Genomic DNA, 230,686 nt, shown 5'->3' on the forward strand with positions numbered 1-230,686 from the left:
AAAAGAAATGCTTGCCACCGAGGACAGCAATCTCTTTTCATCGATTTATGAAAAATTTCAACGTTACCTACTAAATGGCGGCGTTATTGACCCCCACTTACATGATTAGCCTTTTCGTCTTCAGCGCTTGGGCTGTTGTGCCAGCCATTTGGCAACGGCCCAGCGATGCGTGGGGCGCTTGAGTTCCGCCAGCGCCAGATCGATGGGCATCAGCATCAACGTATTGAACGTTTCCAAGGGATCTTGGACAAATGCCAGCTCATCACAGGCAAAAAAGGTTGCCGGATGATAATACGCAGTTTGCCGATGGTGGGAATAAAAATATTCCGACGACTTGCCCAGTTCTTTAGTCACGTGAACCGTTGCACCAAATTCCTCAAGCAACTCGCGCGCCAAAGTTGCTTCAGGCGTTTCGCCTTTTTCAACCCCGCCACCCGGTAAAAACAACGCATGGTTCGGGGCTTGTAAAATCAGCAGTCGTGCACCGCTATGGTCCGGAATCACGCCATACGCGCCAATTCGGGTGTGATAATCTAACTTAGGATCTTTTCGACCAAACACTGGATCAATCATATGGCATCCCTCCGCTCTTGATCACATTATACCCTAATCAATTTCTAACCTCTACACAAGGAGTCCTTTCGATGACTGTTCAGGAAACATTATTTGTTTTTTCAATCCCTATCGTGCTGGGTATCATTTTCGCCATCAGCTTTACGGTTGAGCCGCGCCGCCTGATTAATGGCTGGTTGTTCAATTTATTTGCGGTTGCCTTTTTATTCGCACTCGCATTAGCCATTTTAGGGTCAAGTAATCTACTGCTGATTGCTGTCACAGGAACTCTGTTTGTCATCACCGTGTTGATCGTTATTCTCATATTCACCTTACACTTGTTCTGGCTGTTGTGGAACGCCATCTTGGTTTGGCGGCGTGAAGGCCATTCATTGAGCAACATGCTGACGCTTTACATCGCCATTGGATTACTTTTGCTGGAAATCGCCGCCTCATTCGGACGCCGTTTTATTCCGGAGCCAATCTACATCACTTTAGCTGTTTTCTTCAGCTTCGGCGGTCTGTATGTCTTATTGACACTTTATAACTTCCTGACAGTACTAGTCTTATACAATCTCCGTCCCCAGCCGCACAACCGCACATTTCTCATTGTGTTGGGCGCTGGCCTGCTGCATGGTGACCAGGTTTCGCCATTGCTCGCCAGCCGCATCGACACAGCCATCAAGTTTTATCATAAGCAGATTAAAAAAGGCCGCCCGGCGCCGCGGATTATTTTTTCCGGCGGCAAGGGTGGCGATGAGACAATCTCCGAAGCACTGGCCATGCAGCGCTATGCTTTGGGAAAAGGCATCCCTGAAAAGGATACCTTGTTAGAAGACAAGTCAACGACGACGCTGGAAAACATGACTTTTTCCAAGCGTTTGATTACGCAGGAAATCGGGGAAGCACCGTATAAGGCTAGCTTCTTTACCAACAATTACCACCTTTTCCGCGCCGGTATTTACGCGCGCATGGCGGGCATTGATGCCAATGGTGTTGGCGGTAACACCTCCTTTTACTTTCTGCCTAATGCGGTTATCCGCGAATATCTCGCCTTGGTTGTGCTGTACAAACGGCGGCATGCCGTTGCGTTTGGCATTATTGTGTTCATGGCCCTTGCTCAGCTACTGAGGGCATGGTAACCACTGCGAGCCATTCACGTGCAGAAAGGCGGGTCATTTCGATATACTGAACTTGACCGTAACATGTTTCAAACCATAGGAGTGTGAGCGATGTTAAAAGAATTCCAGAAATTCATCATGCGCGGTAACGTCTTGGATCTTGCTGTCGGGGTTATCATCGGGAGTGCTTTTACCGGCTTAGTCAAGTCCTTAACAAAGAATCTGATCAACCCGATTCTGTCCATGTTTGCCGGCAAAACCGATTTGAGCGGTTTGTCCTTCACGCTGTTAGGTGCCAAGTTTACATACGGCAATTTTCTGAACGATGTGATCAACTTTTTGATCATTGCGTTTGTCGTCTTCTTAATCGTGCGCAGCGTCAATCGCTTTCTCCCGGCCAAGCCGGTAAAACCCGCCGGCCCCACACAAACAGAATTGCTTGAAGAAATTCGCGATCTCTTGAAGGACCAGGATGCTAAGGCTAAAAATTAACGGTTGATCATATGAACATCCGTTAGCGGAACAAAAACCGGATCAGGTGAGTTGCAAAGCTCACTTGATCCGGTTTTTTGGTCTTCGCTATTATTCTGCAAAGAGTGTCTCAATTGAGTCGCCGCCAAACGTACTTTAACCATTTGCTGAGCAGCGCTCCGATCCAAATCACCGGGGCAGTCAAAACAAGAAATAACTGAAAAGTAAATCTAACGATGACTGCGCCGACACGATCCATACCGCCGCTTTCTAGTATTGATGCCATGACAGGCGTGGTACTGTAAATGAAATTCTGATAGACATTCATATCCTTTTTCATTTCTGCGACGTAATCTTTGGTGGAACGGCCAGTCGCCGCTAATCGTTGCACATTACGTTCGATTTTATCGAGAAAATTCGGTGCCGCGCCTAACCAGCTTACTAATAAATAAACGTCGCCGAGTGTCAATCCGAAGTTAAGTCCATTCTTCTTTTTCAAATGGAAAAACAGGGTTAATAAGGCATATGCCGCAAATAATCTGATTCTTTTTTGCATGGGCAACAATCCTATCTCTGACGCCAAGGTTGCTTTCAGCCAAACAGGTCCACATTTGTGCTATTAGCATGCGCCGAAAAATATCATCATGCAGCTCATTCCAAGTGGATCGCTAAAACACCATGTTTGGCTTCCTGCTGTTTCGAATAAATCCGGTAAGTATCACTAACCATCTTAGCCACCGAATCAGTTGGGGCGCTGCCTACGACGATTCCTTGATAATGATCGTATAACTGCGCGAAACTGGCGAATTTCTCAAGTTTAGCAACCCGTTTGCTCATTTTCTGCTGTGTGGTCAGATCTTCAAATACAATTGGGTCGCCCACCCGCACTTGTTGGCGCTTTTGGTCATTTAATCTGATTTCAATGGTTTTGCTGCCTTCTCGTACCAGCTCAAATTGATCGTGCATGAGCCCCATTTTCATATCCCCAGTGCTCCTTCATTTTAAAAAATGGTCGCACGCCATTACGCGTACGCCCACCTTTTGAATTCAGACAATAGTGTTCACTTAACGGCTTACAATTAATACTGCCGCTTCCCACCTTGATAAACCTGCTTATCTTTTTGCTGAAACGCCTTCACATCAGCCATTGGATCGTTTTCCAAGACCAAAAAGTCTGCAAATTTTCCCTTTTCAAGGGTACCATATTGGTCGTCAACGCCCATCAACTTGGTGCCATTAACCGACGTCGAAAAGGCTTCAAACGGTGTCATCCCTTGCTCAACCATCAATTGCAGTTCAACCGGCGCCATAGTGAAGTCATTGAATGGCGTGCCGGCATCGGTGCCTAATGTCAACGGTACCCCACGATGAAAGGCATGCATGATGTTCTTGTACAGGTCATCTAACGCATCCGCAGCTTTTTTGACTTCCCAGTCCGGAATCTTACCCTTGGCAAATGTTGGAATTGCCCAGTCGGCCACGAGCGTTGGGGTTAAGTATGTGCCTTGCTTCAACATGAGATCGATTTCTTCATCATTTACATAAAAACCATGTTCGACTGAATCAACCCCCGCCTGAATGGCATTCATAATGCCGGGATTGCCTTCAGCATGCGCCGCAACAATCTGACCTTTATGATGCGCCTCTTCAACCGCAACATGCATTTCTGCCACACTCAGCTGCGGATCATCCATAAAGTCGTTAGGGGTCATAACCCCACCGGTTGCAATCACCTTAATGGCCTTAGCACCTTTTTTCAATGCGGTACGAACGGCTTTGCGCATCTCATCCGGTGAATCAACAACATAGGCAGCATTAGGCATATCCCCATGACCACCTGTCATTGAAAAGAATTTACCGGATGGCATGATTTGCGGCACCTGTTTTAGTTGACCCTGGTCTTTCAATGCCTTTAGCGCAATGTCGATGTCAAAGCTGCTGCCGCATTCACGGACGTAAGTAACACCGGATTTCAATAGCTGATGCAAATGGTCAACCGCGCCAACTGTTGAAGCAACGACACCACGACTGGTGCCGCCATCGCCGGTTAAAGGATCCATCGTGATATGTGTATGGACATTGGTTAATCCGGGCGTCACGTATTGACCACCAAGATCCACCGTTTTGTTTGCCGAAGGAGCCTGTCCACTCCCTACTTCAGCAACTTTACCAGTGTCATCAACCGTGAACCAGGCATCTTTAAGAATTTTTTCTGAAGTGCCAGTAAATAAAGAACAATTTGTAAAAGTTGTTGCCATCATAAAACCTCCATTCGTTAATTCTGATTGTCCAGCGTATCTGGACTATTGTGCCTTTGGCTGTGCATATGTCCGTAAAAGTTGAATTAAGTAAGCCACACCTTGTTGATAATCATGTAACCGAATATTCTCGTTAGGCGCATGTGGTCCCGATCCGGCGTAATTCACACCGATTAAAATAACCGGTAAATGCAGCGCATCAACAAAGAACTTAGCCGGACCACCTCCAGGCATCATCGGGACGAAGCGGACTTTGCCAGCACCGTAGACCTGCTCGGCAACACTTTTTGCCAGCTGCAAATGCGGATCATTGAGATCGGAGTGGAACGCATCTTCACCAAGGTTATAGTGCAAACGCACATCGGAAAAACCATTTTTATCCAACTGAGCCTGAATGAGCTGGGCAATCTTCTTGGGATCCTGCCCTGGCAATAACCGACAATCAAGCTTGGCCTTGGCTTCCTTCGGGATAATGGTTTTAACCCCTTCACCTTCATAGCCGGCGGAAAGGCCATTAATCGTGATGGTTGGCGCCGTGACAATAGCACGCTTGGGATCATCACTTGTAAACGGGCGTTTGAGGCCATATGTTTTTTTAATCTTGTCACCATCAAAATCCATATCGGCGATCGCTTTCTCTGACGCTTCATCCAACGGCTCGATGCCGTCATAAAAGCCGTCGACGAGGACGCGGTGCTGATCATCTGTTAACGATGACAAGGCACGAACCAAGCGCCAAGCTGCGTTATCAATATAGGCAGCTAGTGAAGAATGAATGTCGGCATCAGCCGTTTTGACGTGGAGATCAAATGAAACAATCCCTTTTAGGCCCGCAATAATCTGAAAATGATCAGCTTCATTCTTGCCGCCGGTTTCCCAGATGCACGCATCCGCTGTCAACCGGTCGCGATGAGCCTTGACATAATCCCCAACGTGCGGGCTGCCGACTTCTTCGCCACCTTCGATGAAGAACTTAATATTTACCGGAAATCCACCATGATCTTTCATCCAGCGTAGCGCCGTGAGCCGATACATCAACTCGCCTTTATCATCAGCCACGCCACGAGCAATGAGCTTGCCGTCCACGACAGTCGGTTCAAACGGCTCGGTCCGCCATTCTGCCAATGGTTCCGGCGGCTGAACGTCGTAGTGATTGTAAAACAGGACGGTTTGATCGGAGTTTCCTTTAAGTTCGGCAAAGACGACTGGATTACCACCTTGGTCAGTCCACTCCTCAACCGTGTCGGCATTTAAATCCTTAAATGCCTGCTTCACCCAATCGACTGTTTTGCGGATGCCTTTGTTTTGGGCTGAAATCGTTGGAATTCGTAAATAGTCCTCCAACGATGGCAAATAAGATAACGCAAATTCTTCGATCGATTTTTGTTCGTTCATCAAGCCGCCTCCTTATGATGTTATTAATTTTCAATATAGTTCTCATTCATAAAGACGTCAACATCGTTTTATAATTTTAATCACATTTAAAAAGTCTGGATATTGGCAAACAAGGCAACACGTCAGCATTTTAATTTATATAAAAATGAGAGTTGCACACAATCAGTTATTGACACCAGCACAATTAAGGTTAAAGTATTCCCCATATTATAATCTTTTTATAATCTATTACTTGAATGGAGAATGCTTATGAATTTCTTAATTGCGTTTACGGTTGTCATGGTCTTTATGACTGTTGGCGAGTGGGTTGCCGCCGCCACTAGAGCCTTCATTCCTTCCGTCTTCATCACTGCGGTTCTGTTCGTCATCGGTTTTTGGACCGTTTTACCTAAAAATGTTGTGGCAACGGCTTCTTTTGGCTCGGGATTCATCACCATCTGCATCGCACTCTTGTTGGTTCATCTCGGAACACTGATGAATCTGCGCGAGCTGCTTGCCCAGTGGAAGGCCGTTTGTATTGCGTTGCTCGGTGTTTGCGGAACCTTATTGTTGACCTTAACACTAGGAACGCTCATTTTTGACTGGAAAACCGTTGTCGCTGCGGTACCACCGTTAACCGGCGGACTCGTTTCTGCCTTACTCATGTCCAGTGGGTTGAAGGCTCAAGGTTTAACAACGTTGGTCGCTTTACCAGTTGCGATGTTCGTCATCCATTCAGTCGTTGGCTATCCCCTAACCTCCGTACTGTTGAAGCAGGAAAGTCACCGACTCCTTAAGCAATTCCGCGCTAACGGTAGCAAGCTCGATCCATCCATTCCCAAAATGCGTCGCGGCGCTGAAGAAAAGGGGGATAACCGCCCTAAGATGATGAAACTACCTACCCCCTATCAAACCAGTGCGTTTATCATGGCGCGAGTTGCGATCGTCGGCGTGTTGGCCATGGGTTTCGGCACCTTAACTCACAATGTCATTAATTCAAATGTCGTATGTCTGATTTTCGGTGTCATTGCCCACCAAATCGGCTTTTTGGAAGATAACGCGTTGAATAAAGCCGGCGTCTTTAACTGGCTGATGTATGGCCTACTTGCTTATGTCTTCGGCCAACTCAGCGCAACCACCCCCGCTGTTCTGGCCAGCATTGTGCTGCAAATCGCAGTGCTCATTGTCTTAGGCGTTCTAGGCATGTTCTTAGCATCCCGAGTATTGGCTAAGCCATTCGGTATGTCGTGGCAGATGGCCTTTTCATGCTCGTTGACGGCGCTGTTCGGGTTTCCTGCCGATTATATCTTGACTTCCGAAGTGGCCAGCGCGGTTGCCACTACTGAAGATGAGGAAGAATACTTAACACAACAAATGATGCCAAAGATGTTAGTTGGCGGATTCGCCACGGTCTCGGTCGCATCCGTCATTATCGCGACGATCTTCCTAAAGCTGCTTTAACGCCGTCACTTTGATGATTGTTGACACATATATAAACGACGACTTTAGTTGAAGATAGCAAAAGTGGCCGACACAACCAAAATGCAAGGTTATGCCGACCACTTTTAAAATACTTATTTTACTGAATATTCCGCTTGTCGAAAGGGAAGCCTCAACAAGCATCAAATCTTTTAAATTATTTCGTAAACCGATTCTCAAACAACGGTGTAACGGAACGGTTCTCCTGAATCCGCATGATGGCACGACCCATCAATGGGCCAACCGAAACAACGTCGAGTTTGTCCATGTGCTTGTCAGCTGGCAAATTGATTGAGTCAGTGACAACGACCTTTTCAATGGCCGAGTGGGTCAAGCGTTCAACCGCCGGGCCAGAGAAAATGGCGTGGGTTGCGGCAACCAGCACTTCAGTTGCGCCGGCATCTTTTAAGGCTTGAGCCGCCAGCGTGATGGTGCCGGCAGTGTCGATCATGTCGTCGATGATGATACATTGCTTGCCGGTCACATTACCAACAATGTTCATGACTTCAGCAACATTTGGCCGCGGACGCCGCTTGTCGATAATGGCAATTGGTGCTTTAAGAAATTCCGCTAACTTACGGGCGCGGGTAACACCGCCATGATCGGGCGAAACCACAACCGTATCGGCACCGTCATAATGATTACGCAAGAAGTAGTCAGCCAACAAAGGCGCGCCCACAAGGTGATCCACCGGAATATCGAAGAAGCCTTGAATTTGAGCAGCGTGCAAGTCAAGTGCCAGCACACGGGTCGCACCCGCGCGTTCAAGCATGTTGGCTACCAGTTTCGCCGTAATCGGTTCGCGTGAACGCGCTTTGCGATCCTGCCGCGCATAACCGTAGTAAGGCATTACAACATTGATGGTGTGGGCAGATGCCCGCCGCAACGCATCAATCATAATCAGCAATTCCATCAAGTTGTCATTCACTGGGCTGGATGTCGACTGGATCAGATAAACATCATCCCCACGAATACTTTCTTCGATGTTGATCTGAATCTCACCATCGCTAAAACGTTTCACTGAGGACTTCCCCAGCTTGACACCAACCTCAGCAGCAATTTTTTCTGCTAACGGCTTGTTCGAATTCAAGGCAAAAATCTTTAATCTCGGGTCACCGTATTGCTCAGACATAAGTCCCTCCACGAAATATTATAGGCTGCGAAAAATTGTTCCACAAAAAGCTTAGCGGATTGACGGAAAAAAGCAAGCACATGAGACGAATTATAACCTAATTCCAATCTGGATCGTTCGCGACCGGCAACCGTTTCCAGTAATCCTCTTTGGTTGTTTGCCGGGCACGAGCGATAGCCATTGCGTGAAACGGTACGTCTTTGGTAATGGTGGATCCGGCCGCGATAAAGCTGTGGTCTGCCACTTCAACCGGCGCAACGATATTCGAATTGGAGCCGATAAATGCATGATCGCCGATGGTACTTTCCCACTTTTTGACCCCGTCATAGTTGACGAATACCACGCCGCACCCTACGTTAATGTCAGTACCGAGTGTTGCGTTGCCGACATATGTGAGATGGCCAACCTTAGTGCGTGCACCGATTTTGGCCTTCTTAATTTCCACAAAGTTGCCCAAATGGACATATTCGCCAATGTCAGCATCCGGCCGCAAATGCGAGTTCGGACCGATGTCGCTGTGGGCATGCATGATGGCGTGTTCGATCGTTGAACTCGTGACCGTTACATCATTTTCCAGAGTGGCATCGACGAGTTCGGAATGCGTGCCAATGTGGCAATCTTCGCCGATCACGGTCTTACCTTTCAAATAAACGCCCGGTTCGATCACGGTGTCGGCGCCAATTTGAACATCTGAATCAATGTAGGTGGTTGCCGGATCGATTAAGGTAACGCCGTTGCGCATATGCTGTTCGTTGATCCGTTGTTGCATGATCCGAGTCGCCTTGGCCAGCGCGACCCGATCATTGACGCCTAGCGATTCGGTATAATCCGGCATTTGATATGCGGCTACCTTTTCACCGGCTTCACGCAAAATACCGAGAACATCCGGCAAATAATATTCGCCTTGCGCATTGTTGTTCTTAACCGAATGCAGTGCCTTAAACAGCGACTGATTATCGAAAACGTAAACACCTGTGTTGATTTCAGAAATGAGTGCCTCTTCTGGGGTGGCATCTTTTTGCTCGACGTTCTTGATGACATTGCCATCAGCGTCGCGAATAATCCGGCCATATCCAGTCGGGTCAGGTGCATTGGCCGTCAAAATAGTGGCTTTTGCGCCCTTGGCTTCATGATAGGCAAACAAGTCATTTAACGTTTTCGCGGTAAACAGTGGCGTGTCACCGCTGATGATCAACGTGGCACCGTCTTTTTGGCCTAATAACGGCTCAGCCTGCAAAACCGCATGACCGGTGCCAAGTTGCTCTTCTTGTAAAACAAATTTAGTCCGGTCCCCAAGCGTTTTCTCAACTGCTTCGGCACCGTGCCCCACGATCGTCACAATGGCGTCCGGATGAATCGCTTCAACCTGACTCACCACATGCTCAACCATGCTCTTACCACAAACCGGCTGTAAAACTTTATAATACTTCGACTTCATCCGCGTCCCCTTACCGGCCGCAAGAATGATGGTGAATTTCTTTGACATGCTAAAGCTCCATTCCTAATTGTCTTATTTCATAATAGACCAGCGCGAATGCGGTGACAACATGTAGAGCGCGAGCAGGAGCGCTTAGAAATCGGAGCATAAGTGGCCTCAAGCCTAAATGGCTGGTCTTTGGCCATTTAGGCTTGAGGTCCTTATGTGGAGATTTCTGCGACTGTGAGCGCGTTTTTGTATCGGAAAACTCAGGCCCGGGCTTAGGCCATCGCGCCCAAGGCCCTTATACGCAGACTTCTGCGCCGGTGAGCGCGTTTGAGAAAGCCGCAGAGAACCCAATAGCCTCTAACATACTACGTCAAGCTTAAGCTATTGCGACTAAGACCCTTATGTGCAAGCTCCCTAGTCCAGTAAACACTTTTTGAGACCAACCCCCATCCACACTCTCAAAGCCCAAACAAAAACAGACCCGCCTCACGACGAATCTGCCTACAAAACTACCCTTACTGCTCATTCTCAGCCGCATGTTGCTTAACATCATTCGGCACTTTCAACGTACTAATCTGAGTCGTATCCGCCCACGCATCATAGAAGAACCGATAATGCCGCGTGACCGTTTCCCAGATGAAGTTGAGAACAACCAAAATTGAGATAATGCCAAAAAATCCCAACGCGGCGAGATTAATTTCAGTCTGATGACCTAAAGCAAAATACTCAATCAAAAAATTGCTAGCGCCAATCAGGCTTGAATAAGCTAAGCCATATAACAAAGCTTCTCGCAACAGCAGCCGCCAAAAGCCAACCGGCCGGCCATCAGTACGAACGATTTTAATCCGAACCAGCCCCTTGCCTAAAGTCTGCCCGTCATTAAAAGCAGGCCAGATAACGAAAACAAAGAGCAATGGCAAAACCACTTCACTCAAGAAATCCGGTAACTGTGCTAACCCTAGCAAATGGAACAGGAACCTGATCATCAAGCCGACAATCGTACTTAATATTATAAAGTCAATGAAAAAAGCAACCAGGCGGCGCATCAACGTCACTCGAACGCCACGCGCCTGACTTTTGGCATCCATCGTATCCCGAGATGGCAACGCCCGCATGAAAATCGGGGCCAAAACGCCGCCAATCAAGCCGCCGGTGGTGTTAAGAATCAAATCGTCCACATCAAACAGTCGATACGGCCGCACATAGATGCCATACAGCCCTGACAACTGAGTCAGTTCAAAGAAAAGACTCAAGCCAAAACTCATCATGATGATCTGCGGTACAGTGCGCTTGAAATAATAGCGCAGATAAAAGCCGAACGGGATCGTCAAGACAACGTTAAAGAATGGCTGGATAAACGCGGATTGTTTCAACGCCGCTAACCACGTGTGCGGGTTGGTCGGGGAAAAGACCGTCGTGTGAATAAAGTAGCGCAAAGCCATGAACGGGGTCAGATTATATTTTGGCCCGGTAAACTGCGCCACCGCCTCGCGTGATGGAAGTGGTAAGATAATCAAAAAATAAGCCGATAATAGGTAAAATATGAACGAATAGATCACAATCGCGCGCCACCAGCTAAACGCACCGTAGCGCCGATAAACAATCACCAGAAACGGTAGCGCAAGCACCAATGCTAAAAACGGAAACGTGATCAGTGCCGTTTTAACCGGCCCGAGGTAAGCACTCATTGATGGCTCACCTCAAGTAGCTGCTGATTCTGACTAAGAAAGTTTCCGGCAGTGGCATGGAGGGTGTTCGCCTTGGTGTCGACCTTATCAACCCGAATCAGTGAAGTATATTCATTGACCATCCGATCGCCATCAAACTTGCCTTCCGCAAAGACGGTGATGCCAACCATTTCGGCGTTGAATTCGTCAATCAACGCCTTCATGCCATTGACCGTGCCGCCGCCTTTCATGAAGTCGTCGACAATCAGTACCCGCGAATTTGCCGGAAGACTACGCTTACTTAGCTCCATTTTCTCGATCCGCGCTGATGATCCGGAGACATAGTTGACGGAGACTGTCGAGCCCTCAGTAATCTTGGAATCGCGCCGCACGATGACGAACGGCACATTCAGATACTGGCTGACACTTTGGGCAATGGGAATACCCTTGGTTGCGACGGTCATCACCGCATCAACCTTGGCATCGCGATATTGGGTGGCAATCAACCGGCCAATTTGCCGTAACACACTTGGCGTTCCAAGCAAATCCGAAAGATAAACATACCCGCCTGGCAACAAGCGATCGGTTTCCGACAGCCGCTTAGCCATGGCGGAAATAAAGTTTTCGGCCTCATCTTCACCCATGATCGGGATGTACCGCACACCGCCTGCCGCTCCCGGAACCGTTTCAAGAATCCCGGTTTGCCGTTGCGCGAAGGTCCTTCTTACAATTGCCAGATCTTCACTAATCGAGGATTTGGCACTTTCATACCGCTTAGAAAAAAAAGTCAACGGTATCAGCGTATGCGGCCGTTCTAACAAGTACCTCGTCATATCAATCAAGCGATCACTGCGTCTTACTTTCATTAATCCCGCTCCTAACTCCGAATATTTAGCTCTATGTTAACATTACGTGATAATCTTACCCAGTATAAATGCTTTTACCGAAAATTTCGACCCTTTGACTCGATTTTCTCACCGAACGTTCGCATTTGTTCATTTTGATCCCTGCCGCCTCGCGAGTCGTATCAGTGGCCTCCCACCCATTTCTATATTAGAATGGTTACAAAGAAGGGTAGGGAAAAGTATGAATGCTTTTGAATTACACCACATGACTTTCGCGCCGACAAAAACGGCTATCCTGAATGATATCAATTTAGACATTCCTTGGGGGATTGATCTTACCATTGCCGGGCACTCCGGGTCGGGTAAAAGTACCTTGCTGCGCTTGCTTGCCACGTTACTGACGCCGACAAGCGGCACGATTTTGTATAATGACAAGCCTCAGTCTGATTACGATCCGATTCTGTATCGACGGGAGGTATCTTATTGCGCCCAGCAACCTGCCTTGTTTGGCGCCACCGTCGCCGATGATCTGCGTTTTCCATTCGCAATTCGCAACACTGAAATGCCGCGTGAACAAGCTGAAGCCGCACTGGAAAGCGTCGACCTGGCGAAGAGCATGCTTGACGCACCGACACAAAATCTGTCCGGCGGTGAGCGCCAACGGGTTGCTTTATTGCGTCATTTGTTCTTTCCGCCTAAAGTCCTGCTGCTGGATGAGGTCACGACTGGACTGGACCCGGACACCAAAGCCGTGATTCACGACCTGCTGGACCGCCAAAATAAAAAAGGAATCACCCTCGTCAGCGTGACCCATGACGAAGGCGAACTGCACATGGCAAAGAACCTCATGACACTGGTAGATGGCCAATTTGAGGAGGTGCCAACCGCATGAATAGTCAGTTAATTGTATCACCCTTAGCGCTTTTGTTGGCGTTAATCTTAGTGGTCATTGCGTTAACGATCAACTTAAAAGAAGAGTTGGGGATGACCAAAGACTTAATCGTTGGTGTCGTGCGTGCCGTCATCCAGCTAACCGTTGTCGGTTTTGTCTTGACCTATATCATTAAAGTCAACGCAGTTTGGTTAACGCTAGCTATGGTGGCCATCATTATTTTCAACGCGGCGTGGAACGCCAAAAAGCGGGCTGGCACCATCCCCGATGCCTTTGTCACCAGCTTGCTCGCCGTCACCACAGCAACCGGACTCACGCTGATCATGCTAGTTTCTGTCCGCGCCATTCGCTTCATTCCCGCACAGATTGTCCCGATCAGCGGCATGATTGCCAGTAACGTCATGGTGGCGACAGGTTTGGCATACCGCAGTCTGAACACCGAATTTACGGATCTGCGGCCGCAAGTTCTTGAACGCCTCGCTTTGGGCGCCACCCTCAAACAGGCCAGTCAAAAACTCATCGTCAACGCGATCAAAACCGGCATGGCGCCAACCATCGACTCGGCGAAAACAGTCGGACTCGTCAGCTTACCCGGCATGATGTCCGGTCTGATCTTTGCCGGCATTGATCCAACAAAAGCCATCATGTACCAGATCATGGTCACCTTCATGTTACTGGGAGCCACAAGCCTGGGCAGTTTCATTGCCGTTTATCGCAGTTATTCGCGCTTTTATAATGAGCAAAAGCAGTTACGGTAATCATCAGCTAGTTCGCATCAAGAAAGCGTAAAAAAACAACTCGTGCCATAATTCATGGCCGCAATGTAAAGACGAAGCCGCTACCCAAAAAATCGGGAGTGGCTTCGTCTTTGATTTTCGAATAACTAATTCGCTAAGAATGTTAAGATCGTAGTGCCAAAGCGGAGCAATCGGAGGCGGGGGCGGGCTCAGTGGTGAGATTGTACTAGCCGGGCGATCTTCCCGGCGTAGTACAAGGCCGAGCTTTGAAACCGCGGTTTTTGCGGGTTCAAAGTCGTGCCCACCACTCTAGCTTCGCGGTCGCCAGCCCCCGTCCCCGCCGGAGATTGCGGAGTTTGGCACGGCACAGAACTCATTGCCTCGGCTTTCCTAATTTTGGCCAAAATTTGGGGGACCGAGAACAGTGTGATTGAATTACGGCTCGGCACCTTTTTCACTCACGAAGTACTACAACATTCAGTAAGGATTTTCCATCTTGTTATCCGGTAAGTACGGGCCATATTCGACTTGAATGGTCGTGTGCGCGATGTCAAAGCTCTCCCGCAGTGACAGACTCAAGGCGTCTAGAAAGGCGTCGTTGCCTTCCGGTGTCGTCCGAACCACATGGACCGTCAGCGCCACATCAGTTGTGCTAAGTGCCCAGATGTGCAGATCGTGGCACGAAGCAACGGTCGGATACGCATTGACCAAGGTTTTGACGGCAATCGGGTCGATTTCCTTGGGAACGGCTGCCATGGCTAGGTTGACCGCATCCCGCAGTAGGTTCCACGTGCCAACCAAGACCACAATGGCGACCACAATCGACATGACCGGATCAAGCCATTCCCAGCCTGTCAGCATGATCAAGCCCCCGGCTAACACAACGCCCAGCGAAACGCCGGCATCGGCTGCCATATGCATGAACGCGCCGCGAATATTCAGATCGTGCTGCGAACCACTGTGGAAAAGGACTGCCGTCGCGCCGTTGACCAAAATCCCGACACCGGCAACCAGCATCATCCAGCCGCCTTCGACCGGTGCATTTTGCGACAGCCGGGTAATCGCTTCGACAATGATCGCGCCCATTGCTACTAGCAAAAAGGCGGCATTTGCCAAAGCGGCCAGAATCGATGAACTTTTGTAACCGTATGTACGCTGAACCGTCGGATGGCGATTGGACAGCCACTCGGCAAACCACGCCAGCCCTAAGCCTAAAACATCGCTCATATTGTGAATCGCATCGGCAACCAACGCAACCGAACCGATCCCGATCCCAAAAGCAATCTCCGCAATAATGTAAACCAGATTAAGCAAAATACCCCAAAAGAACGCCTTGTTTGGCTGAACCTGTTCCATATCGTCAATGCCTCATTTCTTACCCCATCATGGTTTAGTGATCCCTAAAAATCAACCCCTAAGCCCACGACCATTTGCCGGCAGACAAAATGGCCGCAACAAATAAACCTCGCGGCAGAAGCCTTTCATGCTGTTGTAAACGCGCATCGCCCGCGAATGTTTCTGGCAAAGGCCAAACACGGTCGGGCCGCTGCCGGACATCTGGGCAATCTCGGCACCATACTTCTCTAACCGATGTTTAAGCGCCGTCATCTCGGGATACCGACTGGCCGTAATCTTCTCCAGAGTATTCCCCATACCGCTGATCATTTGATTAAAATCGTGATTTTGAATCCCGGCGACGACACGCTGGGTATCCGGATGTTCAAGCCCGGCTTGATAGTCAATCGCATTGAGGATGGTTGGCGTTGACACTGATACGCGCGGCTTAGCTAACACCACCCAAAAGTTGGGCAAACTTCCCAACGGCGTCACGACATCCCCACGTCCCGTAACCAGCGACGTCTCCGAATAAACACAGTACGGGACATCGCTATCGACACTCAACCCGATACGCGCCAATTGCGAACGACTATAGCCTAACTCCCAAAGTGAATTCAGGCCGCGCAACACAGCAGCGGCATCACTTGATCCACCGCCCAGTCCAGCCGCAACCGGAATATGTTTTTCGATATGAATCCGCGCACCTTGGCGGATGTTGGCATGACGTTGTAACGCCAGTGCCGCTTTATAAGCCAGATTGCGCGGATCCTCCGGTAAAAAGCCGCTGTCCGTGGAAACCTTGATCGTGCGGCTCGGTTGAATCGTCACATAATCAGCCAAGTCGACTGATGTCATCACCATCTGCCACTCATGTTCGCCGTCAGCATGGCGATACAAGGCATCCAAACTGAGATTAATCTTGGCGGGTGCTTTTTCGATTAGTTCCATGCTAACCACCAGTCTTTGGCGATGCATACCTTTATAGCTACCAAAGTCTAGCTACAAGCGCCGTTGCATGCATCTACCGTATAGTTATTTTTAGTATACTGTTTTGCGTTGTGATTTTCATTGCCGGATTTTAAAAACGGCGTTAGAAGTTAACAGCAAGCAAAAAGCCCTGATGCAACATGCACCAAGGCCTCCTGAAATAAACGATTTAATCGTCGGTTACTATCTGAAATTATGACGCTTTCTCTTCGCCTTCGAAGGTGATCTTGATTGACTTGGTCAAAAGATCTGCGTAACTGTAAGAGACACGCTCGAACGCATTCTCACTTTGGTCAAGATCGACCACAAAAATAGCCGGATAGGTTTCCTTCAAGGTCCCCCGCCGCCGCGTCACTTTCTTGCGTCCAGCTTGTGCAACGACCGTTAAGTTCTCACCGATTTTCCCATCGAGCTTCCGTTTGATGCTTGCTAGTGTGATTGGCATGCACTTCACCTCTTAAGTAACATTCTATCACGAAAGCAAGAAATTTGCAATTATACCACGCACTCTTATTAATCGCAAGCAATAATAGAAGCGTAACAAATGCGTCGCGTCAGGCGTCAGCGCGCACGCCGAGCCCTTCTCCTCGCAACGCCGTATCCAGCCGGGCAAAGTCGGCAATTGCCAACTGCTCCGCCCGCGTTTCCGGCGCAATGTTTGCAGCTGCCAGTGCTTTGCGAATCGCTGGCCTGTTTTCCTTGCCAAATAATGCAACAAGGTTGTTCCAAAGCGTTTTCCGTCGGGATGCAAAGGCGCCGCGTACCAAGCGATCGAAACTGTCTGGGTTTGTGACGTCTGCTAATGGCTCGGATCGTTGGGTTAACGTCACAATCGCCGAATCGACATTAGGGGCCGGGACAAAGGCATGGCGGCTGACTGTGAAAGCTGTCGTTACATCTGCCACCAACTGCACCGCAATGCTCAAGCTGCCGTAATCTTTTGACCCCGGGGCCGCACTCAGCCGCGCTGCTACTTCTTTTTGCATCATCACAGTCATGCTGTGCAGCGGCAACCGTGCCCGCAACAGGTGCAACAAAATCGGCGTCGTGATGTAGTACGGTAAATTAGCAACCACCTTCAGCGTATGCTTCCCGTCAAAATGCTCAGCCACCAGCGCGCTTAAATCGGTTTTCAAAACATCTTCATTCACCACTGCGGTATTAGGATAATCGGCCAGCGTTTCGGCCAAAATCGGCAGCAGGCGCTCGTCAATTTCCAACGCCACCACCTGATGGGCGCTTTCGGCAAGAAACTGGGTCAAGGCACCAATGCCTGGTCCGATTTCAATCACATCATCCTGTGACGACAAATCGGCAGCTGCGACAATTTTTTGCAAAATCTGCGGATCGGTCAGAAAGTTCTGGCCTAAGCCTTTGCGCATGCGAAACCCGTGGCGCTTTAAAATGGCATTGGTCACTGCCGGCTGTGCGACTTTTTCACGCATGGTCATCTTGGCCTCCATTCACCTGATCCAGTGCCGCAAAAAAGGCAGCCCGACTGATGCGGAACTCAGTCAAGCGGCGTAATAGCTGTTTGCCATTTGTGTAGCCGATGTGCAACAACTCGCCCAGCTGCTCGCGACGGTGCCGCGATCCATCGCCGCCGATCAAATGCGCAGCTAACAGGTCCTGCTGGCTGATGATTTGTGGCGCATCCGGCACTTCGGTAAATAAATGCTGAAGCGCTGCCCGCAATGCTGCCGGGGTCGCATGTTCGATACCCAGCGACCCTTTATGTGCCGGGACGCCTTCTGCCCGCGGCAAAAAAGCGTGAGTCACGCCAGGAACGGCTCGCGAAATTGTTTTGCGGATCTTCTCACCGGGGAAATCCGGATCGGTAAGGACAATCACCCCGCGTTTGGCCTGAGCCTGGCGAATGCGCGCCAAAGTGGCGTCATCAATCGCACTGCCGCGAGTTTCAATGGTATCAATATCGCCAAAAGTTTCTTTTAATCTTTTCGTATCATCGCGGCCTTCTACGACCACAATTTGTTTAATGGTTGTCATGCGTCTTCCTTTAATCTGAAAATTCGGTGGGCATTGTCCCAAGTCTGTTGGGCAATCACGTCTGGGGTGGTGTCGCGTAATTTTGCCAAAGCTTCAACCACATACCGCGTGTAGCCCGGTTGATTCTGCCGGCCGCGGTACGGTGTCGGCGTCAAGTATGGCGCATCGGTTTCTACCAATAAGCGGTCACTGGGAATTATTTTGGCACTGGCATGCTCTTCCGGCGCATTTTTGAAGCTGACAATGCCGGAATAAGAGATGTACAGGCCCAAATCCAAAAAGTGTCGCGCCCATTCGGCATCACCGGTGAAACTATGCATGATCGCACCAAATTGCTCGACATGCGCTGCTTTTAAAATATCGTAAGTATCTTCAAACGCATCACGACTATGAATCGACACCGGCATGTGCAGGGAATGAGCCAATTCTAACTGACGGCGAAACACGCGGCGTTGGATCTCGCGCGGGGAGGTGTCCCAGTGATAATCCAGTCCGATCTCTCCTAACGCCACCACTTTGGGATCCGCCAACTGCTTTAACAGCAGCGCTTCTTTTGCTGCATCGTAATTCTGACTCGACTCGGGATGCCAGCCGACAATGGCGTATAAGTTGGGATACTCATGGGCTAACTTCAAAGCGCCAGCATTCAACGCCGTGTCGGAGCCAACAATCGCCATTTTTTTCACGCCTAGCTGCCGCGCTGCCTCAATGTAATCGGCTTCCTTGCCGCGATAAGGGGTGTCATTTAAGTGGGTATGCGAATCGAAAATATTCATGCAATCACTGCTTTCTTTCTGCTTCTGCCATTAATGGCGGCAACAAACGGATCACCTGACTCGGCTTCTTAGCGGCAAACAAGTGTTGTAACTGCGCCACTGGTGACTGGGTCAACGCGCGGATCAACTGGGCGATTCGCATTGGCTGCTCCTTAGCGACGGGATTCATCAACATAAACGCCCACTCAACCGGCAGTATGCGGCTAACGTCTGCCAGATCCTTAAACGCAATGGGAATTTCAAAGTGAACCACGACCAATCGCCCTTGCTGCACTAAATCGCCTTCCAGATGCGGAATCGCAATGTTTGGCAGCCGATCGGCAATCTGATTCAGCTGCATACCGGATGGAAACGTCTGCTCCCGGGCGATCAGCGCCGCTTTGCCTGCTGGCAGCATCACCTTTTGGGCCACGAGCTCGTGACTGATGACATTAAAAAAGTCCTCTTGCGTCGGCGTGTTCAAAAAGTATACCAACGGGGTTGTGCTAAATTCAGCCAAGCTTTTCACCTATCTTTTCATAAACTCGATATGGTTAGAGTATAGCACGCTACTTGCTGTTCCTCATGATCGGCTCCACTTTTGGTTAAAGCTTCTATTATTCACCCATTTTCTTGGAGTTTCATGAAAATCCTCGGCGAAAAATGTCTATTGTTGTCATTTTGTTCTATACTGATTTTGTACTGAACATTTAAGGATTACCTAGGAGGTATTTTTACATGTCTGTTAAACTTACTGCTGGTCAGTTAGCACATTTGAAGCAATTGTCCAATGATGACAATGTGATCTCAGCATTAGCCATCGACCAACGCGGTTCCCTGAAGAAGATGCTTGCAGCCGCTGCCAACAAGCCGGCTGATGAAACCACCATCGTTGATTTCAAAAAGGCTGTTTCTGAAGAATTAACCAAATACGCCAGTGCCATTCTGCTTGATCCAGAATATGGCTTACCGGCTGCCAAGGTGCGCGATCCTAAGTCCGGTCTATTACTTTCTTATGAAAAGACCGGCTACGATGCCACCGAACCTGGCCGCTTCCCTGATTTGATCGACAACCAGAGTGCCTTGCGCATCAAGAATGAAGGCGGCGACGCGGTTAAGTTCTTGCTGTACATTGATCCGGATGAACCAGACTCAATCAACGATCGCAAGTACGCCTTTGTTGAACGTGTCGGTGCCGAAGCTAAGGCCAACGACCTGCCGTTGTTCCTTGAATTGGTTTCTTACGATGGTAAGACCAACGAAACCGGCACCGCTGCATGGGCCAAGGCTAAGCCAGAAAAGGTTATCAAGATCACCAAGGAATTCAGCAAGCCACAATACAATGTTTCCGTTTTGAAGCTTGAAGTTCCGGTTGACCAGAAGTTTGTTGAAGGCTATACCGACGAAGGTGTGACCCCGGTTTACAGCAAAGAAGAAGCTGCTAAGTACTACAAGGCACAATCCGATGCAACGGATCTGCCATTCATCTTCTTGTCTGCTGGTGTTTCCAACGAATTGTTCCTTGAAGAACTCAAATTCGCCAAGGAAGCAGGTTCAACCTTTAATGGTGTCCTTTGCGGCCGGGCAACCTGGAAGCCAGGCGTTAAGCCATTTGCTGCTGAAGGCGAAGCTGCCGGCAAGAAGTGGCTGGAAACCGATGGCAAAGCTAACATCGATCGTTTGAACAAGGTTTTGGCTGAAACCGCCACTCCTTGGACGGACAAGGTTGAAGGTTAGTTCTGATAAATAAGTAAGCAAGAAGGCTGGCCGCATTGAGGTCAGCCTTTTTCATTGCAAAAGAACGATCACATTTACGAAAATTTTCACTAACCATTGCAGCCCACTGATACAGTGGTAGACTAATCATGAATGCGGTTTCTTATACTAGGAGGTAGTATGGTTTGATCACAATTGAAAATAATCAATTCAAAGCGGGCATTGCCGAGCGCGGTGCCGAGTTGCAGTCATTAGTCAACAAAAGTGACAATTACGAGTACATCTGGAATGGTGATAAAACATTTTGGAATCGTCATGCGCCAATTCTTTTCCCTGCGATTGGTAAATCGAATGAGGATCAGTATCGCTTAGGGGCAAAAACATTCCCGATGAGCCAACATGGCTTTGCCCGAGATTACGATTTTGACGTCAGCGATAAAAGTGATTCAGCAGTGACCTTTACGCAACATCAAAGCGCCGAGACGTTGAAAAAGTTCCCGTTTAAATATACGTTAGCCGTCACCTACATGTTGACCAAAGACGGGCTCAGTATTCATTACACCGTGACCAATGACGACAAGGATTCAATGCCGTTTGCACTAGGCTTCCATCCGGCGTTCAATGTGGCGTTAAAGGCTGATGGCAGCTTTGATGATTATGATCTTACGGTTGAACCGCTGAATAGTCCCTTGCAGCGGTTTGGTATCGGGCCGGTGCCATTTCGTAATGGCGACGTTGAGGACATCCCCGGCGCAGAAGGCAATAAACTGCCATTGACGCACGAGTTGCTAGATGGCGGCTTGGTCATCCTCGCCAACAGCGAAATCATGAAAGCGACCCTATCATCTCCGCACCATGATCACAGCGTCACGCTCGATATCAATGACTTCCCTTACCTCACCATCTGGAGTCCTGAACATAAAAAGGCACCATTCATTGCCGTTGAGCCATTTGACGGCCTGCCTGACCAAGCCGGCGAACCCTCCGACTGGTACACCAAGCTTGGCAACACCACCTTGTCAGCAGGCGCCAATAAGCAATTGGCGTTGAAGATCGCTTTAAAGTAAACATCTGTTTTTAGCGTTCGAGTTATCATGCTTGTTGAATGATTTTGATTCACTGAGCTCCAACCGATACGCCAGCTTTAGGCTATTAGTTCCATGTCGCGCCAAACTCCGCAATCTCCGGCCAGAGGGTGCTGGAACGTGGTGGGCACGACTTTAAGCCTCAGCAAAACCGGCTGAGTCTTAAAGCTCGGCCTTGTACTACGCCGGGAAGATCGCCCGGCTAGTACAATCTCACCACTGAGCCCCCTCTGGCCTACGATTGCTCCGCTTTGGCACTTATATCTTAAAATTTCTGACGAATTGCCCATGAAGAGACAGAGGGCGAACGAAATTCTGATAACGGAATTTTGTTCGCCCTTTTCTTATGGATGTGGATCACGACTGAACTTCTTACAAGCCTTCACACTTTCCGCTATTTCCACCCGGCTGTCGAAATTTAACCAAATGCACCAGAACATCAGCACAGTTGCGGTAAAATAAAAGCATATTGGCGAAAGGGATGATTCCAGATGCACATTGCACTTATCGACGATCAAGCAGCGACCCGCGAAGCAACCGTTAAAATGATCCAACAGTTGGCTCAGCCGTCGCAGCCGTTGCAGGTGGCAGCTTATGCAAGTGCGGAACAGTTCCTTTTCGCCGAACAGACGCCGGATCTTCTTTTGCTGGACATCAAGCTCGGCTCGGGGATGGACGGCATGTCGCTTGCCAAAAAAATCCGCCAACACGATCCTGACACCGCCATCGCTTTTGTCAGTAACTACGACGAATTCGTTTTTGACGGCTATGATGTCAACGCCATCGACTACATCATCAAACCGCTCACCAAAGAGAAGCTGCAGCATCTGATTGATAAAACTGCAGCCCGCACACAGCCTAAGTTGTTGCCGCTGCAAACACCCAACGGCCTCACCCGTGTGCCGCTTTACGACATTAGCGCCATCGAAGTGACCGATCATCGGCTGCAAGTCCATACTCAGAAAACAACGTACACCGTGAGCGGCCAATTGAAAGACTTGTTGCCGCGCTTAGATGACAACTTCATTCAAATCTACCGGTCCATCGTCATCAACCTCAACTTTTTATCTCAGCTCGATCACCACACCGTTGTAATGGCGGACGGGACGACTTATCCCGTTTCCCGACAACAGGCGCCGGTGGTTAAGCAAGCCTTTTTCAAACATTTTCGGGGGCTGACAGATGACAGTGAATGATTGGATCGGCCTCGGCGCGTTTCTGTTGCTGACAGTGGGCTGTTGCTGGCAGTTATGGTGGATCTTTCGCCGCCAGCAAAATTGGCCCGTCCGCTGGTTGAATCTCGCCATCGTCGCGGTTGCACTTGGCAGCTGGTGGCTTTGGCCGCAGCCGATCGTGCGTGTTTTACTTTTTGTCGGCACGGTTCTGGCAGGCAGCTTGGAATTTGTCTTGATTCGCCAGTTTCTCAGCGATCAGGACGCGGTGTTTGCGCGCAGTCTGGATAAAATGATGGCCCAGTACTCGCAGGAAGTGCAGGAGCTGTACGCGAACATGCGCGGCTGGCGACACGATTATCATGACCACCTGCAGGCTTTAAAAGCTTACCTAGACAACCAAGACACGACCGGCGCGCGCCAATATTTGGATGAACTGGAAGATAAACTGGACGCCGTTGATCCGCTCGTCCACTCCGGCAATGCCATGCTCGACGCCATCGTTAACGCGAAACTCACATTAGCAGAACGCCTGCAGATTCCGGTTAACGAAAAAGTGATCGTGGGGAACACGCCGCTTATCAAAGATGTGGACTTGGTGGTCATTTTAGGCAACTTGCTGGATAATGCCATTGAAGCCATCACTGAACAACCAGCTGATGAAAAGCGCCAGCTGCGCCTTTATATCGGCATTGTGAAACAACAGTTTTACATCTCCGTCACCAATACCCGTCCGGCTGACCAGGTGATTGACTATCAGTACGCCTCCACCAAAAGCGATAAACGCGGCCTCGGGATTCGGCGGGTGAATAAGCTCGTCGCCAAGTACGACGGGATGATCAACCGCCAATATGAGGATGAGGTATTCGTCACTGAAATTGCGATTCCCATTCACGCAGTCAAACCGACCACTCACGCATAATTTGCGTCAGCGCGTCGGTTTTTTGGTAGGTTAAGATCAACGAGGTGAGTGGGATGAAAAAATATAGCTTATGGAACAACCTGCGCTGGTACATCAAGTATCTGCGTAAAGACAAGCCTTCCTTAGCCTGGACAGCAAGCGGTCTGGCCATTGATAAGGCTGCGGCCGCTTTGCTGGGCGTTTTTACGCCGGCGCTGTTGGTCGGAGCAATTACCGGGCACGCTACGTTAGACCAATTTGCTTGGCTGGCAACATTAACCGGATTGGGGCTCGCTCTGACCAGTGAAATCGAGTACCTGTTGCTGACCCATGACAGCGTCTCAAGTTCCGTATTGCGCGGTGTTATCGAAATGGATTTTCATCAAAAGCAATGGGATCTTGACTACGACCAGATCAGCAGCGGCAAACTCCAAGGGCTAGCCCACACCGCATTCGAAAAAGGGCTGAGCAACACATATGCCGGCGCCGAAGCTATCTATCTGTATGGCCGTGGAACACTAGTAGACCTCACAACGCTGATCGTGTTCCTAGCGACGTTGTCATTTGCCGTTCCGTGGGTCTTTGCACTGGTCCTGGTCAGTGCCGCCATCAGTTATGCCGGCATGAGTTGGTACCGCCACTGGTATCAACAAAACAATGTCAAGTGGAACAAGCTAGGACGCCAGCAAGATTACATTACGCGCAACGCCTACGCTTTGGAAAATGGCAAAGATATTCGCATGTTCGGCATGGCGAACTGGTACCATCACCACCTTGACCGCTTGATTCAGTTGCAAGATGCCTGGCAGCGCCGTAACTCGCTACGCCGGTTTCTGGGAGAACAAATCGGTCAACTTGCCGGCTTGTTACGTGACGCCATTGTCTACGGCACCTTGATTGTGGCAATCATGCGCGGCAGTCTTTCCATCGCCCAGTTCACTTTAATGTTTGGGATGACCAATAGTTTCATCACCTTATTGGATCAACTTTTAGACGACTTCGGCAAGTTGCAAAATGCCAGTCTCGACTTGCAGGAACTCCGTGATTTTATGAAACTGCAACCGCAAACGCCAACCCGCACGCTCACGGAGGCAGAGCAGAAGCAGTTAGCAAAACGTCCTGTCACCATCACCTTTTCACATGTGACTTATCAATATCCGGGAGCCAAAAGCGCCAGTCTTAAAGACGTCAGCTTCACACTGCAGGCCGGAAAGAAATTGGCGATCGTCGGTATTAACGGTGCCGGTAAATCAACGCTTGCCCGCCTCATGATGGGCCTATTGCATCCTACCAGTGGCACCATCACCATCAACGGGCTAAATGCCAATCTTTTACCACTAGCAGAACGTTTTGCTTTATTTGCCCCTGTCTTTCAGGAAACCATTATCCTGGCCCAGAGTTTAGCCAACAATGTTGCCATGACCGAGCATCCCGATTTGAACCGGGTCACAACTGCATTAACCGAGGCTGGCTTGGGAGCCTTCGTCAAAACGTTGCCGCAAACAACTGCCACGCCGATGACCCGTTACACCAGAGATGACGGGGTTGAATTATCCGGCGGCCAGGCGCAGAAGCTCATGCTGGCAAGGGCACTGTATAAAGATGCGCCCGTCCTGATTTTGGACGAACCAACTGCCGCACTGGATGCGATTGCCGAAAATGAGATTTACCAAGACTATGCGCAACTAGCGGCCGGTAAAACTTCTCTGTTCATCTCCCATCGATTAGCATCAACCCGCTTTTGTGACAGCATCCTGTTTATGGATCATGGCCAGGTACTCGAATCTGGGACTCATGAGCAGCTCATGGCAAAGGGCGGCCGTTATGCCCAAATGTACCAAATCCAAAGTAAGTACTATCAACCGGACGCAAAGGAGGTCGCAGTCAATGACAACTTCTAAAGATTCAGAAAAAACCATGCCAAAACAAACTGTTCATCGGGCCTTGCGGGTGGTGCGTGTGATTCAAAGTCTCGACCCGCTTGCGATCCCGGTCGAATTTCTCCGCGCATTGACAACTGTCGGCATCCCCTACCTAAACATCGCTTTCCTTGGCTTGGTGCTTAATCAATTACAGCAACGCGCAACGTTCCGGCGGATGGTGCTTCTTGTCGGCCTATTCCTAGCCATTCGCTACCTGCTTCAATTATCGAGTCAATGGTTTGCTAAATTAGCCGAAGATCATGAAAGCGGCGTAAACAGGCGGCTCACCCGCGTAACAACCGAGAAGTTGTTGACGGTGAGTTATACCACCCTTCAGGATCCAGATATGCGTAAACAGTATGCCGGCGCTCAAGCCGGGCAAACTTTTAATGGCGGTATGACTTCACTCATGACAAATGGCATGCAAGATTTCTTTTCGCTAATCATTGCGATTGGCTTCGGTGTTGCTACTTTGATCAGTCTGGCACGGGCAACTAACCATGTAACAACCTGGCTGAACGACTTTCGCTATCCACTATTGATTTTGGCGCTACTCATCTTCCCGATTGTCGTTGGCAGCTGGAGTATTCACCACAGTAATCAGATTCAACAAGAACTGATCAGAAAAATCATCCCAAGCAATCGCCGATTTACGTACTTTTACCACTTCACGGAAAATATGGATAATCATGAAGTTATTCGCCTTTATCAAGCAAGCCACTTAGTCATGAACAATGAACGCAATGACAACAACGAATTCTTTGGCCAACTTAGCCACGGTTATTGGCAAATGGCCAAGTTCGGTCACTGGCCTAACCTAGCCATTGCGTTATCGGTCATCGGTTTGTATATCCTGGTTGGCGCCAAAGCGTTAATGGGTATCATCGCTATTGGCAGCATCATGATCGCCGTCGGATATTTTCAGCAACTGATGACGGCTGCCTATCAATTTCTACAGCAAGTCGGCATGTACATCAACATGGTCGATTACCTGCAATTCTACGCTGATTTTCTTGCTTTACCGGATCACGATAAATCCGGCACACTTCCGGTTGAAAAACGCAATGACAACGAATTTGCCATTCAGTTTCACGATGTCAGTTTCAAGTATCCCGGCAGCGACCAGTGGGCCTTGCGTCACGTCAGCCTAACGCTGAACATCGGTGAACGGCTCGCATTGGTCGGCCGCAACGGCAGCGGCAAGACGACGTTAATCAAACTGCTCGTGCGCCTGTTTAAACCCACCGAAGGCACCATCACGTTAAACGACATTGACATCCAGAAATACGACGAAGACGAATACCGCAGTCTGTTAGGTGTCGTTTTTCAGGACTTCCGCCTTTTTGCTTACAGCATTGCGGAAAATGTGGCCGCCACGACTGATCCAGATCGGGCGCGCGTTTGGGAAGCCTTGAAGGTTGCGGATGTCGCCGATCGCGTCAAGCGGATGCCGAAAACGATCGACACGCCGATCACCACAGCCTTAAGCGATGATGGTGTGACCGTTTCCGGCGGCGAAGCGCAGAAAATCGCCATCGCCCGCGCTTGGTACAAAGATGCGCCGATCATGATTCTGGATGAGCCCACGGCAGCGCTCGATCCGATTTCCGAGTATGAAATCTATCAGCGTTTTGACGAACTTATCGAAGGCAAAACAGCCATTTATGTCTCACACCGGATGAGCTCCACCCGCTTTTCACAACGCATCGTCGTCCTTGATCATGGTCAAATCGTCCAAGATGGTACCCACACCAGCCTCATGGCGCATCCAGGTATTTACCGGGAACTATTCAACGCCCAGGCACAGTATTACACGGAAGACCGCATCAAAGCGGCTCGGAAAAAGGTCGCGGCTACCACGACGGCAGTGGCGGATTAGCAATGCATTCAAAAAGGACACCGACAAAGATTTGCCGCGTGTCCTTTTTGAATTATCTAGTTTAACCAACCAAGCTGCCGTTTTGTAGATTCTCGGAAACTTCAAGTAAGGTAATCTTCTTACCATCCAAGCTTTCGGCTGATAGCAACATACCCTCCGAAATCTCGCCCTTCATTTTCCGCGGCTTGAGGTTCACGACCGCCATGACTTTCTTGCCCTTCAATTTCTCGTAATCAGGGTAGAATTCACGAATGCCTGACAGGATCTGGCGTGTCCCTTTATCGCCGGCATCGAGGGTGAACTTCAGCAACTTGTCCGCACCCTTGACCGGTTCAACATCGAGGATTTCTGCAACTCGGATTTCACTCTTATCGAATTGTTTGAACTCGATTTCCGACTTGCGGGTCTTGTCATCGACTGCTGCTTTGGCCGTGCCTGGGGTCATCTGGCTCTTGATATAGGCAACTTCTTCTTCAGCATCCAGCCGTGGGAAGATCGGTGTACCTTGTTCAACCACTTTGGCGCCAGCAGGCAGTGCACCCCACTTGACGATTTTATGATCATCGTTTTCGTGGTCTAAGCCCAATTGGCCAAAAATCTGCAGTGGCGCATGGGTCATGACCGGCTGAATCAATAAGGCAATCAACCGCAAACTTTCGGCCAGATGTGCCATGACGGAATCAAGTTGATCCTTTTTAGCCGGATCCTTGGCCAACTTCCACGGTTCGGTTTCATCGATGTACTTGTTGGCGCGGGAAACGATCTTCCAGACCTGATCCAACGCATCCGAGAAGCGCAATTCGTCCATCAGCTTGTGATACTCGGTCAAAGCCGCTTCGGCCACATCGCCAAGCTCTTTGTCGAATGGCGTCACATCCGGCTTGAAGGCTGGCAAAATACCGTCTTCATATTTATTGATCATCGCAATGGTGCGATTCAACAAGTTGCCGAGGTCATTGGCCAGATCATAGTTGATGCGATCAATGAAGTCTTCCGGCGTGAACAGGCCATCATTGCCAAACGGAATCGCCCGCATCAGGTAATACCGCAAAGCATCCAGACCGTACCGTTCCACGATCATATCCGGATAAACGGCATTGCCTTTTGACTTGCTCATTTTCCCGTCGCGCATGACTAGCCAGCCATGTGCATAAATTTTCTTCGGCAATGGCAGACCCAAGGCCATCAAAATAATCGGCCAGTAAATGATGTGAAAGCGAACGATTTCCTTACCAATCAGCTGCACATTAGCCGGCCAATACTTGTCAAACAAGGCGTGGTCGTTGCTACCGTAGCCAAGTGCCGTGATATAGTTCAGCAAGGCATCGACCCAAACGTAAACCACATGCTTAGGGTCAGACGGAATCTGAACGCCCCAGTTGAAGCTCGTACGGCTCATCGCCAGATCTTCAAGCCCCGGTTTAATGAAGTTGTTGATCATTTCCGTTTTACGCGAAGCCGGTTGCACAAAATCAGGATGCTCGTCATAATACTTCAACAGGCGATCCGTGTACTTACTCATTTTAAAGAAGTAACTCGGCTCATGAACCAGCTGAACCTCATGCCCGGATGGCGCCTTTCCGCCGACAACGTTGCCATCTTTGTCGCGATAAACCTCTGACAACTGTGATTCAGTGAAATATTCCTCGTCTTCAACCGAATACCAGCCCGTATATTCGCCAAGGTAAACGTCACCCTGCTTAATAAGCCGTTCAACAATGGTTTGAACCGCTTCAACGTGGGCTTTATCCGTTGTCCGAATAAATTTGTCGTTGGTGATCTCAAGGGTCTTCCACAACTGTTTGATTTGTGCCGCCATGCCATCAACATAAGCTTGCGGTGTCACACCCAGTTTATCGGCTTTTTGCTCAATCTTGAGGCCATGCTCATCCGTCCCGGTGAGGAAGAAAACATCATAACCCATCAATCGCTTATAACGCGCCAAAACGTCCGCCGCAATCGTGGTATACGCATTGCCGATATGTAGTTTGCCAGATGGATAATAAATCGGTGTCGTCACATAAAAAGTTGGTTTGCTTGCCATGCAAGGTGCCTCCCGTACTTTAATTCAGAATGAGTCCAGTATAACAGAGTATGAGCAGACTTGCTCAAAAATGGCGAATAAGTGGCTGCCTCACAACCACCATCAATCATTCGCCGCCAGCCAATGATCCAGCACATCAATAAACTCATCGTGTTGATCCAGCAGCGCCAAATGCCGACTGTTCGCAAACAAATGCCATTTTGCCCCCGGAATATGATCCACCACCGTTTTTGCAATCAACGGTGTGCACAGATCATCCGTACCGCTGGTGACTAAGACCGGAACATGAATTTTATGAAGCTGATCAGTGACATCAAAATCGCTAATCGTCCCGTTTTCGGTAAACTCATTCGGCCCTTCCGCAATCAGACTGGCCCGCTTGCCGTTGGTTGGGCGCCGCAGCGGCTCAGGGGAGTTCTCGTCAGGGTCATCCCAGCAATACTTCTCCATGTACCGGTCATTGGCGGCCAGATACTTGACGTTTTTAAAATCCCCGGTCCGTTCAGCTTCGGCAATTGCTTCCTGGTCTTCATAACTCAGATACTTGATCAGGCGATGCTGCTCCTGCACCCACAGCTTAATCGAAGCCGGTGACCCATCAATCATGACACTCTTAATGCCTTGCGGGTCAAAGCTCGTCAGATAATACATCTCCAACATGCCGCCCCATGACTGCCCCAGCATATGAATCTCGTCCAAATGCAAAAATTTGCGCAGCGCGATGAGTTCTTCAGCCCATGTCTCTTTGACGTAAACGGCCGGATCCTCTGGTAGCGATGACTTACCGCAACCGACTTGATCATACATAATCAGTTGTCTTCCGGTCGCAGCGTAATCGTCCATGAGTTCAAAATAATTATGCGAAGAACCGGGCCCGCCATGAATTAACAACAACGGCGCCTTATCCGCGCTGGGTTCACCCACAATTCGATAATACGTTTTGTACTCATGAAACGGCATGTAGCCTTCTATAATCTTCATAGCAATCCGCCTTTCGAAGCAATTAAGCGCCAGATTCAGTGATTAAAAATTGCTGAACCATTTTGGTGAAAACAATGTGTTTACCGTGATTGTACTACACCAGTACCAGACTGTCAGACCGAATTCGGCGCGGCAACACAAATTCTAAAACAAATCCAATTGTCGTGGCGCCAATCCGGGAAAATCCAATCCCAGCATGTCAATGAATGCCTGCGTATTTGCGGCGGCGTCATGTCCGCCATTATTGTTGAAAATAACGGTGACGTTTTTACTTTTGAGATGGTGCACAATGGTGGCAAACTGTTGCAATTCTGCTTGGCTATAGCGATAATTCGTCCGTTCTGTGGTTTTGGCACCGCTCTGACCCCATGCCTGATTACGGCCATGCAGGCGCAGAATCGTTAAGTCGGGATTCGTGGCAATTGGCACCAGCGGCACCGAACCGCCGACCGTCTGAGCTTCATCCACCACGACATGGATGTCGCCTGCCGCCTGCAATAACCCAATTGTGGCATCACGATAGGCCGGCAGATACCAACTGGCATGACGAAATTCTACCGCAACCGGCAGATCAGGCAGCCACTGATTGAGATTTTGCAGATACCGGACATTCTCCGCCGTTACGCCAAAATAAGGTGGGAACTGGCACAACACCGCCTGCAGCTGATGCGCTGCAACTAGGGGCGCCACCATATCATTAAACCGCGAAAATTCCGCAACCAGATCCTGTGTGGCTTCGTGCTTGGTCATGAGCTTACTGGCCTTCACAATAAATTGAAAGCTCGCTGGCACCTGCGCCTGCCACCGCCGAATCTGCTCCACTGTTTTCAACCCATAGAAAGTCGTATCCAACTCAATCACCGGAAAATATTGGGCATAGTCCGCGAAAGTACTGCGCTTACCATTTGCTGCAATGCTAGGATGATCGGCCACACTGGTTAAGCCGACGTTAATCATGGCGCTCACCGTCCGTAATCTGAAATTTCTGTAGCACATCGCCGGTAAAATACGACGCGTAATCGTGCTTTTCGCCATTTAAAGCGTATCGCAACAGCGGCTGCAGATCCGGTACCAATCCCGGATTATCCGCCAGCAACCACTCCTTGGAAAAGGTCGCCAGAATCCCTTCACGAGTCGCTTGCGGCATCTGAAGCCGGTCAGGCGTTTTCCCGAGAAAGGCATAGAGCTCACCGCGAAGTTCGCCATCGACATGCCAAAAAACGCGCCCCACACTGCGCAATTCGTTCGCCGGGATAATGATGTGACTTTCTTCCTGCAATTCACGTGCAGCGCAGACAGCCGGCGTCTCGTCAGGCAAAAACTTACCACCCAGCGTATTCCACATGCCGCGATAAGGCGGATTCGTACGGTTAATCAACAGCCAGCCAGTGGGCGTCTCAACCGTCACCAATGTATATTTCTTGACCATGTGCATCCCCTTTTCAAAAATGATCTGCTTAAGGCAGTTGAAGCAAAAAGGCGCCGAAACGGCGTCTTTTTACAGACTTCGGTATTGCTACCGAAATGAGTTATTTCATTTTTTCGAGTGTGTCCTTGATGATGCCTGCCGAATGGACATACTTAGCCCGTTCGTCATCGGTCAATTTCAATTCCGGTGTGTTGACAACGCCGAGCTTACCAATCGTTGCCGGATAGCCGATCGCAATGCCGAATTCAGGATCGTAATTGGCGCATGGGAAAATCCGCTTGGCATCGCTGATGATCGCCTGGGTCATTTCAGTCGCGATCGTTGCAATGCCATAACTGGTGTAGTGCTTCGCATTGTAAATCTTCCAACCGCCAGCCCGCGCTGCATCAGCCAGCTGATCGTAATCCACTTTGGCGTACTCTGCGATCGGTTCATTATTGACCCGAACCGTTGACCATGCCGTGAACTGAGATTCACCGTGTTCGCCCATGTTATAGCCGCGAACATCCGCAACATTCACATGCAGCGTCTCGGCAACCGCGCGCCGCATCCGATAAGTATCCAACGATGTGCCGGTGCCGATAATCTGGGACTTCGGCAAATCAAGCAAGTACTGCCAGTAGCTAGTCACCGCATCGCAGGGATTCGTAATATCCAGCAAGACGCCATGGAAGCCAGACGCCTTCAGCTTCGGTGCGACATCATCCAACGCCGCCTTGGAAGTTTTAGTCTCGCCGATCCGGTCGCCATTTGAAATCGCGCCGATATTGCCGACTGCCGAAATCACCACATCAGCGTCTTTCAACGCATCGTAATCATTGACCACAATGTCGGTATACGTCGGCAACCCGCCTAACGCATCCTTCAAGTCGTAACTTTCGCCTTCAGCCAATTCGGCTTTCTGGTCAATTAACACCAGTTTATCTGCAACACCTTTGCTGACCAAATTGAATGCCGTCGTCACACCGACATGGCCAATACCAATGATACCAATCGTTCTTGCCATATTAAAAAATCTCCTTTCATCATAACGCGTTCGCCAGCCCAGAAACCTGCGTGTAAGGACCTCGGTCGCAATGGCCTAAGACCGGGCCATCACGCCCGAGGCCACTTACACTCCGGTTTCTAACCGGGCTGGCTCACGCTCACTCACTCTTTTGGACCACGTAATAGATGTCGCTCAACACGCTGGTCCGGAATTGCCCACAACAATAACATTAACAAGTCCAGTATGATCGTTAATGGCGGCCAAAGCAAAGCCAAAATCATCGCGATAAATGCCATGATAATCGATCCGACCGCTTTCCAGTCATGCTGATGGCCGTATAGCTTCACCAACGCCGAGGTCGGGCCGTTGACATGTCGCAGGGTGACGACCAAAAGAAGGTAACTGACATTCGACATGAGCACAACAAAACCATAAATCAGCTCCGGTCCGAATGCGTTCACATGCCCTTCACCGACCCAGCTAGTTGCAAACGGGAACATCGAAATGGCCAGCATGAAAAATGAATTCGCCCACATCACGCGCCAGTCAATCCGATTGACCAACTGGAACAAATGATGGTGATTGTTCCAATAAACGATCAACGTCAGAAATGAAACTAAATAAATTCCAAACCTGCCTCGTAACGCCCAAAGCGACGCCAGTGAGCCACTGTGAGGTGGATTTAATTCCAACACCAAGATCGTTAAAATAATCGCGATGACCGCATCGGTAAATGCCTCCAAGCGTCCTTTACTCACCGTCAAATCCCCTTTTCGTCATGATTGTTCGTGACTAGACGTGCAACTTGGCAAAAACGTCAACGGCATCCCCCAAGACCATCTGCGCCCCTTCCGGCAAAGCAATCCGTTCACGGTTCACGGCCACAATCGTTGCATCCGGTTGTGCATAGCCAATTAACCCGGCAAATGGATAGACAACAAAGCTTGTCCCCACGACAATTAGCAAGTCGGCCTGCGCAATGGCATTAATCGCCGCACTTACCGTATCCGGATTAATCGGTTCACCGTATAAGACAATGTCCGGCCGTAAAATACCGCCGTCTGCTTCATGTACGTCACTTTTCAAATACGTTTGATAGTCAAATTGTTTGCGACAGATTTGACAATAAATCCGATAAAGATTGCCATGAAATTCCACCACATGTTTGGCGCCGGCTTTACGATCAAGTCCGTCAACATTTTGCGTGACGATCGTACCTTTTTGATTGGTAATCGCCGCCATTTTTTCATGAATGACATTCGGCTTGGCATCGGGATAATACATGTTCTCGACGACAAATTTATGAAAGTCCTCGTGATGGGCCTGCAGATTATCAATCGATAACGCATACTCTGGGTCAACCTTGTCGGCATATAAGCCACCTTTTGATCGATAATCCGGAATTCCCGAAGCTGTCGAAACGCCTGCGCCGGTCATAAACGTGACCCTTTTTGCTTGATCAATCGCGGTTTGCAAATCAAACATCGTTTCCATCTCCTAACACGCTGAACAGCGCAACATTCTTAACGAAAAATTCACCTCACACCAGGCAAAACGTTTAGCTTGCCCGCCAGTCACCAATTAGTGAAACTGTCACTATCGCGCTGGCTGATTTGGAACAAGTTCGTCACCCTAGGCGTAAAAGGTGTAATATTATTTATAAGAAACATTGTAGAAAGGGGTCTTAATACCATGAAGTCCTTTCGGTGGTCGCACTTTTTTAGTTATTTGTTTATGATCCTAGTCCTCATTTTCTTCCTTTTCGTCTTCTACCAGGTTGTGATGCTTGGTATTCAGTCCGTGACTAACGGCTTCTTCATTAATTTTGGCCGGCATTAACGGATGGTAAAATCGAGACCATACTTCGTCAGAACGCTGTCTAGCGGCTGTTGATACAGCTGTTGGAAAGCTTCTGGCGTTGTTTCTTTTTCAGGCAGTGGCAGCACAAACGCATTTTGGTCATCGCTGCGCCCCATTGCGACATAGGCAGGTTGTTTCGTGTCCCGATCGCGGTAGCTGCTGTGTTTGATGAGGTAAACCTGATCGAGTGTGAGCCGCAGTTGTCGCTTCGACAAAACCGGCGACACCGTGGCAAATTCATGGTCATTGGTCGGCTGGTAGCCTAACTTCTCAATTTGGGCATCGAAACGCTCAAACAGATGCACAATCGCCCGGCGCAAGCCAAATGGTGAAGCAAGTTTCTGTTCGTCTAGTAAGCTGAATAGTTCTTGGGCATACGGCAACGCTTGTGGATACGCGCTTGCCAGCTCATCGGGTAGCTGCCCGTCCAAAAAGCCTAAAAGATCCAGCAACGACAGAATACGGTAAATCACCAGCTGATCATCAGCTTCGGCTGGCACATTCTGCTTGAAGCCTGCCAACACCTGCGCAACCACCTTGTCTGTCAGCAAGCCATGTTCCCGCTGCCAAGCAACCACCAGCATATGCACTGCAGCGTTATACAAGGCTGTACTGGTGGCATAAAGCTGGTCATCCACTTGCGGATCACCGCTCAATAAATGAAATTGCAACTGAGGATACCCTTTCATCTGAAACAATAAGTGAAGGAGTTCGTGACTTAACGTGTACGCCACATTCGTTGTATCGGTCACAACCACCTCTAGCGTACCATCTTTTTTCAGGCGCTGATGGCTTTGATCATGGGTCAGCACGCCGCTTGCTTCACCGTTAATCGCTACTTCCAGCGGGTGATCGTAGTGACTTTTAACTTCATCAAGTAATGCCTGGACATCTTTTTGCATGTTTATTCAAAGCTCCTTGTTATGGCTCAATTCGATCTGCTTGATCTGCTTGTGGCAATAAAAATATTTTTAATCCGAAATTGGCTTTCGTAATTTCAATCTACTATCATAAAGGTAGCGATAAAAGGGAGGAAATTCAAATGAAACTATCCGTTCCGCTTGTCAATGGGATGCTGGCTGATCGTTATGGCAAGTATGCCACTGGCGCCGATGTCAAAGATGGCTATCCGATCACGAGTTTTCCATTTACCATTGAAGATGCTCCGGAAGGCACTGTCAGTTTCGCACTTTGGCTCCTCGACTATGACGCGGTTCCGGTCGGCGGACTGCCATGGATTCACTGGAATGCGGCAAACATTCCTGCCAATGTCACGTCGATCCCAGTTGGCGCGAGTCACAGCGATCAGATTCCAATGGTTGAAGGCAAAAATGCATCCGCAGGGCACTTGGTTGGTAACACTGATCCATTTACCCAGCAGGGCTATGTAGGGCCACAGCCGCCAGACAAGAATCATGATTATACGTTGATGATTTTTGCTTTAGACACCAAGTTACCACTGCAACCCGGCTTCTGGTTGAATGAAGCCCGCCATGCGATGAAAGGTCATGTTTTGGCCAAAGCCGAAATTGATTTGCCATCGCGGGTTTAAGCGACTGCCTGTGGCAACCGTGCTCAGATGCTAAGACACCATTCACAAATACAATATAAAAACAGGCATACTTTCTGCACTGCAAATCGAGTGCAGAAAGTATGCCCGTTTTTTCACCAAGGATAATTAGTTACGGTGTTTAAGATTATAGTGCCAATGCGGAGCAATCGTAGGCCAGATGAGCCTCAGTGGTGACATTGTTGTTGGTGGGGCGCCTTTTGCCCCGCCTACAACAAGGCCGAGCTTAGAGACTCTGCCGCTTTTGCAGAGGCTCTAAGTCGTGCCCACCACGTTCCAGGCTCAGATGGCCGGAGATTGCGGAGTTTGGCACGACATGGAACTTATAGCCTAAGCTTCCTTTGTCCTCTTTTATTTCACCCACCGTCACCAGTATTCATCCACAACGCACCGGCGCCGACTGCAGCCAGCACACCGATGCCGATGATGCCGACTAACGCAAATTTGAAAATGGCAAAGCCGCCGAGTGCAAAGAGTGCCAAGCTGATAAATGGATGGCGCAAAATCGCACCTAACAGTTTAATTACTAAGAACAAGATAATGATCACCGCGACAATGGCACCAATTGTGATGGCGCCTGTCAACGTGTGACTGCTTTGGCCAGTTTGATCACTGACCAAGATATTAGGCAACATGAGGCCACCTCGTTTCTAACTTACCAAGTTGCGGTTATTAAAACTGACTCCGAATCCACTGGGCAATACCGTTAAAGAAACTAACGATGCCATCCCAGATTTTCTGCAGGAAATTCCGGTTTTCTTCAGTGTTTAGGCTTTTATTGAGCTTATCAAACAGCCCTTTTGCCGAATTTTGAATTGAATTGGCTAATTTGCTTGCCTGTGCCTTGAAATCGGTATTCTTTAAGGAACCGGCTTTTTGCACATTCACCAGCAAGTTAATAATCAATTGACGTTGGTTATTGTTGATGATGGTCGTTAAATTATTCTGCTTAAGCTGGCTGTCCACAATATTGCCGATTTGGTTCTGGGACAAAGTTTGCTGGCCATTGTTACTTTGGGTCGCCATTTCCTGCTTGGCACCGGCAACGGCATTATTGAGCTGCTTGTCCGAATAGCCGTCTTTGTCTTTGTTGGCTTGGGTAATCGAACTAAGCGTGTTAACTTCCTGCTGGGCAGCGTTGATTTGCTGATTGTTGAGGTTGTCACCGTTTTGGGCAAACGCTGCGTAGACCCCGGCTAACGCACCGGAACCGTCGATTTTGACGGCACTGGTGATGTACAAATTGGCGTTGCTGACGCCCGCCGTTAACGCGGCATTGCGATATTGATCAGCCGTAATGGTCGTAATGTTATTCGTACCGTTATACGGCACAATGGTGACATTAATCCCGCCATTATTGGTTTTCTGCACCAATGCACTGGACCAGACACCAGAGTTCTCGGTGAACGAGCTACCCGAAGGATTGAGATATTTCACTAAGGTTGCGCCATTGACCGTCAGTTGACTGGCGTTGGAAACACCCGCGGCATTTTGCAGCGTGCTGAGCGTGCCGCTTTTTTGATCGCCCGTCAACGAGGCGCCAAGCGTGGCAACCGGTTGCGACCAGGTATCCGCCCGCACCACGCGTGGCGCTGTTGTTAATAATGCCAGACCGGCTGCAGCCAACCCCAGCCATTTGATCAATTTTTTCATAGCTCAAAACCATCCTTTAGATTGGTACTTTCATTATCGCTGTTTGGACGCATTCCGTCAGCAAATCAGCATGCTTTTTAAGCAATGATTAACTAATGCTCCCGCTGCGCCACGGCCCGGCTGTTGAGGTGATCATAAAGCGCGCCTTCACGTAAGCCAAACTGGGAAAAGGTCAGCCGATCGGAATCAAGATACCGGATCATGGAAATCACCGGCACCAAGCCGCCCACAATAATGTCCGCCCGATACTTCGCTAATCCGGGAATGGCTTCCCGGGTCGCCAGATCAGAACTCAGAATCTCTTTAAAAATATTGTTCGCTTGCTGGGTTGGCATCCGATAACCATGAATCGCTTCGAAATCCGCAAGTTTTTCTTTGCGGCGCTCGATTTTGGCTAATGTCCGGTTACTCCCACCCAGCGCCACAATTGGCAGATTCTGGGCTCGCCGCAGCCACCAAACGCTATTGAAAGTTTGGTGAATGAACGTACTCAAGGAAAAATACTCCGCTGCCGAAATAACATCCGGGCTCAAAAAGCGTTCGGACAAATTGACCGACCCGAATGGAATCGATACCAGATGCTGAAGCTTACGATTCTGCACCAAAACCAGTTCAGTCGATGCGCCGCCAGTATCCATGATTAAGGCGTTTTGAATCGGCAGCGTATTGACCACCCCTAAAAAGTCATACTCGGCTTCACGCGTGCCGGGAATCACGCTAATCGTCAAGCCGGCCTCGTTTTTGACCCGCTTAAGAAAGGCCTTTTGGTTCTTGGCTTGGCGAACCGCTGCCGTGGCAACGGCTTTTAAGGAAATATCTTCATACTTATCCAGTTCGGCTTTGAACCCTTGTAATGCCTTCAATGTTCGGTCCATGGCTGCCGGCTGAAGGGTTCGCGACGTCCCCATATCTTCAGACAAGCGCACCATTTCCTTGAGTCGCTTGACCGGCTTCACGACTTCCTGATCAATCGACCAGATCGTCATGCGGGCAGAGTTACTACCAAGGTCAATTACTGCGAAGTGATGCGTCATGCATCATCATCCTCCTTTGGTGCCGTCATGGGAATAAACGCGTGCGTCGCGTGCAAATCTTCAGGTGCCTGATCGATTTCTTCACGGCGCAACGCTTCACCCATGGCGACTGCGTGTTTAATGAAATAAGCCTGTGCATTAAGCTTGGTCACGCCGCGCAATTGCACGCGGGTCCAAGTGCTATCCGGCTGGAGAACGCGGGTTTTAACATTATCGTCCCACATAATCCCGAAGATCTTGATGATGCGCTCGCGAATATCGTCTTGTAGAATCGGGAAAAGCAGCTCCACACGTCGACTTAAATTGCGATTCATCAAATCAGCTGAAGAAAGATAGACGTTTTCCTGACCATCCGCGTAAAAGTAATAAATTCGGCTGTGTTCCAGCAACTGACCGACAATCGAATGAACGGTGATGTTATCCGAAACGCCGGGAATCCCGACTTTCAAGTTGCAAATGCCGCGAACCAGCAGATGGATTTCGACCCCGGCATGCGAGGCTTCATAAAGCTTCTCGATCATGGCAGTGTCGGACAGCGAATTCATCTTCATCTGGATCAAGGCTTTACGACCGGCTTTAGCAGCAGCGATTTCCTCGTCAATTCGATCCATCAGATAGTCGCGAATGCCAAGTGGTGCGATGACCAGCTTGTGGAAATACGGTGGTTCCGAAAAGCCGGACAGCATGTTGAAAATATTCGATGCATCTTCACCGATTTCGTTGTTGCAGGTGAACAATCCCATATCGGTGTAAAGTCGGGCGGTGACGTCGTTGTAATTCCCGGTCGCCATGTGCATGTAACGTTTGATGCCTTCTTCTTCACGCCGAACAACAAGCGCCAACTTACAATGGGTTTTGAGGCCAACCAAGCCATAAATGACGTGGCAGCCGGCATGCTCAAGTTCTTGCGCCCAATGCACGTTGTTTTCTTCGTCGAATCGAGCTTTCAATTCGACTAAGACAGTGACCTGCTTACCATTTTCAGCAGCCTGCTTCAGGTAACGGATAATCGGCGATTTGCTCGACACGCGATACAGGGTCATTTTCACCGCTAAGACTTGCGGATCCTGGGCAGCTTCACGGATAAAATCAATGACTGGCTGGAAGCTGTCATAAGGATGCTGCATGAACACATCGCGTTCCTTGATGACGTCAAAGATCGATTCGCGCTCAAACGCCGGATCCATATAAGGCGTGAATGGTTTAAACAAAAGCTCTTTATGGCCGTGAACCTGCTTCACAAGCTTGCTGAGAAAATTCAGATCGATCGGCCCATGAATTTCGTAAATGTCTTCGTCTTTGACATTCATCGCCTTGGTCAGCCGCTTCCGCAGGTGTTTGCCCATGCCTGCCTCAATTTCCAGGCGCATCACCTTGCCGCGCTGACGCTTTTTAAGTTGTGACTGAATCTCTTTCATCAAGTCGGAAGCATCTTCTTCAGCCACGTCCATATCCATATCGCGGGTCACGCGGAATGTCGCCGTTTCCTTGATATCGGCGCCGACGAACAACTCACCGACGAACATCCGGATGACTTCTTCAAGTAAAATAAACACGTTGTCACCGCCGGGCAGCCGCAAAACGCGCGGGAACACATCCGGCACCTGAACCATGGCAAATGAACGCGACTTATCATCTTCGCTATCTTCTGGCCGAACCAGCCGAATCGCCAAATTCAGGCTGTTGTTACCCAGGAATGGGAACGGCCGAGTCGGATCGACTCCCATCGGCGTCAGAACCGGATAAAGTTCATAATGAAAATAGTCTGACACAAAATCTCGCTGCTTCTGGTTCAAATCGCTAGGATGAAGTAACTGAATATCGACCGCCGCCAATTTTGGCGTCAAAGACCGCACCAGCGTGTTGTATTGCTTTTCAACCATCGCATGCGCCGTCTTGGAAATCGCATCGAGTTGTTCCTGCGGCTTCATGCCGGCTGCATCCGGTTTGTCATAATTGACCGTCACCATTTTCTTTAATGAAGCAACCCGAATGTTGAAGAACTCGTCCAGATTACTTTGGGTGATGCCCAGAAAACGGACGCGTTCCAACAATGGATTATTTTTATCTCGCGCTTCTTCTAACACCCGATCATTAAACGCAAGCCAACTTAGCTCGCGGTTATTAAAATAGCGTGGTTTGGAAAAATCAAGCTTCTTCATAGTGTGTTTCGTCCTTTCAACTCAAGCCCTACTCCGAAAACTTCCGAGAAAAATTTGCCTTTTCGTGCCAACGTCCAGCGTTCCAGCTCAATGTCATCATTTACTTTAGCCGACAACAAGACTTTGTTTGGCTTCACTGAGACGCGCAGTTGTTGAATTTTCTGCTGGCGGGAGGCATCGAGGCTGTCGGCCACGCGCAAAATGGCGGATAGCTTGGCGACAACTAAGCGGTTTTCGGTTGACATCATCGGAAAATTCTTCAAGTCTGACTGTGGCGTCACCGAGCTGTGGAAGCGGGTAATCGTTGCGACCATCGTCACTTCTAACTCGTTTAAACCCATAATTTCTGAAGCCATAATAATGTAATTCGAGTGGGCATAATGTTTGTGGGTTTCAATGTAGCTGCCAATATCGCTGACAGTCGCCGCCACTTCCAGCAACAGGCGTTCACGTTTGCCCATCCCATGCAGTTTCTTGAGCCGATCAAAAAGTTGCAAAGCAAACGTGCGCGTTGCCTCCATGTGTTTGTCGTCGACCTGATAACGTTTGGCTAAATTATTAGCGCTGATGACAATTTCTTCATCAGGATCGAAGCCGAGTTTTTTAAAACCGCCAGCGTGCGCCGCGTGGACTTCGAGGCCATCAATCGCTTTGAGATCCGAAATCCAGATTGATTGGCTATTCAGTGTTTCGATCAGACGATATACAAGCAAAACCGTTGGCAACACCAGCGATGTTTGACTTGAGGTCAGATCATAAGTATCGGCAAGGTACTGGTCGGACGCTTTCGTCACTTCATCGTAAAGCATGTCAAAGCCCGGCCGATCGGTTTCGACCTGCCGTTTGCCTTCCGGGATCAGATTTTGAAAAATCGACAAACTGCTGCCCATCAAAATCATGTTGGTATACTCAACCCCTTGCGGCAGCAAGCGCATGAAGTCCAGTAAGCGGCTGTCGATATAATCACGCATCACTTCGACATAATTCGTCACCGAGCGTTGAAGATCGCTCATAATCTCATACACCCGCAACGGCCCTAGAGACAAGTTACGGGAAAAGCCAAACGTCCCCTGGCAAAAGGTCGTCAGCTCCACCGAGCCGGAACTGATATCAATCAACACCGTTCCTTTTTGGGTGATCGAGGCAAACTGTGGAAATTTAACCATAATGGCCTGCGTACGGAAAAAGGCCTCTTCCGACAATGAAGTTGTCCGGATCAGCCAACCGGTGCGGGTATAAAGTTGGTCCCGAACAAACTCGGCATTGTCCGCCTCAGCCCAGCTAGTACTGGCGTAAACGTTAACCGTCGTCACGCCATAGTCCTTAAAAATCTGATTAATGGCATCAAACGCCTGCACAATGGTATCAACGGTTTCAGGGAGGATTTCGTGTTCGGCATAAAAATCATCCCCGATGGCAACTGGATATTTACCGCGTTCAATTGTTTTAAGTGTCCTTAAATTCGTGATGCTAAAAACGATGGATTGTGCACCGATCATCGCGAATCCCTGTATATTATTTGCCATGTCCGTTCCGTCCATTCTTTTTAAATTCACCAAAACCGAACCGTTCATCCTAATGCCATCATAGCACGGCATATTTTGGTTGCATGAGTTTTTAGCCAAGCCTTATTTATCTGCTTAGCCACTCCAATTCAAGTTTACCAAATATTTAGCCGATACTTCGCCGAATTTGGCGTAGATTCACAACTTCTTCCAATTATTTCGCTACCATATGGAGGCTAGGCCAATGTGACCCAGTATGACCACGGTTTATATAAAAATATGCGATTGTCGCCATCTTTTTGCGCAATCGCCAATATTTTTGTGATAATCTTAGACCATCATGAAACGACGCTGAAGGAAGTCTCACTTTTGACGCTGATCAACCTTCGTCACTCTGGAAAAAGCGATATCAGCTGTACTTTTTCCTTATAAAAAGAGACTGACTGCATCGTCTACATTTAACTTTACATAAAGGGAGTCTCTCATGAAGAATCACCTTGATGACATCACCAAACTTATGGCGCTTGGACCTACCGCTGATAGTTATGCCGTTCAACGTCGCCAAACTGCTCATCGCATTGCCATTGCCGACGCATGGCAAGTTAAAGCCGGTGAAAATATTCTGGAAATCGGTTGCGGCCAAGGCGACTTGAGTGCGGTTTTGGCTGATCGCGTCGGTCCCAGCGGCCACGTTACCGGTATCGATATTGCCTCGCGCGATTATGGGGCACCATTGACATTGGGACAGGCTTGGGATCACTTGTTGAACGGCCCGCTCGCCAGTCGGTTAACAGTGCATTTCAATACGAATCTCACCAACGGCCTCGGCACGTTAGCGGATCAGCATTTTGATCGAATCGTTATGGCCCACAGTCTTTGGTACTTTGAGTCGGCCAATGCTTTGGCGTTGCTCCTAAATAATGTGCGCACAATTGGTGATTTTGTGGATGTTGCCGAATGGTCGCTTCAGCCCACGGCGCTTAATCAAATCGGTCACTTGCAGGCGGCAATGGTTCAAGGACTGCTTTATGCGATTGCTCCCAGTGATGTCGCCAATATCCGCACGTTGATTACACCGGATACCTTGACTCAAATAGCTCATGACCACACGTGGACCTACACTCCCGGGCAACTCATCGAGAATCCGGATTTGGATGACGCCCGCTGGGAAATTGCGACCACCAGTGCCTTGTTGACAGAGCTGAAGTTAAGCACCAATTTGCGCGATCGCGTGAAGCCGCAACTGGAAGCGATGCACCACAACGGGACCGCTACCCTGCCAACTTTTACCGGCCGCATCACATTTTAATTGCCAAGAAAGTCGATGATGAACGATGATCGAATTTAAACCGGCAACTACCGCGGACTTGCCAAAAATAGTCGCGATTTACAACGAAACCATTCCGACGCATCGCGCAACCGCGGATTTACAACCGCAAACCGTGGCGCAAAAGTCGGCGTGGTTCGCCGCGCACAATACCCATTTTCCGGCGTGGGTGATCCAAAACCACCACGAGACAGTCGGCTGGCTGACGCTCTCGGCTTACAGCGACCGCGCGGCGTATGACCAGACGGCTGAAATCAGCTTGTACCTTGATCAAGCCGCCCGCGGCCATCACGTCGGCACCGCCGCACTGACTTTCGTTGATCACGAAGCCCCTGCCCACGGCCTGACCACCGTTATTGCCCGCATCTTCGGCCACAACCAAGCAAGCCGCCACTTATTTCAAAAATTTGGCTACGAACTCTGGGGTCACTTACCGGCAATCGCAACCTTGCCAGAAGGCCACGCGGATCTAGAGGTTTATGGTAAGCATTTTGGGATATAGGCCCGTAAATAGAAACAGACAAATGAGTTTCAGCCGCAGTATTTGCGAAACTCATTTGTCTGTTTTTTTGTAGCCTTGAATAACGGCAACTCACTCTTGCTCACCAGCAAGGGTGTCTTCCTGTTGCCTAATACGCCGCATGGTGCGGACGTAAGAGCTGACCAGCACTAACACGCTGCCGAACCATGCCAAGGGATTGGCGGCGGACGCGCCGGCAAAACCGAATGGGACGACCAGGAAAATTGCCGCAAATGCCCGCATGCCGAGTTCAAAGAATCCGGCAACAGTCGGTACCAGTGTCTGGCCTAATCCTTGCAGCAAATTGCGAATCGTGAACAGAATCGCCAACAACCAATACATGCTGGCATTGTAATGGAAATACGTTTGGGCCAAAGCAGTGACCGCTGGCTGATTCGGGCCAAGGAACAAGTTGACGAGCGGCTTACTGAATAAAATAATCAAGGCACCTAGACCCAGTGATAAACCGACGTTGACAATAAGCGTTTGGTAAACGCCGCGGCGGATGCGGCCATAGGCTTTTGCACCCAGGTTCTGGGCTGCAAACGTGGCCATGGCCACTCCGAAAGAAGCGGAAGGCAACGTTGCCAGCTGGTCAATCCGTCCAGCCGCCGTGTACGCTGCGACCGCGTTGGTGCCAAGTGTGTTGAGCATGACCTGTAAGAACACCGCCCCGATAGCAATGATGGACATTTGAAAGCCCATCGGCAGGCCCACTTTTAGATGGCGTAAAATATCCTGCCAATCGATTCGCAAGTCCCGGCGCCGGATCACCAATAGCGGAATTCGCATGCGGATATATACCCAGCACAGCAATGCCGCGATCACTTGCGCACTGACAGTTGCGTAACCGGCACCGGCAACCCCGGAATGAAAACCAAGGATGAACCAGAAGTCCAACGCAATATTGATGATGGTCGCGATAATCAGGAAGATCAGCGGTGTGCGCGAATCACCTAATGCCCGTAACATATTGCTCAGCAAATTAAACACCATTGACGCAATGATGCCAAAGTAAATGACCCGTACGAAGGCAATCGAATCGTCCATGATGTCCGGCGGCGTCTGCATCACCGCAAGTAACGGCCGGGTCATAGTGACCGCGCCGACCGTCAGAATCAGGGAAATGCCAAGCGCAATCCAGACACTCGTCCCAAAACTCCGGCGCACCCGCCGATAATCGTGAGCACCATAAGCTTGCGCCGTTAAGATCGACAATCCTGCCGTTGTGCCTTGGGCAAAGCCGATAATTAAAAAAACAATACTAGATGTTGCACCGACAGCTGCCAAAGCATCTTTGCCAATCGTCCGGCCAACAATCAGCGCATCCATAAAACTGTAAAGTTGTTGAAAAAGATTCCCGATTAACAGTGGGATCGTAAACAACACGATGAGTTTTAATGGTTTGCCAATTGTTAAATTGCGCATAGGTTATCCTCCAAAATTTGTAATGTTTGTCTGACTGCGGGTGGGGGAAGGCAAAGCTTCTTTCTTACTCCCATAACGCGCTCACCGGCGCAGAAGCCTGCACATAAGGACCTCGAGCCTAAATGGCCAAAGACCAGCCATTTAGGCTCGAGGCCACTTATGCTCCGGCTTCTAACCGCGCCGGTTCGCGCTTAACAATTTCACCACCATAGCACAAAAAACCAGGCAGCTGAATAACTGTCTGGTAAATGAAACATATTTGCAATCAAACGTCGGCGCCACCGCCACCGGAGCTGCCGCCGCCCCAGCTTGAGCCACCGCCGGATCCGCCGCCAAAGCCACCACCGAAACCGCCTCCGCCGCCTCTTCGGCCTGCGGAGAGCAAGGCGTCAATGATCAGCCATAGCCAGAAACCGCTGTCGCCATCGCGGCGGCGACCTCCGCGGCCACCACCGCCACGGCCGCCGAAGATGACTGCAACAACGACAACCGCCAGGAAAATTAAAATGATTTTCCCTAATAAACTGCCGCCTTGACTGTGGCCTGTGCTGCGATACTGATTCATGGTTTCATCAGGCACCGTGTTCTGGTCTTTAGGAAACTTGTATTTCTTATCAATCACGGTCGCAACGGCATTAAACACCTTACGCAACGCTCGGTTTAAATCCGCCTTGTTGTGTGACTTAATCGATTTCAGATTGCTGTCTAGAATCTGTCCGGCCAAGGCATCCGGCAAATCGCCTTCAAGGCCATAGCCCACTTCGATCCGCAGATTTTGTTTGCCATTATTGTCGGCATACAGAATCAGGACACCATTATCGGTACCCTTTTTACCAATGCCCCACTTTTGGAATAAATCAGGAGCGTAGTCTGACAACGGATCGCCGTGCGTGGACTTCAAGGCTGCGACCGCAATTTGCGGCTGCTGCTTGGTTCCTTGATAGTAGCGATTCTTTTGGTCGACTAATTGCTTGGTATTATTGTCAAGGTATTGATCCTGATCCAGGTAGTAATGGTCAGTCGGTCGTGCCGGCAGATCCTCGGCCGCTGCCACCGGATGGGCTGCACCGGCAAACAGCAGCAAGCCCGTCAGCGCGGCGAATAACCACGCTAAATGCCTGCGCATGGCGCCACCTACTTCCCGGAACTGGAGCTATTACTTGAAAAATCAACGCTTGGTACCGTCTGGGCTGACGGGGTGGCTTTGAAGGTATCCTTCTTGCCTAAGCCCATCATGCTGGCAAAAATGTTCTTCGGGAACGTCACAACACTTTGATTGTAATCACGTACTTGGTCAATATAGCGTTTGCGTTCAACCGAAATCCGATTTTCACTGCCTTCAAGTTGCGTCATCAACGTGTTTACCTGATTACTGCTTTGCAAACTCGGATAGTTTTCCTTGATGACGTTAATCAAGGTACCCACGCTCTTATTCAACTGATCGTCGGCCTTGGCCTTGCCAGTCGTTGTGTTCGCGTTCGCATAGGACTTGCGGGCTTCGGCAATCTCACCAAAAACCTTTTGTTCCTGACCCATCTGGCCTTTAACGGCATTGACCAGGTTAGGCACCAAATCGGCACGCCGCTGCATGACGTTTTCAACTTGGCTCCATTGCGCTTCAACTGCCTGATTCTGCTTCGCTAATGAGTTATACGTGCCAATGCCAAAGATCAGGCAAATGGCCACAATCACGCCAAGCACGATACTTGTCACTGCAACTGGACTTAGTCGTTTCGTTTTCATCATTCAATTCTCCTCTGGGACGTACCTCGGCAGCAAAAAATCGTTGCTAGGCCAATTCGCGTCCGTAATCAAGTTTTCACTTCCTTTTTATTTTACCATGCCGGTACGAATCGACATCCGGCTAAAGACGGATCTGGTTATTTAAAGTAGTTGAAACCGATGGCATCGCGAACTTCCTGCAGCGTTTGATTGGCGACCACATTGGCCTTGGCTGAGCCCTGTTTGAGCATTTCCGCAACCGCACCCATATCTTCCGCATAATGGGCCCGCCGCGTACGAATCGGTTCAAGCACGGCTTCCATGACATCAATCAGGTACCGCTTGATTTTGACATCCCCTAAGCCGCCATGCTGATACTGCTCCTTCAGCTTAGCCACCTGTGCTTTATCCGGGTCAAAAATATCCAGATAAGTAAACACGACATTGCCTTCAACCTTACCCGGATCTTCCACATGAATGTGGTTGGGGTCGGTATACATCGACATAATCTTTTTCTTAACGGTATCGACATCATCCGCCAAATAAATACCATTATTGAGGCTCTTACTCATTTTTGCGTTACCGTCAATGCCGGGAAGGCGCCCTAAACCTTTTGGCGGAAAATAGCCTTCTGGTTCGACTAACACCTCTTTGTGATAAGTACGGTTAAACGTACGCACAATTTCGCGGGTCTGTTCCAGCATCGGTTCCTGGTCATCCCCGACCGGAACGGTTGTCGCCTTAAACGCCGTTATGTCGGCTGCCTGACTGACCGGATAAATGAAAAAGCCGGCCGGAACACTATCACCGAATGCCTTTTGTTTAATTTCTACCTTCACGGTCGGATTGCGTTCCAAACGATTGACGGTCACCAAGTCGAGATAGTAAGCGGTCAACTCAAACAGTGCCGGAATCTGGCTCTGGACCAAGATTGTTGTTTTTTCTGGATCAATCCCGACAGCCAGATAATCCAACGCGACTTCCAGCAGCGAATGCCGGATTTTCTCCGGATCATTCGCGTTGTCGGTCAATGCCTGTGTATCCGCAATCATCACAAAAGTCTCGTAATCGCCTGAATTCTGCAATTCAACCCGATTCTTTAATGAGCCAATATAATGACCAATATGCAACCGTCCTGTTGGCCGATCACCGGTTAAAATTACTTTTTTTGCCATGTCAGCTACCTCCTTCAATTAAAAAAGACGCCCTATGTTATTGCAACATAGGACGCCTGCGCGCGGTACCACCTAATTTGTCCGAATTTCGAACCACTCTTGGCTTAAGGCGCACCCACCGAACATAACCCAAACGACCCAACTTCACCTATCCCGGTCACCGGCTTCACAGCACCACCGACTCTCTTGAGACCGCTTGGATAGACTACTCATCACTTGGGTGAATATGAGTTTAGGTTAGCCAACTATAAATACAATGTCAATAGTAAGCGCGTGAACTGGTGCCATGCAACTCAACTAACTTAAAATAAATACTGCAAATCACTCTGTGCACTCGGATACGCATAGATCTGATTAAGCTCAGCCGGCTTTTTACCTGCATCAATGGCTGCGGCGAAAGTATTGATCAGGTCTTCTGCCAAGCTGGCCAGTACGACCGCACCGGCGAGTTTGCCGGTTGTTTTGTCGACAATCGTCCACACCTGCGCGTCCGGATCTTGCAGACGGTGATAGGTGTACCATTGGGTGGTATCGTTATGAATCACCTGATACCGATCAGGCGCAGCTTCTGCGTCTTCGAGGGCCACGCCGACTTTGGCAAGCTCGGTCGGTCCAAAGACAATCGTTGGAATCGCCGGATAATGAATCGGCTCCTGATCGCCCAGAATCTGGCTGGCCACATAGCGTCCTTCAAATCCGGCAACTGGTGTCAGTTTCGGTTGCGGCTTCAAATTCACATCGCCGAGCGCATAGATATTTGGAACAACCGTGCGCAAATGATCATCCACCGGAATCCCGCGGGTGTCCGCCTTAATCCCAGCATTAGCAAGACCGAGGTCAGCAACGTTGGCAATGCGCCCCATGGCCGTAATCGCCATATCGACATTCATGTCAAAATCATCCGCATGCAGATGCGTCATCGTGCCGAGCGGACTGATTTTCGTAAGTTCAACATTAGGGTGAAAATGAATGCCGGACTTGATCAACAACTGCTTCAATGCTTCGGTGGCAACTTTGGGGAAGGCTCGCAACAAGCGATCGGAGTGCCCGATAATATGCACTTCCGCACCGCCAGCGGCCGCAATATTGGCAAGCTCGACGCTGACATAGCCGGCACCGATAAACGCGATGCTGGTCGGCAGCTCATCTAAATCCAGAAAATCGCGACTCGTTTTCAACAAATTGGCGCCGGGAATATCCGGAAAGCGCGGCGTGTGGCCAGTCGCGATGACAATATGTTCACCTGTGACATTTTGCGAACCGACTTTAACGGCGTGTTCACCGAGCAACTGTGCCCGGCCATATAATGTTTTAATGCCGGTGCGGGTTAAGCCGTTCAAAGTCCCAGCCGGAATGCCACTCGTATAACCACGCTTAAACGCCATCAAGGACGGCCAATCGATTTTAGCCGTTCCGCTAATCCCAAAACCGTTCATCCGCAAGGCGGCATTTTTCACTTCAACACCGCGATACAGCATCTTTTTCGGATCACAGCCGTAGTTGGGACAGGTGCCGCCCCACAGATCGCCTTCAATGACCAATACCTTCTGTTGCGCCGCGAGACCATAAGCAGCAGCTAAGCCACCGGGGCCGCCACCGATCACAATCGTGTCATAATCATATGCCATCACGATCACTCCGTTTCTGTATTTTGATCAACAAATGCACTTGCCAGATAAGCAACCACACTATGAGTATTGACCACAAACGTGCCATGGTCACTATTCACCTGCAACGTTTCATGTGCGTCTAACAGCGGCAATGCTTCCGCCAGCGTCAGGTTACCGCCCACTGCATGCCGCGCTGACTCGGCGACCGCAAACGGCGCCAGCTGACTCAAGGTCACCTGCAACCCTTGATTGGCCTGTGCGCCCTTGAAAAGATCGGCAACAAAATCATTCGCCGGCTGAGTCGCAATCGCTTCCGGCGTATCGACCTGCAAAAGCTTCCCGCTGTGCATCACGCCGATCCGGTCACCTAACTTCATTGCCTCCGCCATGTCATGCGTGACAAAAATCACGGTCGTCTTCATAGCGCGATGCAGCTGCAACAACATATCCTGCAATTGGGTCCGCGAAATCGGATCAAGGGCGGAAAATGGCTCGTCCATTAACACAACTTTAGGCCGTGATGCCAGTGCGCGTAAAATGCCGATCCGCTGCTGCTGGCCGCCTGAAAGTTCACTAGGCATGCGATCACGGTATTCGGCCGGCGGTAAATCAACCATCGTCAACAGCTCATCGGTTGCCTTGCGAATCTTTTGGCGCGACCAGCCTTTCATTTCCGGAATGACGGCAATATTTTGCGCAACGGTCATGGTCGGAAACAACGCAATTTGTTGCAACACGTAGCCTAGATTCCACCGCAAATCGCGAACCGGATAATCCGTGAGCGGTTTGCCGGCAAATTTAATGGTGCCGCTTGTTGGCTCAACCAGGCGATTAATCATTTTCAGCGTGGTCGTTTTGCCGCTGCCGGAGGTCCCGACCAAGACAAACAATTCACCTTGCTCCACATTCAGGCTTAAGTCATCAACCACTGGCTTGCCATCGTAGGCTTTGGTCACGTTTTCCAAGCTAATCAGTGCCATCAGCGCGCCTCCTTTAGCAGGCCATGCCGGACAAGGTAACGATGCGCCACTGTTGCGGCTTTTTCGCGGCGGACACTGACCGCATAGTTCATATCCTGCATCTGCTTTTCGGTGATGTGGTTCGCCAGCTTATTTAACGCCGTGACCAACTGCGGATGGCGCTTGGCAAAACTGTTGCGCATGAGTGGCGCGCCGCGATAAATCGGGAACAAGCCTTTGTCATCCTTCAAAGCGACAAGGTGATACTGCCGCAGTTGCGCGTCTGTCGTATAGCCGTCAGTCAGGTTAATCTGTCCCCGATCCAATGCCTGATATCGCAGCGACGGATCCATTGAGTCGACCTTGAACTGGAGGCCATATTTCTGCTTAATGCCTTTATACCCATCCTGGCGATCAATGAATTCCAAGTCGAAGCCAGCGCGAATCGACGGGGCAATTTTGGCCAAATCACTAATTGTCTTCAACTGGTAGCGCTTGGCGAAACTGGCTTTGACAACCAGCGCGTAAGTATTGTTGTACGCCATGGGTTTCAGATAACGCAGTCCTTGCTTCGCCAGTAGTTGCTGGGCCAGCGGATAGTTGTTTTTGCCTGCCGCCACTTGTTTCTGTTGGGCGGCAGTCGGCTTCGTCAAGCTTTCCAGCACGGTTCCGGAAAACTCAGGGTATATGTTGATCTTATCGGTTTGCAGCGCATTGTACAAGAAGCTCGTCTGGCCAAAATTCGGTTTCAGCGTCACCTTCACATCAGGGTCGGCTTTTTGGATTAATTCCTTATACATGCTAATTAAAATGTCCGGCTCACTGCCTAATTTGCCGGCAATCGTGATGGTTTCTTTAGGTGCCGTCGCCCAGTTGTAAACCTGGGTGCCAGCAAAGCCCAGTAATGCAATACCAACCACGCTGACACTCAGCTTCCAATTGACTTTTTGCAGTAAATTCAGTAGCCACGAAAAGACAATCGCCAACAACGCCGCCGCCAGCGCACCCATCAAGGTCAATGAAGCATCGTTGCGATCAATGCCCAGCAGGATAAACGTCCCCAGTCCGCCGGCGCCAATCAACGCTGCCAAAGTGGCGGTCCCGATAATCAAAACCATCGCGGTGCGCACACCGGATAAAATGACCGGCAACGCAATCGGCAATTCGACTTTGAACAATTTGCGCAGTCGGCTCATGCCAAATGCATCGGCGGCTTCTTCATACGACGGATCGATATCCTGCAGTCCGATATAAGTATTTTGAAAAATTGGCAGCAGTGCGTAAACGACCAACGCAATGATCGCCGGCACCGTGCCGATACCGACGAATGGAATCAACAACCCTAACAAGGCTAATGAAGGAATTGTTTGCAAAACGCCGGTTACCTGAAGTAAAACTGCCGCTACTTTGGGATGCGTCTGTACCCAAACAGCGAGCGGAATGGCAATGATGACTGCCAAAACAAGCGCAATCAGCGATATTTCAATATGTTGTCCTAAGGCATTGAGCAATTCAACGTGGCGCTCGGAAACCGTCCGCCATAAATCAGCCATGTCAAACCTCCATTTACTTTAATTATTCATAAGTGTACCACCTTGATTTCCGATGCAACAACAAGTGTTATGTCGCATTACTTTACTTTTCAGGCCGCTGGGCTTAAGATTGTTGACACTATTTTAAACACGAGAGGAGCGCCGCTATTATGGAGAATGCAACCAAAGCAGAAGAACAAGCACGCGTCACGGCGGTTATCGAGAAGCTGAAGGCAAGGTTAGCGGCTATTCATGAGCAAATCGAAGCGGCGCACCGCGAAACCAGCCGCATTGAACGGGCTTACGGTGAAAACACGAAAGTCAACGTCACCGAAGTCGATGACCAAATGGAAACCAACGCCGCTGTTCAGCAGCAAAAAGTCATGGTCGCGCGGGCCGTTGAAAACGAAACGATCCTCAAACACGAAGGTGATCGCCTGACACTACTGGCGGACAATCCTTATTTTGGCCGTATTGACATCGATGAAGATGGTGAGCCAGATACCCTTTATATCGGGACGGCGACGTTCATTGATGAAAATGGCGATTTTCTGGTGTATGACTGGCGCGCGCCGATTAGTTCCATCTACTACAATGGCACGCTGGGTGACGTCACCTATGAAACGCCGGCCGGAGAACAACACGCGGTTTTGAAAAATAAGCGCCAATTCCAAATTGAACACGGCCATATCAAAACCATGTTTGATACCAACGAAACCGTTGGCGATGAAATTCTGCAGTCCGTGCTTGGTGATCAGTCCGACGAATACATGAAAAACATCGTCGCGACGATTCAGCGGGAACAAAATGACATTATCCGTGACACTTCCAGTGATTTGCTCGTGGTGCAAGGGGTCGCCGGTTCCGGTAAAACCAGCGCCGTGCTCCAGCGTGTTGCCTACCTGCTGTATCACAGCCGCAGCGATTTGGATGCCGATCAGATGGTACTCTTTTCACCCAACCGCCTTTTTGCCAATTACATTTCCCAAGTGTTGCCAAGTCTTGGTGAAAAGAACATGCGTCAGGCCACGTTGTTTGAATTCTTGGCCAACCGCTTTACCGGCCTGCACGTGGAAACCCTGTTCGAACGGTATGAACACGACGCGGCAGGTTTGCCACAAGCTGCCGAGACCATTCGCCGGTTCAAAGAAGCCCCGAGTTACTTGGAAGCCATTTATGACTTTGCCAAAAATCCGGATCGTACGCCGCATTTCATTGATGTTGAATTTAACGGTGAAACCTTCTTTTCCGCTCCTAATATTGCCAAGATTTACCAGTCGCAGCCGGCGTTGATGCAGCCAGTTGACAAGTTTACAGCCACTAAAAACGCCTTGATCAAACGCTTGAATGCCCGCATTCATATGGAGGCCAAGCAAGACTGGGCGCAGTTGCAGGTTTCGGATTTATCGCAAAGTGAATTGGAAACCTTAACCGCCGATCATGAATTTGCGACCGGTGAAGACGAGCAGCAATTCGTGTCGGAAGCCATTGTCTCCAAGGCTTTTGCCCCGATTTACGACGCGCTTTACAATGATCACTTCTATGATGTGTTCCAGGATTACCAACACTTCATGGCCCAGGTCGATGCGCCAGTCAGCGAACCGGTTTGGCAGACCATGATCACCGCCTTTTCCGATGGGATTGAATCGCATCACTTGCGTCTTGAGGATGCCGCGCCACTGCTATATCTGCGCGATCTGAGTACGGGCAGCGGGCAAAACAGCCTGATTCAGTACGTCTTTGTCGATGAAATGCAGGATTTCAGTATGGCGCAATTGCTGTACCTGAAGCACGCGTTCCCTAAAGCAAAGTTGACGTTGCTCGGGGATGCCAAGCAGGACGTCTTTACCAGCAACTATCAGCCTAGTGACTTCATTCATGAAATCAAAGATGTTTTTGCTGGCTATAAGATTCGGCTCATTACGTTAAACAAGAGCTATCGTTCGACACAGCCGATTACGAATTTTGCCAAAGCCTTGTTGCCTGAACACGACCATATCCAAGCCTTCAATCGCGCTGGTGACAAGCCGGAAGTTCTAACGGTTCCGCGCGCGGATGCGACCGCGGCCTTGTCCAAGTTGGTCACGCGGCTGTTGACGGCTGATGGCACAGTGGCGATTTTAACTAAAGACGCCCAGACTGCGGATCAGCTTTACGCGACGCTCAAGCTCGACACCCCGGTCACGTTATTGTCCGCGAACGATCACAGTCTCAAAAGCGGTTGTGTCATTCTGCCGGTATACTTGGCCAAGGGGCTTGAATTCGATGCGGTCGTCGGTTGGGATGTCTCCGCGTCAACCTACCAAAATGAAGCTGATCGCGATATTCTCTATACCCTGTGCTCCCGTGCGTTGCACCATTTGAATCTGGTCGCGCTGGACGCGCCTAGCCCATTGATCACGGCATTGCCGACTGATCTCTATCGACACGCTGGCGATGCTTCGGAGGCAAGGGTTTAGTTGTTTCGACTTCACTGAGTTCCATGCCGTGCCAAACTCCGCAATCTCCGGCGGGGTCTGGGCTGGAACGTGGTGGGCACGACTTAGAGCCTCTGCAAAACCGGCAGAGTCTCTAAGCTCGGCCTTGTACTACGCCGGGAAGATCGCCCGGCTAGTACAATCTCACCACTGAGCCCGCCCCCGCCTCCGATTGCTCCGCTTTGGCACTAATATTTTGTTCCATCAATTCTGTAATATACTCACAAAAATCGGCACTAACGATGACTGATCCTGATCGTTAGTGCCGATTTGATTTTGCAGCTAGTATTATGCTAGCTTATTAATAGAAATTTTTAATCAACTTTCTAAATAAAAGTCCCGGAGGCAACGTCTTGTTCAATCTGCTTCGAACCTTCATGGCGGTTTATGAAACCCGCAGCTTTTCATTGGCCGCCGAGCAACTGTTCTCCAGCCAACCGACTGTTTCGCATCATATTCACCAGTTGGAACATGAGCTGAATGTTTCTCTTTTTGAGCGGAACAAACGCAGTGCCACCATTCCGACAGCGGCAGCCGATATTCTCTATGAATTTAGCAGCAACTTGCTCGCTGACTGGGATAAAGCCAAGCAAGCGATGCAAAACACAGCGACAACCGCTTCAGTCGAACTGAATATCGGCATTTCGCAAAGTGTTGCCGTTGTTTTGTTCCCTAGTTTGGCACGCGGATTGAAAACAGCCTTCCCTTTTCTGGAATTCAATGTTGCCGTTTTGAATTCGCTCCAAGTGGTGAAGCAGATGGAGGCGCGGCGGCTTGATCTGGGATTCATCGAGCAACCGTTGACGCTAAAAGGTGCGGTCAGAACCACGCTTTGTGCGGATCAATTGGTGGTGGCAGGCTGGCCTACCGGTACTTGGCTCACGCGCGAGGAAGGCTCCGGCATGCGCTATTACACAACTGCCTATCTACAAGAAGCCGGCATCACACCCGATCATCTCATGACCGTTAACAACAACAGCATGCTCCGAGCGCTGGTGCAAAACAAGGTCGGCCAGGCGTTGCTGTCGGATCGGATCGTCCCCCAAGAAGTGCCGCAGCAAACCATCGGCGCAAAATTTCGCCGGCATTTTTACCTGTTGCAAAATCCCGATGTTCACTGGCCGCACAAGCAAGCCATGCTGGACACGATCCAGCATTTAGCCAACAAGGTTGACTAAATCACCACCATCGCCATCAGCTAATTAATCAGTCGTATCCCGCGGCGCTTGCTGAGTCTGCCAGGCGGCGCGAATATTTAAGTGCAAAAAGCGCAGGTAATGACCCGTGACGAATACCAGCATCAACGTTGCAACTAGCCATTCGCTCCACTGCACCACGCTTAACAGGTTATGGGCAACACCGGTTTTTGCGAAAATGCCGATGAAACGCGTTAACGCCGTGGCGGAAATGACTAGCGGAAACGTAAACGCGGCAAAGCTTGGGTAAAACGACAACCGCGTGTACTGGCGAATGCTGAACAGCGTGCCAAAATATAAGCTCTGAGCAAAGATCAACATGCCAAGTGCAAACCAGAAATTAGGCTGATTGAAGCTGGCGAGATAACCGGTCAAGCACAGCGAGGCCGGTGCCGCCATAATGGTTAACAGTGGCTGGGTAGCCTCTGGTAATGGTACCACCCGCACGCGATGCACGACTACAGGAAACAACGCGGCATACAGGACAAATGCGATCCAGAAAAGCGGTTGCCCCAAAGCAGGCACAAATTGGGCACTGGTCACCGGAATAACGCCTAATCCGACAAACGTGACGAACCAACTCGGGTAAATCATGTGCCAGGCTTTTTGCTGCGTGAGCAAGTGCCGAGACAGGAAGAATGCCATCAGACCGAAGTGAATGAGCACCGCCATCACCCACACAACAGTCGCCACTTGGATAGGCATCCCCCAAGCGGTGAAGTAGGTGCACAAAATCATGAGCGTCATCGAAAATGTCGGCGACACCGAGGCGATGATCGGATCCTGTAAACTTTTGGCAGCATGAAGCGGGGTCAGGCAAAGCTTCAGTAAAATCACCGCAAACAGCAAAAGCGCCACAATCCCGGTGACATCCCCCGCCAATTGCCATCCGGCTAATTTATATAAGTTCCCTAACGATGCCAGGCCCAGCGTCAAGCCAGCCATTGGTAACGGTACTTTTTTCAAAAATGTTGTCATGTCAGCCTCCTTCGCATGCCATTGAGTCTAACAAGAATGACTGGTGGTAGCTAAATGAATCTATTGCATCGTTAATATTCAGAAACTGAATAAGACTGAAAAACGTTGACAGTCAGCCGCAAAGCCGACCGTCAACGTTTTTCAGTCCGCACACGATTTAAACTAACAGGATCGTGGCATTGTTAAGCATGTGTAAGCCAATCGAATAGCGCATGTCGCGGGTTCGCAGATAGGTCCAGGCCAAGACACCACCAAGCGCTGCGTAAATGAAGAGGTTGTAGTCAATCCGTGACCCGACAACGTGGGCAAAGCCGAACGCAAAGGCACTGACTAAAATGCTGACCCACTGCCACTTGCGCTGTCGTAATGAGCCAAAACTGTTCATCAATAAGCCGCGAAAAAGGTACTCTTCAACAATCGGACCTCCGACCACGGCCAGTAATTTAATGCCCCAAGGATAAGTTTTCACCAGATGAAGCAAATTGCTCTGATTCGCTGCTTGCGGGGTATGTAACAAATGCATCAGTAGCGAATTCGTTAGTTGAATGACGAAGAGCAAGCCGATTCCCTGCCAAATGACAGCAGCCGGATGCTTCACTGTCAAGGGACCTTGCTGCCGATACCACCGGCGATAGACCAGCATTAACAGCCCGATCAATACCCCAAACGAAATGACAAACGCGCCAATCGCGCCATAAGCACCCCAAGCCGCTTCCCCGCGAACCAGTGCCAACTCAGCAAACGAGTATAAGATAAACCCAATGCCGACGCCTAATACCTGTAAAAAAGAATGGAATATTTTCAAAGTTAACGTCCTTTCAAGGGAGAGTCGTTACTGTTTCATCATACCAATAATTTCTTGAGCACCAAAATCTTGGGCTTTCGTTGGTCACGCAGATCGTTATAAGGTTTGCTCGCGTTCCAACCTTTTAAATGCAGAAAAAAAGCCCAACAGATCAACTGACCTGTCAGGCAACGTCATTTGCAGCCGTCTATCGGGCTTGAACCGACGACCTCATCCTTACCATGGATGCGCTCTACCGACTGAGCTAAGACGGCAAATGTTTCGGTTGTTTAAAAACAACTGCCTAATTAATGTACACTAAATCTCCTGCACTCGCAAGCCTTTTTTGGAAAAAGTCGTCAGGATTGTCGACTAAGAATGGGCTGATTTCGAAAAAATCATCAACAAGCTTGCAAACGATTCCTTGCCGATTTCATCCTCGTAAATTATCCGAGTGCCGCCTGCTTACTAGTAATGATCGCGACAGGAAATAATTGTCATCGTGTTTGCCTCAATTTCGTAAATTAAGCGGTGTTCTTGCGTGATTCGGCGCGACCACATACCAGACAAGCCGTGTTTCAATGGTTCTGGTTTACCCAGGCTATCAAACGGTGTCCGGTCGATCGATGTGATGAGCCGATTAATTTTTCTGAGCGTGGCTTTATCAGCTTGCTCAAACCAACTGATATAGTCGTGCTAGGCATCGTCAGTCCAGCGCTTAATCATCCCCGCCACCGACATCCTTTAAATCGTGTTGCCGGGTTTTACCAGCGGCAATTTGGGCTTGACCACGGCGGATCTTGGCCATGAGTTCAGGATTCGACAAAATCCTCATCGTTTCTTGCATGGCATCAAAATCACGTTTATTCATCAAGACGGCAGTATCAGCCTCATTATCACGGCTAGTAATCAAGAGTGGCGTGGAGGTGTCATTGACTGCTTGAAGGTAGTGCTTGAGATTGCGGCGGAAAACTGAGTAGGAAACAGCGTCCATGAGATCAGCCTCTTTCTGGAATTCATTGCGTCAGAACTTGCTGAATTAATTGTGCAATTAAATGTGCATGTAAAGCAAGATTTGGTGAATGGTCGAACTCCCTAAATGAACTCGTTGAGCGTCGCAATGGGCACAGACACATCTCAATCCCCCCGACACAATCGCCTCAAACCGTAATCACGCGGTCGAGTTGATCTTTAATTTCACGACGCAGATTATGGGTCACCATAATTAATGTGGTTTTCGGCAGTGATACCAGCAGCTTTTCAATGGAGAGCCCAGCTTTCGCGTCCAGTGCCGCGGTGCCTTCATCGCTGATGATGAGCCGGCTTTGTCTGATCAGACCCCTCGCCAAGGCAATGCGCTGTTTCTGCCCACCTGACAAATCACCACCATTGTGTTTCAACACCGTATCTAGCCCTTGCGTTTGGTGCTTCATAAATTCAGTCAATTGCGCTCCTTTGATGGCCTGTTGTAACACATCGTCATCCACTTGCCGCCCAAGCGTTAAATTAAATCGCAGCGTGTCGTTAAAAATGTAAGGGGCCTGTTCGATGTAAGTAATCTGATCCCGTAAAGAACGCGGATCAAGCTGCCGGTAATCGTGCCCATCCCAGGTGATCTCACCGCGATAATCGGCCAACACATCGCTAATAAGTCGCAACAACGTGGTTTTCCCCCGCCCAGATGGCCCGACAAGCGCCACCTTTTGATTGGCCTGCAACGTCAGGTTCAGATCATTGATGACCGGCTCGTTTTTATGCGGGTATGTAAAGGTCACATTTTGCAGCTTGATAGCTTCGGTCAGCGGTGTCACAGGCGTTTTCGCCTCTTGTGGAGCCGGCGCTGACTTGGCAAACTTATCGAAAATCGGGGCAACCGACTTGACGGTGGTCAGGGCAAAGCTCATCAACGTCAAGCCGCTAAACGTTGTCCCTGCAACAGAATGTATCGTCACCACCGCGCCAACCGGAATGATGTGATTGTAAGCAAGTAACCCGGCCTGAATCAGTAAGAATAGCTGGCTCCCCAAGTTAACCAAATTGATCAGAAACTGAGTGGCCATATTAAACTGAATGTAGCCGACCTGCGCATGGCCAGCGTCATCCGAAGCCTGCTGCACCCGCTCCACCATGACGTGACGCCGATTGGCCATGAAGAGCGTATTAAAACCTTCAAGGATGTCGGTCAATCGATTGGTTAACTTCTCGTTTTCCTGACTCCATGTTGCCGCGGCGGCGCTTAGCTTTTTGCGATAAATCATCGGTACCGTGATTAAGAGCACGGCGCAAACCAATGTCGTGATAAACAGCGAAGCATGATACGTTAACAAAACGAAAATACTGAGAACCACCTGCCAACTGGCCTGAATGAGATATGCGACATTGCGTAGCCCCTGCGTGTTAATGGTGTTGACATCATTGGTCATCCACGAAGTATAAACCGCATCTGACCGGGAATGGTACTGTTCAAACGGCATCGTCGCAATGCTCTTGGTGATCTGCGTGCGAATGTCATTGTTCAACCGGCGTTGAAGCGAGATCTGATAAATGTTGACCAACGTCTGCACGACCAATTGCAAAATTGTCGCTACGACCATCACGATTGCCGCAGTCACGAACGCATTGACCTTAAATTGCGTCAATGCCGTAATCATGTTCCCGGTAAAAACCGATACCGCCGTCATCGCAGCAATCATGACGCCATACATTAAGATAAATAAACCAAACCGCCATTTTAGTCGGAAAAGATACTGTCGAAAAGTCACTGAAAATGCCTCTTTTCATAAGGAACACGATCCGTCTATGCCGGAAATGCAAACTGACACGCCGAGCAATGCCACAATCAACGCATTGGAATATTAGAATAAGCAAATAATAGCATCGAATTCTCATAATAACAATCGTTGCTCATTATTTCCGTGTGCTATTGTGTTTTTGCGCATTTGCCTGACGTTGGGCGTTAGAACGATGGACCAATTTTAAAAGGTGTTGAGTTTTTAGGTGAATATCATGCTGCATCTGTTGTAGATTTGACGTGGACATAAACATTTCTTCGTATATTTTGGGTCGGCTCAACTATGCGCCGCGGTTCAGTTTGTGTTTGTTTTGATACTAAAGGATCCCAATGTATGAGGATTTTAGCGCATATTCAACTTTAACGTTTTAGTTTATATGTAGAAATCCTACCTTGACCTATACCTGCATGAGGTACATAATGCCATTATTGTCGGTTAGCAACGATCGTTATAAGGTATAAAGGCACTTTTGTCAGTCACTAGCAATCTATTAGGTAGTCCCATCACGGTTCTAAGTTTAAGTCTCCCCCCTTACATATAATGAGCCCCATCTTATAAGCCTAATCGTTGCAATTACCACGAAAACTGTGCCTTTTATTGTGACATTCAGATGCTGTTACCAAAGGAGGAATATCTGTTGATAAAATATCGAGTCACTGGCTTTATCATTTTAGTGATGACCATCCTTTTTCTTGGATTGGATCTACTTAATAGCAGCAATAAGCTACTTGCTCTGTTATCTGCCCTTTTTTCCCTGCTAACCGCTGTTTGGTTCATCTATTACAACAAGAAAGTCAGAAAGTTCAATAATAACTAGGTGTATTGCCAGTCTTCCTCGTAAAAAGACCGTTCAATATTCGTTCGGAACGTTGAGTCTTTTGGCTGAAATGGGAAAGAAATAAGAACTAAAAAGCAAAGATGTTCCTCCGAATATGATTTTTCATTATATTTGGGGGGATTTTTATATGCTGTGGTCAGGAAGTAGGTCTTCTTAGTCCTCTGCCACGTTTTATTTCTTGCCAACCTATTGGTTACTTGTTCACACTACATCCCTTTGCTCATCGCTCGCCGCCCAACTCGGCCTTAAATTCCGTCAAAAAGTCTTCCATAACCTGCTGCCGATGTTCAGCAAGTTGCTTGGCTGCTGGGGTATTCAGCTGATCCTTCAGCTTCAACAATTTCTCATAGAAATGATTAATGATGGTGCTTTCCTTCGTGCGATAATTGCTTGGCGTTAAGGCAGTTCGCGGTGCCAGTTCCGGATCATACATGCGACCACCATGTGTGCCACCGTACATAAAGGCGCGACCGATGCCGATTGCCCCAATAGCGTCCAATCGGTCTGCGTCCTGCACCAGCTGACCTTCCAGGGACAAAGGCTGGCGCTTCCCTAAATTGGCTTTAAAGGACATGTGGTCAATAATTGCGATAATTGCTTGAATCTGTTCGTCCGTCAAACCGGCTGCTGCCATCGCATGACGCGCAGCCGACCTCGCTGCGGCGACATCGTTAACCAGTTTGTCGTCATAAGTGTCATGCATCGTGGCTGCCGCGACAACGACGGCCGAGTCAACGCTTGGAGTTTCGGCGGCTAACCGCTTTGCCATCGCGATCACCCGCTCAATATGGTCGAATCCGTGACCGCTATGATCCTGTGTGGAAACGGAGCGCGCATAGGCTGTCAACGCCTGCCAATCAATCATGTAACGTACCTTCCAATCTTTCAAATGTGATTACCTGAACTAATTAACCGATAAGCTACCCTATTTGTTGCATGGCTTAACCTCGAGAGTTCATACTTAAAGTATAAAGAGGTTATGTAAAAGGGGGAACTTTAAAATGAAAAAGCATTGTTTGTCGGCGAGTCAATCGGTTAACCAATTCCATCGACTTTTCTCACCAGTGTCATCTTCGGACATCCCATTGAATCAGCAAAATCTGCTATTCTGGATGGCCACGGAGCTGACACCAAAAACGCCGACGAGTCTTGCCAAGGAGATGCATGTCACCAAAGCTGCCATCACCAAAGCCAGCGGGCCGTTGCTTGACCGCGGGTTGCTTGACAAGCAGCCTGACCCGGACGACTACCGCAGCTTCAAACTCGTCCTCAGCGAAGCGGGACAAGACGCCGTCGAGGATCTGGGGCCTGAATATATGGGGAACCTTGAGCGCCTGTACAACGAATTGGGTGAAAAGAAATACCTCAAGCTCATTAAACTGCTCAGCCAGGCCACCGGTGTCGCAGTCGAAGAATAAGCCAATCGGTCATGTTCGGCAATCCGCCTTACGCAGTGCTTGCGTGAGGCCTTTTTCGTATTTTCTCAACTGCGTTACAATAAACCCATAGTGACATATCACTCAACATTAAACAGTTTACTAATTCCGGCAAAGGAGTTCGATTCGATGGCAATTCCAGATCATATCAGTGTTCGCGGTGCCTATGTCAATAATTTGAAACACCTTAACGTGGATATCCCCTTAAACAAACTCGTGGCGATTACCGGTCGTTCAGGCTCCGGTAAAAGTTCGCTGGCGATGGGCGTTTTGTACGCGGAAGGCATGCGGCGGTATATGAGCGCTTTGTCGACTTATACGCGCCGGCGGTTAGGGCAGACAAGTCCAGCGGCGGCTGATTCGGTCAAGCATATTCCCAGTGCGATCGCCCTCAGACAGCGGCCGGTTGTGCCTGGCATTCGCTCAACCGTTGGCACCGCCACGGAAGCCTTAAATGTGATCCGCCTGATGTTTTCGCGTCTCGGCTCACCGGTTTGTCCAAATGGTCACCGCGTTCCGCCGACACTTGATATTGCCAAGGCCATGGATCTGCCAAATGATGGCGAAAGCGGGATGGGCATGATCACCTGCCCAACTTGCGGGGTTCACTTTATGGCGTTCGCGGCAGAAGATTTTGCCTTTAACTCTACTGGCGCATGCCCAACCTGTGGCGGTACGGGTCAAGCGCGGACGCTGGCGGCCAATCGCCTCATCCCCGACCAAACGCTAACCATTCGCCAAGGCGCCGTTGCCTCATGGCGGCTTCCTGGACGTAACTTCATGCCATACGTCGCCCAGGCAATCGGCATTGACATCGATACCCCCTTCCAGGATCTGCCCAAAGACCAACAAGAACAGGTTTGGCATGGTCAACGGAAAAAATACGCCATCAACATCCCCAGCAAAACAGGCAGAGTTTTCCACATGGACCATGCACAATACGAAAATGCCTTCAATGCGGTTGAAGATTCTTTAGCCACCACCAAGAATGAACGTGCGATTCAGCGCCTGAATCGGTTCTATGAATTCGGCGTTTGCCCGACCTGTCATGGCAGCCGGTTCGCGCCGAAACTGTTGTCACAACTTTTGGTTGATCAAAATATCGCGCAAGTCAGCGACATGACCCTGACGCAGCTTTCCGCGTTTATCCCGAAAATCTACCAATGGCTGCCGCAAAATATGCAGGCGTTGGCGCACGACATCATTAAAGAATTGACGCAACTGCTCAAACCGATCATGGATCTAGGCCTGAGCTACCTGACGTTAAGCCGGGCCGCCGCATCACTGTCCACCGGTGAATTACAACGGATCCAGCTCAGTCGAACACTACGCACCGAAACAACCGGCGTCCTGTACGTCCTCGACGAGCCTTCTATCGGGTTGCATGCCGCCAATGTTGCCGGTTTATTGGAAGTGATGCACGGCTTGGTTGATCAAGGCAACTCACTGGTGGTCGTGGATCACAACACGGCGATCATCAACGCCGCCGATCAAATCGTCGAAATCGGCCCGGGTGCCGGCGTTGACGGGGGTCGCATTCTCGATCAGGGGGATCCCGCCACCGTTAGTCGCAATCCGCATTCGTTAATTGCCCCATTTTTAACCGGCAAAACCCAACTCATCGTCCGCCCGCAAGCTGGTGCCGAAGCAGTTGCCAAGGCCAAGCAATTGCAGCTGACCGTCACCGATCGCTTCAACCTGCACAACTTGCATGTCGGCTTCCCGATTAACTGCTTCTCCGTTGTATCTGGCTTCTCCGGCGCTGGCAAGTCGACACTCATTTTCGACGCGTTAGTCCCGGCATTGTCAGCAACGAAAGATCAGCCGAGCCCGACTTTTGTCCGCGATCTCAAAAGCGGCGGCATTCGGCATGTGGTCGCCATTGACGCGACGCCGGTTGGCAAAAATGTGCGTTCAACTGTTGCCACTTATACTGACATTCTCGATCACCTGCGCCATCTGTTCGCCGCTTTGCCAGACGCCAAAGCCAAGCATTATACCAGCAGTCACTTCTCCTATAACGTCAAGGCGGGTGCCTGCCCCACTTGTGGCGGTACCGGTGTGATCAATCTGGACATTCAGTATTTGCCGGATATGCAGCAAACCTGCCCTACCTGCCATGGTCGTCGCTATAATCCCGAAGTGTTGAAAATCAAATGGCACGACCGCAGCATTGCCGACCTGCTAGATCTCGACGTCGATACCGCACTCAAGGTGTTCAAGGACGAACCGGCAATCGCCCATACCTTGCAGACACTCCACGACATGGGACTGGGCTATCTGCATTTAGGCGAAAGCACACCAACGCTATCCGGTGGCGAGGCCCAACGACTCAAGCTGGTCGCACACATGGGTCGTTCCCAAAAAGACACGCTATTCGTCTTCGATGAACCTTCTGTTGGGTTGCATCCCCTTGATGTTCAAACGTTGGTGGCAGTTTTCCAGCGCCTTTTAAAAACCGGCGCAACTGTCATTGCCATTGAACACGACCTAGATGTTATTGCCAACGCCGATTACGTTTTGGACTTAGGACCAAAAGGCGGGGCTGAAGGCGGCCAGGTCATGGCAGCCGGCACGCCACAAGCCATCGCCAGCCAAGGCCACGGTGAAACCGCCAAATACTTAGCGGCACATCTGGCGGCTTTTCAGGTTAAATGAGAACAAACAAAATCGGCTCCAGAGATCATCTCTAGAGCCGATTTTTTATATCCAGCGCAACCTGCTCGCGCCTTATGCGTTCAAAATATCATCAATTTGTTGAACCTCTTCAGCCGTGAATGTCAGATGTTCTGTCGCCTTGAGGTTATCCTCGAGATGCTCAACTGAGGTCGTGCCGATAATCACGCTGGTAACGACTGGATCACGTAAAAGCCATGCCAACGCCATCTGGGACAATGTCTGGCCACGTCCTTGGGCAATCTCGTTCAGATCGTTGAGCTTTTTAACCACAGCATCCTTGCCTTTCGCAAAAGTGCCTTTGTTGGTGCGATGGATCTGGAAGCTATCCGGAATGCCGTTCAGATACCGATCAGACAATAATCCTTCTGATAATGGACCATACGCAATCAACCCGGCGCCATTCGCCTTCAAAGCATCCGTCAGGCCGGAAGTTTCTGCCTCGCGATTGAACATGTTGTAACTGAACTGGTTCAAGACAAACGGGGTATGCAGGTCTTTAAACATCGCAATGGCCTCTTTGGTCTGCTCCGTATCATAATTGGAAATGCCGATATACAAAGCCTTGCCATCCCGCACGGTTTGATCAAGCGCATTGACGGTCTCTTCCAACGCCACCGTGTCATCGAAACGATGTGCATAATAAATGTCGACATAATCCAGACGCAACCGTTTGAGGGAGTCATTCAGTCCTTGAATGACGGCTTTACGTGAAGTGCCAATGCCATATGGGCCTGGGTGGATTTCATAGCCGACCTTCGTGCTAATCACCAGTTCATCACGATAATCCTTCAAATCAGTTGCCAGAATCTGTCCCAACAGCGTTTCGCTCGAACCGTATCCCGGATCAACATCGCCGTTACCATAATGATTGGCAACATCAAAATGAAAAACACCATGATCAAACGCATCCAGAATCACCGAACGCCGTGAATCAAACGGATCCAGATTGCCATAATGCTGCCACAATCCCAAAGAAATTGCCGGCAACATCAGCCCTGTCTTGCCGGCATGACGAACCGGCATCTTCGCATAACGATCTGTTGCTGCATGATACATGAACAAATCCCCCGCTTTCCTAGTTGTCAGTGAGCGTGAGCCAGCCCGGTTAGAAACCGGAGTGTAAGTGGCCTTGGGCGTGATGGTCGGGCTTTGACCATTGCGACCAAGGTCCTTACACGCAGGTTTCTGGGCTGGCGAACGCGTTATAGTGAGCGTGAGCCGACTTCTGCGCCGGCGAACGCGTTAATGGCAGACAGTTACAAAATAAAAACGTTACAACATTTACCATCTCTATGGTGGCAAACGTTCAACAAACAAGCAACTGGAAACCCTGTTTTCTCCATAAAAATTTATTTTTCAAAAAATTCCGTTAAAAAATGTGCCACGCCGTCATCGACATTGGTATCGGTCACATACCGAGCAACGCGCTTGACTTCAGGCACGGCATTGCCCATCGCCACACTAACGCCAGCGGCCTGCAACATTCCTAAATCATTAAGGCCGTCGCCAAAAGCAATCGTGTGGTCCGGCCCAATGCCGGTCTTTTCCTGTAATTCGCGCACAGCATTGGCTTTATCGACATGCTTGGGAATTAATTCCAAGTTAGTATGCTCAGAAGCCGAGACATGCAAAACATCACGCGCCTCCAAGGCCGTTTTTCCGGCAACCAAAGCTTTCGTATCATTGGGTCCAAAAATAATGCCGTTCGTAATCACTGCGGCGTGGGTCAATAGTTCCCTTATCGATGGCACGCCGACCACCTTAATTTCAACCGATTTAGGTGCAAACTTGCGGGCGGCTGCTTCAATGGCGGGTGGCAGTGTTCCGGTGAAATAAACGGTATCATCACTAAAGTATAAAGCGTTCAGATTCAGATCGGCACTGACTTCTTCAACTGCCGTCAATGCTTCTTCACCAAGTGTGTGATGCACCCGTTCACCGGAAAAGTCATACACGGCGCCATTAGAAGCGATAATGCTGGCGTCGGGCTGAAACTGTTTGGCAACCACTTCTGCCAGCGCATGCATGCGCCCAGTCGCAACATAAAAAGCTGCGCCGGCTGCCACCGCATTTTCCAATGCCTGAGCTGTGTTTACTGTGACATCATGATGATTGGCCGTTAACGTCCCGTCAATATCACTTACGATTAAGTATTTGGCCATGGATATTCCCTTTCTTTTGAGTGAGCTTGAACCAGCCCGATTAGGAGTCGTCAAACGCGTTATAACGAGCAAAACACTATATGAAATCGGCCATAGAAACATCACAAGTTTCTATGACCGATTCTCTTTAACACTCATCTATACAATCATTTCAAATACGTTTCCGATAACCGCTTAAACCAAACGCTTATCGCAATCGTTGCTTAAAGTCCCTGCGGCAGCTTATCAATCTGCGCAGCATACCATTCTTGCCATGGTGTTTCCGGAGCGCCTTGTGCATTGTACTTAACCTTAACCTGCTTCAGAAGATCCAGCAGATTACCTGACCGATGCGTCAACAAGCCGCTCGTCAATTCCTCCCGCGTTAAAGTACGGTTGTCGAGGAGATAATGGTTAATATCGGCCAAATCACCTTGCTTATCAAGCTGGGAGAAAACGTCTAACCCCGCTCCAAAGAACCGGTTAAGGTAAAATTTTGCAAAAGTTTCCAGTGCGGTCTGTTGTGCCGCTTCATTCAATTGATCGATCGTTGTGTTGCTAGCTGCCATGACTAATTTCGTCCTTTCTATTTTATTCCATTATAACCACTTTTAGGCAGTTTTTGAAAAGCCCTCTACCGGCAACGTCGCCGTTTTCAAAAAATAAAGAAATATTTTTAGGATTTTGAAACTTTCCGCCTCTAGTACCTTGATATTGGAGAACGAATGTTATAATATGCCACTTATGTTGGGAATTTTTGAAAGGCTGGAGGCATTATGGAAAAAGAAAAATTACATCTCGGGGACGCTGTGGTTTGTCAGGTTAAGGAAGACATGGAAGCGCCTTTTACCGGGAAAATCGAAAAAGTTTACGAAAACTCTGCATTGCTCACCATTACTGACTATGCAGAGCAAGACCGACAGAATGCTTCAGAGCTGAATTTTAAAATTGTAACAAATTTCCACGCCATGACTAAAAACCTTGGCGGCGGCACTGTCTTGGCATTCCCACCAGAATCAGCCGAGGATCAGAAAAAATAATCATCCGATAACGATCAGCCAAGCATGACTTACTAACGCTGTGGCCATGCCGGTTGTTATTGTTTACTTAGTCGCATCCCAATAGAACAAACTACCCCCGGCAGCCCGCAAACTAGGCTAGCCGGGGTTTTTAATAGCTAAAACTTAACTTAGGTGTTTAAACGACTTGTAGCTATCTTGACTGCCGAGGCATTTTCGTTGTCAAGATGGCGAATTTGGGTACAATAAGTGGCGCGGTTCACACATTATCATTAAAAGGCGGCAATCCATATGCAAACCAAAGATCAACCCATCCACGAAAGTCTATTAATCGGCACGTTGCTTACCGGCGCTGCCGGCAGCTTTGATGCGTTTACCTATTTGCTGCATGGCGAAGTTTTTGCTGGCTTGCAAACCGGGAATGTCATCCTATTAGGCGTGCATCTTAGTCAGGCGCAATGGTATACGGCCATTCGTTATATCGTACCGATTCTGGCCTTCATGTTCGGCACGATGGCGGCACGGGCCATTCAACTGCAAGCCGATAAACGTCAGCATCCCTTGAGCGAACAACGCTGGATCATTCGTTACGAAATCGGATTAATTTTGCTCGTCAGTCTGCTGGGTCGCTGGCTACCTGACTTAGTCGCCAGCGCCATGGTCTCGCTCATTGCTGCCGCCCAACTTCAGGAGTTCCGCCGGTTACGCGGGGGCCCGTTTACTTCATTAATGATGACCGGCAATCTCCGGACAGCTGCCCAGAATCTCTATGATGGCTTCATTCGCGGCCAGCAAAAAAGCCGCGAATCCGCAGCTGTGATCGGTACCATTATCCTGAGTTTTGCGGCTGGCGCTGGTATCACCAGCATCCTCACCCACTATATCGGCACCTATGCTTTGGCCGGCGCGGCGCTGTGCCTAATCGCCATTGACGGCATTTTCTGGCAAGACCAGATTAAACTGCATTAAGCGCTGGCTTCCCCAGCCACTTTCTGCCCCTGATGCAGGAAGCCTAAGTCATTAAAATCCGTGACCCGAAAACGCTCGTTAGTCCAGGACAATTTGGTAACACTGGCATTGTCGAGCATTTCCCGTCCATCAATGTTGTAGTGGATGTAATTCAACCACATCAACGCAGCGGTTCCGTGGGTCACCACCAAAACGCGCTGCCAATCTTTTGTCTCGGCTTCCACGGCAATTGCGCGCAAAGTCCGATTGAGCCGTTCCTGAACCATGCGATTCGTCTCGGCAGTATTCGGATGTTGATCCATATTAGCCGCAAACGCCGCATCAGCCGTTTGCGCCAAGGTAATTTCGCGATTGGCCAAGGCTTTGTGAAAATTGGCAACACCCATGGTCGCTAACGAAAAATCATTCGCCAGCTGCCCTTCAAACTTGCCATAATTTTCTTCACGTAAGCCCATCAGCGTTGTGACCGGCAACGGTTCATCTAGCCCGCTTAAAATAAAATGCGCCGTGTCGATTGCGCGGGTCAAATCACTCGCAAATGCTGCATTAAATCGAATGCCTGCTGTCTTAAACCCTAATCCCAATGCTTTGGCATCCGCAATGCCTTTGGCGGTTAAGGCAGAATCAGCCATTCCCTGAACCCGTTTTTGAACATTAAATTCGGTTTGCCCGTGACGGACAAGATAAAGCGTTGTCATGATAATAATCCCCTAATTTCTGTGAGCGTGAGCCGGCGCGTTCAGGAGCCGGAGTATAAGTGGCCTTGGGCGTGATGGTTGGTTTTTGGCCATTGCGACCAAGGTCCTTATACGCAGGCTCCTGCGCCAGCGAACGCGTTATTTTCATCGTTGACTTGTCCCTAAGCCAGTTTCAGGTAATCTGCTAAATAATCCGCAACGCCATCGTGTTCGTTATCACTTGGCGTATGCGCGTCGGCTGCTGCAAGAATGGCCGGACGCGCATTTTTCATAGCCACCCCATGACCGGCAAATTGCAGCATGTCCAAATCATTCATATCGTCGCCAAACGCAATAATATGCGACTGATCAATGCCGTAACATCCCGCCACATAAGCCAATGCCCGGGATTTACTCGTATTGCGGCTAGTGACTTCCAGCGCCGTGTACTCCCCGCTCCAGGCGCCCCAGGTCTTGGCCGCCAGATGCGGATACAACGCCGCAACCTGCGCGGCAACCGGCTTGAAGATCTTGGCTTCCATAAACATGGTGACCGAAATCGGCGCCTGCCGCAACCCCTGCTCATCCAACAACGCATCAGGATGCAGGCGATCCGGTAAAAACGGGATGTTGGCGTATGGCCGATCCGCCACCAACAAGCGCTTGCCTTCTGCCACCATGACCTTGAACGCAAACTCTTGCTTCAACTGGCGCAAGGACAAGGCAACCGGAATCGGAATCGTGACTTCCTTTTCATACTGCCAGTGGCGGTGCGGCATGTGAATCAAGGCACCGTTGAAATTAATCATCGGCCCTTGCAGTTTCAAAGCATCATAAAATTGTTCGGAAATCGCATCCGGGCGGCCGGTAGCAATAACCACCAAATGGCCTGCTGCCTGCGCCGCCTGCAAAACAGCGATCGTGCCAGCGCTCAACTGACCATCAGCGTTCAAGGTCGTACCATCCAGATCCAGTGCGATAAGATAACGATTCATGCAGCAGCCTCTTTTCAATCATTTTTCGAAAGCGATCAAGGATAGCCATCTGCAACCCGTTCCCCTACAATAGGTAGTTAGAAAGCGAGGACAAGATGGCTGAATCAATTGTACTTTATACAGACGGCGGCAACCGCAACACCGGCAATCACGCTGGCGGCTCAGTCCGTCCCACCGATAAAAGCGCGTGGGCGGCGTTACTGATCTATGGGGAGCACGAGAAAATGCTCTCTGAAGGCGATTACGGCCGAACCAATAATTATATGGAAATTATGGCGGTGATTCAAGGATTAAAAGCGATCAAGCGCACGGACATTCCAGTCGACGTTTACTCCGATTCCGCATACGTGATCAACACCATGCAACAGCGCTGGTGGGTCAAGTGGCAGCAAAATGGCTGGCGCAACCACGGCAAGCCGGTTAAAAACGCCGAGCTATGGCAGGCACTGTTGCATCAAGTTAACCGCTTTGATCACGTGACGTTTCATAAAGTGAAGGGCCACGCCACCAATCATAACAACAATCGCGTTGATGAGGCATTGAACCAAACCATGGATCGGCTCGATGATCGCTCCTGATCATTTTACCCTTGATGGCCTAAAAAAGCTTCTCCATAGGTCTCCGCCAAGAACCCGTTAATCACCTGCTGCATTTTTTGGACAGAAGGTGATTTTTTAATGGTCGGATTAATCACCAAACATAACGTCCGGGAAAATGGTTCAGAAAACGGGTAAACATTAACATCACCCACCAGCTTCTGCAAGGCCAGTTTGGGTAAAATGCCAAGCCCCAGGCCCGACTCAACCATCGATAAAATGCTTTGATCGTCAATTGAGTAATTAATGGTATTCGTTGACACATGATAACGGTCCAGTGCGCGCTTGGTGTCGCGGTCATAGTCGATTTGTTGAAGAATGAAGTTCCGCTTTTCGACATCCGCCTGCGTCACCGTTTTACCATTCTTGGGCTTGAAACTTTTCGGCGTGATACAGTAAATCGGATCCTTCAACAACGGCTCCACGACCACTCCCGGGCCAACCGGCAGTGATGAAAACCCCAGATCAGCCGTTCCCAATCGCACGGCATCCACAATTCGATTGAAGGTGCCTTGAACCACGCTGATTTCAATGTGCGGATACCGCTTCTTAAACCGTTGAATAATCGTGGGCAGCCAGTTCGTGGATACCGACGAAAACGCGCCGATACGAATACGCCCGGTATTGACGCCATTGATGTTATCGGCCACTTGTGACAGCTGTTCTTCAAGATTTTGAATACTCTGAATAATCGGCAACACCTGCGCACCGTCTTCGGTCAAGGTCACGCCGGTGCGATTGCGAATCAGCAGCGGAAAGCCCAACTCACTTTCAAGTTGGCTGATGCTGTGGCTGACCGCACTCGGTGTGACATTCAATTCCGCCGCCGCTTGTGCCAGTGTGCCGCGTTCGACGACTTTGCTAAAAACCTCATACGAAAAATTACCCATGATATTTTTTCTTCCCTTTCACCGCGAAGCTGAAGTGACAGCGCTTGTCACTTCGGCAAGACAAATCCCGTCACATCAATCGCCAAGCGTGTTCGTTCTTTTTAACATGAACAATATTCAACTTAACCTGAAATAGTTGAGCTTTACTCAATCATACGAGCCGTTTTACACTAGTGTCAATAAGAAAGCGTTGATCGGATTTTTGAACCAGCGCGACGAAGGTATCGCGCCGCTTCTTGCATCGATACCAAAGGGGGATTTTCATCATGAAATTCGCAAAACGTACACAAAAAACCGGTAAATCAGGCTTAGAGGATCTGTTCGCGGCTTCCGGCCCGAATGTGATTTCCTTTGCCGGCGGTTATCCGGATCGCAGCCTGTTCCCGACTCAGCAGCTCAACCGCGCTTTTAAGCACAGTTTTACCAGCGGCGATACCGAATTGTTGCAATACGCCAGCACGCAAGGTTACCTGCCATTACGGGAAAAGATTGCGGCGCGGCTGCGAGCCACCGGTATGCCGACCCGTGCTGCCGATATCATGATGACGCAAGGTGCCCAGCAAGGCATCGATCTGGTCGCGCGGTTAATGCTTGATCCTGGCGACGGTCTGGTGGTTGAAGCCCCAACCTACTTAGGCGCCTTGGCTGCGTTTAATGCTTATCAGCCAACTTACTACGAAGTGCCGATGCAGGACGACGGCATTGACATCAATGCTCTGCAACGAGTTTTGATGAGCCGCTCCGTCAAGTTCATCTACACGGTACCGGATTTTCAAAATCCAACTGGCATCGTAATGTCGCTTGCCAAGCGGAAGGCCATGATTCGCCTTGCCAATCAATACGATGTGATGATCCTCGAAGACAATCCTTACCGTGATCTTCGCTATGATGGCAAGCCACTGCCAACCATCAAATCCATGGATACAGAAGGCCGGGTCATCTATCTCGGCAGCTTCAGCAAGATCCTCTCACCTAGTTTGCGAATGGGCTGGTTAGTTGCTGCACCGGAGCTTTTGAAAGAGCTGATCGCATTAAAAGGCGGCAGCGACCTAGAATCCAGCAACTTAACGATGCACGGGATCAACGACTACATGGAAGAAAACGATCTGGACGCGCACATCAAGCAGATTCAGGATCGTTACCGTGAGAAGAAAGACGCGATGGTTGACGCCATGACCCGCTACATGCCGGCTGAAGCCCATTTCAATAATCCTGATGGCGGCTTCTTCCTATGGCTCACCATGCCCGCCGGTTTTGACATGGGTGCCTTCATGAAGCAGCATCTATTGCCGGAAAACAACATCTCCTATGTGCCATCGGCCAATCTATATGCGACCTCCGCGCAAGTCAACGGCGCCCGGCTCAACTTCACCGGCCCGACCTTGGATCAAATTGACACCGGTATCAAGGCATTAGGCGATGCTTTGAAAATGGCATTGCACCAACCTACTCTGGTTGCCGAACAGGCTTAGTCACCTGACGAATCGTGTTGCTTAGGCGGTAAACTTTACAAAATGACAAAGTAACCATCACATTTTCGTCATACTTTGCCAGTAGTATTGGCACCATAGAAATGAGCCACCCACTCATTCCTAAACCCCAACCTAATTTTCATTTTTCTCCTCCAAAGAAAAAGATGATTGGCCCCCATCCGATCATCACCCCAAAAAAGGCTCGCTGCGTTTGGCAGCGAGCCTTTTGTTGTGGACCTATAACTTTTCGAAACTAATCAACGTGATACTTAAACTAACCGGTCAACGCCAAAGCTTGATGGATCGTCTTTCTTGTCATCCTGCTTTTCATCGGTCTCAGCTGGCTTTTCAGTCTTGTCTTCGTCGGTTGACTTGACGTCTTTTTTAGCGTCCTTCTTGTCGTCGTCCGTTTCTTCAGGCTTCTTAGGTGCAGCCTGTTCACGGATTTTGGCTTCGATTTCCTTAGAAATTTCCGGATGTTCATCAAGATAATGGGAGGCGTTCACGAGCCCTTGGCCCAAACGCTCTTTGCCATAGTTGTACCAGGATCCTGATTTCGTAATGACGTCAAATTTACTGTCTTTTTCCGTCACTAAGTTGATCATGTCGGTGTTGTGCTCAATCCCATGACCAAATGACATCGTTGTTTCAACCGTCTTAAATGGTGGCGCCACCTTGTTCTTGGTAACCTTCAGCTTGCTGGCAAAACCGATCACATCTTTGCCATCCTTGACTTGCTGGCCTTTTTTAACCTCAATACGAACCGAGGCATAGAACTTCAAAGCGCGTCCGCCCGGCGTAACTTCCGGATTGCCAAACATCACGCCGACTTTTTCCCGCAACTGATTGATAAAGATCACCAATGTATTGGTATTGTTGATCGATCCAGCCATTTTACGCAGCGCTTGCGACATTAACCGCGCTTGTAAGCCGACATGACTGTCACCAATGGCGCCTTCGATTTCAGCCTTGGGAACCAAAGCGGCAACGGAGTCAATCACGACAATATCCACGGCGGCAGATTCGATCAGCATTTCGGCAATTTCCAATCCCTGTTCGCCCGAGTTTGGCTGGGATAACAGAAGATCATCAATGTTGACCCCAAGTTCAGCCGCATATTTTGGATCCATCGCGTTTTCGGCATCAATATAAGCTGCCTTGCCGCCGGACTTTTGCAACTCTGCGATCGTCTGTAACGCAATTGTGGTTTTCCCGGTACTTTCAGGACCATAGATTTCCACAATCCGGCCGCGTGGCAACCCGCCGACACCAAGCGCCAAGTCCAGTGAAAGAATGCCGGTCGAAACAACATCAACCTTCAGTTCCGGCCGATCACCCATCTTCATCACGGCGCCTTCACCAAACGCCTTCTTGATTTTCTGCAGCGCCTTTTCTAATTCGGTTTCGCGATCTGTGGTATCAGATTTTGTATTCGCATTCTTTGTGGTCGTTTTCTTCGCCATATTTGTCTCCTTAATTACGCGCACACAGCGCTTAAAATACACTAGTTACATTATCGAACATGCGTTTGTTTTTTGCAAGCTTTTCATTCAACAAAACGGATTTTTCTGCGTGCCAAATTGGTTTCCCTTCTATTTTACCTGAAGCATCCGGGCGATTGGGAAAAATCTGCTGTTATTGATGGGTTGAAACGTGTTTGCTGGGGCAGGAGTCTGCGTGTAAGGACCTCTAAACACAAGTTCTCTGCTGCGTCTCTGAAACGCGCTCGCAGGCCCAGAAACCTACGCATAAGGACCTCGAACCTAAATGGCCAAAGCCCAGCCATTTAGGTTCGGGGCCACTTATGCTCCGGTTTCTAACCGGGCCTGCTCACGCTCTGTTGAAACGCGTTCGCTGGGCCAGAAACCTGCGTGTAAGGACCTCGGGCGCAATGGCCAAAGCCCGGCCATCACGCCCGAGGCCGCTTACACTCCGGTTTCTAAGCGGCCCAGCTCACGCTCTGCTGAAAACATGCTATGATGGTTCGGTCAGTGATGGCAATCATACACACAAGGTGGAGAAAACAATGATGTTCATGGGTTCCATTGTCAACGGCTTAACCATTATCGGTGGCGGTCTACTCGGGCTGGTTTTGCACAATATTAGCGACAACGCCAAGGATACGATTACCAAAAGTCTGGGACTTGGCACGTTTGCGCTAGGCATTCAGATGGCGTTGCAGACCAAGAGCTTCATTGTCATCATCATTAGCCTGTGTCTTGGCGGTCTGCTGGGTGAATGGCTGCATATTGAAGACGGCATGAATCATCTTGGCCTCAAGCTGCAGGAGCGCTTTGCAAAAGGCAACAGCCACTTTGCAGAAGGTTTCGTCACGGCTACTTTAATTGCCGTCATTGGTGCCATGAGCATTCTGGGCGCGATTCAAGCCGGCGTTTCCGGTGATAACGCCACACTTTACACAAAAGCGGTCATGGATGGATTCATGGCCATCATGATGACCGCTTCACTTGGCGTCGGTGTTATGTTTTCCGCCATTCCGGTTGTCCTGTATCAAGGTACCATCACGTTGTTAGCCAGTTTTTTAGTCCAATTCATCCCCAAAACCTTACTGGCGACGTCCTTGCGCGAAATCGGCGCGATCGGCGGTTTGATGATTCTAGGTATCGGCTTGAACCTCATGGACATCACCAAGATTCGGATCTCCAATCTCTTGCCAGGGTTGCTCGTTCTCCTGGCAATTCTGACTGGTCAGTACTTTTTATAAATTAGGTATCTAAAAAGCAGGCCGCCTTGACCTGCTTTTTAATAGTCCGTTACCTATTACTTTTTTGCGGCTCCGATCAGAAATTAGGAATCAATCCTTGCCGGCCGCTTTGAAAACGCCGATAAACCACCTTACAATGCCAGTCACGGATTTTGGCTAAAACACGTGAGTTCGCATCGTGATACCAATAGCGCAGATCGTCTTTAATGTAGAGACGATTCAGCCATGCATGATCATGCCGCAAAAACGTGAAGCTCTCAAGTAAATCCTGCTCACGCCAAACATCCGGCAGCAGAAATTGGCTCCGCGTAAAGCGTTTTAACTGTCGTCCTGAATAATAAACCCGTTCAATCCGGCCGATGAAAAACGCGGTATGCCCTTTACCGACGTATGGCGCCATTGGTGCGACAATCAGTCCACCGCGCAGACGCTCAAACCAGTCAGTTTGCGGACTTACCTTAATTGCATGCGTAACATCTTTGGGTAACCGGAAGTCCAAAACCAACCCATCCGGACGGCGGACCCGTACAACGATATGTTGCTTCTTCATGTTACCACCCCACTTACCTTGGCCCCTAAAGGCGACTTGTCCTGCTGGAAAAAGTTTAACACGAAATGTTCGGATTTGCATAAATAACGTTTGTTCCGTTAATTAACTTGTTGCCGAACTAACCAGCCCGTCAACGCAAGGGGCAAATTCAAATGCGAACACAATCACCACAAAGATATAATAGAATATTGCATTTGCCTTCACATTTCATTCACACACTGTCGGTAGTATAAGAAACATAGAAATGAGCCACCCACTCATTCCTACAAACCCCAACCCAACTTTTTCATTTTTACTCCTCCAAAGTAGAAATCGTCGATCGTCCCCCAAACGATCAGACACCCCCAGCAGACCGCCCACCCAGCGGTCTGCTTTTTTTGTGTGAGCGTGAGCCAGCCCGGTTAGAAACCGGAGCATAAGTGGCCTCGAGCCTGAATGGCTGGGCTTTGGCCATTCAGGCTCGAGGTCCTTATGTGCAGGTTTCTGGGCTGGCGAACGCGTTATAGAAAACGAAAGCCCGCCCCTCACATTTGCCTCAGATAGAACATCCTCCAACGCAAAAAAGTCTCCCGCAACATCGGGAGACTTCTCCACCAACAAACACCCTACCGCTTAAACAACGCATACAAAGCATCCGGCGTCCGCGCCGCCTGAAACGCCTTGACAAAGTCCTCATGCGTCAGCAACTTCGCCGTATTCGACAAATACTTCAAATGACTACCGCTATCATGCTCCGGAATCAAAAACGAAATCACGGCTGTCACCGGTTTACCATCAAAAGTCTTCCAATCAACCGGCTGTGCCAAATGCAACACCAGCATTGCCGACTGCTTAATCGTGGCATCCTGTGCATGCGGAATGGCGATGCCTTTTTCCATCCCAGTCGAACCTTCCTCTTCCCGCGCAACATACTTTTTGAAAATGGCATCGGCATCCGTAGCAAGGCCATTCTTAACCGCCATGTCCGCCAAATAGTGTAAAACATCGTCACGCGTTTTCGCAGGTACGTCAACTTCGATATTTTCCTTACTCAAAATGTCACTCGGGTCAAAAGTCTGGTCAGCCTGATCATCGACCGGTGCCGGCTGGTTGCGTGCCGGGTCAACCTTCACCGGTGCCGCTGTCGCATCATCTGCAGTGCCTTCTGCTGCTAAAGCCGCTTCAACAACACCGGTTTTCACGCCGCGTTTTCTAGCAGAGCGCCCGGCAATCATGGCCAAAAGAACACCTGATGCAGCGGCGCCAACCAGAATCCATGCGACCCAGAGAAACGGTTTGTTCACCAGTGGCAAAACGATGAACCCGCCATGGGGTGCCGGCACTTGAATGCGTGACATGTACGTCAACACTGCCGCAATCGCTGAGCCGACCATAAAGGCAGGAATGTTCATCAGTGGATTTTTGGCTGCGAACGGAATCGCGCCTTCGGTAATATGCGTCGACCCTAGCAAAGCATTGACGTAACCGGCACTGCGCTCGTCTCGATTATAGGCTTTAGGATTCAACAAAACCGAAATCGTGGTTGCCAGCGGCGGCGCGATGCAGGCGGCTGACACACCGGCCATGAAAAAGTAATTACCTTGTGCGAGTAATGCAGTACCTGTCAGATACGCAGCTTTGTTAATCGGACCGCCAAAGTCGGCAGCACACATGACACCGACCACGACGCCTAAAATAATCGGGCTGGAACTTTCAAGTCCTTTTAACCACGCCATCAAGCCGAGATTCATCGCCTTCATGGGCGTGTTGATCAGATACATAATCGAACCGGCGATGAAGACCCCTAATACCGGATAAAGGAAAATCGCTTTTAAGCCACGAAATTCCTTGTCAGGCATAAAGGCAAACACTTTTTGTAACATTAGAATAACCAGTCCGGCCATGTAGCCACCGACAATTGCGCCTAGGAATCCTGACCCGTTGCCGCCGTTGTAGGCGATCATCCCGACTGCCATGCCCACAATTAAGCCGGATCGCTTCGCCACGGCTTCACCGATGTATGCCGCTAAGACCGGCACCATCAAACCCATCGCTGCACTGCCGACCGCATTGAGCATGGCCGCGAATTGGTTGTATTCGGCATTCTTCGGGTCAGCCGAGTAAATCCCCCAGAAAAATGAAACAGCGATCAACACCCCGCCGGCAACCACCAGCGGCAGCATATGCGAAACCCCGTTCATTAAGCTGGTATAAATCTTATTGCCAATGCCGGCAGTGCTGGTTTCAACGTTTTCATTGGTGCCAGCCTTGGCTGTCCCACCTTTTGGCATGTAAACCGGCGTGCTGTCGCTCAAAGCTTCCTTGATGAGTTTGTCCGGCTCGCGAATACCGGCTGCTACCGGAACATTCACCAACGGCTTGCCGGCAAAGCGATCGGCATCCACATCAATGTCCGAAGCGATGACCACCCCTTTGGCTCCGGAGATTTCATCCTGGGTCAACGGATCGTCCACACCGGTCTGCCCATGTGTTTCCACCTTGATCGTTAAGCCCATCTTTTTGGCGGCCTGTTCCAACGCTTCTTGCGCCATATAAGTATGCGCGATGCCGGTCGCACAGCCGGTTGCCGCAATCAAATCATATTTTGCCATTATCTAACCCTGCTATATAAAACGTGGAAGAATGTCTCTTTGACACCAATAAAGGTTTTATATATTTCCTTTCTTGATTGACATCCTACATTTCATTTAGTCCCGTCAACAACGGTATTCCCACTCTGAAATAATTCATCATGACATTGACCGCCTCCTGAACTTTAAGAGTATAGCCTACCCCGTAACCTTCGATTTCGCATAAGCAATTAGATTCTCAACCGCATTTTCGTCTCGTCGCAACCTGACGCCACACTGGTAACAATGATAATCATCATGACCCGTCCGATGTTTCAAGTTGCCGCTTAGCGTGACCCGTTCATCAGCCGTTTTCACATAACCACAGCGGGAACAGCGTTGAGTACTAGGGTAAAAACGATCCGCCAGCACCAACGTATTTCCATACCAGCCAGCCTTGTACTGCATGATCACCTTGAACTTACCAAACAATGATCGATGCAGGTTCTTGGCGAGACGTTTATTCATGCGCATATGGTGATTATCCAGATCCTCAATCCCAATTAGGTCATAATCAGTGATAAGCTTCGTCGTAAACTTTTGCAGTAAATCCGTTTGAATCCGTTCAACTCGTTGGTATTGACGCTTCAACTTGGTTCTCGTTGTGCGATAAGCCTTGGAGTTAAAATGCTTGGGACTTACTTTCCGTTTGCGGGCTAATTGGCGCTGATAATGAGCAATGCGGGCATAAAGCACTGGCAAACGATCAGGCAAGGTGGGTTGGGTGGCATAGCCATTCGACGTTTGATAGTCAAACTTGCCGATGTTGGCGTCAACCCCAGTAGCCGTTAGAACCGGCCGCTTTTCAACGGAAGTCTGAATCTCAATTGAAAAGGAGGCATAGTAGCCATCGGCATCTTGAACGACGCCAACTTGTTTCAGTTCTCCTTGCCAGCGGGGTTGTTCGGCTAGTTTGATGTCATACCAAGCACCAGCACCATGAGGTTTATCTAAACGTAACTTGCCAGTCACAAGTTGCGCCCGATCCGTCTTAAAAGTTTTGCGGGATCGTTTCTTAGATTTCCAGTTGGGCTTATCATGATCTGGCATCTTCGGATTGAAGTAGTTTTTCCACGCTTTGCTTAAATCATTTACCGTGAGCTGCAAAACTCGGGCTGATTGTTCGTACTGCCAGTCGGTTTTGTTCCAAACCAGCTCGTCCCGTACTTTGCGTTCATTAGGCCGTAACGTTTTATCCGCCATCACCAAAGATGCGTCGTACATGGCATTCCAAGTTTCAAGAGCTTGATTCCAGCAAAACCGGCGATAGTTAAACAACCGCTCCAGTTCACACTGCATGGTTGCGTTGGGATAGAGTTTAATCTTATGCGTTTTAATCAAAAGTTGTCACCTCCTCTCAATTAGCTGGTTAAACGCCACTTGAGAGGAAGCTCAGAGTAAGCGTTCAAACTAATGCTAGCTAGCGGAACTTCGGTAAGAACCATCATACATTACCGATTCAGGCTCTTGTCAATACATTTCGCAGATTAGCTTGGGTTTGAACACATGGACAGCTTCCACTTAATTATTCTGTCCATGTTGTACCGCTTTAATCCATATTGTTCGTCATATTTGAGTGTTGTTAACATCCTCCAGTTGCTTGATCTCAATTTGCGTCAGTAATTCATCTGTCTGGGTAAAATCCGTAATCCACGCGCGCCGGGCCGTGTCGCTGCCAGCCGCAATCGCTAATTTCAAAGTAGCGGCCAAATCCTGCTTTTGATACAACCCGGCTAAAAAGGTGCCGAGCATGGTGTCACCAGCGCCTGCCGTGTTGAGCACGTCAATTTTAGGCGCATTACCGACCAGCGTAACTTCATGATTCATGAACAAAGCTCCCTCAGCGCCCAGTGAAACCAGAATATTCTGCGCTCCGGCATCCAGTGCCCGATGCCCCAAAGCTACCATGGTTGACAGATCAGCCGCGCCGGATTGATCAAACCAACTCATCAATTCCGCATCATTTGGCTTCACTAACAGTGGCCGATACGCCAAAGCTTTGACGGCTTCAGGATAAGCACTATCGATGATCAACTGAAAACCTCGCTTCTGACTCAAGGCACCCAGCTTCAGCAAAAAACTTGGCTCAATGCCCCGCGCAAAACTACCCGAAACGCAAAGCCAATCTTCGGCACCCAGCGTAGTCAGTTGTTGATATAATTGTTTTAATGTTGCCGAGCTAATTTCTGGACCGGGATTAACCAGCTTGTATTCCGTATTGTCACTCACGACCCGCGTAAACACATTAATCCGGGTAAACCCGGCATCTCTATAAAAATGATTGCGAATGCCCTGCTGCGTCAAAAAGTCGGCAATATAATCCAACGTAAAGCCGCCGCCCACGCCAAGCGCGACATTATCCACACCGCGCCGCTTCAAGATACAGCTGACATTGACGCCTTTCCCATTCGCCTGAATATCATAGCTATCTGTCCGATTCACCGTATTGGGAGCCATTGTCTGGGTTTTAATAAAAAGATCAATGGCCGGATTTAACGTCAGGGTATAAATCAAAATTAACCGCTCCTTCATGTCATTCGTTTTTGCTTATCTCTATGTTAACCGCTTTCATTTGAAAAGAGTTTTCTGCTTTCAGCGATTTTGTCACCTGATCGAAAATGTTTTTCAGGAGGTTGTTTATGGCTACACTCAGTCCAACAGAAGCGTATCTTTGGGATTACATCGAAAACCACCAGCAGACAGTCGTCAACGCCTCGATCACACAGTTAAGCGCCGCAGCCAATGTGTCGCCTGCCACCATTGTCAGAACGATGAAGAAAAAAGGCTTCAACGGCTATACCGAATTTCGGCATGACTTGTTGAAACGCATTGGGGATGCTGAACCTTTTGGGATTCTTGATCAAGTGGATGACCAGATTAAAAAAGTGATCATGCAAAATCAAATCGAAGTTCACAACACCCTCGACAATTTAAAAGTTTCCGTCATTGAAGATTCCGTGCAATTGCTCGCCAAAGCCGAGATCGTCCTGGTACTCGCCCGCGGCTTGTCAGAATCGATCGCTTCTGAGATCACGCTAAAACTTCAGCTGCTTGGCAAGTATGCCGAATTTTTCAGTGATCCCAACATTATTCAAACCATTGCCGGACAGATCAGTCCAAAAGCAGTCGCCCTCACGATTACCTTGAACGGTGAAACGCCTGAACTCGTCGCCGCCGCCAAAACGCTGGCAGCACGCGACATCCCGCAAATCATTTTGACGACCAACGCCGAAGCGCCCATTGTCCAATACGCTGATGAATTATTTGTGGGCTATAAATCAAAGGCCGCCTATTTTGACAAATATGAAGTGGCTTCGCGTTTGCCATTGCAAGTGATGAGTCGGATTTTACTGGATAGTTATGTGGTGCGGAAGCGGAAGCAGGCGCGTTGATCACGTTCTGTCGTTTTTAAAGACTGAACATTCAACATACTAAAAATTCAGTCGAGCTACTTTTTATACCAGACATGCAGCTATTTTTAAATAACATAAGTTTGTTAATCAACAAGTCTCAACCAATTGCAAAAATTGTCTTGTTCAATTGGTAATATATGCTATGCTAGTTGCTAAATCAGGTTGTAACGCGAAAATGTGTCAGACCTAATACCATTCAGGAGAGAAAAGTTGGACTCGAAAGTACATTACAAACGCTACAAAAGCGGTAAGTTCTGGATAACCGCACTGATCTCAGTCTCGTTTGGCATCATCGGCAGCTTAGCCGTTCCACAGCTTTGCGAAGCCGTTCCCGTTTACGCAACTTCAATAACAGATGTTTCAATTAAGGTTGGACCTAATGAGTTTTCCCAGTATTTTAAACTCAGCGGTTCAGCCTCTTTTTATCCCAAAGATTCAAAGACGCAAGTACAACTCACGCCTAATTTGCCCGATCGCACCGGGAGCGTTGCCTTAAACACCAAGATTGATATGAGCCAAAGCTTCACACTCAAGGGCCGGTTGTATCTGGGTGATGACCCGGACGGTGCTGATGGGGTTGCTTTTGGATTCGCCGATACGAAACCCGGTGTCCTTGGTGATGCCGGAAATGCTTTTGGCTTAGGTGGGCTAAAAAACGCTTTTGGGGTTAAATTCGATGTGTATTATAACGGCGTTCGGACAGAGGGAGCTTTGCCAGATGTTTATCGCGCCAACCAAATGAACGTTATCTACACGGACGACGCAAAGGGTAACATAGTAGCTGGCGTTGACGGTGGCGAAGGCGTGAGTCACGCCAAAATTCAGGGTGCAAACGGCCAATACTCCGAGTTGATCGTCAATTACGATGGTGACAACCGGATCATGACCGTCACTGGAAGCGGTGCGACGATTAAATTCAATGCAGCACCCTATATCAAAAACGATCAACTGTCGATGTTCATCTCCGGATCAACTGGCGGCAAAATGAATCAACATGTGTTCGACTTTGAATCGTTTAGCTTTACCCCGGGATTAGACACGGTGAAAGAAAACTTAAAAAACAATCTGCCCCCCACGATCACCGCACCTAAAAACGCTATTAATCAAGATCCCACATTGACGAATGCGCAACGCCAGCAATTGTGCGATGCGATTGATCAGGCGCTTCAGAACGGAAAATCCGCGATTGACCAGGCGACTAAAACCGGTGATGCCATTGCGGCTTTCGATACGGCAAAGGCCAAAATTGACGACATTCACAAATCCGGTCCGCCACTGGCCGATCAAAAGGCGACACAAAAGCAGGCGTTAAAAGCCAAACGCGATCAGATTGCCGATGTAAGTTATAAAGATTATGCGTTAACGATGGCTGAAACGAAGCAACAAACGCTCGCTGCTGATCAGGCCTTGGCAGATGCAACGGCGGCGGTTGATGCGGCCAGTGATGCAAACGGCATTAGTCAGGCTGCCGAAAACGGCTTGAAAAAGATTGCTGCGGCCTATCAACCAGGCGTGCCTTTAGCTGACCAAAAAGCCGCCCAAAAGAACGCACTCGCCAATGCAGCAACCAGTGCTAAGCAAACCATTCAAAAAGACCCGACTTTGACAACTGCACAGAGGAAAAAGCAATTCGGCCTCGTTGACAATGCCGTGACAGATGGGGAAACCGCCATTGATGCAGCCAATACTGCTGATAAAATCAACAAGGCTCTTGCAGCTGGTAAAATCAGCGTCAATCAAGTGCATCAATCCGGCGTACCCTTAGCTGACCAAAAAGCCGCAAAGAAGCAAGCATTGAAAACCAAGCGCGACGAAATTGCCGACACTAGCACCAAAGATCTGACACTAACAATGCAAGAAACGAACGATCAAATTGCCCAAGCCGACAAGGCACTATCAGCGGCTAATGCAGCCATTGATGCAGCAGCCGAGGCAGGCGTCGTCAATCAAGCGGCAACAGACGGGCTACAAAAGATTACCGACGCTTATCAACCGGGAGCTTCTTTAGCTGACCAAAAAGCGACACAGAAAAAAGCGTTGAAAGCCGAACGCGACCGAATTGCGGACGTGAGTTATAAGGATTATTCGCTCACGCTTGCCGAAACGAAGCAACAAACCAGCGTTGCCGATCAGGCGCTAGCCGATGCCAGTGCGGCCGTTGATGCAGCAGCAAGCGCAGATGCGATCAACAAAGCGACCGCAAGTGGTTTGAAGCAAATCGCCGCTGCCTATCAACCGGGGGTTCCCTTAGCTGACCAAAAAGCTGCAAAAAAACAAGCCTTGGCAAATACGGCTGACAAAGCTAAGCAATTCATTCAAAGTGATCGAACTTTGACAACTGCTGAAAAGAAGACCCAACTTGCTAGCGTTGATACAGTGTTAAAAGATGGCGAAGCTGCCATTGATGCAGCCATTACTGCTGATAAAATCAACAAAGCCGAAGCAACTAGTGCGTCTGCCATTTTAAATGTTCATCAACGCGGAACCGACCTCGCCGATCAAAAAACTGCTCAGAAACAGGCATTGAAAACCGAGCGCGATAAGATTGCGGACATCAGCTTTAAAGACTTGACGTTAACGATGGCCGAAACCACTCGCCAAACGGATACGGCCGATCAGGCATTAGCAGCTGCCGAAACGGCCATTGATGCTGCCAATGATGCGGATGGCATCGTGCAAGCAGCCGATGATGGCATACAAAAAATCACGGCCGCCTACCAACCCGGCATCCCGTTAGCTGATCAAAGAGCCGCACAGAAAAAATGCTGGCAACCGAAGCCGCCAACGCTAAGCAAACGATTCAAGCCGATCCGACTTTGACAACCGCAGAAAAGCAAACGCAACTTGCGAGCGTTGATACCGCTTTGACAGATGGCGAAGCGAGCATTGACGCTGTTGGCAATGCCGACAAGATCAACAAAGCTGCGGCAGCCGCCAAAGACAAGATCAACAAGATCCCGCAATCCGGGGTCGCCGTTGCCGATCAAAAAGCAGCGCAGAAAAAGGCGTTGCAAGCCAAGCACGATAAAATCACTGATGTCATTAATCAGGATCTGACACTGACAAGTGAGGCCCAGAAGCACCAGATTAGCCAAGCTGATAAGGCTTTTTCTGATGCCACGGCGGCTATCGATACGGCTGCCGATGCAGATACCATTAACCAAGCCGCCGAAGATGGTTTAAAAGCAATTGCTGCGACTTATCACCCGGGAACGCCATTAGCTGACCAAAAAGTTGCGCAGAAACAAGCACTTAAAGCTGAACGCGATCGGATCGCCGAGGTCAGCAACAAAGACCTCGCGTTAACCATGACCGAAACAAATCACCAAATCAGTATCGCCGATCAAGCATTGACCGATGCCAGTGCAATCGTTGATGCCGCGGCGAGTGCGGACGCAATCAACCAAGCAACCGCAGACGGCCTCAAAAAAATTGCCGCCGCATATCAACCCGGCGTTCCGTTAACCGACCAAAAAGCCGCGCAAAAAAAGGCCTTGGCAAATGATGCCGCCAATATTAAGCAAGCCATTCAAGGCGATCCAACGTTGACAACCACGCAAAAGGCCCAGCAAGTCGCCAACGTTGACACCGCCTTGGCTGATAGTGAAACTGCGGTTGATACAGCGAAAACAGCTGATGCCATCAACAAGGCCGTGGCCGCTGGCAAAACGTCTATCAGCAACGCGCACCAACTCGGCATCGCCATCGCCGATCAAAAAGCTGCGCAGAAGCAGGCGTTGACTTCCAAACACGCTGAAATCACTGATGTTATCAACAAAGATCTCACGTTAACGAACAAAGAAATGAAGCGGCAAATAAGCCAAGCTGATCAGATGCTAACGGAGGCCAAAGCAGCAATTGATGCTGCTGCCGATGCAGATGCCATTAACCAAGCGGCTGATAACGGGCTCAAAAAGATCACTTCAACTCATCAATCAGGCACACCGCTGGCTGATCAAAAAGTCGCGCAAAAGAAAGTGTTGGCCGATGCAGCCGATAAGACCAAACAAAGCCTTCAAGGTGATCCGACCTTGACCACGGCGCAAAAGCAACAACAACTTACTAGCCTCGACGCTGCCCTAGCTACTGGCGAAGCCAACATTGACGCAGCAACTAGCGCTGACGCCATCAACACAGCTGCAGCGGCGGGTCAGGCCAACATCACCAACGCCCACCAATCCGGAGCTGCCATTGCCGCTCAGCAAGCCCGCCAAAAACAGGCCCTACAAGCCAAACAAGCTGCCGTGATCGATCGCATCATCCATGACCCAACATTGCCGGCCACGGAAAAGAAAACTCAGACTGCGCTTGTTGATCAGGCTCTTTTAACTGGTAAACAAGCCATTGATGCGGCGGTGACCGCTGATGCGATTCAGCAAGCCGCCACCGTCAGTCAAGACAACATCGACAAAGCCCATCAATCCGGAGTGGCAATCGATGATCAGAAGGCGGCGCAAAAGGCCCAGCTCACTGCCCACGCCAAGCAAGTTGAACAAGCCATCAAAGATACCCCTACTTTGACCACTGCCGAAAAGTCTACCCAACTTGACGCAGTCGCCAAAGCCTTAACGACTGGGCTGAACAATATCGATGCTGCTACCACCGCCGACCAGATCAACGCTGCTTCCGTTACCGGTAAAACCAACATTGCGGCAGCGTATCAAGTCGGTCTCCCTTTGAATACCCAAAAAGACAACAAAAAGAAGCAGCTTAAGAACGCCGTTACCCAAGCCAAGCAAACCATCCAAGGTGACGTGACTTTGACATCCGCTGAAAAGCAGCACCAACTCGATAAGGTTGCCCGTACCTCCAAAACGGTTAGCGATGCAATCGATAACGCTAAGACCGCAGATGCTATCAATGCAGCGTTTGATGCCGGCAAAGTCGATATTGAAAAAGTCCACCAACTCGGCACACCTTTAACTGCTCAAAAAGATGCCCAAAAACAGGCACTGGCCAATGAGCTCGCCAAGGTTAAGCAAGCCATTCAAGCTGATTCGACCTTAACAACGGCCGAAAAACAGCAACAAGTCAATCATGCAAAGGAAGCCAAAAAAGCAGCTGCTACCGCCATTAACAATGCCAAGTCAGCTGACGCCATAAACGCCGCGTTTGACGCTGGCAAAGCCAACTTGGCCACCACTCACCACCCCGGCGCCGCAATTGCCGTTCAGCAAGCAGCCAAAAAGCAGGCACTGAATCAGGAACTCGCCAAGATCAAGCAAGCTATTCAGCACGACGCGACCTTGACTACTGCCGAAAAGCAGCAGCAAGCCGACGCAACTGATAACGCAGGTCAAACGGCCGCAACAACGCTCGATGCTGCCAAAACAGCTGACGCAATCAGTGCCGCATTTAACGCTGGCCAAGCTGCCATTAAAAAGACGTATCACCCGGGCAAAGCTATGGCTGATCAGAAAACAGCGCAAAAGCAGGCGTTAGATAACGTAACCGCTAAAATCATCCAAGCGATCCAAGGCGACGCCACATTAACGACTTCCCAAAAGCAACAACAAGCCGACGCCGCAGCCAAGGCAGCACAAGCAACGGCAACTGTCATTGACGCAGCAAAATCTGCTGATGACATCAAGGCAGCGCTCGTCGCAGGCCAAGTCACCGTCGCCAAGGTTCATCAACCCGGCAGTCCGATCGCCGCGCAGCAGGCTACCCAGAAACAAACGCTTGACCAGGAAGCATCCACCACCCATCAAGCCATTCAGCATGATGCCACGTTAACGGCTACTGAAAAGAACCGGCAATTCGCTGCAGTTACCACGGCCAATAAAACTGCCCAAGTCGCCATTGATGCTGCCAAAACCGCTGATGACATTAACGCCGCGTTTACCACTGGCAAGACAGCCATTCACCAAGCACATCAAGCCGGCAAACCTATCGCTGACCAGAAAACCACCCGCAAGCACTCACTAGCCAGTGAGGTTCTTAAAGTTACCCAAACCATTCAAAGCGACCCAACCTTAACGGCTACCGAGAAAAGCCAGCAAGCCAATGCCGCTGCCAAAGCCGGAGAAACGGCCAAAACGACCGTTGAGGCGGCCAAAACTGCTGATGACATCAATACCGCATTTGCTGCTGGCAAAATGGCCATCGCCAAGACTCATCAACCTGGCACCGCCATCGCCGATCAACAAGCCGCGCAAATTCAAGCGCTGGCTCAGGCAGCCGCCAAAACTGCGCAGGCCATTCAAGCAGATCCTACTTTGACAACTGCCGAAAAACAGCAGCAAGCCACCGCAGTCACCAATGCTCAGAAAACGGCGCAAACCGCCATCCTGGCTGCTAAAACTGCCGATGCGATCAATGCAGCAACCGTTGCCGGCCGCATCGCCATCAACAATACTCATCAAGCCGGCACCGCGATTGATCAGCAGCAAATCACCCAGATCCAGGCAATCGCTGATAAAGCTACAACTGTCAAACAAGCCATTCAGGTAGACGCAACCCTCACCGCTGCGGAAAAACGCCAGCAAATAACTGCGGTCAACCAGATTGAAAAAACAACTCAGGCCGCTATTAAGGCTGCTGCCACCGCTGATGCAATCAACACTGCCGCTACAACCGGAACAACTGCCGCAGCCAACGCCCATCAAAACGGGCCATCCCTTGCTGACCAAAAAGCCGCTCAAAAGAAGGCCATTAGCTCCGTATCTGCTAAAGTCAAAAAGACTATCCAGGCTGATCCGACGCTAACCACACCGGAGAAACAACAGCAACTCACGGCTATCGTCAAAGCAGAAGCAACTGCTCTTGCCAACATCGATATGGCCACATCGGCAGATACCATCAATGCAGCGTTTGATGCCGGCAAGGTTCTGATCACCAATAGTTACCAGACTGGCACCCCGCTCGCCGATCAGAAAACGGCCATGAAGCGATTGCTGGTTTCAAAGGTGGACCGCACCAAGCGAAGCATCAAAAACGACCCCACGTTAACGATAGTGGACAAGCGGCAACAAACCGCGGCCGTTGACAATATTGATCACACCATCCAAGCCATTCTCACTACTGCTGCTACAGCTGATGCCGTGCACACTGCAACCACTGCCGGTATGACTAACTGCACCAACGCCTATCAAGCCGGCCTCTCTATTACCGATCAAAAAGTACAACGTAAGCGAGAGCTAGACGATGTGACTGCTAAAGCCGTTCAGACCATTCAAACCGACGTCACCTTAACCGCAAAGGAGAAAAAAGCACAAGCCGACGACGTTCATAAGGTTAATCAAACAGCGGTGGCGGCCATCAATGCGGCAAAGAAAGCCGACGCCCTCAACGCCGCTTTTGCGATCGGTAAAATCGGCATTAACAGTGTGCACCGGGTTGGCCAGTCGTTGGAAATCCAAAAGACGCACCAAAAACAAGCAGTAGCAACTGCCGCGAATAACGCTGAACAAACCATCCAAAGCGATCCAACGCTCACGGCTGCAGATAAAACGCAACAAATTACGGCTGTTGGCGAGACAGCAAAACTTGCTGCAAATGCGATCGACAAGGCTACCTCCGCCGACACGATCAAAATTGCAGCCACTAACGGCATCATCGCTATTAACAATGTCCACCAAGCCGGCACGCCGATCGCTGATCAAAAGGCCCAACAACCGACGCCTGATGTGGCAACGATCGCCACAGACAATCAAGCCATTGCCGATAACACTGCGCAAATGGTCACAGAGAAGTCCGAACAGTCTAGTACTGTTGATCAAACGGTCCAACAAGCTGAAGCTGCTCTCGACGCAACACCGACAGCCGATGCCATCAACAAAGCACTAGCCGTCAGTGAAGCAACACCGGATCAGCCGCATCAACCGAACGCATCATCAACCCTTGAAAAAGCTGATGAAGAAAAGGTAACACAGTCCGAACACGATCAAGTCACTGAACGGATCACAGGCAGTAAGGTTCTGGACCGTGAACCCCAAGCTTCTGCCAAAATCACGCTCACTAATCAGCAGTCATCAGACAAGGTCTTAGCTGATAAACAACGCGAAGTTATAGAAATAACTGATATTGAGACCGAAGATGAACAGGAGCAACTCGAATACGATCCGTTGTTAGCAGTGGTACAAAAGGATACAGAAGAATCCCAAACAATTCGCGAACAGCCAGACCAGGAAAAGGACATCACCAAAAGCCCCGTGCACCATGAAACCAAGATAGACACTGGCAACACGCCTAATATTCCGAAACCTGAACAGCTCCCTGTCCAGGAAACACCAGAAGTCGTTAACCTCGCTAAACCAGCAAACCAAGCCGCTTCTTTACCACAGACTGGTGACAACAAGTCCCATGGGCTAGCGGTTTTAGGTACGCTAATTTTAGGCATTGCTGGACTGACAACCTCCGGCAAAAAGCGCAAACGTACGTGAGATCAAACCATTGTGACAGCATAAAGTTGGTCAGCATTTTCACCAATGAAAACAAGCCTTCAATCGGAACTGGCAACAGCTCACAATTGAGGGCTTGTTTGTTTGCAATATTCCTCCTATTCATAGCAGCTGCCGTGATCCTTCTTGGTGTCACCGTTGTCGGGGCCTTGATCCCCACCGTCGTCTCCGCCAACGTACCGCTTGTTTTCAAAACCGGCAAAGTCGTTCTGAAGGCACAGACGGTACTCAATCAAATCATGCCGTCGCTGGTTCCGGTGGCGTTGGTTGCTTTAAGTTACTGGCTGCTTGGCAAGAAAAAGATGAATTCAACACGCCTCATTGTTCTGGTGTTGATTCTCGGCATTGTTTTAGGTGCTTTTGGGATTATTGGAAAGTCTTAAATTCTCGAATATTAGCCGGAAATCATCAATTTATAAAAACGATTCTACGCATTTTGCACGATTAGCCAAAATGCGTAGAATCGTTTTTTATGTGTCAATGTCAATTTTCCTAACAATGAACACTCTTGTTTTTATAGTTAACTAATAATATGATGAGCTTTTAAAATAATTAGGCTGCTACATTATTAACAATTGTAGCTTTGATTAACCAAAGATACCAATGTGTTTCTGTATAGTACTATTTTAGATCGTTTATGATGCAAATTACTTTACCCAAAAGAACGAAACATGATACTCTTCTTGTGAGAAAGTGAATAGATGAACATTGTCCCTCGCTTTAAACAAGGAGAAGAAAAATGGAAAGAAAAGTACACTATAAAAGCTACAAGAGCGGCAAGTTTTGGGTTGCCGCCCTCATTTCAGTGTCGCTCGGAACGGTTGGGGTTATCACCATTCCACAGATTTTTGAGGCCGTACCGGTCTATGCGGATGCCAGCCCGACTGACGTCACCGCCACGGTTGATCCTAATGACTTCTTAAATTATTTCAAATTAGGTGGATCTACAGGAGCGGGTAAACAGCCAGCAATTCCCTATCCAGCCGGGCAACAAGGTTATCAGGTTCAGCTTACCGCTGATGCCCAAGGACAAGCGGGAAACGTTGCCTTAAAAACAAAAATCGATATGACGCAAAGTTTCACGCTTACGGGTCGGCTTTATCTTGGCAAAAACGCTAGCGGTGGCGATGGCGTTGCTTTTGGCTTTGCCGATGCCAATCCTGGTGATATCGGTCAACCAGGTAATGCGTTCGGTATTGGCGGATTGCCGAGAGCGTTTGGGGTTAAATTCGACGAATATTACAACGGCGGTGGCGACAAATATGCTGCAGCAGATTTGGACCCAGGTGACTACCCTCAAATGCGAGTGGTTCATACGGGTCCAGGTGACAATCCAACACAGGTCGTGGGAGTCAAAGGTGCAAAAGGAGTGTTCTACAACAACATCCCCGCGCCAAATGGACAACATGTAGACCTGGTGATCACCTATGATGGCCAAACTAAACAGATGACCGTGAAGTATGGCACCGTGGGAATTACTTTCGATGCAGGCCCGTATATTAAAAACGAACAATTAGCCATGTTTCTCACTGGCTCAACTGGTGGCGTCACTAACCAGCATTTGTTCGATTTTCTAAAGTTCACATACACCCCAGGACTAAAAGCAGTTCAAGCCGATCTTAAAAACAGATTGCTTACTGAAGCAAACACTCAAAAAGCAGCAGTTAACGCTGATCCAACGTTAACAACTGACGATCGTAAGAGTCAAACAGACAAAATTGATGTCGCTCTCAAAACAGGGCAAGACGCGATCGACGCCGCAGCCACGACGCCTGACGCGATTAACGCCTTTGATACCAATAAGCCAAAAATTATCGCGGTACACACGCCCGGCCAACCGCTAGCAGATCGAAAAGCGGATAGAAAGGCCAAATTGCAGGCTGAGCACGACAAAATCGTAAAAGACATCAACAGTGATCCAACCCTGACCGCTGCGGAAAAGACTCAGCAAATCACTAATGCTGATACAGCGCTAAGCAACGCCAACACAAAAGTTGATGCTGCTACTGATGCGGATAATGTTGACTTAGCATTTTCGAATGGAAAAGCTGCGATTGATGCCGCCCATAAGCCAGGTGCTACTCTTGACGCACAAAGAACCGCAAAAAAGGCAGCACTAGATACTGAGGCAGCCACGATTAAGCAAGCCATTCAAGACGACGCCACCCTAACCTCAGCCGAAAAGAAAACCCAGTCAGACGCCGTTGATAAAGCCTTAACCGATGCCAAATCCGCCATCGACAATGCCACAACAGCTGACACGATCAACGCCGCTGCGGATACTGGTTTAGCCAATATTAGAAATGCCCACCAATCGGGTCCGTCCTTGGCTGACCAGCGCACCATCCAAAAGCAGGCGTTAAAAGCTAAACACGATCAGGTTGTCAATGACATTACCCTAGATCCAACATTGACGGCCGCCGAGAAGAAAACGCAAATCACTAATGCGGATCAGGCACTCACCGATGGCAATGCTGCCATTGACACTGCCGCCACAGCTGATGCGATCAACCAGGCAGCGACTGTTAGCCAAGCAAACATCGACAATGCGCATAAAGTCGGAAAACCGCTCGAGGATCAGAAAAACGCGCAGAGACAACGGCTGAACAATGAAGCCACTGCGGTTAAGAAAAAGATTCAAGATGATGTCACGCTGACAACCGCGGAAAAGACCCAACAAACCGCTAACGTTGATAAAGCACTGACAGACGGTTTAAACGCCGTCAATAACGCGACCACCGCTGACGGCATCATTGCAGCCGGCGATGACGGAATTGCTGCCATTGATAAGGTCTATCAAACCGGCACACCCCTTGATGACCAAAAAACCGCCAAGAAGACGGCGATTGATAACGCGGCCGCCATTGCCAAGAAAGCCATTCAAGACGATCCAACTTTAACAACGGCTGAAAAGAAGCTGCAAACTGATGCGGTCGACAAAGCTGTCACAGACGGTAAAAAGGCTATCGACGCCGCTACCAATGCGGATGACGTCAACAAAGCTGCTAATACGGCGATTGCCACGATCAATCAGGCCCATCAGCCGGGTAAATCCATCGACGACCAAAAAGACGCCAAGAAAAAGGCTATTGATAAAGCTGCTACCGACACCAAAAAAGCCATTCAAGACGACCCAACCTTAACGACGGCTGAAAAGCAACAGCAAAGTGATGCCGTTGATAAAGCTGCTGACGCCGGTAAGAAGGCTGTCGACGCCGCTACCAACGCGGATGACATCAATACGGCTGGTGACACCGCCATCACCGATATCGGCAAAATCCACCAGCCTGGGAAATCCATCAATGAACAAAAGGACGCCAAGAAAACAGAGCTTGACAATGAAGCGGCCAAAATCAAAACCGCAATTCAAGGCGACCCGACTTTGACCACCGATGAAAAGAACAAGCAACTTGACGCAGTTGACAAGGCACTTGAAGCCGGTAAGAAAGCAATTGATGCCGCCACTAACGCCGATGACATCAATACGGCTGCTGACACTGCTAAAACCAACATTGACAATGCCCATCAACCTGGCACTTCAATTGACGACCAGAAAAAGGCACAGAAAGAAGCACTCGCAAAAGAAGCTACGACTGTCAAAGAGGCCATTCAAAATGACCCGACTTTGACGACGGCCGAAAAGCAACAGCAGACCGATAACGTCGATAAAGCGCTAAAAGACGCCGAAGCTGCCATTGATAATGCCACGACCGCTGACGAAATCAACACCGCCACGGCCACTGGCAAAACCAACATCGACAACGCCCACAAGCCTGGCACCTCGCTTGACGACCAAAAGGTTGATCAAAAGAAGAAACTCGAGGACGAAGCTGCTGCAGTCAAAAAAGCTATTCAGGATGACCCAACGCTAACGACTGCCGAAAAACAACAGCAGACAGCGAACGTTGACAAGGCGTTAAAGGATGCCGAAGATGCGATTGACGCCGCAACAAACGCGGATGGCGTCAATCAGGCATTTTCTGATGGTAAAGCCAAGATTGACGCGGCACATCAGCCCGGTCAAACGCTCGATGACCAAAAAGCTACTCAAAAGAAAGCACTTGAAGACGAAGCAGCGACAGTCAAAAAAGCGATTCAAGATGATCCAACCCTGACAACGGCCGAGAAGCAGCAACAGACCGACAATGTCGACAAGGCGTTAAAGGATGCAAAAGACGCAATTGACGCCGCCAAAGATGCCGACAGCATCAACCAGGCCTTTTCCGATGGTAAGCAAACTATCGACGCGGCGCACCAACCCGGCAAAACGCTCGATGATCAAAAAGCTGCCCAAAAGAAGGCTCTCGAAGACGAAGCTGCCGCCGTTAAAAAGGCCATTCAAGACGACCCAACGCTGACAACCACCGAGAAGCAGCAACAAACTGCCGATGTCGACCAAGCGTTGAAAGACGGGACAGCGGCCATTACCAATGCCACGAACGCCGATGAAGTCAACCAGGCTTTCAATACTGGCAAGACGAACATCGACAACGCTCATCAGCCTAGCACCTCAGTCGATGACCAAAAGGCCAATCAAAAGAAGGCGCTGGACGACATTGCGGCCACAGTCAAGAAAGCTATTCAAGACGACCCAACCTTAACGACGGCTGAGAAGCAGCAACAAACCACCAACGTTGACAAAGCACTCAAAGATGCTAAAGACGCGATTGATGCGGCCAAAGATGCCGACAGCATCAACCAGGCATTTTCAGATGGCAAGACAAACATCGAAAACGCCCATCAGCCCGGGCAAACACTCGATGACCAAAAGAATAATCAAAAGAAGGCCCTCGATGACGAAGCTACCAAGATTAAACAAGCCATTCAAGACGACCCAACTCTGACGACTGCTGAGAAAAACCAGCAAATTGCCGAGGTCGATAAAGCGGTCAAGGAGGGCAAAGCCGCGATTGACGCCGGAACCAACGCTGACGAGATCAACAAGGCATTCACGGATGCCAAGAATAACGTTGACCAAGCCCACAAACCTGGCAAGGCTGTCGATGATCAAAAGGATGCCCAGAAGAAGCTGCTTGATGATGAAGCAACCAAAGTCAAGCAAGCCATCCAAGATGATCCAACTTTGACGACTGCCGAGAAGCAGCAGCAAACCGATAATGTCGACAAGGCACTGAAGGATGGCAAAGCGGCCATTGATGCGGCCAAGAATGCTGACGAAATCAATCAAGCCTTTGACACCGGCAAGACCAACATCGACAACGCTCATCAACCAGGCGCAAGTATCGATGATCAAAAGGCCGCCCAGAAGAAGTCACTGGCCGATGAAGCTGCCAAGGTTAAAAAAGAAATTCAAGACGACCCTACCCTCACCACCGCTGAAAAGCAGCAGCAAAGCGAAAATGTCGATAAAGCACTGAAAGATGGTGAAGCTGCCATTGACGCGGCCAAGAATGCTGACGAAATCAACCAGGCTTTTGATACCGGCAAAGTGAACATCGACAACGCCCACCAACCGGGTACCAATCTCGATGATCAAAAGGCCGCCCAGAAGAAGTCACTGGCCGATGAAGCCGCCAAGGTTAAACAAGAAATCCAAGACGATCCGACCCTAACCACGGCGGAGAAAAACCAGCAAACTGCCAATGTTGACCAAGCGCTCAAAGATGGCGAAGCTGCTATTGATGCCGCTAAAAACGCCGATGAAGTCAATGACGCCTTCAACACGGGTAAAATCAACATCGATAATGCCCATCAACCAGGCAAAACGATTGATGAACAGCAAACCCTTCAGAAGAAGTCGTTGAACGATGAGGCCGCCAAGGTGACCCAGGAAATTCAAAACGACCCAACCTTGACAACTGCTGAAAAGCAAAAGCAGATACAAGATGTTGCTGACGCTCTCAAAGCCGGCGAAGCTGCCATCGATGCAGCCACCACCGCCGATGAAGTCAACCAAGCCTTTGACACCGGCAAAATCAACATTGACAATGCTCACAAGCCAGGCACAGCAGTCAATGACCAAAAAGAAGCCCAAAAGAAGTCACTTGCTGAAGAAGCTGCCAAAGTTAAACAAGAGATTCAAGATGATCCAACCTTAACCACGGCGGAAAAGAATCAGCAAACTGCCAACGTTGACCAAGCGTTCAAAAATGGTGAAGCCGCCATTGACGCCGCTACCAATGCCGATGACATCAACAAAGCGTTCGACATCGGCAAAATCAACATTGACAACGCTCATCAACCGGGCAAATCTATCGATGATCAGAAGAATGCCCAAAAGAAGCTGCTGGATGAGGAAGCTGCCAAAGTGAAGCAGGACATTCAAAATGATCCGACGCTGACTGCCGTGGAGAAACAGCAACAAAGAGAAAACGTCGACAAGGCGCTCAAAGACGGCAACGCAGCGATCGACGCCGCTACCAATGCTGATGACATCAACGAGGCGTTTGACACCGGCAAAACCAACATCGACAACGCCCATCAACCGGGCACGAGTCTCGATGGCCAAAAAGAAGCCCAAAAGAAATCACTGGCCGATGAAGCCGCTAAAGTGAAGCAGGACATCCAAAATGACCCTACGCTCACCACCGCGGAGAAACAACATCAGTCAGAAAATGTTGATAAAGCCTTCAAAGATGGCGAAGCGGCGATTGATGCGGCGACGAACGCCGATGACATCAACAAAGCGTTTGACACTGGCAAGATCAACATCGACAGCGCCCATCAGCCAGGCACCGCTATCAACGATCAACAAGCCGCCCGGAAGAAGGCACTCGATGAGGAAGCTGCCAAAGTGAAACAAGCGATCCTTGACGACCCGACCCTAACAACGGCCGAAAAACAGCAACAAACCGCCGATGTTGACCAGGCGCTCAAGGACGGCAAGGCAGCCATTGATGCAGCGACGAACGCTGATGACATCAACAAAGCGTTTGATACCGGCAAAATCAACATCGACAACGCTCATCAACCAGGCAAAACGATCGATGAACAAAAAGCCGCGCAGAAGCAGTCACTTAATGAAGAAGCCGCTAAAGTTAAGCAGGACATTCAAAATGACCCAACCCTGACCGCCGCGGAAAAGAAACAGCAAACCGAAAACGTCGACAAGGCGCTCAAAGATGGCACTGCTGCCATTGATGCCGCCACCAATGCCGATGAAGCCAACCAAGCGTTTGCTACCGGCAAGATCAACATCGACAAGGCGCACCAACCGGGCAAAACGCTTGACGATCAAAAGGCCGCCCAGAAACAATCCCTAGCCGATGAAGCTGCCAAAGTCAAAAAGCAAATCCAAGCTGATCCAACCCTGACGACAGCTGAAAAGCAGCAACAGTCAGAAAATGTTGACAAAGCACTGGTAGACGGCCAAAAGGCAATCGACCAAGCTCAGGATGCCGATAGCGTCAACACGGCATTTGCAACCGGCAAAGTCAATATCGATGCCCAGCATCAACCTGGCAAATCATTGGCAGACCAGCGCTTGGCAGCAGCCGCCGAAATTGACAAAGAAGTGGCCAAAGTCAAACAGCAAATCGACAACGATCCGCTGCTGACTGATACACAGAAGGACGAGCAAAAAGCCAACGTGGATCGCGAAGCAGCACTGGCGAAGGAGGCGCTGGCGCAAGCGATTGATGCGGATGCTCTAAATGCCGCACTTGCTGAGGGTATCAAGAAAATCGATGCCCAGTACGTACCAGGCACAGCCCCAGCCCCCGATCCAACACCAGGGCCGATAACGGTTGATCCACGCCCGACGCCGACACAGCCACTATCAACCATGCAAGCGCCAACCTCCCCATTGCCGCGAACCGGCGACAAACCAGCGACCGGCTTAGCTGCTCTAGGTGCGTTCATCCTAAGCATGTTCGGCTTTGCGCTAACGGGCAAAAAACGCAAACGTTTCTAAAGGTATTCCTAAAGGTAATATCGAACCACCTGAAAGCCCTCCATAAGTAACCCAACAAGCCCCCTGATCGAAATGCCATAACGGCGCTCGACCAGAGGGCTTGTTTCATTCCAAGTTACTGCTTCTGTCATTCGACAAACGGCGATTTGATAACGTACGAAAGATGCTTCACGTACTGGCTATTATATTGCATGCCCGCAAATTTTCGTCAACTGCTCTGAAAATCTTGACTTATTTATTATCGACATTCTCTTGGTTATTTTTATGGCAACGCGGTTAATCAGTATTCGATTATAGTTATTCATTATTGTCATTTATGGCATGTATTGTGAAAGTTTTCGAATATATTAGTTTTGTCAAATAAGCTGTTCGAAAATTAGCACATAATATAGTTTCCTAAATATACTACTTAATAATATTTTATATTATAAAGTGCTTCCATATAAAAATAATATGTGCTATTCTACTTGTATAAAAACAGACAGCAACGCATTATCACAATTTTAATGAGGGGTAGAAAAAATGGAAAGTAAAGTGCACTATAAGCGCTACAAGAGCGGGAAATTCTGGGTGACCGCTTTGATTTCGATTTCACTCGGAACGTTTGGAGTTATCACCATTCCGCAAATTTTTGAAGCTGTACCGGTGTATGCGGATACCACACCGACTGATATTACCGCTACTGTTAAACCTGATGAGTTCTTGAACTTTTTCCAATTGGGAGGAGGAACGGATCCAAGCCAAGGCTCTGCCGTTCACTATCCATCAGGTGAATTAGGTTTTCAGGTTCAGTTAACCCCTGACGTACCAGGCCAAATAGGGACGGCCGCGTTAAAGACGAAAATTGATATGAATAAAAGTTTTAAATTTCAAGGCAGGCTTTTCCTTGGAACTAAAGCTAACGCGGCAGATGGCGTTGCATTCGGCTTTGCTGATGAAGATCCGGGTAAAACTGGTAAGGCCGGGAACACATTTGGCATCGGCACATTAAAGAATGCATTTGGGGTCAAGTTTGACGAGTATTACAATGGCCAGGAAGACCCCGGTTCTTATTTCAAAGACCCAGGTGTTGAAACCGACTATCCTCAGATGCGCGTTATTCAAACAGTAGGCCCACTGGGTAAAGTTAAAAGCATCGAAGGAGCAGAAGGCGAGTTTTATCAAAAACTCGAGGATCCAAAGGGCCAATATCTACCATTGCTCGTCGATTACAATGGCGATTCTAAGCGGTTGACGGTTGCTTATGGCAACAAATCAATTTCATTTGATGCTAAGCCGTATATTCAAAACGATCAACTATCCATGTTTATTATTGGTTCAACTGGCGATCAATCCAATCAGCATCTGTTCGACTTTGAATCATTCACGTACACTCCTGGACTGGATGCGGTTAAAGCTGATTTGAAAAACCGATTAGCAACTGAAGCAGATACTCAAAAAGCAGCTGTGAATAGCGACCCGACGCTAACGACTCCGGAACGTCAAAAGCAAGTCACCGACATTAACACCGCTCTCAAAACAGGCCAGGATGCAATTGATGCTGCAACCACAACGCCTGATGCCGTCCACGCTTTTGATACCAATAAGCCACTCATTATTGCGATTCACCAGTCTGGGCTACCACTAGATCAACGAAAAGCAAATAAAAAGGCGGAGCTGAAAACAGAACACGATAACATCATCACCGCGATCAACAACGATCCGACGCTGACTTCCGACCAGAAGAACCAGCAGCGGGGTAATGCTGATACGGCTCTTACCAATGGCAATACAGCGATTGACGGTGCGACTGATGCGGATAAAGTTGACCAAGCATTTTTAAATGGGAAAAAAGCGATTGACGACGCTCATCAACCCGGCGCCACGCTTGATGAGCAAAAAACCGCAAAAAAGCAGGCATTAGAAGACGCGGCAACAAAAGTTAAACAAGACATTCAGAACGATACAACCTTAACGACTGACGAGAAGAAGGCTCAAACCGATAACGTTGACACAGCCTTGACCGCTGGCAGAGACGCGATTAATAAGGCCGATACCGCCGACGCCATCAATACCGCTGCCGAAACTGGCTTAGCCAATATTCAAAAAGCCCATCAACCTGGCCTTTCCTTGGATGAGCAGAAAAAGGCTCAAAAGAAAGCCTTGAAGGACAAATACGATCAAGTTGTTAACGATATTAATAATGATCCCACTTTGACGACCGCACAGAAAAAACCACAAATCAAAAATGCCACTGATGCGTTTAATCAAGGTAACCAAGATATTGATAACGCCGCCACAGCTGATGCGATCAGCCAGGCATCCACAACCAGTCAAGCCAACATCGACAACGCCCATCAAGCCGGCAAACCACTTGAGGATCAGAAAAACGCCCAACGAAAACGGCTGACGGATGAAGCTACTGCGGTTAAGAAAAAGATTCAAGACGATGTCACGCTGACAAAAGCGCAAAAGGCCACGCAAACTACCGCAGTTGATCAGGCCTTGACAGATGGCTTAAAAAATATCAATGACGCTAAAACCGCTGATGACATTAACACCGCTGCTGACGCTGGTATCACTGATATTGATAAGGCCTATCAAACTGGCACTCCGCTTGATGCCCAAAAAGCCGCCATGAAAACGGCTATTGACAATGCGGCGACTAAAGCTAAAAAAGACATTCAAGATGACCCAACCTTAACAAACGCCGAAAAGCAACAGCAAATTGATGCGGTTGATAAGGCTGCCACGGTTGGCAAAGATGCTATCGATGCCGCAACCAGTGCCGATGACATCAAAACTGCCACTGATGACGCGATTACCAACATCAATAAAGCACATCAGCCCGGCAAATCGCTTGATGACCAAAAAGAGAATAAGAAAGCGGCCATTGACAATGCTGCAACCGATGCAAAAAAAGCCATTCAAGACGACCCAACTTTAACAACTGCTGAAAAACAGCAGCAAAGTGATGCAGTTGATAAAGCTGCCGAAAACGGCAAAACAGCTATTGACGGCGCAACCAATGCTGACGCCATCAACACTGCCGCAGACACCGCGATCACCGCCATCGGTAAGATCCATCAGCCCGGCAAACTGCTTGATGAGCAAAAGGACGCCAAGAAAACGGAACTTGACAATGAAGCCACCAAAGTTAAAAAGGATATTCAAGGCGATCCGACGCTGACCACTGCCGAGAAAAAGCAACAAACCGATGACGTCGACAAGGCGCTGAAGGATGGCAAAGCTGCCATTGACGCTGCCAAAGATGCGGACAGCATCAACCAGGCATTTTCAGACGGCAAAACGAATATCGACAATGCCTATCAGCCGGGCCGAACGCTTGACGAGCAAAAGAAGGATCAAAAGAAAGCCCTCGAAGAAGAAGGCGAGAAAGTCAAACAAGCGATTAAAGATGACCCAACGTTGACAACAGCTGAGAAAAACCAGCAAATTGCTGAGGTGGATAAAGCAGTCAAAGATGGCGGCGCTGCGATTGACGCCGGAACCAACACCGACGAGGTTAACAAAGCGTTCACAGATGCTAAGCAAAACGTTGACCAAGCTCACAAATCCGGCACGGACATCAATGACCAAAAGGACGCTAAGAAGAAGCTACTCGATGAAGAAGCGGTTAAAGTCAAACAAGCGATCCAAGACGATCCGACCTTGACCACTGCTGAGAAGAAGCAACAAACTGAAAATGCTGATAAAGCGCTCAAAGATGGTAAGGCCGCCATTGACGCCGCCAAGAATGCGGACGAAATCAATCAAGCTTTCGACACCGGCAAGGCCAATATCGACAATGCGCATCAACCGGGTGCAAGTATCGATGATCAAAAAGCTGCGCAGAAGAAGTCACTGATCGATGAAGCTACCAAGGTTAAACAAGAAATTCAAGATGACCCTACCCTAACCACTGCTGAAAAGCAGCAGCAAAGCGAAAACGTTGATCAAGCGCTGAAAGATGGTGAAGCGGCTATTGACGCGGCGACCAATCCTGACGACATCAACCAGGCTTTTGATACCGGCAAAGTGAACATTGACAACGCCCACAAACCGGGCACCAGTCTCGATGATCAAAAAGCCGCTCAAAAGAAGTCACTGGTCGATGAAGCCGCCAAAGTTAAAAAGGATATTCAAGACGACCCTACCCTAACTACAGCGGAAAAGGACCAGCAAGCCGCCAATGTTGATCAAGCACTTAAAGACGGCGAGGCCGCCATTGACGCCGCGACCAATGCCGATGACATCAACAAAGCGTTCGAAACTGGCAAAGTGAACATCGACAACGCCCACCAACCGGGCAAATCCATTGACGATCAAAAGAATGCCCAAAAGAAGCTTCTGGATGAAGAAGCAGCCAAAGTTAACCAGGACATTCAAAACGATTCAACCTTGACCGCCGAAGAAAAAAAGCAACAGACAGAAAATGTCGACAAGGCCCTCAAGGACGGCAACGCTGCGATTGACGCTGCCACGAATGCCGACGACATCAACAAGGCTTTTGTGACCGGCAAAACCAACATCGACAACGCCCATCAACCAGGCACTAGTCTCGATGATCAAAAAGCCGCCCAAAAGAAGTCACTGGCCGATGAAGCTGCTAAAGTGAAGCAGGACATCCAAGATGATCCAACGCTAATGACTGCCGAGAAGCAACAACAGTCCGAAAATGTCGACAAGGCGTTCAAGGACGGTGAAGCAGCCATTGACGCCGCTAAGAACACTGATGAAATCAACCAGGCGTTTGACACCGGGAAAGCAAATATCGACAAGGCTCATCAACCGGGCACCGCGATTGACGATCAGCAAACCGCTCGCAAGAAAGCACTCGATGAAGAAGCCGCCAAAGTTAAAAAAGACATTCAAGATGACCCAACACTCACAACCGCGGAAAAGACGCAACAAAGTGCCGATGTTGACAAGGCACTAACGGACGGCAAGGCAGCCATTGACGCCGCCAAAACCGCCGACGACATTAACAAGGCCTTTGACACTGGTAAAACCAACATCGACAACGCTCATCAGCCGGGCAAACTGATTGATGACCAAAAAACCGCACAGAAAAAGTCACTTGACGAAGAAGCCGCCAAAGTTAAGCAGGACATCCAAAATGACCCAACGCTGACGACAACCGAAAAGCAGCAACAAGCCGATAACGTTGACAAAGCGCGCCAAGATGGCCAAGCTGCCATTGATGCCGCTACAAATGTCGATGATATCAACCAGGCGTTTGAAACCGGCAAGATCAACATTGACAATGCTCACCAACCCGGCAAATCGCTCGATGATCAAAAAGCCGCCCAGAAGAAGTCACTTGATGAGGAAGCGGCCAAAGTTAAAAAGGATATCCAAGGCGATCCGACGCTAACCACCGCTGAAAAGCAGCAGCAAAGTGAAAACGTTGACAAGGCACGCAAAGATGGACAAGCCGCCATTGATGCTGCGACCAATGCTGACGACATCAACCATGCTTTTGAAACCGGCAAAGTGAACATCGATAACGCCCATCAACCGGGCAAAACGCTCGATGAGCAAAAAACCGTCCAAAAGAAATCACTGGATGAAGAAGCGGCCAAAGTTAAGCAGGACATCCAAAATGACCCAACACTGACGACGACCGAAAAACAACAGGCCGAAAACGTTGACAAGGCGCACAAAGACGGCCAGGCCGCCATTGACGCTGCCACGACCCCCGATGAAGTTAACCAGGCTTTTGCAACCGGCAAAGCTAACATTGACGCCCAGCACCAACCTGGCAAATCGTTAGCCGATCAACGCTCGACTGCCACTACCAAAATTGACAAAGAAGCGGCTAAAGTCAAACAGCAAATCGACAACGACCCCCTGCTGACCGATACGGAAAAAGCCAATCAAAAGGCTAAGGCGGATCACGAAGCAACACTAGCTAAAGAAGCCCTAGCAAAAGCTATTGATGCCGACGCCTTAAATGCCGCACTCGCTGACGGTATCAAGAAAATCGACGCCCAGTACGTGCCAGGCACAGCCAAAACACCAACTCCTGATCCAGCAACAAAACCGCTGACCGTTGATCCGCGATCGACAACAACGCGGCCACTGTCAACCACGCTAACGCCAACCTCCTCATTACCGCGAACCGGTGATAAACCAGCGACCGGCTTAGCTGCCTTGGGTGCGTTCATCCTAAGCATGTTTGGCTTTGCGCTGACAGGTAAAAAACGCAAACGTTCTTAAGTAAAGTCAGCAACCTGAAAATCCTCCAAAAGTAACGCAACAAGCCCCCTGATCGAGATGCCGTAACGGCGCTCGACCAGAGGGCTTGTTTCATTCCGATGTACCATTTAAATCATTCGACAAACGGCGCTTTAGAAACGTACGAAAGATGCTTCACGTACTGGCCTTTGTGTTGAATGGCAGCATATTGCTGCGTGGCATCATAGCCTTTGACATGCTTCAACGTATAAGAAAGCTTTTGACCCGTTTTCGAGTAAATCTTAACGTCCTGATAGGTCTGGGTCTTTAAAGGAACTTTGGCAAAGCTTGTTTCTTCGCTGATAAACGGATTGATTCGATCCGTCCATTCATTGTGAATCGAAAGCAGCGCTACCACACTGATCACAATAAGTGCGCCGACGACGAGCAGCATTTTCTTCGTACGCGCCATGATTCATTGCCCCCCCTTTTCCAATCAATAACCATCACAAAATACCACCATGTCAGTAAACTTGGTTCAGTTTCTTCATGCTCAAATATTATGATGACAGATTGATATTTGCAATTTTTTTGACCCGTTACTTGCATATGTGAAAATGCGAGGGAAGCGGCTAGCTTAAAATGTTCTTTTGATAATCTCAGTCTGTTGCCTCTCAGGCTATCACCCGTCCACCTGCGCAAGCTTACCTGCCATCACCTGCTGCAGTTGCTCGAGCGCCGTCATCACGACATCCGCATTCTCACCCAAAGCATCTCGCAAAAAAGCATCGTTTTGTTCAAAGTACGCACGAATATGCGCCGCATCGTGTTCCGCTTTAGGGGTAAGCTGAATCGCTTTATACCGAGCGTCCTCTTTTGAAGGCGTTCGAACGATCAGTGCTTTGCGCTCCATAAGCTGTAACAGTGCCGTCGCCGATGACTTTTGAATATTGAATTCCCGCTCAACATCGGTTTGGTAAAGGCTGCGGTGCGAACCGTTGCGCGCCAGAAAATCGATGATGCTCATCTGCACCTGCGTCAACCCCATTTGCTTGGCCTCGCGATCTGCGTATCGTTGTAGGTCATTATTCAGTTTCTTGAGCAAGATACCTATCGAATCTGTCATCATATCCTCCATTATCTGAATTACTGCTGGTCCAGAACCAGTCATCTGTCCGAATAACTTGCTTTCAGAAAAATAAGTCGCTATAGTAACATATAGTTCTATATAGAACTATACACAACGGAGGTTTTTATGACAAGAAAAGTATCAGCTAAATTGTATCTCTCGATTCTCGCCACTGGCCTCATGGCGTTTTGCGGTGTCTTAATCGAAACCGCCATGAATGTCACTTTTCCGACTTTGATGAAACAATTCCAGGTCAATACGGGCACGATTCAATGGCTAACCACTGGATATTTGTTAGTCGTGTCAATCATCGTCCCTATCTCCGGATTCTTAAAACGCCGCTTCACCACCAAGCAGCTTTTCTTAACCGCAACAGCTTTTTTCATCCTCGGTTTAGCCATTTGTAGTGTTGCAAATGATTTTGCGCTTTTACTGATTGGTCGGCTGATTCAAGGCTGCGGCACCGGGATTGCCTTACCTTTAATGTTCAACATTATTCTGGAGCAGGCACCGCTGGATAAAATCGGGTTTTTGATGGGCATTGGCACGTTGGTAACGGCCATTGCGCCAGCACTCGGGCCAACTTATGGCGGGGTTTTAGTGGATTTAAATTGGCATCTAATCTTTATTTTCCTGCTAGTCGTCATGGTGATTGCCTTGTTTCTCGGGCTGTTTTCGATTACGCAAGTCACCAAACCGGTCCATGTTCATTTGGACTTCATCGCTTGGCTCTTGATCGCGATCTTCTTTGCCGGTGCTATCTTAGGCCTTAATCGCATCGAAAACGCGCCCGGGCAAGCAGCGATTTACGGCGTCGTTGCCATCTTAGGCCTCATCGGTTACACCTTGCGTTCCTTGCATGTCAAAGAACCCTTAATCAATCTACGCCTTTTGACCAACGCCTCGTTTGATTGGCACGTTATCACGTTTCTTATCATTCAGATCGTGAACGTCGGCTTTGCGTTTGTGTTGCCTAACTACCTGCAATTAGTCAACCACACAAGTTCATTAATCGCCGGACTGCTCCTGCTTCCCGGCGCGGCATTAGGAGCTTTAATGGCGCCAATGAGTGGTAAATTATATGACAATTTGGGGCCGGCCAAGCCGATTTTTATTGGCCTAGCTTTGCAGCTGGTTGGGATTCTGCTTTTGTTAGTCACTGCCTTGACAGCCACGCCGGTCATGTTAATGCTTGGTTATGCAGCTGTCATGTTAGGGACCGGCTTTGCCATGGGTAATATCATGACCAGCGGCCAAGCGCAGCTAACCAAAGCCGAAACAACAGATGGCAATGCGATTTTCAACACCTTGCAGCAATTTGCCGCTGCCTTGGGAACCGCATGCGTCTCTTTGATTGTTGCCTTGGCGCAGGTGCCTAAGACCACGGCACACACAACCGCGGTTGGCGCGTTACACGCCTTTTGGTTCTTATTAATCCTGGCAATCATCGGTGATCTTGCGATTGCGATCGGTTTAAAAACCAGACATGCCCAAACCCAGGCCGCAAGTCACGATGCTTAATCGTCATAGCGGCTAATCTCGAAAGCTAAAGAAAGCTGAGATGAAAAGTCTCCCTGTCGAAAGTGAACAGGTGTGACTTTTTATCTCAGCTTTTTCTTTTGCTATCATTCGCTGACACTTGGTTGCATAAATCCTGGCTTTAGGCTTCGGCTTTACCCGCCTTCACGTCTTCCAGCGACAGCCCGAGTTGTTCAGCAATGCGACTACCATATTCGGGATCGGCTTGGTAGAAATTATGCGCAGCAAGGACGCGGACTTCCTGGCTCGTCACCTGCTTGAGGTTATTGACAATCGTTGTGACTAGGCGGGTGCGCTCGTCTTCACTCATGACGCGATACAAGCGGCCGGCTGCCGAGAAGTTATCTTCGTCGTAAGGTTTATAGTTGCCGATTTTGCCATTGACAGCATCTTGATGGATTCGAGCGCTGTGGTCTTCTTCAGGGCCGCCATGTGAATTAGGCTCGTAGTTAACCGACCGATCCTGTTTGGCAGCCATGAACCCATCACGCGCATAATTGTGCACCGGATTCAACGGCCGATTGACCGGCAGTTGCTCGTAATTGGCGCCGAGTCGATAGCGCTCCGCATCCTTGTACCCAAACAATCGCCCTTGCAGCAACTTATCCGGAGATGCTTCAATCCCAGGAACAAAATTGGCCGGTGAAAAAGCTGCTTCTTCGACATCGGTAAAATAGTTTTCCGGGTTTTCATTCAGGGTAAACTCACCGACTTCAATCAGCGGATAGTCGTGGTGAGAAACCACTTTGGTGACATCAAAAATATCGTACTTATAATCCAAACCTTCCTGATACGGCAGAATCTGGACATAGACCGTCCACTTGGGGAAGTTGCCAGTTTCAATGGCACTAAACAAATCATTTTGCAGATAATCAGTATCGGTTCCGGCTATTTTGGCAGCTACTTCATCGGTCATATTCTGGACGCCTTGTTGGCTGATGAAGTGATACTTAACCCAGTAAGCCTCGCCTTGTGCGTTAACCCACTTAAAGGTGTGGCTGCCATAACCGTTCATGGTGCGATAGCTCGCGGGATTGCCACGGTCGCCCATCAGATAAGTCACTTGATGGGTGCTTTCCGGTGAGTGCGCCCAGAAATCCCACTGCATGTTGTTATCGCGCCGATGCGTGCGCGGATCACGTTTTTGCGAATGAATAAAATCAGGAAACTTCAACGGATCATTGACGAAAAAGACCGGCGTGTTGTTGCCGACGATATCATAATTACCGGCTTGCGTGTAAAACTTCAGCGCAAAACCGCGAACATCGCGAATCGTGTCGGGATACCCGCTTTCACCGGCAACCTGCGAGAACCGCAATAAAACCGGCGTCTCTTTGCCAACGCCATTAAACAGGTCCGCCTTTGTGTACGCCTTCATGTCATGCGTCAACTTGAACACACCTTTGGCACCTGCGCCTTTCGCATGCACAACACGTTCCGGAATGCGTTCTCGGTTAAAATGGGCCAGTTTCTCCAACAATTGATAATCCTGCAACAACACCGGCCCACGTTCGCCAGCGGTCAAACTATGATTATTATCCGCCCACGCCTGACCTTCGCCTGTGGTTAGTTTATCTGTCATGATGAAATTCCCTCCTGAGCGTGAACCGGCGCGCTTAGAAGTCGGAGTGTAAGCGGCCTTGATCGCAGACTTCTGCGCCGGTGAACGCGTTAATGTGAGCGTGAACCAGCCCGGTTAGAAACCGGATGGACGCCATTATTCAGTTATTAGGTTGTGCACAACCATTGTTATTCAATGATAAGGATTATTCAAGCAAACGGCTCGCTTGGCAGGCATTTTCACGCGCCTTTAAACCAACACCTCAACACCCGCTTTTTCCAAACTCGTCGCCAGTGGTTGATCCGGTCGCGCGTCCGAGACGACGGCTTCCAGCTCATCTTCGTGGCACAGGCGGTAATAGCTTTTAACGTTGTATTTTGAGTGATCGCACAACAAAATCGTTTTCTCCGCATGTTGCATCATGGCGCGCTTCACGCTGGACTGCTCCTGACTGGACATGAAAACGCCATCGTTGGTTAAGCCGACACAGGACATAAAGAACAGGTTCGCCCGAAAATTATTGAGAAACCCAATTGCATCATCCCCGATAATCGAACCCGCGCCGTTGCGCAATCGGCCACCAGTGACAAAGGTCTTGATGCTCGGCAACCCATCAAGTTCAACCGCAATCCGCAACCCATTGGTAATCACGATGACATGGTTTAGTTTGGCAAGGAATGGTGCCAAAAAGGACGCTGTTGAGCTTGAATCAATGAAAATAGCCTGATTATCCCCGAGAAATACACTCGCCGTGGCGGCAATTCGATGCTTCTCCGGCGCTCGCTCCTGTCCCCGAAACAGATACGGTAATTCTAGATTGTCTGCTTTCACCAATTCAACATAACCAAAACTACGATGCACCTTGTCCAATCGCTCTAAAGTCATTAAATCCCGGCGCAATGTGGAATTGCTGACAAATAACGTTTTCTCCAAATCCGTCGTGCTGACCACTTTTTTATGCTCCAGAATCGTCATGATCCGATTGAGCCTTTCATTTTTAAACACAATATCGTCCCCCTATTCACCCTTAAACAGTTTAAAGGGCTGAGAAAGCGGTTGCAAGAAATGACGCTTTGTGGCGAATTATGAAGCTTCTTCGACGCGTTTCCCGCGCTTTAGCCAGAATGTTCGCCAAGCGCCGCTACGACAGCGTTTTCAACTATAATGACGGTAATCAATCATGGAAGGAAGTTATTCAAAATGGAAATGATGTTTCAGGCGGAACGTGACGATCTTGCCCACACAGTCAGAGTCATGTTCGATCGCAAAGATACCAACGTCGCAGGCGGCAACATGTCGGTCAAGGTTTTTGACGAACAGGAACATCCCTACATCCTCATGACGCCGACGTTTATGTCCGAAACTTACTACTCCGAACTACATCCGGCGCAGATTCTGGTCATCGATGCCGAGACCGGTCAAAAAATCGATGGTGTCGGCGACGTGACCCGCGAAGTCAACATGCATGAGAAAGCCTACAACGCACATCCGGGCATTCGCTGCGTCTATCACTCGCACGCAGAAGAGTCCATGTTCTGGGCCACTGCCGGACTTGATATGCCCAACGTCACCGAAGCCACCCGCGAGCTAGGCCGCATCCGCGTGCTACCATTTGCCCCAGCAACATCCATGGAACTCGCCAACACTGTCTACACGGCGTTGAAAGAAATCGGCGACAAGGCAATGGAAAATGTCTTCCTATTAGACAGCCACGGCATCCTCATCACCAGCACCGACCTGCATATTGCGGCACGCATCATGGAAACCTTGGAATGGAACGCCCGCATCGCCTATCAACAAGCTATCTTCATCAAATTGGGCTTACTCGACGACTACCACTCCTGCGGCCAAAATTATCAAAAACCCTACAAAGAAGTCCCACCCATCGCCGTCCCCGGCATCCCAATCAAAGCCAAGCAAGTCCCACTACCCAAAAATCCCCAACGCCCAGCCAGCGAAATGCAGCCAGGCGAAGTCACGCCAGCCAGCACCGTCAAATAGGCGATGATTCAGCCCCACTGCCGCTTCATCCCAGTTGTATCAAAAGACAACTAGGACGAAGCGGCTTTTTTAATTCAGCGGCAACGGCTCAATTGTGCTAAGCCGCAAAAAGACCGAACACTCCCATTGGGAAATGTTCGGCTATTTTGATTATCAAAAGTTTCACTTGCTAATTCAATACGCTAGAAAGCCTACCAGTGCCAAGGCGAAGCGATCGGAGGCCAGAGGGGGCTCAGCTGTGAAGTTGGTCTTAAACGGGCGATTTTCCCGTTTTAGACCAAGGCCGAGCTTTGAGACTCTGCGGTTTTTGCAGAGGCTCAAAGTCGTGCCCACAGCGTTCCAGCCCCCTCTGGCCGGAGATCGCGAAGTTTGGCACGACAACCAATCCACAGCCTACACTTTTAGTCTCACTATGAAATGACACCCTTTTTCAAAATCAAATTTCCGTACAATGCCTGCTCACCAGTCTGAACAATGGCGAAGCACTGCTTGGAATGATCGTAAAAGTCAAACCGCTCCAGCGACTTCAGGTGAAAGTCCGGAAATGCCTTGGCGAGCTCAGCGCGATAGTCGTGCCAGATCAGCGGCTCACCTTCCGGAACATTCTTGTCACCCGGCACAACCGCTTGAACCACCGCCTGATAATCCGCATACGGATCCAGCGGCATCAGCGTCAAAATGCCTTGCAACAACGTCGGAATCGTCAGCCCATCAGCCCGAATCACCCGCGCATTATTCGTTCGCGCCGGATAATTAGCATCCGCCAACAAAATCTCGTCGCCATGCCCCATCTCCATCAGCGCCTCAACCAGCGCCGGTGACAATTGTTTTGGAATATGCTTCAGCATCACTTCACCCTCTCACGCATGCTTCGTTTCCCAATAATGTTCGATATCTTCCAGTGTCCGCCCCTTGGTCTCCAAGACGTTCCGGTGAATATAAACCACCGCCAGCACCGACAACGCCGCAAAAATGTAAAAGACGTTAATCCCTAACGCTTCCAGCATCATCGGGAAAACCAAGGAGAGAAGGCCATTAAACAGATACTGCGTAAACGTAATGACGCCCATCCCCAATGCCCGCGCTTTTAATGGAAGAATCTCCGGTACATATGACCAAAAGACCGGTCCTAATCCAAACCCGAAAGCAAAGACATATACGAAGATCGCAATGATCGCAATCGTGGCATCGTTGGACCACAGACACAGCACGATAGCAGGCGGCACTTGACCGGCGAGACTGATTTCCAGTAACTTTTTCCGCCCCAACCGATCAATAAACGGCAGCGACATCAAGGTTGAAATCACCAAAGCGCTACCGACTGCAAAATCGGCAATGATACTGGCATTGGCCATCCCTAAGTTGTGGAAAATCTCAGGGGCATAATACACCGCAGCGTTGATACCGGTAAACACCTGAAAAAAGGTCAAGGTAAACAGCAACAACATCGCCGGTCTAAAGGCGCCAAACAGCTCACGCATCCCGGCCTCTTGGGACTTCAAGCTATCTTGAATATCCTGAATTTCCGATTCCACTTCATCGTCAGTGGCACGAACCCGTTTTAAAACCTTACGTGCCTTGTCAACTTTCTGATCACGAATCAACCAACGCGGACTTTGCGGCGACAACATCATGCCAATCGCAAAAACCGCTGCCGGCACTGCCCCGAGCCCCAGCGTCCACCGCCAACTATCAGTCGGCAGGTTATAGGCACCAACGGCATAAGCCGCCAGAATCCCGACGTTGACACTCAATTGGTAAAGCGACGACATTAACCCGCGAATATGCGCTGGCGCCAATTCAGAAAGATAGATCAGGCCATACATATTGGCGATCCCCGCCGCAACCCCGAGGACAAAGCGGGCAATCATCAGCATCAACGTATCTGTTGATAACGCGCTGAAAATACTGCCGGCGATGAAAATGATGCCGCCGAGGACCAAAACATTGCGTCGTTCAATTTTCTTTTCCATCGCGGTAAAAACAACGATCGACGGCAACGCGCCGAACAGCAGAAACGAAACAACTAGGCCTTTTTCTGCTGAATTTAAGCCGAATGCGGTGGTAATCGACGGCAAGGCCAGCGAAATGGCGCCTGAATCGTAGCCATATAACAGCCCGGCAAAACCGCCCAGAATGGCGAACAGATACACAATCGGTTTTGTTGCCGGTTTGGTGACAGGTTGCTTCGATGTCGTCCCCATATCACTTCGCCTCCATTTTTGGTGATAACTCAGCCGCTACAGCCTTGCCTCGTTCGACAATCTGTTGAAACGTCTTGAAGTGCGCGTCAAGATCCGGCACTGCTTGCGGCTGAATGGTCGAAACGGTGTACGACCGCTTCATAGTTGCGGCCACATCTTCCGGCGCTAATTTTTTCAGCACCAGCAGCTGTGACACAATGTTCCCAGTCACACTGGCTTCGATCGGCCCGGCGCTGACCGGCATTTGGGTCAGATCCGCCGTTAGCTGCACTAACAACTGATTCTGGATCCCGCCGCCAAACATATGAATCTTCGTCAGTGGCATTTCCGCAGCCTGTTCCAAGTTGAAAATAGTTTGCCGATACGTCATGGCCAGACTTTCCAAAACCGTACGCACCAACTGACCGCGACTTTGCGGCAACGGCTGGCCGGTTTGATGAAGGAAGGCTTCAATCTTTTCTTCCATCCGACTCGGACCGGTGAACAACGGATGATTCGGGTCAATGTAACTGTGCAGGGATTCAGCCGCCTGCGCTTCTGCGGTCATTTTGCCAAAATCAACCATCTCGCCTTGATACGACCATTCCCGTTGCAACTCCTGTACGATCCACAGGCCGGTCACGTTTTGTAATAGGCGATTGCTGCCGTCAAAGCAGCCTTCATTGGTCAAGCCGGCATCGGCTGCCGCCAGCGACACGATCGGCTTGGCAGTTTTGCGGCCGATGATGGACCAGGTGCCGCAACTGATAAACGCGGTTTGTTGCCAATCTTCCGACGTCAGCGGCAGCGCCAACACCGCCGCGGCGGTATCATGCCCAACACCATTGATGACCTGCATATCATCATTCAACTGCAATTCCGCCTGAATCTCCGGGTGCAATGGTCCCAGCACGGCGCCGCCAGTCACCAGTTGGCCAAACCAGTTGCGCGGAATGCCCAGCTTGTGCAAAACCGCTTCATCCCAGTCACGATTGGCAACATCAAGCAAACCACTGGTGCTGGCAATCGTAAAATCGGTCTGTTTGACCCCGGTGAAGAAATACCCAATCAGATTCGGCATCATCAACACATCCGCGCCTTCCGTCAGCAAAAACGGATAACGGGTTACGTCGGCAAAAAGCTGCACATTGGTGTTGATCATAGCCGCCTGATTACCGGTTTCCAGAAACAGCTTGCACGGACTCATGCGCTGATAAAATGCCTTTTTGACGGCTTCGGTTCGCGAATCTCGGTAACTGTGCGGGGCAAATAACAGCTCACCGCGTTGACTCAGGATGCCGTAATCAACGCCCCAGGTATCGATGCTCATGCCGTCGATCCGCCCGAGATCCCGCCGTGCAATGGCCAGGCCATACTTGATTTCCTGGAAAATTTTCAGATAATCCCAATACAGATGGCCATTCACCGCCACTGGCTGGTTGGAAAAGCGAAACTGCTCTTTTAAGTGAATTTGGTCACCATCAAACTGGCCGGAAATCAAGCGACCGGAACTCGCGCCCAGATCAACGGCAATTAAATTTGTTATTGCCATGGTTATCACTCATTTCCCCAGCTATTTGTATAATGGACCAAAGTTCTTGCAGGCATTGAAGTCGGCCGCTTCGAGATTCTCCGTGCCTAGTGACGACCATGCCCGCGGCCGGAAAATGTCGGCTTCAGGAACATTGTGCATATTCACCGGAATCCGCAAAATCGAAGCTAAGGTAATCAAATCAGCACCGATATGCCCATAACTGATGGCCCCGTGGTTGGCTCCCCAGTTGTCCATCACGTCATAAACCGACTTAAAGGCACCATGACCGGTTAAAATCGGTACAAAGAACGTTGATGGCCAACCCGGATCGGTTCGCTTGTTGATAATGTCGAAAACATTTTCCGGCAAATCAACGGCATAGCCTTCTGCCACTTGTAATTCCGGACCCACACCCTTGACCAGATTCAGGCGGGCCATGGTGACTGGCATGCCTTTTTCACCGCCGCGGGTGACATAGTTAGATGAAAAGCCACCGCCACGGAAGTAGCCAATGTTCGCCGGAATCCAACGGGTGTGGTCAAGATTGGCCTGAGCTTCTTCTTCGCTTAAGTCATAGAACGGCTTGATCGCCGGCTGGCCGTCAATTGTCTCCTGCCCGGTCGCATCAAGCGTTTGGGCACCGGAGTTAGAGAGATGCAGGAATCCATTCTTGGCTAACCCTTCAAGTTTGGTGCCAGTGACACGCTCAACGGCTTCAGGGCTCCAGTACGTCCGCACATCAGCAAAAATCTGCGGGGTGTTGGTCAACAGGTAGTTGAACAACATGGATGTCGCATTCAACGAATCATTTTCGGTCGCAAAAACATGCGGCTGATGAATGCCATTCCAGTCATACTGGGAATTCATGAAGGCTTCCATGTAGTCGCCATTAGGAAAATGATCCGTCCACTGCCGCTGTCCTTGGAACCCAGCGGCAATCGCGTTGTGCCCTTCTGCTTCTTCCTTGAAGCCCATGTCGGCAAGTTTCTTATTGCCATCCATGAGGTCACGAGCAATCATGGTCATTTTCACACAGGCAACGAGTTGCTCATGTTTTTGCTCGTCGGTAAATTTGTTCGGATCATCTTCGTTGTAAAGATCCGGGCCAATCGGGGTATTCTTTTCGGCCCAGGCCAAGGCCTTTTCAAATTCTTCCTTATCATAGATGCCTTCGTCCCAGCGGCGAACAATTTCCGTCATGTCCACATACTCGTTACGCATGCCTAAGTATTCCTGGAAGAAATCAGGGTCAACGGTCGAACCGGCAATTCCCATCGCAACACTACCGATCGACAGGTAACTCTTGTTGCGCATGATGCCGGTCGCCAGCGCACCTTTGGCAAACCGAATCAGTTTGGTTTTGACATCGTCAGGAATGCTGGTATCGTCGGCGTCTTGAACATCATGGCCGTAAATACCGAACGCCGGAATCCCTTTCTGAGCATGCGCCGCCAACACGGCTGCCAGATAAACGGCGCCTGGACGCTCGGTACCATTAAAGCCCCAAATCGCGTGCGGCAGATCCGGTGACATATCCATCGTTTCACTGCCATAGCACCAGCATGGGGTCACCGTAATCGTGCCACAAACGCCGGCACGATCGAATTTCTCTTTCGACATCGCGGCTTCTTTAACCCCGCCGATGGTCGTATCGGAAATCACCGTCTGCACCGGCGAGCCATCAGGATACTTAAGCGTCGCCGCCAAAAGATCCGCCACCGAATGCGCCATCTTCATCGTCTGATCTTCCAATGATTCACGAATGCCACGCCGCCGACCATCAATCGTAGGACGAATACCAATCTTCGGGAATGTCATGTTTGTCATTTCTCTTGCCTCCACATGTGCTGCTTGTCTAGTTACCATCTCGTTAATTTCATCAGCTGACTACGGCTTTTATGATAAGCGCTTTCATTCCACGCGCCAAGGGTTGGCAAAGTGATTGAAACTTCGTCAAAAAAAGCGCCAATTTTCGTCATAGTTCATCAAGCTTGTGAATATTTCTTCGCTAGGGTGGGTATACCAAAGGGAGCATTTACGGTAAGAAGCTATAAGTCCACCCTTTCCTTTATCTTTCAAGAGTGTTAACTTGATTTAATCGGTGTTCATTTCCGAAGAATCAATTAAATATGAGGAAGGGTGACACCCTGTGACTATTAAAAAAGATTCTTTGCTTAGACGAATGGTTTATATGGCAATAATGTACTTTATAGGACCGCTCCCGTTGTTCTTTGTATTAATCATGTCCTATGAAAAGAGTGCCGTGACATTAATTGCACTTACAGTAACCTGGGTTTTAGCAAATGCCGCCATTATATATATTGCATATCGATTCGTTTATAGATACACGGAGAAGCCCATTATACAAAAGGCAAACCTCAGCGACCTTCTATATGTCTTCGGGGGCTATGCAACGATTCTGATAAGTAATGGCATTTTAACCTTTTTGAATCATGTAATATATAACCGGGTACAATCACCAAACAATCTGGCCATTGAGAAATCTTTACTCAACCACCATCAGCTAATGGTTGCTGTTCTTATCATCCATCTGGTTGTTGTAACTCCCATCGTGGAAGAGTTAATCTATCGAGGAATGGCCTTTAACTTATTTTTCAATTCGAATCAAGTCTGGCTAAAGATACTACTGAGTGCCGTCTTATTTTCCTCCGCGCATCAAAGCAATACGATTTTCAGTTTCTTACTCTACGCATTTATAGGCATCATCCTTGGATTTGTCTATTGGAAAAGTGGCAAACTGCAAAATTCGATAGCGCTGCATGCGCTCACTAATCTGGTCGCGGTGTTAGCCACACTTGTTTAACTACCAACTGCTGCAAACAAATCTAAGAAACTCAGTGGACATTTAAATTTTACATTTCACATACTCGTCAGCACAAAAGCATAGGAGTGCAAATGAAAAAAGAACCCTTAGCCTCACAGGTCTTTGTTGTATTGGTCATTGCATTCGGCTGGTCATTCCTAGCACAAATCGTCCCAACGCTTATGGTCATGTTCGGCATGGACAACGATGCTTTGCTTGGCAATCCCTGGTATCAAGTATTATTTTTGTATACTGAAGCGATTGGAATTTCTGGCATGTACCTTTACTATCACAAAGACAACGCCTTAATCCCGTTACGTAGTGCAAGGCCCTTGAAAAGCTATCTCTTGGGTTGGCTGCTCGGTCTGCTCTTCTTTTCAGCGATCTGGGGAGTGATTACCGGTCTGGGTGGATATCGGCTTCATTTTGTTTTCAGTAACAATAGCATCGTTCTGGTTCTTTTATTTCTTTTTGGCTATGGCGTGCAGTCAATGTTTGAAGAACTGCTGTGTCGTGGCTATGTCATGGGCTACTTCCTAAAAGAGAAGCGGCCGTTGTTGGCAGTTGTCATCAATTCGGCTTTTTTTGCTTTCTTACATATCGCCAACCCCCATTTTGACTGGCACGCCGCCACAGGTCTTTTCCTATTTGGAGTTTTGATGTCTGAGCTGCGCCTCCTTAGTCATAATATTTGGCTGAGTGGCGCTGTGCATGCTGCTTGGAATTTTGCCGAAGGAACTATCTTTGGAACTGTCGTTTCGGGCTTACCGAATGTGGGGCTGATCATCAAATCTGACAATACGACAACTGCCCAGATGCTGACAGGGGGACTTTTCGGAATCGAGCGAAGTAGCGTTTCAATCATTGCGCATCTTGTTGCAGTTATTATACTTGCGTTCGTCATTCTGCAAAGAAAAGGCAGAGAACGGCCTGACCAAGCGTCCGCATCAGATTGAGAACCACATCAGTGACTCTCAATCGCGTGACAAGATTCGGATTCATTTATCAGTTTTTCCTCGCTGATCGTTGAGCCGAAAACAATGCAAAGGCACATGTATTCACTCCCATTTTGGGATTGTACATGTGTCCTTTTTTGTCGAACTTAATCGATTGATTAGCGTTAGCAAAGCTGCATGCCGAAACAGCTAGGTGCAAGCCGTTTAACCCACTAATCAAAACTCAAATGAACCTCAATCCCCATCTTTCGCAACCAATGGCGATCGGCCACACAATAGTTGTCGGCGCCGATGGTATGTAGAAAGGTGAGCATCTCCACGATATGTTGATACTCGTGCGGTTCGTTGCGGAGTGAGCACCGCAATGCTGCCTCAATCATCCTGATGCGGTATTTGAGGAAAATCGTGTCGGCGGTGGCAACCAGTCCGCGCAAGTTACCTAACAAGACGTTTGCCGTTGGTACATCATGCTTTTCAATGGCTGCGACTGCCGCGTAGAACAAGCCGCTAGTGAATGGTTCGAGAAAAATATGGGCATGGGCGTGTTCAATTTCATGAATAGCTCTGATCAGACAGTGCCTGCTGTCTTCAGGATTGGCTAAGTAAATTGAGGCCGCAAACAGTTGGAACTCCAGCAGGAACCAACGGCCATTGCCGAGCAAATAGTGAATTACCGGCGCAATTGCGTGACCGCGATCTAACTTTTCGTGTTTGAATATGCTGCGATAAGTTTTGAGAACAGTGACGATCATTGCATTGATAGTGTCTGGCTTCCCTTCAAACGCATCAATCGTCTTGTCTAATTCACGCGTGTCTTCAGTAAGCGCAGCCTCAGCTAATGTTTGCCACATCTCGGGAATTTCGGTTGAACCATCCACGAGTTCGGCAGTTTCCGGCAATGAAGCATGAACGCGGCGGAACAAGTCGCTGGCAAGCTTAATCGAAATGGTCTGACTGCCTCGTTCAAATCGCGAAATCGTGCTTAAACTAGTGCTGTCGGCAATGTCTGCCATCCGCAGCTGTCGCCGTTTGCGCATAGCTGCCAGCAACAACCCAAAATTTGCAAATGTATCTGTCACGGCATTCACCTCTTCAGATTTTCATATATGCAAGTGAACATTTAAAACAATTGTCATCGTCATTGCCCCATCGTAAGCTTTTAGCATCGCGGGCGTGTTGATAAAAAGTGAAAATTTACCCGTTTCACAATAAACGTACGCTTCAATGAAGAAATTTGCGAGCAAAAAGACCGCGACAAGTGAATCTAAAACCTAGGCAAGTGGCACTCGGACAAGATCTCATCAAAATGTTCGGCCGAGCGTTGTTTGTTCCTAACGAGGTGTTTATACATTGGCATTTTTATGGCTGCGTTTACCCAAGAAACGAGTGGTTTTAGCCGGTGTCATCGCTTTATCGATCTGTGCATTACAGATGATTCAACTACTAAAACCGATCCCAGCCGGCAATTCTCCTTATACCCGTTGGCTGTCAATTGACCCTTTCAGTTTTTTACCGATCATCTTTTTCATTTTGTTGCCTTTGATCGCCAGCATCCCCGCCGGAACCTTGTTGAAAAACGATGTTGATTCCGGCTTATTTGCAAAGGTTAAATTGCAATCCCCATTGCAAAAGGTCATGTGGTCCTATATCGGTATTGCCTTCTTAACCGGTTTTGCCATCATCGCATTGGCATTGTTGCTTAATCTCGCGGTCTACTTTACCGTTTTGCCCAATATAAAACCGGACAACCTGTTGAACAGTAATATCCTGTTAATTAACCAAAACACGCTGTTGGTCAGTCTTTACTATGCCCACCCATTATTACACGCTGCTATCTCTATCCTTTTTGCAAGCATTTGGGCGGGTCTTTTTTCTGTCTTTGTGACGGTGACGGCGATTTGGATCAAAAATGCCTTTGTTGCCATGAGCCTAGGACTGGTTGCGCAAATTGTTGTGCTGATGCTCAATAGCTTCATCAAATTACCTAATTCTGTCAGTTATTCACCAGCTGACTTTCTCCATGAAATGTCACCCACGGCCAATGTCAATCTCGCGGTCACTGGCATTGTCACTTTACTGATGCTGATCTATTGCATTGTCTTTTCCCAAATCGGGGTGAAGCATCTTGTACCGTAACGTCATCCGTCAACAGAATCTACTCACGCATGCATTTCTCAAAATTCATGTCGTCTGTGCCGTGATCACGCTCATCATCAGTTTGATCGATGGCAACAGCTTAACCCAAGAACTCATGTCACCGGAAAATCTGATCGTAATTATTTTCCCTCGCTACTTAATTTTTTGCGGACTGATTCCGACTTACCTGCTCGCATTACTTGCCACCACTCAGATTCGTTCGCAAGATATTCTGATTTATCAATCGCGAAAAGTGGTCGTTCTTCAAGTACTTTATCGGCTTTGCTTAATCACCATCATCATGGCTGGCGTTTGGACTGTTGGCACCGTTTTGATAATGACTGTCAGCCACCATTTTTACTTTTTGGCAGCAATCTGGCTCACGATTTTGGTACGCGCCGTTTATTTGTGGACAGCGTGTTTTCTACTGGGAATGATTGCGATCACACTAACGTTTGCCACCAAAAGCAAGCTAATCGCATTTCTTATTAGCTTTTCCATCAGCGCGTTATCTTTTTACCTTGCCACTGCCACAATGCCTTCTTTATTCTTCGACTTTACCGGTGCAGATACTAATTTCGTCTTGCTTGGCAAAGAAACCATCATGTTAGGCGCTACTTTGTTCTTCGTTGCAGTCATGACACAGATTATCGGGAGGAGGGATTTATAGTGTGGCGACTGTTTCAAAATCAGTTTTTCTTTTACTGGCACATCATTCGGATTCGATTGCTTTTCTGGTTAATCTTTATGAACCTCGCCATCATCATTCTCACTTTCCAGATCGCTGGCAATCCCCACACATCCGTCATCAACCTGTTTTTTGATGGTACCAGTTACGCCATGGTTGAAACCCATCATGTCATCTTGCCGGTTTTGTGGTTCGTTTATTTCTTTGCCCCGCTTTTAATTTCGCTCAACAGCTTCAAGCAGCTGTGGCAGGCGCGCACGATGCACCTGCGTGGATTAAAAATACCCCCGCGGCAGTTTGCCAATGTCAATTTGCTATTGCTGGGTTTCATCACAACGACCTATTGTGCGTCGACAATGACCTCAACGTTCCTAGCCTCAATCGCCACATCGCGAGCGGGGCTTTCCACCACCCCAGGGACCTTCAGCGAACTTCTTTGCCTTACTTGGCTAGGCGTTTTCACGCTCCTGTTGATTCAAACCATTGGCAATCGATTCAATCCGCCACTTGCCTTGATCGTTCCTGCCACCATCTTAATCGCGACAGCCTATACAGAAAATCGGTTTAACCCATTCAGTTTCTTGATGCTCAGCCGACTCCCAACCACAGGAACTTGGAACGCTATCCTAATTTGGCTCGGCATCGCCATCGCAATGACGCTCGGTTACGTCATCATTGACCGCAACATCAAGTTAGCTTGAGGAGGACTTCATGACATTTATCGAATTACATCAGGTAGCTAAAGTCATCAAGCATCGGCAACTCTTGCACCAAGTCAATGCCAAAATTGACCGCGGCAACATTGCAACACTTGAAGGCATCAACGGCTCTGGAAAAACGTTGATTTTAAAAGCGTTGCTGGGCCTCATCTCCGTTACCGGCAATGTAACAGTCGCCGGTAAAACCGTGCGGACTCAAGATGCTTACCCGATCAAAGCCGGCATTTTAATCGAAAATCCCAGCCTGATCGATGACTTCACGGCGGCTAAAAATCTGGAACTACTGGCTAGATTAGACCCTAATATCCAATCATCGCAAATTCAGGATTTGCTGACTTATTTTGACCTCACAAGATTTCCCAAGCAAAAAGTTCGCAAGTTTTCTCTAGGCATGAAGCAGAAACTGGGCATTGCGGAGGCATTTTTAGGCGGCTATCCCCTGATCGTCTTGGACGAACCCACCAATGCGTTAGATCATGACGCCATCGGCAAGTTGGTCCAACTCATTCACGATTATCATGTCAAAGGCGCCACTTTCATCATTGCCTCGCATGATCACGATTTCGTGGAGGAGGTGGCGACGCAAAAGCTATTGGTAAAGGAAGGGACGATCAGTGATGCGCACTAAACATAAGCTTTGGCTAACGACTTTTCTGGTCTTAATCTTGGTGATGTCGATCGGTATTTTCCGTTACCACGAAGTCAATGCAAACCCCAAGTCACTCGGCGTCACCAAAGAAGTCTTCATTCAACAAAATCAACTCATTCATGCCAAGAATGTCGACTTCATGATTCGCAGCGCCCATGTCTCAAAAAGCAAAGGCCAAATCATAGTGCCGGTTGAACTGACAATCAAACAACCCGGCCCGGCCGATTATGGGTATAAGAAAAATAACCCCAATTTTTTGGAAAACATGTGGCTGAACATCCCCTATAGCATCAGCACTGCAACGGCTGATGTCACGGATAAAGACAACCAGCGCATTCACAAAACCGAGCATCTTTTAGCTGCCAAACAACCCATCACGCTGCATTTCATGACAACGCAAGAAAATTATGCGTTACGCAATCAGAAAATGAGATTCAGTTTTTTAGTGCCGGTGTCGAATCATTATGTGAAATATTCGCTGTTGCTGGAATAGTTTCCCCATCAAAATGGGCTCTGAAATTCCGTTAGATCCGGAGTTTCAGAGCCCTTAAATTCGCTGATCAAACTGCTCATGCATGATGCATGAATCCATGCAAGTCACTTATTTCACGGCATTTTTCGCCTTAGTTACATATCGTGTGATGTACGTAAACAGCACGAAGGTGGCAACAAGGACAATGTAGAACAGCAAGTTAGGAACCTTCATGACTACCTGTACAAGCACACTCAGCGCAATGACAACAATATAAGCAAACACGGCAATAAAAAGTTTCTTCAAGGACCCCATCCCTCTCCAGTTTATTAGATCGAAAGCTCAGTTCAAATTCCGACATCATTCATGGACATTCCAAGTCGTCACCCAAGCATAGAAACAACAGCTTCCTTAGTAGACAAGGTCTGCACTGTTAGCTTTTACAAAAATTGATCGAGTGTCGCTAAAATGAAGGCAACTGAAAAACATTCGCAGTCTAATTGTACATGGATGGCATTGAAAAGGCGATAAAAAGGTTTTTCATTCCAACGATGTTTAAGCTAGTTTCAAAAATATCAAAAAGTAGGCATCATACCAATTCAAGAATTAACTTGCTGGTATGATACCTACCTTTATTGCGTTTTTCAGCAGCTCCCAATCCTCACTTCTTATTTTTCTTAGCATTTTCAATCAGCCAAAAAATCCCCGAAAAAATAGCGGGAACGACGATCACCGGTAAAAGAAAAGCGCTGTTGCCATAATAAGAAGCCGCAAAAAGCACAAAACCGTAAATAACAAACGCGACTACCCAAATGATTTTTCTAAGCAGCGTCATGCCACATCCTCCTCGCCTTTTACTGGGACGAAACCATTGGTCGGCGGATTTTTATGCACTGACAATATAACATTTTGAATGTAAAGTAAAGAAAACTGAACGTAGCAAAAAGCCCCAATCGCTCGGGACTTTCTTTGTTTATTCAACCTTTGCGTGTCACCTCAGACCGCCGCTCCCGTTTCTGCCACGGCAATCGATTCCGCTGTGGCCGATTACGGATCGCGGCCAACATGTCTGCCTGACGCTGGCGATCATCTTGAGCGTCGCGGTTTTCCAACGTGGCCCATTCTTCCGCAGTTAACAGCGCCACATTTTGCGGCAGGTTTTCCTTGAAGAACTGGCGGATCTGGGCCTCGGATTGATCAAACATCAAGGAGTAGCTGCCGCCTTTTTTAGACCAAAAGGTGACCATGGTGCCTTGCTTGATGGTTTCAGTGATAACCCGATCATAGCGCCGGTAGTCACTGGCATGCGCGACCGAGCCATACGTGATCACTTTGGTTTTGCCTAACCCTTGGCGATACAGCCCGACGCTGGCCACCAGAATCGCCAAGATCGCGAGACGGAGGTTGCTGACGGTGTTCGCCGACCAGAACAGCGCAACGATTAATAGTGCTGCGACGATGGCGACCACGACTTTAAGCCAAGAGGACTTGGTTTTGATTTGCAGCTGTCGTTGCTGCTGCCACTCGAGATAAAGCAATCCGCCTAACAAGAGTGCCGTTGCTGTTACATCTGTCATCTCACATGCCCCCTAGCTTTCAATCCGCGACTTCTACCATTCGGCAATCGTGCCATCATAGTTCTTCCAAGACGGGTTGTTCCATACCAAGCCTTCCTGGGCAACTTCTTTGATCTTGTCTTCGTCCATATCAATGCCGAGACCCGGGCCTTTTGGTAGTTGAACATAACTGTCTTTGTATTGGAAAATTTCTTTGTTTTTCACAAAGTCGAGCAGGTCAAAGCCTTGATTGTAGTGAATGCCCAGGCTTTGTTCCTGAATGAACACATTTGGCGTGCAGGCGTCAACTTGCAGGGTTGCTGCGAGTGACACCGGTCCATACGGTGCATGTGGCGCGACGCCCATGTCAAAGGCTTCGGCCATCGCGGCAATTTTGCGGGTTTCCAAAATACCGCCACACAGCGCCACATCTGGCTGCACGATATCAATAGCCCCTTGACGGAATAAATTCTTGAAATCCCAGCGTGTGTAAAGCCGTTCGCCGGTTGCCAGCGGAATGGAAACTTCGCGGGCAATGTCATCAAATGAATCCCAGTTTTCCGGTAACACGACTTCTTCCAGAAACATCGGATGATACGGTTCCAGCGCATGCGCCAGCACTTTTGCCATTGGCCGGTGAACCCGCCCGTGGAAGTCAATGCCGATTTCCAGTTTGTCACCGACCTGATCACGGATGGAAGCAACGCGATCAACGACGGCCTGCACCTTGTTGTAGGAATCAATATAGTGCAGTTCCGAAGTGGCATTCATTTTAATCGCTGTGAACCCTTTGTCGACCCGCGCCTGCGCTTGTTCGGCAACATCGGATGGTCGATCGCCGCCGATCCAGGAGTATACCCGAATGCGATCGCGCGCCGCCCCGCCGAGCAGTTCATACACCGGCAGATTAAGCGCTTTGCCTTTGATATCCCAAAGTGCCATCTCCAAGCCGGAAATAATGGTCCCGTTAATCGGACCGCCTCGGAAGAAGGAGCGGTGCATCTCCTGCCACAGCCGTTCAATCTCGAACGGATCACGGCCGATTAACTTTTTGCCCATTTCATAGGCACCAGCGACAACGGTTTCCGTTTTGGTTCCGGAAATCATTTCACCCCAGCCCGTAATGCCTTCATCGGTTGACAATTTAACAAAAATCCATCGTGGCTTAACTTTGTAAACTTTAATATCTGACAGTTTCAATTCAAAAATGCTCCCTTCAAAACAGTTTCAACGACGTTAACGATTAAGCTTGGGCACTTTTCTGGTTCTGGGCATCCATCGCCGCATTGACATGTTTGATCCCGTCAAAGAAGTACCAGACACCGGCGAAAATAATTAACAATACTGGAATCGAAATTAGCGGATGCCAAGTGAATGCGAAGTAAACCGCAAAACTTTGAATCATCGAAGTGGCCGCAAATGATGAAATATACAGCGAGTTGGCACCAAGTTTAATGCCGACTGATTTGGCAATTTCCGTCAAAACCGGCGCTGTCGAAGTCCCGCACCACAAAAGCGAAGCGGTGACGACCAAGCCAATGATGATGTTCTTCAGCAAATTGCCGTTTGTCAGTGCCACAACCAAAGCCACCCGGAATGGCACAACCGCCAAGTCAGCAAATGGCAAGACTTGGTTGCCCGGTAAGACCAATGCCATCAAAATCGTCAATGGAATGATGATCAAAGCGGTCGTGATAACATCGGCATTCCCGACAACCACGGCGGCGTCCAAGCCGATAAACAGCTTGCGGCCTTTGAACCGTTTTTCTGACCATTTTTGCGCGGAGTCGGAAATTGGCATCAATCCTTCCATGAACAGCGAGGTCATTTTTGGAATCAGGACCAAAACCGCCGCCATTGACACACCTAATTGCATAATCTTCATGAGGTTATACCCGGCGAAAAAGCCAATGGCCATCCCGATTAACAGCCCCATGATCATCGAATCACCGAAGAAGCCTAAATACTTCTGGGCATCACGAATGGAAAACTTATTGCGCCGCATAAATGGAATGCGATCCAACAACCAATTCAACGGCCATGCAATCACCAATGACGACAGCGCCGACACGGTTGGCAAGGACACGCCGGGCATACCGAAGAACTTTTCGGTCATCGGCTGTGACCAGTCGGCCAGCTTGAAAGTGACCAGCGCCATGACAATTGATGAACCCACGCCAAGCGCAATATTCTTCGTGACGAAGTAAACCATGACGCCGACAATGGCCATGTGGTGATAGTTCCAAATATCAACGTCAAGCGTATGCGTGCGCTTGATGATCAAAAGCACAATGTTGACGGCCAAAATAGCAAAAATCAGAATCGCGATAATCGGTGATGCCCAAGTCACGGCGGCAATGGAACCCCAGCCAACATCAAGTGCGGTCAGATGGGCACCGGTTCGCTCAACCATGGCTTTGGCAGCCGGTCCGACATTGGTGGTCATGAAGTCCAGAATCAATTTGATCCCGGCAAAACCAATGCCCAACGTCAGCCCGGATTTAAACGCTTTGTCGATACGCAGGCCAAAAATCATGCCGATAATCGTGATGATAACTGGCAGTAACACCGTTGGACCGGCGGCAATTAACCAGTTAAAGACGTCCATTACGATATTCATAAAACGTTATCCCTCCAATTCGGTCGGATTGACCCGACCTTGTTGACGCACCTGCTTACTTGTCTTTAACCGTCTCGTAAATCTTGTTGAGAGTCTCTTGCGCCCCAACGCCGGTTAACAATGGCAGACCATGAATATACGGAACCCCGTGCGTTTGCCCTTCAAACTGGCCAGTCGTCACCAGTAAGTCGTAGTTTTCGACTTTGCCCGGCACTTCCATTAACTTCGTCTGGGTCGTTTCAACATCGACCCCTTTTTCTGCCAAAAAACTCTTAATCTTCGACGCAACCACCGTTGACGTTGCGATACCATTACCACATGCAACTAAAATATGAGCAGCCATAATTTCTTTACCTCCATTTTTTATTCAAACGTTTTCGCCAATAATTGATACAAACCATCCACATCCGCCGCGTCTGCAATGGCGTGGCGTAACTGATCGTCTTGAATGACATCGACGATTTTCTGCAGCATCTCAACCTGGCCATGCGGTTCGCCAATGGCCATCATGATGATGACATCCACGTCCAAGACGTTGTTGACATCCCCCATATCGTGAAATTTAACCGGATGCGCCAAGGTGGCGACCGAAATGGTGGTCTTTTTCACCAGCTGATAATTCGCGTGGGGAATCGCTACGGTCGGTCGCGGCGAAGGCAGACCGGTCGGGTAAGTTGCTTCCCGATCAAGAATCGCCTGTTTATACCCTTCCTTGACGTAGCCTTGTGCAAACAAGTTGTCGGCAATCTGGCTCAACGCGTCCAGATTGTCCTTTGCCTCCAAGTGAGGCAGTAATAATTTTTTATCAATGACTAAATCAACCGCCACAGATCCAAGCCCCTTTCTATAGTGCGTATTTGATATCGACAAAGGCTTGCATAGAAGCCGCCAACCCGTCCACATTCCGGTTAGCCAAATCTTCAGCGTTGAACATTTTGGAACCGATGCCCAAGTAACTGGTCCCATGCGTCAGCAGGTCTTTGGCATTTGCCAGCGACACGCCGCCAACTGCCATTAATGGCAACTTACCAAGTGGCGCCTGAATCGCTTTGAAGAAGTCTGACCCGACCGTGGTCGCCGGGAAAATTTTGACAATGTCGGCGCCTTTTTCAAACATGTCGTGCACTTCAGTCGGCGTCATCGCTGCCGGCACCGTGATGACGTCATGCGCCTTGGCGTAAGCGAAAATGTCATCCGTGAATTCGATCGGACTCAACATGAATTTGGCGCCTTTGGCAATCGCTGCCTTTGCTTCATCCAGCGTTGTGACGGTTCCTGCCCCGATGTGGATGCGATCGCCGTATTGCGCATTGCCGTTTTCAATAATGTCGAGCGCATGTGGCGTATTCATCGTGACTTCAACACCAAATTGATTTTCAAAACCGGCCATCGCCTGCATGATCGCATCAGCCTGCTCCGGCGTGTAACCGCGCATAATCACGGTAAAAGTTGGATATTCAGATAATTCCATGGTGACCTCCTTGTGTTTCGTAACGTGTTGCTTAATTTTTTATTTCAGGTTTGCGCCTGATTTGCTTTCGTAATGTTGCAAGATTTCGTAAGCCTGTTGGCCACTTTTGGCAGCGAACAACTGCTTCAAAGTGGTGGTGTCGGCAATGATCTCCGATAGTTCCTGAATCGCTTGCAGATGCTGATCAGTATCTTTAACGGCAATCGGCACGATCATGCGAATGTGAAACCCGTTTGGATAAATCACCGGCTGTTTCAGAATATAAAAGGCAAAGCCATTATTGAGCACCCCGTTTTCCGGAACTGTGTGGGGAATGGCAACCTCCGTTCCAATGAAGCTGTAATTATCCGCAGCTGCTGTCTCGTCGATCAACGTTTGACGAAACGGATCGGTCACATAATCCAATCGTTCCAACGGTTCAATTGCCTGCTGCAAGGCGTTTTGCCAATCGCGGCTTTGACCGATCTGAATCAGATTCGGCGCCGTCAACGCTGACAAGCGCGGTTGGTGGACTTCCGGGAGTTCCTCAACCCCTTGATCGGCTAAAAACCGGCGCAAGGCATGATCTAAACCCGCAGAATCCGTAATCTTGGCGTGTTTACGCACAATCGCGGTCAATGCCGAAATGCCTGTTTGGATATTTTTTACGCCGATATCATTCAAGACGCGGTACCGCAATTGAACTTGCTCATCTTCGCTTAACAACGGGTGGATGATATATTGCCGCGCCGATGTTTTTAACGGTACCGTGGTGAAAACCAGATCGTAGTCACCGGAAAAGTGTTCGAATTCGCGCGCCGAGGTAGCGGATAAAAAGCTGATTTCCGGAAATAACCGGCGCAGATTCTGAATCATCAGTTTGGAAACGATCAGGCCGTTGGTACAAACCACTGCTGCGCGTTCCTTACTGACGTGTAAGTCGGCGGACTTTTCCAGCTCACCGTCGAAATAAAAGGCAATGAGGTTGCGCTCATCTTCGGGGATGGTTTTACCCGTCAGCTTCTCGAGCGGTTCGATAATCGCATCAATGGTGTCGACCAGAAACCGATGACGGGGATCGGCGGCCATCACCTGCCCGATGCCGATGTCGCGCAAATGCAAGCCATAGCGGACGCGAAAGATCGCCGGTCGTAAGTGGGCGAGGAGCCTTTTCACAAAGTCATCCTGATCCGCCACTTTGATGAACGTCTGCTGTTCAAACTTGGCAACCATCGTGCGAATCGCCGCAACCAACGCTTGATCCGCGACCCCGACATCCCCGCGAATCGTGTTGGCCGATAACAACAGAATCACCAGCCACTCCGCATCCGAATCACTCGTTAGCCACGACTGGGGAATCAGCGGTTTTAGCTGTGCAAACTCCTGCGTATCGCTGATCTGATGCTCAAAGTATGGTGTATCTTTGGCGCGGTGCGACAGATTGCGCGTCACGTTCATCAGCACCGCCAGCATTAAAAAGCTAAACGATTCATCGGAGTACGTGACATTCCGGACATTTTCGATTTTGTGAATAAAATGAATGATCTGCTCTGTGGGCACCTTGCCTAACTGCTCGATTGAGCTGCGGCCATCGTCAAACGTCAGCAGCTGGGTGACCAGATAATTCAACAGGTTACGCATCACCTGTTCGGAACCGGCGATAAAATAGCCTGCCTGCCGCGTGTACTTCAGCGTCAATTGGCGCTCTTCGAGGAATCGGGCAACTGCTTTTAAATCAGCTGACGTGGTTGTCCGACTCACCCCGCTGAAATCATAGATGTGCACCAGTGATAACAACTCGTCGCTGACCAGTAGATACAGGCAAATGAGCAAGATGCGCTCATCTTCTTCGCGATACACATAAGGTTGCGGCGCTTCAGTTGCCTGAACGTTGAAAAAGTCAGCTACTTCGCTTGGGGTAACAAACTCACCGCGCGGGGTCCGAGTAATTTTAGGCAGCTGATGATCCACTAGCTCCTGATTAATTTGGGCTAAGGCGTAAGAAAGTTGGCGCCGCGTAATTTTAAATTGTTTTTCCAAATCACCACTTTTCAAATTAGGATGCCGAATAATTTCTGAAAGGATTTGCAGATTGCGTTTCTTCACTCAACCCTCACCTCCAGGTCCAATATCAATTGTACGGGACAAACCGCCCGTATGACGGCGCTTTCATTCCGGCTTTTGTTCACCCTATTCGGATCCGGAATGTTCAAGGTGAACTTATGTCTGCCTCAAGCGCGTGGTTATCGGTTTTTGCTTGGGTGGAAAAGGCACTGAAGATCTAACGTAATGAGTTTGTTCCCGTGCCAAACTCCGCAATCTCCGGCGGGCTGAGGGCTGGCGACCGCGCAGCTAGAGTGGTGGGCACGACTTTGAGCCTCAGCAAACCCGGCTGAGTCTCAAAGCTCGGCCTTGGTCTAAAACGGGAAAACCGCCCGTTCAAGACCAATTTCACAGCTGAGCCCCATCTGGCCTCCGATTGCTTCGCCTTGGCACTCACTTCTTAAAAAAATTGACTAACCTTCCTCTGAGACAACAAAAGACGAGTGAATTTTCCGATCTACAGAAAATTCACTCGTCTTGTTAAGCTAATGTGAAGGTTACGCCAATCCAAGCGATAACTCGACACCGTTAAAAATGTAATCTTGGATACAACTGTCTACGCATTCACATATCCATCTGCATCTCCTTAACAGCATCAAAGGTTGGATCCACCGCACCGTTAAAGTCATCTTTCATGAAGACGCTGTTGACTTCAAAAGCATTGGTTGCTTGGTTAATTTGACGGTAAAGCAATTGATATTGTATCGGTGATATCCGTGGCGCTATTTTTTTCAAGTGGCGATATGCCGCTGCCTTAATCTCATTTAACGGATAACCCTTTGTTTCTAGAATCGCGGTTTTCGTCCAGCGATAGGTTGTCTTGCGAATGTGACTGAAATCCGGCTCATCATAAGTCCGGCCATCGCGATCAACGGCATAGACAAACATGCCGCCTAAATTTTCACGCGAAAACGTTGCAACCGTATGCATGTTTGAGCGTAAAAAATGATTGGGATCGGTGTCATACCAGCGATTATGATCGCCCTCTTCCGGAAAGGTTAAGCCTGCCAGCAACCGATTTTGTGGAAAGCCAGCTGCCGTATACGTTTGACGCATTTTCTCGGTCCGACTTGGCCCACTGCCATATTGTTGATAACCGAGATTGGAAAAGTAACCCATGACATTTTCAAACGGGGCAAGGTAACTGCCATTGGTGTCATAAATCAATAAGGTGCCATTTTCCGCTTTTGGCCCTAAATACTGCCCCATCGTCTGAATAATGCGGTCTGACAACGCAACTTTTTTGGCATCTGGGTACTGTTCCATATCAATATCGATGCCGTCCAGTCCCCATTGACCGGACAATTCATAGATCAATGTCTGCACATAATCATCAATCTCGCTTGCGGTTGGATGTTGGCCATATTGCTGAATTAAGCCATCGACCATGCGCCCATAATCCAAAGCGCGAACCAGTTTTGCGCCCCGGCGATGCATTTCCGGTGCATAGATGGTTCTTAACCTATCGAAAAACGGTTGCGCCTTGGCCTCTTGACCGGCTGGAACGTAGCTGAACACGTTGATAATATCAATCCCATATGGCAAATCCAGCATGCTTTGCGGATTCGGATCCAAAATTGTTGTATTAACCCCGTGCATGGCTTGGTCCCGCCACGCGCGATAATAAACCATGAACGTCTTTTGCGGCTGCGGCGTTTCCGCTGACGCACACACTGACTGCGGCTTCATCATCAGACTTAAAAAGATCCCGCTGGCGATGATCAGCCAGCTTACCCACCGTATCTTAAAACCCTTTTTCATTGTCGTGCCCCTCCCAATCAAGCAAAATCAGCTTGCTGACTTCTCACCCAACCGTTCGTACAACGCCACGATTTCCTCAGCCAAGTCGCGAAATGTAATGGCAGTCATGACGTGATCTTGGCCGTGGACCATCAAAAGTGACACAGCTTGATGCTGGCCGTTTGCTTCCGCGGTCAGCATGCCGGTCTGAGCTTGATGTGCATCGGCTAAGAAATGATCGGCTTCTTTAAGTTTGGCTTTTGCCTGTTTAAAGTCGCCAACTTTTGCTGCTCGGATGGCTTCGAATGCGGCATTCTTCGCATTGCCGCCAGCCATAATGAGCTGCATCACGACCAATTGTTGTTGTTCGTTCATGAGCCTCGTCCTCCTTAAGCCATTAAATCAAGCGCGGTCTGTAAAACCCGATCGCCTTTCATTAAGCCGTAGTCAGACATATTGATGACAGCGACCGGTATCGACAAGGCTGCTTTAAAGTCGCCTTCCAAATAGCGTACCTGGGGGCCGAGCAGTAAAACGTCAGGATGCTCGGCTGCCAGCTTGTCTTTTGCATCTGCTGCCGAGGCCGCAAAGATTTTGACGTTAGCCTTGGTTTGTTCAGCAGCATCCATCATTTTTCTAACCAGCATACTGGTCGACATTCCTGCCGCACAAACCAGCATGATTGTTTTCGGATTTTCAGCCATGATGAAGTTCCTCTTTTCTATTATGTCGCTTCTTCAACGCGCGCTTGTCAGGAATCGGCGTCCGGCACATAACCGCTGGCCGCAACTTGACGGAACCAGTAGCCGGATTTCTTCAGCGATTTTGTTTGATTGCGCAAATTGTTGCGGATCAGGCCGTATCGATTTTTATAGGCATTGAGCCACGACCAGCAATCAATCCCGGTCCAGACAAAATAGCCATGGCAGTTGGCGCCGGCTTCTATCGCCTGATGTAGGAAGCGCAGGTGATCGGTCATAAATTGAATCCGGTAATCATCCTGCACCACCTCGTCTTGCAAAAAGCGCTCCTCGTCAGCAACGCCAATGCCATTTTCCGCCACAAACCAGTCGATATTGCCATAACGATTTTTGATGGTCATCGCAATGTCATATAGCGCGTCGGGATAAATTTCCCAGCCCTTGTCCAGATTCATTTTGCGTCCCGGCATTTTGTACTCGTCAAAATAAATGTCCGGCAACCACGGCTGTAGGCTGTCAGGTGCCACATCCGGCGCCTGCACGCGATAAGGATGGTAATAATTCACGCCGAGCACATCAATGCGATTGGCCGCAATGACCGCCAATTCCTCAGGCGTTGACGCCCACAAAACGTGATCTTGCCTGAGTCGTTCGACCAGCGCTTCCGGGAAACGCCCATGAATGGCTGGTTCCAAATACAGGTCATTCGCCCACAGCTCCGCGAATCGGGCCGCATCCCGATCACCAGCGGACTGGGAGGCCGGATAAACCGGCGTCAAGTTGATAATCGTGCCGATGGTCGCATCCGGATGCTGGTTGACCTCACGAAACGCCGCCACCGCCTTGGCACTGGCCAAATTGAGGTTATACGCAACTTGAACTGCCGCCTTACCGTCAACCAGATTGGGATAGTGAAATTGATATAAATACTGGCCGTCCACAATCACCTTAGGCTCATTAAACGTAAACCAGTGCGTCACCTGATCGCCGTAAAGTTCAAAACACCGCCGCGCAAATTTCACATACAGATCGACAACGTGTTTGGACTGCCACCCGCCATAGCGCTGCTGCAAGGCAATAGGCAGATCGAAATGATGTAGGTTCACATATGGCGTAATCCCCAGCGCATGCATCGCGTCAAACACGAGCCGATAATAATCCGCGCCTGCCGGATCCACCGTGCCCGCTTCAAGATCATCAATCAACCGCGTCCACTGAATCGAAATCCGCAGCGCCTGAATCCCTGCCTGCTTCAACAGTTTCAGATCCTGTTCATAATCGTTGTAAAAGTTTGACGCCACATCCGGGCCAACATTGTGATAAAAATCCTGCGGCCGCGTGTGGTAATGATAATCGAAGATATTTTCATGCTTTTTGTGAAACGTACCTTCTGCTTGGGGACCGCTTGTGGCCGCACCCCAGGTAAAATCAGCTGCAAATTGGATGGCCATCACTTCCTTTCTAAGCGGCTCAAACCGGCTTGACTTTGTTGAAAATGAACCGCCGCGCCATACAGATTGGCATCGGCTTTAAACTTGGCAATCCGAATAACCGGCCGCACCGGTGCCAGTTCGGTTTGCGCCATGACCGCATCCAGCGCCGCTTCCAAATCGGCCAATAAATGTGGATTTTGGGAAATCCCGCCGCCAATGACGAAACAGTCTGGATCAAAACTATATTGCAAATTGAAAATGGTCGTGGCCAGAACATGGAACATGCGCTGAACGGCTTTTTTGGCTTCCTGACCACCTTTGTGTGCCTGCTCATATAGCGTTTTGCCATCCAGGTGAGTGCCATGACGCCGATTGTAGCGCGCCACCGTGTTAACCAGCGTGCCAAGACGGCTGACGGAATCGTCATCACCGTGCCACATATAACCGAATTCGCCACCCATCAGATGACGGCCGCGATGCAGCTGACCATTCAGAATTACCGCCCCGCCAACGCCGGTTCCAAGCACCAGAAAAATCGCATCGCGCACATCGGCAGCCGCACCTGCCTGCACTTCAGCCAACGCCGCGCAGTTCGCATCATTTTCGATTGTGACCGGCAGCTCCAAGCGATTGGTTAACTCGGTCACGATCGGAAAATGATGAATATACGGCACGGCACTGGCACCCCGAATGATGCCCGCCGTTTGATCAACAACGCCGGGACTACTGATCGCCACGCCAGTCACTTCGGTCGTCAGACGCAACGCCGCCACCTGTTGTTGCAGGCACTGATAAAAACCTGCCAACGTTTTCGGCGTTGCAACTTTGGTTTGCTGAAAAAGACCGGTTTCGGCACTGTAGCCACCAAATTTGATCGTGGTGCCGCCAATATCGATCACCGCTAAACTCATCGCAATCCTTCCTGTTCCTGTTGCTGAATCACATCAAGTGCCAACTGGCAAAAGGTCATATTCGCCCATGAAAACCACGTGCGGGTATATTGCAGCGGATCATCCTTTTGAACGCCTTCGTGACATTGACCGGTTCCGCCGGTTGTCGCCACCAGCAACAACAATTTCGCCATTTTATCCGCGGCGGTCGTTGCGACCAAGCCTTCCATTGCCACCGCAATCGGCCAGACATATTCTGGCGGCGTGTGTTCGCTGCCGATGCCGGCCAACATTTTTCCTTTATAGTAATAAGGATTCTGGGGACTGAGGACAAACGCCTTTGTGGTCAGATAAAGCGGATCATCTACGGCAATTGCGCCTAAAAACGGCAGACTCAACAAGCTCGGAACATTGGCATCATCTATCAGGCGGGCGTGCCCAAGGCCATCGACTTCATAGGCCAGTCCTTGTTCCCCACTCGGCAACGTTTGAATCGCGTATGTCATGACGCCTTGCTCAATCGCTGCCACCAACGTCTGTGTCCGCTTGGCCAGTAACCGCTCATCAACCGGCATTAACGGCAATAAGTGGGTCAAAACCGTTTTGGCTAACAGGTTGGCTGGAATATGAAACCCATATTCACACCGATTATCACTGGGCCGAAAACCGTCCCAGATCAGGCCGGTCTCGCCAATTGGATTGCCTAATCCGTTGTTGGGAAGCGTATCGTTTTCATCCGTGTCCGACCGCCGAAAGAAATACGGCGACCGCTCATGATGCTGCTCCTGTTCAAAAATCGTCAGAATCAGCGTGAACGTAGCCCAAAAGTCGATGTCAAAAATGCTGGCATCTCCGGTTTCGGCGTAAAGATTCACCGCCAACAGCAACGGCGCACATAAAGTATCGATTTCAAATTTTCGTTCCCAAACTTGCGGCGACATCGGCCGATCGCTTTCGTCATCAGCCCGCCAATGCGCGCCACTAGCCGTTTCATTAAAGGCGTTCGCATAAGGATCAAGCCGCACAAAAGCCAGTTCGCGGCGCAGTACCCCTGCAAGTATCGGCTTCAGGTCAGGAATGTCCTTGATGAGTTGCACATACGGCAGCACCTGAAACGTCGCATCCCGCAACCACATTGCCGGAATATCACCAGTCGCGACAAAATACGTGCCATCAGGTTGACGGCGGGTCGCTTTAACCAGCGCGTCGGGTAATAATGTCCGAAACATTGTCTGGGTCGCTGTATCCGGTAGTGGATGGGCTTCAGCATATTCCGTTAAGGCTGCTGCCAACGCTGACTTTTCTGCCATATTATGCGTGCTCCTTTTCTGCCACTGATGGCGATTGACGCGGGTAGATGCCATAAGTCCGAATCTCCCCCGGTTTAAATGCAGGCAGTTCGAATACCGTCACATCCGTTGCGACTGTTTGCCGAACCTCATTATTGAGATTTAACAGGCGAACGCTGGCGGGTTGGGAAAAATGAAGCGTCGCTGCTTCCGTGCAGGTTTGATCGGTCGGATTATAAAGCCGGACGAGATATCCCGTACCATCCGAAGTAGCGCTAACACTGGAAACGACCAAGTCCGAACCGATTAACTCAATCGCAGAGTGATGTCGCAGTGGCGTTTGATTTGCGTTAATCGGGAAGTATTGCAACGGCGTGGTGAAGCGATCAATTGTCTGGTTTTGGTAACCCAGACTGCCAATCGCCAGTGCCTGGACCCGGCGCTGTAATTCAACCGGATCAAAGGTGGTATCCAAACAAATACCGCCGCGCATGTGCCGTGTTCCCAACAGCTGACTGTCAGGAGTTGGCACATACCGAGTCTGCAAGCCAGACGCATCCCCCGGCCGGCGCTTCAAATCCGGCCGTCCGAGGTAACCGACACCACGAAACATCGTCACTGCTAACTGATCACACTGCTCGCCGACAATTTGGCACTCTTTTTCACCTAAGCCAAGGAATGTCCAACTGGTCTTTTGGTCGTGGCTGTTGGCAAAATGAATCAGTGGTCGCAGCGCAGTGGGCTCCTCATGATAACCGATGGCTTGCCAGTCCTTCAGATGTGGATCGATGACCGGACGCATTGCCACGCCAAAGGGAGTATCGGCATAGCTATCTTTTGCCTTGATCGGCGTCTTCAACACCAACCGCAGTCGGTGATCGCTTACCGTATTCTCGACCGTCAAATCAAATCGGATCACGGGATCATCAGCGGCCAGTTGCAATACCAGCGTATACGGCATCACAACGTCGGCCTTTTGCGCCTTGCGATCGGCCAACTTGCCCGGTAACTGCCAGCTTCCGCGGAAAATCAGGTCACTCACCAACTCGCCTTGATGACCGGTCACCTCGGCGTGCGAAAGTGATAAGTCAAGCAGCCAGTCTTCATCAGGTGGCGAGTAATCATACGTATCCCCGGCATCGCCGCCATCTTCAAAGTGAAGCGGATCGACAAAGGTTTGCTGCGTGCGATGATCCGTCAACAAGAGCTTGCCATCCTCAAAAGTCAGCGTGTAAACGCCGTTTCTAATCGTGGTACTTTTGGTTCGCAACGGCATCGCCTGGTGCGCCGGCTCAAGCGTCAAGCCCACCCAGTCCAGCGCATCAATGGTCACTGGCACCGCAATGGTCGTGCGATAATAGATGTCCGGCGTCTCTTGAGCGGGATCGCCGCGCAAAACGGCATTATCGACTTGCTCTTGCTTCAGCACCTCAAATGCCACCGGTTCGCCGGCTTCATTTTTCAGGTTAAAATGCGGTTCGCGCGTTGCCACCGTGATCTGGCCGGTCTGGTGAACCGGTTGAATCGTCGGGTTCCAAAAGAAAACATTCAACGAATCCGGGGCATTGCTGGCTAACTTGCGTAATAAATAGTCACGAAGCGATTCCGCCAACTGTAAGGCATCAACGCCGCGCTGGGCAATGTCGCGATTCGTCTCATCCGAATTGCAACCGCCGGAAGAATCATGCGCCTGACCGCGGGCAATGCTTTTCCAGATGGTTTCGACGATGCCGGACTGGGCTTCAATGCCGTGATGCGTCGCAACGGCCATCAGCGGTTCAACGACATCGATCATCAGATGTTCCAGCCGATCATACAGCTCTTTCAAATCAGCCCGTGATGAGTAAATACCGCGATGAATTTTCGAGGCGGACGGATCCACAAACTCGCCTTGATAAGTTGGTAAGTCCGGCGTTTTCGCCAAGTCCTTGAAAAAGTCCGGATAATTGTCTTCTACCAAGTCAAATTCATCTTGTTGCGCATTGGCGATTTGCAGCCGATCCTTCAAATTGAAATCAACTGCGCGCTGGTCACCGCCCACCGGCAAGGCCAAATCATGCGCCTGCGTATCGGTGGCAATGCGGTGAAGTAAACTCGCCACATCGTCATTTTCAATCAGCTCAACGCCGGCATAGTAGCCGTTTTTAATATTGGCGGCCAACACTTTGGAGCCGTCATTGGCGGTCCAGTAAAAGTAACGCGCGTTCTTTTCATGCGGCATCCCCCGCCAAAAGACGGTCGAGCTGATGTCAAAGCCGTGATAAATCTTCGGCATGTCCTGCCCCTGTCCGAATGAATCCGGCAGATAGCCGACTTTCATAACGCCGCCTAAATCAGCAGCCAGTTTGTGCCCAAGTTGCAGGTTCCGCACAATCGATTCGCCACTGGTGACCATCTCGTCAATTTGCGTATACCACGGACCGACGAACAGCCGCCGTGCCTGAATAAACTTGCGCATCTGATCGCGTTGTTCGGGGTTGGTCTGCAAATAATCATCGACAATCGCCATCTGACCATCCAGTAAATACGCATCCAGTTGATTCGTCTCTAGGGCTTGCAACACTTCCGCCATATGGTACGCAAACTGAACCCGGGCCTGCTGACGCGTGAAGTACCATTCAAAATCCCAATGTGTGTGGGCAATCACGTGAACTTTTTGCATTAATCAAATTCTTCTTTCTGTCTTCATGCCGTATCTATCAACTATGCGGTGGCCAGTCGCCGTTCACTGCGTTGATTCATAATGACAAACGGTGCGTAAAGGAAAATATCGATGACAACCAAAACAGCCGTAAGAATCACCGGACTCATATGCAACCCACCAAGGATCCAGGTGCTGACAAAAATCGGCTCATTGCCCGAATTTAAGACGACAAGCGGTACCACCCAGCCAATCGAAGTCACCACATACGCCACAATCGCGTTAAACAGCGGCACGAAAATCCACGGAATGAACATGATCGGGTTCAAGACAATCGGTAACCCAAAGATAACCGGTTCGTTGATGCCAAAGCACCCCGGCACCAAGGCCAGTTTGGCCACTTCCCGTTCTTTTTCACCTTTTTTGGTAAAAATCAGCATGGCGATGATGAGGCCAAATGTTGCCCCTGAACCGCCGATCATCGCGTAAACGTTGGTCATCGTGTTCGGCGCAATCGAGATGCCGGCAAAACTTTTGGTTTCCGCAAACTTCGCCACATTCTGCAGGAATAAAGGCAGCCAAAACGCGGAAACAATCCCCCAGACAATGTTGAAACCGTGCAACCCAAGGAACCACAGAATCTGTTCTAATAAAATGACAACAATAATAGCTGGTAATCCGGTACCGACAGTCAGTAACGGCTTAATGATGACCGTTGAAATCAGCTGAATTAAACTGGTGTAGCCCATGGCCTGAAGACCGATCCGCGCCAGTCCGAACAACAGCAACACTTCGGACATTGGAATTAAGGCAAAAAACGAGTCAAACACATTTTGCGGGACACTCCCTGGCATCCTGATGGTGAACTTGGACCGGCTGAAGGAAGCAAACAGCGCAACGGCTAACATCCCGACAATCAAGCCGGTAAACATCCCTTCATAACTGAAAAGCGACGCCGCAAATCCCTCAATGACTTTTGCCTTAGGGTCGGCAAAGTTAACATTGTTCGGCACCATGACAAAATAGGCGGAAAAGGCCAACAAGGTGGCAATAATGACATTCATGCCTTTGTTCTCGTCACGCCGCTTTAACTCAACCGCGTAGGAATAGGCGCTGGAGACCACCACAATCAAGCCGACAATCCCAAGCGTGGCAACGCCGAGATAACCAAAAAGTTGACTCAGACTCGTCAACCAACCCCAATTTAAATGTTGTGACTTAATCAACGCATCCAGTTGCATCTTGATCAGGTTCGAAAACGATCCAATCACCGTAAATGGAATCGTCCGAACAAAAGCATTCTTAACAGCTTGGAGAATCGTGTTGTTCTGCACCCACATCGAAGCCTTCAATAACGGCTCCTGAAGCTTATCCACATTGAACTTCATCATGCATCACCCCTAAGTAGTTTTAAAAAGAAAACGTTTTCCAACATCGTCAGTTTACCGGTTTCCCTAATTTTTGTAAAGTCTTATTTACATTTTGTATATACAAATTATGCGATGCTGTCAGATAACGCTGGCTCAATCTTGACTAGCTTGAAAATATGGCTTATCAAATCATTCGCTTATGTTATAATCGCTTAACAAGTAAGCCATTGAGGTGACGGTGTTGTATCTTTATTCGGAAATTTATTCAGACATTAAAAAAGACATTTTAACGAACCACTATCGCGCCGGTAAGCCGCTGCCCACACAAAAAAAGCTGGCGGAAACTTACCACACCAGCCGGTTAACCATTAAAAAAGCGCTAAAACTCTTACAAGATGAAGGCCTGATTTACAGTCAGCAAGGATCAGGTAGTTTTGTGCGTGCTCGGGCAACTGAAGACGACAAGGAACTGCTACCGCTCGATGCGCCAATTGGAGCGACCTATTCACACCGCGATCAAAACATCTCCAGTAAACTGCTGTATTTTGATGCGCGCTTGCCCAACGAAACCGAGCAGAAAAACCTTGCCATTAAAAGTAATGAGCCAGTCTATGACATCAAACGGGTTCGCCTCATCAACGACCGATACTACAGCCTTGAACACACGATCATGCCCACTAGCATCGCGCCGTTAGACAAGGACATTCTGAAAGGTTCCATTTACGATTATCTCGGCAACCGCGGCATCCAGCTAACCGACGCCCGCCGCATTCTATACGCAACCGAAGCCGACGCCGAAACCGCCGACGCCCTTGATATCAAAAAAGGCAGCCCGGTTCTCGTCATTGAACAAACAGCATACGACCAAAAAGGCCACGCATTCGAATACTCGGTTTCGCGGTTCATTCACGATCACTCCCGGTTTGTTTTAAACATTCACCGAAAATTGCCAGATTTTTTGGGGTGATACTGTTGTTTGAGGTCACAATTTGCCGAATCGGTGTCCCATTATGACGCCACTACAAAGACACCAAAAATAGGCTGAGTCATAATTCGGTAAGAACGTTCATAGATTAGCGAATTCCGAACAATCAAAAAAGCTTAGGCAATCAGTTCTATGCCGTGCCAAACTCCGCAATCTCCGGCCAGCTGGGGGCTGGCGACCGCGAAGCTAGAGGGGTGGGCACGACTTTGAGCCTCAGCAAAACCGGCTGAGTCTCAAAGCTCGGCCTTGTACTACGCTGGGAAGATCACCCAGCTAGTACAATTTTCTACCAGAAGTCAAGTCTCATTCATTAGGTTTTTCAGTGTTCTTGCGGTTTTCTTGTGGCGTATCGATAACGCCATGATCTAAAAATTTGAGTACACTAAACTAAGCCTTCGGTATTTCATTTTTTGACGGAGGTTGTTAGAATAAGTGTTGAATCAGATGTTGCCTATCGGCCTTTAGTTGCGATGCGATAGACATAGGTCTGATTGTTAATAACTAAACTGTAGAGTGTCCTGATGAGACGTGAAACAGATGCAATGGCAATCTTCTTGGTTCCGACCGCCGAAGAAGATTGCTTTTTCTTTTTGTAATAATCAACGATATGGTTGGGTTTGTTGGATCTGGCCGCAGAGGAAACCATGCAATTGATCACGCGATAGAGAATCTTACGAGCGTATGGATTACCGCGCTTTGAGATATGATCGCTTGCCGTATAGTCACCTGATTCATAATGACGAAGATCAATGCCTACGTAAGCATTAACCTGATTGCTTTTCTTGAAACGGGTTAAATCGCCAAGTTCTGCTAACAAAGTTACGGCGGAGGTTACCCCAATGCCAGGTAAGGATTCAAAGATTTTTAGCTCGGGTAGCGGAATAGCTAGAGAGCACATTTCCTTAATCAAATGTTTACGCCGTGCTGAGAGCCTGATTAGCTCACCCGCAATGTATTGAACCTGTTCTAACTCAACTGGTACTGCCGAGACGGCTGGAGCGGCCGTCAGTGCTACTTTGCCAAGCTTGTCCGCAATTGATTTCGCCCGTTGTTCGGATGTCGGGTACGGCGTTAGATGCCGCAGTGTTTCCACAAAAGCATCGAAGTTCTGACGAGACTTTAACAATATCTGTGGATGTGGGAATGTTTGGACAAGCCGCCAATAGAAAATACCATCAGTCGTTCCTGTAACGTGTTCCAACTCGGGAAAAGTTAACTGCAGGTATCGATGTAGGCGATTTTTGTTCGTCACTAAATCCTGAACTGCCTCTTGATAAGTGCGATCTAAGTCTTTCAAGGCCATGTACACTGGATCCTCGACAAACGATTTACTACGATTCAAGATCAACTGACTTTGTGAGAGGCCGAGTGCATCCATGCGATCAGTCTTTCTCCCGTGAAGTCCCTTGATCATTGATAAATCATGCTTGGCTTGAAGCGGATTAAGCTGCATGTAGGGAACTGCATGTATCTCCAGAAAATGCTTGAGTCGCCGCGAGTAGACACCGGTCGCTTCAAAGACCACTTCAGGGATCTGTTCAGTATCCTGATCTGAGTATTGATGGATTAACTTAAGCAACTTGTCAAAACCCAGTAAATCATTAGTAATGGTGCAAGAATCGACTTCTCGTTGTGGTTCCGCCACAACCGAAACAGAAGTCTGTTTAGAACTCACATCCAGACCAATTGCAATACGCATGTAATTACCACCCTTCAAATTTTTGGATCCTGGTCATCTACTTTTCAATACACGGCGTCAAAGCGCCCATTAGACTGCGACCAGACTCTCAGGATCAATGAAGCCCGCCAATTTCACCCACGGCATTAAATGCCAAGTTGTAATCTACGGCGTTGGCTTCACGCTCACTCTAACAAAAAAAGTGATAGATATTGATCTGGCCTGATCAATATCTATCAACTAAGTTAGTCTATTTCACCCCTGAGCCCCATCTGGCCTGCGATTGCTCCGCTTTGGCACTATCATCTGGATACTCCTAGCCAATTTTTCTAGGAAAACTAAAAACGGACGTACTCCAGTTTGTTAGAGAGTATGTCCGCTTTTGTATCGTGGCCATGAATTATGACCGCGTTTTTTAATTTATCCAATTTATTTCAAAGCGCTATGCCTTTAACGGCTGCTTCAGCATCCCATCAGTTGCTTTGCCGCATGATTGGTAGCTGTCCAGCAAGCCCAACTTCATGAAGACGGTTTGTTGATACGCAATCTTCGCGTTCCATTCGACGGTCTCCAAGATTTCGGTGGCGTGATGCAAGTCTTCAGAGGTAATCAGGACACCATGGCTATTTAGCAAGAAAATATGCTCTTTTGCTGCATCCCCAACCTCTTTGAGTCCATTGTAAACGGTATCGGCAAGTTCCTTGGAGCAGGCCGGCGCGTATGGCAGCACGCGGATCGGCCCGACTTCTCCGGTGACCTCGGTAACGTTCGGCATGTCCAATCCAGCCGTTGCCCAGAACATCGATTCTTCGGCGTGTGAATGATACACGCAGCGGATTTTGTCATTAGCCCGATAAGCTTCTTCATGCATATTGATCTCGCGGGTTAAGCGACCGACGCCGTCAATTTGCTGACCGGTTTCAAGATCCACCACCAAAATCTGAGTCGGTTGAAGCTTTGCGTACCAAGCTTCTGACATCATCGTTGGCGTCATGATCAGATAATCCTTGCCTGCTTTAATATGAATTGAACCATAGTCAAAATCCTTGTCGGCGGTAATCCGGACACTAATATTACCGCCAGCTACATTGGTGTTCTTGCGGACAAACATCTCCCGCGCAACTGCTGCTAAATCCTTCCGTTCTTCTTCAAAAACATATTGTTCCGTCATTTTGTATTTCCTCCGTTATTTGCACGTTGCGCCAGCAAAACTTTGTGACGCTGTGCCAACCGTTTTTCCCGTTTTCGATCATAATCACCGAACAGGATTGGATTGACTTTTCTGTACAGAATCAAAGTAATGAGGCCCATCAAGAGACATAACCCAGTATTACCGCCTAACAAGGCAATTGAGACGCCAATTGTATCTAGGAAAACAAGTAATGATGCAGAGGTTTTACTCATGCTTATCACCCTTATTCTTCTCGTGACTGGTTTGACTGAAATCCAAACCGCTAAGATCATTTAAATCAACATTGTCTGCTTCATTATTTTGCGGGGATGACGTTTTCTTGCTTTCGTTAGAAGCTTTGGCATCACTGAAGTCCAAGCCACTCAAGTCATTCAAATCCACGTCATCGGCATTGTCATTCGTATCTGACACTGCTGGTGCTGCCGCCGCAGTAGCCGGGGCCAAGGTGCCATAACGTTGACTAGGCAATTTGATTTTATTTTGATCCCGGTACAACCAGATGAACCCGAGTGTCCACAGAATTGCTAATGCGATCGCCCACCATTTGCCATTAAAGGCTTGGGCAAAGAAGAGGCGGAAATCAGGTCCTTCAAAAGTTGACCATGACAACTGCTGTCCGGCTTGAACCTTGACCGTTCCGGTTGTCTTCGCCAGGTTCGTGATCACCGGGGCAAAATAGGTGGCGCCATACAGGAAAATCGGTGTTGTAATGATGCCCAGCGTAATCATGCGTAACAGATTCGCCCCTGTCAGTAACAGAGCCGCAATAACAAAGGACAGATTGATGATGCCGGCAAATGGTAATACTGTGTTATGCGGTAAGATCATGGCGAAAATCAACATAATCGGTACCAAGATAATCACGGTAACCCATAACTCATTACGCCCGGCAAGAATCGGCCAATCAAGCCCGATATAAACTTCACGGCCTTTAAAGTGTTTTTGCATAAAGCCGCTCATCGCATCGGCAATGGGTTGCAACGCCGTCATGAAAAGTTTGGAAATCATTGGAAACAGCGTCATGGCTGTCGCCGCTTTAACCGCTAAGTTGAGTGAGCCGGAAATGGAATACCCAGCACCAAATCCAAGCAGTACCCCGATCAACGCACCCATCACGGTGTTGTCGCCCCAGACACCGATTCTTTTCTGCAAAGCATCAGCATCAAACGGCTTGTTCATGATCGGAATAAAATCAAGCAATTTATTCAGCGGTTGTAAGATCACCGCAAACAATGTGATGAAATGTGGCACCGTGACTCCCGGCATCCCTGTCAGATCCTCGATATGCCGATGCCACATGTCGCCGGCTTTCAATTCAAATACGATCTGAATCCCGGCAACCAAGAAACCAAAGAAGGCATTATGCGTAAAGTACAATACAACAACGTAAGTGAAAATTTTGTTCCAGACATTCCACATATCAACGTTTAACGTTTTGGTCCAGTTAAAGGTCAACATGACAAAATTAATGGCTAATAATAACGGGAAAAACAGAAAGGCTGATTTATACGACCATGTGATCGCCGCTACGCCTGTCCAACCTGCATCAATCGCATTAAGACTCAGGTGGAATAGCTTAGACATGGATTTGGCAGCTGGCGAAATGGCATCCATCATGTAGTTCACAACCAAGGTCATCCCGGAAAAGGCAACCCCTAAAGTCAACGCAGCCACAATCGATTTTTTGAACTTCAACCCAGCAACCAATCCCAGAATCAGCATGATTAAGGGAACAAACACCGGTCCCCCAAGATTCAGGATATAATTAACGACGTCTTTTAGAATCGTCACGATTTTTACCTCCTCACAACTTAACCCGCGATGCAGTTGATCGTTTCACTTAAAAGGCCAAAACCTGCTGCATCGGTGCGCATGACATAAGACGTCACTTGCCGGCATTCTGCATATTCTTCAAAGCCTGAATGATTTGTTTGTACGACTTTTCCGGATTCATATTCATAAAGATCGGCATGCCATTAACCACCGCAATATGGTTTTCTTTAGCTAAGTCCTCTAATTGCTGATTCGGCTTGGCGATCCAAACGTAAACGTCATAGTTGTGCAATACTTCAGGTAACTGCTTAAAATCGGTTGCATCCACCGACACACCTTTGACATTATGCGATTCAAAGAAATCCTTGATTCGACTGGCCGTAGCCTCACTTGATGCAACGCCTGATCCACATGCAACAACAATCTTTGCCATAATAATTACGCTCCTTTTTTAAATTATTTTCCTGCGACTTGTGCTTTAAACGTGTTAACAAAAAACTCGTACATTGCTTCCGGATCATTGATCGCCTTGAACTTGGCGACAAATTTTCCGTTCTGTAACAAATCCATGAAGATCTGTAAAAGTCCGACTTGCTGGCTTGAATCCGTGATACCTAGAAAGAACATCGCCGTCGCATCTTCTGGCTCGTTATAGCCCATTTGTAAAACTCGAATCGGCTGAGCATTTTTGACAATCGCCATAAATGGTCGGTTGACGTTGACAGGATCGGCATGTGGCAACATCACGGATATTTCCGGAAAAACAATGCCGGTCGGAAAGGCATCTTCTCGTCGGTTCAATGCCGCCTCATACGTGTCCTTGACGTAACCAGCGGCCTGAATCTTTTTTGCCACATCTCTGAACAATCTTTTGCGATCAGCAGCATCCTCATTCAAAAAAATCAAGTCTTTGTGAATCATTGTGCTATAATCCATAACTAGCTCCCCTCAATATGAAAAGTTGAATCAATTGTTTTGAACCTTCTTGAATCTTTCTCCTCATCACATTATTAATGCTAAAGCGCTTACAGTCCTATGTCTACGGTATTTAGCAAGGTTCATCGAGGTTGAGAATCGTTCACGAAACTCAGCCAAACTGGTCCAAAATGATTCAACAAAAATCAATTGAGGGAAGCGTTTACTATGTCACAAAGTCCAGCTAAATTTGAGCGGTTAAACGAAATTATTCAAATTTTGCGTGATACGCCGCAAATTAGCATTGCTGATCTCAGCAAGCAAATGTTCACCAGCAAATCAACACTGCGCCGCGATCTGATCGAGCTTGAAAGAAGCAACATCATTCGCCGGCAGTATGGGATGATTCAGCTGCTGCAAGGCAATAACCTTGAATTTACGTATGAAAAAAGACGCAACGAAAACGCGCGTCTTAAACGATTGATTAGTCGGCAAATTGCTGCCAGGATCCCCAGCAATGCCGCTTTTTTCATTGATGGCAGTTCAACTTTCTTCAGTCTGCCTGAGTTACTCCATGAACAGGTTGGTCTTCACGTCATCACCAATAACGTCAACATGGGTCTCCAATTCAATTCGCTGAATAATGTTGAGACTATCATTGCTGGCGGAAAGATGGTGCCACGAACGGCTACGACACTCGGCTCGACAACCATTCGCGAAATTCAAAGTTTTCACCCTGATTTTGCCCTGCTATCAACCGGTTCAATTGATGCTGACGGCATTTACGTCGCCGATCCGGAACAGGCAGCAGTCAAAGAAGCCATGATTGATGCTGCTAAGTGTGTGATTTTTGGGATTGATTCAACTAAATTCGACCAAAGTGATTACATCCGCATTACCAACATGGATCAAATCAACGAAATCGTCACCGACAAACAGCCGTCTTCAGCCTATCAACCTTTGTTTGAAAACTACCATATTCAGCTCACGTATCCACATCAAAATCATTAGAAAAGCACAAAAAGCACCTCGTTGCAGCGAACGAGGTGCTTTTCTTAAATTCATGGGAGGTATCGCAAACAAACTTGTTGGCTCAGACTTTGAGTGTCACCTTGCTGATCAAGGTATCACCATGGAGAAATTCCGGATTTGGTGTTAGGTCAAAGCGTTTGGCTAACTGTTCCAGATTTTCATCCGTGATTTCGTTGATGATGCGGCCGCCTTGCGCCTGAATGGCGGTGTAAATGGTTGCCGCTTTTTCAACGGTTTCGATCAGGCCATAGGTTTCGTCGATGGAGTCGCCAGCACCGAAGATGCCGTGTTGCGGCCACATCACGAGGCGGAATTTGGCCATTTTATCAGCCGTGGCCTGCCCGATTTCATTGGTTCCCGGGGTCATGTATGGCAAGACGCCAATGCCTTCAGGGAACACAACGATGGATTCAGCTTGCATCTTCCACAGAATGCGGGAGAACAGTTTCTCTTCTAGCGGCAAGGTGAAGGACATGGCCACAAGGTTGGTTGGGTGGCAATGCATCACGATGCGCTGGTTAGGATCAACCTTGAGGCGCTGAATGTGGGTCATTAAGTGTGCCGGGAACTCACTGGTTGGTTGCCCGCCGTCGTTGAAACCCCACAACAGATTAACGCTGTGACCATCTTGGGCGATCTGAACGAGTCCGGTATCACGTGCCGGGAAGTCCTTCACGTTCTTGAAGTAGCGTCCGGTTCCGGTAACCAGAAAATACTGGCCGGCAAGTTTGCTGGCATCAAACTTGATCGGAATGTTGCGCTTAACTTCATGCACGTCGCCATAGGGAGCAATCTCGGCCTCGGTTAGGCGATAGCTGACGTTACCGCCATTGCGTTCGTCCCAACCGTGTTGGTAGAGATTCCATGTCACTTTACGCATCTGCGTCACATAAGGGGATTCTGTAAAACTTTGGGTATATTCCGGATTCAGAAATTGTTTCTTGTTATCCATTAGAGGTATTCCTTTCAGAATCTGCTGAATTAGTGAACCAACTTGGTGTCGCGCTTGAACTGAACATCCTTTTCATATTGATGGATGTTGTTCATCCAGTCGAAGCCAACCGGGGTGTTGTGATCCTGGCAGAACTTGTCCCAAACAGCACCGAATGGGAAGGACTTCAATTCTTCGGTTTCAATCAAACGAGTAGTGAAGTCAGCGTTCAATTCGCTCTTCTTCAACTGATCGATCGGTGCCAACATTGCCTGCAGCAAGCTCTTTTGCGTTGCGCGAGCGCCGACAACCCAAGCAGCAACCCGGTTGATCGTTGCGTCAAAGAAGTCAAGGCCGATGTGGGTGCGATCAAGATAACCGTCACGAACCAAGGAACGGGTGATCCGAATCAAAGCATCGTCCATGATGACAACGTGGTCAGAGTCCCAACGAACCGGACGAGAAACGTGCATGAACAAACCTTTGCCGAATGGGAAGAATGCGCTGAACTTGTCAGACACATCTTCAGTAGGATGGAAGTGTCCGGCATCGATGGTCCAGAGTTTGTTGCGGCTGATCGCGTAGTTTTGATAGAACTCGTGTGAGCCGGTGGTGTAGGATTCAATCCCGGTACCAAACAGCTTACCTTCGAAGGATTCAATCGTATTCTTTTCCGGAAGTGGATCCTTGATGATTTCGTCCAAAGCCTTCAACAAGCGCAAACGGGGGGTCTTCTTGTCAATTGGGTTGTCTTTGAAGCCATCTGGGAACCAGAAGTTGTTGACAACCTGGCTGCCTAATTTTTCACCGATGTAGTTGGAAATTTCCCGGCTGATCTTGCCGTGACGGATCCAGAAATCCCGAACCTTTGGATCTGGTGACGAAACCGTCATGTTGTCTTTAACCATTGGGTGGGAGAAGAAGGTGCCGTTAAAGTCAAGGCCGATGCCTTCTTGCTTTGCCCAATCAATCCAATAATCGAAGTCTTCAGGCTCCAAAGTATCCAAGTCACGCTTCTTGTCGGTAACGGCATAGATAGCGTGCAATTGAACCCGATGCTTGCCTGGGATCAGGCTCAGGGCTTCGTGTAAGTCGCCGGACAATTCATCCGGTGTACGAGCGATGCCAGGATAGTTACCGGAAACCCCGATGCCACCTGTCAATGCCTGGTTCGGGAACAGGAAGCCATGAATATCATCGCCTTGCCAGCAATGGACTGACAGAGGCACCTTTTCCAATTCCTTCATAGCGGCGTCTGTGTCAACACCGATTTCTGCGTAACGTTGCTTGGCAACTTCATATGCCTTATCGACTTCTTCTGGTTTAACCATGTGATAAACGCTCCTTTTTTGAAAATGATTTGAAACTACTTGTTACCAAAATGAAAAACCGAGTTAATCCAAGTGGAAAACTTCATGCAGATCAACTGCTACCGGACTGTTATCCGGATTGGTCTTCATGAGTGGCTCCATGTAAGCCCACCACTTTTTGCAAATATCGGTGTTGGCAATCTGGTTGTACTTATCGACATCCGGTACTTCCAGATAGGCAAATAATTCACCGTTTGCTTTGTTCAAGTAGATGGAATAGTTGGTGGCACCGTATTCCTTGAGTGCCGCCTTCATTTCCGGCCACAACTCATGGTGCCGCTTTTCGTATTCATCGTACTTGTCAGGATAGACATACATGACTTGGCCAATGCGTGCCATGATCAAACCGCCTCCTTAGATTTTGCAGCTGCCTTGGTCGGCTTTGCTGTCTTCATAAATGCTTTGTACTTCGTCAACACATCAGGATAGGCTGTCGCATTCGGTTGATAAGTCTTCAAGTCAAAGGATTCCCTGATTAACTTGCGACCTGCCACCACGTCTTTAACCGCACCGGTCGTAATCATTTGAACCAGCAAATTACCGATCGCAGTTGCCTCACTAGGGCCGGCAATCACTTTGATGCCGGCAAGATCAGCGGTCAGTTGATTCATCAAGGCGACATTGGAGCCACCGCCGACAATGTTGAGAGTGTCAATCGGATCGGCAATGATGGTGCTGAGTTTCTGAATCTCGTTGGCATAGTACAGAGCCAAGTTTTCATAAACTGCCCGGGTGAGTTCGCCCGGAGTTTCAAGTTTGGCCTGACCGGTTTCCGCAACGTATTGTTGCAGCTCCTTGATCATGCTCTTCGGATTCTCAAAACGCTTGTCGTTGACATCGATGAAAACTCGGAATGGTGCGACTTTATCAGCCATTTCTGCCAATTCATTGAAACTGTATTGATCCTTGAGTTCGCGCTTGATGCACTGCACGATCCACAAGCCCATGATGTTCTTCAAGAACCGGTACGTCCCATAGGCGCCCCATTCGTTGGTGTAATTTTCTTTGAAGGCATCCTGACCATTTTCCGGCGTGTTTAGTTCTGCTCCGAGTAAGGACCAAGTGCCGGAACTCAAGAATGCCCAGTGATCACCAAGACCTGGCGTACCAACAACGGCACTGGCGGTGTCATGAGTGGCGACCGTAATAACATCCGTGTCTGGAATGTCATACTTCATGTGCCATTTGTGGCTGATCTTGCCCAGCGGGGTGCCGGATTCGACCAACTCAGGGAATTGATCTTGCGCGACGTTGACTTCTTTTAGCAAATCTTTGTCGAACAGGCCTTGGCGCAAGTTGAGCATCTGCGTGGTTGACGCATTCGTGACTTCAGTGACCGCATTACCGGTTAACACGTACCCGATATAATCCGGAATCATCAAAATCTTATCGGCTTTAGCCAGATCGTCACGTTCTTCGGTGTACAACTGATAAAGCGTGTTGAAGTTCTGAAACTGAATACCGGTTTTTTCGTAGATATACGACTTAGGCAGCTCTGATGTGAGCTTACTGATGGCGCTGTTGGTACGCGAATCCCGGTAACTCACCGGATCGTGCATTTTCTTACCATCAGCCCCGACCAAGACGTAATCAACGGCCCAGGTATCAATGCCCATATCAATCAGCGTATAACCCATCTTTTTGACTTTCTCCAAGCCAGCGAAGATTTCGTTGATAATGTGATCAATTTGCCACCGATCATGCCCGTTTTCCTTTTTAAAACCGTTCTTGAAGCGGTGGACTTCTTTAATTTTTAATTGTCCGTCAACGACAGCACCGAGCATCAGGCGTCCGCTTGAAGCACCGATGTCAACTGCGACGTATGCTTTCATAAAATTGCACCTCTCTTACCAACAACATTGGATACCGCGCTTCTTAGGTAGTCACGCGTTCATTTTTCAAAACTATTTGTCTGGATTCATCATTTGCTGAGCGACCGAGTTGCCGGCAGCTTTATCTTTGGCCGCGGTATCGCGATCAGCTTTCGCCTTTTCATCATCAGTGAGGAATTTATCCCCATATTGTTCACGGGTGATTTCTTCAAGGCTCTTGCCACGCGTCTTGGGGGTCCAAATCGTCCCAATGACCAAGGAAACGAGCAACAGGCCGATCATGAATGTACCAGCGACGGTGAAACCTAAGCTGCTGAGAATGGCCGGGAAAATAATGGACCAAACACCGGCACTCGCCCGAACAACGAAGAACATCACACCTTGTGAACCTGCCCGGAACTGGGTCGGGAAGAGTTCGGTTGCCCATAGTGCGTACCATGCCTGAGCACCAATGCCGGCACTGATACCCCACAACGCAACGAACGCCCATAAGCTCCATGACTGTGCCATGCCGGCATAAGTCAGGATGATCCATGAAGCGGCAGCCATTGCCGCACCAACGAAGAAGAAGATCCGGTGGTTAGCGCGGTCGCCGTACTTAGCAAAGCCGAAGTAGGTTGCTACCGCGGTCAGGATCCATAGAACGGCCTGTAGCATGTTGGCTTCCTGGTTAGACAAGCCGCCCGCCGTTTCGTAAACATACGGCATGAAGAAGCCCATCGCGCCGGCAACCAAGTTCCAGAACATGTAAACGCCGATTAAGAAGAACAACCACTTAAGCGAAGTTTTATTGGAGAACAGGGTCCGATATGGATGGGATTTTTGACCGGAAGACTTTTCAAACGCCTTGCGATCCTGCCATGCCTTGGATTCGCCAAGACCACGTTGTAATAACCAAGCAACAAAGGCAATCACCGTTAGCAAGCCAAACAATATCCGGTTACCTAAAAGACCCATTGGTGCAAGAATGGTTCCAAGAATGAAAATAACGGCTGGTCCTAACGACCAAGCAAACTGTGATACCCCGATGTTCTTAGCCCGATTATCATTTTGCGATGTTTCGGAAATATACGTCCAACTAGCAGGAACACCGGCACCAACTGCTAAACCAGTAATCAGAAATCCAGTGAGCAACATTGGAAAACTAACTGCAAACATCACTAAAATCGTTCCAAGCATGTAAACCAACATGTCATAGGTGTAAATTAATTTACGCCCAAACTTATCTGACAGCGGACCGCCGATCAGCGCGCCTAGTGCCGCCCCGAACGCATTCGCCGAGAGTGCACCGAGCAAGCCGACTTGAAAACTGCTTAGCCCAAAATGTTGGGTCCACAGTGTCAAGCCACTGGCGCCGGCCACGATGCTGCCAGAATCCAGGAAGTTCGTAATCGAAACACGAACCGTGGATTTTAACGAGCTTTTCTCTGAAGCCATTGTGTTACCTCCTGAACATTTATAATTTTGTCATCGCTTACAGTTAACATTTAACCGCTTACATGGTATGGTCACAATGTCAGATAAATATCATGAGTGGAACATAACCACAGGAGGCCATCATGGAACTATCAGTCTTAAAGCAACTGGAAAGCCTAACGACAATCGAAAAGCAGCAAAAAAACCGGCAGATCTTCAGTGACGATATCCCGCCGACTGCCATCGACCTGCAGGAGTCAAAAGAGTTTAATGTTCCGGTTTTAAACGATTATTTTTTTCGCAACCACGCCATTTACGTCAGCAAGCACAATCGCTTTGCACCGTATCCGATGCACACCCATCAATTTTTTGAAATGAATTATATGTTGCAAGGTAACGCCAACGAAACCGTGAACGGCGATCGGGTGCACTTGTCACAAGGTGATTTGCTCCTATTGGATATCGGTAGCGAGCACTCGATTGATGCGCTTGGGGAAAATGACATCCTCATCAACGTCCTTTTCCGTGACCGCAACATCTCGCTCGACTTTCTCAACCAAATCCAAAGTCAGCAAAGTGTCCTTTACGACTTCATGATTAACCATTTACGAAAAGAGAAAACCGAGAAACGCTACATGGTTTTCCGCAGCGGCATGCATGATATTCGCACGTCACTGGAACGCATCATCGAGGAATACTTCCGGCCGCGACCTTTTTCCGACACCATTATTCAAGCAGAATTAACCGTGCTGATTGCCGAATTGATTCGCGGCAATGAACCGACCATCGATGACCCATCGCCGGCCCAAAAGCTAGCGGTTAAGCTGCTTAATGACATCCACAAGCATTATCGCGACTTGTCGTTAGAAGATCTTGCCAATAAATATGCCTATAACAAAAACTATTTAGGCAACCTATTCTCCAAAGAAGTCGGTAAAACTTTTTCCGAAGCCTTGACTCAAGAACGGCTGATCAATGCTCGGCGGCTCATTCAAAACACCAAGAAACCGATCAGTGAAATCTGTCTCGAAGTCGGCATTAGCAACAAGAGCTTCTTTTATCACAAGTATCATGATCTTTTCGGGAATACGCCTAAAGATGATCGGCAGCACACCAACGGCTACATCTCACCTAGCCACACTAACCCGCCGTTAACCATTCTGTAAATATGTTCCGAAATGTTTCACATTTCGGTACCGAAAAGCCCTCTATAAACCGCTTTCAATGTGAAACGGGAAAAGTCAACTAAATTCTGGAACATATTCTCATATGTTTAGATGTTGCTCTTGATAAAAATATGAATTGTGAAAGAATGAACGTGTAATCAATTTATAGCGATTGAAGGAGCGATTTTTATGAAGATCACAGCAGCTGTTGTTGATAAAAAAGGTGCCGATTTTGAAATTCGGGATGATGTTGAATTAGCGCCGATGGGTCCCGACGATTTGCAGGTGCACATGGTTGCGACCGGCATTTGCCATTCTGACGAAGCGTTGCGGATTGGTGACGCGGTTATCGGTTATCCGATTGTCCTAGGTCATGAAGGTTCTGGCATTGTCGAAAAGGTCGGCCCGGAAGTCACCCAGTTCAAGCCGGGCGATCACGTTGTCCTGAGTTTCTATGCTTGCGGTAACTGCAAGAACTGTTTACGCGGCATTCCAACGCAGTGCTTGAATTATGCGCATAACAACCTTTCCGGTACCCGTCCGGACGGTTCGGCGCACTTCACGGAAAACGGCAAACCGGTGGCTGACATGTTCGACCAAAGCTCCTTCACCACCACGACCGTTGTTCGCGAGCGGAACGCTGTTAAAGTTGACAAGGATCTTGATTTACGTAAGCTTGGACCGTTGGGCTGCGGCTATGTGACTGGTTCCGGTACCGTTTTGAACACGTTGAAGCCAAAGCCAGGCGATACGATTGCGGTTACCGGTACTGGCGCGGTTGGCCTAGCTGCCATGATGGCCGGCAAGATTTCTGGCTGCACCAAGGTCATTGCGATCGATATTGTTGATTCGCGGTTGCAGCTGGCTAAAGAGCTGGGTGCAACGGATGTTGTTAACAGCAAGGAAGAGGATCCGGTTGAAGCCGTTAAGAAGCTGACTGGCGGCCTCGGGGTTGACTGGGCTGTTGATACGACTGGTGTTAAGGCGGTTATGGAAGATACGATCCAGATGCTGGCTCAAGGCGGTACCACAGCAACGATTGCGGTTACGCCGCATCATATTGATGTGGATACCTGGAATGATCTGTGCGTCAATGACAAGAAGATTGTCGGGGTTAACATGGGCGATTCGATTCCGCAGATTGATGTGCCGCGGTTGATTGAATTTTACAAGCAAGGCATGTTTGACTTTGACAAGACTGAGAAGTTCTATTCATTTGATCAGATCAACGAAGCTAACGCGGATTCTCGTTCTGGTAAGACAATCAAGCCGGTGCTGATTATTGATAAGGATTATGTACCTGGGAAATAACAGTGTAGGCTGATTGTTCTGTCACCGCGCCAAACTCCGCAATCTCCGGCGGGTCTGGGCTGGAACGTGGTGGGCACGACTTAGAGCCTCTGCAAAACCGGCAGAGTCTCTAAGCTCGGCCTTGTACTACGCCGGGAAAATCGCCCGGCTAGTACAATCTCACCACTGAGTCCGCCCCGCCTCCGATTGCTCCGCTTTGGCACTCAGGCTCGATGCTAAGTTTCTTAGCTTTCTGCGAAAACACTTGATGTTTGTATTTTTACCCCTCATTCAACTAAAAAGCCTGTCATATTCGCAAACTTTGTTTGCGAGATGACAGGTTTTTTTCTAATTCTTGTAGCTTGGTGCCTAATCCGGTTCGTCCCAGAATTCTAGTGGAATGATGTTGCCGGAGTTCATTGTGTTTTTTGGGTCGAAGCTCTTAAGGAGCGTTTTGAGGACCCAGTAGGAGCTGCCGTATTCTTCTTTGATGAATGGGGCGCGGGCTTTGCCGACGCCGTGGTGGTGGGACATGGTGCCGCCGCGTTTGAGGGTTTCTTCCACGATGATTTTGTTGATCGGATCGTGGTAGCGGGCCATTTCGCCGGCGGGGTCGTCTTCTGCATCGATGAAGGCATAGACAAAGTACAGGTTCGTGCCGTTGACGTAGCTGTGCGAAGAGTGGCCGCCGATGCCGTATAGGTTCGGGATTTCTTTTTTCACGCGTGTTGTCACGGCTTCAAAAATGTTGGCAATTTCATGCCAGTTAGCAGCAACTTCGGTCGTGAAGCCGACGAATGGTGTTTTCTCGAGTTGGTTGACTTCTGCGTCGACCTCTTTTTGCGTCCACGTTAGATGTTTGAACCAATCAATGATTTCATCTAGCGGCTCGTATGGCTGCGTCTGGTCGGATGCTTCGACCATGGCCTTGATGGCGCCAGCTGTGGCGTCGCTGAGTGGTTGTGGGCCCTCTGTTCGGAAAATCAGTACCGGTTTTTCGGCGTGTTTTGGATAAAACTGACTCCAGTCCTGTGCATCGTAAAGGCGAATGACCGATGGCCGATAGCCGGCTGCTACAATGTCGCGCAACAGGTGAAACCCTTCGCGCATGGTGTCGACGGTATAGGCCAGATAATGATACGTATCCGGTAAATATGGGAACAGCTTGACGGTGACTTCAGTGATGAACGCAATGCTGCCTTCGTTGCCGATAAACACATGACGAATATCGGGACCGACTGAGCGCCGCGGCACATTTTTAATCCGCACGATGCGGCCATCTGGCATGACGGCTTCCAAACCGACCACCATGTCTTCGATCCCGCCATACAAGGTCGATAGTTGCCCAATGCTACGGGTGGCCACCAAACCGCCAAAATCGGCTAACGGCTGCGACTGCGGCAAGTGGCCGGTGGTGTAACCTTTTTCATTCAGCCAATCCTCGGCCTGCTTCAAGGGTACCCCGGCCTGAACGGTTAGTTGCATATCTTCCGGGTCAAACTTCAAGATTTGATTTAGGCGTGATCCGTCAACGATGATATGGGGCTCGCGGGCACTTTCCAATCCCCGCTCAATCTCTGACCCGCCCGTTCGCGGAATGACGTTGACGCCTGTGTCATTGGCATATTTCAGCACCGCCGCCACCTGTTCAACATTTTCCGGATAAACAATCGCGACCGGGATCGGTGCTTGGTATATTTTCCGCGCTCGTGGATATTTCCGGTAAAAGTCAAGGCTGGCATAGTTTAGCTGGTCTGGATCCACATTAACCTGATCATGGCTGGTTAACTGGATCAATTGTTGTACGATTGCATCTTTTGTAACGGTATCCATTAGATTCACCTCATCTACTTTCAATCCCAACTGGCAATCAACGGTTCGCCGACCTTGCCGCGCTCGGCAACGCCGTTAATGGTTTGAAGGTCTTTAAACACTGGATCGGTTAATTGATGCAGGTTCTTGTACTTTTCGTATACTTTGGCATATTGCGCCACCGCATCTGCTTGCGGTACAAAGCTATCGGCCGGCTTCACCATCGCCGCAATAGCCTCGTCATACGTGCGATATTCGCCAATGCCGACTGCCGCATTAATCGCCGCACCTAACCCAGCCGCGTCGGTGATCACGTTGCGCTGCGCCGGCAAGTTGAAAATGTCGGCAATTAGCTGCATGAAAATGTCATTCTGCGCGCCGCCGCCTGTGACCACTAGCCGATCAACCTTGCGATCCAATTCCTTCAGCATCGCCGTTGAGTAATCCAGCAAGTTAAAGGCAAGTCCTTCAAGAATCGAACGGAACATGTGCCCGCGGTTATGACGCTCGTCCAAGCCGATAAACGCGCCTTTTCTAAACGGGCGATCCGCAGCCGGTTGCCAGTCCAAAATGGTCAACAACCCGTCACTGCCAGGCGGAACCGTGGCCGCCTCGCGCGTCAGCACATCCAAGGTGGATTCGTGGGTCGCATCCCCAATCCCCTGAAACTGCTTGGCGAACCAGCTAACCGTCCACATGCCGCGATAAACGCCGTTGCTTTCATACAAATATTCATTTGGCACATCCGCAAAATTGGTCCAGTAGTAGCGGGTTGTCCCGAACGGATGATTCTCATTGCCTTGCAACATGGAAGTGGTATAGGTGCCTAGCGACAGCAGAAGATCCGGACCGGTTTTCAGCCCTGCGCCCAGTGCTTCCACTGCCTTGTCATTGGCAGTGGCGATCACCGGCAAGCCCTTCGGCAAACCCGTTACCGCGGCTGCTTCTTCCGTCACATTGCCTAAAATGCCGCCGGGCTTAACCAGTTTGAACAAAGAAGTCCGCGGTAGATTAAGGAAATCAAACATCATGTCCTCATCGGTCCAGTCCCACTTGTCCATATCAATCGGCCACGTGCCAATATAACTGGCCGCCGTGTCAATGCGATTCCCGGTCAGTCGGTAAGCCAGATAGCCGGTGCTTGCGGTCACATACACCGCATCGTCGGTCGTCTTTTCATAGATCTGGTGCGCCCGGTCGTCCATCCAGCTAATGGCCGGTTGGGCTAAGTCGCCATCTGCCTTTAAAACCAATCGATTGAAGCGAATGCTGCCTAAGCCAATCGCCAGAATTTCATTCACGTCACCGTCAAACTTCGCCATCAACGCTTTGCTGGCGGTTTGCAGCGACGTCCATAAATCATCATCAGGATGCTCAACCACCCCGCCAGCTGCGGTATGCAACGGTTTTAGCGGCTGATGCTCCTGCCACAATGCGTTACCCTGCAAATCAAAAATCGTCAATTTGTTACTTTGCGTTCCTTGATCAATGGCCAGTATATAACGATCCATTCAACTCGCCCCTTTCGGATACAACCGAAACATGTGTGGTCGGCGGCAAACGCCTCGTAAAAATCACCAAATCGGCCAGTCCGTTTCGGCCTTTTAATCGCAAAAAAGAGCGCGCCTCCCTATTTTCAAGGATTGCGCGCTCTTTTTGCTCTGCGCTAATTTTGCCATAAGGTGGTATTCGTGGTGGAAATGCCCGTTGCCCCAGCGGCCAAGTCGGCCATAATCGCTTCTTTTGTGCTGATCAAGCCACTACTGATAAGCGGAACATCGGTTTCATGGGTAATCCAGGAAACCGCTTGAGGCATAATGCCCGGCATCACGTCAATCATATCGGCATGCCCGACATCGTACTGCCGCTGCATCGTATACAGCGTCCGCGAATCGATCAAAAAGAAACGGTGAACGGTCAACATTTTCTTCTGCCGGGCCACGGCCAGCAAGTGTCCCTTGGAGCTCAAAATGCCATCTGCATCGGTTGTTTTGGCAATGAATTCAACGGCACTGGGGCGGCTCGCCAGCCCTTCAACCAGATCCACGTCGACAAACACGATCTTCTTGGCTGCTTTTAGCTGTGCCACGATATCCCCAATGTTAAGAATTGACCCATACAAGGTAAAGACAACTTTGACATCTGCGGTCAAGGCAGCATTTAAGCCTTTATCATCCTGAATCCCGGCAATCACCGGATTAGCCGCGACAACATCTTGCAGTTGCATCTCTTACTCCTCTTTCAAGCCACCAAATGGCATACACCACATTGTTAAACTTTTCCCCGTGACTAACTGCGGTTACTCTGCTAATGCATGGGCCTGATAATCTTTCGAATATTGATCCACCGCACGCATGGCCGCAACGATTGCTTCCGGTGATGTATCAAACCGTAATTGATCAATGCCAGTCCAAGCTGCCGCGGCATCATTGGCCACTAACATCAACTCATCATCGGTGGTATCTTCCCAACCAAGATCTTCCAGTGTGGTTGGCAGCCCAACCTGCAAGAAGAAGTGCAGATAATGATTAATCACTTCTGTCTCGGCATTTTCCATCAACAGTTGCGTCAGTAGTGAATACGCCACTTTCTCCCCGTGCATCAAATGCTTACCCTTCTTCAACGCCGGGAATGAATTTTGCAAAGCATGTGCTAGGCTGGTGCCGCCGCTTTCAAAGCCTAAGCCGCTCATTAAAATGTTGGCCTCAATGACGGCTTCCAGCGCCGGCGTAACCACCTTGGCTTTGTTGGCTTCAAACGCCTGGGCGCCAAACTCAAAAATCGTATCCGTTGACGCCTGGGCAATTTTCATCGCCGTGATCGTGCCGATGCCTTGCGCATTGGTAAAGCCGTGGATGTCGCCAACGGCCTTGGCTTCAACATAAGTCGACAGTGCATCGCCAAAGCCGGAAGCCAAGAACCGCGGAGGCGCCTGACTGATGACGGCCGGATCAACCAGCACCAAATCGGGACTCTTGGTATGAAACTGGTAGGCATTAAACGTACCATCTTCGTTGTACAATACTGACAGCCGGGAAATCGGCGCATCCGTTGACGCCAGTGTCGGGATGATCACGGTGTAAATGTTCAAATGCTGGCCAATTTCTTTGGCAGTATCGAGCGTTTTACCACCGCCAATACCGATCACAAAGTCCGGCGTGTCCTTGATTTCATCAATTGCCTTTTGGATCTCTTCCGGTGAAGCCTCACCGCCGAACATCAGCTTGGTGACGGTATAGTCATTGTCTTTCAGATAGTCAATGAACCGATCGCCAACCAAACCGTACACATTCTCATCACCGACAATCACCGCTTTGGAACCGTACCGGCTTAAATACGGATCCGCGTTAAACAAAATGTTCTTAGCCTGAATATAATTCGATGGACTGATAAAAATCTTCGGCAAATCGATTTGCATCACTCGCGCCTCCTGAATCAGCCAAATGTCTCGTTGAGTTCATCAATCAATTTGTTCATGCTTGCTTCGTCACTGTGCACTTGCGGAATGGCAATCAGTTGCTCCAGCGACAGATTCTTGACCATTACAACACCAGGGTTGGTTGATGCGCCGGCAACATACTTATCGACAACCTTCATGTACCGCTTATCAGCCAACAGTTCCGACAACTTGGTATCCTTACTGAACTTAGCCATGGTTATGATCCTCCTCTTTCTTAAACCTTTGGCATTAACGCGCTCACAGTCGCAGAAATCTCCGTGTAAGGACCTCGAGCCTAAATGGCCAAAGCCCAGCCATTTAGGCTCGAGGCCACTTACACTCCGATTTCTAAGCGCTCCTGTTCGCGCTCATTAAAAAAGAGAGATAACCTAAACTGGTATACACGAAATACCAGCGGTTATCTCTCTTCTTCTCTCTAACCAACTGAAGCTTATAACAGCGCTTTCATTTTGTCAATTTAAGCGACTCGATTTCCCTGTTTATTTAGTGACCGCGGTTGACTTTTATAATTTTTGTTTGTTAGTATCGGTTCAATATTTTAATTTTGTTTATTAACGGAGGCAATGATTTATGTTAGCTAATACAAGACTCAAAGTTCATCAGTTGCTTGCTGTGAAGACCAGTTTTGGCACCTCACACAAAACTGGTATAGGTGCTTAACCATGTTTCAATACATATATCGATTACTGGTGATTTCAGGACTGGCTTTCGTCGCTTACTTTGCTTATGATGCGCACGTCTTTACACCAGGGAAAAAGATTAATCTGAAGCGGGATTTAGTGCTGGGTTTGATTTTTTTGGTTTTGTTGTTTGTGACGGCTTATGTGAGCAAGTTTGTTAATAAGTAGCCGCAATATCTTGCCAGTATCTCACAACAGACTACTGCCACGAACACACAGGGCGAAGACAAAAAATGTCTTCGCCTTTTCTCGTTCCTCTAGCTTCCTTAGATATTTTTAACCTTTTCAAACCGAAGCCGAATTGACAAGCTTCACCGGCTTTTTCAGCTATTCATGAATAATTTCCTTATTGACATCATAATATGACACGGTATATTTAATTGTGTACAATGTTAATGGCGTAAACGTTGTGCATGATGTGGCGGGGAAATTTTCGCTTTCTTTTGAACGCAACTGTCATCTTGGCAGTGAAAAATCGCATGCGCGTAATGTCGTGCAAAACATTTTTCACACTTGCCTTGGTCTTTCAAGAAAGAGGGTATTTCATGTTTAAGCACACTCGAAAGTTGCAATACAACGCGAAACCAGATCGTCCGGATCCATTAATGGCTCGCCGGCTGCAGGAATCACTCGGCGGCCAGTGGGGCGAAGTGACAGGAATGATGTCGTACCTGTCGCAGGGTTGGTCGTCCACCGGCAGTGAAAAGTATAAAGATCTGCTGCTGGATACTGGTACCGAAGAAATCGCCCACGTCGAAATGATTTCGACAATGATCGCGCGGCTGCTGGAAGGCGCCCCGATTTATGCGGAAGCCGATGCGTACAAGTCTGATCCCGCATTGGCTGCGGTCATGGGTGGCATGGATCCTGAGCACGCCATTGTGCATGGGTTGACCGCTAGTTTGAACAACCCCAATGGTGCTGCGTGGAATGCGGGTTACGCCACCTCCAGCGGTAACTTGGTGGCGGATATGCGATTCAACGTTGTCCGTGAATCCGAAGCCCGCCTGCAAGTCAGCCGCCTGTATTACATGACCCGCGATGAAGGAATCCGCGACATGCTTAAGTTCCTTTTGGCACGCGAAACCCAACATCAGCTGCAGTTTATGAAGGCACAGGAAGAGCTGGAGGACAAGTACGGTGTCGTGGTACCAGGTGACATGAAAGACATCGAACACACCAAATTCTCGCATGTGCTGATGAACTTCTCGGACGGTGACGGCTCGCGGGCCTTTGAAGGTCAAGTCGCCAAAGACGGCGAAAAGTTCACCTATCAGGAAGATCCTGAAGCCATGGGCGGTGTGCCGACATTCAAACCGGCCGATCCGCATCTTCATAACGATCAAGGATAATCTGATCAAGCGCTCCTTAAACTAAGATCGGTGGCTGAAACAAAAAACCTACTAGTATGCAAACTGCGCAGACCTGTGATTAAAACGGTGCCGACTGTTTTATCTGTTTGTTTCAGCCCGGTCAAGTCACGCCCCGCCACATGCTCCCTCAATTAGCAAAGTAACGTTCCGGCAAGGACTGGTTTTAACCAGTTGCTTGCCGGATTTTTTTTGAAAAGATTTCGATTATGCACCGCAACTACCCAGAGCAAACCGGTTTTACACCATTTTTACCTGCGTTGGTGGATGAAACCCTTATACTGAAATTGACGATATATTTACGTGATAGCTGGCTCACGCTCAGGAGGTACGCTTACATGCATAAAAGTTGGTGGCAGGAAGCAGTGGTTTATCAGGTTTATCCGCGTAGTTTTCAGGATAGCAATGGCGATGGCGTCGGCGATTTACCGGGAATCATTCAACATCTGGATTACATCAAGCAGCTCGGTGCCAATGTGATCTGGCTTAACCCGATTTACAAATCGCCCAATGCCGACAACGGTTATGACATTGCGGATTACCAGCAGATCATGCCGGAGTTTGGAACGATGGCGGACTTTAAGCGGTTGCTGAAAGAAGCCCATGCGCGCGGCTTGAAGATTATGATGGACTTGGTTGTCAACCACACTTCCGACGAACACCCCTGGTTTCAGGCGGCCAAGCAAAGCCGCACGGATCCCCACCACGATTGGTATATCTGGCGTGATCCGGTTGATGGGCATGCCCCGACCAATTGGCGCGCGGATTTTGGCGGCTCAGCATGGACTTATGTGCCGGAAGTCGGCCAGTATTACCTCCATCTTTTCGCCGTCAAACAACCCGACCTCAACTGGCAAAATCCGGCTGTACGCGACGCCGTGTTCAATATGATGACATGGTGGTGCCAACAAGGCATCGACGGTTTTCGGATGGACGTCATTAATCTGATCTCCAAACCCGATGTGTTCGAAGATGATCCGCACCTCTTTGAACAGCCCAACGGCAACTCATTAGGCTTAATTGCCAACGGTCCGCACGTGCACGATTATTTGCGGGCCATGAATCAAAAGGTGCTGAGCAAGTATGACCTCATGACGGTTGGCGAAGCGCCCGGTGTCACGCCGGCACTGGCGCTCAAGTACACCGGGTTTGACCGCCACGAACTGGAGATGGTCTTCCAATTCAAACATGTCGGCCTCGATAATGATCCGCAATTCGGCAAGTGGTCATTGCATCGGCCTAAACTGACTGATCTCAAGCGGGTCTTGTCTGATTGGCAAACCGCCTTGCATGGGAAAGCCTGGAATAGCCTCTACTGGGACAATCACGATCAAGCCCGCGCCGTCTCCCGCTTTGGCGATGATCGCCCGGCTTTTCGGGTACGCTCCGCCAAAATGCTCGCCACCACATTGCATTTTCTCGAAGGCACCCCGTACATTTATCAAGGCGAAGAGCTCGGCATGACCAACGTCGCTTTTCCATCCATTCACGATTATCGCGATCTTGACACATTGAATGCCTGGCACGAGCTCGTTGAACAGCAACATGCCCTAGCACCGGACGATATGCTGAAAAGAATCCACCGCCGTTCACGGGATAATGCCCGTACGCCAATGCAATGGACGGCGGAAATTCAGGCCGGTTTCACCCGCGGCACCCCATGGCTGGCAGTCAATCCGAATTACACCACGATCAATGCCGCTTCCGCCTTGGCTAATCCAGACTCGGTTTTCTTCTTTTATCAAAAGCTCAATCGCCTGCGCAAACAGTATCCAGATTTGATCGTTTATGGCGACTACACCTTACTCGATCCGGATGACGCCGAGGTCTATATGTATCAACGTCACGCCGCTGATCAGGAATTGTTGGTTGTCAGCAACTTCACTGACCAGACACTCACGCGGAACATCGCCGAACGCCAGCCGCAAGCTGCCCAGTTGTTGATTAGCAATTATGCTGATGACGCCGGTGATACGTTACGGCCTTATGAAGTTAAGGCATATCTGGGCGAGCAACGATCTTGAAGGTAGAAGCATAAGCGCGCCAAGTTGCTTCGTATGCGGTCACGCTTTCACCCCACATGAATAACATAAACAACATAACAACGTCACAATTTCGTCACAACTGCTCGGTAGTATTAACAACATAGAAATGAGCCACCCACTCATTCCTACAAACCCCAACCCAACTTTTTCATTTTTACTCCTCCAAAGTAGAAATCGCCGACCGGTTTCCCAGCCGGTCGGCCAATACATAACAAAACCCGCTGTTTGCTGAGACAGCGGGTTTTTGTGTGAGCGTGAGCAGGAGCGCTTACACGTAGATTTCTGCGAATGCGAATACGTTATGGAGAGCGGAAGTGTCAAAGGTGTAGTCAAGAATAATTGCGCCTAGCCAAATTTTCATGCTACAATAAAACACGAAGAGGAGCACTGGTTAGGCCCAGCACTCCTCCTCTGGCAGAGTCAGTTGTTTCAGACAGCTGGCATTAAAGTAAAAACAATCAAAAGACCGTTAGACTTCGGGCCAGAAATCTATTGACGGTCTTTTTGATTGTCTAAAATCGCTTTCACAACATCAATGATGAATGCAGCCAGTGCTAGCGTGAACATAGCAAAGGTCAGCATCAGCATTAATGCGTCAGCAACGGACAACGAGACACCTCCTTCCGTATAGATTTTGATCATCGCGCATAGGCGACCACCTCACAATACGTTGGATTTGCCAAACCGTCATATTAACTTCTCTGTTACAGCCATCATATCATATGAACAGCAAAAACGCCTACAGCCATAAAGGTTACAGGCGTTTTTTATTCACCGCAATTTTGCGGTTTTACTTTTCTCTAACATACTTAAAATACAGGCCGCCGATCACGACGCTCATGAGGATCACGCCACCAATGATCGGTAGGCTCTTAAAGATCAAGTCGCCAGCTTGCGGTAACGACTGGTCTTCATGATCCTGCTTCGACTTTTTATCGTCGCCCGTTTTCTGCCCAGAAGACACTTCCTGAGAGGCTGACGAGGCTTCTGCATCTTGGTGACCGTCAAGCTGATCCAATGCGGTTTGCAATGCTTTTACTGCCTGATCAACAGCTGACTGGTCGGCCTGCGAATCGGCTAAAATCCGCTGAGCTTCCTGTAACGCCTGATCGAACGCCTGCTTTTTGACCACGCTTGCCAACGAATAACGATCGGTCTTCTTAGCATCAAGCGCCTGATCGATTAACTTTTTTAAATTATCTTTTTGCACCACCGGAACTGCCTCTGCTGCTTCAAAGGCGCCGATCGTCGGATGTTGCAAATTGATCGGCTTGCCGGCAAAGTCTTGACTGATCGGGAACTTCTCCCTCACTGCCGCTGGCGTCAGTTCATCGACATTGATGCCGGCGTTGGCGGCCGGCGATTGGGCTTGCGGAATAAAGGCTGCCAATCCAGTGCGATCAAAAGTGCCATCCGCCTGCTGAATCACGCCACTTGGCTTAGCTCCAGCATCCACCAACTGCGGATCCGCAAAAATATTCCCACTCACATCAACGGTTCCTGCATGGCTCTCGTCCATCAGCGCCTGTGGGTAAAACAGGTTGTGATCCAAGCGTCCTTCGGTAAAGACCGGTCGTTTGGTGCCATTTTGGTTCACCACAAAGCGCGGCACATTGCCACCCGGTGCGTAAACCAGATTATTAACGAATCGAATTCCGGTCTGGCCATTGTTGGAAATCATCAGGTTCTTCACGGCTTTCCCGACAATAAACGTGTTGTTGTTGAACAGTGGGAAGCCATCGATGCCATCAGCCTTTCCTGAAACAACGAAAATCAGATGATTCAATGCTGGTGATGGCACGTCCTTTACGTCATTGACACTGAGGTTATAGCGGAAAACATTGTCCGTTTGGTGATCGCCCATAAATAGCGTGAATCCGCCAGAATTGTCGTGGGAGTAATTGTACTGATAGACCCCTTTGGATGCAAACCCGTCAAAATCAAACGCCGCACCATCGAGGTAATGGTTGGGAATGTCAAACACTTCATTATATTGGGCTAAATTGTATTCCCCGCCCATGAACCACAATCCGGCAAAGTTTTTGCTGGCACCGGCTGCGTTTTTGGAGTTCGGCATGCTATTGGCAGCCTGCACCGTATTATACTCGGCAGTGCCATTTTCACTGGAACTAATGACAATTCCGTCACCGGCACTGTTGCGGATGTAATTATGTCTAAAAATGGTTTTGGCGCTGGCCTGAAAAGAATATTGATCCCAACCGCCGGGCAAAACCGAGGCGTTGGCATCGTTGCGCAGGCCTTCATTTGCAACGTCAGTGATCACGTTATGGGTTGCAGTCACATCCGTATTGCCGACAATGATAATGCCCCCGGAATTCTTACCGGCCGCCACCATTTTCCCGGTTTGATCGGGAATCAGGTCACTTTGATAAGCGCCATCGACGTTGTGCACGTTGTTATTGGTAATCGTAATGCCCGTTCGGTGTGATGCTTTAAAAATCGCCAGCTTCTGCTGAACTGCGGCCGCATCGTTCCCACTCGGATATGCGGTCTGAATGTCTGACGCGACCAAAATGCCAATCCGCATCCCTTGCCGATTGCCATCACCCGCAGTATTCGTCACTTCCAAGTCAGAAATTGTCCAGTGATTCGCATTCCACAGCTCAACGGTCCCGGTCATTAAATTGAGATTACTCAACTTGCGCTCGTGATAGGGATTTTTGTTAGCCGTCGTCCCTAAACCATTGATAATCGCCTTTTTGCCTGTGCTGCCTTGGTTGTAACTGCCAATGGTAATCGGCGCGGTGCTAGTGCCTTCGCCGTTTTTAGCGCCGTCTAGCAGCAACTGGCCATTCCAAACACTATTGGCATCGAAAAGAATGCGATCACCTGGTTGAAATTTCGTCGCCGCAACCTTCTCCAGCGATTGCCACGGCTGATCGACAGATAGCCCGTCATGATTGTCATCGCCGTTGTTGGCCACATAAAATGTTCGCGGCCCGGCAGCTAACGAACGTTGCGGCGCCTGCCCGTTGATCATCACCGCCAACCCCAGCAACGCCACCAAAAATACCCAAACTTTTCCTTGTGTCACCCGCCATCGTTTCATGATGTCCCTCCATTTCAGGCAAAGGTTTCCTTAGCAAGCTGCGCCGGATCACCTTGCACCCCGGCTTGTTTAGCTCGCTTTTCTAACGTCTTCGCCAGTTGCGCTTGCAAAATCTTAGCCGTCACATCTTCTTTCACATCAGAAAAAGGAGTAAATCCACCCTTTGCTGCTGATGTGACTCGCACCAAACTCATTTTTTGATCCGACAACCACGCCGCAAAAATCTGCCCGACATGACCGGTCTGATCGTTGGTTGCCCGTAAGTAGGCACCATAGTATTGGTCAGCATCATGCAACGAGTCATTTTGCCCAAGCTGGCCGTGAAAACCTGCGGCAACAAACGCTTTTTGCACACTAGCCAGATCGGTTTGCTGCCCATTAAACCGCTGAACCAATTCCGTGAACTCACTAAGGTTACCGATTTTCCCGCGTTCAAAGGTCAGCGTCTCATAATGAATCAAATCAGGCCGCGCCCAGTACTTACTTTTATTCTGCCGATAAAAAGCAATTTGCCGCTGACCCGTTACCGACTTGCGGTTCGCCTTGACGTATTGTGCCTGCAGCTTGAGCATCAACTCGCGATGCTGTTTCTGCGCCGCGGCCATCCCCGCCAAATCGGCACCAGTTCCTTGCGTTTTCTTCAGGGAATCAAATTCCGCCAGCGGTTTCGTCAGCAGTTTGGCTTTCACCAACGCACGATCCTCAATCACAAACTGCTTCAATTTATTCATCGCTTGGATTTGAGCGGCCTGCTGCGGCGTCTGGCGCCCGTACTTGGTCTGCCAAAAGCGGGCGTCATACTTGGCGTGATACTTCGTCACATAACGATTGACCGTCAGCGCTTTTTCATTCTGCAAAAAGAGGCGATAAACTTTTGCCGACATCGGTGTACCCGCAACGGATAGCGCGTCGGCTGGTTTAAGCACATCGCAGCCACCGATTAAATTGGCAAGGATGCCGAGTAGAAAAAGCGGCACCCACTTCCATCGCTTCGCTTTCATCTTTTTCATCGCTAAAACACCTGAAAATGTTGTGCTACCTGCTGCCCTTGCCGTTCGAAAATGTTCAAACTACCATAAGCTTCGGTCCCGTCGAACCAGTAAAGCTTGCGGCCGACGATCGTGTTTTCCGGTTGCAACGTCAACAAAAAGTTACGCCTGTTATCCAAATCTACCCGAAAACCACTCGCCAACCGCTCCGGTACCACGGCATCGCGATCACCGGACTGCTGTGCCGCGATCGGCATGATGGTCACAGGCTGTTGCCGTGGCGACAACACCGCTGCTTGCACCGTGAAGTCGGTAAACATCATTTCACTTTCCAGCCGGGTCAAATGTTCGAGCGTGTTATAACGCGGTGAAAATAATTGCTGACTGGCCCAAACCTGATCATCACTCATCGCAAAATTCGCTATGTCGCCTAATTGATACCCAGTGTCGTGCTGTGTCACGATTAACTGCGGGGCTACTTGCCAAAAACGCTTGAGGGAATGCTGACCGGGATGATGAATCATATCAACAATCAGCCACAGCCGCTCATGACTTAAGCTAATCAGCAGGCGTGTGATCACCGCCGGAACCGCCTGCGATTGATCAAGAAACGTTAACTTAACCACCTGACCACCGGCAAAATCCACTAGCGAATGATTCAGTGGTGTCGCAACATAGCGATACTTCCACGAATCGTTAGGCAAACTAAACGGGCTATGATCAAGCGTCACGGTATTATGCGCGGCCACCGACTTGAGCTGCCGCCGCTCCGTGCCATCAACGTAGGTGTAGCGACCCGGATCAACGAGCACATCATGACCTCCGATCGTCAAATCCACATGTCCCAGCGCAGCATGCCCGTGACCGCTGCCTAAATCGCCATTAAAGACATGCCAGTAGTCCGCATGTTGGCCCCAATCGGAGCGCCAGAAGTAATTACCACTAGTATGCGCGGCGAACTCCTTCGGCAGCGGTGTTTTAGTTTCAGTTTTGGCTGACAGCTGCCACTGCTGATGGGCGAGTTCCAAAAGTCCGAAATCAACAATCGGCGCTAACCGTTGCTGCAACGGCGACGCCTGCTGCAAAATAGCCGCTGACGCATTGTACAGACTATCAATCCGAATCGCGTCAGTATCGCCTTGTTGCAACAGCAACAAATCCGGCTTCACATACTGCGTGATCATTCGCTGCATGGCACGGGCTTTTGTCAGCACAATCGGCGCCACTGCCACCCCGGCCTGCTGTTGTGCAGCAATGACCGCCAAAGTGCTCCGCCATACTTCAAGTAGATAAAGCGGCGACTGTTCCCATTGCATCCCTTGCGCATCAACCTGCAAGTCCAGTTCGGTCTCAAATTTTTGCTGCGCCCACTGGACAATCGTTGGCGGCAAAACCTTGGGAAAGCGCGCCGCGTATACCAAGATACCCGTGGTAATCAACACACCCCAGTTACTGATATCAAACTTTTCCGTATAGTTCTGCTGCAGGTACGCCGCCTGAACATTGACCGCCTCTTCAATGCGGGCTTGCTCTTCCTTACTTAACTGGTGATCTTCCAGCAAGTTCGCGACAACAGCCGTCCAATTCAGCAAACGAATGCCAGTGTCAATCGTCCGCCATGTCGCCGGCGCCGCCAGATTTTCATCAATCCAACTGAACAGTAAAGCTTTCATTTTAGCTTGATAGTCAATACGACCGGTTTCGTAATAAGCTTCCAAAAGATCCAGCAAATACTCTTGGCGTTTTAACATATAAAGCCATTCCGGATCCCCATTAGGCGTTTGCTGCCAAGTGATCGGATTCATGGTGTAACTCACTTGCGTCGGCTCCATCGCGTAGGGGCTATCAAATAAAAATTGGTTTTCTAATAACCGGTCAGCATTTTTGCGGGCATCATCCGTGAGATGCTGTTGCTGACTCAACTGCTGAATGTACGTGGTCCAACTCGTGTCCGTCACCTGTCGCCGCCTCCTTCACAACACCAGCAATCCCCATCCGTTTAACCGTGATCACGGTATTCACCGCAATTTCAACTTGAACGTCTTCCTGATTCAAATGTTTGATTTTGCCGACAATCCCATCAATCAAAACAATCTGATCGCCGGGTTTCAGGTTCGCGTGCATCTGATCAACCATCTTGGCCTGTTTGCGCATCGCTGACCGCTTAGCTAACGGAATCGCGACCAAGTAAAGTGCACACACGATGACTAACAGAACAATCAATGCAATTTGCCATATTGTCATCAGATGCCATCTCCTTCATCTTCGTGCTTGATGTCCGGCACCGGCACTTCGTCAGAGTTGGTCTTCATCCTGTCTGGTAAAATTTCAATCAATTCTTTTGACAAGGTAACGGTATGCCGGAGTGTTTCATCAACGTTAGCATCGTCAAAACCACCCATGTTTTTGGCATACAGATCCAGAATCAAGTTCAATGGCGCACTGGAAATAATGTACTGATGCGGACGATTTTGTTCCAGCATCAGCCGCGCAACGATTTGATGTGGCGCACCACCGGTCATGTCAGCAAAGACCAAAGCGTGATCATTTTCATCGAGAAAGTTTTTTAATCGCTGCTCGAATTGCTCGTGGGTCGTGGTTTCGTCCAGATTAAACGCGGTCATGCCGTCTGTGGTACCGATTAACAACTTCAAAGCGGACAATACCCCTTCTGGATAGCGCCCGTGACCGACAACTGCCATTGCATAATTCATGTGTTCAAATCCTCCATTTTTTCGTCGTGCCAATTTCTAAAACAGCCGTCGACAAAAGTTTGCGACGGCCGAATTCATCATCTGATTACTTTAAGATCCCCAGCACTGATAACAGTACCCCGGCGACAAAAAGCAAAATAACAATCTTGTAAATGGTCCATTTTTTCTTGGTGATCAGCCAATAAACAAAATACGTGAGTGCAATCGGCAGCATGTATGGCATGATCTTGTCCAGAATCGTCTGAATCGCGACGACTTGGGTTTTGCCTTTAATGACCTGCGTGTACTGCCATGCCAGGTTGACTTTCACAAAGGAAACCGACAGCCCGGCGATCACAGTCAAGCCCAACATACTGGCAACATCGGCAATGGCTGCCATTCGGTCCGACAACGTATCGATAATGCTCGTGCCGACTTTCCAGCCTAAGTACCCCATCAGCATCCGGACGCCAAACGTGATCCCGAACAAGCAGAGAATGAATGGAATCGGTGCCCAAGTCATCCCTTGAAGTGCTAAGGAGGCAAAAATCGAACTGAACAACGGTGCTAACCCGAATTGCGAAAGGGCATCGCCAATCCCGGCTAAAGGTCCCATCAACGCAAACTTGATCGCCCGGACATCGTCTTCATCCTTACCGCTGTCATACATGGCAAGCATGATGCTGGTTACAAACGGATAAGGTTGCGGATTCGTATTGTAGAATTCCAGGTTAGAGGTTGTGACCCGTTTAAATTCCGCGTCATCGTCTTTATAAATTTTCCGCAACTGCGGCATGATACTGTTAGCCATCCCGGTTCCCTGCATGGTGCCGTAGTTTTGGGCATTTTGCAGAACATACGAACGGAGAATGGAGTTTAAATAATCTTTTTTGGTTAAAACCGGTTTGCGACTAGATGCCATCTTCAATACCCCCTTCATCCTGGTTACTGCCGTCATCGTTGCCGTTGGTCCCATGATCCTTCTTATCGGCACGGCGACCGTTGTAGTAATTGTTGAACGCCAGTACGGCACCGGCGAAGGCTAACCCGATGACCGGCATCTTTAGATAGGCAACGCAGACGTAACCCAGAATCAGCGCCGGGATGTATTCCTTCTTGACCATCGTGCTCATGATCAACGCGAACCCGACTGCTGGCAGCAACCCGCCGGCAACGGTCAAGCCACTGATCAGCCATTGCGGAATCGCCTGAACGAACACTTTCAACGCTGAAGTGCTCAAGGTCGCGGCGAAACCGAAGCAAAAGGCGAATAAGATGAACCCTAACAAGGTTGTATTCGCCAGGAAATGGAACCGCCGATACTTGCCTTCTTCAATCGCTTTTCGTGACCACGCCAGGTTATTGGCGTTCACAGAGAAAATGAAGGTAATGACGAATGGAATCAAAATTGCAAACGGATAAGACAGGGACAATGCTGCAGCTGGTTTCAACCCTTGAATCGAAATGGCCATAATCGTACCGACGACGCCTGGCCCCAACGGATTAGGCGGTGTTGAGCCACCAGGACCAACACCAAAGCCCATGAAGGCCAGTTCCGCCGTTGCGCCAAAGACAACCGCCGTTTGTAAATCACCCAAAATCAAACCGATACCAAATGAAATAAATAATGCCCGATTGGTATAAATGCCCCATTGTTGACCGGCAAAACAAAATGCCGCCCAGAGACCCACCAAGAGCGCTTGAACTATAGAATAGGTCATGCTTTTCTCCCCTTTGAGCGTGAACCGGCACGCTTAGAAACCGGAGTGTAAGTGGCCTTGGACGTGATGGCCCGGGTTTAGGCCATTGCAACCAAGATCCTTACACGCAGTTTTCTGCGCCGGTGAACGCGTTATCGTTAGTGTCAGTTAGTGCTTAGCAACATAATCATTCAGATCAAAATCCGACCCAACATCGTTACCCAGTGGCGTCGTGCGCGTGTTCAAATCCACGTGATACTTTTCATGCAACGTCTTCAAAGCGTGCAGATCATCAGCATCCACCGCAATAAAATTCGTCAGCCGCGTTTTGCCTTCCTTCATATGAATGTTACCCACATTCAGTTCCTTGATCGGCACGCCGCCTTCCGCCAACGTCAACGCGTCCTGCGCCGTTTTCACAATGATGAAAATCGTCTGCCGCGGTGACGCCTTGAAAATCTTATCGATCGTCTCTTGCAGTGAAAAGAAACGAATACCCACCGACTCCGGCATTAACGAGGACATCAACTGTTGCTGAATATGGCTTTTCGCAACCTCGTCGTTGGCAACAATCACCAAGTTGACGCCAAGGTTGGAAATCCACAATCGCCCTTGTCCATGAATCAACCGCTCATCCAGACGTACTGCCTTAATATTTGGTTCCGTCATTTTAAAAGCCCCCTACCAATATAGTTGCCAATCTTTATAAAACCTGATCAACGCTTCCATGTAGAAATAGTCGCCCCAGAGATTGCCTTCATCCACGCCATGACCGGAATGCCAGGAATAGACCCCGTGAAGCAGTAACGGTTCTGCGGTCTGACCATCCACCGGTGTCGCATAATGTTGAATCAGCGACTTCAACTGGGCATGCATGGCCGCGCGATAAACCGGCTTATCCGGATCCGCTTCCGGCAAATATTTCAGCATCTCGTGCAACCCGCACACCGCGATCACCGCTGAAGACGAATCACGACTCTGATCACTGCCTTCTTGGAAGATCAGATCCCAGTACGGCACATCATCTTGCGGCAACCGATTCAGGAAAAAGTTGGTCACGGCTTTGAAACTGTCAAAAGCGGCCGCATCATGCGTGTCATAGTAATGCAAGGCCGTCCCGTAGATCGCCCATGCCTGCCCGCGCGCCCAGTCGGAATCGTCGGCGTACCCTTGCTTTGTCGCCCCGCGCAATGGTTTGCCGGCGTCGTCAAAGAAATAAGTATGAAAAGTGGAGCCATCCGGACGAAACACTGTCTTCAATGCTGTTTGATAATGCTGATCGGCAACCTGCCGATACTTAGCATCCCCAGTCACAGACGTCGCCCAATACAACAACGGAATATTCAGCAACGCATCAATGATGAGCCGATTTTCATCTTTAGCGCCTTTTGTACCCCAGGCTTGGATAAAGCCGCCTTTTTGATGGAAGCGGGTTAACAATTGATCCGCTGCTTTAATCCCGGTGTCTTTTGCCAGTTGACTGTTCGTTAGTCGATACGCGCTGACAACTGACGGCGAATACAGAAAGCCTAAATCGTGATGATCAACGGAAATCTTGCGGTCAATCCGATCAGCAAAACTGGCAACATTCTTTTCGGCCAGTGCGCGATACTTTTGCTCGCCAGTGTATTCATAAGCTAACCACAACATCCCGGTCCAAAAGCCATTGGTCCATTCCGTGTTTTTCATCGGTGCATAGCGGTTGTTGACCGTTGACGGCTCGGGAAAATTCTCACCGAATACCTTGATGTTTAAATCAAGATGCGCAACGACATTATCCAACGCCGTGGTCACCATGCGCCTGTCGACAATCCCGGCGTTGAAAAATCGCTGGGCATTCGTTAAATTTTCAATTTTCAATGTTTGCCTCCTTGGTGCTTTGTTACGAATCGTTTGGAATCGATAGGTATGTATACTTTTTGGAAATAATGTTTCCATCTTGTGACATTCTAGGCAAAAAGGCTTTCTAAAAAATCCAATTGTTGTACTCGTGCCCCGTCATATAGGGAAACTTAACTATTTTCATAAAGCCGTTAAAAACAAAGGACATTGTTGAACTACTCATTTATTTCTTTATAATAAACGTCCTTTCTTTTTATTTCCAAAAAGACTATAACATGCAAGCGCTTTAATGTAAATCATTTACGAACAATTTTCCCCAAATTAACGGCTTCAAAAACCAATAAGCGCTTGTAAACGCTATTTTTATAGGGATTTACAAGCGACAAATATAAACATTCATAATCACTTTTAAGTCAGTTATCGATGTTCGCCCTTTAGACAGCTGATGAGATCAGCAAAAAACGCCAACCTAAAACCCTCAAAGTCAGGTTGCAACTTTGAGGGTTTTGCGTTGACGCTATTCAGATTATTCAACTTGTTAGCTTTTTACTTTGGCTAACGATTAGCCGCGGTGCGCGTCCAGAATTTCCGGACCATGTGTCGTGCCAACTACCACCGTTTTGACGAGATCAAGGAACAGGCCGTGTTCAACCACGCCCACCTGTTTGTTAAGCCATTCCGCCAGCAAATGCGGATGCTCGATCCGGCCAAGGTGCAGGTCGATAATGTAGTTCTTTGAATCCGTCAGCGCCTTGGTGCCATCGTCGTTTAGGCGATACGCCGGCTTCAAGCCTTCATCCTTTAGCCGTTGCAACAACTTGCCGCTGCCGAACGGAATGACTTCAAGCGGTAACGGGAATTTGCCTAGCGTATCCACCAGCTTGGTCTCGTCCACAATCCAAATATTCCGCGCAGAATTAATCGCCACGATCTTCTCAATCAAATGTGCGCGTCCGCCGCCTTTGATGCCTTGAAAATGCTTATCCACTTCATCGGCGCCGTCAATCGTTAAATCGATTTGCGCAACTTCATCCAGATCCTTCATAGGAATGCCGAGCGACTCAGCTTGCTTGCGCGTCCGCACGCTGGTCGCAACACCGGTCAGATTCAGGTGCTCTTCCTTGACCCGCTGCGCAATCGCTTCAACCAAGTAATACACCGTTGAACCGGTGCCCAAGCCAATCGTCATGCCATCTTCAACAAACTCAGCTGCCTTTTGAGCGGCTTCCTGCTTCAACTTGTTCTGATCCATGGCCAACCATCCTTTTCGCTTAATAACTCTATTATATCTGATTCCCCGGAAGATGAGCGGGTTGTCACAAGACTTATCGGCAAATTGACAAGTTGTTTTCTGATTATCACAGGACCTTTTTCCTATAACAGTCTATCAATTTCCAAAAATGAAACAAAATATTTTAAAAAGTCTCGTGGTTTTGTTAACTTATCATGTAAGCGCCAGCATATCAGCGATTACTGATCACAGCTTTACACAATTTCACCTGAGCTAACCCAAACCAAAACTGGACAAACCATTTTTACCATTGTATATTTCTATATAATAAACTTCGCAAAATTTCGTTTGGAGGCATTCCATTGGAACAAGTAAAACCAAAACAGCAAAAACCTTATGGCACAGTGCTTATCAAAGCTAAAGATATTTTAGACTATCTCATGAAAGCTGACGATCCGCCGTCACTGGCAGACATGAGTGCGGCGTTAAGTTCGTCGAAACCCACGATTTTGAAAATTCTCAACACGCTTGACATGATCGGCTTCGTTCGGCGCGACGAAAGCACCAAACGCTATTATCTCGGCACTGAGCTGATTCCCTATGCGCAAAAAGCACTCGACAGTTTTGATATTGCCAAAGTCGCGCGCCCGTTTCTCGAGAATCTGCGCGACGAAACCAACGAGACCATTAATCTCGGCATTGTCCGCAATGACAAAATCGTCTTGGTTGAAAAACTCGAGAGTCCTAACAGCATCAAACTGGAATCCATCATCGGTGGCACCATGAACATGTACTCATCCGCGATGGGCAAGGCGCTGCTGGCCAACTATTCGCGCAAGCATTTAGACGATTACCTTGAGACACATAAACTCAAGCCGCTAACGCCTAATACAATCACCAGCTTGCCGAAACTCCGCCAGAATCTGAAGACTATTCAGGAAATGGGCGTGTCCATCGACAACGAGGAAAATCAGCCGGAAGTCCTTTGCCTAGGCGCCTCGATCATGAAAGCCGGCCGCATTTACGGTGCTTTCAGTATCAGTTCACCTAAATACCGGGTTAACAAAGAACGTCAATCCAATTTCATCCGCTTGTTGCTGAATACGCAGCATGCTATTGAACAAACGCTGTAAATTTAAGCTAAGACCTTTAAAGATGCAAAAATGGCAGCCGCCTTGCTTATCACCATAAGCAAAGTGGCTGCCATTTTTCATGCTGAATATTGTGATCGTCACTATTTTGCGAACGCCTCTTTACCCCACGCCTCCAGCTCAGTAAGCGCCGGAAAAGTCGAGCTATCCTGATCCTTTACCAGCTGCGTAAGTTTCAGCCACGTCACTTTCCGCGGCGTGATGTCAAACTGCTGCGGTGCTGCCGTCTTCTTAAGTTCAAGCTTTTCGCTGCTGCCATCGGAAAATACGACGGTGACTTCCTGCCAATAACTATCATGCGGATAATCAGCCCGCAAAATCAGCACAAGGCGATTCAACAAAACTTCCCGGCCAAAGTCCAATGTCAATTCAGCGTCAGGGCGCTCGGCAATTCCCCACGACTGAAATGGGTAACTGCCATGCTTTTCGTTAGCAATCACCCCATCAATGACATTCTTGGCATAAAACACAAGTTCATCCCGCGTCTCCGCATTGGCTGACGCATGGGGATAGGCACCGGTTGCTTCATGCTGGTCATAGGTGTTCAGCGCCAAATTGCGTGAAACAGTTAGCTCACCTTCATGTGCCACCCGCACCCAGGCATAGTGGTTCGTTCCTAAAAATGCCCCATCCGGATACGGCCATTCCTTCTGCAAGTTAAACGGAATCCGAAAATCCCACGTGGTTTGTTTCAGATACACCAGCGATGGTGCCACACTCGCATCCAATTGCACCCACACATAAGCGGGTGCGTCACTGACTCGAACCTGATAGTAATCGCCCAAAGCATACTGTTTGTGATAGGCCAAATAGGTTCTAGTCTCACTCGTCGCGGTTTTAAGCGTTTGATCTTCATGTCTTAATTGCAAGGTTATTTCAGTCATCATGTGCCTCCTCAAAGTCATTAACTGCTAACTCGGTAGCCAAACGTTAGGCTCAGCAAACCATGTCCTTTTGCCAGCTCGAAATTTCCGATTAAGAAAGACCGTTTTTAACAAAAGGCAACTGTATCGTATGGCAAGCGAATGTGTGCTGTCAAACGGTGGCCGAAATTTCATAATAGCGCTTGCATTTTTGACTAGTCATGCTATATTGGACTTGTGCAAAATAATAAACATTGTTTCTTTAAAAGAAATGTAGGCTTTTTCATTGTCATTCAATATGGTCACGCGTTACGCGCATAGCCCTGAAGACATTAAACATTACGATACCGATAAGCTGCGTGAGGAATTCTTGATGCCAAAGATCTTTGCGCCTGGCGATATTTTACTCACCTATACTTACAACGATCGGATGATTTTTGGCGGGGTAACCCCAACTGATCAGCCACTGGAAATTGCGCTATCAAAAGAATTAGGCGTTGATTTCTTCTTACAACGCCGCGAATTAGGGCTCATCAACATTGGCGGCGAAGGTAGTATCACCATCGACGGAACCGAAGAGCCAATGACGACTCACGACGGTTACTATGTGGGCATGGGCACCAAGCATGTTATTTTCAAATCAAACGATCCGGCTAACCCAGCTAAGTTCTATGTCGTTTCGACGCCGGCACACAAAACCTATCCGAATAAAAAGTTGCCATTTGCCGATGCGTTGGCAAAGCCAATGGGCGATCAGGCGCATATGAATAAGCGCACGATCTACAAATACATTGACGCTTCACAAATGGACACCTGCCAGTTGCAGATGGGCTACACTGTCCTCGAACCCGGCTCTTCCTGGAATACGATGCCGGCCCATACCCACGCACGGCGGATGGAAACTTATATGTATTTTGAATTCGCTGAACCTGATACCCGCGTCTTCCACTTCCTGGGCGAACCGAACGAAACTCGGCACATTGCACTGTTTAACGAACAAGCGGTGGTCAACCCAAGCTGGTCTATTCATTGCGGTGTCGGCACCACCAACTATGCCTTCATCTGGGCAATGTGCGGTGAAAACCAAACCTACGATGATATGGATCAGGTACCAATGTCTGAATTACGTTAACATTTAAACTCATTAAAGGAGCGTTTAAAAAATGGCAGAAATTCATCAAACCGAAGAAGAAATCAAACGACACGAAGCCGAACTCGATCATTTTAAAATGAAGCAATTCGACCTGACCGGCAAAGTTGCCATTGTCACCGGCGGCAATACCGGCCTCGGCCAGGGTTACGCCGTTGCGATGGCCGAAGCCGGCGCCGATATTTTCATCCCGACTTTTGGCACCGCCGAATGGGACAACACCCGTCGCTTAATCGAAAAACGCGGCCACAAAGTTGAATTCATGCAAGTCAACTTAACCGAACCGGGCATCGCCGATAAAGTCGTTGCCGAAGCCGTCGACAAAATGGGCCACATCGACATCTTGGTCAACAACGCCGGGATGATTCGCCGTAATCCCCTGCTCGAATCCAAAGATAAAGACTGGGATCAGGTCATCGCGATCAACCTCAGCGCTGTTTATCACATGTCCCTAGCTGTTTCAAAAGTCTTTGCCAAGCAAAAATCCGGCAAAATCATCAACATCGGCTCCATGCTGTCCTTCCAAGGCGGCAAGTATATTCCGTCCTACACAGCAAGTAAGCACGGTGTGGCCGGCTTAACCAAGGCCTTCGCTTCCGAAATGGGCGCCTACAACGTTCAGGTCAACGCCATTGCGCCAGGCTACATCAAGACCGAAAACACCGCCCCAATCCGCGCAGATAAAGCTCGCGACCAAGAAATCCTCGACCGCATCCCGGCTGGACACTGGGCTGAGCCTTATGAATTAATGGGGGTTTCCGTCTTCTTGGCTAGTGATGCTGCTAATTATATCAACGGTGCGATCATTCCGGTTGATGGTGGTTATCTGACGCGTTAACTTTCGAGCTTTCAAATTAAGCACACAACTTGATTGTTCCTTATTACAATGATTTCTAAACCAAACAGGCATCGGAGACGCTTGAACGTTTCCGGTGCCTCTTTAAATTAACAAGCATTAAGTGTCGCATCAAAAAACTCCCTGTCAAAAGGACTAGTCTTCTTAACAGGGAGCTAAGTTTAAAATACACACACCTGATCTTGTTAAAAACTAATTTTGTCTCACTAATTTTCCTTAGCAGCCTCTTGAGCCTGTCTTGCCACAACATTGTCATTAACTTTGACGAACGGGATATATAGCAAGATGCCGATCAAGACAACGACAGCCTGAACCACAACAGAACGCCAATCACCAGATGTAGCTAAAAATGCGTTCATGAAGACCGGTGTCGTCCAAGGAACCTGAATCACCATCGGACTCATCCATCCCAGTGTTGTTGCCAACCAAGCAATGAAGATACCAATTGATGGCAAGAGAATGAATGGAATAATCAGCGAAACGTTATAAACAATTGGATAGCCAAAGATAACCGGTTCGTTGATGTTGAAGACGCCTGGTAATGCCGCAAATTTACCAACGTTGCGCGCAGCTTTATTCCGACTGACCAGGAACGTTGCGATCAACAAACATAGGGTGCCACCCGAACCACCAATTAGCCCAAAGGATTGAACAAGCGACAAGTTAATGATGTTAGGAATCGCATGTCCCGCACTATAGGCAGCCGTATTTTGAACAATGTTGATGATCAACAGCGGTTCCAAAATAGAACTGTAAATGACCGAAAAATGGATGCCGAAAAGCCATAGCAGGTTGGCCAACGTGTAAATAATAATTGTTCCGACAACGCCAGTACCAATATGTCGTAATGGCTCCTGGATGAACGTTGTGATCAAGCTGATCAAGTTCATTGACGTCGTATCAAACAGAACCGTGGAAACAAAAGCAAAAAACGAAAGAACAAGAATAATTGGAATCAAAACATTAAACGAGTTGCCCACAGCAGGCGGTACTTGATCGCCCAAATGAACCTGCAAGTGCTTGATATGAGATACCCAGATAAACAATTCCGTTGCAAGTAAGCCAATAATAATGCCGGCAAACATGCCTGTTGTCCCCATATTGCTAAATGACAAGGCGCCAGTGACATCGATTGCCTTTTTTGCTCCGGTTGGAATTAACGAAACCGTGTTTGGCATCATGGTGATTAAAGCCGCCATTGAAACCATAGCTGAAGCAATCGGATTATCGAAGCCGCGGTTCTTAGCCAGAAAATAACCGATCATTGTGGCAATCAGCAAACTTGAAACATTCAGTGTGGCATTGGATAGCATTGTGCCCCAATACTGAACCTGAAGTAACGTTTTCCCTTTGAAAATCCACGTAAACACAGTGTTGTTGAAGAGCGTTGCCAGTCCAGCCAAGATATATAGCGGCATGATCGTTGCAAAAGCATCGCGCAACGACCGCAAATGAATTTCGTCGCCTAATTTTACAGCGAACTTAACAAACGCCTGTCCAAACTTTGAATCTTCTAAACCCATGCAATTCATCTCCCATTATTGATGAAACAAATTGAAAACCCTAATCATCCAAATCGGCACCATTAGTTTCTATGACGTGTTTAAACCAGCCATAGCTTTTTTTAGGGATCCGTTTTAAGTCTTTCAAGTCGTGATTTGTCCGATTAACATAAACCATGCCATAGCGCTTATCCATATTTCCTGAAGAACTGGGAATGTCGATCAATCCCCATCCCAAGTAGCCAATAACTTCCACGCCATCATCAAAGACAGCCTTCTTTAAGGCTTGAATATGCCGACGATGATAATCAATCCGATAGTCATCTTGGATCATCGAGCCATTGAACTTTTCACGCATCCCAATGCCGTTTTCGATTGGAAACATTGGTAAATGATACTGATTATATGTCTTCGTCAGAATGTCGCGGAACCCTGTTGGATCAACATTCCATCCCCATTCATTAACTGGTAATCCCGGAACTTCTTCAGCGCCAAAGTCAAGATAGTGATTGGGAATAACATTAATCGGAACGTGATCACTATTAATCTGCAATGAACGATAATAGCTAAACGCAATAAAGTCGCTGTGTAACTTGCTAAAGGCTTTTTGGTCTTCTTCAGTTAAATCTAGGTCAATATTTTTCCGCTTTAGAAAAGTCAAAACTTCCGAAGAATACCTGCCATAAGCGAAAACATCTAACAAATTTCGGTTGAGAAATTCATCAATTCTTCGCGCATAAAAAATATCGCGCGGCCGAGATGTTGCGGGATAAACTTCCTGATATGCCAACATGCCGCCAATTTTTGACTGGGTGTGTGCATGTAGATAATTTGCAATTCTAGCGTGCGCAACCATCACATGGTGACTAATCCGATACATATCAGCATCTGACTGTGGCCCTTTTAGATAGCCTGAAATTTGAAAGACTTCAGGCATTGAATAAAGATTCTGTTCGTTAAAAGTAATCCAATATGGCACGCGGTCAGCGAACCGCTTGATCATTTCTTTCCCATAGCGAACAAATGCATCTACAACATGTCGATCAATAAATCCGTTATACTTTTCAGCTAAAGCTAGTGGCATGTCAAAGTGATAAAGACAAATCATCGGTGTGATATTTCGACTCAAAAGCTTATTAATCAAATCGTCATAGAATTGAATGCCTTCTTCGTTGAAATCACCGTCGCCTGTCGGGCAAACCCGGCTCCACGAAATTTGGAATCGATAACAATTCATACCTTGATTTGCCATTAAATCCAGATCTTCGTCGTAACGGTGGTACTCGTCGATCGCGACATGCCAGTCACTACTGTTGTTCGTGGCCGTTCGAATGTCATAAACGGATCGTCCTTTTCCTCCTTCGTTCCATCCCCCTTCCGTTTGCATACTTGATGTCGAATTTCCCCACAAAAACCCGCGGGGTAGTGGCTGTGACATTTATAACCCTCCTGTGAGCGTGAGCAGGAGCGCTTAGAAATCGGAGTGTAAGTGGCCTCAAACCTAAATGGCTGGGCTTTGCCCATTTAGGTTTGAGGTCCTTACACGGAGATTTCTGCGACTGCGAACGCGTTAATGTAACTGAGCATCCACTGAGTCCGAGATATTTCGCCTCAAAATGAGTTCACAGACCTTGGCAAAACAACTCACAAAAAATTTTTACATTGGCGCAGTGACGCTTGCTTTATGAATTCCCAATGAATTCGGTTACATTATGGCACGAGTCGTTTCACCTGTAAACACATTTATAAAAATAAGTATATACATATTACAAATTCGGACTCGAATTTGCCGGCCATTTGCCGTAAAATGACAGTTAAAACTACATTAATTGCAGCGAAAAAAGGAGGTGTCAACACACCAATGTATAAATATCAAACAATTGCCCAAAAACTCCGAAAAAAATTCACCGATGGCTCTTATCAGCCTGGTGATTTATTGCCTGATCAGGAGAGTTTGGCTAATGAATTTAATACGACTCGGTTAACCATTCGCAAGGCTATCGAGCAACTCATTCACGATGAAGTCGTCTATGTTAAACGTGGTGCGGGCACCTTTTTACGTAAGGATGTCCATCAAAACAAATTGGAGGCATCCATCGATAAGCCGGTCGGTGCGACCAAAACCTATGCCGGACGAAATGTAACCAGTAAGGTACTTGAGTTAAGCGCCCGTTTGCCGACTAAAGAGGAACAGCAGGCCTTACTCATCGATGCAAATGAACCTGTCTACGTTATCCGTCGAGTGCGCTATATCGATGGTGAAGTCTTTGCCTACGAACACACCATTATGCCTACTAAGCTCACAACACTAACGCAAAAAGTGCTTGAGGGATCCATCTACAAACATCTTGCCCAAGTTGACCATTTACGAATCTCAAGATCACATCGCATTATCTCCGCAGCTAAAGCCACCGCAGACGATGTCAAAGCTATGTGTGTTCAACTGAACGATCCGGTTTTGGTGATTAAGCAAATCAGCTACACGGAAGAGGGCGAGCCCTTCGAGTACTCCGAAACGCACTTTCCTTATCAAACAAGTAACATGGTTGCCGACGTTAATATTAATCCGCCAGATACTTGGTGACATGATCCTTACGTCCAAGCGACCAGCGCAATTAAAGTCAAAAAAATAGCCTATCGAAGACTCGGTTTTACGAGTCCTTGATAGGCTATTTTTGTAGAACAACGATAGTCTTCTTCAAAAAATCCCAACTCGACTTTATCCGGCCGTGACCGGAAATGATCGCGAATAAAAACCCAAGTCGGGATACACGTAATAGCTTGTCGAATAATTAAACGGAACGCCTTTGCCATAATAGTTAGTTTGATCCAAAGCGAGCACCGGTCTGCCCACTGGTTGTTTCATAACTGCTGCCTGCTCTGCTGTCAGCATGGCAAGTCGAACCAGATTCTCCGACTCTGAGATCCGAATCTGATAAGCCTCATGCAAAAATTCGAAAATGGAATGGTTAACAGCCTCAGTTGACAAAAACGGAACTGCTTGGAGGGTAAAGTAAGCCTCTTCTAAGCAATACAGAGCAGCATGCAAATAACGCAGTCGAACGACGCGATATAGTTCACTATTTTGCGAAACGTCCAATGATTTCGCTAAATCCGAACCGGCTTTGATTTTGTCAAAGGTAATAACGTGAGAAGTCAGATGCTGATGCTTATTATGCATCGCTACATCAGCACGTGTCACTAAATTAATAATGGCGTTTGACGTTGCCGGCATGTGATTGACGTAAAAGCCTGAACCTTGCACGCGCCTAAGAAGTCCGCTGCGATAAACAACATCAATCGCTCGGCGTATCGTGTTTCGTCCAGCCTGATATCGACTGATTAAATCTGCTTCAGTTGGTAACTTATCTGGATATTCTCCATTACGAATTGATTGTGCGATATTATCCGCAATTTCTTGATATTTCGTCATCAAAAAATCCCTTCCCTAGAAACGAATGCAAGTTAACTCTATATTGCCACAATACAAGCAATAAAAGAACATCAGCACTGGTCAAATAGATTGTCATGATTTCAAACCCCAAAAGAAAAATTCATGGGCACTTGCAAAATTGATACCCATGAATTATATTAAAGCTGCCGATTGAAAACGGTTGCTTTTTAATAGCTCGATTTTAACAAGGGAGATTGTACACAATGGCTAAAAAGAAAATTCTACTCGTATGCAATGCTGGTATGTCAACAAGCCTGTTGGTAACCAAGATGCAAAAGGCTGCAGAAAAGGACAATATTGATGTTGATATTGCCGCCACCGCTTCAGCTGATATCAGTAACAAAATCAATGGCGAAAACCCAAATGTGATGATGCTGGGTCCTCAAGTCCGGTATATGCAAAAAGACCTCGCCGCCAAATACGATTTTCCTGTTGAAGTCATTAATATGCAGGACTATGGCATGATGAACGGCGAAAATGTTTTGAAGGCCGCACTCAAAATTATTGACCAAGAAGACAAATAACGGGAGCGTAGCAATGTCAGAAAAGGCAAAGACCAATACCAACGAAAATGAAGACAACCTAGAAACTGTTATGGGATTGATTGTCAATGGCGGTAATGCTAAAAGTTCTGCTTTTGAAGCTATTTCTGCAGCAAAAGAAGGCAACTTTCAAAAAGCAGATAGCAAGCTGAAAGAAGCTGATGACTTCTTGGCAAAAGCCCACAACTCGCAATCAGGTATGTTGACCAACGAGGCCCAGGGCAAACATGTTCCGGTGACCTTGTTAATGGTTCATTCACAGGATCATTTGATGAACGCTATCACTTTTCGCGATCTTGCTGGCGAAATTGTGGCCTTATACAAAAGATTGGCTGACTCTAACGTAACGGAGTAGCTGAGTCACGCACGAAAAGCATTAATCCAGTTGCTTAACATGTCGATAGCAAGAGACTCACGTAAGCTGGCCCTTTTTAACAAAAGCGTCCGGAAACATGCTATCCAAATCCGTCAAAGGAAGTTTAAATCAATATGACAAAGAACACTGCAATGCCTCCCAACTTCTTGTGGGGCGGTGCTATGGCCGCCCATCAGGTGGAAGGTAACTGGCAGGCCGGTGGTAAAGGCGTCTCAATTGCAGATGTCATGACCGCAGCCAGCCGCACTCAACCTGTTCGTCAAGTAACAGAGCACATCGACCCGCAAAAAAATTATCCCAACCATTGGGGAATTGACTTCTACAAAACTTATCCTAAAGATATCGACTTATTTGCAGACTTAGGCCTTAAAGTCTTACGCACCTCAATTGCGTGGACCAGAATCTTCCCTAATGGTGACGAAACAACGCCTAACGAGGAAGGTCTCAAGTATTATGATGACCTGTTTGACGCCCTTCTTTCAAAAGGCATCCAACCGGTCATCACCTTATCACATTTTGAGATGCCGTATCATTTAGTGAAGGCTTATGGCGGCTGGCGCAACCGCAAGTTAATTGAGTTCTTTGTGCGCTTTGCCACCACCGTCTTTAAGCGATATAAAGACAAAGGCAAATATTGGCTTACTTTCAATGAAATCGACAACCAATCAGATTGGCGACTACCCCACCATCTTCTTCAGGATTCGGGATTACAGTTAAGTACCGACGATAACTGGGAAGAAGCCATGTTCCAAGCGGCGCACAATGAAATGGTTGCAAGCGCAAAAGTGGTTAAAGCGGCGCATGAAATTAACCCCGATTTTCAAGTCGGCGCCATGCTGGCCATGGTTCCAATCTACCCGCTGACAGCCAAACCGAGTGACCAACTTTTTGCTTTACGTGCTATGCAATACCGCTATTACTTCGGGGATGTCCAATTAACCGGAAGTTACCCTGCTTGGCTTTTAAATTATTTCAAGAGCAAACAGTACAACATTGAGATAACCGAAAGTGACAGAAAGGATCTGCAGGAAGGAACTGCTAACTTTTTGGGTATGTCGTATTACTTCTCGTTTGCAACCGAAGCCCGTCAAGACGGGAAAGTGGCATTCGATGAACATAACGATTTAGTGTCAAATCCCTACTTGTCAAAGTCAGAGTGGGGATGGCAGATTGACCCAATCGGACTACGCTACATTCTTAATTGGGCGAATGATCGCTGGCACAAACCGATTATGATTGTCGAGAACGGTATTGGCGCTTACGACAAGCTGACTCCTGATGGAAAAGTGCATGATGACTATCGCATTAAGTATTTACATGATCACATTGAACAAATGAAGCTTGCAACGATTGTAGATGGCGTTAACGTCATTGGTTATACCATGTGGAGTCCCATCGATCTTGTTTCCGCTAGCACGGGAGAAATGGCCAAAAGATACGGCTTGATCTATGTTGATCGCGACGATAACGGTCAAGGCTCCGATCGCAGGTTTAAAAAAGATTCTTTCTATTGGTATCAACACGTCATTGCAACAAATGGATCTGACTTAGAACCAGTTCGTAACGAGAGCCATTCTAAGCAACCAGAATAATCGTATAGAAAAAGACCATTTCTGGATGCCACGGCGCACATTTTAACAACTATATATCAATTAAAAGCGGCGAATCATTCCTGCAAGGCCTTGCCGACCTTTGGAATAGTTCGCCGCTATTTTGATGCACTTTGATTCAGTTAATTCAGAATTTCGGAAACAAAAAAAAGAGTCGCGCATTTCGCACAACTCCGCTAGGTAATTCGTTAATTTTCGTCATGTAAATCTTTAAAAAGATCCCGCAAGTTGTCAAAGTCCTGATATCTGCCAACCTTTAAATCCTGAATTGACTGTTCAGTCGCCTGATCAAGTGAGTCTTCCATTGTCGGCGTGAAAGGCAAAGCCTGATCGTGAACAACTTGCTTTAAGAAAATATTGATGCCCGTGTTCAAGTCCATTCCTAACGCTTCAAACACCTGTTCAGCTGCGTCTCTCGTTGTCGCGTCAAGTCGGATGGTCATGGTGGTCTGTTTCGCAGTCGCCATAAAGTTCACCTCAATGCAACTATTTAAGTACTTAATTCTAAATTGGATCCAGCTAGCAGTGTATGTAACCATGCATAACTGCTGCTTTTCCTCGTCTAGAGTACACAACGCACTCAATGCAGGTTACTTTGATTCCGTCGTAAGGTCATCAAGAATACGGTTGACCTTCTGTTCCCGCAGCTGATAAAGGCCACATTGTTCCCGACAAAATACGGTTCGGTCCTTTTTAACTTCGTCTACAACTCTCTCGATAACCGCATTAGTGCGTTGATTTGCTTGACGCAATGCTTCCAGTTTCGCGTTGGGTTCAGACACCGTGGCAGTCGCTGTTAATGCCTTAAGAATCATCTGTGCCTTATATTCACGAATCGGGTGACTTTCTTCCAGTTGATGCCTGATCAATAAGTCCTTCATTTTTAACACCCTCGCTTTGTTATCCGCTTTTTACGCCAGATACAACTATTAGAGCTGGACACTTCCAAATCGTTCAACTCTGAGCAAATTAAATAGTAACCATTACTCTCTACAATAGGTAGAATACGCTGGTTCTTCTGCTTCTGTCAATGATATGGTGCAATAACGAGCTATCTTTCTCTTTAATTTTATCAGAACTTTTCGGTTTACAGTACATGTCAACCACCACTGACTAAAGTCAGTGGCTTGTGAGCAAACACCCCCGTTACGAGCACTTGAATCACAATTTGCACAGATACACCACTGCAGGCAGTTCTACGAACTGCTTGTCTTACACGGCAATTACCAGTGCCTTTAGCGTCCCCAGGTTGCCATAGGGACGAGCCTAATCAGGCTAATTTAGCAATACCTTTGATCAGTATGTTCTGAGCGGCATTGTGATCGCGAACGTGATGGGTCTGGCATTTAGGACACGTCCACTCTCGATCAGCCAGCGTCAGCTTATTAGTGCCTTCTGTCCCCATGACGAAGCCGCAATGATGGCAGGTTTGCGTGGTATTCTTAGGATTGATCGTTACAAACTGGCGATCATAAAGGTCAGCTTTGTAAGTTAGCATGCCTAAGAATGTACGCCAGCCTACGTCTGCGATACTCATGGCCAAGGCACGATTCTTTAGTAAGTTCTTACTGCGCAATTCCTCTGCAACCACCAAATCGTGGTTCTTGATGAGTGTGGTTGAGACGTTGTGCAGGAAGTTCTTACGACGATCTAGAACCTTGGCATGAATCTTGGCGACTAACAAGCGCTGTTTTTGGTAATTTTTACTGTTACGTAACGGCCGATGCTCCTTCTTTGCCCTTCGAGCACGGCGTGACAAAACACGTTGTTCCTTTGCCAATCGTCCCTTAATTGTTCGATAGTAGCGCGGGTTGGCGACGACTTTGCCATCACTGGTCGTCAAGAAGTTTTCCGTGTTGAGGTCAATGCCGGTTTGCCGATTGGTCTTGGCAGGTTTCGGCATGAAGGGTGTATCAGAACCCAGCTGCATGGATAAAAAGAAACGGTCTGCGGCGTCCTTAGTAATCGTGACCGTGCCAATACGAGTTTCTGCTTTTCGATTCAGTAATCGTCTGTGGGAGCCTTTAATGCGAAGGCGACCTAACTTAGGCACTAAGACGTGCTTGCCATCTTCAAAGCAGACGGTCCCATTTGTTAGAAGCGTCGTTTTCTGCTGGATATATTGGCAATTAGTTTGATAACTCCAAGCATAGCTCTTACGGTGGAATTTTGGGACGCCAGTACCATGAACCTTTCGAAAGGCTTTCCATGCCTTGCGGTAGTTCCGGATAGCGTTAGCCTTAGCAAGACTGTCAATTCGCTTGTCTTCTAAGAATTGGAAATGATTTGACAGTTGCTTGGCATTTTGCCGTAATTCAAGCTGCTTGATTCGGTCTTGAACCGTATCAATTGGTAGCTTAACTTGCTTTAATTGCCAGAGTTCTTTACCGATCGCAACCATCTCGTTATAGACGAAGCGACTGGCATCGCTGTTAAGCTTAATCAATTTCTTTTGGCGGTCACTTGGGTAGATGCGAACCTTCAAGCCATAATGATATTCTAATTGTGCCATTGACTTCATTTGATCGCACCTCTTTTCTTGCTATAATGGTATTATAGCATTCGTCAATGACTACAACAATTGAGGTGACTTTTATGACTAAAGAAAAAATCCAAGGCGCAATTTATACCAGACGCTATATCTATAATTTTCATTACCATTTGATCTGGGTCACGAAATATCGCAATCAAACTTTTGCGACTAAGGAACTGGCAGATGAAATGAAGAACATTTTACAAAAGGTTGCCGATGATAATGAGATTGTGATCGAAAAAATGGCAGTCATGCCCGATCATGTCCATGTCTTGATCAGTTTTCCGCCTAGCAAGGCACCAACCAGTGCCATCAAGGCGCTCAAGGGTAGAAGTGCCTTTATCTTTCTCAAACGGCATCCGGAAATTTGTCGTTCTCAATATTGGGGTGGGCATTTATGGGCACCCAGCTACTACATGAGTACGCTTGGCAACATGAGCAAGGGCGTCGTTGAGCATTACATCAACAACCAAAAATACAACGAACTAAAAAAACGCCCTAACAGGCGTTGAGAGCGGGCCTATCCATCCCATGACTAAAGTCACGGGATTTCCGGCCAACCATAATTAAAACGCCAGTCAAGAGGAATTTCTGAAGAAATAAATCGCGATGACCATAAGAACCTTCTTAAATGCTATTTTGCGCGTAATCTATGTATGTCAAATAAAGTTCAGCAAAAACACAATCAACAACAAGCTTGATGAACGTAAAAGCGTACGCTATAATGTACATGTAAGTAAATTAAGGAGGCTGGTATCATGGAAGTATATACCCCCACAAATCTACGCAAGAATTTGTTTGACTTATTAAACAAAATAGTGGATAAGAACGAAGAAATGGAGGTCACTCTTAAGCAACCAAAAGGTCCCAATAAAGGCGTTATCTTAATCAGCAAAGACCGCTATGAAAAGTTAGAAGAACTGGATTTCTTACAACGAACAGGGACTCTGGATGTCGTTATGCAGCGAATGGAAAACGAAAAACCGGGTGACTTCAATGAGAAAAACGCCTATTGATGACCAACGAGTGGCACGTCATACCGCATCGCGATGTTAAAAGAAAAGATGAACTGTTACTTCAAAAGGCTAATCTTTTTGAGAAGTACATGGACATCATTAAAACACTAAAAGAGAATCCTTTTAGCCGCAAGTACCATCACGAGATGCTTCAGCCAAAAGCAGAAAAAATTTACTCTATGCGGATTAACAGCAAACATCGAGTCGTTTATACGGTTGACAAAAAAGCTCACCTTATTAAAATTTGGTCAGCGTGGTCACACTATGAACAACGAAAACCTACGTGATAGTCAAAGAGAATCTAGCCGCTTGCGGGGCAGTTTTTTCTTACCGAGTAAGAACTTCCTATGCAGTAACTACGTAAATCCGCTATACGAAAATGTCTTATACAGAAAAGAATTGACTTGTGGCCATCACTCGATTGGGGGACGCTCCTTCTTTTGATGACTGGTATTCTTAATATCGAGCTCGCCGTATTGCAAAAAGACGGCAAATAGGCTCTGATTTTTGTGTTCGAACTCATCCATTATAATCACCCAAAGAAGTCAGCCATGCGGGGCGGCTTCTTTTTTTCTTCTGCTTACCCACCACATCCTACTTTAACGCTGTGGTTGCCAAAAAGTGCTGCAAGTGATACGTTTTATATAGGATGAGAATGAGACGTGCCATTTGACGGTCACCGCAGATTAACCACCTGCATTAAGTAAGATCGTTCGAACGGTTGGCGGCTTCCTTGAAAGGGAGCCGCTCTTTTTGACACATACGTCAATTGCGTTGTAATTGACAAGAGTGCTTGGACGTGATAAGTTTTTTGTAGGATGAAATTGGAGCGTACCATTTAACGGTCATCGCGGACTAGTCAACCGCATGTTAAAAGATCGTTCGAACGGTGGCGGCTTCCCTGAAAGGGAGCCGTTTTTTTATTGCATAAAAACAGAGTTCTAATGTGGTCAGCACTAGAACTCTGCACAGCTTACCGCTTTTTACGCTTGCGCAAACGCCTTGCAGCGCTCTTATAAGCATATTTAACTATCGCGACAATTGCTGCGGCAGCAACGGTAATGATTGCCTTGGTGATGACCTCGGCAATCCAAGATGAAATTGTGTCGCGTACCATTATGGGTCCAGCGGACGCAATAGCTGAGCCGCTATCGTTTTTTAGTCTACCAGATAACATGCTATACATGGGATAGTCCTTATGGAAACGATCGTTTTTTATTGATTCAATTTCTCTAAACGAGGATTTGTAGCTGCCTGTTCTGTTCTTCCGCTCCAGCAAACCATTTGTCAAAGAGGTCGCTGACAGGTTAAAATTTGCTTGTCGAAGGTGGACAAGTCATCACCAAGGAAGCTAGCCATTTGGGGTGGCTTCTTTTTTATGCAGAAAATCAATGTGCTTTGGCGTCGGATATTGGTAAGATAAGCATGCACCCCATGACTAAAACTGTCTTTGTATCAATCAGTTACCCTGAAAGGAGCGCAAACCATGCCAACCTGGACCGACTTCGAAAAGAAAATGAACGCAACTACCTCCACAAGAACCACTCATCATCGACACACTCGCTGAATTGCATAGCGAACGTATCCGCCGCGGTATTTCTCAATGAGAGCTCGCGAAAAAGATCGGCATGACGCAATCGCGATTAGCCAAGATCGAATTGCTTGATACATTGCCTTCGTTTACGACGCTTAATCGCTATGCCGCTGGGCTTGGCCTTAAGTTGAAAATTTCCATCACTTCATAAATTAGCTGATGAGTCGCAAAATGTTGCATCACTTAAAACTACCCAACCGATGTGGTATCGATACCACAATCTCCAGTTCCGCTGAGCTGAAAATGTCTAAGAATCAACGTAATAAAAAGCCTACCGACCGCATTGTGCTGTCTGTAGGCTTTTAACTTCTATACCTTCCAAATACACTTCGTTGCAAAAACTTCCTACTCCGCTACCAACTCACTCGCATCAACCAATCGCTTGGTAATCCGCCACAACGCAGCAACATCTTCCGGGCGCGTCAAACCAGTCGCCTTATCGATAATCGAACTATAAACATGCGGAATGATCTGCTTGACACCGGCATCCAGCGCAATTTGAAGAATAGCTTCAAAGTTATCCAAATCAATGCCACCGGTCGGCTCGAGGTTAAACCCTTCTGCCGCGCAGGCTTGGGCAACGGCACGGAATTCGGCTTCGTGTTTCAAACCACCCATGGGGAAGAACTTGAAGCTGGTGCCGCCCATGTCTTGTAACAAAGCGATGGCAGTTTCGACTGGCACTTCCGCGGCTGCTTTTTGGCTGCTTTTTGGACCAGTGGCGATGTTGACCACGCCGACTTTGCCGGTTGGCGAAACCAACCCGTTAATCACGGTGTCGGCTTGTCCCAAAAGTGCCCGGCTGGTGCCGACGCCGGTGAAGACTTGGTTAACGTGCTGTGGCTGCAAGACCTTGGAAACGCGGCTGACCATCGTGCTTTGGTTCGGGTCGCCGGCGCCGAGGCCGACTGACAGGCCGTTGTCGGTGACTTCCTGGTATTTTTTCATATCTTCAATCGCGGCTTCGTCGGTGTCGTAGTTTTTGGTCAAAACGCCCACGACGACATGACCTTCTGCAGCTTCGTAGATCTCTTTGGCATTTTCAACGGAGCCAGCCAAAACGTTCAGGGCGACGCGATTTTTGTAATAGTTTGGGATTAAATTCATGGGAGCGATCCTTTCTAGGCGAGAATTTCCTTGAGGCGATGAACAATCAGATCCATTTCGGCTTGATCGACGGCACGGATGTCGAACTCGATGATACCTTCATTGGCGCGATATTCGCGGGTGTAAATCGCTGGATTGCCGGCTTTGAGTTCGGCAGTTACCTGCTTGGCGTCTTTCGGGCTGGAAGCTTCGACAGTCACGGCGGCGCGGAAAATTGGCCGCCCGGCACCGTCTTGGACTTCCTTAACATTCAGATGTGGCACATCATTGAGCGCCGCCACGAATGGATGCAGCCGAGCTTTCATCGCTTCGCCGGATTCCGGACCATGATCAAGATACTGAACGAGCGCGGTGGTGAAGCCGAGAATATTTTCCTTGCCGATTTTCATCGCGCGACCGATGCCCAGACCCTGCAACTTGGTCCAGCTGATGTACGGTTCCTTGCCGAAGACGAGACCGGAAGCGGGGCCTTCAATCGCTTTGGCACCGGAGAACAGAACCACATCAACGCCCATGTCGACGTACTTCTTCAGATCCTCTTCCGCCGCAGCGTCAAGAATTAAGGGCAGCTCATGCTTATGCGCCACTTCCAGCGCTTCTTGAATCGTCAACATGCTCTTTTGCACGGCATGATGGCTCTTCACGTAGAAAATAGCTGCGGTGTTCTCATTGATCATCATCTCAACGTGTTCCGGCGTGCACATGTTGGCATAGCCGGCTTCAACCACCTGGCCACCACCGAGTTCGATCATGACTTCTTCCGGCGTGCCATAGTCCACATTTTGACCTTTTGGCAGAATGATCTCGCGCTTGGTGTAGCGCGGTGAGAACGGATGGTAAGCATGATACTTGCTGCCGCGACCGATGATGCCGGCCACTGCTTCCGCAATCCCCGCAGACGCCGAGTTCACCACCAGTGCGCCTTCTGTCCCTAACTTTTTAGCGATGAAGGCGCCAGTTTTGTCGGTCAAATCCTTCATTTCAAAAAAGTGGGTGTCGCCAAATTGCTGCGCCTGAATCGCGGCCTCCGGAACTTTGGAAACGCCCAAAATGGTCATTTTGCCACTGGCGTTAATCACGTGTTTTAAATCATAAGTGCTGTAATAGTCTGTCATGCTCGCTGTGCCTCCAAGTCATATACCGTCCCGCCAACAATGGTGCAGATTGGGGTGATCAATTGATGGCCGGTTTCCGTATTGCCATTAGAATCCGTTAATACTTTATCACCCGTCGTGACATTGTAAATGGTAATGTCAGCATCTTTGCCCGGACGCAGGCGCCCTTTGTTCAGCAGGTGGAAAGTATCAGCCGGCGCAAACGTGACCATCCGAATCACTTCCGGCAAGGTGTAGCCAACTTGAAGCATTTTCTCCATAGTGGTTGCCATGTCATAAACCGGTCCATTTTCCCGATTACGGTGATAAATATCGGTACTCAGCGACTTCGGATCCAGCCCATGGTCGCGGGCGATTTTCATGGTTTTAAAATTAAACGAATCGGTTCCGTGACCAACATCGAAGACCACGCCGCGATCGTAGGCATCATAAACGAAATCCTTGATCTCGCCGTTTTCGTCAATCATCCCATTCGGCTTGCCATTGTACGCATGGGTTAAGACATCGCCTGCGCCCATCGCCTGCAAAATGTCCTGAAGCTCTGGCGGATTTGCACCGACATGCACCATAATCGGCAAATGCCCGAGTAGTGCCGCGTATGACCGCGCTGCCAGTAACGGTTTGATGTCGTTGTCAATCACCACTGAATGACTTTCCCGCGCCTTGATCCCGACGATAAAATCAGGCAAATCGACCACTGCGTCAAATAAGGCTTCTTTGCTGACCTTCTCCATATCGCCTAATTCGTCTTGCGCTAAAATGCCGGTACGCCCGATATTAATCAAAGCGAAAACGTTGGTCTTTTTGTCCCGGGTGATGTTGTAAAAATCGCGAATATTGTCCGCACCGGTTGAACCGGCGTCGATAACGGTTGTCACGCCGGACTTGTAACCATCAGCATCGGGATCGTCATAATATAAGGCCAGTTTTTCATAACAATGCACATGATCGTCAATCCAGCCTGCACTGACATACGACTGGCCATGCAAGTCGATTTCTTTTTGACCGCTGGCCCCTTCGAGCTTCGGTGCGATCGCCGCGATTCGGTTGCCATTAATGCCGACTTCAATCGGCTGTTCGCGTTCTGTTTTGCCGTTCTTGATTAAAACATCAAACACAAGTGATGACCTGCCTTTCTAAAACTTCTTCTAAAGTTTGACTGGAAAGAAAAATCCCATAATCATAGCCCCAATAATCGCACCGCCCGGGATTGGTTTTTTCCATGCGTAGAAGAGTGCTGCGCCGATTGTGCTGCCGATCCCGATCGGAATGCTGGCGGTGACGGCACTCAGGATGATCAGCGGACCGAGGAAACGGCCGGTTTGGTTCCCGGCGCCCATCATGACATCCGCGCCAAATGTGGCATTACTTTGATTAATAGTAAATTTTCGAACCAGGAAAATGATGACCCCAATGATAATGCCCAACACAGCACCGGTTAAAAGCGCCAGTCCGAAGTTGGCGACCAAAGGTTTAGCCCCAACAGAAAGCAGGATGGCCGGAATCCCGATGCCGACACCGGTCAAAATCGAGCCGCCGAGATCCAGAATCCCAACCAGCGAGCCTTCCAAGATCCGAGCGAACAGGAAGCTGGCGCCAAACGCCGCGGCGGCACCGTAAGAACCGCCTGTCATCCCCGCCTTCAACATCGCCACGATCGCGACTTCGTTGAAGGCACCGACACCATAATTGAAATACATGGACGTCCCGGCAAAGACCCCTGCCGACATCAACGCGACAATCACAACGAAGCCCCAGTCTGCGTGCCAAAAGTCATGTTCGTTTGCAACTGCCTTCAATTCTTCGTCCGCAGTTGCGGTGGTTTGTTTATCCGCCATACGTCAACACCCCTACTTTCCGCCTATCATTTGATGGACATTCGACAACCAACCTGGCGCATTTAGGTTAAAGGACTTCAACAAGTTAAGATCAAAGCCACGGAAGAAGCCGGATAGGACAAACAGCAGAATCGCTGCGGCCAAAATGGACTTCGTAATCCGCGTCCAGCCGAGTTCGTCGACTCCTTTTCCGATTAAAATGCCCAGCACTACGCCGGGCACCGCATTGCCCATGATCATTGCGGACAATCCGCCAAAAACGGTGCCGAATAATCCGGAGCGGCGGCCGGCATCAATTGCAGCCAGCCAGAAAAGAATCGGCATGATCAGATTGATCAGTTGATTGGCAGCTGGGACCAGCACCTTAACCGCCGTTACCTGCAACGATTCCGGAATCGAGCTGGAAGTGACATTTAGGAACACCACAACCACTGCACCGACAATCGCCCCGGCAATTCCCATTTTCTTCGGGTTATGCATGGTCTGTTCGACATTGCGATTCTTCATCAACAAGCCTGCCGCTGCCCAGTTCGGAATCACACGGTGGGTAATATCCTGGGTAAACGCGCCAGCACCAACCGTTGATGCCCAAGCATTGAAGAAGAATCCAAGACCGAAGCTAAAATGCGAAGCCGGATCGCCTTCTGCCGCATTCATTTCCCCCAAGGTACGGAATGCGCCCAAGGCTTGGGTTTTCGGTGCCGTAAACATCCGCGCTGCCCCAACGCCTGCCGCAAAACCTACCAGTCCACCAATAATGATCGACTGGAATAAGATTGTTAATATTGGCAATTCATTTCACACCCTTCAACATATTTTTCAAATTTGGCAATGAAAGTGCATCCGGTGACGGCGTCGTGACATCTTCAAACGTCAAAGCGTCAAGATCGATCGCACTCACCGCAACCGTCACGGCCAACGTAACCGCATACGTCGTTCGCGTCCGCTTGAAAAAGAAGAACAGGAACTTCTCGGTATAACTGGATTTAACTAACTTAAGCGGCTCAACTTTTTCCGGAATAATCCGTAAAATGGCTTCATCGCCGTTGCCGACCAGTTGCTTTTGGATGCTGCTAAAAGCGGCGGCAAACGCCTGTTGTTTGGTTTCGCCTTTGCCGGAAACGGTGACCACCTGACGTTTGGTTTCATTCACGACCGTCATCTTGCTCACTCCTTAAGCTTCTGGATACTTCTTGTTCCACGCCTCGACCAAGGCTTTCCCCAATGCTTCCTGATCCATAAACCCGAAGCCGAGAACCTTGGTGCCTTCTTCAATCGCGGTCACGCCTTCTTGAATCGAACGCATACCGTGACGTTCCGGCCAACCAAATTGCGTATGCGCAGTGATCGCACCGGCACCGCCAGAACCGCAGAAACTAATGCCCATATCCGCTTTTTCTTTGTCCATGACCTGACCCAAACGCATATCGGCGCCCATGCCCGGTACGACAACAGCGGTACCGCCAGCGGCCTCGACACCTTTTGCAACGTTTTGACCTTTACCCATTCGATCTGCAATAACAACTTTAACCATGGTTAAATCCTCCTAAATTTTGTTCTGTGCTGCTTCAAAATGAATCGATAAAATATACTTCTCGGCGACGGCCAAATGCCCGATGTGCCGAACAACCTGATCCGCCAAGTCAAGCGACTTTTGGGAAACATCGGCAAACATTTGCGGATCGACCGCTGGGAGTTGTTCACCAGACTGAGAACGGTTCAGCATTTCGATTAAGTGATTCGTGAGCACCTGTAGCTGAACATCGGTAAATCGAATCTCCGCGGCTGCGGCTAATCCAATGACATAACGAACCAGCGCTTCCGCCGCCTGCGCATCACTACTTTGTTGGATCATTGTTTGAACTTCTTCCGGTAATTCATCGTTGGCTTCCAGTGGTGTCATCCCCTTTCTAAGATGTTGCATGACTTAGGCTCAAATATTCCAGAATCGCGTGCACCTCAGCCCGATTAATCGCCAGTCCATGATCCGAAAAGACATGCTCGACGGTCCCGACTAATTTCGGATCATCATGATTCGGCTTGCCTTGATACTGTTTGTTAAACATAATGCGTTGCACCGCCAGAAAAACGTGCATCATGAACGCATCGCCGTAATACGGATCAATTTTGGTCGGCAACTGCAGCTTGAGTTCCGAATAGATGCTGAACATGGTCAAAATCGTCTGTTGCGTCTGCTGTTCCAAGTTTGGCTTTGGTTTGATCGGTACGACGGAATGCTGCGATTTGATTTGCGCCAGCGGTACCTGTAATTTTTTGGCGACTGCCTGGCGAATCGCCGCAATGTCGGTGGCATTAGGCAATGGCTGCACTTCGATCACCTGAACATCCACATTTTTGAGTGGAAAAACGCTGATGACCAATTCCGGTTGTTCACGTGCGATCAAGGCCCGCGCATCGTCAATGGAAGCAAAACCCACCAGTTCGATATTCGGGATAGCCGAAGCAATCCGCTGCTGAATCAAATTGGTAATCCCGATACCCGTCGCACAGACATAAGCAACCCGCACCGTTCGCATTTGACTGTCGCGATTAAGCGAGACCATGAAATGCAACGCAATGAAAGAAACAAACGCCTCGCTCAACACGGCTTGATCATTGGCCAATTCCTTATTGACGGTTTTTTCAATAGCCGCAAACAAGCCCGGATATTCTTGCTTAATGTCTTGCGTGAATGGACTATATTCCAGAAGCTGACTGTGCTTGCCTAAAGACTGGCTCAGGTGCAGGTACAAATTCTCCTGCAACTGACTGTCATGACTGAAATCATGATCAACCAACGCGCCAACCGCCAAAATGATGCGATGCGTCATCGCCACCAGATTGTGATCCTGAGCAGCCGGCTGGTCGTGATCACGCTGGCCAAGGTAATACGCGATATCATCTGTCAGCGCCGGCAGATTATAAAAGGCTAGCGTGTTCATGATCAGCTTGTCAGTAAAGTGTTGCTTGGCATGGGACTGGGCAACGCGGTGATAACTATTCACCAGTTGATTAAAACCTTGGCGAATCACACCGATCGTCAACCGAATGATCGTCGCAATCAGTTCGCTCGGATCCGGCATGTGTGCTTCCGTTTTGCCCAAGCGAATGGCTTCTTTCAAAATCGTGTTAAACGCGTGATCAAATGTTGCCTCACCGGTCAAAATCACTGCCCGCTTCGGCTCGCTTTTGGTGCTTAGGCTATCGACCAATTCCGCCATGAGCGTCTTCCGATTCAATTGCTGGGTGATCAACTGTTCTAACAAGCGGCGAATGTCCAATTCAGTGCCATTGAGCTTATAGCCATAGTAGTTTTTACTGGTCAGCTTCACGTTGAACTGCTGTAGATAAACCGCCAGCTTCTTAAGATCATTGTTGACGGTTGTCTGGCTGACATTCACCCGCGCTTGAAACTGTTGCTGAGTCGTGTAATCACCGGTTTGCGCAAGAATCAAAATCATGCGGATGATGCGCTCATTCGGCGCTAAATAATGATCGGCAATTTGTTCATCGATTTTCTCACGCAAGGCCGCTCTGGCAGCATCACCCGCCTCAATCCAAATCCCTTTGCGTGGCGCACTCTTTAACGCGGAGCCCTTCGCCGCCAACCAATCGCGAATGTCGGCCAAATCATACTTCACAGTCCGGACGCTAACCCCTGCCGATTCAGCTAATTGCTTAGCGGTCACCGCCCCTTCGGCATTCAACAACTGCAAAACAAGTTGTCGCTGCCGGCTACTCAATGTCATCTGTTCACCCCCTTTGCTGTTAATGTCTATCATCACTGTAAAGCGCTTTCTCAAACGAAACAACAGGAAATGTTTGCACGATTAATCGTGCAATAATATGTGATCGCGTCAACAAGAAATTGATTGGTCTGTTCCATTTATGAAAATTGCGGTCTGATTCTGTTTCGGTAGCGAATTATTAAGATGCTTATAAAACGGCATTTAACCGGCATATAACAGGTTGGTGGAATTGTCTTTGTTTTGGGGCTTTAAAAATAGGTGTGTCTATGGGTTTCACAAGTCAGCTGTTCCATTCGTGCAAAATCCCGAAATAAGTCCTATAAAATAACATTTAGAATCAATCGAACAGTTGCCGATACTAGGTTCATCATTGGCGGTAAGGCCCCGGCCTTTTGCCCGCATGATTTACCGAGTCAGCCAAAAGAACCGGCCAAAGTGGGTGATTCCCCATCTTGACCGGTTCTCCTTTTAACTTTTATAAAACTAACTAACCCACCTATGCTTTCGCCGCATGCTCCTGCGATTTCGCGCCATCCTGTCCATAGTAAGCATTGGCGCCGTGCTTGCGATAATAGTGCTTGTCCAATAAGTATTGCGGCAAGTGGGCGTCGTGGTGCGTCAGTGTCAGCGCGTGGTAATCAATTTCCGCGACTACTTCCAAGACTTTTGCGTTATAAACTGCTTTGGCCGGCGTCGCACCCCAACTGAATGGGCCGTGCTGGCTTACCAACACTGCCGGTACTGCCTTGTAATCGAGTCCGCGATCGTGGAATGTCTTCACAATCACTTTGCCAGTATTCTCTTCGTAGGCGTCCTCGATTTCTTGTTGGCTCAAGGCTTCGGAAACCGGGATATTTCCATAAAAAGTATCCGCCGCCGTCGTATTGAGATTAGGCACGTCCATATGCGCCGAGGCAAAAGCCACTGCCCACGGCGAATGGGTGTGCACGATGCCGCCAATATCCGGAAAAGCATTGTATAAAACCGTGTGGGTGGGCGTGTCACTTGATGGATTCAGCGCGCCTTCTACTACCTCGCCATCTAAGTTAACGACGACCATGTCTGCCGGCTTCAAGTCTTCATAAGCAACGCCAGACGGTTTGATCACGAATAAGCCGCGTTCCCGATCAATGCCAGAAACATTGCCCCACGTGAAGGTGACGAGATTCAATTTTGGCAGCTGCATATTGGCTTCATAAACGTCTTGTTTTAATTGTTCGAGCATGATGATTGCCTCCTTTGTCATGAATTCATTTTGGCTCGGTTCGTTCTGAAAACGTTTTTACATTGGGAAACTCTGATATAATAAGCATTAACCACGTAAAGTTGGAAAGGGAGTTAATTATGCTTAAAGCCATCGCACTTGATATGGATAACACATTACTTAATAGTAAGAAGGAACTCAGCGTCACGAATCGCGACGTGCTTCGTTACCTGAATCGCAAAGGTATCCGCATTATTCTTTGTTCAGGCCGGCCGTTTGCCACGCTGAAGCCATTCTTGGAGGAACTGCATGTCACCAAAAATGACGATGTCTGCGTCTGCTTCAATGGCGGCTTGGTTCGGCTGGTTCGCGAACATACCGTGATTAAAGAAACGGCTTTGACCAAGGAACAAGTCAAACCGGTGTATGATCTGGTTAAGGAAAATGGCTTCAAGCTGGACATTGTCGGTGAAGATAAAGTTTATTCACTGACCGAGTTTGGTAAATCGAGTTATCAGACGCTGATTCCTAAGCTGATGCCGTTTACAGACACGACCTTTGATAAGGTTCCGGCTAAGTTGCCGATTTTCAAGGTTGTGATCGCCGGTGAGCCTGACATGGTCGATGCCGCCGCAACTGCTGCAAAATCGCTCAAAAACCTCAACGTCGCCCGTTCACGTCGGACATTGTTGGAAATCATGCCGGAAAACGTCAACAAGATGAATGGCTTAAAGGCAGCGCTCAACTTCTACCGCATTCCACGTGAGCAACTTGCCGCTTTTGGCGATGAAGAAAACGACAAGGACATGATCGAATACGCCGGCATCGGTGTCGCTATGGGCAACGCCATTCCGTCCATCAAAAAGATTGCGGACATTACCGTACCGTCCAACGATGACGATGGGGTCGCCAGTTACTTAGTCGATTACTTCCAGATCAGTCCAACCGCGATTCGGTTATAAGAATAGATTGAGTTGGCAGCCGGCAGCTTGGGTCGGCTGCTTTTTATGTGAGCGTGAACCGGCGCGCTTAGGAGCCGGAGTGTAAGTGGCCTTGGGCGTGATGGCGCCCTTTGCCATTGCGACCAAGGTCCTTACACGCAGGCTCCTGCGCCGGTGAGCGCGTTATGGAAAGCGAAGTAAGCCCCTTTTTAAGACCGCACATTTGCCTCGCTCACAGGTTCCTGCGTCAAGCCAACTTGAGCGAATAGCTTATCAAAAAACGCTTTGGCTTGTTTCACTTCTTTAATCGGATCGGCAGCTTTTTCAGTCCACATTTCGATCGTGAACGCGCCGCCATAATGAAGGCGCTTGAGGGTGCGCAGGCAGCCAGCGAAGTCGACAACCCCATCCCCAAACAGCACATCGCGAAATTGGCCGGGATGATCTGCCGTGACGGCCTGAGTATCTTTCAGATGAACGGAAGCAATGTTGGCAATGCCCAGCTCCAGTTCGCGGCCAACATCGTTTTCCGGCCATGCTGACAGATTGCCGACATCGGGATAGGCCTGTAACCACGGACTACGAATTTGATCCTTAAGTGCCCGGATCTTCGTTAACGAATTCAAAAACGGATCGTCCATCGTCTCAATCGCAAGGGTGACTTCCCTAGTCGCTGCGTACGCCACGCCGCGTTGCAGATTTTCAATAAAACATTCGCGGGACATGATCGTTTTGGGTTCGTAGTAAACATCATAGCCGGCCAGCTGCACGTTGCGGATGCCCAGATCGCTGGCCAAATCAATCGCTTTACCCAACATGTCACAACTTTTCTGTTGCACTGCCGGATCGGCCGAGCCCAACGGATACCGGCGATGACCGCTTAACATCAGCGTATGAATCCGCACGCCGGTCTGCCAACACGCATCGCGAACAGCCGCCCGCTCGTCCTTGGTCCAATCTAGACGCGCCAACCGCTCATCGCTTTCATCAATCGACAATTCTAAAAAGTTAAACCCCAAGTCCCGCACCAGTTGCAATCGTGTCAACCAAGAATCGGTCTTAGGCAGTGCCTTTTCATAAATTCCCAATGAGTTCAAAAATTTCCCTCCTTGACGCGATTTTTGGCAACAAAAAACTGGCGAGACCTCCTGAGTCCGTTGCCCATTCAACCAGTTTTTCAGGCTGGATCGGCCAGGCGACAGGCCTTCGCCAGCGCGTATTTCCACATCAATCGCGTTAATTGACCACTTGAACCACATCAATCCCGTGACGCCGCAGTTCACGAACCGTTTTCTCGTTGGCAAAATTATCGGTAATGAGCACATCCACTGCCGTTAAGTCGGCCACATGATAGTTGCTGGTAACGCCTACTTTGCGGTAATCCGCCACGCAAATCACCTTTTGCTTGGTACGGGCAATCATGGTGGTGTTCACCTGCGCTTCAAAAATATTTTGCGTCGTGACCCCGCCGCCTTCACTAATGCCATCACAACCGATTAAAGTAAAATCCGATTGCATGGTTTCAAGAATTTGAATAGCCACGGTGCCGACCAGTGATTCCTTGGGATAGCGGATTTCGCCACCAGTCAGGATAATTGATGTTTCAGGGTGACGGACACATTCTGTCGCCCGGATATTGTTTGTGATAATCGTCAGCGGCATTGTCGCCAACTGATTAATCGCTCGCCAGCATAGCGAACTTGAGTTAACAAACAAGGTGCTATTTTTGACAATATAGCCTGGTACCGTCTCTGCAATCGTGTCCTTTAGCAATTCGATGCCCGAACGCGAGGTGTGATTGGCGGTTGTGGGCAGTTTGGCTTTTTCAACGAGCCCATGATGCCACTTGACCTGACCCATATCCGACAGCGCTTTTAGGTCCCGGCGCAGCGTTGTGATCGACACATCAAACTGGCGGGCCAATTCTTCAACCGCCACCGATTCGGCTTGATCCACAACAACCAGAACTTTCTCCCGGCGCGCTTGCACATTCGCCATTGAATTTTTCACCATTGTCACCCCATAACCAAACCTTACGTTGCTTATTTACCCCAGATTCGGACAATCTCCGCTTGAAAATCAGCTGCGGCCTTGGCGGGATCCGGTGCCTGGGTAATCGCCCGCCCGGCAATAAACGTATAAACATTCACGCCGGAAAACAGTTTTAACGTGTCAACACTCAAGCCGCCGGTCACCGAAACCCGAAAGCCCATATCGACCAGCATTTGCACTTTGGCAAGATCCGCGGCACCCCATGACCCACCGGAAAGCAAGGCATCCCGGCTCTGGTGATAGATCGCCTGGGTGACGCCAATGTCCAGCCATAATTGGGCATCTTCCTTGGTCCACTGACCATAGAGTTCGATTTGAATGTCAGCCACTTCTTGTTGCGCCGCTTGAATGGTCGGAATGGTCGCGGAGCAGATGCATGTCATCCAGTCCGCACCGGCATCCGCCATATTCTTGGCAACCGTGGATCCTGCGTCGGCACACTTGGTGTCGGCAATCACGACTTTTTCCGGAAACAAGGCGCGCAATGCCTTCACTGCAATCGTCCCTTCCTGCAAGATCAGAATCGTGCCTGCTTCCACAATATCAACCAGCGGGCCGACTTCCCGAACATCCGCCAAGGCACTGGCTAACGTATTATTGTCTAGCGCCACCTGTAAGTTTGGTTTCGTCAAAATGTTTTCCTCCTGTACGCCCAACCGAAAATTCTTGGTGGCAAACCCGCCACCATACACTCAAAATTCACAACCATTACTCCACAAGGTCAGTCTCTTCCCGTACCCGTTGCTCGACTTCTTTATCACTCATCACGTTTTTAACGCCGATCACCTGCACGCCTTTGTCCTTGGCATCTTTAAACATGTCGACAAAATTGGTGGTGGTAAACACCATGTCATATTGTTTGGCAGTACTTTTACCTTCTGCCAAGTTAGTATGTTCGATTTTAGAAATAGGAATATTCAGCCGTTTGAAGGCTTTTTGAACGCTGCGCATCATCATCAAACTAGTTCCTGACCCATTGGCACACGATACTAAAATATTCATCAAATCTCCTCCTATGTTCTGTGAACGCCTCACGATGCTTTTTTCTTCGTCATATTCTCTTTGTACTGTTCATAGTCAGTTACCATCAAAAAGTAATTCTTCGGATCATGCCGGTATTCAAGTTGCGGGATCAAAATTAGAATGATCACAACGGCAACGATACCGACAATGCCAAGGAACTTCATTAAGACGGTGAAGAATGGCCATACCGTGTCCCAGTCGAACATCCCCAGATAACCGCCAAACTTCGACAATCCGATCCACGTGGCAATCAGTGCTGCGCCAAAGACCTGAATCAAACCGCTCAAGAATGGCAGAATCATAGCCGCCTTGGCGCCGGAACGCCGGTTGGCAAAAACCCCGAATGCGGCATTATCAAAGAAAAGCGGGATAAAGCCGGCAATGATAATCGTGGGTGAATGGAACAGCAGCAATGCCCCGATTGCCAAAAACTGCCCCAGTGCACCAAACAGAAAGCCGATGGTCACCGCATTGGGCTCACCAAACGCAAACGTAGCCGCAACGTCGATCCCCGGAACCGAACCAGGCAATAACCGGTCGGAAATACCGGTGAAACTTTCCGTCAGTTCACCAACGAATGTCCTCACCCCGAGCTGCAAAATTGTCAGGTTGACGGCAAAGCCTAGCGATGTCGTCATAATGTAAAACAGAAAACTGCCATTCGGTGCCAATCCCGAAGCACCTTTTGTCGCGGCAAAGACGCCATTGAAGTATGGGCGTCCGAGAATCAACATGATGATCCCAAAGAAGAACAGCATCAGAATTCCGGTCGCTACCATATTTTCATTAAAAATCTTGAGAAAGCCTGGCAATTCAATGTCTTCTAAGCGCCGAGCTTTTTTCTGCGCCTTGACTTCATGTGCTTTGAACTTATCGGCCAACCAAGATACGAATGCAATACCGAACATTTGTTGATGGGCAACCGCAAAGCCGCCGCCATCGGTCAAATCCTGGGTATACCGCACTGTCATATTAGACCCGACAGCCCAGTAAAGTCCCAGCACAACGCCCATGACCACTAACACTTCAATCCGTCCCATCTGCGGAAAACAGAAGAGCAGAATCCAAAAGGCTGTGGCAGCTTGTTGTACCTGAACGTTACCGGTAGTGAAAACCGCCCGCAATTTTGTCCATTTTTGGAAGCGGACCAGTAAAATATTGAAGACAAAGGCAAACAGCAACAGCAGCATGACATCGCCAAAGGTTCGCCCAAACGTTTTTTCCAAGCCTTCCGTCACCGCATTTTGCCCAAAATACGGATCAATGACAGTCGCAGTTAAGTTAAATCGATCTTTTAAGCCTGTCAGGATCGGGCGAAAACTATTGACCAAGCCGCCTGATCCGACCATCAGGATCATGTAACCGATCACCGCTTTGAGAAAACCGGCGATTGATTCATACAACGGCTTGCGTTCCAAAATGTACCCAAGTAAGACAATGAACCCAATCATGTAGGCCGGCTGCGTTAGAATATTTGCCGCAAAGTAGTCCCATACACTGACTAGAAAATCTAAAAATGGCTGCATGAATTGATACCTTTCCCCTTCAACTTTCTGCGTCAACGATCACCTTGAAGTCATCAACGCTTTCGACGGCCAATAGTCGATCAATCAGTCCTTCTGTCATCAACATGTCAGAAAGATCACCGATGTTTTGTAAATGTTGGTTCGGTTCTTTTGCCGCTAATGTAAAGAACAGCTGTGCTTGCTTCTCCGGATCGTCCGGGTCAAAGATGACAGGTTCCGGGAACTTGGCAAACCCAATCGCCGTCCCCAACACATTGGTACTTTCCGCCATGGCATGCGGCATCGCCACACCAGGTACAATCACAATGTAAGGTCCATTCTTCTCAACATTTCCGATGATCTCATTTACATATCCCGGCAAAATATACTGATGTTCAATCAACTTGTTTGCTGCCTGACGCAATGCATCTCGCCAATCGGTTGCCGGTTCCGGGCGAATATCAACTAAATCCTTTTCCCAAAAGTCTTTCAGTAACATGCTAAAACCCCACCTCACACGATTTATAAAAATGCTGGAAACGGCGTATCGTTTGGCACCGAGAACGTATCATGGAAGCCCCGGTCATACATGAATTCCATCCGATCCTTGTCGTCCGGGAACGTAAATTCGCCGCCAACCTGCCAGATAAATGGCTTGAATTGATACTGCAGACGGTCCTTCCGCATCTGCCACAGGGCCTCAATTTCCTTTGGATCGGCCATGAAATTCGTCCAGATGTCATAGTGAACCGGAATCACGACCTTGGTTTTCAACGATTCTGCCATCCGTAAAATATCAATCGAGGTCACTTTATCGGTAATGCCGCGCGGGTTCTCCCCATAAGCACCCAAGGCAACATCAACGTGATTTTCATTGCCATGTTTGGCAAATAGGTTTGAGTAATGCGAGTCTGCCGCATGATAGAGATTGCCGCCGGTTGTTTCAAACAAATAGTTAACGGCAATTTGATTCATATCTTGCGGCATTTTGCCTGCCAACTTCACATTCGGATCATCCTCAGTGATTAATGCTGTCCGGTCAAAACCCTCCAACACTTTGACCTTCGTCTTGCCAATCGTCACAACATCGCCAGGCCGGACAACGACGGTTTTTTCGGTTGGGACACCCCATCCCTGCCAGATTTCGCAGACCTTCTCCGGACCATAAAACTTAGCATTCGGGCAATTGGCATTCACTGCCGCGGCAGTATTGATGTCCAAATGGTCACTATGAATATGGCTCACAAACAGGGCATCCACATCCTTCATCGCAAAAGGATCAATCACAAACGGCTGATTACGCAGATTTGGCTGCATCTGCTGCACACCACTCATTCGCATCATCTGATGGCCTTTGCGCATCATGCCGCTGCCATGCGTCTGCTTACCTGTGCCGCACCACAGGTCAACCAAAATATTCGTGTCTTCAGCAGTTTTCAACCAAATTCCCGTGCAACCCAGCCACCACATCGAAAATGTGCCCGATTTCACATGTTTCGCCGCAATTTCCTCATTTAACCAAGTCCCCCATTCCGGAAACGTGCTCAGAATCCATTTTTCGCGGGTGACGTTATTGATTGTCTTCTTTACCATGATGTTCCTCCTTAGCTTCTTTCCCTGACCCTGTTTCTCATGGTAAAGTCTTGTGGTTGCGCTTACAATACCGCTATATGAACGTTTCTAGGATTATATGACGCTTTATGAACTTTATATGCACTTTTTCGAATTTAAGCAGTGAAACTTTATGAATGGAATCATAATTTTCGGCAATTCAGTGCATAAAGGTTATTGCGGCATAACCAAATCAATATCAATGGCCTGCTGGTTTCTTGCTTAGGAAGTCGTATCAGTCTGTCTGTATTATTTATCACAATCAGACGAAAACACGTTAAGGGAATATAAAACCGATTAAGGCAAAAATCTACAATTACATTTAAAGTTGCACGTTAACTGTCAGATTGCAATACCTGTCTTGTTTCTTATTCATGATTTAGGAATGCTTAACAAAATGCCGCGACATCTTTTTTTGCACGCCAAAAAGCCCGAGAAATGCAATTGCGACACGGCAAACTCGAACTTTTTGTCTTCGTATAAGCAAGACAATTTTCCTATTAATCGTTATCAATATAAGCTAAATAATCTACTATAAAATGAAATCAAAATTATCGAGCCAGATTTCACCGCTGAAACCCCGTCCATGTCTTGACAGAAGCCACCTCAGGGAATAAGCTTTTTGCTATTAAGAATAAATGAGAAGAAATTGTTTTTAAAATGTGAAAAAATTGGGTATTTTGGACATTTCTTTTAAGTCTCATTTTTCTTAATACAAAATCTAAGGGGGACGGGCGTACATGAATAAAAATTCGACGACCGAAATGAAGCGACATTACAAGATGTATAAAGCAGGCTCCAAATGGATGACTGCTGCGATCATTACTTTTGGTACGAGTTTGATTGTCTTGGGCGGCACCGCCACCCAGTCCGTTGCCGCCGATACAACGACAACGCCGACAGAAAAGACGAGTCAAACGGCTCAGTCAACTAGTACGCAGGCCCAACCTGCCGCGCAAACGACGACCAGCCAGGCAACAGCCAGCGCTGCTTCTAGCAACGCGACTCAAACTACAACGGCAAACAATGCCAAAAGTAGCGCAGCTCAGACACAGGCAACACCTGCCCAAAACACGCAGAGCAGCGCTAGTCAGCCGCAAACTACGTCCCAGCAAGCCTCATCTGCGACAGCGAAAACAACCGCACCGGCGTCTGGCGCAACCACGCAAACAAACACCAGCAGCACGGCCAGCCAAACGGCAACAAGTACAGCAACAACGACCACTAGCCAAGCAAGCGCCGCGGCAACCGCAACCAGCACGACTACAGCTGACAATCAGAATCAAGCCAGTTCTGCCGCCACAACCGATCCCGGGCCAGCTAACCAAGATACCCTGACCAAAGGCAACGTCAAAGGGCTATGGGATGAAGGCTACCAAGGCCAGGGCATGGTCGTGGCCGTCATTGACTCCGGGGTGCAACCGCATGCCGATTTGCGTCTCAGTGACGACAGCACCGCTACGCTGACCAAAGAAAAAGCCGAAGCAGCCATCGCCAAACTAGGCTATGGCACCTACGTCAACAGCAAAATTCCATTTGCCTACGATTATGTTAACAACGACAGTGTGAACACTGGGACCACGGTTGCCGGCTCGACCCACGGCGAACACGTTGCCGGGATCATCGCCGCCAACGGCACCACCGCAGACGGCGCAACCGGCAAGGAAAAGGCGTCTACTTACGTCAAAGGCGTCGCGCCAGAAGCCCAAATTCTCGCTATGCAGGTCATCGACGAATTCCCTGATGAAAATGCCAACGATATTTCCCGGGCGATTCGTGATGCGGTGGCACTCGGAGCGAACGCCATTCAAATGTCCTTGGGCATCGGTGTTACCGAGCAGGATTTAACCGATGAAGAGCAGGCAGCGGTTCAGTATGCCACGGAGCACGGCGTTTTCGTCTCGATTTCCGCTGGTAACAACGCCATCGCCGGCAGTATCATCGGTTCCAAAACGCCGAACGATATCTCCACCGCCTATGCGCCTAAAAACGACTCGACGATTGGCGATCCCGGTGCCGCTGCGTCAGCCATGACGGTCGCAGCAGAAACCAGCGCAACTGGCGCGGATTCCCAGATGGACGGCTTTTCATCTTGGGGTCCGATGGCCGATTACACCTTAAAGCCAGACATTTCCGCGCCTGGCGATAACGTCACGTCTACCGCGATCGACCCCACCACTAACACGCAAACATATGCCGTCGAATCCGGCACGTCCATGGCCGGCCCGTTCAATGCTGGTGCGGCGTTGCTCGTTATGCAAAAAATCAAAGCAACCCAACCTGACTTAACCGGGGCCGATCTCGTCAAGGCCGTCAAGTTAGCCCTCATGAACGCGGCGGAACCGATGAAAGATGTCAATTATCCGGACACCTACATTTCCCCGCGGCGCCAAGGAGCTGGCCAAATCGATGTCGCCAAAGCCGGCGATTTGACGGTCAGCGCTGAAGGCACCAACGACGCCGGTTCGGTTTCACTCGGTAAAGTCGGCAAAACTACGACATTCACTGTGACCCTGACGAACCACGGCAAAACCGCACAAAACTACACGGTTGATACCAATGGTGGCCCGCTCACCCAGGTTCGCGATGCAAGTAACGGCAACACCGTCCATGACGAAATCCTTGTCGGAGCAACCGTCAACACCGATACCGCCAACTTCACTTTAGCGGCTGGCGAAACCAAGCAAGTCACCTTCAAGCTCTCCCTCGATGATTCGGTTGCGGCCAATCAACTGGTAGAAGGCTATCTCACCTTTAAAGCAACCGATGCCGCGCAAACGATCAGCGTTCCATATCTCGGCTACTATGGTGATCTCACCGATGAGCAGGTCATCGACGCCCCGGCAAACAGCGGCGAATCCATTTTCAATGGCGGCTATCTGGTGGATAACAACAACAATCCACTTGGGGTTACCGATGCCGCATCGCTCAGCAATCTGGTCAACACCGACACGACTGGCAAGTACACATGGACGCTGGTACCCACGTACGTCGACAACAAGAAAGTTTCATTCTCACCCAACGGCGACGGCGCCAGCGACACGGTTTTCCCATACGTCTTCTCTAAACAAAACCTAAAGTCAGTCACCATCCAGATCCTCGACGCTCAAGGCCATGTTGTTCGGGTCCTGGACAAGGAAAACAACACCTCCAAGTCCTACTTGCAAAATGGCAACAGCTTCAACTCCGATCTCGGCTTAAGTACCGACATGCGCCTCGATCCAAACGCCTTCACTTGGGATGGCAAGGTTTACGATCAGGCAACCGGCAAATACGTCACCGCACCCGATGGCAAGTACACGTACCGGCTGGTGACCGAGCAATACAACACAGGCGCCCAACAGAATCAGGATTATGACTTACCGGTCACTGTCGACACCGTTGCGCCGACGTTAACCGGCCTAAGCTATCAAGACGGCCGCGTCACCGTCCATTACGATGATCAAGGCGCCGGTTTCACCAAGTTCAGCGATCTGGCACTGAAAATCGGCAACAAAGCATACGGCGTCAACTTAAACAACAACGGCCAAAATAACGACGGCACCTTAAACTTTGAACTAACCGCCGCCCAAAAAGCCGCACTGGAAAATAGTGACGGCAGCCTGACCCTGACGTTAACCGATGTCGCCGGTAATAAAACCAGCGCCACCCTGCAAGCAACCGCCGGCACGCATCAAACCGATACCACAACGCCAACAAGTGACGTCGCACCACAGTTCACATGGAAAGTCGGCGATGGCCCGCACAACTTCTGGCGTTCTGAAGGCTTCGTTCAAGCGGTTTCCGACCAAACCAGCTTTACCGCTTACGCTCAGGTACCGGCGGGCGTAGACTGGATCGTCTATGCCACGGATGCACAAACCGGCAAAGTCTTCCCAGGCACGGTCGACACCAAAACCGGGACTGTCACCTTCAACTTGACCGAATCCGCGCCATATGGAGACTTTATCGGCACCGTCCTTTCACCGACCGCAGACTTCGGAACCTATGAAGAAGCCGGTCGTGCAGACGGTGATGAAATGATTGTCTTTTTGGATGCTAACGGCACTGCCGGCTACGGTCACTTCAGCCAGAAGAACGTGCACGTCGTCGTTCCGTTGCAAGACAATGCCAAGGCTGCGGCCAACGCGACCAAGACCAGTGGTGCGCCAGTACTAGGGGGCCGCGCCTTTTCCCAAATCACGACGCATGCCCAGCCAACTGCCGGTCTGAAGTTTGATAAATTCAACGACAACTCCTTCACACTGGTTGGCGCTGACCAAGTCGCCGATATCTACAACGCGCAAACCGGCCAGCTAACCATTACCGGCCACGTTGACAACCCGGCTGGTAAAACGTTGACCGTCACGGATGCCACCGAACCGGCCAAAACCGTCACAATCGGCGCAGATGGCAAGTTCAGCTTCACCGTGCCATTCAAAGCCGCCGAACAGCAATCAGTTGGCTACCGGCTGACCGAACCAGCCACGGATGGCTCGAAATCAACCAAAACTGCTTACGGCGAGCTGCAGATCTACCTCGACACCATCTTCCCGACACTCGACCTACCACAAGCCGACACGTTGAAAGTCGATGATCAAGGCAATTACGACATCACCACAACCAGTGACACGTTCACGGTTTCCGGCACGGTCAACGACAACATCAACGGCTACCGGCTTTACACCAATGGCGATAACGTTGTCCACCAAAAGAATCTGGCTGGCTTCAACAACCATCTTGATCCGCTATCGACAACCTCTAACCCGTATGGTGCCGCTGACTTCAACCAGACTTACACCCTCAAAGACGGCGATAACTACTTCACAGTGACAGCCGTCGATATGGTTGGCAATAAAGTCACCAAGGTCTTCCATGTCGTTAAGGTTAAAACGCCAACACCAACGCCTGGTGATAATGACAACAACGGTAATAACTCGGGTAACGGCAACTCGAACCAGCAAGGCATCGGTGGCAATCAGGGTGGCAATGCTGGCAATCAAGGCAACAACGGTGGCACTCAAGGCGGTAACGGCAGCGGCCAAAACCCGGCTACCGGCAACGGCACACCGACGACGCCAACAACCGGCACAGGCTCCAACGGCGGTAACGGCAACAACGGTCAGCAGGGTCCAAAGTTAGTGACGCTTGACAACAAGCTTAAGGACCAAACCAAGACGCCTGCTGCCAAGAATGGCACGACAGCCAACGCCACCAAACAAGCTGCAACCGGCAAAACCATGCCACAAGCCGGTGAAGCCCAGAGCCCGTTAGCTGTATTCGGACTCGCCATCGTCAGCATCTTTAGTTTCATGGGCTTTGCATCCCGGAAGAAACGCGTCTAGACTAAAGTCAACTTGGAACAATAGTTGATGATCAAGGGAGATGAGCACATGCAGCCAGTGACCATTACGAATCTTGATCGGCTCTTAACCGCCTTGATTCAAGCACGTCAACGCGGCGAAGTGCAACAAACCGTGGTTGAACGCGTGCCTAGCGAACCAGGTGCCGACCATATCTTCGGCATCCGCACAGACCAAGGTGAATTCAAGCCGCTCATCCGCTTTCGGTTTGATCAGAAACTGCCTGACAACTATGCGGAGGCTCTTAAGCAGCATGGGTATCGGCTTGAGGTTTTGCATGGGAAGCACTAGGTATGAACCTAGTTGATGGCAGATTCTCAGTCTGACAATCCTGGGTATAACGACTATGTATATAAAGAAGCAGGTATTGTTACCGGCATTTCACTGCCGGTACGATACCTGTTTTTCGATGCTTCAGTTCAGCATTTTTAGTTGTTGCTCCGCCCCACTGTACCGTTTAACTGATCAGCGGTAATCTCATGGTTGCCATCAACCCACACGCCTAGCCAGGTAGGTCTCGATGACTAGGCGAAAAAAATAGCCGCTACCCCTAGCCCGGGAAGCGGCTACTGTGCTATCATGTTGATTTTTTTGATCAAATTAACCTTACCATAGCCAACGCTTTTGGCGCAAGCTCTATACCCTCGCAGAAGTTCAAACGCATTTAAAAAGGCCGTGATGCTTGCAGTCAATCACGGCCTGGTGACGGAACATCGAACTTTGACTTACTCATTTTTACATGAAGATGATTACTTTGCAATTATACTGTATCAAGATTTTTCACTAACGTTACACCTGCCATCAGCTAACACGCCTCACCCCATCTGTGCCAGCGCCTGATCAAGATCCTCAATAAGATCCCGCACGCTCTCCACGCCAATCGCCAGTCGAATAAGTTGCGGCGAAAGCCCACTTGCCTTGCGTGCAGAAACCGGCAACTCGGCGTGAGTCATTGTCCAAGGCAATTCTGCCAAACTGGCAACCGATCCTAGCGAAACTGCCAGTGTAAATAATTTCAGCTGATTCACAAAGCGATCGGCATCAACGTTATCGGCCAATTCAAACGACAAAACGCCCCCTGCTCCGTTGAGTTCTTCCTGTGCTATCTGATAATTCGGATCCTGTTTCAAGCCAGGATAATGAACGCTTGAAACCAGCGGCGATGCCTCCAGGTGTTCGGCAATTGCCAGCGCATTTTGCTGTTCCCGATCCATGCGCAAACTAAGGGTTTCGATCCCGCGCCGGACCAAGTTAGCCGCTTCAGGCGCCAATGTTGGTCCCAATGCGTTCTGCAAATAGCCGACTTGTTGGCTCAACGCCGGTGTTCTGGTCACCACCAAGCCTGCCAAAACGTCGCTATGCCCACCTAAATATTTAGTGGCACTGTGAATCACGATGTCCGCACCCAGGTTCAGCGGCTGCTGCAGATAAGGCGTTAAAAAGGTATTATCCACAATCGTCAAAAGGCCATGCTCCTTAGCCAACGCGCTGACTTTTTTAACGCTCGTCACCTTTAGCAGCGGATTCGACAGCGTTTCAAAATAAATCGCGCGGGTATTCGGCTGAATGGCCCCTTTAATCGCATCCAGATCACGCGTATCCACCGTCGTAAACGACAAGCCATGCTTGGTAAAATAATCGTTCAACAGACGATAAGTCCCGCCGTAAACCGAATCGCCAATGATAATATGATCATCGCGGTCAAAAATCGAAAACACGGTTGAGATCGCCGCTAACCCACTTGAAAACGCAAACCCGGCATCGCCATCTTCTAAATAAGCAATTTCCTTTTCCAGATATTCACGGGTCGGATTGCCGCTTCGGGTATAATCCCAGCGCACCTTAGCGTCTGCCTGCGGATAAGCAAAGGTGGTACTTTGATAAATCGGCGGCACAACTGCTCCGGTTTGGTTATCGCCAACGGGTATGCCATGGACAAGCTTGGTATTAAAATCTGTCATCGAGATCCTCCTGACTACAAAAAACGATATCAATTTCAAGAACGGCGACTACTTAGTCGTAACGTCCCCGCCAAAATATTTCTCGGAAAGTTTCTTAAGCGTGCCATCCGCGCGTAAATCGTGAATCGCCTGATTAACCGCTTTACGAAGCTTAGGCGTTTTCTTCGTCAACAAAGCCGACACTTCATCTGGCTTCTGTTGAGAATCGGGGACTGCTCTAAACTTCAACCCTTTAGTGCTATTGCTCTTAACAAACGAATACCATGCGGCAGTGGAGTTGATCGTCGCGTCCGCCCGATTCTGACGCAAAAGGCCCAGTGTTGTCGCAAAGTCACCTGACGGAAGGATCTTAGCGGCACCCAACTTCTTGGCCAAGACTTCATTACTCGTGCCGGTTCCTTCCACAACCGTCTTTCCCTTAATATCCGCCAACTTTGTAATCGTGCCGGCTTTTGCCGTGGGCGTAATCAACGCATAACGCGAATAAATATACGGCGTTGAAAAATCATAAACCTTCTCCCGTTCCGGTGTCTTGGTGATGTTGTTCAACACAACATCAAACTTGTTCGCCCCCAAACCAGCAATCAGCGAATCCCATTTAGTCGGCACAAACTTCACTTTAACCCCAAGTTTCTTGGCAATATCGCGGCTAAGATCGACTTCAAAACCCGCAAGCTCGCCATTCTTTCGATACGAAAACGGCGCATAAGTCCCTTCAAGCCCCACCGTTAACGTCTTATGATCCAAAAGCTCCTGCTTAACGTTACTCGTGCTACTGGAAGCTTGCTGACTGCTGGTCTTCTGGCAGCCGACCAAAACCAAAAACAAGCCCGCCAAAATAATGAAAAGATGAACCACCCGCTGCGTCCGTTTCATGAAAATCTCCTCCTATAGCGTATTGCGACAACACCATCATCAACCAAACAAAAACGCGGCCTATGTTATCCTTGCCGATCACTCGACAAGGACGACCATAAGCCGCGTTACCACCTTGATTAGACAAAATGTCTCACTCCGGATACATCAAAATCAATATCCTTACTTGTTAACGAAAGTTTCCGTTGCCGTCTTACCAACGTTCGACCGCAATCACACCCACAATACCAAGACCATATTCATCGCCAACTTCACATTGTCTTCCACCAACTGACAATTCTCTGCGTTTCGGTTAGACGATTACTCATCTTGTCATGAAATATTAATTTAATTGTCAGCTTACGCGCAAATTTGGGTTTGTCAAGTAGAATGTCGCAACGGGTAAATGTTGACAATTCGGGGTTGAAGAATCCGCACAAAAGTTTTTTCTAAAAAACGCGTTTTCTCACACAAGAGGACGCGTTTTAGAATATTTACCTATTTCCCAAGGAGGAGGAAACTTACTTCAACGGTTCCCATTTCCATTCTTCGACTTCCGGCAGATCGGTCCCGGCTTCACGAATGAAGTCGTGGTGCTTCTGCAGGAGATCATCCATTTCCTGCATCAGATGAGCGCCTTTTTCCGTGAAGTCCGGCACATCCAGGACAGCTTCCTTGACTAAGTGGAAGCGATCTAGGTCGTTCCGTACCCGCATATCAAATGGGGTCGTGATGTCGCCTTCTTCACGATAGCCGTGAACATGCAGGTTGTGGTTATGACGATCGAAGAAGATGTCTTTGATCAGGTCGTCATAGCCGTGATAAGCGAAGATGACCGGTTTGTCTTTGGTGAAGTACATATCGAATTCATCATCGGACAAGCCACGCGGATCGTCTTTCTTCAGCTTAAGCAGATCAACGACATTGATGAAGCGAATCTTGAGGTCTGGCAAGGCCTTGTGCAGGATGGAGATGGCGGCCAAGCTTTCCAGCGTTGGTTCCGAACCGGCAGCCGCAATAACCAGATCCGGCTCAGCGCCTTGGTCGGTGCTGGCCCAATCGATGATGCCGAGGCCTTTTTCAACCAGATCCTTGGCTTCAGTATCCGTAAACCACTGCGGACGCGGATGCTTGCTGGAAACGATCAGGTTAATCAGTTGTTTGGAATCAACGGCCTTGTCGAAGACCCGCACCAATGTGTTGGCATCGGCTGGCAGATAAGCGCGGATGTACTTGGTCTTCTTTTCTGCCAAGTGGCTGATGACGCCAGGATCCTGATGGGAATAACCGTTGTGATCCTGCTGGAACGCCGTGGAAGAAGCGATGACGTTCAAAGATGGCACATCAGCACGCCAGTCGGCTTCTTCATGGGCATTGCGTAACCACTTGAAGTGCTGGGTGAGCATGGAATCAACCACGCGCAGGAAGGATTCGTAGCTGGCAAAGAAGCCATAACGGCCGGTCAGGGTATAAGCCTCTAACATACCTTCGTCCATGTGTTCGGAAAGCATTGAATCAATGATTCGGCCATGTGACGCCAACAGGGCATCATATGGCGGGTCGGTCGGTTCCATCCATTGCCGTTTCGTGGCTTCAAAGACTTTATTCAACCGATTGGACAAGGTTTCATCCGGTCCAAAGCCGCGGAAATTCTTGTTCTTATCATTGAGCTTGATCAGGTCACGAATGTAGGCACCGAGCACCATCATGTCTTGACCTTCGATGGCGCCATGATCCTTGTTATCCAAGGCGTAATCAGATGGGTTTGGCTTCTCCAGATGCTTGGCCAGCTGACCACCATTCGTCACCGGATTCATCGCCATACGTTTGTCACCCTTAGGAATGATCGCCTTAATGTCAGCTTTAAGGGTGCCATCGTCATTAAACAATTCTTCTGGATGGTAGGACTTCAACCAGTCAACGAGTTGATCGGCATGTTGCATATCGCCTTGGTCCACCGGAATTGGAATCTGATGGGCACGGAAGGAGCCTTCAATGGGTTCGCCGTCCCATTCTTTCGGACCGGTCCAGCCTTTAGGAGCGCGGAAGACTAACATTGGCCATGCCGGACGACTTTCATCATCGTTGTCCTTAGCGTTCTTCCGAATCGCCTGGATCTCTTCGATGATCTTGTCCATTTCGGCTGCCATAAGCACATGCATCTTGGCCGGATCTTTGCCTTCGACAAAATGCGGATCCCAACCCAAGCCTTTGAAGTAATCTTCCAACTCTTCATGGGATTCACGCGACAAAACGGTTGGGTTGGCAATCTTGAAACCATTCAGGTTCAAGATCGGCAGCACCGTTCCATCGGTTACTGGATTGAGAAACTTATTGACTTGCCAAGAAGTTGCCAACGGACCGGTTTCCGACTCGCCATCACCCACGACAACCGCCGCAATCAAACCAGGGTTGTCCAGCACCGCACCGGCTCCATGAAGAATGGAGTAACCCAGCTCGCCGCCTTCGTGAATGGAGCCCGGTGTCTTGGGATCGGCATGTGACGCAACGCCGCCAGGGAATGAAAACTGTTTGAACAGCCGTTGTAAGCCCTGCGCGTTCTGTTCAATCTTTGGATACAGTTCCGAATAACTGCCATCCAAATAGGAGTTAGAGACCATCACCTGGCCGCCATGACCCGGGCCTTCAATGTAAAACATGTTCAGATTGTACTTGTTAATGACCCGATTCAAATGGGCGTAAATAAAGTTTTGACCCGAAATCGTTCCCCAGTGACCAATCGGATGCACTTTAACATCTGACGCCTTCAATGGCCGCTTCAACAGCGGGTTGTCTTTCAAGTAAAGCTGACCGACCGACAGGTAGTTAGCCGCCCGCCAATACTTATCGACTTCAGCCAGATAGTCTTTCGACGAATAGTCGGTGGTTTTTTCAATTGTTTGGTCCATAATTGGCAATCTCCTTTGCTAAACTTTGCGTTTGTTTGCATAGCAATAATACCACACAAGCAAAATTTTGAAACCCCTTTCAAAATTATTTTTAAGAATGACGATAAGGACACCGCCATTAACATTCTTAAACAATGACCTTTACACCGTGTTTTTCCATTGCCGAGATAGTCTCAGTGTTGAGACCTTTGTCAGACAAAATGACGTCGTAATCACTTATCGAAGCTGTTCTAAAGGGATTCATCTTAGTGAACTTCGAATGATCTGCCAGCAACACCTTTTTATGGCAATGCTGCATCATCTTTTTGTCCACCTCAATTTCAGAAAAATAATGATTTGTCACGCCACGACTGATGCTTACACCACCAGAACCAAAAAAGCCAATGTCGCAGAAGACACTGTCGATATTGGCAAGCGTCAAGGGGCCAGACAGTGAACCTTCAATACGACGAAGCCCTCCGCCGAGCAAGACCAGCTGAACCGACTCTGCATATCGTAGTTCCAGCAGAACATTAATTGATGTCGTGATAACAACGACATTCTTAAACTCATGTTCCTTGATTTCCTGAGCCACCAGTGCAGCAGTTGTGCCATTGCCTAAGAATACAGAATCACCCTCAGAAATGAGTTTGACAGCATTCCGGGCGATTGAGAGCTTTTCTTGGAAGTTCTCTTTGCGCCTCTGGTCATAAATCGTTTCATTTACGGGTTTATTCAGAACAGCCCCACCACGGATCACTTGTAGTTTCCCTTGGTTCCCTAGCTCGGCGATGTCTTTCCTAAGCGTTTCGCGCGAAACAGATAAGTCTTTCGCTAACTCAGAGATACGCACGCTTCCGTTACTGTTCAATTGTTTTAAAATACTTTGCTGCCGTTCAATATAATTCACCAAGATCGCCTCCAAATGTTGATTTAACTTGTCTAAGCACGCCCCAAAGTATAAGGCAATATTAACATTCCTAAACCTCGTTCGATACTTGATAAATCAAGGCATCGCGCCATTAATTTGCAAATTATGGCAAATATTCAAGTAGCAAAATATTGCAAAGTTAAAAACCTCGTGCTATAGTCCTTCTTGAAAACGGTTGCAAAAAGATGGAGGCTTATATCATGTTAAACAATGCAGTTAGAAGCAAGGAAATTACGTCGAAGTCCTACAGGTTATTGAAGCCTGGAGATATTGAAGAGGTTATGTTAAAACACGAACTAAAGCCTGGATTTGTCAATATTCAGCCACTAATGGCAAGCGTTTGCCATGCGGATGATCGCTACTTTGCTGGTAAAAGACGCCCAGAGGCATTGGCTAAAAAGCTACCTATGGCTTTGTTGCACGAGGGCATTGGGACAATTAAAGAAACAATGAGCGACAAATTCCAAAAAGGGCAGCGAGTTGTAATTGTCCCAAATGTTCCTGGTTATATGTTACGAGGGGAAAAAAAGAAAGATACAATCCCTGACAATTACAGTGTCGACTCAGTCTTTTTAAGTAGTGGTTATGACGGAATTGCGCAAAGTGACTTAGTGCAGCCGGATCGTGCGGTTGTCCCTCTCCCAGACAACATTCCAGATGAAATTGCAATTTTAACTGAGGTCAGCACCGTGGGGTATCACGCAACTAGTCATGTTGCGGATGCATTAGCAAAGCCAGACTGCCGTGTCGCGTTATTTGGTGATGGACCTGTTGGCTACATGGCAGCGGCCGTTTTGCATTACATTCGCGGCATTGATAAAGAACACCTGACTGTGTTCGGTGCAGTTCCTGACCGACTAAATGAATTTGACTTTGCTAACAAAGAATTGGTTACAGAGTATGATTTCGACCATGCTGGTGAACAATTTGATGTGATCTTCGAAGCAACGGGCGGAAACTTTAGCTCAAGTGCCATTAATGAAGGCATTAAAGTCATCAAACGAACAGGTAAATTTGTCTTAATGGGCGTTAGCGAAGATCTGGTTCCAATTGATACCCGAGATATTTTGGAAAAGGGTTTGACGTTCTATGGAACTAGCCGTTCGACAACACCTGACTTTGAAGAAGTCGTTAAAGCCATGAGTCAAAGTCAAGCATATCAAGACACGCTTCGTAAACTCTTGCCTAAAAAAGAAACGATTATCAGAAGCGCGTCCGATTTAAATAAAGCATTTGAGGCAATTGTTGCAAGTAAGGCTTGGTACAAAGCCGTTCTGAAATTTGAATGGTAACTGCTATATCTCAACTATGAACGGTGATGATTCTATGAAAGAAGGAAGTTGAAAATATGGTAGGTTTTGTCATTGCAACTCACGGAAAATTAGCGTCAGGGTTTCTGGACGCAGTGAAGTTAATTATTGGGGAACAAGAGAACATTGGCGAAATTGGTTTGTTCGAAGGCAATGATGTTTCCGAATTTGGATTGAAGCTGGAAAAATTGATCCGACAAGAAGATGAAGGTGACGGTGTCATTGTGTTCACTGATCTTTTTGCCGCTAGTCCGTACAATCAAGCAGCACTTTGCGCAAGTAGAATCAAGAATGTCAAAATCCAGCTGATCACAGGGGTCAATTTGCCGATGATTATTGAAGCAATCAATGCACGAATGATGGGGCAAAATATTGAACAGATCACGAATGCTGCATTTGAAACCGCTAAAGTTGGTATCAAAAACTTTTGGGATGAACTAAATGCACACAATTCGCACACAAAACATTAAGGGGGGAATTATCATGTCACAGATCGTATTAGCACGTGTTGATGATCGCTTAATTCACGGCCAGGTCATGACTGCTTGGTTGCAGTATACGGAGGGTAATCACATTGTCATTATCGATGATGCCACAGCAAAGGATGATTTTCTAAAAAGCATTATGTCCATGTCAGTACCTCAAGGAATCAAATTAGATGTCTTAAGCGTTGCCGAAGGACCAGATTTCCTAAAGGAGGAACACGGTAACGATAAGCTACTTTTACTAGCAAAAACTCCCAAAGCTTTCCTCGATTTGGTAAATGCAGGCGTCAAAATTGACAAAGTTGTTATTGGCGGTATGGGTGCAAATCCTCAAAGAAAAAAGTTTTATAAAAATATTTCCGCTTCAGACGACGAAAAAGCTATTATGCAAAAGCTAATTGATGCAGGCGTTGACGTCAAAATTCAAATTGTACCCAGCGATGGAGCAACTGATGTTAAAAACTTGTTGAAGTAAAAATGGAGGAATAGAGATATGACAATTCATCTCTGGCAAGCATTCCTGATTGGGGTTGTTTACTACCTTGGTCAGATGGGGACGCCTTGGGTTTCCCTAGCAGGCACTCACACTATCATGCGTCCCTTGGTAAACGGAGCTTTAGTTGGCTTGATTCTGGGCGATCCGGTTAAAGGAACAATCTACGGTGCCGCTATTCAGCTGCCTTTTCTAGCTTGGATTGGTGCCGGTGGTGCTGTCCCTATGGATACGGCATTAGCTGGTACGTTGGGTACCGCCCTTGGCATGGCATCCAACGTTTCCCCATCAGTCGCAATTACACTAGCCGTACCCATCAGCCTTGTTGGGACCATGATATGGGTTCTTCATATGACGGTGGATATTACTTTTGTTCACATGGCAGACAAGGCAGCAGAAGAAGGAAATTTGAAACGAATTGACTTCTTGCATGTATGGCCGCCTCAGATAACTATGTTTCTTTTTTCCGTCATTCCCGCTATGCTGGCAGCATATTTCGGTGCAGGACCGGTCAAACAGGTTATTGGTGGATTAGCTGGTACACCACTGCATGTATTAACAGTTATCGGTGGTATTTTACCTGCTCTAGGGATCGCGATGAACTTACATGCAATGAGCAGCAAAGGAACTATTGTGTTCTTTCTTTTGGGATTCATGGTTGCCGTTTACTCAAAACTCGCAATTTTGCCAATCGCTATCTTTGCAGCAATCATCGCCTATATTTACACCCAGTTATTCCTGAAACGAGGTGAACAAGCATGAGTGAAGAAGACAAAAAAGAACAACTCGAAGAAAAAGAACTCCCCTCGGAAAAAAAGCCTAATGCAAAAAGATTAAGCAAGCGTGACGTGGTTAAGGCTTTTTGGCGGTGGACATTCTTCTCACACGCCAATTACAACTACGAACGTTTACAAGCTACTGGGGTGATTCATGCCCTTTCACCTATCTTTAAGAAATTATACGGCGATGATGAAGCAGAAATGAAAGCTGCTTTGTTACGACACATGCAATTCTTCAACACCGAACCACACTTTGGCGGCTCCATTCTTGGCGTTACCATTGCGATGGAAGAGCAAAAAGCAAATGGTGCACCGATTACTGATGAAACCATCAACGGACTGAAAACTGGTTTGATGGGCCCTTTGGCTGGGATAGGTGATACTCTATGGCAAGGTACTTTAATTCCAATTTTGCTTTCATTTACTATTAGTTTTGCGGCAAAAGGAAATATTTTAATGGGACCTGTTCTTTTTGCTGTTTTGCACTTAGCGATTATCTGGTCCATCGGGTATCTTGCTTGGATGCAAGGCTATAACTTAGGTAAAGAAGGAATAGCGAAGATCTTACAGGGATCATTATTACCGACAGTGATGACCTATGCGCAAACATTAGGACCCATTGTCATTGGTGCACTGTCAGCAACCTTCGTTAAGATCTCCACTCCGGCGAAATTGCACTTGGGTAAAACCGTTATGAAGGTTCAAACCGGGATACTTGATAAACTGGTTCTCGGTTTACTCCCTATGGCTGTCACCCTACTCACCTACTATCTTTTGCGAAAAAAGTTCAAACCCACTACGGTATTATTAATACTTGTCGGAATCGGTGTCGTTGGCGGTTTATTCTGGATTATTTAGGATTAACCAGAATTATTCGGGGGAAAAGAAAATGTCAATTGAAATTGCGCCTTCAATATTAAGTGCTAACTTTTCAAATTTAATGCAGGATATCGATAAAGTTAAAGATTCTGGCATTCATATGCTTCATGTTGACGTAATGGACGGTCACTTTGTTCCCAACATTACTTTCGGTTCAAAGATGATTGCAGATCTCCACAAATCAACATCATTAAAGCTTGATTGCCATTTGATGATTGACAATCCCGATAAGTTTGCACCAGAATTTGCAAGAGCTGGTGGCGACGTCATCATGGTGCATTTAGAAGCATCAGTGCATATCTATCGTGTTCTTCAGGAAATTAAGAATTTTGGAGCAAAAGCTGGACTGGTTTTGAATCCAGGAACACCGGTTGACGCTGCAAGGGAAGTGTTGCCACTTGTGGACCAAGTACTAATTATGACTGTTAACCCCGGATTCGGCGGGCAAAAGTTTATTCCTCAAATGGTCAATAAGGTTCAAGAATTGGCTGAGTTACGAGATAATTTAGGCTTGAAATTCAACATTGAAGTAGATGGGGGTATTAACGATATAACCATTAAGGATTGTGCGGCAGCCGGTGCTAATATTTTCGTTGCTGGTTCCTACGTCTTTGACGCTAGTGATCCAATATCACAAGTCAATAAATTGTTAACAGCCGTCGGTCAGTAAACAGTGGCTTGGGATAACAAAAACTTATCAAGGGACTTTGCCGTATGACGTACATGGAGGTGATTTTGTTATTTTTGACACATCAATGGTCATTCCATCGTTGATAAATGGTCGTGATCTCAACTATGCATTGCGCGTGCCCTCAAAGGTTATTTTGCTATCTGGGGTTTCGATTGGAAATTTGAGAGAATTTGTCTATGCTATCCATGAACATCAAAAACAGGCAGTGGCGCATATCGATATCTTAGGCGGCTTTAAATCGGATGATATCGGCATGCATTTGCTGAAAAACTTGTATAAATTAGATGGTATTTTAAGTGCTAATGTTCGAGCACTTAGTCAAGGAAAACATTGGGGAATGACAACGATCTATCGGCTTCCCTTAATTGATTCACTTTCTTTGGCAAAGGCAAACGATTTTTTAAAAAATTCTGACAGTTATGATGCTGTTCAAGTTTTGCCAGCCGTTGGTGCGATTGCTGAAGTTAAACGCATTAAACAAATGGTTACACACAAGCCGTTAATCGCAAGTGGCTTGTTAGAAACTCGTAACCAAGTTAAATTAGCGTTTTCGTCAGGCTATCAACTTATTGCAACTAGCCAGAAAGATTTGTGGTAACCACGAGCATCATCAGCGGCAGAAAAAGCTGACTAACAAAGACCTGTTGATGCGATTGATGAAACCATGTACCATCGATAGTTAAAACTAAAGATCTGCATAGAGCAACGTAAGGAGACGCTCAAGAATTCCTGTTTCAGGAGTTTTTGGGCGTTTTTGTAATGAAAGGACAAGGAAAACGATTATGAGCAAATTTAGGAGAATGAATCAAATATTCGCAGCAGATGGCAGAGCAGTTGTTGCTGCGTTAGATGGCTTTGCTTTTTCAATGACCACATCAGGTATTGACGACACGAGTTTACAAATTGACCAATTAGTTGATGCCGGTTTAGATACTGCCTTAGTCACGTACGGTCAAGCTAAGACTTATGAACATGAACTGTCTAAGGTAACAACTGTACTTCGTGTGGATGCAAATACTGAAATTTACGATTCATCAGTGCCTAACACACAACTCTTTTTCGATATTAAAGATGCGCTTAAACTCGGCGCATCAGGAGTCGTCTGTATGACATTTCCTGGTGCCTCAAAAAGAGAAGCTGATTCTCATCACATGCTGACCAAACTGGCGCATCAGTCAGCAAAGTGGAAAGTGCCAGTCATTGCAGAAGCTTTGCCGTTTGGCTATCCAGTTACTTCCCCAAAGTCAAATGATCCATATTATATTGCAACTGCCGTTCGACTGAGCGCAGAACTTGGTGCTGACATTATTAAGACACGATTTACAGGTACTGAAGAAGATGCCCTGATCACAGGAAGTACCAGTCAGCCTGTTCTAGCTTTAGGCGGTCCAAAGACTGACACACTAACTTACTTCAAGTTTGTCCAACATTGTATTGAGATCGGTGCCCGAGGTGTAGCTGTCGGTCGAAATATCACTCAGAGTCAGAGCCCAGTTGGAATAGTAGCTGGCTTGAATGCAATAGTTCATAACAATGCTGATGCAAACACGGCTTTCGAGATATTTAAAAACTACGAAAAAAAGAACAAAAAGGAAGGCTAAAATTATGGCAACTATGAATGCAGCAATTTTCAACGATATTGAACAGTTAGATGTTGAAAGAATCAATAAACCTAATATCAAAGAAGACGAGGTCCTCGTAGAGATTAAGGCGTGTGCCCTTTGTACGTGGGAACAACG

At 48.6% G+C, this 230,686-nt stretch carries 201 protein-coding genes, 1 tRNA gene, 2 pseudogenes and 1 other annotated feature (2 of these 205 cut by a window edge); of the genes and pseudogenes, 69 read left to right on the forward strand and 135 right to left on the reverse strand.

Annotated features, from left to right (window positions below):
* Positions 1–109: the 3' portion of an HD domain-containing protein gene (locus LHUE1_RS03355; RefSeq protein WP_049169011.1), read on the forward strand. 1,244 nt of this gene lie to the left of the window's left edge; 109 of the gene's 1,353 nt are visible here — the last part of the coding sequence; the start codon falls outside the window, past its left edge; its stop codon occupies positions 107–109.
* 11 nt (positions 110–120) lie between these two features.
* Here the strand turns inward: LHUE1_RS03355 and LHUE1_RS03360 are convergent, their stop codons facing one another.
* Positions 121–573 carry an NUDIX hydrolase gene (locus tag LHUE1_RS03360; RefSeq protein ID WP_010490975.1) on the reverse strand — a complete coding sequence of 151 codons (453 nt, stop codon included), beginning with the start codon at positions 571–573 and terminating at the stop codon, positions 121–123.
* A 71-nt stretch (positions 574–644) separates the two neighbouring features.
* Here LHUE1_RS03360 and LHUE1_RS03365 point away from each other — a divergent pair, with 71 nt between their 5' ends.
* Together LHUE1_RS03365 and mscL are read left to right on the forward strand one after the other, a co-directional pair.
* On the forward strand, positions 645–1,694 hold the full coding sequence (locus LHUE1_RS03365) for a YdcF family protein (RefSeq protein WP_049169010.1): 1,050 nt from the start codon (positions 645–647) through the stop codon (positions 1,692–1,694).
* Positions 1,695–1,784: 90 nt separating this feature from the next.
* The gene (gene mscL / locus LHUE1_RS03370; protein ID WP_049169009.1) at positions 1,785–2,165 is read left to right on the forward strand and encodes a large-conductance mechanosensitive channel protein MscL; all 381 of its coding nucleotides are present in this window, start codon (positions 1,785–1,787) and stop codon (positions 2,163–2,165) included.
* Between the two features lie 109 nt (positions 2,166–2,274).
* Here mscL and LHUE1_RS03375 read toward each other — a convergent pair whose 3' ends face one another.
* From LHUE1_RS03375 to LHUE1_RS03390, 4 genes are all read right to left on the reverse strand, one after another.
* The gene (locus LHUE1_RS03375; RefSeq protein WP_049169008.1) at positions 2,275–2,700 is read right to left on the reverse strand and encodes a hypothetical protein; all 426 of its coding nucleotides are present in this window, start codon (positions 2,698–2,700) and stop codon (positions 2,275–2,277) included.
* Between the two features lie 95 nt (positions 2,701–2,795).
* A complete protein-coding gene (locus LHUE1_RS03380) occupies positions 2,796–3,125 on the reverse strand; it encodes an ASCH domain-containing protein (RefSeq protein ID WP_049169007.1) in 330 nt (109 codons plus the stop codon).
* Positions 3,126–3,223: 98 nt separating this feature from the next.
* A complete protein-coding gene (locus LHUE1_RS03385; protein WP_080978078.1) occupies positions 3,224–4,402 on the reverse strand; it encodes a metal-dependent hydrolase family protein in 1,179 nt (392 codons plus the stop codon).
* A gap of 45 nt (positions 4,403–4,447) precedes the next feature.
* On the reverse strand, positions 4,448–5,797 hold the full coding sequence (locus tag LHUE1_RS03390) for a M20 family metallopeptidase (RefSeq protein WP_277848259.1): 1,350 nt from the start codon (positions 5,795–5,797) through the stop codon (positions 4,448–4,450).
* A 249-nt stretch (positions 5,798–6,046) separates the two neighbouring features.
* Between LHUE1_RS03390 and LHUE1_RS03395 the strand changes: the two genes are divergently transcribed.
* The gene (locus LHUE1_RS03395; RefSeq protein WP_277848260.1) at positions 6,047–7,237 is read left to right on the forward strand and encodes a hypothetical protein; all 1,191 of its coding nucleotides are present in this window, start codon (positions 6,047–6,049) and stop codon (positions 7,235–7,237) included.
* Positions 7,238–7,412: 175 nt separating this feature from the next.
* On the opposite strand, the gene LHUE1_RS03400 is transcribed toward LHUE1_RS03395, so the two are convergent.
* The 4 genes from LHUE1_RS03400 to purR form a co-directional block, all read right to left on the reverse strand.
* The gene (locus LHUE1_RS03400; RefSeq protein ID WP_003567718.1) at positions 7,413–8,387 is read right to left on the reverse strand and encodes a ribose-phosphate diphosphokinase; all 975 of its coding nucleotides are present in this window, start codon (positions 8,385–8,387) and stop codon (positions 7,413–7,415) included.
* Positions 8,388–8,484: 97 nt separating this feature from the next.
* Complete coding sequence (gene glmU, locus LHUE1_RS03405) at positions 8,485–9,873, reverse strand: bifunctional UDP-N-acetylglucosamine diphosphorylase/glucosamine-1-phosphate N-acetyltransferase GlmU (protein WP_049169003.1); 1,389 nt, start codon at positions 9,871–9,873, stop codon at positions 8,485–8,487.
* 455 nt (positions 9,874–10,328) lie between these two features.
* Entirely contained in the window at positions 10,329–11,501 is a 1,173-nt protein-coding gene (locus LHUE1_RS03410) for a VanZ family protein (RefSeq protein WP_049169002.1), read from the reverse strand.
* Positions 11,498–12,346, reverse strand: a complete 849-nt coding sequence (gene purR, locus LHUE1_RS03415) for a pur operon repressor (RefSeq protein ID WP_039639926.1) — start codon at positions 12,344–12,346, stop codon at positions 11,498–11,500. The genes LHUE1_RS03410 and purR overlap by 4 nt, the downstream gene beginning before the upstream one ends.
* Positions 12,347–12,566: 220 nt before the next feature.
* Here purR and LHUE1_RS03420 point away from each other — a divergent pair, with 220 nt between their 5' ends.
* Entirely contained in the window at positions 12,567–13,217 is a 651-nt protein-coding gene (locus LHUE1_RS03420; protein WP_049169001.1) for an ABC transporter ATP-binding protein, read from the forward strand.
* Positions 13,214–13,975: an ABC transporter permease gene (locus tag LHUE1_RS03425; protein ID WP_049169000.1), complete on the forward strand. Its 762-nt coding sequence runs from the start codon at positions 13,214–13,216 to the stop codon at positions 13,973–13,975. Before LHUE1_RS03420 ends, LHUE1_RS03425 begins: the two co-directional genes overlap by 4 nt.
* Before the next feature lie 456 nt (positions 13,976–14,431).
* Here LHUE1_RS03425 and LHUE1_RS03430 read toward each other — a convergent pair whose 3' ends face one another.
* The 7 genes from LHUE1_RS03430 to LHUE1_RS03460 all read right to left on the reverse strand — a co-directional run bounded on the left by LHUE1_RS03430 (position 14,432) and on the right by LHUE1_RS03460 (position 19,561).
* On the reverse strand, positions 14,432–15,310 hold the full coding sequence (locus LHUE1_RS03430; protein WP_049169303.1) for a cation diffusion facilitator family transporter: 879 nt from the start codon (positions 15,308–15,310) through the stop codon (positions 14,432–14,434).
* A 51-nt stretch (positions 15,311–15,361) separates the two neighbouring features.
* Positions 15,362–16,240: a 4-(cytidine 5'-diphospho)-2-C-methyl-D-erythritol kinase gene (gene ispE, locus LHUE1_RS03435; protein WP_047107122.1), complete on the reverse strand. Its 879-nt coding sequence runs from the start codon at positions 16,238–16,240 to the stop codon at positions 15,362–15,364.
* Positions 16,241–16,472: 232 nt separating this feature from the next.
* Positions 16,473–16,724: a Veg family protein gene (locus LHUE1_RS03440; protein WP_010490958.1), complete on the reverse strand. Its 252-nt coding sequence runs from the start codon at positions 16,722–16,724 to the stop codon at positions 16,473–16,475.
* Positions 16,725–16,833: 109 nt separating this feature from the next.
* Positions 16,834–17,730 (reverse strand): 16S rRNA (adenine(1518)-N(6)/adenine(1519)-N(6))-dimethyltransferase RsmA, encoded by an 897-nt coding sequence (gene rsmA, locus LHUE1_RS03445; RefSeq protein ID WP_049169306.1) that lies wholly within the window; start codon positions 17,728–17,730, stop codon positions 16,834–16,836.
* Positions 17,717–18,286 carry a ribonuclease M5 gene (rnmV, locus tag LHUE1_RS03450; RefSeq protein ID WP_049169308.1) on the reverse strand — a complete coding sequence of 190 codons (570 nt, stop codon included), beginning with the start codon at positions 18,284–18,286 and terminating at the stop codon, positions 17,717–17,719. The genes rsmA and rnmV overlap by 14 nt, the downstream gene beginning before the upstream one ends.
* Complete coding sequence (locus tag LHUE1_RS03455) at positions 18,283–19,062, reverse strand: TatD family hydrolase (protein WP_049169310.1); 780 nt, start codon at positions 19,060–19,062, stop codon at positions 18,283–18,285. Before LHUE1_RS03455 ends, rnmV begins: the two co-directional genes overlap by 4 nt.
* A 4-nt stretch (positions 19,063–19,066) precedes the next feature.
* Positions 19,067–19,561 carry a PTS sugar transporter subunit IIA gene (locus tag LHUE1_RS03460; RefSeq protein ID WP_049169314.1) on the reverse strand — a complete coding sequence of 165 codons (495 nt, stop codon included), beginning with the start codon at positions 19,559–19,561 and terminating at the stop codon, positions 19,067–19,069.
* A gap of 218 nt (positions 19,562–19,779) precedes the next feature.
* On the opposite strand from LHUE1_RS03460, the gene LHUE1_RS03465 reads away from it, so the two are divergent.
* The 6 genes from LHUE1_RS03465 (at position 19,780) to LHUE1_RS03490 (ending at position 27,716) form a co-directional block, all read left to right on the forward strand.
* On the forward strand, positions 19,780–20,778 hold the full coding sequence (locus LHUE1_RS03465; protein WP_047107117.1) for a tagatose 1,6-diphosphate aldolase: 999 nt from the start codon (positions 19,780–19,782) through the stop codon (positions 20,776–20,778).
* A gap of 164 nt (positions 20,779–20,942) precedes the next feature.
* Positions 20,943–21,824: an aldose 1-epimerase family protein gene (locus LHUE1_RS03470; protein WP_049169217.1), complete on the forward strand. Its 882-nt coding sequence runs from the start codon at positions 20,943–20,945 to the stop codon at positions 21,822–21,824.
* 509 nt (positions 21,825–22,333) lie between these two features.
* Positions 22,334–23,038: a LytR/AlgR family response regulator transcription factor gene (locus LHUE1_RS03475; RefSeq protein ID WP_217774479.1), complete on the forward strand. Its 705-nt coding sequence runs from the start codon at positions 22,334–22,336 to the stop codon at positions 23,036–23,038.
* Positions 23,025–23,936 (forward strand): sensor histidine kinase, encoded by a 912-nt coding sequence (locus LHUE1_RS03480; RefSeq protein WP_049172880.1) that lies wholly within the window; start codon positions 23,025–23,027, stop codon positions 23,934–23,936. The genes LHUE1_RS03475 and LHUE1_RS03480 overlap by 14 nt, the downstream gene beginning before the upstream one ends.
* Before the next feature lie 53 nt (positions 23,937–23,989).
* Positions 23,990–25,816 (forward strand): ABC transporter ATP-binding protein, encoded by a 1,827-nt coding sequence (locus tag LHUE1_RS03485; RefSeq protein ID WP_277848261.1) that lies wholly within the window; start codon positions 23,990–23,992, stop codon positions 25,814–25,816.
* Positions 25,803–27,716 (forward strand): ABC transporter ATP-binding protein, encoded by a 1,914-nt coding sequence (locus LHUE1_RS03490; protein ID WP_049172884.1) that lies wholly within the window; start codon positions 25,803–25,805, stop codon positions 27,714–27,716. The genes LHUE1_RS03485 and LHUE1_RS03490 overlap by 14 nt, the downstream gene beginning before the upstream one ends.
* Before the next feature lie 61 nt (positions 27,717–27,777).
* Here LHUE1_RS03490 and metG read toward each other — a convergent pair whose 3' ends face one another.
* The 8 genes from metG to LHUE1_RS03530 form a co-directional block, all read right to left on the reverse strand.
* Positions 27,778–29,760, reverse strand: coding sequence for a methionine--tRNA ligase (gene metG / locus LHUE1_RS03495; RefSeq protein ID WP_049172886.1), 1,983 nt, complete (start codon positions 29,758–29,760; stop codon positions 27,778–27,780).
* A 102-nt stretch (positions 29,761–29,862) separates the two neighbouring features.
* Positions 29,863–30,741: a proline iminopeptidase gene (gene pepI, locus LHUE1_RS03500; RefSeq protein ID WP_049172888.1), complete on the reverse strand. Its 879-nt coding sequence runs from the start codon at positions 30,739–30,741 to the stop codon at positions 29,863–29,865.
* Between the two features lie 144 nt (positions 30,742–30,885).
* On the reverse strand, positions 30,886–31,698 hold the full coding sequence (locus LHUE1_RS03505; RefSeq protein WP_049172890.1) for a DUF72 domain-containing protein: 813 nt from the start codon (positions 31,696–31,698) through the stop codon (positions 30,886–30,888).
* Entirely contained in the window at positions 31,691–32,170 is a 480-nt protein-coding gene (locus tag LHUE1_RS03510; protein WP_049172893.1) for an NUDIX hydrolase, read from the reverse strand. The genes LHUE1_RS03505 and LHUE1_RS03510 overlap by 8 nt, the downstream gene beginning before the upstream one ends.
* A 100-nt stretch (positions 32,171–32,270) precedes the next feature.
* Positions 32,271–33,176, reverse strand: a complete 906-nt coding sequence (locus tag LHUE1_RS03515) for a lactate/malate family dehydrogenase (RefSeq protein ID WP_277848262.1) — start codon at positions 33,174–33,176, stop codon at positions 32,271–32,273.
* Between the two features lie 143 nt (positions 33,177–33,319).
* Positions 33,320–33,916, reverse strand: a complete 597-nt coding sequence (locus LHUE1_RS03520) for a TMEM175 family protein (RefSeq protein WP_049172898.1) — start codon at positions 33,914–33,916, stop codon at positions 33,320–33,322.
* Positions 33,917–33,950: 34 nt separating this feature from the next.
* Positions 33,951–34,643 carry an NAD-dependent protein deacylase gene (locus LHUE1_RS03525; protein WP_049172900.1) on the reverse strand — a complete coding sequence of 231 codons (693 nt, stop codon included), beginning with the start codon at positions 34,641–34,643 and terminating at the stop codon, positions 33,951–33,953.
* 350 nt (positions 34,644–34,993) lie between these two features.
* Positions 34,994–35,920, reverse strand: coding sequence for a hypothetical protein (locus tag LHUE1_RS03530; RefSeq protein ID WP_049172903.1), 927 nt, complete (start codon positions 35,918–35,920; stop codon positions 34,994–34,996).
* 140 nt (positions 35,921–36,060) lie between these two features.
* Between LHUE1_RS03530 and LHUE1_RS03535 the strand changes: the two genes are divergently transcribed.
* A complete protein-coding gene (locus LHUE1_RS03535; protein WP_049172905.1) occupies positions 36,061–36,570 on the forward strand; it encodes a YbhB/YbcL family Raf kinase inhibitor-like protein in 510 nt (169 codons plus the stop codon).
* Between the two features lie 374 nt (positions 36,571–36,944).
* Here the strand turns inward: LHUE1_RS03535 and LHUE1_RS03540 are convergent, their stop codons facing one another.
* From LHUE1_RS03540 to LHUE1_RS03560, 5 genes are all read right to left on the reverse strand, one after another.
* Positions 36,945–37,223: a hypothetical protein gene (locus LHUE1_RS03540; RefSeq protein WP_049172801.1), complete on the reverse strand. Its 279-nt coding sequence runs from the start codon at positions 37,221–37,223 to the stop codon at positions 36,945–36,947.
* A gap of 37 nt (positions 37,224–37,260) precedes the next feature.
* Positions 37,261–38,241, reverse strand: a complete 981-nt coding sequence (locus LHUE1_RS03545; protein WP_049172803.1) for a DUF1002 domain-containing protein — start codon at positions 38,239–38,241, stop codon at positions 37,261–37,263.
* A gap of 92 nt (positions 38,242–38,333) precedes the next feature.
* On the reverse strand, positions 38,334–39,275 hold the full coding sequence (ppx, locus tag LHUE1_RS03550; RefSeq protein WP_049172805.1) for an exopolyphosphatase: 942 nt from the start codon (positions 39,273–39,275) through the stop codon (positions 38,334–38,336).
* Complete coding sequence (locus LHUE1_RS03555) at positions 39,272–41,437, reverse strand: RNA degradosome polyphosphate kinase (protein ID WP_049172807.1); 2,166 nt, start codon at positions 41,435–41,437, stop codon at positions 39,272–39,274. Before LHUE1_RS03555 ends, ppx begins: the two co-directional genes overlap by 4 nt.
* The gene (locus tag LHUE1_RS03560) at positions 41,434–42,963 is read right to left on the reverse strand and encodes a Ppx/GppA phosphatase family protein (RefSeq protein WP_049172830.1); all 1,530 of its coding nucleotides are present in this window, start codon (positions 42,961–42,963) and stop codon (positions 41,434–41,436) included. Before LHUE1_RS03560 ends, LHUE1_RS03555 begins: the two co-directional genes overlap by 4 nt.
* Positions 42,964–43,426: 463 nt before the next feature.
* Here LHUE1_RS03560 and LHUE1_RS03565 point away from each other — a divergent pair, with 463 nt between their 5' ends.
* Together LHUE1_RS03565 and LHUE1_RS03570 are read left to right on the forward strand one after the other, a co-directional pair.
* Positions 43,427–44,251: a class I SAM-dependent methyltransferase gene (locus LHUE1_RS03565; protein WP_213291492.1), complete on the forward strand. Its 825-nt coding sequence runs from the start codon at positions 43,427–43,429 to the stop codon at positions 44,249–44,251.
* Between the two features lie 25 nt (positions 44,252–44,276).
* Entirely contained in the window at positions 44,277–44,771 is a 495-nt protein-coding gene (locus LHUE1_RS03570; RefSeq protein ID WP_277848263.1) for a GNAT family N-acetyltransferase, read from the forward strand.
* A 90-nt stretch (positions 44,772–44,861) separates the two neighbouring features.
* On the opposite strand, the gene LHUE1_RS03575 is transcribed toward LHUE1_RS03570, so the two are convergent.
* The 7 genes from LHUE1_RS03575 to LHUE1_RS03605 form a co-directional block, all read right to left on the reverse strand.
* On the reverse strand, positions 44,862–46,217 hold the full coding sequence (locus tag LHUE1_RS03575; RefSeq protein WP_277848264.1) for an MATE family efflux transporter: 1,356 nt from the start codon (positions 46,215–46,217) through the stop codon (positions 44,862–44,864).
* A gap of 265 nt (positions 46,218–46,482) precedes the next feature.
* A complete protein-coding gene (locus tag LHUE1_RS03580) occupies positions 46,483–47,343 on the reverse strand; it encodes a TPM domain-containing protein (RefSeq protein ID WP_049172815.1) in 861 nt (286 codons plus the stop codon).
* Between the two features lie 8 nt (positions 47,344–47,351).
* On the reverse strand, positions 47,352–47,960 hold the full coding sequence (locus LHUE1_RS03585; RefSeq protein WP_049172817.1) for a LemA family protein: 609 nt from the start codon (positions 47,958–47,960) through the stop codon (positions 47,352–47,354).
* A gap of 137 nt (positions 47,961–48,097) precedes the next feature.
* A complete protein-coding gene (gene trpS, locus LHUE1_RS03590; RefSeq protein ID WP_213291491.1) occupies positions 48,098–49,114 on the reverse strand; it encodes a tryptophan--tRNA ligase in 1,017 nt (338 codons plus the stop codon).
* Positions 49,115–49,416: 302 nt separating this feature from the next.
* On the reverse strand, positions 49,417–50,742 hold the full coding sequence (locus tag LHUE1_RS03595; protein ID WP_049172821.1) for a dihydrolipoyl dehydrogenase family protein: 1,326 nt from the start codon (positions 50,740–50,742) through the stop codon (positions 49,417–49,419).
* 5 nt (positions 50,743–50,747) lie between these two features.
* Positions 50,748–51,704, reverse strand: a complete 957-nt coding sequence (locus LHUE1_RS03600) for an ABC transporter ATP-binding protein (protein WP_049172823.1) — start codon at positions 51,702–51,704, stop codon at positions 50,748–50,750.
* Complete coding sequence (locus LHUE1_RS03605) at positions 51,704–53,236, reverse strand: ABC transporter permease/substrate-binding protein (protein ID WP_049172826.1); 1,533 nt, start codon at positions 53,234–53,236, stop codon at positions 51,704–51,706. The genes LHUE1_RS03600 and LHUE1_RS03605 overlap by 1 nt, the downstream gene beginning before the upstream one ends.
* 149 nt (positions 53,237–53,385) lie before the next feature.
* On the opposite strand from LHUE1_RS03605, the gene helD reads away from it, so the two are divergent.
* Together helD and LHUE1_RS03615 are read left to right on the forward strand one after the other, a co-directional pair.
* Positions 53,386–55,674 carry an RNA polymerase recycling motor HelD gene (gene helD / locus LHUE1_RS03610; protein WP_277848265.1) on the forward strand — a complete coding sequence of 763 codons (2,289 nt, stop codon included), beginning with the start codon at positions 53,386–53,388 and terminating at the stop codon, positions 55,672–55,674.
* A 371-nt stretch (positions 55,675–56,045) separates the two neighbouring features.
* On the forward strand, positions 56,046–56,870 hold the full coding sequence (locus LHUE1_RS03615) for a LysR family transcriptional regulator (RefSeq protein ID WP_049170991.1): 825 nt from the start codon (positions 56,046–56,048) through the stop codon (positions 56,868–56,870).
* A 24-nt stretch (positions 56,871–56,894) separates the two neighbouring features.
* Here LHUE1_RS03615 and LHUE1_RS03620 read toward each other — a convergent pair whose 3' ends face one another.
* From LHUE1_RS03620 to LHUE1_RS03650, 7 genes are all read right to left on the reverse strand, one after another.
* The gene (locus tag LHUE1_RS03620; RefSeq protein ID WP_049170989.1) at positions 56,895–57,866 is read right to left on the reverse strand and encodes a TDT family transporter; all 972 of its coding nucleotides are present in this window, start codon (positions 57,864–57,866) and stop codon (positions 56,895–56,897) included.
* A 157-nt stretch (positions 57,867–58,023) separates the two neighbouring features.
* Complete coding sequence (locus LHUE1_RS03625; protein ID WP_049170987.1) at positions 58,024–58,671, reverse strand: CPBP family intramembrane glutamic endopeptidase; 648 nt, start codon at positions 58,669–58,671, stop codon at positions 58,024–58,026.
* A gap of 181 nt (positions 58,672–58,852) precedes the next feature.
* Positions 58,853–58,925 (reverse strand) — tRNA-Thr (locus LHUE1_RS03630).
* Positions 58,926–59,118: 193 nt separating this feature from the next.
* Complete coding sequence (locus LHUE1_RS03635) at positions 59,119–59,337, reverse strand: Txe/YoeB family addiction module toxin (protein WP_191978409.1); 219 nt, start codon at positions 59,335–59,337, stop codon at positions 59,119–59,121.
* Between the two features lie 31 nt (positions 59,338–59,368).
* Positions 59,369–59,644, reverse strand: a complete 276-nt coding sequence (locus tag LHUE1_RS03640; RefSeq protein ID WP_049170985.1) for a type II toxin-antitoxin system Phd/YefM family antitoxin — start codon at positions 59,642–59,644, stop codon at positions 59,369–59,371.
* A 166-nt stretch (positions 59,645–59,810) separates the two neighbouring features.
* Complete coding sequence (locus LHUE1_RS03645; RefSeq protein ID WP_049170983.1) at positions 59,811–61,412, reverse strand: ABC transporter ATP-binding protein; 1,602 nt, start codon at positions 61,410–61,412, stop codon at positions 59,811–59,813.
* A 1,088-nt stretch (positions 61,413–62,500) separates the two neighbouring features.
* Positions 62,501–63,145: an HD domain-containing protein gene (locus LHUE1_RS03650; protein ID WP_049170980.1), complete on the reverse strand. Its 645-nt coding sequence runs from the start codon at positions 63,143–63,145 to the stop codon at positions 62,501–62,503.
* 136 nt (positions 63,146–63,281) lie between these two features.
* On the opposite strand from LHUE1_RS03650, the gene LHUE1_RS03655 reads away from it, so the two are divergent.
* On the forward strand, positions 63,282–63,698 hold the full coding sequence (locus LHUE1_RS03655; protein WP_277848266.1) for a MarR family transcriptional regulator: 417 nt from the start codon (positions 63,282–63,284) through the stop codon (positions 63,696–63,698).
* Positions 63,699–63,845: 147 nt separating this feature from the next.
* Positions 63,846–66,374 (forward strand): excinuclease ABC subunit UvrA, encoded by a 2,529-nt coding sequence (locus LHUE1_RS03660; protein ID WP_049170978.1) that lies wholly within the window; start codon positions 63,846–63,848, stop codon positions 66,372–66,374.
* A 72-nt stretch (positions 66,375–66,446) separates the two neighbouring features.
* Here LHUE1_RS03660 and LHUE1_RS03665 read toward each other — a convergent pair whose 3' ends face one another.
* From LHUE1_RS03665 to LHUE1_RS03675, 3 genes are all read right to left on the reverse strand, one after another.
* A complete protein-coding gene (locus tag LHUE1_RS03665) occupies positions 66,447–67,451 on the reverse strand; it encodes an aldo/keto reductase (protein WP_049170975.1) in 1,005 nt (334 codons plus the stop codon).
* A 293-nt stretch (positions 67,452–67,744) separates the two neighbouring features.
* A complete protein-coding gene (locus LHUE1_RS03670) occupies positions 67,745–68,557 on the reverse strand; it encodes a Cof-type HAD-IIB family hydrolase (RefSeq protein WP_277848267.1) in 813 nt (270 codons plus the stop codon).
* 203 nt (positions 68,558–68,760) lie between these two features.
* A complete protein-coding gene (locus tag LHUE1_RS03675; protein ID WP_010490885.1) occupies positions 68,761–69,105 on the reverse strand; it encodes a hypothetical protein in 345 nt (114 codons plus the stop codon).
* 207 nt (positions 69,106–69,312) lie between these two features.
* Here LHUE1_RS03675 and LHUE1_RS03680 point away from each other — a divergent pair, with 207 nt between their 5' ends.
* Together LHUE1_RS03680 and LHUE1_RS03685 are read left to right on the forward strand one after the other, a co-directional pair.
* A complete protein-coding gene (locus LHUE1_RS03680) occupies positions 69,313–69,576 on the forward strand; it encodes a hypothetical protein (protein WP_025013126.1) in 264 nt (87 codons plus the stop codon).
* A 270-nt stretch (positions 69,577–69,846) separates the two neighbouring features.
* A complete protein-coding gene (locus LHUE1_RS03685) occupies positions 69,847–70,524 on the forward strand; it encodes a YoaK family protein (RefSeq protein WP_049169620.1) in 678 nt (225 codons plus the stop codon).
* On the opposite strand, the gene LHUE1_RS03690 is transcribed toward LHUE1_RS03685, so the two are convergent.
* A complete protein-coding gene (locus LHUE1_RS03690) occupies positions 70,521–71,222 on the reverse strand; it encodes a histidine phosphatase family protein (protein WP_277848268.1) in 702 nt (233 codons plus the stop codon). The genes LHUE1_RS03685 and LHUE1_RS03690 overlap by 4 nt on opposite strands.
* Positions 71,223–71,383: 161 nt before the next feature.
* Positions 71,384–72,196: a Cof-type HAD-IIB family hydrolase gene (locus LHUE1_RS03695; RefSeq protein ID WP_049169623.1), complete on the reverse strand. Its 813-nt coding sequence runs from the start codon at positions 72,194–72,196 to the stop codon at positions 71,384–71,386.
* Positions 72,197–72,291: 95 nt separating this feature from the next.
* Here LHUE1_RS03695 and LHUE1_RS03700 point away from each other — a divergent pair, with 95 nt between their 5' ends.
* Complete coding sequence (locus LHUE1_RS03700) at positions 72,292–72,774, forward strand: ribonuclease H family protein (protein WP_049169625.1); 483 nt, start codon at positions 72,292–72,294, stop codon at positions 72,772–72,774.
* A 5-nt stretch (positions 72,775–72,779) separates the two neighbouring features.
* On the opposite strand, the gene LHUE1_RS03705 is transcribed toward LHUE1_RS03700, so the two are convergent.
* Entirely contained in the window at positions 72,780–73,682 is a 903-nt protein-coding gene (locus LHUE1_RS03705) for a LysR family transcriptional regulator (protein WP_010490878.1), read from the reverse strand.
* Positions 73,683–73,948: 266 nt separating this feature from the next.
* On the opposite strand from LHUE1_RS03705, the gene LHUE1_RS03710 reads away from it, so the two are divergent.
* Positions 73,949–75,154 (forward strand): aminotransferase-like domain-containing protein, encoded by a 1,206-nt coding sequence (locus LHUE1_RS03710; protein ID WP_049169627.1) that lies wholly within the window; start codon positions 73,949–73,951, stop codon positions 75,152–75,154.
* A gap of 269 nt (positions 75,155–75,423) precedes the next feature.
* On the opposite strand, the gene recA is transcribed toward LHUE1_RS03710, so the two are convergent.
* Entirely contained in the window at positions 75,424–76,617 is a 1,194-nt protein-coding gene (gene recA, locus LHUE1_RS03715) for a recombinase RecA (RefSeq protein WP_049169629.1), read from the reverse strand.
* A gap of 563 nt (positions 76,618–77,180) precedes the next feature.
* Here recA and LHUE1_RS03720 point away from each other — a divergent pair.
* Complete coding sequence (locus LHUE1_RS03720; RefSeq protein ID WP_047107059.1) at positions 77,181–77,879, forward strand: DUF554 domain-containing protein; 699 nt, start codon at positions 77,181–77,183, stop codon at positions 77,877–77,879.
* Positions 77,880–77,955: 76 nt separating this feature from the next.
* Here LHUE1_RS03720 and LHUE1_RS03725 read toward each other — a convergent pair whose 3' ends face one another.
* From LHUE1_RS03725 to pfkB, 4 genes are all read right to left on the reverse strand, one after another.
* Positions 77,956–78,429 carry a DUF7679 family protein gene (locus LHUE1_RS03725; RefSeq protein ID WP_049169633.1) on the reverse strand — a complete coding sequence of 158 codons (474 nt, stop codon included), beginning with the start codon at positions 78,427–78,429 and terminating at the stop codon, positions 77,956–77,958.
* A gap of 605 nt (positions 78,430–79,034) precedes the next feature.
* Positions 79,035–81,020 (reverse strand): fructose-specific PTS transporter subunit EIIC, encoded by a 1,986-nt coding sequence (locus LHUE1_RS03730; RefSeq protein ID WP_277848269.1) that lies wholly within the window; start codon positions 81,018–81,020, stop codon positions 79,035–79,037.
* Between the two features lie 177 nt (positions 81,021–81,197).
* Positions 81,198–82,379 (reverse strand): RNA-guided endonuclease InsQ/TnpB family protein, encoded by a 1,182-nt coding sequence (locus LHUE1_RS03735; protein ID WP_213291490.1) that lies wholly within the window; start codon positions 82,377–82,379, stop codon positions 81,198–81,200.
* Between the two features lie 225 nt (positions 82,380–82,604).
* Complete coding sequence (pfkB, locus tag LHUE1_RS03740; RefSeq protein ID WP_049173002.1) at positions 82,605–83,552, reverse strand: 1-phosphofructokinase; 948 nt, start codon at positions 83,550–83,552, stop codon at positions 82,605–82,607.
* A 125-nt stretch (positions 83,553–83,677) separates the two neighbouring features.
* Between pfkB and LHUE1_RS03745 the strand changes: the two genes are divergently transcribed.
* The 6 genes and pseudogenes from LHUE1_RS03745 (at position 83,678) to LHUE1_RS03770 (ending at position 106,927) form a co-directional block, all read left to right on the forward strand.
* Positions 83,678–84,430 carry a MurR/RpiR family transcriptional regulator gene (locus LHUE1_RS03745; protein WP_049173001.1) on the forward strand — a complete coding sequence of 251 codons (753 nt, stop codon included), beginning with the start codon at positions 83,678–83,680 and terminating at the stop codon, positions 84,428–84,430.
* Positions 84,431–84,661: 231 nt separating this feature from the next.
* Positions 84,662–87,271 (forward strand): lectin-like domain-containing protein, encoded by a 2,610-nt coding sequence (locus LHUE1_RS03750; protein ID WP_277848270.1) that lies wholly within the window; start codon positions 84,662–84,664, stop codon positions 87,269–87,271.
* A complete protein-coding gene (locus LHUE1_RS03755) occupies positions 87,214–92,835 on the forward strand; it encodes an LPXTG cell wall anchor domain-containing protein (protein ID WP_277848271.1) in 5,622 nt (1,873 codons plus the stop codon). Before LHUE1_RS03750 ends, LHUE1_RS03755 begins: the two co-directional genes overlap by 58 nt.
* Positions 92,836–92,957: 122 nt before the next feature.
* Positions 92,958–93,236, forward strand: a pseudogene (locus tag LHUE1_RS03760) (PTS system mannose/fructose/sorbose family transporter subunit IID); the annotation flags it as partial.
* 356 nt (positions 93,237–93,592) lie between these two features.
* Positions 93,593–100,726, forward strand: coding sequence for a DUF1542 domain-containing protein (locus tag LHUE1_RS03765; protein WP_277848272.1), 7,134 nt, complete (start codon positions 93,593–93,595; stop codon positions 100,724–100,726).
* Between the two features lie 522 nt (positions 100,727–101,248).
* A complete protein-coding gene (locus LHUE1_RS03770) occupies positions 101,249–106,927 on the forward strand; it encodes a DUF1542 domain-containing protein (RefSeq protein ID WP_277848273.1) in 5,679 nt (1,892 codons plus the stop codon).
* 112 nt (positions 106,928–107,039) lie between these two features.
* Here LHUE1_RS03770 and LHUE1_RS03775 read toward each other — a convergent pair whose 3' ends face one another.
* Both LHUE1_RS03775 and LHUE1_RS03780 read right to left on the reverse strand, forming a co-directional pair.
* Complete coding sequence (locus LHUE1_RS03775) at positions 107,040–107,357, reverse strand: YxeA family protein (protein ID WP_049171774.1); 318 nt, start codon at positions 107,355–107,357, stop codon at positions 107,040–107,042.
* Positions 107,358–107,567: 210 nt separating this feature from the next.
* A complete protein-coding gene (locus tag LHUE1_RS03780; RefSeq protein WP_049171776.1) occupies positions 107,568–108,011 on the reverse strand; it encodes a MarR family winged helix-turn-helix transcriptional regulator in 444 nt (147 codons plus the stop codon).
* 129 nt (positions 108,012–108,140) lie between these two features.
* Here LHUE1_RS03780 and LHUE1_RS03785 point away from each other — a divergent pair, with 129 nt between their 5' ends.
* Complete coding sequence (locus tag LHUE1_RS03785) at positions 108,141–109,535, forward strand: MFS transporter (protein ID WP_049171779.1); 1,395 nt, start codon at positions 108,141–108,143, stop codon at positions 109,533–109,535.
* A 139-nt stretch (positions 109,536–109,674) separates the two neighbouring features.
* Here the strand turns inward: LHUE1_RS03785 and LHUE1_RS03790 are convergent, their stop codons facing one another.
* Both LHUE1_RS03790 and LHUE1_RS03795 read right to left on the reverse strand, forming a co-directional pair.
* Positions 109,675–111,135, reverse strand: coding sequence for a catalase (locus tag LHUE1_RS03790; protein ID WP_049171780.1), 1,461 nt, complete (start codon positions 111,133–111,135; stop codon positions 109,675–109,677).
* Positions 111,136–111,363: 228 nt separating this feature from the next.
* Positions 111,364–112,119 (reverse strand): DeoR/GlpR family DNA-binding transcription regulator, encoded by a 756-nt coding sequence (locus LHUE1_RS03795; RefSeq protein ID WP_010490856.1) that lies wholly within the window; start codon positions 112,117–112,119, stop codon positions 111,364–111,366.
* Positions 112,120–112,314: 195 nt separating this feature from the next.
* Here LHUE1_RS03795 and LHUE1_RS03800 point away from each other — a divergent pair, with 195 nt between their 5' ends.
* Positions 112,315–113,115 carry a class II aldolase/adducin family protein gene (locus LHUE1_RS03800; protein WP_049171782.1) on the forward strand — a complete coding sequence of 267 codons (801 nt, stop codon included), beginning with the start codon at positions 112,315–112,317 and terminating at the stop codon, positions 113,113–113,115.
* A 410-nt stretch (positions 113,116–113,525) separates the two neighbouring features.
* Here LHUE1_RS03800 and LHUE1_RS03805 read toward each other — a convergent pair whose 3' ends face one another.
* From LHUE1_RS03805 to LHUE1_RS03820, 4 genes are read right to left on the reverse strand one after another with little or no spacing between them, the layout of a single operon-like run.
* Entirely contained in the window at positions 113,526–113,963 is a 438-nt protein-coding gene (locus LHUE1_RS03805) for an RbsD/FucU family protein (protein WP_049171785.1), read from the reverse strand.
* Positions 113,964–113,975: 12 nt separating this feature from the next.
* Positions 113,976–115,319, reverse strand: a complete 1,344-nt coding sequence (locus tag LHUE1_RS03810) for a sugar porter family MFS transporter (RefSeq protein ID WP_217774474.1) — start codon at positions 115,317–115,319, stop codon at positions 113,976–113,978.
* A gap of 1 nt (position 115,320) precedes the next feature.
* Complete coding sequence (locus tag LHUE1_RS03815) at positions 115,321–116,850, reverse strand: rhamnulokinase (protein WP_049171790.1); 1,530 nt, start codon at positions 116,848–116,850, stop codon at positions 115,321–115,323.
* A 21-nt stretch (positions 116,851–116,871) separates the two neighbouring features.
* Positions 116,872–118,659, reverse strand: a complete 1,788-nt coding sequence (locus LHUE1_RS03820) for an L-fucose isomerase (RefSeq protein ID WP_047107040.1) — start codon at positions 118,657–118,659, stop codon at positions 116,872–116,874.
* 322 nt (positions 118,660–118,981) lie between these two features.
* Here LHUE1_RS03820 and LHUE1_RS03825 point away from each other — a divergent pair, with 322 nt between their 5' ends.
* Together LHUE1_RS03825 and LHUE1_RS03830 are read left to right on the forward strand one after the other, a co-directional pair.
* Entirely contained in the window at positions 118,982–119,656 is a 675-nt protein-coding gene (locus LHUE1_RS03825) for a CPBP family intramembrane glutamic endopeptidase (protein ID WP_241484825.1), read from the forward strand.
* A gap of 92 nt (positions 119,657–119,748) precedes the next feature.
* Positions 119,749–120,612: a CPBP family intramembrane glutamic endopeptidase gene (locus LHUE1_RS03830; RefSeq protein ID WP_049171792.1), complete on the forward strand. Its 864-nt coding sequence runs from the start codon at positions 119,749–119,751 to the stop codon at positions 120,610–120,612.
* A 212-nt stretch (positions 120,613–120,824) separates the two neighbouring features.
* Here LHUE1_RS03830 and LHUE1_RS03835 read toward each other — a convergent pair whose 3' ends face one another.
* Positions 120,825–121,691, reverse strand: a complete 867-nt coding sequence (locus LHUE1_RS03835) for a helix-turn-helix domain-containing protein (protein WP_049171794.1) — start codon at positions 121,689–121,691, stop codon at positions 120,825–120,827.
* A 271-nt stretch (positions 121,692–121,962) separates the two neighbouring features.
* Here LHUE1_RS03835 and LHUE1_RS03840 point away from each other — a divergent pair, with 271 nt between their 5' ends.
* The 5 genes from LHUE1_RS03840 to LHUE1_RS03860 are packed head-to-tail and all read left to right on the forward strand — an operon-like array spanning position 121,963 to position 125,297.
* Positions 121,963–122,748 carry a hypothetical protein gene (locus tag LHUE1_RS03840; RefSeq protein ID WP_049171797.1) on the forward strand — a complete coding sequence of 262 codons (786 nt, stop codon included), beginning with the start codon at positions 121,963–121,965 and terminating at the stop codon, positions 122,746–122,748.
* A complete protein-coding gene (locus tag LHUE1_RS03845; RefSeq protein ID WP_049171800.1) occupies positions 122,738–123,418 on the forward strand; it encodes a hypothetical protein in 681 nt (226 codons plus the stop codon). Before LHUE1_RS03840 ends, LHUE1_RS03845 begins: the two co-directional genes overlap by 11 nt.
* Positions 123,418–124,137, forward strand: a complete 720-nt coding sequence (locus tag LHUE1_RS03850) for an LPXTG cell wall anchor domain-containing protein (protein WP_080978140.1) — start codon at positions 123,418–123,420, stop codon at positions 124,135–124,137. The genes LHUE1_RS03845 and LHUE1_RS03850 overlap by 1 nt, the downstream gene beginning before the upstream one ends.
* Before the next feature lie 10 nt (positions 124,138–124,147).
* Positions 124,148–124,783, forward strand: coding sequence for an ATP-binding cassette domain-containing protein (locus tag LHUE1_RS03855; protein ID WP_049171804.1), 636 nt, complete (start codon positions 124,148–124,150; stop codon positions 124,781–124,783).
* Complete coding sequence (locus LHUE1_RS03860) at positions 124,773–125,297, forward strand: hypothetical protein (RefSeq protein ID WP_049171806.1); 525 nt, start codon at positions 124,773–124,775, stop codon at positions 125,295–125,297. Before LHUE1_RS03855 ends, LHUE1_RS03860 begins: the two co-directional genes overlap by 11 nt.
* A gap of 108 nt (positions 125,298–125,405) precedes the next feature.
* Here the strand turns inward: LHUE1_RS03860 and LHUE1_RS03865 are convergent, their stop codons facing one another.
* From LHUE1_RS03865 to LHUE1_RS03945, 17 genes are all read right to left on the reverse strand, one after another.
* Positions 125,406–125,582, reverse strand: coding sequence for a hypothetical protein (locus LHUE1_RS03865; protein WP_160312072.1), 177 nt, complete (start codon positions 125,580–125,582; stop codon positions 125,406–125,408).
* 355 nt (positions 125,583–125,937) lie between these two features.
* Complete coding sequence (locus LHUE1_RS03870; protein ID WP_191978415.1) at positions 125,938–126,111, reverse strand: hypothetical protein; 174 nt, start codon at positions 126,109–126,111, stop codon at positions 125,938–125,940.
* 142 nt (positions 126,112–126,253) lie between these two features.
* Entirely contained in the window at positions 126,254–126,853 is a 600-nt protein-coding gene (locus LHUE1_RS03875; RefSeq protein ID WP_049171807.1) for a hypothetical protein, read from the reverse strand.
* 33 nt (positions 126,854–126,886) lie between these two features.
* On the reverse strand, positions 126,887–128,032 hold the full coding sequence (gene dgoD / locus LHUE1_RS03880) for a galactonate dehydratase (RefSeq protein WP_025013330.1): 1,146 nt from the start codon (positions 128,030–128,032) through the stop codon (positions 126,887–126,889).
* A gap of 43 nt (positions 128,033–128,075) precedes the next feature.
* Entirely contained in the window at positions 128,076–129,452 is a 1,377-nt protein-coding gene (locus LHUE1_RS03885; protein ID WP_010490819.1) for a PTS galactitol transporter subunit IIC, read from the reverse strand.
* A gap of 55 nt (positions 129,453–129,507) precedes the next feature.
* Complete coding sequence (locus tag LHUE1_RS03890) at positions 129,508–129,795, reverse strand: PTS sugar transporter subunit IIB (protein ID WP_010490817.1); 288 nt, start codon at positions 129,793–129,795, stop codon at positions 129,508–129,510.
* Between the two features lie 20 nt (positions 129,796–129,815).
* Positions 129,816–130,280, reverse strand: coding sequence for a PTS sugar transporter subunit IIA (locus LHUE1_RS03895; RefSeq protein ID WP_025013329.1), 465 nt, complete (start codon positions 130,278–130,280; stop codon positions 129,816–129,818).
* Between the two features lie 16 nt (positions 130,281–130,296).
* Entirely contained in the window at positions 130,297–130,923 is a 627-nt protein-coding gene (locus tag LHUE1_RS03900; RefSeq protein WP_049171809.1) for a bifunctional 4-hydroxy-2-oxoglutarate aldolase/2-dehydro-3-deoxy-phosphogluconate aldolase, read from the reverse strand.
* 39 nt (positions 130,924–130,962) lie between these two features.
* Entirely contained in the window at positions 130,963–133,008 is a 2,046-nt protein-coding gene (locus LHUE1_RS03905; protein WP_049171812.1) for a BglG family transcription antiterminator, read from the reverse strand.
* A 561-nt stretch (positions 133,009–133,569) separates the two neighbouring features.
* Complete coding sequence (locus tag LHUE1_RS03910; RefSeq protein WP_049171201.1) at positions 133,570–134,766, reverse strand: EndoS/ChiA family endoglycosidase; 1,197 nt, start codon at positions 134,764–134,766, stop codon at positions 133,570–133,572.
* Between the two features lie 27 nt (positions 134,767–134,793).
* On the reverse strand, positions 134,794–135,120 hold the full coding sequence (locus LHUE1_RS03915; RefSeq protein WP_049171200.1) for a PTS lactose/cellobiose transporter subunit IIA: 327 nt from the start codon (positions 135,118–135,120) through the stop codon (positions 134,794–134,796).
* 14 nt (positions 135,121–135,134) lie between these two features.
* Positions 135,135–135,449 carry a PTS sugar transporter subunit IIB gene (locus LHUE1_RS03920; protein WP_010490807.1) on the reverse strand — a complete coding sequence of 105 codons (315 nt, stop codon included), beginning with the start codon at positions 135,447–135,449 and terminating at the stop codon, positions 135,135–135,137.
* A 47-nt stretch (positions 135,450–135,496) separates the two neighbouring features.
* Complete coding sequence (locus LHUE1_RS03925) at positions 135,497–136,897, reverse strand: glycoside hydrolase family 1 protein (RefSeq protein WP_049171197.1); 1,401 nt, start codon at positions 136,895–136,897, stop codon at positions 135,497–135,499.
* On the reverse strand, positions 136,897–137,790 hold the full coding sequence (locus LHUE1_RS03930) for an ROK family protein (protein ID WP_049171195.1): 894 nt from the start codon (positions 137,788–137,790) through the stop codon (positions 136,897–136,899). Before LHUE1_RS03930 ends, LHUE1_RS03925 begins: the two co-directional genes overlap by 1 nt.
* The gene (locus tag LHUE1_RS03935; RefSeq protein WP_049171192.1) at positions 137,787–139,079 is read right to left on the reverse strand and encodes a glycoside hydrolase family 125 protein; all 1,293 of its coding nucleotides are present in this window, start codon (positions 139,077–139,079) and stop codon (positions 137,787–137,789) included. The genes LHUE1_RS03930 and LHUE1_RS03935 overlap by 4 nt, the downstream gene beginning before the upstream one ends.
* A 1-nt stretch (position 139,080) precedes the next feature.
* A complete protein-coding gene (locus tag LHUE1_RS03940) occupies positions 139,081–141,720 on the reverse strand; it encodes a glycoside hydrolase family 38 N-terminal domain-containing protein (protein ID WP_049171190.1) in 2,640 nt (879 codons plus the stop codon).
* Positions 141,721–141,761: 41 nt separating this feature from the next.
* On the reverse strand, positions 141,762–143,087 hold the full coding sequence (locus LHUE1_RS03945) for a PTS sugar transporter subunit IIC (protein ID WP_049171188.1): 1,326 nt from the start codon (positions 143,085–143,087) through the stop codon (positions 141,762–141,764).
* Positions 143,088–143,310: 223 nt separating this feature from the next.
* On the opposite strand from LHUE1_RS03945, the gene LHUE1_RS03950 reads away from it, so the two are divergent.
* Entirely contained in the window at positions 143,311–144,036 is a 726-nt protein-coding gene (locus tag LHUE1_RS03950; protein WP_049171187.1) for a GntR family transcriptional regulator, read from the forward strand.
* A gap of 469 nt (positions 144,037–144,505) precedes the next feature.
* Here the strand turns inward: LHUE1_RS03950 and LHUE1_RS03955 are convergent, their stop codons facing one another.
* The 6 genes from LHUE1_RS03955 to LHUE1_RS03980 form a co-directional block, all read right to left on the reverse strand.
* Positions 144,506–145,753 (reverse strand): IS110 family RNA-guided transposase, encoded by a 1,248-nt coding sequence (locus tag LHUE1_RS03955; protein ID WP_049170424.1) that lies wholly within the window; start codon positions 145,751–145,753, stop codon positions 144,506–144,508.
* 421 nt (positions 145,754–146,174) lie between these two features.
* Positions 146,175–146,903, reverse strand: a complete 729-nt coding sequence (locus tag LHUE1_RS03960) for a class II aldolase/adducin family protein (RefSeq protein ID WP_049172795.1) — start codon at positions 146,901–146,903, stop codon at positions 146,175–146,177.
* Positions 146,900–147,136, reverse strand: coding sequence for a hypothetical protein (locus LHUE1_RS03965; RefSeq protein WP_049172793.1), 237 nt, complete (start codon positions 147,134–147,136; stop codon positions 146,900–146,902). The genes LHUE1_RS03960 and LHUE1_RS03965 overlap by 4 nt, the downstream gene beginning before the upstream one ends.
* Positions 147,129–148,715, reverse strand: coding sequence for a PTS galactitol transporter subunit IIC (locus LHUE1_RS03970; protein ID WP_277848341.1), 1,587 nt, complete (start codon positions 148,713–148,715; stop codon positions 147,129–147,131). Before LHUE1_RS03970 ends, LHUE1_RS03965 begins: the two co-directional genes overlap by 8 nt.
* Before the next feature lie 94 nt (positions 148,716–148,809).
* On the reverse strand, positions 148,810–149,130 hold the full coding sequence (locus tag LHUE1_RS03975) for a PTS sugar transporter subunit IIB (protein WP_025013320.1): 321 nt from the start codon (positions 149,128–149,130) through the stop codon (positions 148,810–148,812).
* A gap of 23 nt (positions 149,131–149,153) precedes the next feature.
* Positions 149,154–149,633, reverse strand: a complete 480-nt coding sequence (locus tag LHUE1_RS03980; protein ID WP_049172789.1) for a PTS sugar transporter subunit IIA — start codon at positions 149,631–149,633, stop codon at positions 149,154–149,156.
* A 207-nt stretch (positions 149,634–149,840) separates the two neighbouring features.
* Here LHUE1_RS03980 and LHUE1_RS03985 point away from each other — a divergent pair, with 207 nt between their 5' ends.
* Complete coding sequence (locus tag LHUE1_RS03985) at positions 149,841–150,623, forward strand: DeoR/GlpR family DNA-binding transcription regulator (RefSeq protein WP_049172787.1); 783 nt, start codon at positions 149,841–149,843, stop codon at positions 150,621–150,623.
* A gap of 82 nt (positions 150,624–150,705) precedes the next feature.
* Here LHUE1_RS03985 and rhaD read toward each other — a convergent pair whose 3' ends face one another.
* From rhaD to LHUE1_RS04010, 5 genes are all read right to left on the reverse strand, one after another.
* Positions 150,706–151,596, reverse strand: a complete 891-nt coding sequence (gene rhaD, locus LHUE1_RS03990) for a rhamnulose-1-phosphate aldolase (RefSeq protein WP_025013738.1) — start codon at positions 151,594–151,596, stop codon at positions 150,706–150,708.
* A 29-nt stretch (positions 151,597–151,625) separates the two neighbouring features.
* Positions 151,626–152,906: an L-rhamnose isomerase gene (locus tag LHUE1_RS03995; protein ID WP_087912966.1), complete on the reverse strand. Its 1,281-nt coding sequence runs from the start codon at positions 152,904–152,906 to the stop codon at positions 151,626–151,628.
* Positions 152,907–152,969: 63 nt separating this feature from the next.
* A complete protein-coding gene (gene rhaM / locus LHUE1_RS04000; protein ID WP_047107002.1) occupies positions 152,970–153,284 on the reverse strand; it encodes an L-rhamnose mutarotase in 315 nt (104 codons plus the stop codon).
* 2 nt (positions 153,285–153,286) lie between these two features.
* A complete protein-coding gene (rhaB, locus tag LHUE1_RS04005) occupies positions 153,287–154,777 on the reverse strand; it encodes a rhamnulokinase (RefSeq protein ID WP_049172781.1) in 1,491 nt (496 codons plus the stop codon).
* Between the two features lie 72 nt (positions 154,778–154,849).
* The gene (locus LHUE1_RS04010; RefSeq protein WP_049172779.1) at positions 154,850–156,214 is read right to left on the reverse strand and encodes an MFS transporter; all 1,365 of its coding nucleotides are present in this window, start codon (positions 156,212–156,214) and stop codon (positions 154,850–154,852) included.
* A gap of 122 nt (positions 156,215–156,336) precedes the next feature.
* On the opposite strand from LHUE1_RS04010, the gene LHUE1_RS04015 reads away from it, so the two are divergent.
* Complete coding sequence (locus LHUE1_RS04015) at positions 156,337–157,359, forward strand: AraC family transcriptional regulator (protein ID WP_049172776.1); 1,023 nt, start codon at positions 156,337–156,339, stop codon at positions 157,357–157,359.
* 189 nt (positions 157,360–157,548) lie between these two features.
* Entirely contained in the window at positions 157,549–158,670 is a 1,122-nt protein-coding gene (locus LHUE1_RS04020) for an NAD(P)-dependent alcohol dehydrogenase (protein WP_047106997.1), read from the forward strand.
* Between the two features lie 348 nt (positions 158,671–159,018).
* On the opposite strand, the gene LHUE1_RS04025 is transcribed toward LHUE1_RS04020, so the two are convergent.
* From LHUE1_RS04025 to LHUE1_RS04045, 5 genes are all read right to left on the reverse strand, one after another.
* Positions 159,019–160,482 (reverse strand): FAD-binding oxidoreductase, encoded by a 1,464-nt coding sequence (locus tag LHUE1_RS04025; RefSeq protein WP_049169358.1) that lies wholly within the window; start codon positions 160,480–160,482, stop codon positions 159,019–159,021.
* A gap of 20 nt (positions 160,483–160,502) precedes the next feature.
* Complete coding sequence (locus tag LHUE1_RS04030) at positions 160,503–161,972, reverse strand: FGGY-family carbohydrate kinase (protein ID WP_065425656.1); 1,470 nt, start codon at positions 161,970–161,972, stop codon at positions 160,503–160,505.
* A 155-nt stretch (positions 161,973–162,127) separates the two neighbouring features.
* Positions 162,128–162,688, reverse strand: a complete 561-nt coding sequence (locus LHUE1_RS04035) for a glycerol-3-phosphate responsive antiterminator (protein ID WP_047106995.1) — start codon at positions 162,686–162,688, stop codon at positions 162,128–162,130.
* Between the two features lie 72 nt (positions 162,689–162,760).
* Complete coding sequence (locus tag LHUE1_RS04040; RefSeq protein WP_049169357.1) at positions 162,761–163,879, reverse strand: glycerol dehydrogenase; 1,119 nt, start codon at positions 163,877–163,879, stop codon at positions 162,761–162,763.
* 17 nt (positions 163,880–163,896) lie between these two features.
* A complete protein-coding gene (locus LHUE1_RS04045) occupies positions 163,897–164,115 on the reverse strand; it encodes a hypothetical protein (protein ID WP_010490734.1) in 219 nt (72 codons plus the stop codon).
* Positions 164,116–164,583: 468 nt separating this feature from the next.
* Between LHUE1_RS04045 and LHUE1_RS04050 the strand changes: the two genes are divergently transcribed.
* The 3 genes from LHUE1_RS04050 (at position 164,584) to LHUE1_RS04060 (ending at position 167,995) form a co-directional block, all read left to right on the forward strand.
* Positions 164,584–164,769: a hypothetical protein gene (locus LHUE1_RS04050; RefSeq protein WP_049169356.1), complete on the forward strand. Its 186-nt coding sequence runs from the start codon at positions 164,584–164,586 to the stop codon at positions 164,767–164,769.
* A gap of 377 nt (positions 164,770–165,146) precedes the next feature.
* On the forward strand, positions 165,147–165,953 hold the full coding sequence (locus tag LHUE1_RS04055) for a manganese catalase family protein (protein ID WP_049169355.1): 807 nt from the start codon (positions 165,147–165,149) through the stop codon (positions 165,951–165,953).
* A 356-nt stretch (positions 165,954–166,309) separates the two neighbouring features.
* Entirely contained in the window at positions 166,310–167,995 is a 1,686-nt protein-coding gene (locus LHUE1_RS04060) for a glycoside hydrolase family 13 protein (RefSeq protein ID WP_049169354.1), read from the forward strand.
* Between the two features lie 510 nt (positions 167,996–168,505).
* Here the strand turns inward: LHUE1_RS04060 and LHUE1_RS04065 are convergent.
* The 11 genes from LHUE1_RS04065 to rpiA form a co-directional block, all read right to left on the reverse strand.
* Positions 168,506–168,625: a putative holin-like toxin gene (locus LHUE1_RS04065; protein WP_049169218.1), complete on the reverse strand. Its 120-nt coding sequence runs from the start codon at positions 168,623–168,625 to the stop codon at positions 168,506–168,508.
* A 181-nt stretch (positions 168,626–168,806) separates the two neighbouring features.
* Positions 168,807–171,086: a right-handed parallel beta-helix repeat-containing protein gene (locus LHUE1_RS04070; protein WP_049169219.1), complete on the reverse strand. Its 2,280-nt coding sequence runs from the start codon at positions 171,084–171,086 to the stop codon at positions 168,807–168,809.
* Between the two features lie 14 nt (positions 171,087–171,100).
* On the reverse strand, positions 171,101–172,096 hold the full coding sequence (locus LHUE1_RS04075; protein WP_080978088.1) for a hypothetical protein: 996 nt from the start codon (positions 172,094–172,096) through the stop codon (positions 171,101–171,103).
* 2 nt (positions 172,097–172,098) lie between these two features.
* Positions 172,099–174,033: a heparinase II/III family protein gene (locus LHUE1_RS04080; protein ID WP_049169220.1), complete on the reverse strand. Its 1,935-nt coding sequence runs from the start codon at positions 174,031–174,033 to the stop codon at positions 172,099–172,101.
* A complete protein-coding gene (gene yajC, locus LHUE1_RS04085) occupies positions 173,969–174,319 on the reverse strand; it encodes a preprotein translocase subunit YajC (protein ID WP_049169221.1) in 351 nt (116 codons plus the stop codon). Before yajC ends, LHUE1_RS04080 begins: the two co-directional genes overlap by 65 nt.
* Positions 174,319–174,789, reverse strand: a complete 471-nt coding sequence (locus tag LHUE1_RS04090; RefSeq protein ID WP_049169222.1) for a PTS sugar transporter subunit IIA — start codon at positions 174,787–174,789, stop codon at positions 174,319–174,321. The genes yajC and LHUE1_RS04090 overlap by 1 nt, the downstream gene beginning before the upstream one ends.
* Before the next feature lie 85 nt (positions 174,790–174,874).
* On the reverse strand, positions 174,875–175,690 hold the full coding sequence (locus LHUE1_RS04095) for a PTS system mannose/fructose/sorbose family transporter subunit IID (protein ID WP_049169223.1): 816 nt from the start codon (positions 175,688–175,690) through the stop codon (positions 174,875–174,877).
* Positions 175,680–176,489, reverse strand: a complete 810-nt coding sequence (locus LHUE1_RS04100; protein WP_049169224.1) for a PTS mannose/fructose/sorbose/N-acetylgalactosamine transporter subunit IIC — start codon at positions 176,487–176,489, stop codon at positions 175,680–175,682. The genes LHUE1_RS04095 and LHUE1_RS04100 overlap by 11 nt, the downstream gene beginning before the upstream one ends.
* Positions 176,490–176,636: 147 nt before the next feature.
* A complete protein-coding gene (locus LHUE1_RS04105) occupies positions 176,637–177,137 on the reverse strand; it encodes a PTS sugar transporter subunit IIB (protein ID WP_010490713.1) in 501 nt (166 codons plus the stop codon).
* 12 nt (positions 177,138–177,149) lie between these two features.
* The gene (locus LHUE1_RS04110; protein ID WP_217774470.1) at positions 177,150–178,328 is read right to left on the reverse strand and encodes a glycoside hydrolase family 88 protein; all 1,179 of its coding nucleotides are present in this window, start codon (positions 178,326–178,328) and stop codon (positions 177,150–177,152) included.
* 544 nt (positions 178,329–178,872) lie between these two features.
* Entirely contained in the window at positions 178,873–179,562 is a 690-nt protein-coding gene (gene rpiA / locus LHUE1_RS04115) for a ribose-5-phosphate isomerase RpiA (protein ID WP_010490710.1), read from the reverse strand.
* 341 nt (positions 179,563–179,903) lie between these two features.
* On the opposite strand from rpiA, the gene LHUE1_RS04120 reads away from it, so the two are divergent.
* Positions 179,904–180,674, forward strand: a complete 771-nt coding sequence (locus LHUE1_RS04120) for an IclR family transcriptional regulator (protein ID WP_010490706.1) — start codon at positions 179,904–179,906, stop codon at positions 180,672–180,674.
* A gap of 101 nt (positions 180,675–180,775) precedes the next feature.
* Here the strand turns inward: LHUE1_RS04120 and LHUE1_RS04125 are convergent, their stop codons facing one another.
* Complete coding sequence (locus LHUE1_RS04125) at positions 180,776–181,576, reverse strand: hypothetical protein (protein WP_217774469.1); 801 nt, start codon at positions 181,574–181,576, stop codon at positions 180,776–180,778.
* Positions 181,577–181,841: 265 nt separating this feature from the next.
* Between LHUE1_RS04125 and kduI the strand changes: the two genes are divergently transcribed.
* The gene (kduI, locus tag LHUE1_RS04130) at positions 181,842–182,687 is read left to right on the forward strand and encodes a 5-dehydro-4-deoxy-D-glucuronate isomerase (protein WP_049169228.1); all 846 of its coding nucleotides are present in this window, start codon (positions 181,842–181,844) and stop codon (positions 182,685–182,687) included.
* 31 nt (positions 182,688–182,718) lie between these two features.
* The gene (kduD, locus tag LHUE1_RS04135; protein ID WP_049169229.1) at positions 182,719–183,543 is read left to right on the forward strand and encodes a 2-dehydro-3-deoxy-D-gluconate 5-dehydrogenase KduD; all 825 of its coding nucleotides are present in this window, start codon (positions 182,719–182,721) and stop codon (positions 183,541–183,543) included.
* 224 nt (positions 183,544–183,767) lie between these two features.
* Here the strand turns inward: kduD and LHUE1_RS04140 are convergent, their stop codons facing one another.
* Positions 183,768–185,084 carry a PTS sugar transporter subunit IIC gene (locus LHUE1_RS04140; protein WP_049169230.1) on the reverse strand — a complete coding sequence of 439 codons (1,317 nt, stop codon included), beginning with the start codon at positions 185,082–185,084 and terminating at the stop codon, positions 183,768–183,770.
* A 40-nt stretch (positions 185,085–185,124) separates the two neighbouring features.
* Complete coding sequence (locus LHUE1_RS04145; protein WP_049169231.1) at positions 185,125–186,501, reverse strand: glycoside hydrolase family 1 protein; 1,377 nt, start codon at positions 186,499–186,501, stop codon at positions 185,125–185,127.
* A 423-nt stretch (positions 186,502–186,924) separates the two neighbouring features.
* Here LHUE1_RS04145 and LHUE1_RS04150 point away from each other — a divergent pair, with 423 nt between their 5' ends.
* A complete protein-coding gene (locus tag LHUE1_RS04150) occupies positions 186,925–187,647 on the forward strand; it encodes a GntR family transcriptional regulator (RefSeq protein ID WP_049169232.1) in 723 nt (240 codons plus the stop codon).
* A 135-nt stretch (positions 187,648–187,782) separates the two neighbouring features.
* On the opposite strand, the gene LHUE1_RS04155 is transcribed toward LHUE1_RS04150, so the two are convergent.
* Positions 187,783–188,496: a GntR family transcriptional regulator gene (locus LHUE1_RS04155; RefSeq protein ID WP_277848340.1), complete on the reverse strand. Its 714-nt coding sequence runs from the start codon at positions 188,494–188,496 to the stop codon at positions 187,783–187,785.
* Between the two features lie 224 nt (positions 188,497–188,720).
* Here LHUE1_RS04155 and LHUE1_RS04160 point away from each other — a divergent pair, with 224 nt between their 5' ends.
* From LHUE1_RS04160 to LHUE1_RS04170, 3 genes are all read left to right on the forward strand, one after another.
* On the forward strand, positions 188,721–189,041 hold the full coding sequence (locus LHUE1_RS04160; RefSeq protein WP_049169236.1) for a PTS sugar transporter subunit IIB: 321 nt from the start codon (positions 188,721–188,723) through the stop codon (positions 189,039–189,041).
* A 13-nt stretch (positions 189,042–189,054) separates the two neighbouring features.
* On the forward strand, positions 189,055–189,414 hold the full coding sequence (locus tag LHUE1_RS04165) for a PTS lactose/cellobiose transporter subunit IIA (protein ID WP_049169238.1): 360 nt from the start codon (positions 189,055–189,057) through the stop codon (positions 189,412–189,414).
* A 134-nt stretch (positions 189,415–189,548) separates the two neighbouring features.
* Complete coding sequence (locus tag LHUE1_RS04170; RefSeq protein WP_049169239.1) at positions 189,549–191,027, forward strand: 6-phospho-beta-glucosidase; 1,479 nt, start codon at positions 189,549–189,551, stop codon at positions 191,025–191,027.
* A 206-nt stretch (positions 191,028–191,233) separates the two neighbouring features.
* On the opposite strand, the gene LHUE1_RS04175 is transcribed toward LHUE1_RS04170, so the two are convergent.
* The 3 genes from LHUE1_RS04175 to LHUE1_RS04185 form a co-directional block, all read right to left on the reverse strand.
* Entirely contained in the window at positions 191,234–191,512 is a 279-nt protein-coding gene (locus LHUE1_RS04175) for a type II toxin-antitoxin system RelB/DinJ family antitoxin (protein WP_049169241.1), read from the reverse strand.
* A gap of 123 nt (positions 191,513–191,635) precedes the next feature.
* Entirely contained in the window at positions 191,636–191,926 is a 291-nt protein-coding gene (locus LHUE1_RS04180) for a hypothetical protein (RefSeq protein WP_049169243.1), read from the reverse strand.
* Positions 191,927–192,315: 389 nt separating this feature from the next.
* Positions 192,316–193,566, reverse strand: coding sequence for an RNA-guided endonuclease InsQ/TnpB family protein (locus LHUE1_RS04185; RefSeq protein ID WP_213291485.1), 1,251 nt, complete (start codon positions 193,564–193,566; stop codon positions 192,316–192,318).
* 74 nt (positions 193,567–193,640) lie between these two features.
* On the opposite strand from LHUE1_RS04185, the gene tnpA reads away from it, so the two are divergent.
* From tnpA to LHUE1_RS04205, 4 genes and pseudogenes are all read left to right on the forward strand, one after another.
* Positions 193,641–194,090 (forward strand): IS200/IS605 family transposase, encoded by a 450-nt coding sequence (tnpA, locus tag LHUE1_RS04190; protein ID WP_213291484.1) that lies wholly within the window; start codon positions 193,641–193,643, stop codon positions 194,088–194,090.
* A gap of 246 nt (positions 194,091–194,336) precedes the next feature.
* On the forward strand, positions 194,337–194,594 hold the full coding sequence (locus LHUE1_RS04195; protein ID WP_049169348.1) for a type II toxin-antitoxin system Phd/YefM family antitoxin: 258 nt from the start codon (positions 194,337–194,339) through the stop codon (positions 194,592–194,594).
* A complete protein-coding gene (locus tag LHUE1_RS04200; RefSeq protein WP_277848339.1) occupies positions 194,594–194,881 on the forward strand; it encodes a Txe/YoeB family addiction module toxin in 288 nt (95 codons plus the stop codon). Before LHUE1_RS04195 ends, LHUE1_RS04200 begins: the two co-directional genes overlap by 1 nt.
* Before the next feature lie 1,199 nt (positions 194,882–196,080).
* A pseudogene (locus LHUE1_RS04205) lies at positions 196,081–196,339 on the forward strand (helix-turn-helix domain-containing protein).
* Positions 196,340–196,533: 194 nt separating this feature from the next.
* Here LHUE1_RS04205 and dagF read toward each other — a convergent pair.
* The 10 genes from dagF to LHUE1_RS04255 all read right to left on the reverse strand — a co-directional run bounded on the left by dagF (position 196,534) and on the right by LHUE1_RS04255 (position 205,222).
* On the reverse strand, positions 196,534–197,295 hold the full coding sequence (gene dagF / locus LHUE1_RS04210; RefSeq protein ID WP_049169345.1) for a 2-dehydro-3-deoxy-phosphogluconate aldolase: 762 nt from the start codon (positions 197,293–197,295) through the stop codon (positions 196,534–196,536).
* A 14-nt stretch (positions 197,296–197,309) separates the two neighbouring features.
* A complete protein-coding gene (locus LHUE1_RS04215) occupies positions 197,310–198,410 on the reverse strand; it encodes a DgaE family pyridoxal phosphate-dependent ammonia lyase (protein ID WP_049169344.1) in 1,101 nt (366 codons plus the stop codon).
* Entirely contained in the window at positions 198,407–199,528 is a 1,122-nt protein-coding gene (locus LHUE1_RS04220) for an amidohydrolase/deacetylase family metallohydrolase (protein WP_049169343.1), read from the reverse strand. Before LHUE1_RS04220 ends, LHUE1_RS04215 begins: the two co-directional genes overlap by 4 nt.
* Positions 199,529–199,558: 30 nt before the next feature.
* Positions 199,559–200,248 carry a DUF4310 family protein gene (locus LHUE1_RS04225; RefSeq protein WP_049169342.1) on the reverse strand — a complete coding sequence of 230 codons (690 nt, stop codon included), beginning with the start codon at positions 200,246–200,248 and terminating at the stop codon, positions 199,559–199,561.
* A 12-nt stretch (positions 200,249–200,260) separates the two neighbouring features.
* Positions 200,261–201,040, reverse strand: coding sequence for a DUF4311 domain-containing protein (locus tag LHUE1_RS04230; protein ID WP_049169341.1), 780 nt, complete (start codon positions 201,038–201,040; stop codon positions 200,261–200,263).
* A gap of 1 nt (position 201,041) precedes the next feature.
* Positions 201,042–201,410: a DUF4312 family protein gene (locus LHUE1_RS04235; RefSeq protein WP_049169340.1), complete on the reverse strand. Its 369-nt coding sequence runs from the start codon at positions 201,408–201,410 to the stop codon at positions 201,042–201,044.
* A 12-nt stretch (positions 201,411–201,422) separates the two neighbouring features.
* On the reverse strand, positions 201,423–201,782 hold the full coding sequence (locus LHUE1_RS04240) for an SFCGS family glycine-rich protein (RefSeq protein WP_049169339.1): 360 nt from the start codon (positions 201,780–201,782) through the stop codon (positions 201,423–201,425).
* Between the two features lie 12 nt (positions 201,783–201,794).
* Entirely contained in the window at positions 201,795–202,151 is a 357-nt protein-coding gene (locus LHUE1_RS04245; RefSeq protein ID WP_047106955.1) for a transcriptional regulator, read from the reverse strand.
* A gap of 7 nt (positions 202,152–202,158) precedes the next feature.
* Positions 202,159–203,997 carry a BglG family transcription antiterminator gene (locus tag LHUE1_RS04250; protein ID WP_049169338.1) on the reverse strand — a complete coding sequence of 613 codons (1,839 nt, stop codon included), beginning with the start codon at positions 203,995–203,997 and terminating at the stop codon, positions 202,159–202,161.
* Positions 203,998–204,493: 496 nt separating this feature from the next.
* Positions 204,494–205,222, reverse strand: coding sequence for an L-ribulose-5-phosphate 4-epimerase (locus LHUE1_RS04255; RefSeq protein ID WP_049169337.1), 729 nt, complete (start codon positions 205,220–205,222; stop codon positions 204,494–204,496).
* A gap of 119 nt (positions 205,223–205,341) precedes the next feature.
* On the opposite strand from LHUE1_RS04255, the gene LHUE1_RS04260 reads away from it, so the two are divergent.
* Positions 205,342–206,163, forward strand: coding sequence for a Cof-type HAD-IIB family hydrolase (locus LHUE1_RS04260; RefSeq protein ID WP_049169336.1), 822 nt, complete (start codon positions 205,342–205,344; stop codon positions 206,161–206,163).
* 188 nt (positions 206,164–206,351) lie between these two features.
* Here LHUE1_RS04260 and LHUE1_RS04265 read toward each other — a convergent pair whose 3' ends face one another.
* From LHUE1_RS04265 to ulaG, 7 genes are all read right to left on the reverse strand, one after another.
* Positions 206,352–207,239, reverse strand: a complete 888-nt coding sequence (locus LHUE1_RS04265) for an L-ribulose-5-phosphate 3-epimerase (protein ID WP_049169335.1) — start codon at positions 207,237–207,239, stop codon at positions 206,352–206,354.
* Positions 207,240–207,378: 139 nt separating this feature from the next.
* Positions 207,379–208,155 (reverse strand): DeoR/GlpR family DNA-binding transcription regulator, encoded by a 777-nt coding sequence (locus LHUE1_RS04270; protein ID WP_049169334.1) that lies wholly within the window; start codon positions 208,153–208,155, stop codon positions 207,379–207,381.
* Between the two features lie 29 nt (positions 208,156–208,184).
* Positions 208,185–208,826 carry a 3-keto-L-gulonate-6-phosphate decarboxylase UlaD gene (locus LHUE1_RS04275; RefSeq protein ID WP_049169333.1) on the reverse strand — a complete coding sequence of 214 codons (642 nt, stop codon included), beginning with the start codon at positions 208,824–208,826 and terminating at the stop codon, positions 208,185–208,187.
* A 76-nt stretch (positions 208,827–208,902) separates the two neighbouring features.
* Positions 208,903–209,196: a PTS sugar transporter subunit IIB gene (locus LHUE1_RS04280; RefSeq protein ID WP_047106941.1), complete on the reverse strand. Its 294-nt coding sequence runs from the start codon at positions 209,194–209,196 to the stop codon at positions 208,903–208,905.
* 29 nt (positions 209,197–209,225) lie between these two features.
* Positions 209,226–210,743 carry a PTS ascorbate transporter subunit IIC gene (locus LHUE1_RS04285; RefSeq protein WP_049169332.1) on the reverse strand — a complete coding sequence of 506 codons (1,518 nt, stop codon included), beginning with the start codon at positions 210,741–210,743 and terminating at the stop codon, positions 209,226–209,228.
* A gap of 19 nt (positions 210,744–210,762) precedes the next feature.
* Positions 210,763–211,221, reverse strand: coding sequence for a PTS sugar transporter subunit IIA (locus LHUE1_RS04290; protein ID WP_049169331.1), 459 nt, complete (start codon positions 211,219–211,221; stop codon positions 210,763–210,765).
* Positions 211,222–211,244: 23 nt separating this feature from the next.
* Positions 211,245–212,315: an L-ascorbate 6-phosphate lactonase gene (ulaG, locus tag LHUE1_RS04295; RefSeq protein ID WP_049169330.1), complete on the reverse strand. Its 1,071-nt coding sequence runs from the start codon at positions 212,313–212,315 to the stop codon at positions 211,245–211,247.
* Positions 212,316–213,073: 758 nt separating this feature from the next.
* On the opposite strand from ulaG, the gene LHUE1_RS04300 reads away from it, so the two are divergent.
* The gene (locus LHUE1_RS04300) at positions 213,074–217,657 is read left to right on the forward strand and encodes a S8 family serine peptidase (RefSeq protein ID WP_049169329.1); all 4,584 of its coding nucleotides are present in this window, start codon (positions 213,074–213,076) and stop codon (positions 217,655–217,657) included.
* A gap of 48 nt (positions 217,658–217,705) precedes the next feature.
* Entirely contained in the window at positions 217,706–217,966 is a 261-nt protein-coding gene (locus LHUE1_RS04305) for a hypothetical protein (protein ID WP_049169326.1), read from the forward strand.
* A gap of 524 nt (positions 217,967–218,490) precedes the next feature.
* Here the strand turns inward: LHUE1_RS04305 and LHUE1_RS04310 are convergent.
* The 4 genes from LHUE1_RS04310 to LHUE1_RS04325 all read right to left on the reverse strand — a co-directional run bounded on the left by LHUE1_RS04310 (position 218,491) and on the right by LHUE1_RS04325 (position 224,289).
* Positions 218,491–219,636: a trans-sulfuration enzyme family protein gene (locus LHUE1_RS04310; protein ID WP_217774467.1), complete on the reverse strand. Its 1,146-nt coding sequence runs from the start codon at positions 219,634–219,636 to the stop codon at positions 218,491–218,493.
* 48 nt (positions 219,637–219,684) lie between these two features.
* A complete protein-coding gene (locus tag LHUE1_RS04315) occupies positions 219,685–220,512 on the reverse strand; it encodes a transporter substrate-binding domain-containing protein (RefSeq protein ID WP_049169322.1) in 828 nt (275 codons plus the stop codon).
* 84 nt (positions 220,513–220,596) lie between these two features.
* Positions 220,597–220,837: a binding site (T-box leader), on the reverse strand.
* 175 nt (positions 220,838–221,012) lie between these two features.
* Positions 221,013–223,400 carry a phosphoketolase family protein gene (locus LHUE1_RS04320; RefSeq protein ID WP_049172630.1) on the reverse strand — a complete coding sequence of 796 codons (2,388 nt, stop codon included), beginning with the start codon at positions 223,398–223,400 and terminating at the stop codon, positions 221,013–221,015.
* A 127-nt stretch (positions 223,401–223,527) separates the two neighbouring features.
* Positions 223,528–224,289 (reverse strand): DeoR/GlpR family DNA-binding transcription regulator, encoded by a 762-nt coding sequence (locus tag LHUE1_RS04325; protein WP_087913057.1) that lies wholly within the window; start codon positions 224,287–224,289, stop codon positions 223,528–223,530.
* 221 nt (positions 224,290–224,510) lie between these two features.
* Here LHUE1_RS04325 and LHUE1_RS04330 point away from each other — a divergent pair, with 221 nt between their 5' ends.
* The 9 genes from LHUE1_RS04330 to LHUE1_RS04370 all read left to right on the forward strand — a co-directional run.
* Positions 224,511–225,602 carry a zinc-binding dehydrogenase gene (locus LHUE1_RS04330; RefSeq protein WP_049172836.1) on the forward strand — a complete coding sequence of 364 codons (1,092 nt, stop codon included), beginning with the start codon at positions 224,511–224,513 and terminating at the stop codon, positions 225,600–225,602.
* Positions 225,603–225,658: 56 nt separating this feature from the next.
* Complete coding sequence (locus LHUE1_RS04335) at positions 225,659–226,090, forward strand: PTS sugar transporter subunit IIA (protein ID WP_049172837.1); 432 nt, start codon at positions 225,659–225,661, stop codon at positions 226,088–226,090.
* 13 nt (positions 226,091–226,103) lie between these two features.
* Positions 226,104–226,580 (forward strand): PTS sugar transporter subunit IIB, encoded by a 477-nt coding sequence (locus LHUE1_RS04340; protein WP_049172839.1) that lies wholly within the window; start codon positions 226,104–226,106, stop codon positions 226,578–226,580.
* An 18-nt stretch (positions 226,581–226,598) separates the two neighbouring features.
* Positions 226,599–227,360 carry a PTS sugar transporter subunit IIC gene (locus tag LHUE1_RS04345; protein WP_049172841.1) on the forward strand — a complete coding sequence of 254 codons (762 nt, stop codon included), beginning with the start codon at positions 226,599–226,601 and terminating at the stop codon, positions 227,358–227,360.
* Positions 227,357–228,235 carry a PTS system mannose/fructose/sorbose family transporter subunit IID gene (locus LHUE1_RS04350; protein ID WP_049172842.1) on the forward strand — a complete coding sequence of 293 codons (879 nt, stop codon included), beginning with the start codon at positions 227,357–227,359 and terminating at the stop codon, positions 228,233–228,235. The genes LHUE1_RS04345 and LHUE1_RS04350 overlap by 4 nt, the downstream gene beginning before the upstream one ends.
* 31 nt (positions 228,236–228,266) lie before the next feature.
* Entirely contained in the window at positions 228,267–228,926 is a 660-nt protein-coding gene (rpe, locus tag LHUE1_RS04355; RefSeq protein ID WP_049172844.1) for a ribulose-phosphate 3-epimerase, read from the forward strand.
* Between the two features lie 37 nt (positions 228,927–228,963).
* Positions 228,964–229,545 (forward strand): glycerol-3-phosphate responsive antiterminator, encoded by a 582-nt coding sequence (locus LHUE1_RS04360; protein WP_152902792.1) that lies wholly within the window; start codon positions 228,964–228,966, stop codon positions 229,543–229,545.
* Between the two features lie 184 nt (positions 229,546–229,729).
* The gene (locus LHUE1_RS04365; RefSeq protein ID WP_049172848.1) at positions 229,730–230,548 is read left to right on the forward strand and encodes a class I fructose-bisphosphate aldolase; all 819 of its coding nucleotides are present in this window, start codon (positions 229,730–229,732) and stop codon (positions 230,546–230,548) included.
* Between the two features lie 4 nt (positions 230,549–230,552).
* Positions 230,553–230,686, forward strand: the 5' portion of a protein-coding gene (locus LHUE1_RS04370) for a zinc-dependent alcohol dehydrogenase (protein ID WP_049172849.1). The gene runs 931 nt beyond the window's last position; the window shows 134 of its 1,065 coding nt (coding positions 1–134); the start codon lies at positions 230,553–230,555; its stop codon lies beyond the right edge, outside the window.

Origin of the sequence: Lacticaseibacillus huelsenbergensis (genome assembly GCF_029726355.1) — a bacterium.
Taxonomy (GTDB): Bacteria; Bacillota; Bacilli; order Lactobacillales; family Lactobacillaceae; genus Lacticaseibacillus; species Lacticaseibacillus casei.

What these genes read in the sequence shown, in the direction of transcription:
- LHUE1_RS03480 (WP_049172880.1), top strand. Translation starts at nt 23,025, where the DNA reads ATGACAGTGAATGATTGGATCGGCCTCGGCGCGTTTCTGTTGCTGACA.
- LHUE1_RS03830 (WP_049171792.1), top strand. Translation starts at nt 119,749, where the DNA reads ATGAAAAAAGAACCCTTAGCCTCACAGGTCTTTGTTGTATTGGTCATT.
- LHUE1_RS04235 (WP_049169340.1), bottom strand. Translation starts at nt 201,410, where the DNA reads ATGACGGTCGTGAATGAAACCAAACGTCAGGTGGTCACCGTTTCCGGC.
- dagF (WP_049169345.1), bottom strand. Translation starts at nt 197,295, where the DNA reads ATGAATTTAATCCCAAACTATTACAAAAATCGCGTCGCCCTGAACGTT.
- LHUE1_RS03945 (WP_049171188.1), bottom strand. Translation starts at nt 143,087, where the DNA reads ATGAAGTTCAATGTGGATAAGCTTCAGGAGCCGTTATTGAAGGCTTCG.
- LHUE1_RS03430 (WP_049169303.1), bottom strand. Translation starts at nt 15,310, where the DNA reads ATGGAACAGGTTCAGCCAAACAAGGCGTTCTTTTGGGGTATTTTGCTT.
- LHUE1_RS03600 (WP_049172823.1), bottom strand. Translation starts at nt 51,704, where the DNA reads ATGGCACTGATTAGCTTGGAAAACGTGACCAAAGCCTACGATGGCAAG.
- LHUE1_RS04335 (WP_049172837.1), top strand. Translation starts at nt 225,659, where the DNA reads ATGGTAGGTTTTGTCATTGCAACTCACGGAAAATTAGCGTCAGGGTTT.
- LHUE1_RS04350 (WP_049172842.1), top strand. Translation starts at nt 227,357, where the DNA reads ATGAGTGAAGAAGACAAAAAAGAACAACTCGAAGAAAAAGAACTCCCC.
- LHUE1_RS03815 (WP_049171790.1), bottom strand. Translation starts at nt 116,850, where the DNA reads ATGGCAATAACAAATTTAATTGCCGTTGATCTGGGCGCGAGTTCCGGT.
- trpS (WP_213291491.1), bottom strand. Translation starts at nt 49,114, where the DNA reads ATGGCAAAAAAAGTAATTTTAACCGGTGATCGGCCAACAGGACGGTTG.
- recA (WP_049169629.1), bottom strand. Translation starts at nt 76,617, where the DNA reads ATGGCGAAGAAAACGACCACAAAGAATGCGAATACAAAATCTGATACC.
- LHUE1_RS04245 (WP_047106955.1), bottom strand. Translation starts at nt 202,151, where the DNA reads ATGACACCACTGGAAGCCAACGATGAATTACCGGAAGAAGTTCAAACA.
- LHUE1_RS03915 (WP_049171200.1), bottom strand. Translation starts at nt 135,120, where the DNA reads ATGAACGAACAACAACAATTGGTCGTGATGCAGCTCATTATGGCTGGC.
- LHUE1_RS03705 (WP_010490878.1), bottom strand. Translation starts at nt 73,682, where the DNA reads ATGGGTAATTTTTCGTATGAGGTTTTTAGCAAAGTCGTCGAACGCGGC.
- LHUE1_RS03425 (WP_049169000.1), top strand. Translation starts at nt 13,214, where the DNA reads ATGAATAGTCAGTTAATTGTATCACCCTTAGCGCTTTTGTTGGCGTTA.
- helD (WP_277848265.1), top strand. Translation starts at nt 53,386, where the DNA reads ATGGAGAATGCAACCAAAGCAGAAGAACAAGCACGCGTCACGGCGGTT.
- rnmV (WP_049169308.1), bottom strand. Translation starts at nt 18,286, where the DNA reads ATGACAACCATTAAACAAATTGTGGTCGTAGAAGGCCGCGATGATACG.
- LHUE1_RS03570 (WP_277848263.1), top strand. Translation starts at nt 44,277, where the DNA reads ATGATCGAATTTAAACCGGCAACTACCGCGGACTTGCCAAAAATAGTC.
- LHUE1_RS03505 (WP_049172890.1), bottom strand. Translation starts at nt 31,698, where the DNA reads ATGATTAACGTCGGCTTAACCAGTGTGGCCGATCATCCTAGCATTGCA.
- LHUE1_RS03485 (WP_277848261.1), top strand. Translation starts at nt 23,990, where the DNA reads ATGAAAAAATATAGCTTATGGAACAACCTGCGCTGGTACATCAAGTAT.
- LHUE1_RS03560 (WP_049172830.1), bottom strand. Translation starts at nt 42,963, where the DNA reads ATGGCAAATAATATACAGGGATTCGCGATGATCGGTGCACAATCCATC.
- rhaD (WP_025013738.1), bottom strand. Translation starts at nt 151,596, where the DNA reads ATGGATAACAAGAAACAATTTCTGAATCCGGAATATACCCAAAGTTTT.
- LHUE1_RS03755 (WP_277848271.1), top strand. Translation starts at nt 87,214, where the DNA reads ATGCTGGCAACCGAAGCCGCCAACGCTAAGCAAACGATTCAAGCCGAT.
- LHUE1_RS03605 (WP_049172826.1), bottom strand. Translation starts at nt 53,236, where the DNA reads ATGGCTGATTTATGGCGGACGGTTTCCGAGCGCCACGTTGAATTGCTC.
- LHUE1_RS03565 (WP_213291492.1), top strand. Translation starts at nt 43,427, where the DNA reads ATGAAGAATCACCTTGATGACATCACCAAACTTATGGCGCTTGGACCT.
- LHUE1_RS03675 (WP_010490885.1), bottom strand. Translation starts at nt 69,105, where the DNA reads ATGGCAGCTAGCAACACAACGATCGATCAATTGAATGAAGCGGCACAA.
- glmU (WP_049169003.1), bottom strand. Translation starts at nt 9,873, where the DNA reads ATGTCAAAGAAATTCACCATCATTCTTGCGGCCGGTAAGGGGACGCGG.
- LHUE1_RS03730 (WP_277848269.1), bottom strand. Translation starts at nt 81,020, where the DNA reads ATGGCAAAATATGATTTGATTGCGGCAACCGGCTGTGCGACCGGCATC.
- LHUE1_RS03810 (WP_217774474.1), bottom strand. Translation starts at nt 115,319, where the DNA reads ATGGGGACGACATCGAAGCAACCTGTCACCAAACCGGCAACAAAACCG.
- LHUE1_RS03780 (WP_049171776.1), bottom strand. Translation starts at nt 108,011, where the DNA reads ATGACAGATTCGATAGGTATCTTGCTCAAGAAACTGAATAATGACCTA.
- LHUE1_RS04310 (WP_217774467.1), bottom strand. Translation starts at nt 219,636, where the DNA reads ATGACAGATTTTAATACCAAGCTTGTCCATGGCATACCCGTTGGCGAT.
- LHUE1_RS03995 (WP_087912966.1), bottom strand. Translation starts at nt 152,906, where the DNA reads ATGGTTAAACCAGAAGAAGTCGATAAGGCATATGAAGTTGCCAAGCAA.
- LHUE1_RS03925 (WP_049171197.1), bottom strand. Translation starts at nt 136,897, where the DNA reads ATGGCCATCCAATTTGCAGCTGATTTTACCTGGGGTGCGGCCACAAGC.
- LHUE1_RS03870 (WP_191978415.1), bottom strand. Translation starts at nt 126,111, where the DNA reads ATGACGCTGCTTAGAAAAATCATTTGGGTAGTCGCGTTTGTTATTTAC.
- LHUE1_RS04240 (WP_049169339.1), bottom strand. Translation starts at nt 201,782, where the DNA reads ATGGTTAAAGTTGTTATTGCAGATCGAATGGGTAAAGGTCAAAACGTT.
- LHUE1_RS03785 (WP_049171779.1), top strand. Translation starts at nt 108,141, where the DNA reads ATGACAAGAAAAGTATCAGCTAAATTGTATCTCTCGATTCTCGCCACT.
- LHUE1_RS03890 (WP_010490817.1), bottom strand. Translation starts at nt 129,795, where the DNA reads ATGGCTGCTCATATTTTAGTTGCATGTGGTAATGGTATCGCAACGTCA.
- LHUE1_RS03885 (WP_010490819.1), bottom strand. Translation starts at nt 129,452, where the DNA reads ATGAATATCGTAATGGACGTCTTTAACTGGTTAATTGCCGCCGGTCCA.
- LHUE1_RS03640 (WP_049170985.1), bottom strand. Translation starts at nt 59,644, where the DNA reads ATGGACGCTGTTTCCTACTCAGTTTTCCGCCGCAATCTCAAGCACTAC.
- rhaB (WP_049172781.1), bottom strand. Translation starts at nt 154,777, where the DNA reads ATGAAAGCATACGTCGCAGTTGACATCGGTGCTTCAAGCGGACGCCTG.
- LHUE1_RS04305 (WP_049169326.1), top strand. Translation starts at nt 217,706, where the DNA reads ATGCAGCCAGTGACCATTACGAATCTTGATCGGCTCTTAACCGCCTTG.
- LHUE1_RS04255 (WP_049169337.1), bottom strand. Translation starts at nt 205,222, where the DNA reads ATGCTCGAACAATTAAAACAAGACGTTTATGAAGCCAATATGCAGCTG.
- yajC (WP_049169221.1), bottom strand. Translation starts at nt 174,319, where the DNA reads ATGACAATATGGCAAATTGCATTGATTGTTCTGTTAGTCATCGTGTGT.
- LHUE1_RS03410 (WP_049169002.1), bottom strand. Translation starts at nt 11,501, where the DNA reads ATGAGTGCTTACCTCGGGCCGGTTAAAACGGCACTGATCACGTTTCCG.
- LHUE1_RS03685 (WP_049169620.1), top strand. Translation starts at nt 69,847, where the DNA reads ATGCAAACCAAAGATCAACCCATCCACGAAAGTCTATTAATCGGCACG.
- LHUE1_RS03920 (WP_010490807.1), bottom strand. Translation starts at nt 135,449, where the DNA reads ATGGCTGAAAATCCGAAAACAATCATGCTGGTTTGTGCGGCAGGAATG.
- LHUE1_RS03940 (WP_049171190.1), bottom strand. Translation starts at nt 141,720, where the DNA reads ATGCAAAAAGTTCACGTGATTGCCCACACACATTGGGATTTTGAATGG.
- LHUE1_RS03535 (WP_049172905.1), top strand. Translation starts at nt 36,061, where the DNA reads ATGAAACTATCCGTTCCGCTTGTCAATGGGATGCTGGCTGATCGTTAT.
- LHUE1_RS03900 (WP_049171809.1), bottom strand. Translation starts at nt 130,923, where the DNA reads ATGGAATTATCTGAATATCCAACTTTTACCGTGATTATGCGCGGTTAC.
- LHUE1_RS04175 (WP_049169241.1), bottom strand. Translation starts at nt 191,512, where the DNA reads ATGGCGACTGCGAAACAGACCACCATGACCATCCGACTTGACGCGACA.
- LHUE1_RS04020 (WP_047106997.1), top strand. Translation starts at nt 157,549, where the DNA reads ATGAAGATCACAGCAGCTGTTGTTGATAAAAAAGGTGCCGATTTTGAA.
- LHUE1_RS04030 (WP_065425656.1), bottom strand. Translation starts at nt 161,972, where the DNA reads ATGGATCGTTATATACTGGCCATTGATCAAGGAACGCAAAGTAACAAA.
- LHUE1_RS04105 (WP_010490713.1), bottom strand. Translation starts at nt 177,137, where the DNA reads ATGACGGAACCAAATATTAAGGCAGTACGTCTGGATGAGCGGTTGATT.
- LHUE1_RS04215 (WP_049169344.1), bottom strand. Translation starts at nt 198,410, where the DNA reads ATGACAGACTATTACAGCACTTATGATTTAAAACACGTGATTAACGCC.
- rpe (WP_049172844.1), top strand. Translation starts at nt 228,267, where the DNA reads ATGTCAATTGAAATTGCGCCTTCAATATTAAGTGCTAACTTTTCAAAT.
- purR (WP_039639926.1), bottom strand. Translation starts at nt 12,346, where the DNA reads ATGAAAGTAAGACGCAGTGATCGCTTGATTGATATGACGAGGTACTTG.
- LHUE1_RS04340 (WP_049172839.1), top strand. Translation starts at nt 226,104, where the DNA reads ATGTCACAGATCGTATTAGCACGTGTTGATGATCGCTTAATTCACGGC.
- LHUE1_RS03375 (WP_049169008.1), bottom strand. Translation starts at nt 2,700, where the DNA reads ATGCAAAAAAGAATCAGATTATTTGCGGCATATGCCTTATTAACCCTG.
- LHUE1_RS04290 (WP_049169331.1), bottom strand. Translation starts at nt 211,221, where the DNA reads ATGTTACTGAAAGACTTTTGGGAAAAGGATTTAGTTGATATTCGCCCG.
- LHUE1_RS04160 (WP_049169236.1), top strand. Translation starts at nt 188,721, where the DNA reads ATGGCTAAAAAGAAAATTCTACTCGTATGCAATGCTGGTATGTCAACA.
- LHUE1_RS03465 (WP_047107117.1), top strand. Translation starts at nt 19,780, where the DNA reads ATGTCTGTTAAACTTACTGCTGGTCAGTTAGCACATTTGAAGCAATTG.
- LHUE1_RS03385 (WP_080978078.1), bottom strand. Translation starts at nt 4,402, where the DNA reads ATGGCAACAACTTTTACAAATTGTTCTTTATTTACTGGCACTTCAGAA.
- LHUE1_RS03365 (WP_049169010.1), top strand. Translation starts at nt 645, where the DNA reads ATGACTGTTCAGGAAACATTATTTGTTTTTTCAATCCCTATCGTGCTG.
- rsmA (WP_049169306.1), bottom strand. Translation starts at nt 17,730, where the DNA reads ATGACCATGCGTGAAAAAGTCGCACAGCCGGCAGTGACCAATGCCATT.
- metG (WP_049172886.1), bottom strand. Translation starts at nt 29,760, where the DNA reads ATGGCAAGCAAACCAACTTTTTATGTGACGACACCGATTTATTATCCA.
- LHUE1_RS03820 (WP_047107040.1), bottom strand. Translation starts at nt 118,659, where the DNA reads ATGACAAACATGACATTCCCGAAGATTGGTATTCGTCCTACGATTGAT.
- LHUE1_RS04270 (WP_049169334.1), bottom strand. Translation starts at nt 208,155, where the DNA reads ATGGTGAAAAATTCAATGGCGAATGTGCAAGCGCGCCGGGAGAAAGTT.
- LHUE1_RS03360 (WP_010490975.1), bottom strand. Translation starts at nt 573, where the DNA reads ATGATTGATCCAGTGTTTGGTCGAAAAGATCCTAAGTTAGATTATCAC.
- LHUE1_RS03765 (WP_277848272.1), top strand. Translation starts at nt 93,593, where the DNA reads ATGGAAAGAAAAGTACACTATAAAAGCTACAAGAGCGGCAAGTTTTGG.
- LHUE1_RS03525 (WP_049172900.1), bottom strand. Translation starts at nt 34,643, where the DNA reads ATGTTTGATTTGCAAACCGCGATTGATCAAGCAAAAAGGGTCACGTTT.
- LHUE1_RS04345 (WP_049172841.1), top strand. Translation starts at nt 226,599, where the DNA reads ATGACAATTCATCTCTGGCAAGCATTCCTGATTGGGGTTGTTTACTAC.
- LHUE1_RS04150 (WP_049169232.1), top strand. Translation starts at nt 186,925, where the DNA reads ATGTATAAATATCAAACAATTGCCCAAAAACTCCGAAAAAAATTCACC.
- LHUE1_RS03510 (WP_049172893.1), bottom strand. Translation starts at nt 32,170, where the DNA reads ATGGTCAAGAAATATACATTGGTGACGGTTGAGACGCCCACTGGCTGG.
- LHUE1_RS03680 (WP_025013126.1), top strand. Translation starts at nt 69,313, where the DNA reads ATGGAAAAAGAAAAATTACATCTCGGGGACGCTGTGGTTTGTCAGGTT.
- LHUE1_RS04200 (WP_277848339.1), top strand. Translation starts at nt 194,594, where the DNA reads ATGACCAACGAGTGGCACGTCATACCGCATCGCGATGTTAAAAGAAAA.
- LHUE1_RS04330 (WP_049172836.1), top strand. Translation starts at nt 224,511, where the DNA reads ATGTTAAACAATGCAGTTAGAAGCAAGGAAATTACGTCGAAGTCCTAC.
- LHUE1_RS03965 (WP_049172793.1), bottom strand. Translation starts at nt 147,136, where the DNA reads ATGAGTAAAACCTCTGCATCATTACTTGTTTTCCTAGATACAATTGGC.
- LHUE1_RS03690 (WP_277848268.1), bottom strand. Translation starts at nt 71,222, where the DNA reads ATGACAACGCTTTATCTTGTCCGTCACGGGCAAACCGAATTTAATGTT.
- LHUE1_RS04040 (WP_049169357.1), bottom strand. Translation starts at nt 163,879, where the DNA reads ATGCAAATCGATTTGCCGAAGATTTTTATCAGTCCATCGAATTATATT.
- LHUE1_RS04035 (WP_047106995.1), bottom strand. Translation starts at nt 162,688, where the DNA reads ATGCAACTGCAAGATGTTGTCGCGGCTAATCCGGTGATTGCCGGGATT.
- LHUE1_RS04050 (WP_049169356.1), top strand. Translation starts at nt 164,584, where the DNA reads ATGTTTCAATACATATATCGATTACTGGTGATTTCAGGACTGGCTTTC.
- LHUE1_RS04090 (WP_049169222.1), bottom strand. Translation starts at nt 174,789, where the DNA reads ATGAATTATGCAATGGCAGTTGTCGGTCACGGGCGCTATCCAGAAGGG.
- LHUE1_RS03695 (WP_049169623.1), bottom strand. Translation starts at nt 72,196, where the DNA reads ATGAATCGTTATCTTATCGCACTGGATCTGGATGGTACGACCTTGAAC.
- LHUE1_RS04180 (WP_049169243.1), bottom strand. Translation starts at nt 191,926, where the DNA reads ATGAAGGACTTATTGATCAGGCATCAACTGGAAGAAAGTCACCCGATT.
- LHUE1_RS04070 (WP_049169219.1), bottom strand. Translation starts at nt 171,086, where the DNA reads ATGAAACGATGGCGGGTGACACAAGGAAAAGTTTGGGTATTTTTGGTG.
- ispE (WP_047107122.1), bottom strand. Translation starts at nt 16,240, where the DNA reads ATGGAACTAATCGAAAAAGCACCCGCCAAGATTAATCTCAGTTTGGAT.
- LHUE1_RS03960 (WP_049172795.1), bottom strand. Translation starts at nt 146,903, where the DNA reads ATGACGGAACAATATGTTTTTGAAGAAGAACGGAAGGATTTAGCAGCA.
- LHUE1_RS03540 (WP_049172801.1), bottom strand. Translation starts at nt 37,223, where the DNA reads ATGTTGCCTAATATCTTGGTCAGTGATCAAACTGGCCAAAGCAGTCAC.
- LHUE1_RS04300 (WP_049169329.1), top strand. Translation starts at nt 213,074, where the DNA reads ATGAATAAAAATTCGACGACCGAAATGAAGCGACATTACAAGATGTAT.
- LHUE1_RS04075 (WP_080978088.1), bottom strand. Translation starts at nt 172,096, where the DNA reads ATGAAAAAGATGAAAGCGAAGCGATGGAAGTGGGTGCCGCTTTTTCTA.
- ulaG (WP_049169330.1), bottom strand. Translation starts at nt 212,315, where the DNA reads ATGGTAAAGAAGACAATCAATAACGTCACCCGCGAAAAATGGATTCTG.
- ppx (WP_049172805.1), bottom strand. Translation starts at nt 39,275, where the DNA reads ATGACGCATCACTTCGCAGTAATTGACCTTGGTAGTAACTCTGCCCGC.
- LHUE1_RS03745 (WP_049173001.1), top strand. Translation starts at nt 83,678, where the DNA reads ATGGCTACACTCAGTCCAACAGAAGCGTATCTTTGGGATTACATCGAA.
- LHUE1_RS03440 (WP_010490958.1), bottom strand. Translation starts at nt 16,724, where the DNA reads ATGCCAATCACACTAGCAAGCATCAAACGGAAGCTCGATGGGAAAATC.
- LHUE1_RS03855 (WP_049171804.1), top strand. Translation starts at nt 124,148, where the DNA reads ATGACATTTATCGAATTACATCAGGTAGCTAAAGTCATCAAGCATCGG.
- LHUE1_RS03930 (WP_049171195.1), bottom strand. Translation starts at nt 137,790, where the DNA reads ATGAGTTTAGCGGTGATCGATATTGGCGGCACCACGATCAAATTTGGT.
- LHUE1_RS03395 (WP_277848260.1), top strand. Translation starts at nt 6,047, where the DNA reads ATGAATTTCTTAATTGCGTTTACGGTTGTCATGGTCTTTATGACTGTT.
- LHUE1_RS03660 (WP_049170978.1), top strand. Translation starts at nt 63,846, where the DNA reads ATGGCAATTCCAGATCATATCAGTGTTCGCGGTGCCTATGTCAATAAT.
- LHUE1_RS03720 (WP_047107059.1), top strand. Translation starts at nt 77,181, where the DNA reads ATGATGTTCATGGGTTCCATTGTCAACGGCTTAACCATTATCGGTGGC.
- LHUE1_RS04320 (WP_049172630.1), bottom strand. Translation starts at nt 223,400, where the DNA reads ATGGACCAAACAATTGAAAAAACCACCGACTATTCGTCGAAAGACTAT.
- LHUE1_RS03875 (WP_049171807.1), bottom strand. Translation starts at nt 126,853, where the DNA reads ATGACAGATGTAACAGCAACGGCACTCTTGTTAGGCGGATTGCTTTAT.
- LHUE1_RS04315 (WP_049169322.1), bottom strand. Translation starts at nt 220,512, where the DNA reads ATGAAACGGACGCAGCGGGTGGTTCATCTTTTCATTATTTTGGCGGGC.
- LHUE1_RS03710 (WP_049169627.1), top strand. Translation starts at nt 73,949, where the DNA reads ATGAAATTCGCAAAACGTACACAAAAAACCGGTAAATCAGGCTTAGAG.
- LHUE1_RS03975 (WP_025013320.1), bottom strand. Translation starts at nt 149,130, where the DNA reads ATGGCAAAGATTGTTGTTGCATGTGGATCAGGCGTTGCATCAAGTGAG.
- LHUE1_RS04285 (WP_049169332.1), bottom strand. Translation starts at nt 210,743, where the DNA reads ATGCAGCCATTTTTAGATTTTCTAGTCAGTGTATGGGACTACTTTGCG.
- LHUE1_RS03390 (WP_277848259.1), bottom strand. Translation starts at nt 5,797, where the DNA reads ATGAACGAACAAAAATCGATCGAAGAATTTGCGTTATCTTATTTGCCA.
- LHUE1_RS04280 (WP_047106941.1), bottom strand. Translation starts at nt 209,196, where the DNA reads ATGAATATTTTAGTATCGTGTGCCAATGGGTCAGGAACTAGTTTGATG.
- tnpA (WP_213291484.1), top strand. Translation starts at nt 193,641, where the DNA reads ATGACTAAAGAAAAAATCCAAGGCGCAATTTATACCAGACGCTATATC.
- rpiA (WP_010490710.1), bottom strand. Translation starts at nt 179,562, where the DNA reads ATGGATCAGAACAAGTTGAAGCAGGAAGCCGCTCAAAAGGCAGCTGAG.
- LHUE1_RS03985 (WP_049172787.1), top strand. Translation starts at nt 149,841, where the DNA reads ATGTCACAAAGTCCAGCTAAATTTGAGCGGTTAAACGAAATTATTCAA.
- rhaM (WP_047107002.1), bottom strand. Translation starts at nt 153,284, where the DNA reads ATGGCACGCATTGGCCAAGTCATGTATGTCTATCCTGACAAGTACGAT.
- LHUE1_RS03650 (WP_049170980.1), bottom strand. Translation starts at nt 63,145, where the DNA reads ATGATTGATTGGCAGGCGTTGACAGCCTATGCGCGCTCCGTTTCCACA.
- LHUE1_RS03910 (WP_049171201.1), bottom strand. Translation starts at nt 134,766, where the DNA reads ATGAAAAAGGGTTTTAAGATACGGTGGGTAAGCTGGCTGATCATCGCC.
- LHUE1_RS04145 (WP_049169231.1), bottom strand. Translation starts at nt 186,501, where the DNA reads ATGTCACAGCCACTACCCCGCGGGTTTTTGTGGGGAAATTCGACATCA.
- LHUE1_RS04125 (WP_217774469.1), bottom strand. Translation starts at nt 181,576, where the DNA reads ATGACTGAAATAACCTTGCAATTAAGACATGAAGATCAAACGCTTAAA.
- LHUE1_RS03700 (WP_049169625.1), top strand. Translation starts at nt 72,292, where the DNA reads ATGGCTGAATCAATTGTACTTTATACAGACGGCGGCAACCGCAACACC.
- LHUE1_RS03860 (WP_049171806.1), top strand. Translation starts at nt 124,773, where the DNA reads ATGCGCACTAAACATAAGCTTTGGCTAACGACTTTTCTGGTCTTAATC.
- LHUE1_RS03790 (WP_049171780.1), bottom strand. Translation starts at nt 111,135, where the DNA reads ATGACAGATAAACTAACCACAGGCGAAGGTCAGGCGTGGGCGGATAAT.
- LHUE1_RS04045 (WP_010490734.1), bottom strand. Translation starts at nt 164,115, where the DNA reads ATGGCTAAGTTCAGTAAGGATACCAAGTTGTCGGAACTGTTGGCTGAT.
- LHUE1_RS03595 (WP_049172821.1), bottom strand. Translation starts at nt 50,742, where the DNA reads ATGGCATATGATTATGACACGATTGTGATCGGTGGCGGCCCCGGTGGC.
- LHUE1_RS04100 (WP_049169224.1), bottom strand. Translation starts at nt 176,489, where the DNA reads ATGACCTATTCTATAGTTCAAGCGCTCTTGGTGGGTCTCTGGGCGGCA.
- LHUE1_RS03515 (WP_277848262.1), bottom strand. Translation starts at nt 33,176, where the DNA reads ATGGCAAGAACGATTGGTATCATTGGTATTGGCCATGTCGGTGTGACG.
- LHUE1_RS03935 (WP_049171192.1), bottom strand. Translation starts at nt 139,079, where the DNA reads ATGGCAGAAAAGTCAGCGTTGGCAGCAGCCTTAACGGAATATGCTGAA.
- LHUE1_RS03455 (WP_049169310.1), bottom strand. Translation starts at nt 19,062, where the DNA reads ATGAATATTTTCGATTCGCATACCCACTTAAATGACACCCCTTATCGC.
- LHUE1_RS04195 (WP_049169348.1), top strand. Translation starts at nt 194,337, where the DNA reads ATGGAAGTATATACCCCCACAAATCTACGCAAGAATTTGTTTGACTTA.
- LHUE1_RS04025 (WP_049169358.1), bottom strand. Translation starts at nt 160,482, where the DNA reads ATGGATACCGTTACAAAAGATGCAATCGTACAACAATTGATCCAGTTA.
- pepI (WP_049172888.1), bottom strand. Translation starts at nt 30,741, where the DNA reads ATGAAGATTATAGAAGGCTACATGCCGTTTCATGAGTACAAAACGTAT.
- LHUE1_RS03955 (WP_049170424.1), bottom strand. Translation starts at nt 145,753, where the DNA reads ATGCGTATTGCAATTGGTCTGGATGTGAGTTCTAAACAGACTTCTGTT.
- LHUE1_RS04095 (WP_049169223.1), bottom strand. Translation starts at nt 175,690, where the DNA reads ATGGCATCTAGTCGCAAACCGGTTTTAACCAAAAAAGATTATTTAAAC.
- LHUE1_RS03555 (WP_049172807.1), bottom strand. Translation starts at nt 41,437, where the DNA reads ATGAAGAAGCTTGATTTTTCCAAACCACGCTATTTTAATAACCGCGAG.
- LHUE1_RS03585 (WP_049172817.1), bottom strand. Translation starts at nt 47,960, where the DNA reads ATGAAAACGAAACGACTAAGTCCAGTTGCAGTGACAAGTATCGTGCTT.
- LHUE1_RS03530 (WP_049172903.1), bottom strand. Translation starts at nt 35,920, where the DNA reads ATGCAAAAAGATGTCCAGGCATTACTTGATGAAGTTAAAAGTCACTAC.
- LHUE1_RS04010 (WP_049172779.1), bottom strand. Translation starts at nt 156,214, where the DNA reads ATGGCTTCAGAGAAAAGCTCGTTAAAATCCACGGTTCGTGTTTCGATT.
- LHUE1_RS03670 (WP_277848267.1), bottom strand. Translation starts at nt 68,557, where the DNA reads ATGGCCAAATACTTAATCGTAAGTGATATTGACGGGACGTTAACGGCC.
- LHUE1_RS03545 (WP_049172803.1), bottom strand. Translation starts at nt 38,241, where the DNA reads ATGAAAAAATTGATCAAATGGCTGGGGTTGGCTGCAGCCGGTCTGGCA.
- LHUE1_RS03490 (WP_049172884.1), top strand. Translation starts at nt 25,803, where the DNA reads ATGACAACTTCTAAAGATTCAGAAAAAACCATGCCAAAACAAACTGTT.
- LHUE1_RS03775 (WP_049171774.1), bottom strand. Translation starts at nt 107,357, where the DNA reads ATGGCGCGTACGAAGAAAATGCTGCTCGTCGTCGGCGCACTTATTGTG.
- LHUE1_RS04170 (WP_049169239.1), top strand. Translation starts at nt 189,549, where the DNA reads ATGACAAAGAACACTGCAATGCCTCCCAACTTCTTGTGGGGCGGTGCT.
- LHUE1_RS04185 (WP_213291485.1), bottom strand. Translation starts at nt 193,566, where the DNA reads ATGAAGTCAATGGCACAATTAGAATATCATTATGGCTTGAAGGTTCGC.
- kduD (WP_049169229.1), top strand. Translation starts at nt 182,719, where the DNA reads ATGGCAGAAATTCATCAAACCGAAGAAGAAATCAAACGACACGAAGCC.
- LHUE1_RS04060 (WP_049169354.1), top strand. Translation starts at nt 166,310, where the DNA reads ATGCATAAAAGTTGGTGGCAGGAAGCAGTGGTTTATCAGGTTTATCCG.
- LHUE1_RS04250 (WP_049169338.1), bottom strand. Translation starts at nt 203,997, where the DNA reads ATGACATTGAGTAGCCGGCAGCGACAACTTGTTTTGCAGTTGTTGAAT.
- LHUE1_RS04225 (WP_049169342.1), bottom strand. Translation starts at nt 200,248, where the DNA reads ATGGCGGATAAACAAACCACCGCAACTGCGGACGAAGAATTGAAGGCA.
- LHUE1_RS04365 (WP_049172848.1), top strand. Translation starts at nt 229,730, where the DNA reads ATGAGCAAATTTAGGAGAATGAATCAAATATTCGCAGCAGATGGCAGA.
- LHUE1_RS03980 (WP_049172789.1), bottom strand. Translation starts at nt 149,633, where the DNA reads ATGGATTATAGCACAATGATTCACAAAGACTTGATTTTTTTGAATGAG.
- LHUE1_RS03380 (WP_049169007.1), bottom strand. Translation starts at nt 3,125, where the DNA reads ATGAAAATGGGGCTCATGCACGATCAATTTGAGCTGGTACGAGAAGGC.
- LHUE1_RS03800 (WP_049171782.1), top strand. Translation starts at nt 112,315, where the DNA reads ATGGAAATGATGTTTCAGGCGGAACGTGACGATCTTGCCCACACAGTC.
- LHUE1_RS03575 (WP_277848264.1), bottom strand. Translation starts at nt 46,217, where the DNA reads ATGCGCAATTTAACAATTGGCAAACCATTAAAACTCATCGTGTTGTTT.
- LHUE1_RS04260 (WP_049169336.1), top strand. Translation starts at nt 205,342, where the DNA reads ATGCTTAAAGCCATCGCACTTGATATGGATAACACATTACTTAATAGT.
- LHUE1_RS03770 (WP_277848273.1), top strand. Translation starts at nt 101,249, where the DNA reads ATGGAAAGTAAAGTGCACTATAAGCGCTACAAGAGCGGGAAATTCTGG.
- LHUE1_RS03475 (WP_217774479.1), top strand. Translation starts at nt 22,334, where the DNA reads ATGCACATTGCACTTATCGACGATCAAGCAGCGACCCGCGAAGCAACC.
- LHUE1_RS03620 (WP_049170989.1), bottom strand. Translation starts at nt 57,866, where the DNA reads ATGACAACATTTTTGAAAAAAGTACCGTTACCAATGGCTGGCTTGACG.
- LHUE1_RS03805 (WP_049171785.1), bottom strand. Translation starts at nt 113,963, where the DNA reads ATGCTGAAGCATATTCCAAAACAATTGTCACCGGCGCTGGTTGAGGCG.
- mscL (WP_049169009.1), top strand. Translation starts at nt 1,785, where the DNA reads ATGTTAAAAGAATTCCAGAAATTCATCATGCGCGGTAACGTCTTGGAT.
- LHUE1_RS04155 (WP_277848340.1), bottom strand. Translation starts at nt 188,496, where the DNA reads ATGACGAAATATCAAGAAATTGCGGATAATATCGCACAATCAATTCGT.
- LHUE1_RS03655 (WP_277848266.1), top strand. Translation starts at nt 63,282, where the DNA reads ATGAAAAAGCATTGTTTGTCGGCGAGTCAATCGGTTAACCAATTCCAT.
- LHUE1_RS03400 (WP_003567718.1), bottom strand. Translation starts at nt 8,387, where the DNA reads ATGTCTGAGCAATACGGTGACCCGAGATTAAAGATTTTTGCCTTGAAT.
- LHUE1_RS03665 (WP_049170975.1), bottom strand. Translation starts at nt 67,451, where the DNA reads ATGTATCATGCAGCAACAGATCGTTATGCGAAGATGCCGGTTCGTCAT.
- LHUE1_RS03580 (WP_049172815.1), bottom strand. Translation starts at nt 47,343, where the DNA reads ATGCGCAGGCATTTAGCGTGGTTATTCGCCGCGCTGACGGGCTTGCTG.
- LHUE1_RS04165 (WP_049169238.1), top strand. Translation starts at nt 189,055, where the DNA reads ATGTCAGAAAAGGCAAAGACCAATACCAACGAAAATGAAGACAACCTA.
- LHUE1_RS03725 (WP_049169633.1), bottom strand. Translation starts at nt 78,429, where the DNA reads ATGAAGAAGCAACATATCGTTGTACGGGTCCGCCGTCCGGATGGGTTG.
- LHUE1_RS04140 (WP_049169230.1), bottom strand. Translation starts at nt 185,084, where the DNA reads ATGGGTTTAGAAGATTCAAAGTTTGGACAGGCGTTTGTTAAGTTCGCT.
- LHUE1_RS04055 (WP_049169355.1), top strand. Translation starts at nt 165,147, where the DNA reads ATGTTTAAGCACACTCGAAAGTTGCAATACAACGCGAAACCAGATCGT.
- LHUE1_RS03420 (WP_049169001.1), top strand. Translation starts at nt 12,567, where the DNA reads ATGAATGCTTTTGAATTACACCACATGACTTTCGCGCCGACAAAAACG.
- LHUE1_RS04015 (WP_049172776.1), top strand. Translation starts at nt 156,337, where the DNA reads ATGGAACTATCAGTCTTAAAGCAACTGGAAAGCCTAACGACAATCGAA.